Here is a 225,093-nt window from a genome sequence, read left to right on the forward strand (position 1 = left end):
CTGGCGCGCCACGAGGGACAACTGCTCAAGCAGTTTGGCCGGGTCAAGGGGCTGGAACTGTTGCTGGACAAGCGGGATCTGGCGGCGCGCCAGCGGCAGGAGTCAGGGGAGCAGCGGCAACTGGACGAGCTCGCCAGCCTGCGTCATCGCACCCTGCAGGGGCGCTGACGATTCAATCGGGGAAGTGTTCCTGCCTGCCATAGGATGACTCCTGGCCCAGCAGGGTGTTGATCGTTTCGATCTGGCCGGCCAGCAGGCGTCCGTTGAGTTCGTTCTGGCGCCGGCACTGCTGCAACAGCCACTCGAGGCGTTGCCATTGCTCGCCAACGCGCTGTTGCAGCGGGTCGGGCAGTCTGGTGATGAGCGTCGCCATGCCCTGCTCGTCGGGCTTGAGCCCGAGCGCCAGCAGGTGCTGACAGCGTTGCTGGGCCTGTTGCTGGATGTCGGCCATCAGCCTAGTCTGCTGCCGGTTGTGTCCGGTCAACCCGTCGACATCGTGGCTGGCCAGCAGAGAGTGCTGGTTGAGCAGCAGCTGCTGCAGATCGGCGTAGCGGCCGCAGTCCTGCTGGATGCCGATGATCAGCTCCTTGACCCTCAGCTTGGGGGCCATGCTCATCGGCGGTGCATGTCCAGGATGGCCTGGCTCAGGGCATCCATGTCGAGCTCGAGCCGGCCTTCGCTGATGGCCTGGCGGATCTGGTTCACCTTCTCCATGTCCACGTCGGAAGTGGATGCCAGCTGAGACCTTGCCTGATTGATGCTCTGGGCCGTGCTGCTGATTAGGGCATCCCCCTGGCCGGCCCGTGGCTGGGCTGCGGGCGCGGCATCGGCCTTGCGCTGCTGCTGGGGTTGAACATAGATAGGGTCGGTGCGTGTGATTTTCATAACGTCAATTCCTGATGGTCTATCTCTGACAGGCGACCCGAAGGCGGCCGAACTTGAATCAAACTCGCCTTTTGTGGGCTAAAAACGGGTTTCGACTTCCCCCTTGTCGATCACCCAGGCCTGGATCTCCTTGCCCGAACTGAGGTTTCTGACCCTGACCCCCTCGCCAATGGCGGCATTGGTCAGCGCAGTGCCGCGGGTGGTGGCGGAAAAGCTCTGCTGGCCCGCCCTGATCAATACCCCTTCCCCCGCCCGGACGGCCCAGGCCAGCTGCAAGTCAAGTTCCCCTATCAGCTGGCCCATCCTGAGATGTCGGGTGCTTTTGCTGCCCACCAGGGACTCATTGCTTGGGACGAACCCCCGCTGCAACCGGCTGACGTCGAGGGACTTCTCGAGCAGATCCCCCGGCCCTATGGTCTGCCCTTTCTGGATCTCCTGCGCCGTCACCCAGACCGGCAGCATCAGGGTGACCTCCACCCGCGCCCTGAGCTGCCAGGCCGGTTCGGTACACTCCACCAGATAGGGTCGCCGCCCCCAGGGCTGGCGATACTGCCCGCCCGCCTGGTAGCGCACCGCCTGCTGGCAGGGGGGAAGATGGGCCACGGCGGGGGAGAGCCAGACCTGATAGTCGGCTTGGGTGTCCGGCCAGCCCTGTTGCTGCAGATAGTCGCGCAGGGCCAGCGCCGCATCTTCCTTGAGTCCGTCGCTCAGCCGTTGCGCCAGCGGTTCGGGTTCGGCCCGCAGGGGCAGCGCCAGGATCAGCAGGGCGAGCAGGCCACCCCGCTTCCATGTGGGAAACAACGCTTCCCCTTTTGCCTGCGCCCTCGGCCGCAGTCTATGCCCCGACCAGCGGAAATAAGGGATTTTCACGATTGGCATGAGTCTTGATAAAGGATGCACTGGTCTGACTGGTTCACAAGAAGGATGAAGCATGAGTATCTCATTTGACAGCGCGCTTGGCGTGCACCCCTATGCCCTCGATGTGCGGGCGGACAGAGCCCGTATTCTGGCAGGGAACTTGGCCAATGTGGATACCCCTGGCTATCTGGCGCGGGATGTCGACTACAAGTCGATCCTCGGTCGCGTCGCACAGCAGGTCGCGGCGGGCGAGCAGGGCAGCGCCATCAGCCAGGGCGAGACCGACATGCAGCATCCCCTCTATCGCATTCCCTACCAGGTCTCCATGGACGGCAACACAGCCGAGCTCAGCGTGGAGCAGAGCAAGTTTGCCAGCAATGCCACCGACTTTCAGACCAGCCTCACCTTCTTGAATATGAAAATCACCGGGATCGCCAAGGCGATCGAGGGCCGTTAATCATGTCGTTCAATCGCATCTATGACATCGCCGGCAGTGCCATGCGGGCGCAAACCGTCCGCCTCGACACCGTCGCCTCCAACCTCGCCAACGTCGACAGCGCCGCCGGCAGCGAAGAGGCCGCGTTCCGGGCCATCAAGCCGGTCTTCTCCACCCTCTACCAACGGGTACAGGATGCCGAGGGGCTCGGCGCCGCCCAGGTGCAGATCGCCGGCATAGTGCAGTCGGACCGCCAGGTGGAGAAGCGCCTCGAGCCGACCAACCCCCTGGCCGATGGCGACGGCTTCGTTTACTACTCCAACGTCAATGCGGTGGAGGAGATGGCGGACATGATGAGCGCCTCCCGGGGATTCGAGACCTCGGTCGAGGTGATCAACCGCATCAACAGCATGCAGCAAGGGCTGCTGCGTCTCGGCCAGGGGGCATAAATGAGCCTGCCACAGGTCAGCGGTCTGGATACCGCCCGCAGTGCCAGCCAGTACTCGGTGACGCCCGATATTGCCAGCAACAACACGACTGCCGGTCAGGGCGTGCAGCTGCGCAACGAATTCCTGCAGATGATGGTGGCCCAGATCCAGAACCAGGATCCGACCAACCCGCTTGACGGGGCCCAGTACGTCACCCAGCTGGCGCAGTTCAGCATGGTGGAGGGGGTGGAAGGGCTCAAGGTGCTGCAACAGAAGTCCATCAACATGATGGATACCCAGCAGGTGCTGCAGAGCACTGGCTTGATCGGCCAGGAAGTGATGGTGCCGAGCCAGACCCTGAACCAGCAGAAAGAGGGTGCCATCCGCGGTCAGGTGGAGCTGGCCGGTGCGGCCGATACGGTCGAGCTGAAGGTGTATGACAAGCACGGCACCCTGGTCGCGACCAAGGGCTGGGGCGAGAGCAAGGCGGGGCCGCTGGATTATGCGCTGCCGACCCTGCCCGCCGGCGAATACAGCTTCGAGGTGAAGGCCTCCCTCGCCGGGGTTGCCACCACCACCAAGAATTATGTGGCCAGCGAGGTTGAACGGGTCAACCTGCCGGGCACGGGCGAGATCATGTTGCAAGTGGCAGGCGTGGGGGATGTTCCCCTGTTCAGTGCCGTCCAGTTCGGCAAGTCGGCGTAATCAGATAGGAGCGAAACTGTGTCTTTTAGTATCGGACTGAGCGGCCTGCGCGCCGTCAACCAGGAATTGAGTGTCATCAGCAACAACGTGGCCAACGCCAGCACCGCGGGCTTCAAGTCCAGCCGAGCCGAGTTTGCCGCCATCTACGGCGGTGGTCAGGCCGGTGGCGTGGAGATGAACAACGTCTCCCAGAACTTCGATCGCAACGGCGACGTGACCCGGACCGGGCGCGGGCTGGATCTGGCGATCTCCGGCAACGGCTTCTTCGTGCTCAAGGATGGCAACGGCCAGACCTCCTACACCCGGGCCGGCATGTTCCAGCGGGATGCCAGCAATTATCTGACCACCGCCAGCGGCACCCGTCTGCAGGGCTACACCACCAACGAGGCCGGTGAATTGCAGTCTGGTGTGGTGGGGGACATCCAGGTCAAGACCGGCAGTCTGCCCGCCAAACCGTCCGACAGCCTGGAGTTCGTGGCCAACCTCAAGGCGGACGCCAGCGTCATCGATCAGGTCGTGCATCCCTTCGATCCCGCCAAGTCCGACAGCTTCAGCTACTCCCAGTCCAGCAAGGTCTATGACTCCCTCGGGGTCGAGCACACTGTCACCCAGTATTTCGTGAAGACGGGTGAGAACAGCTGGCAGGTCAACTACGCCTTCAACGGCACCCAGACCGGCACCCCGGTGGCCATGGAGTTCAACACCAACGGCACCCTGAAGACGCCGACCACGGCCCCGGTGCTGAACCTGGCCCCCGCCGGCGCCGAACCCATCAGCCTCACGGCCGATCTGGCCAAGGTCAGCCAGTATGCCTCCGACTTCAACGCCACCCGCAACCAGTCCAACGGCTATACCTCCGGGGATCTGACCGGGGTGCGGGTGGACGCGGATGGCGGTGTCTATGCCACCTTCACCAACGGCCAGAGCCTGCTCCAGGGCCAGGTGGTGATGGCGAACTTCACCAACCCCAACGGCCTGCTGCAGACCAACAACACCACCTGGCAGCAGTCGTTCAGCTCGGGCCAGCCGGTGCTGGGCGCGCCGGGCACCGGGACCCTGGGTGGTCTGACGGCAGGGGCCTATGAGGCATCCAACGTGGATCTGACGGGTGAACTGGTAAGCCTGATGACCTCCCAGCGCAACTATCAGGCCAACGCCAAGACCATCAGCTCGGCTGACAAGATGACTCAGGTACTCTTCAACTCCTTCTAAGGCGTGATGCGTGGAAAAGCTTATCTATACCGCCATGTCGGGGGCGCAACATACCCTGATGGCCCAGCAAATCCGGGCCAACAACCTGGCCAACGTCAATACCGCCGGTTTTCGGGCCGATTTCGAGCGGGCCTCCGCCTATGCCCTGGCCGGCGACGGCTATCAGAGCCGGGTGATGGCCCGGGAAGAGCAGGCGGGGACCGACTTTCGGGCGGGCGCCCTGATGCAGACCGGCCGCAAGCTGGATGTGGCGGTACGAGGTGAAGGCTTCATCACTGTGCAGACGGCCGATGGCAAGGAGGCCTACACCCGTGCCGGCAATCTGGAGGTGGACGGGGAGGGGCTCTTGACCCTCAATGGTCGCCCCGTGCTCGGGGACGGCGGCGAGATGGTGCTGCCGGCCTACCGTGACCTGAGCTTTGGCAAGGACGGTTCCCTCAGCATCACCCCCCCCGGTGGTGGCGCCCGGCTGGATGTGGGTCGTCTCAAGCTGGTCAATCCGGACCCGGCCGATCTGGTCAAGGGGCCGGATGGCTTGTTCCGCCAGCGCCAGGGCGGGGATGCGGAGATCAGCGAACAGGTGGTGCTGGCCTCGGGCTTCCTCGAGGGGGCGAACGTGAACGCGGTGGATGAGCTTATCAGCAGCATGTCCCTGACCCGCAACTTCGAGTTGCAGGTCAAGCTGATGAAGACGGCAGACGATCAGGCCAGGCAGGGTGCCCGGCTGATCTCGGGCCAGGGCTGACGGCATTGAAGGCGGTGGCCCCGGCCGACCGTGAACAAGAGTTGATGGGGCGCCTGAGCGCCCCCGAATGAATCGGTGGAGAGACGAAGATGCATGCAGCGCTTTGGGTGAGTAAAACGGGTCTGTCGGCACAAGATGCCAAGATGGCCAGCATTTCCAACAACCTGGCCAACGTCAACACGGTCGGTTTCAAGCGCGATCGGGTGGCGTTCGAAGATCTGTTCTATCAGGTGCAGCGTCAGCCAGGGGCCCAGCAGGATCAGCAAAACCTGTCCCCCATCGGCATCCAGATGGGTAACGGTGTGCGGGTGGTCGGCACCCAGAAGGTGTTCACCCCGGGCCAGTTCCAGAACACCAATCAGGAGCTGGACATGGCGGTGGTCGGTGCCGGCTTCTTCGGGGTCGAGCGCCCGGATGGCGAGACGGCCTACACCCGCAATGGTCAGTGGCACCGCAACGCGGAAGGCTTGCTGGTCAACTCCGACGGCCTGCCCATGCTGCCGCAGATCCAGATCCCGGACAACGCAACCAAGATCGCCATCGGCACCGACGGCACAGTGAGTGCCACCCTGCCGGGCCAGCAGGAGAACGTCGAGCTGGGGCGCATCACCCTGACCAACTTCTCCAACCCGGCCGGTCTGGAAGCCCTGGGGGGCAACCTCTATCGGGCGACCGGCGCCTCCGGTGAAGCCATCGAAGGGGTGCCGGGGGAAGAGGCCATGGGGGCCATCAAGCAGTTCACCCTGGAGAGCTCCAACGTCAACGTGGTGGAGGAGATGGTGGACATGATCACCACCCAGCGCGCCTACGAGATGAATGCCAAGGTGGTCTCCTCCGCGGATCAGATGCTCAAGTTCGTGACCCAGGCGTTGTGATGATGAGGGCGATGTGGCGTTGTGTCGTGTTCAGCCTGCTGCTGGGGGGCTGCTCCACCTATGAACTGCAGGCTCCCGAGCCCGGTGACGAGAAGTGGGCGCCTTCCCGCTCCCAGATGACGAAGTCAGGGGTGGGGGAGGATGGCAGCCTCTACCGTGGTGACTACATGATGACCCTGTTTCAGGATCGTCGCGCCTATCGCATCGGCGACATCCTGACCGTGATGCTGGAAGAGCGGACCCAGTCCAGCAAGAAAGCCAACACCAGCATGAACAAGAACAGCAGCCTCAATGTGCCGGCCCCCTCCATCGGCGGCGTGTCGCGGCCCGACTGGGGCGCCTCTGTCACGGCGGATCGGGACTTCGATGGCGGTGCCACCTCCAGCCAGCAGAACACTCTGGCCGGGGCCATCACTGTCACTGTGGCCGAGGTGATGCCCAACGGCGTGCTGGGGATCCGGGGAGAGAAGTGGATCCGTCTCAATCAGGGGGATGAGTACATCCGTCTGGGGGGCATGGTGCGGGTCGAGGACATCGATCAGAGCAACCGCATCTCTTCCCAGCGCATCGCCGATGCCCGCATCACCTATGCGGGTCGCGGTGCCCTTGCCGACAGCAACCAGATGGGCTGGCTGTCGCGCTTCTTCAGCTCCGCCTTCGCCCCCTTGTGAGGATTTCGATGAACAGATGGTATATCGCCTTGCTCTGCCTCTCCTTGTCTGGGGTGGCCGGGGCGGCCGCGCCCGCCAAGCGGGCGCTGCTGGACATCGCCGACGTGCAGGGGATGAGAACCAACCAGCTGGTGGGCTACGGCCTGGTGGTCGGCCTCTCCGGCACCGGGGATCGCAGCCAGGTCAAGTTCACCGGTCAGTCCATGGCCAACATGCTCAAGCAGTTTGGCGTGCAACTGCCCGATGACATAGACCCCAAGCTCAAGAACGTGGCCGCGGTCTCGGTGCAGGCGACCCTGCCTGCCCTGGCGGGCAAGGGGCAGCTGGTGGACGTGACTGTAACCTCCATCGGCGATGCCAAGAGCCTGCGGGGCGGCTCCCTGTTGCTGACCCCCATGCGCGGCATCGACGGCGAGGTCTATGCGGTTGCCCAGGGCAACCTGGTGGTGGCCGGGGTCAAGGCGGAAGGGCAGTCCGGCTCGTCCGTCACCATCAATGTGCCGACGGCGGGCATCATTCCCAACGGGGCCATCATAGAGCGGGAGGCGGTCAGCAACTTCTCGGACAAGCCCGAGGTCACCCTCAACCTGCATCAGCCGAATTTCAAGACGGCCCGCAACGTGGAGCGGGAGATCAACCGTCAGCTCGGTCCCGTGGCCAAGGCGGTCAGCGCCGGACGCATCCAGATTGCGGCGCCCCGCGACGAGAGCCAGCGCATCTCCTTCATGGCCCTGTTGCAGGACATCCAGGTGGACATGGGCAAGGAGCGACCCAGGGTGGTCTTCAACAGCCGCACCGGCACTGTGGTGATGGGGCAGGGCGTCAAGGTACGCAAGGCTGCGGTCAGCCACGGCAGCCTGACGGTGACCATAGGCGAGAGCCAGACGGTCAGTCAGCCCAATGCCTTCTCCAACGGCCGGACCACCACCACGCCCAACTCTCAGGTTCAGGTTGACCGGGAGCGCAACAACATGTTTGTCTGGCCGGATGGCACCTCCCTGGAGGTGATTGTCAAGGCAGTGAATTCCCTGGGGGCGACCCCGGACGATGTCATGGCCATTCTGCAAGCCCTCGACGAGGCGGGAGCCCTCGAAGGCGAGCTGGTGGTCATCTAAGGATCTCTATGACCAGAATTACCTCTGAGCCTGGTTTCTATCAGGATCTCAATGAACTGCAGCAGATAAAGAGCAACCCGGATCAGCGCGCGGCCCTGGAGGCGGCGGCCGGCCAGTTCGAGGTGAGCTTCCTGCAGACGGTGCTCAAGCACATGCGCTCGGCCTCCGACGCCATGCAGGATGACGATGACAAGCTCATCAAGGGAGAGGCGCTCTACCGCGACATGTACGACAGCCAGCTGGCGATGAGCATGGTCAAGCGTGGCGGCATGGGGCTCAAGGAGCAGATGGTCAATCAACTGGCCCCCACATTAAAGAATGCCGAGCCGGTGGTCGCTTCAGAACCCCAGACCCTGGCTGCCTTCAGTCAGCCTCTGAATTCGGCAAAAATGAGGAAAGTTGACTGATGTCGCTGCTCAATATCGGTTTTAGCGGACTCAACGCGGCGCAGATCGCGTTAAACGTCACCGCCCAGAATATCGCCAACGTCAATACCGTCGGTTACAGCCGCCAGGAAGCCATGATGGGCAGCCTGTCCGGCTTTGGCCGACTGGATAACGGCATGGGGGTCGAGGTGACCGGGGTCCGCAGGATCACCGATGACTATCTGGTGTCCCAGCACTGGCGCAGCCGCTCCTCTACCGGCTCCTCCTATGCGTTTCATCAGTACATCAACACCACCGAGCAGTTGCTTGGCAGCGAATCGATGAACATCACCAAGGGGCTGGACAGCTTCTTTGCCTCCCTCAGCGCCGCCCTCGACAGCCCGGAGACTCCGGCGCAGCGCAGCCAGATCGTCAGCTCTGCCGGGGCGCTGGCCAACCGCTTCGGCCAGTTGAACGAGAGCCTGCTGACCCAGGAGAAGCAGATCGACGATCAGCTCGGCAGCACCATCACCCAGGTCAACAGCTATCTGAAACAGGTGGCAGAGCTCAACACCCAGATCGGCGAGCAGGCCTCCAAGGGGGTCAACACCTCGGCCCTGGAAGACAGCCGCGAGCAGATAGTGCGTGAGCTGTCGACCTTCATGGAGGTGCGGGTCAACCGCCAGAGCGACGGCTCCTTCTCCCTGAGCCTGCCCCAGGGCCAGCCCCTGGTGCTGGCGGGCAGCAGCAGTACCCTCTCCCTCACCGGCGATACCCTGAGCCTGAGCTTCGGGCCGCAGTCCTTCGAGGTGCCCAGGCTGCAGGGAGGCACCCTGGCCGGGGTGCTTGAGTATCGCACCACGGTGCTGCGCCCCCTGCGCGACGAACTGAACCAGATTGCGAAGAAGCTGGCGGACGACTTTAACGCCAAGCAGGCGGGGGGCATCGACTTGAACGGTGACTCGGGCAAACCCCTGTTCAGCTACGATCCCCTCAACCCTTCCGGCACCCTCAAGGTGGCCGACGGCTTTACCGGTGACCACCTCGCCTTCGCCAAGGCGGGCGGCGGCAACGGCGACAACCGCAACTTGCAGGAGCTGCTGACCATCAAGGACAGCCAGTATGAGGCCTACAGCGCCCTGCTCGGCAAGATGGCGGTGCAGAGCGGCCAGGCCAAGGCGACCATGGAGGCCGATGCCAACATGGAGAAGCAGCTGGCGACCAAGCTCAGCAGCGTCAGCGGGGTCAACACCGACGAGGAGGGGGTCAAGATCATGGCCTATACCAAGGCCTATCAGGCCAATGCCAAGGTGATCAGTACCTCGGATCAGCTCTTCAATTCCATCCTGAACATGTTCTGATGAGGCCGGCATGAGTATCAGCAGCAATCAAATCCAGCTCTTCAATTCCATCCTCAACAGGTTCTGACGGAGTCCGCATGCGCATCAGCACCAACCAGATCCAGCTCAGCATGCTCGACAATCTGCAGCAGGGCTTCGGCGAATATGCCCGCCTCGATCGCCAGATCTCCTCCAACAAGCGGATCCTGCATCCCTCTGACGATCCCGTGGGCAGCGTGCAGCTGCTCGGGCTGAAGAAGGAGCAGGCGGCGATGGCGCAGTACCAGAAGAACATCGCCAACGCCAAGAGCCAGCTCTCCCAGGGGGAGATCCAGCTCGAGACCATGACCAACATGCTGAGCCGTCTGCGGGATCTGACCCAGACTGCCGCCACCGGTTCCCTCTCCGAGGACGATCGCCGGGCCGTCTCCAGCGAGCTGGCGATCATCAAGGATGGCTTGCTGGATCTGGCCAATGCCCGCAACGAGAGTGGCTCCAGCCTGTTCAGCGGCAGCCAGGTGGACAAGGCTCCCATCGTCAAGGGACCGGGCGGCGACTATCTCTATCAGGGGGATGCCCTGGTGCGCGAGGTCGGCATCGCCAGAGGGGTCACGGTGGAACTCAATCACACCGCAGACAAGCTGTTCATCCAGAACGGGGACTTCTTCAAGCAGCTCGACGACATGGTGGCAGCCTTCGACAGCGGTGCCACGGATGCGACCGATCAGGCCAGAGCCATGCTGGATCGCAGTCTGATCCTGCAAGATGACATCAGCCAGATGGTCAGCACCATAGGGGCACGCATCAATCTGCTGGATCAGGTGGACGAAGGGCACGCCGAGAAGAGCACCTATAGCAAGGAAGTGAGCAATCAGATAGAGTCCCTCGATTACGCAGGGGCCGTGACCCAGCAGGCTCATGTGCTGATGGCGCTGCAGGTGCAGCAGCAGGCCTTCGCCAAGGTGAACGGGCTGAGCCTGTTCAACTACATGCCCTAAGTCTGTCTAAGGAGCCAGGATGCAGATTCAACAAACCCGTCCGGGTGGTGTGGCCGAGACGCCGGCCCAGCCCAGGCTGCATGGACGTTCGACTGCCCAGGCCACTTCCCAGCAGACTCCCCGCAACGAGCGCCAGCCCAATGTCATCCGGCTGGATCGCTGGGCCCTGATCGGCACGGCACAGCAGCGCATCGCCCATGCCCAGGGGGGCGAACAGGCCCTGAGCCAGGTGTGGGGCGAGCTGAAGCGCCTCGAACAACAGCTGGGCCAGCATAAGGCGGCGAGCGGGGATCTGGTTTCCCGACTCAAGCTGCTGGAAGAGAAGCTCACCCAGCCGAAGGCCCCCCTAACCTCGGAACTCAAGCCCCGGCTGCTGGCGTCGGCGACGGATAGCCGGGTGCACTACGGTGCCGAGCGGCTCGATCTGCTGAGCCCCAGGGCGAGCGCCGAGCGGCTGGTCTTCTCCTTCCCGCAGACCAGCAGCGCCGTCGAGGTGCTGCTGCCCGCCGATGCCAGCGAGTCGGAGGCGGCCTCCCGTCTGGACAGGGCGCTGCGCAAGGAGCACATCCAGGCCCGCCTGAACGAGCTGGGCAAGCTGGAGCTGAGCGTGCCGGATCAGCACAGGCGCAAGCTGGACGAACCCGTGCTGCTGAGCGGGGAAGGCATCCGCATTCCTGCAGGCAACCCGGTTCCGGTGCAGTTCAAGCCCAGAGCCGGGCAGCTGACCCAGCTAGGCGAAGGACTCGACAAGGGGGAGCTCAAGCAGGAGCAGCAGCGCCTGAAGCGGCTGCTCGGCGAGATAGAGCAGTCGGTGCGCGAGTTGAAGCAGTTCCGCCAGAAGATGGTCAAGCAGCTCGATCGGGTGAAGTCACGCAGCCAGAGCATGCCGCAGGAGGAGCTGGCGCAGTTGCAAGGCAAGCTCAGCCTGCAACTCAAAGAAGGGGGCTTCATGGGGACAATGTCCGGCTTGCTGGCCCAGGCCAATGTGTCGCGCCAGAACGTGGTGGCACTGCTGACCTAGGTCGGCACGCCCGGCCCGAAAAAGAAACCGCCACGGGACTTCCCTGGCGGTTTCTTGTTTTCAGGATTTCAGCAGGGCGTAGAGGCTGAGATCCGAGGCAAAGCCTGACTCACTCAGTCCTTGTTCTATGGTCTTGAGAAAACTCGCGTTGTGCTGACGTATGGTGTGATAGCTGTAGAAGAGGTTGACCACATCCTGCTCTTCCAGCTCCTTGTCCATGGCCAGCAGACACAGATAGTTGCGCAGCAGGAAGTAGTCTATCACCAGCAGCTGATAGGCCTGGAAGCGGCCGCTCTGCAGCAGCGGGAAGTTGTGGTGATAGACGTAGTAGAGCAGGTAGTTGTCCATGATATGGGGGCGCTCGGCCAGGAAGGGGGCGACCCTGTCATGCCAGGTCTGCTGCAGCCGCGCCAGCTTGCCCTCATCATAGACCCCCTCCAGCACCAGATTGATCTTGTCGAGGCAGTGCTGCATCGTCTGCCGTCCCCGGCGCCCTTGTGAATACGCCAGCAACTGGTGGGTGATGGTCCTCAGTCCCCACCACTGCAACTGCGGCATGGCAGGCAACTGCTCGAACATGGTATTGAGCTCCCCCCGCTCTGCCAGCGCCGCCACCTGATCCAGGAAGGACTCGTGGGACAGGGCCGAGGGATCCCGGTGGATCAGCATGCCGATCAGCCACAGCCGTATCTCGACGGGAACATCGGTGGCCGCCAGCACGTGGATGCTCAGGCTGTGCAGGGTCGCCATGGCGGTGGAGGGGGGCGTGGCGAAGGGCAGAGGCTGGGCGAGTTCGGTCACCTCTGTCAGCATCGCCAGGGGATCCAGCAGCAACTGACGGCACGCCTCGGGGCAGGAGAGCATCAGGGATTTCTTGAGCTGGTTGCCGATGCGGGTCTGGGCTCTGGGATAGGTCTTGCAGGTGTGGCTCAGCGCCTCCGGCCCCGCCTTGCTGTGGATCTGGCACAGACGATTCTCATCGAGGAAGGGGCAGGCACCCTGCTCATCGAGCTTGATCTCCCCCCAGCGTTCGTTGCTCTCCTTCACCTTGCGAATGTGCAGCTTGCTCAGGGACTTGACCGCGGGATCCGGGTGCCGCTCGTAGTTGCGGAAGGTCTGCTTGTCGATGGTGATGGTCCAGCTATGACAGCAGTTGTCTTCACAGCGATCGCCGATGCACTGGAAATGTTGAATGAAATGAGGAGTGTAGAGCGAGGTTGCCATGTCGCGGTCCGGTAATGAGAGAGGACATTTTAAAAGCAATAAGCATGCCGGATGAGTCAGTGTCAGGACGGTGCTCTCTGACAAAAAATATGAGAGGGCAGGACTACATTTTCGCGGGAAAGGTGTCGCCTATCTCTGATGTCAACCTAACAGGCTGCATCGCAGCGATTACATCGAGGAATACATCATGGGCTTGTCCATTCATACCAACTTCGCCTCCCTGACCACTCAGAACCAGCTGAACTCCACCAACAAGATGCTGGGCACCGCCATGCAGCGTCTGGGCACTGGCCTTCGCATCAACTCCGCCGCCGATGACGCCGCCGGTCTGCAGATGGCTACCCGCCTGCAAGCCCAGTCCAACGGCCAGAAAGTGGGCATGCGCAACGCCCAGGATGCCGTCTCCATGATGCAGACCGGTGAAGGCGCCCTGGACGAAATGACCAATATCGTTCAGCGCATGAAGGATCTGGCAACTCAGGGCGCGAACGGCACTACCAGCGCGGAAGACTACACCGCCCTGAACGCCGAGTTCGGCGAACTGGCGAAAGAGCTGACCAACATCACCGACAACACCACCTTCGGCGGCCAGTCCCTGCTGAAGAAGGGTGCCGGCAACTTCGAGAAGGGCGCGGTCAAGTTCCAGATCGGTGGCACCGCTGCCGAGACCCTGAGCGTGGATATCTCCACCGACCTGAAGAAGGTGACCGGTTCTACCGCGAACTCCGGTCTGGATGGCGCCGCCCTGAAGGCCGGTATCGGTGATCAGACCAAGGCCTCTGCAGCCATCACCGAGATGGAAACCTTCCTGAAAGACATCGGCAGCGCCCGTTCTTCCTTCGGTGCCAACATCAACCGTCTGGAGCACACCGTCAACAACCTCTCCAACATGAAAGAGAACACCGACATGGCAAACGGTCGCATCATGGATGCCGACTTCGCCCAGGAGAGCACCAACATGACCAAGAACCAGATGCTGATGCAGGCTGGCATGTCCGTGCTGTCCAACTCCAACCAGATGACCGGCATGGTGACCTCCCTGCTGCGTTGATATCTGTGGCACCCATCCGCTGGATGGGTGCCTTTTTTTCCTCTCCTTCTCCTTTCTTCCTCGCCTTTTTCACCCTCATTTTCATTTGCCATTCAAGTCCTGAGCCTCCCCTGTCGCTTCTCCTTGTCGTAGAGTTCCCCGCTGCTTTGCAGCCTATTTGAGGAGTAGATCATGGGTTTGTCCATTCACACTAATTTCGCCTCTCTGACCACCCAGAACCAGCTGAATTCCACCAACAAGATGCTGGGCACCGCCATGCAGCGCCTGGGTACCGGTCTGCGCATCAACTCCGCCGCCGATGACGCCGCCGGCCTGCAGATGGCTACCCGTCTGCAAGCCCAGTCCAACGGTCAGAAGGTCGGCATGCGCAACGCCCAGGATGCCGTCTCCATGATGCAGACCGCCGAAGGCGCCATGGACGAGATGACCAATATCGTCCAGCGCATGAAGGATCTGGCCACCCAGGGCGCCAACGGTACTGCTAGCGCGGAAGACCGTCTGGCCATGGGTACCGAGATGAAGGAGCTGACCGCCGAGCTGAAGAACATCAGCGACAACACCAAGTTTGGTGGCGAGACCCTGATCAGCGATGCTGGCAAGTTCGGTGCCGGAACCGTGACCTTCCAGATCGGTGGCACCGCCGCCGAGAAGCTGGACGTGAAGGCCGACACCAACGTCCAGGCCGTGAATGCCGCCATCACCACTGCGACCACGGATCTGGCCACTGCCGATGTGGCTGCGACTGCCCTGGCGTCCACTGACTTCAATGCGCAGATCACCAAGATGGAAGATGCCCTGGATCTGATCGGTACCGCCCGTTCCCAGTTCGGTGCCAACATCAACCGTCTGGAGCACACCGTCAACAACCTCTCCAACATGAAAGAGAACACCGACATGGCGAACGGCCGCATCATGGATGCCGACTTCGCCCAGGAGAGCACCAACATGACCAAGAACCAGATGCTGATGCAGGCTGGCATGTCAGTGCTGTCCAACTCCAACCAGATGACCGGCATGGTAACTTCCCTGCTGCGTTGATGGGTTGCATGGCCGCTCCGAAAGGGGCGGCCCTTGTCTGACAATCGCTTGTCGGTTGGAAAGGACCGAGCCGGTGTTTTCCAACAGGCATGCCACTGAATAAGGGGATAAAGATGCAAATAGATCCGGCCAGCACGGCGATGCAACTGGTGGCCATCGAGCGCCAGAACATGGACAAGCTGCTGAAGAAGCAGCTGGACAGCGTCAAGGGACAGCAGAGCGCCATCAGCAGCCTCACCACCAAGCTGTCGAGCTTCCAGACCCTGCTCAAGGACCTGAACAAGGCGACCAGCTTGCAGGCGCAGAAGGCCACCATGTCCCAGGAGGGGATCATGACTGTGACGAGCAATGGCAAAGCCAGCTCGGGCCAGTACAACTTCTTCGTGGAGCAGCTTGCCCAGTCCCATCAGGTCGGCCTGCAGCTCGATAGCGACACTGCGCCGCTGCCCGCCGACGGCGTCTTCTCCCTGACCGTCAAGGGCAAGACCATGAACATCGATCTGGCGACCCTGCCGGCCGGTGCGACCGCCAAGGATCTGGTCTCCCAGATCAACAACGCCAAGGACAACCCGGGTGTGAAGGCGACCCTGGTGCGCACCGACGGCAAGGTCAGCATGGTGCTGACCAGCAAGGATAGCGGGGTTGAGAACGCCATCACCCTGGGCTACAGCGGCGATGCCGCCAATGCCCTCGGCACGGCCGTCACCGGCAAGACGGACATCACCCAGGCGCAGGACGCCAAGTTGCGGATGGGGGGCGACAACCCCCTCACCATCACCTCCGCCAGCAACAAGATAGAGAACGTGGTGGACGGCCTGACCTTCCAGCTGACCAAGGCGCAGAAGGTCGATGATGCGCCGCTGCTGGTGACGGTGGATCAGGACAAGGAGGCGGTCACCGGTTCCCTCAAGAAATTCGTCGACGGCTACAACGAGCTGGTGGATGAGCTGGCCAAGATGACCTCCAGCGATCCCAAGGCGCCGGGGGCGCTCTCCTCCGACAGCGGGGTGCGCAGTCTCAAGAGCATGCTGGCCCGCAGCGTGCGGGAGTTGCCCGGGGATCTGACTCTGGGCAGCCTGGGGATCAAGACCGACAAGGCAGGCAAGCTCTCCTTCAACGAGACCGACTTCAACAAGGCGCTGGAGAAGGATCCCGAACTGCTCGGCAAGGCCTTGATGGGGGATGACGGCCTGCTCAAGCGGATGAGCAACGCACTCGATCCCTACACCAAGCGGGACGGTGCGCTCAAGGGGCGCAAGACAGGTCTGGAGGCGAACGAGAAGCGGGTCAACGAGCGCATGGAGGCACTGGATCGTCGTATGGATTCCGCGTATAAGCGCTACCTCAATCAATTCACCACCATGAACCAGATGCTGCAGACCATGGGCGCGTTGTGAGTCGGTGATCCCGTATTTCCTGAATAAGTGAGTCTTTCATGTTTGAACCCCAAGAAGGCTACGACGCCTATCAGTTCGCCGCCACCCAGGCCAAGGCGGCGAGCGCCGACCCGCACCAGCTGGTGCTGATGCTGATGGACGGGCTGCTCGACGAGATCGCCAGGGCCGAGGGCCACATCCTGGCCAGGCAGTATGAGCGCAAGGGTCAGTCCATCAACAAGTGTCTGCAGATCCTGGGGGGGCTCGACAGTGCCCTCGACATGGACAAAGGGGGGGAGTTGGCCGCCAACCTGCACCGCCTGTACGACTATTGCGGGCAGCGGTTGTTCGAGATCAGCGTGGGCAACGACGTCACGGGTTTTGCCGAGGTGCGTCGCATCCTGCTGGAGCTGAAAGAGGGTTGGGAAGCCATGGCCCGCCATCCACGCTGATGCGGAAGTCCCCCTTCCTCATCCGCCAAGGGCTACGGCTAACGCATTGAAATACCACAACTACATATCTGGCCTGCTCCTTGCTTACTGGCAAGGTCGTCTTATTTTGGGGCCATCATCATGTCCATGACCGGGGCCGTGCCGCTCAGCACGGAACGCGAGACTCGCCAGCGCCAGCTACTGGGGCTGGGACGTCTGATACTACAGCAGGCCCGTGCCGGGCAGTGGGACGCGGTGCGTCTGGCGGATCATCGCCTGGCCCAGCTCATCGACCATCTGCGCCAACAACCGGCATTGTGGCAATCCCTGGTACCGGCCCGGGATCAGGTGCGTCACTGGCATCAGGAAGCCTTGGCGCTTTGCCAGCAGGAGACTGCCCAGCGCAAGCAGGAGTGGGACGCCCTCTCCCTCAAACGAGAGGGGCTGCAAGCCTATGATGAGGCGCAAGCATGGGCATGATCCCCTTCGTCGGCTCAGACCCGGCCCCCAATCTCGATACCACTGGCTTCACGCGTCTCGCCCGTCAACCCGATGGGCAGGGGGGGCAGTATCAGCCTCTGGAGTTTCAGCAGGAAGCCCCTGTCACCTTGCCGCTCGATGAAGCTCCGACCCCGGAATCCGAGGTCGAGGAGGGGGACTTGTCCGAGCAGGATGCGACTGAGCAACTGCACGCCTTTACCCATATGCAGCCAGTGTTTGTCCGCCCTGACGAGGGGGGCCGTCTGTTGCCACTGCGTCAGAACCCGGAGATGTCTGCCTCCTTGGCGCAGGATGCCGGAGGCGTTCAGGATGACTCCCCCGCCGTCTCGCCCGCCCTGCGTGCCCTGGTGCGCCACGAGCGGCTGGAAACGGATCGAAGCCTGCCGATGGATCTGGTGTCGGGACGCCGGGAGATGAGCGCCTCGCTCACCGGGGAGTTTGCCCGTCAGCTGATGCAACCGGCCGCCCAGGTCGAGTCGTCGCTGCTGCACGGCAAATCGATGGCGGGCCTGCCCCCTCTGCCTGGTGCGGATGGCTTGTCAGAGCGGGAGTCCCTTGTCCCGGATCTCAGAGGCATGTCGGCTCTGGCGCCCTCGCCACTGACCAGGACGGCCGACTATCAGTGGGCCCCGGCGCGTCTGAGCGACAATCAGACCCAATGGGGGCAGCAGCTGGTGGACGTTTTGAAGGACAAGCTCGAGCTGCAGGTGAACCAGGGCATCAAGCAGGCGCACATTCGCCTCGATCCCCCCGAGCTGGGGCGCCTCGAATTGACGGTCAGGGTCGAGGGGGATCGGCTCAGCGTGCAGCTCAACGTGACCAACCCAGCGGTGCGTGAGGCCATGATCCAGTCGATGGAGCGGCTGCGGATGAGCCTGGCCCCTCACCATGCCGGCGGCGTCGAGGTGAACGTCGGCCAGGGAGGAGAGCAGGAGCGGGGCGATCGCTGGCAGCAGGACAAGATCCTGGCGGGCCGAAGACAGTGGCAGGAAGAACAGGAGACATCGGGCGGTGCTGGCCAGGATTGGCTCAATACCCTGGTGTGACATTTTTACAATCTGGCAATAGCGAGAGTGATTTCAAATTATGCGGCGTGTCATGAAGTGGATGATGTTGATGGTGATGGCACTGTGCCTGCTGGCGGCGCTGGCCTATGGCGCCTATCTCAAGCGAGATACGGTTGCCGTCTGGCTGGGTCTGGCTGAGGCCAAGCCCGAGCTGAGCAAGACGCCGCTGTTCAAGCCGATGGAGCGCTTCGTCATCAGCCTGGAGGGGGACTCTGAGCCTCACTATCTGGTGCTGGAGCTGGCGCTGGTGACCCACAATCCCCAGCAGCTGGAGACGCTCAACGAGCTGACCCCCCTGATCCGCAATGCCATGGTGCAATATTTCAGCCATCGCTCCCACGATGCGGTGAAGCTGGAGCTGCAAAACATCTCCGCCCTGCAGACCTCTCTGCTCGGCAAGCTGGTAGCGACACTGCAAGGGTATGGCTACAAGCCCTACCTGGATGAAGTGCTGGTCACCAAGGTACTGGTGCAGTAGCGGACATGATGGACGCTGGCTGGGACACTCCCTGCGACCTGACCCCCTCGCCCCCCCGTACCGGCGAGCAGGCTATCCTGACCCGTTATCTGCCGCTGGTGAAGCGGGCGGCCACTCACCTGCGCAGCCAGGTCAGCGCCTGTTTCGATCAGGAGGACATGGAGCAGGTGGGCATGATGGGCTTGCTGGAGGCCTGGCGCCGTTATGGCAGCGAGCCGGATGCCCAGTTCGAGAGTTATGCGTTCAAGCGAGTCCGTGGTGCCATGCTGGACGAGCTGCGCCGGCTGGACTGGCGCCCCCGTCAGCTGCGCCAGCAGGTACATGGACACAACCAGGTGCAGCGGGAGCTGTTCAACCGGCTGGGTCGCAACCCGACCGAACAGGAGATGGCGCTGGCGCTGGGCTGCTCAGTGGAGGAGGTGCGTCAGCTGGCCTATGCCGGCCAGGCCGAAGCCTTGCAGAGTCTGGAGGAGTGGCTGGAGAACGGCGGCAGGGCACCGGCCTCGGAGTCCGACGACGTGGACCTGGCCATGACCCTCAGCAAGGTGCTCGGCTCCCTGGACAAGCGGGAGCAACTGCTGCTCTCCCTCTATTACCAGCAGGAGCTGAACATGAAGGAGATAGCGCTGGTACTCGGTCTGACCGAATCGCGGGTGTGCCAGTTGCACAAGCAGTGCGTCCTTCAGCTCAAGCAGCGTTTGGTCGACTCCATATATTAATGCCTCTCCCTGTGGGGGAGTCTTCTTGAATTCTGCGGGAGCATCCATGCAAAAACAGATCGGTCTTGGTGTCATTTTCATTTGTGTGCTTGGCGGCTTCATGATGGCCGGGGGACGGCCCATCGCCCTGTGGCAGCCCGCCGAGCTCATCATCATCATAGGTGCCGCCGCCGGCTCCATGTTCCTGGGCAACTCCAAGGAGGTGATGCATGAGATGTGGCGCCAGGTGAAGCTTTGCTTCAAGTCCAACAAGGATGAGAAGGAGATCTACCGCGAGCTGCTGACCCTGATGCATCAACTGCTGGAGGAGACCCGCAACAAGGGGATGAAGGCGCTGGACGAGCACGTCGAGAACCCGCAGCAGAGCTCCGTCTTCCTGATGTATCCCCAGGTGTCGGAAGATCCGCAACTGCTCGGCTTCATCATCGACAACCTGCGCCTGCTGGGCATGGGCAAGATCACCCCCCATGAGCTCGACACCATACTGGAGCAGGAGATCATGGCCATCGAAGAGGACATGCTCAAGCCGTCCCACGCCCTGCACAAGACCGGTGAGGCCTGCCCCGGTTTCGGGATCCTCGCGGCCGTGATGGGGATCATCATCACCATGCAGCAGCTCGACGGCCCCCTCAGCAACATTGGGGTGCATGTGGCTGCGGCCCTGGTGGGCACCTTCATCGGCATCTTCCTCTGCTACTGCCTGCTGGAGCCCATCAGCAATGCCATGGAGGAGATGGTCAAGCGTCGCATCGGCATGTTGATGTGCATCAAGTCGATCCTGATCGCCCAGCTGCGCGGCAAGACGCCGCTGCTCTCGGTCGATTCCGGCCGCAAGATGCTGGAGCCCGATGTGAAACCCAGCTTCCTTGAACTGGAAGACTGGGTGACCAACAGGGCCATGTAATGCGCAATCACGAGCAGATCATCATCAAGCGCCAGCAGCGGCGCAGCAGTGGCCCAAAGGGGGGCGGGGCATGGAAGGTCGCCTTTGCCGATTTCACCCTGGCGATGATGGCTTTCTTCATGGTGCTCTGGATCCTGGCCGTCTCCAGCCAGGAGGAGCGCGAGGTGGTTGCCAGCCGCCTGCGTGACTACAGCATCATGGACAGCGAGGCAAACCCCTTCGATATCCGCAACAGCCCCTATCCGGTGGATCTTGGCGGCAATCCCTCGGTGCTGGAGGAGTTGAGCCCGCAGTTTGTGGAAGAGGGGCAGCGCATGCCCAGACACATGGAGCGCAATCGCAGCATCTTCACCGACGGCGCACAGGGAGGTTACGAGAACCTGCTGGTGGGCAAGATAGAGGGGGAGATGCAGATGAAGCAGCTGGCCGGTTTCATCGGATCCATGGCGGATCAGATGCAGGCCAGAAACAACCTGGAGCTGCAACTGGTGCCCCAGGGGCTTCGCATCCTGATCCGCGATGATGACGAGCGGGAGATGTACAGCCGCGGCAGTGCCCGCATCAGCCCCTACTTCCGCCATCTGCTGATGGCGCTTGCCCCTATATTCCAGCGCGTGGAGAACAGGGTCATGATCTCCGGTCACACCGACAGCACACCCTTTGCCGGTGACAACTACAGCAACTGGGAGCTCTCCTCCGATCGCGCCATGATGGCGAGACGGGTCCTGCTCGCCGGCGGCATGCCCCCCGAGCGGGTGGGGCAGGTGGTCGCCATGTCGGACACCATGCTGGACAACACAGCCGACCCCAGAGGCAGCCAGAACCGTCGCATCGAACTGCTGGTGATGACGACTCAGGCGGAGAAGAGCCTGGAGCAGCTGTTCAGTGCTCAAACCCAAGCCGCCACCCAGCAAGCCAAGGATGCCATTGCCCATGGGAACCCCTGATCTCGAATTGCCGGAAGTGACCCCGTTCAACGATCCCAGGCGCAAGGTGCCCCGCTGGTATCTGCACGATGGCAGCACGCCGCTGGAGTCCCAGAGCTGCGGCATTGCGGCCCGGCTCATGGTGTCTGGCCTGCTGTTTGACAAGCGAATAGGTCGGGCGGTGATCAAGGACATAGGGCCGGGTGGCGTCGGCTTCCTGGCCCCTGCCCGCTTCGTGCTGCCCGACACCGTCAGCCTGTCATTGTCACCGCAGATAGTGCTGGAGTGCCGGATCACCCACCGCCGGGTGATAGGCCAGTACCTCAGTTTCTACGGTGCGCGCTGGGCCGATCCCGAGTCCGTCGATCTCGCCCCCGTGCTCAGCCACTGGCGTCACTGCTTCATGGCGCCAGCAGAGGGCGCGTCTGCTCCAATCCCAGCGGATCCGGCAACCGTTCAAGACTGATCCCCCCCCGTCCCATGTCCAGCCCCCTTGCCGGCTGCAACAGCAGGGGGTCATGCAGGCTCTCCAGCGATACGGCGCGCGCCATCATTGGCTGCTCATTCGGTCGGCTGTCAGTGGGCGCCTTGCCCTGCCCATAGACGATGGGGCAGTCGCTCACCCCCTGAGCCTCGGGCAAGCGCCAGGCCGGATTCCACCGGCTGGCCTCGTTCATGGACACTCCCCTGGCCATGGCCCAGCTCAGCAAGGAGCAGTCACCCGGCTGCCGCCACACCCTAATACTCTCTCCCTCCTGCCAGGATGGCAGTAGAAACTGATGGTACGCCGCCCTGTCCAGCAACTGGGAGAGGGCGATGAAACGTGCCACATAGAGGCGCGTCTCGGTCGGTAGCTGAAGTTCCCACAGATTGCGCGTCCCGGCCTTGAGCACTGCCTTGAGCACCCGCCCTTCTCCCGCGTTGTAGGCCGCCAGGGCCAACAGCCAGTCCTGCCCGAAGAACTGATACAACCATCCGAGATAGGAGAGCGCGGCCTCCGTTGCCAGGGGTAGGGAATAACGGCCATCGAAGCTGGCCGTCATGGGGACGGAGAAGCGGGCTGCCGTATCAGGCATCAGTTGCCAGGGGCCGGCGGCACCGGCAGAGGAAACCACGTCCAGCCGATAGCTGCTCTCGATCAGGGGCAGGAAGGTCAGCATGGCAGGGAGCTTGCGTGCGCTGACCTGTTGCTCCACCCAACGGATCATGGGTTGTGACTGGGTGATTCTGGTTTGCAGGTGGTTGCGTTGCTGCAGCAGAAACCGGGTCTGTTGAGTGACCAGTTCGGCACCCGTGCCGCCGATGGGGGTAGGAAAGCCCGCCTGCCAATGATACTTATCGTAGGCATGGCCATTGGCACTGATCAGCAGAGACAAGCCGGTGAGAAGGCGAAGTGACAATTTGACAAAAAAGGGCATCGCCTGGCGGGTAAATGATAAAAACACGATGTATCTCAACAGTTTTTGACAATATCTGTCGACTGTTCATGTGGTATCCAGGACGTGATAAGCATGATAACACGAGTAAAAAAGACCCCAAAGGCGGGCAGGGCGATTCAGAAATTTCTGCTTTATCTGATCCTCGTTAATTTTGGTTTGATGTGGCTCTATGTCATGTATGCCGATGAGCTGACATTTGGTTCCAACCTCCTGCTGACTTTTCTTCTGATCCTCTATAACCTGCTGCTCTGCCAGCTGGTGGTGCTGCGTGCCCGGCGGGCAGGAGATGGCTATATCATCTACCCCGTGGTGGGAGTGAGCATTATTCTGTGTGCCGTCGTGCTGTTTCGTTTCATCATTTCACCCTGAAACCGATTATTTATGGCCCCCAGGTGATTGGATAAATTTAATTCGATCATGAATAACTCGTGGAAAATCAACTCATTTAATCTGTAGCCTCCCCGCGCTGCGTCAATATGTTCCCCATGCCCGAGATCCTTGCTTGAAAAGCCCCCTGCTCGTCCTTAAACTTCATGGTGGAGAAAAGTGGATCAAAGTGGTTTTATTGGGCAATTTGCCTCCATAACTCACCTTCGGGGACTGCAATTTGTTGCGTGGCGCTCACGCCATCAGCCTGGACAGCAAAGGGCGGCTGGCGATTCCGACCAAATATCGAGATTGGCTGCGCTCCGAGCGCGACGGCCAGCTGGTCTGTACCATCGACATAGCCCACCCCTGTCTGCTGCTTTACCCCCTGAGTGAATGGGAAGAGATAGAGCGCAAGCTCAAGACCCTTTCCAGTACCAATCCGGCGGAACGCCGCCTGCAGCGCATGCTGCTCGGACATGCAACCGAGTGCGAACTGGACGGCAATGGCCGTCTGCTGCTGAGCCAGCCACTGCGTAGCCACGCCGGGCTGGACAAGAAGATCATGCTGGTGGGCCAGCTCAACAAGTTTGAGTTGTGGGATGAAGCCCGCTGGCAACAACAGATCAATGCCGACATCCTGGGCCTGCCCGAGGACGACTGGGCAAGTTCACCACGACTACAGGATTTTTCTTTATAAATGACCCAAGCCGCTGAACACATCACAGTGCTGTTGCACGAAGCCGTCGAAGGGCTGGCCATCAAGCCGGACGGTATCTACGTCGACGGTACCTTTGGCCGGGGTGGTCACTCTCGTCTCATTCTCCAGCAACTGGGTCCCAACGGCCGGTTGATCGCCATAGACCGGGATCCCCAGGCCATAGCCGAGGCGGCCAAGATCCAGGATCCCCGTTTCGAGATAGTGCACGGTCCCTTCTCCGGCATCACCACTTACCTGAGCGATCGCGGTCTGCTGGGCAAGGTCGACGGCTTCCTGCTGGATCTGGGGGTCTCTTCTCCCCAGCTCGATGACGCCGAGCGCGGCTTCAGCTTCATGAAAGACGGCCCCCTCGACATGCGGATGGACCCGACCACGGGTCAGAGCGCTGCGCAGTGGCTGGCCAAGGCCGATGTGGATGACATCGCCTGGGTGCTGAAAACCTTCGGCGAGGAGCGTTTCGCCAAGAAGATTGCCCGTGCCATCGTCCATGACCGCGTCACCGAACCCTATGTGCGCACCCGCCAGCTGGCGGAGATGATTGCCCGGGTCAACCCGAGCAAGGAGAAGGGCAAGCATGCGGCGACCCGCAGCTTCCAGGCCATCCGCATCTATATCAACAGCGAGCTGGACGAGATCGAAACAGCGCTGAACGGTGCCCTGCAGGCGCTGGCGACCGATGGCCGCCTCTCCGTCATCAGTTTCCACTCCCTGGAAGACCGTCTGGTCAAGCACTTCATCCGCAAGCACGAGAAGGGGCCGGAAGTGCCCCATGGCATCCCGTTGACCGAGGCGCAACTGGCCGGTGGCCGCAAGTTGAAGTCGGTCGGCAAGGCGCTCAAACCTTCCGAACATGAAGTCACCGAAAATAGCCGATCCCGCAGCTCGGTGCTGCGAGTCGCCCAGCGCCTGGCGGATTGAGTCATGAGCGAGGTACGCATTCATCTGTCCAGGGAGATCATCGGTGATCTCTGGCGCCACAAGTTGCAGGTCGTGCTGACCCTGGCCGTGCTGATCACCGCCTTTGCGGTGATCCTGGTGACCAACATGACCCGGGGGCTGACGGCCAAGCAGAATGACCTGATGGCGGAAGAGGACAGGCTCAACATCGAGTGGCGGCACCTGCTGCTGGAGCAGGGCACCCTGGCCGAACACTCCCGTGTCGCGAGTCTGGCCATGGATAAATTGCAGATGGCTCGCCCGTTGGTGACCACCGAGAAGGTAATTACACAACCATGACACGCAAGGCCGCCACCAAGGCTCCTGCAAAGGACAAAGCCAAGGCTAAAGCTCCGTCACTCTACCCGTGGCGCTTTCGCACCCTGGTGTTTTTCATCGGGATTGCGTTTGCCGGCCTGATCCTGCGGCTGGCCTGGATCCAGGTGATTGATCCGGACAGGCTGCGCCAGGAGGGGGACATGCGCTCCCTGCGCACCACCTCCACCCAGGCTGTGCGCGGCATGATCACCGACCGCAACGGCGAACAGCTGGCGGTCTCTGTGCCGGTCGAGGCGGTCTGGGCCGATCCCAAGACGGTGCACGAGTCCGGTGCCATCCACAACGAGCGCGCCTGGCTGGCGCTCTCCGCCGTGCTCAAGCTCGACATCAACACCCTCAAGCACCGCATCTCCAACCCCAGCAAGCGCTTCGTCTATCTCCAGCGTCAGGTAACCCCTGCCGTGGCGGAATACATCAAGGGCTTGAAGCTGGGGGGCATCTACCTGCGCCCCGAGGCGCGCCGTTTCTACCCGACCGGCGAGATCAGCGCCCACCTGGTGGGGGTGACCAACATCGACGGCAGCGGCATCGAGGGGATAGAGCGCAGCTACAACGAATGGCTGACCGCGACCCCGGGCGAGATGCGGGTACGCAAGGACAGGCAGGGCCGGGTCATCGAGCGGCTCGGGCTGGTCAAGGAGGGCAAGCACGCCAACGATCTGCAGCTGAGCATCGATCAGCGGGTGCAGGCGCTGGCATATCGCGCCCTCAAGCGCGCCACCGACGAGAACAAGGCCACCTCCGGCTCCATGGTGATGCTGGACGTGAAGACGGGCGAAGTGCTCGCCATGGTCAATACCCCCTCCTACAACCCGAACAACCGTGGCCAGTACCAGAGCTTCCGGGTGCGCAACCGGGTGGTGACGGACACCTACGAGCCGGGTTCGACCGTCAAGCCTTTGATCCTGTTGAGCGCCCTGCAGGCAGGCGTCACCAGCTGGAAGGACACCATCCCCGGTGGTCCCCTGTTCATCGGGGCCAAGCAGATCCGCGACGTGAGCATTCACAAGGCGACCAACCTGTACGACATACTGCGCTACTCCTCCAACATCGGCATGTCGCGCATCGCGCTGCGGATGCCGGCCCAGGAGATGATCAACACCCTCAGCATGGTCGGCTTCGGCATGGACACCGGCAGTGGTCTGATGGGGGAGAGCGGCGGCATGCTGCCCCAGCGCCGTCGCTGGTCCGACATCGAGCGGGCGACCCTCTCGTTCGGCTATGGCCTGCGGGTCACCCCGCTGCAGCTGGCTTCCGCCTACGCGACCCTGGCCAACAAGGGCAAGCGGGTGCCGCTCTCCATCATCAAGGTGACCGAGCCGCCCAAGGGTGAGCAGGTCATCGACCACAACAACGCCACCGCCATGCTGCAGGCGCTGGAGTACGTGGTCAGCAATGCCATTCCCAAGGCGCAGATCCCGGGTTATCGGGTCGGCGGCAAGAGTGGTACCGCCAAGGTCGCCGTCGCCGGTGGCTACGGCAAGGATTACATGGCCTGGTTTGCCGGTTTCGCCCCGGCCAGCAACCCCCGCTTCGTCATGGTGGTGGTGATCAACGAGCCCAAGGGCGATGCCTATTACGGCGGTGCCGTGGCGACCCCGCCCTTCGCCGAGGCCATGGGGGGCGTGCTGCAGCTCTTCAACATTCGTCCCGACGCCATCCCCCCCGAGGTGCCGGCGAAGCTTGCCCGTACGGAGGCCGCCCATGGCGCACCTCGTACCTGATTGGCATCCGTTTCTCTCTGTCGACCCCGCGACTGTCGGGGTGTTTTCCATGGCGCCCCATTCCCTGAGCGCCTGCATTCCTGCCCATTCGGAGGCTTCCCATGTTGCCGCCCCGCACACTTAATCAACTCATGAGCCATTTTGGCATCCATGCTCCGGCGCTCGCGCTCACCGATATCCAGCTCGACAGCCGGCGAGTCGGGCCCGGTTCTCTCTTCGTGGCAATCCGGGGCCACCAGATGGATGGCAGGCGTTTCATCGAACAGGCGGTGGCTCAGGGAGCGACCGCCGTCCTGTTTGAGGAGGATGGGGAATTCGTGGCCCCCGTCACCTCGATCCCCTGTTTCGGGATCAAGGATCTGCCCGCTCGTCTCTCCGAACTGGCCGGCCATTTCTATGACTATCCGGCACAGAAGCTGCAACTGGTGGGCATCACCGGCACCAACGGCAAGAGCACCACTGCCCTGCTGGTCGCCAACTGGCGCACCCTGCTGGGAGGCAAGGCCGGGGTGATGGGCACCATAGGCAACGGCCTGTTCGGTGAACTGGTGGAAGCGGAAAACACCACCGGCAGCGCCGTCCAGGTGCAGGCCAATCTTTCCGCCCTGCAACAGCAGGGGGCCGATCTGGTGGCGATGGAGGTCTCCAGCCACGGTCTGGTGCAGCACAGGGTGGCGGCCCTGCCGTTTTCCGCTGCCGTGTTCACCAACCTGAGCCGGGATCACCTCGACTATCACGGCACCATGGAGGCCTATGGCGCCGCCAAGGAAGAGTTGCTGAAACTGGTGGACGAGCCTTGCGCCGTCATCAATGCCGACGACCGTCTGGGGCGCCAGTGGCTGGCAGCCTACCCCGGCGCGGTGGCCTTCAGCGTGCATGGTCCGATTGAAAACCATGTCGGGCGACAGTTGACGGCGCAGGATCCCCACTTCCACCAACAAGGATTTGACACGCGCATTAACTCCAGCTGGGGGAATGGTGTATTATCCGCCCCCTTGCTGGGGCGCTTCAACGTCAGCAATGTGCTGGCCGCCATGGGCGCCATGCTGGTACTGGGTTATGACTTCGATGCACTGCTGGCCAGTGCCCCGAAACTGCAACCCGTGACCGGTCGCATGGAGTGCTTCGGCGGTGGCAAGGCGCCGCTGGCGGTGGTCGATTATGCCCATACCCCGGATGCGCTGGAGAAGGCATTGCAGGCCCTGCGGGTGCACTGCGAAGGGCGGCTCTGGTGCCTGGTGGGCTGTGGTGGCGACCGGGATCGCGGCAAGCGGCCCATGATGGCCGCCATGGCGGAGCAACATGCGGATCGCGTGATCCTGACCGACGACAATCCCCGTACCGAGGCGCCGGAGCAGATCATGGCGGACATGGTGGCGGGCCTTCGCGATCCTGCTGCCGTGCAGATCGAACACGACAGGGTCAAGGCGATCCGGCTGGCCCTCAGTCAGGCGAGCAAGCAGGACATCATCCTGGTGGCCGGTAAGGGCCACGAGGATTATCAGATCATTGGAACCGACAAGCGGCACTACAGCGACCGGGAAACCGTCGCGGCCGCCTTGCACACATTAATGGAGTCATTCAGATGATGACCCTCAGGCTTGCCGACCTGGCGCAGGTGCTCGATGCCCGTCTGATCGGCGGCGATCTCGAGATCACGGCAGTCAGTACCGACACCCGCACCCTGGGCAAGGGGGCGCTGTTCGTCGCGCTGCGTGGCGAGCGTTTCGACGCCCACGATTTCTGCGACCAGGCCCTGTCCGCCGGGGCCTGTGCCCTGCTGGTGGAGCGCGAGCTGCCCCTGGCCATACCGCAACTGGTGGTGGCCGATACCCTCAAGGGACTGGGTCGCCTCGGCAAGCTGGTGCGCGAGCGCATCAACCCGAAAGTGCTGGCCATCACCGGCAGCTGTGGCAAGACCACGGTGAAGGAGATGGCGACCGCCATCCTGCGCCACGAAGGGGAGGTGCTGGCCACCGCCGGCAACTTCAACAATGAAGTGGGGGTGCCGCTCACCCTGCTGCGTCTCGAGGCGCAGCACCAGTTTGCGGTGATGGAGCTGGGTGCCAACCACCCGGGGGAGATCGCCTGGACCACCTCCCTGGCCCGGCCCGATGCCGCCATTATCAACAACGTGGCCGCCGCCCATCTGGAAGGCTTCGGCTCCCTGGAAGGGGTGTTCCACGCCAAGAGCGAGATCTTCCAGGGCCTGGGCGAGGGTGGCACCGCCATCGTCAATGCCGACAACGAGTTCTGGCCCCAGTGGCGCGAACGCGGCATTCAGTGCGCCTTCTCCCTCGAAGACCAGAGTCAGCCCTTCCATGCCCGTGACATAGCGCTCAACGGACAGGGCTGCGCCGAATTCGTGATGGTGACCCCGCAGGGAGAGTTGACCCTGACCCTGGCCATTCCGGGCCGCCACAACGTGGCCAATGCCCTGGCTGCCGCCGCCGGCTGTCTGGCGCTTGGCGCCTCCCTCGCGTCCGTCAAGGCGGGGCTGGAGCAGATGGCACCGGTCAAGGGCCGCTTCTGCGTGCAACGCTGGGGGGGTCTCACCCTGGTGGATGACACCTACAACGCCAGCGTGGAGTCCGTGCTGGCGGGCATCGATGCCCTGACCGCCATGGGCGGCTACAAGGTGCTGGTGTTCGGTGACATGAAGGAGTTGGGTGAGGAGTCCGCGGCCCAGCACGCCCGGGTCGGACACCACGCCCGCGAGCAGGGCCTCGACGCCGTGCTGACGGTAGGGGAACAGAGTCGTCACACCGCAGATGCCGCGGCGGGTCGACATTTCGATAACAAGGCGTCGTTGTTTGAAGTGCTTGCGCAAATGATAAATACACATCAAGAAATCTCGATCCTGGTCAAGGGTGCCCGCGGTTCCCGCATGGAAGATATCGTCAAGATGGTCGTTGACCGTCAGGAGTCAGCCACATGCTAGTCTGGCTGGCGGAACTGCTCACCCCGCACTTCACCTTCTTCAACGTCTTCTCCTACCTGACGTTCCGCGCCATCCTGTCGATCATCACGGGTCTGGTGGTGGCGCTCTGGATGGGGCCGCGTCTCATCCGTCGCCTGCAGATCCTGAAATTCGGTCAGGTGATCCGCAACGACGGCCCAGAGTCTCACCTCAGCAAGAAGGGCACCCCGACCATGGGGGGCCTGATGATCATTGCGGCCATCTTCATCTCTGTGCTGCTCTGGAGCCGCCTCGACAACCCCTATGTCTGGCTGGTGCTGTTCGTGCTCGGTGCCTACGGCGCCATCGGCTTTGCCGACGACTACCTCAAGGTGGTGCGCAAGAATACCGATGGTCTGATCGCCCGCTGGAAGTACTTCTGGCAGTCGGCGGTCGCCCTGGCCGTAGCCGTGTTCCTCTATGCCACCGCGACCCATGACGGCCAGACCCAGCTGGTGGTGCCCTTCCTCAAGGATGTGATGCCGCAGCTTGGTCTGATGTTCATAGTGCTGACCTACTTCGTCATCGTCGGTACCTCCAACGCGGTCAACCTGACCGACGGTCTGGATGGCCTTGCCATCATGCCGACCGTGATGGTGGCGGGGGGCTTCGCCTTTGTCGCCTGGGCCACCGGCAACGTGAACTTCGCCAACTACCTGCACATTCCCTACGTGCCCTATACCTCCGAGCTGGTGATCGTCTGTACCGCCATCGTCGGTGCCGGTCTTGGCTTCCTCTGGTTCAACACCTATCCGGCCCAGGTCTTCATGGGAGACGTCGGTTCCCTGGCCCTCGGCGGGGCACTCGGCACCATAGCCGTGCTGGTGCGCCAGGAGTTCCTGCTGGTGATCATGGGGGGCGTCTTCGTGATGGAGACCGTCTCGGTGATCCTGCAGGTGGGGTCCTACAAGCTGCGCGGCGTGCGCATCTTCCGCATGGCACCCATCCATCACCACTATGAGAAGAAGGGCTGGCCGGAGCCGCGCGTCATTGTGCGCTTCTGGATCATCACCCTCATGCTGGTGCTGCTCGGCCTCGCCACCCTGAAGGTGAGGTAAGCCATGGTCATCATCATCGGACTCGGCAAAACCGGACTCTCCTGCGTCGATTACTTCCTCGGTCGTGGTGTCACGCCCCTGGTGATGGATACCCGCGCCAACCCGCCTGGCAAGGATGAACTGCCCCCCGAGGTGGAACTCATCCACGGGCTGGACGCGGAGCGGCTCAAGCAGGCGCACATGATAGTGGCGAGCCCGGGCATCGCCCTGGCGACCCCCGAGCTGAAGGCCGCTGCCGAGTTCGGGGTACGCATCGTCGGCGACATAGAGCTGTTCGTGCGCGAGACCCAGACCCCCGTCATCGCCATCACAGGCTCTAACGGCAAGAGCACAGTCACCACCCTGGTCGGCGAGATGATCGCCGAGGCGGGGCTCAAGGTAGGCGTAGGTGGCAACATCGGTACCCCGGCGCTGGAGCTGCTCAAGCGGCCCATGGATCTCTGCGTGCTGGAGCTCTCCAGCTTCCAGCTGGAGACCACCTACAGCCTGCGTGCCGCTGCGTCTGTGGTGTTAAACCTCAGTGAAGATCATATGGATCGCTATCAGGGCATGGCGGATTACCGCGCCGCCAAGATGGAGATCCATCAGCACTCCCAGCACATCCTGGTCAACCGGGACGATCCCCAGACCCTGCCCGACGTGGGTCAGGTGTGGCAGAGCTTCGGGCTGGATTGCAACGGCTACGGCCGCTGCGAGCTGGCGGGTCGCCACTGGCTGACCCTGCACGGGGAGCCGCTGCTGGCGGTGGACGAGATGAAGATAGTCGGTGCCCACAATCAGGCCAACGCCCTGGCGGCCATGGCCCTGTGCGATGCGGTCGGTATTCCCCGCGAACCGCAACTCGCCGTGCTGCGCCGCTTCGAAGGCCTGCCCCACCGTGCCCGTTTCGTGCGGGAGGTGAACGGGGTGCGCTGGATCAACGACTCCAAGGCCACCAACGTGGGGGCCACCCTGGCCGCCGTGGCAGGGGTGCGTGAGTCGGTGAAGGGCCGTTTGCTGCTGCTGGCCGGTGGCCAGGGCAAGGGCCAGGACTTTGGCCCTGTGCAGGCACTGCTCGGCAGCCAGATCGATCACATGTACTGCTTCGGTCAGGACGCGGACATACTGCTCGCGCTGGGTGAACAGACCGAGAAGGTCTCCTCCCTCGACGACGCCGTCGCCAAGGCCGCCGCCGATGCCAGGCCCGGTGACTGGGTGCTGCTGGCGCCGGCCTGCGCCAGCCTGGATCAATTCAAGTCGTTCGAGGCGCGCGGCGATCGCTTCACTGAATTGGTGATGGCCCTATGAACGCCCTTCGCACCGTCGCAGGCTTCCTGCAGCGCTGGTTGTTGCCGGCGCGTCCCGCCGGTCTCTACGACCGGCAGCTGGTGGTGCTGGCGCTGGCGCTGATGTCGGTGGGTCTGGTGATAGTGGCCTCGGCCTCGATCCCGGAGGGGATCGCCATCAACAACGATCCCTTCATGTTCGTGAAGCGCCACGGTCTCTTCCTGGTGATGGCGCTCGGCATCTCCTGGTTCGTGTTGCAGGTGCCCATGGCGCGCTGGCAGCAGTACAACGGCCCCATGCTGCTGCTCGCGATAGTGATGCTGGTGCTGGTGCTGCTGGTGGGGCGCAGCGTCAACGGCTCGGTGCGCTGGTTGCCGCTCGGCCCCTTCAACCTGCAGCCGGCGGAATTCGGCAAGCTGGCGCTGTTCGTCTATCTGGCGGGCTACCTGGTACGCCGCCAGAGCGAGGTGCGCGAGCGCTTCATCGGCTTCATGAAACCCATGGCGGTGCTGTTCGTGGTGGCCACCTTGCTGCTGGCCCAGCCCGACCTGGGGTCCGTGGTGGTGATGTTCGTCACCTCCCTCGGGATGCTGTTCCTGGCGGGGGCCCGCATGGTGCAGTTCATCGGTCTCATCCTGGTGGGGGTGAGCGCCGTGGTGACCCTGATCATCGCAGAGCCCTACCGGATGCGGCGGGTCACCTCCTTCCTGGATCCTTGGGCCGATCCCTTCGGCAGCGGCTATCAGCTGACCCAGTCCCTGATGGCGTTCGGCCGTGGCAGCTGGTTTGGTGAGGGGCTAGGCAACTCCATCCAGAAGATGGAATACCTGCCGGAGGCCCACACCGACTTCGTGTTTGCGATCCTCGGCGAAGAGCTGGGCTACGTGGGCGTGCTGGGTGCGCTCTTCCTCATCTTTGCGCTGGCGGTGAAGGCGCTCAAGCTCGGTCATCAGGCGCTGGTGGCCGAGCGGCTGTATGAAGGCTATCTGGCCATCGGCATCGGCATCTGGTTCAGTTTCCAGACCTTCGTCAACGTCGGCGCCGCCAGCGGCATGATGCCGACCAAGGGCCTGACCCTGCCGCTGGTCAGCTACGGCGGCTCCAGTCTCATCATCATGATGGTGGCGGTGAGCATGTTGATTCGTATCGATTTCGAGTTGCGCCAGGCCAGTGCCCAGGCGCGCGTGCGGGAGGTTTCGTGAGCAAGACGTTACTGGTGATGGCGGGTGGTACCGGGGGCCATGTGTTCCCCGGACTGGCCGTGGCCGATCGCCTCAAGGCCCAGGGCTGGACCATTCATTGGCTCGGTACCGCCGACCGGATGGAGGCCGAGCTGGTGCCCGCCCACGGTTACCCCATCTCCTTCATCGACATTCAGGGGGTGCGTGGCAACGGCATCAAGCGGCTGCTGGTCGCCCCCTATCGCATCGTCAAATCGGTGTTGCAGGCGCGCCGCGTGCTCAAGACCATACGGCCCGATGTGGTGCTCGGCATGGGGGGCTTCGCCTCAGGCCCTGGCGGTGTGGCGGCCTGGCTGTCCGGTATTCCCTTGCTGCTGCACGAGCAGAACGCGGCGGCCGGCCTCACCAACAAGCTGCTGGCACGCCTCGCCAAGCGGGTGCTGATGGCTTTCCCCGGCGCCTTTGCGCCTAGTGCCCGCACCGCAGTGGTGGGCAATCCGGTGCGCCCCGAAGTGGTTGCCCTGCCGGATCCCCAACTGCGCAGCGGAGCCGAGCCGCTGCGCCTGCTGATCGTCGGTGGCAGCCTGGGTGCCCGGGTGCTCAACGAACAGGTACCGCCAGCAGTGGCGGCGGCTGGCGTGCCCATCGAGGTGCGTCACCAGTGTGGCAAGGGCAATCGCGATGTCGTGGCTGAAGCCTACGCCAGGCAGGGTGTCGAGGCCGAGGTGAGCGAGTTTATCAAGGACATGGCCGATGCCTACGCCTGGGCCGATCTGGTGGTGTGCCGCGCCGGGGCCCTGACGGTCTCCGAGGTGGCTGCCGCCGGTGTCGCCGCCATCTTTGTGCCGCTGCCCCATGCGGTGGATGATCACCAGACCCGCAACGCCCTGACCCTGGTCGACGGCGGTGCGGCCGAGTTCCTGCCCCAGTCCGAGCTGACCCCGGCCTCATTGGCCGCACGTCTCTCCTGGCTTGCCGGGCGCAGGGAGACACTGTTGAACATGGCCCAGGCCGCCCGTCGCGTCGCCATCATCGATGCCGCCGAGCGGGTTGCCGATGAGTGCAAACGGCTCGCCAGCGGGCAGAGCGAGAAAGCATGTTGAGCCAGATTGCACAGGCCAGGCCGTGCAGTCTTGTCCCCGTATTTATTGATGCCGCCGAGCGCAAACCGCTGACGGCAGACTTGAAGAGAGAGCTATGACCAAGGTTGAACTGGCAAAACTGCGTACCGTGATCCCCGAAATGCGCCGTGTGCGTCGCATCCACTTTATCGGCATAGGTGGTGCCGGTATGGGCGGGATCGCCGAGGTGCTTGCCAACGAGGGCTACCAGATTTCCGGCTCCGATCTGTCCCGCAATGCGGTGACAGAGCGGCTCGCGTCCCTGGGGGCCCATATCTTCGTGGGGCACAGTGCCGAGCACGTGAACGAGGCGAGCGTGGTGGTGGTCTCCACCGCCATCAAGCAGGACAACCCCGAGCTGCTGGCTGCCCGCGAGCTGCGCATTCCCGTGGTGCGCCGTGCCGAGATGCTGGCCGAGCTGATGCGCTTCCGCCACGGGGTCGCCGTCGCCGGTACCCATGGCAAGACCACCACCACCAGCCTGGTGGCGAGCATCTATGCCGAAGCCGATCGTGACCCCACCTTCGTCATCGGCGGTCTGCTCAACAGCGCCGGCACCAATGCCCGCCTGGGCAGCAGCCGCTACCTGATCGCCGAGGCAGACGAGAGCGACGCCTCCTTCCTGCATCTGCAACCCATGGTCTCCATCGTGACCAACATCGAAGCGGATCACATGGACACCTATGGCGGCGACTTCTCCAAGCTCAAGGCCACCTTCATCGACTTCCTGCACAACCTGCCGTTCTACGGTCTGGCCGTGGTGTGCGTGGATGATCCCGTGATCCGTGGCATGCTGCCGGAGATCGCTCGTCCGACCCTGACTTACGGCCTTTCCGAGGATGCCGACGTGCAGGTGCTGGACTTCGTGCAGACCAGCAACCGCAGCCGCTTCCTGGTGCGCCGCAAGGATGCCGGCGAGCTGACCGTCACCCTGAATCTGCCGGGCATCCACAACGCCCTCAACGCCGCCGCCGCCATCGCGGTGGCGACCGAAGACGGCATTGGCGACGAGGCCATCATCCAGGCGCTCGCCAAGTTCGAAGGTGTTGGTCGCCGCTTCCAGCAATATGGCGAGTTCGAGACGGGGCGTGGCAAGGCCATGCTGGTGGACGACTACGGCCACCACCCGAGCGAAGTCAAGGTGACCATCAATGCTGCCCGCGCCGGCTGGCCCGAGAAGCGACTGGTCATGGTGTTCCAGCCCCACCGTTACAGCCGGACCCGGGATCTCTACGAAGATTTCGCCGATGTGCTCTCCAAGGTGGATGTGCTGGTGATGCTGGAGGTGTATGCCGCCGGTGAAGAGCCGATCCCGGGTGCCGATGGCCGTGCCCTGTGCCGCTCCATCCGCTCTCGCGGCACCCTGGAGCCCATCTTTGTCGCAACCCCTGACGATGTGCCGGCCGTGCTGGCCGATCTGATCGGCGAGGGGGATCTGGTGCTGACCCAGGGCGCCGGTAACGTCGGGGCACTGGCCCGCCGTCTCGGCGAGATGAAATTGAGCGTGGATAGCATGAAATCCGGTGCCTGAGGGCCCAATGAGTATTTTGACCGCCAAGCCGAGGCCTATATAATGGCGAACCGGTCTGCAAGTGGCCGGCATGGCGCGTTATACGGGGATAGATCGGGTGGAGGCAAGGGCACAAGGGCGCACCAAGGGGGGCTTCATCGCCGGGGTGGCATTTTTCATCCTGGTCATGTGGGGGCTCTACCAGACTGCGCTGGATGTTAAAGACTGGCTGACAGATGCCAGTCGGTTGCCCATGAGCGAGCTGTTGCTGCAGGGGCAACACGAATATTTGAAAGCCGATGAGTTGCGCGCCGCCGTGCTGGATGGCGCCGAGTTGCGCAACTTCTTCGAGTTGGACGTGAACGAATTGCAGGGGCGTTTGAACGCCCTGCCCTGGGTGGCCCAGGTCTCGGTACGCAAGAAGTGGCCGAACAAGATCAAGGTCTACCTCACCGAGCAGGCTGTGGCGGCACGCTGGAACGGCAACCGCTTCGTCAACACCAAGGGTGAGGTATTCAGTGCGCCGGACAGGGTGAAGAAACCCCTGATGCAGTTGTCCGGGCCCGATGATCAGGCCGCCAAGGTGCTGGAAGCCAGCCATCAGTACGAGACGCTGCTGGCGGCCAAGGGATACAAGTTGTTGGGGGTGAATCTGACCCCCCGCCATGCCTGGGAACTGACCCTGGATGGCAACATTCAGCTGTTCGTGGGGCGCTCGGATATCGCGCTTCGCCTGCAGCGGTTTATCGATGCCTTTCCGGTCATCGAACCCCGTGAGCGGGTTGCTTACGTGGATCTTCGATACGACACCGGGATGGCAGTTGGCTGGAAGAAAAGCGAAGAGAAAGTGAATGACCAACACCGCAGATAGAAATTTGATTGTCGGACTGGATATCGGCACGACCAAGGTGGCGGTACTGGTTGGCGAAGTATTGCCCGATGGCGAACTCAATGTCATCGGCATGGGCAGCCACGCTTCTCGCGGGATGGAGAAGGGCGGGGTCAATGACCTCGACTCCGTGGTCAAGTCCCTGCGCCGCGCGGTGGAAGAGGCCGAGATGATGGCCGACTGCCAGATAAGCTCCGTCTATCTGGGGCTGTCCGGCAAGCACATCGATTGCCGCAACGAGACTGGCATGGTGCCCATCTCCGATGAAGAGGTGACCCAGGAGGACGTGGACAACGTCATCCACACCGCCAAGTCGGTGCGACTGTCGGACGAACTGCGGGTGCTGCACGTGCTGCCCCAGGAGTTCGCCATCGACTATCAGGAAGGGATCAAGAATCCGGTCGGTCTCTCCGGTGTGCGGATGGCGGCCAAGGTGCACCTGATCACCTGCCACAACGACATGGCTCGCAACATCGAGAAATGTGTGGAGAAGGTAGGTCTGCGGGTGGATCAGCTGATCTTTTCGGCGCTGGCTTCCAGCTATGCCGTGCTGACCGAAGACGAGAAGGAGCTGGGTGTCTGCGTGGTGGACATAGGTGGCGGTACCATGGACATGTCGCTGTTTACCGGCGGTGCCCTGCGCCACACCAAGGTGATCCCGTACGCCGGCAGCACTGTGACCAGCGACATCGCCTACGCCTTCGGCACACCGCCGCTGGACGCCGAAGCGATCAAGGTGCGCTACGGTTGCGCCCTCGGCCGCCTGGTCAGCAAGGAAGACAATATTGAAGTCCCCAGTGTCGGCGGTCGCCCGGCGCGCAGCCTGCAACGGCAGACACTGGCTGAAGTGATTGAACCCCGTTACACGGAATTGCTCTCCATGGTGAATGACGAGCTGGTACGGGTGCAGAGCGAATTGAAGGCACAGGGGGTCAAGCATCAGCTGGCGGCCGGTGTGGTATTGACCGGTGGCGCGGCCCAGATCGAAGGCATTGTGGAGTGCGCAGAGCAGATCTTCCAGAGCCAGGTCCGGGTGGGCGAACCCATGAACATTCGGGGATTGAGCGATTACGTGCAGGCACCTGTGTACTCGACCGCGGTCGGGCTGCTGCAGTACGGCCGTACCAATCAATCCACCGGCAGTAGCAAGGAATATGCCGCCAAGGCAAGCGTAGGTGGGCTGGTCAAACGGGTCAGCAACTGGTTGCGTGGCGAGTTCTAAAGATTTTGCTGAGTCAGGCAAATAAAGCGGAGAGACAACATGTTTGAATTTATGGATAGCCACACTGACGAAGCCGTCATCAAGGTGATAGGTGTGGGTGGCGGCGGCGGCAACGCAGTCGAGCACATGGTTCGTCAAAACATCGAGGGTGTTGAGTTCATTACCGTCAACACCGACGCCCAGGCACTGCGCAACTCCAGTGCGAACACGACTCTGCAGATCGGCGGTGGCATCACCAAGGGTCTGGGAGCCGGAGCCAATCCGGAAGTGGGCCGTGATGCCGCCATGGAAGACAGGGAAGCGCTGCGTGAGCTGCTGACCGGTTCAGACATGGTCTTCATCGCCGCCGGCATGGGTGGTGGTACCGGTACCGGTGCTGCACCTATCGTGGCCGAAGTGGCCCGCGAGATGGGTATCCTGACCGTCGCCGTCGTGACCAAGCCGTTCTCCTTCGAAGGGAAGAAGCGGATGGGCTTCGCCGCTCACGGTATCGAGGAGCTGTCCAAGAACGTCGATTCCCTGATCACCATCCCCAACGACAAGTTGCTGAAGGTGCTGGGTCGTGGCATCTCCCTGCTGGACGCCTTCAAGGCGGCCAACGATGTACTGCTGGGTGCGGTACAGGGCATTGCCGAGCTGATCACCCGTCCGGGCCTGATCAACGTCGACTTCGCGGACGTGCGTACCGTGATGCGCGAGATGGGGACCGCCATGATGGGTACCGGCTCCGCCTCCGGTGATGACCGTGCCGAAGAAGCGGCCGAGAAGGCCATCTCCAGCCCGCTGCTGGAAGACGTGGATCTGGCCGGTGCCCGTGGCATCCTGGTCAACATCACAGCCGGCATGGACATGACCATCGAAGAGTTCGAAACCGTGGGTAACGCGGTCAAGGCCTTCGCCTCCGAGAACGCCACTGTTGTGGTGGGTACCGTAATCGACCCGGAAATGCACGACGAACTGCGGGTCACCGTGGTGGCGACCGGCATCGGTGCCGAGCGCAAGCCCGACATCACCCTGGTCAAGAACAACATGGTACAAGAGCGTCCGGCCCGTCAGCCCCTGATCAGCGAGGCCCTGCAGTCTCGCGTGATGGAAGAGGCCCCGGCCAAGGTGGTGAACGCCGAGCCGCAAGCTCGTCGCGAACCGGATTATCTCGATATTCCTGCGTTCCTGCGCAAGCAAGCTGACTAAGTCTCGCATGGACCTGGTTTGTTTGTTGCTTAAGGATTGTGCTAAGATGGCCCGGCAACGACCATCTGGTCAGGAATTTGAGCTGTTAAGCGGATACGCCCATGATTAGACAAAGAACCTTGAAAACGAGTGTCCAGGCCACTGGTGTGGGCCTGCATTCGGGCCGGAAAGTCACAATGACGTTCCGTCCGGCGCCTGTTAACACAGGGATCGTTTACTTGCGTACCGATCTGAATCCTGTGGTCGCGCTGCCAGCCAACGCCGATCAGGTGCGTGATACCGTGCTTTGTACCGCTCTGGTAAACGAAGTCGGTGTCCGCGTGTCAACCATCGAACACCTCTCTGCCGCTCTGGCCGGGATGGGGATCGACAACCTCTATGTCGAGGTTGACGCACCCGAGATCCCGGTGATGGACGGCAGTGCGCACCCGTTCATCTACCTGCTGCAAGAAGTGGGTATACGTGAGCAGAATGCGCCCAAGCAGTTCGTGCGGATCAAGCAGAGCATCCGGGTTGAAGACGGCGACAAGTGGGCGGAATTCCACCCCTATCGCAACGGCTTCAAGATGGATCTCGAGATCGATTTCCAGCATCCGGTATTTGAAGGCCGCAACCAGCGTTGCGTGCTGGACTTCTCCGGTGCCTCTTTCGTGAAAGAGATCAGCCGTGCCCGTACCTTCGGCTTCATGCGTGATATCGAGTACCTGCGTTCCCAGAACCTGGCCCTGGGCGGAAGCCTGGAAAACGCCGTGGTACTGGATGACTACCGGGTGCTGAACGAAGATGGTCTGCGTTACGAGGACGAGTTCGTCAAGCACAAGATGCTGGATGCCATCGGTGACCTCTATATGTGCAACCGCAGCATCATCGGCGAATTCCGTGCCTACAAGACGGGCCATGCCCTGAACAACAAACTGCTGCGTGCCTTGCTGGCCAAGCAGGAGGCCTGGGAACTGGTGACCTTCGAGGGTGAGGGCGACAAAGCGCCCATCGCTTACTACGATAACGGTCTGGTTCTGGCCTGATAGCTGTGCAACAGGACGTCGGTCATCTCTCCGCACCGACGTCCTGTCATTTGTTTATTCCATCCTTTAATACCGATTATCTCCCGGTTTTATTGCCCGTGCTGGCTCCTGGCCTCACCTGACCGAGAAGACAGATTTCTATGAGCATTACCCTGATCCTCAACGGTAAGCAGCGCCGCAAGTTGCACTTACCCAAACAACGTCTGGCCTGGGTCGGCGGTATCCTCTTCACTGTATTGGCACTGAGTGGTGGTTGGCTCTGGCAGAGCTGGCACCAGAAAATGGAGGCGCTGGAAGTCGCGCTGGCCATGGCCGAACAGCAAAAATCCACGCAAGGGGCCGATGAAGCCCGTGAACAGCTTGCCATGCTGGCCGCCCAGGTGGGCACCATGCAGGGGCAGCTGGGTCGCCTCAACGCGCTCGGCGAGCGTCTGACCGAGAAGGCAGACCTCGATCCCGACGAGTTCAATTTCAAGGAGCTGCCCCCCATGGGTGGCCCTTCCTATGACGAAGAGCTGGAAGTGAACCTGGGCGAGCTGCAAGCCTCCATGAAACACCTCAGCCAGCAGCTCAGCAGCCGTGAAGAACAGCTGTCGGTACTTGAATCTTTCATCATGAATCACCATATCACCGATGCCGGTTTCATCTCGGGTTCACCGGTGAAGCAGGAGCGAGTCTGGATCTCCTCCGGCTTCGGTGGACGGGTTGACCCGTTCAACGGTCGCGCCAAGATGCACAAGGGGGTGGATTTTCGTGGCAAGCCCGGCACTCCCATCCTGGCGACCGGCAAGGGGATCATCAGCTGGGCAGGCCGCCACCCGCAATTTGGCAACATGGTGGAGATAGACCATGGCAATGGTCTGGTGACCCGTTATGCCCACAACTCCAAGTTGTTGGTCGATGTGGGCACCCTGGTCGATGAGGGCCAGAAGATTGCCTTGATGGGGCGTACCGGTCGTGCGACCGGGGTCCATCTGCATTACGAAGTGTTGAAAGATGGTCGTCAGGTCAACCCCGCGCGCTTTCTGAATGCCAGACGGGGTTAGGTTTTTTCTTCAGGTTCCAGTGACGGAACGCTTATATAACCAAAACAGTTGGTACACATGATTAGCACACTGCTCACCAAGATTATCGGCAGCCGGAACGACAGAACGCTCAAGGCTTTGCGCAAAATTGTAAAACAGATCAATGCGATGGAGCCTCAGTTCGAGGCCTTGTCCGATCAGGAGCTGCAGGCGAAGACCGCCGAGTATCGTCAGCGTCTGGAGCAGGGTGAGACCCTGGAGCAGCTGTTGCCGGAAGCGTTCGCCACAGTGCGCGAGGCCTCCCGCCGGGTGTTCGGCATGCGTCACTTCGACGTGCAGCTGATCGGTGGCATGGTGCTGAACTCCAACCGCATCGCCGAGATGAAGACCGGTGAAGGCAAGACCCTCACCGCGACTCTGCCTGCCTATCTGAACGCGCTGACCGGTCGCGGCGTGCACGTGGTGACGGTGAACGACTACCTGGCCAAGCGTGATGCGGAGGCGAACCGCCCGCTGTTCACCTTCCTCGGCATGACGGTCGACTGCAACGTGCCCGGCATGGATGCGTCCCAGAAGCGCGACGCCTACGCCGCCGACATCACTTACGGTACCAACAACGAATTCGGTTTCGACTACCTGCGCGACAACATGGCGTTCTCGCCGGAGCAGCGCGTGCAGCGCCCGCTCAACTACGCGCTGGTGGATGAGGTGGATTCGGTGCTCATCGATGAAGCCCGTACCCCGCTGATCATCTCGGGTCCGGCGGAAGACAGCTCCGCCATGTATACCCAGATCAACAAGCTGATCCCGCTGCTGGTCAAGCAGGACAAGGAAGACTCGGAAGAGTATACCGGCGATGGCCACTACACGGTGGACGAGAAGAACCGCCAGGCGCTGCTGACCGAAAACGGCCAGATCTTCGTGGAAGAGCTGCTCAAGAAAGAGGGGCTGCTGGCGGAAGAGGACTCCCTGTTCTCCGCCACCAACATCAGCCTGCTGCACCACGTCAACGCTGGCCTGCGTGCCCACACCCTGTTTGAACGCAACGTCGACTACATAGTCCAGAAGGACGAGATCGTCATCGTCGACGAGCACACCGGTCGTACCATGCCGGGTCGTCGCTGGTCCGACGGCCTGCACCAGGCGGTCGAGGCGAAGGAAGGGGTCAAGATCCAGAACGAGAACCAGACCCTGGCCTCTATCACCTTCCAGAACTACTTCCGTCTCTATGACAAGCTGGCGGGGATGACGGGGACTGCGGATACCGAAGCCTTTGAATTCCAGCAGATTTATGGTCTGGATACAGTCGTCATTCCGACCAACAAGCCGATGGTGCGCAAGGACATGGGCGATCTGGTCTACCTGACCGCCCAAGAAAAGTACGCCGCCATCGTCGAAGACATCCGTGGTTGCGTCGAGCGTGGTCAGCCGGTGCTGGTCGGTACCGTCTCCATCGAGAACTCCGAGCTGCTGTCCGGCATCCTGACCAAGGAGAAGATCCCGCACAAGGTACTGAACGCCAAGTTCCATGCCATGGAAGCGGAAATCGTCGCCCAGGCAGGCCAGACCGGCGCCGTCACCATCGCCACCAACATGGCCGGTCGTGGTACCGACATAGTGCTGGGGGGCAACTGGCAGGCCGAGATCGCCGCGCTGGAGAATCCGACCAGCGAGCTGATTGCCGAGCTGAAAGCAGCCTGGCAGGTGCGTCACGACGCCGTGCTGGCCGCAGGTGGCCTGCACATTATCGGTACCGAGCGCCACGAATCCCGCCGTATCGACAACCAGCTGCGCGGCCGTTCCGGCCGTCAGGGTGACCCGGGCTCCTCCCGCTTCTATCTCTCCATGGAAGATACCCTGATGCGGATCTTCGCCTCCGATCGCGTGACCGGCATGATGAAGAAGTTGGGCATGGAAGAGGGCGAGGCCATAGAGCACCCTTGGGTGACCAAGGCCATCGAGAACGCCCAGCGCAAGGTGGAAGGTCGCAACTTCGACATCCGTAAAAACCTGCTCGAATTCGACGACGTGGCGAACGACCAGCGCAAGGTGGTCTACGAGCAGCGCAACGAGCTGCTGGACACCAACGACATCTCCGACACCATCCACGTCATCCGTGATGACGTCTATGGCAGCGTGATCGACGAGTACATTCCGCCCCAGTCCCTGGAAGAGATGTGGGATGTGCCGGGTCTGGAAGCGCGCCTGAAGTCCGATTTCGCGCTGGACCTGCCGCTGCAGCAGTGGCTGGCGGAAGACGACAAGCTGTATGAAGAGAAGCTGCGCGAACGCATCCTGGAAGAGGCCACCAAGCTCTATGCCCACAAGCAGGAGCTGGTCGGCGCCGATGTGCTGCGCAACTTCGAGAAGGCGGTGATGCTGCAGACCCTGGATGGCCTCTGGAAGGAGCATCTGGCGGCCATGGATCACCTGCGTCAGGGCATTCATCTGCGCGGCTACGCCCAGAAGAACCCCAAGCAGGAGTACAAGCGAGAGTCCTTCGATCTGTTCACCCAGATGCTGGAAACCCTCAAGCGCGACGTGGTCAGCATCCTGAGCCGGGTTCAGGTGCAGGAGCGTGACGTGGAAGCGATGGAAGAGCAGCAACGCCAGCAGGCGGAAGCGGCTCCCCGCACCTATACCCATGCCGCCGCCGAGAATCAGCTGGCCGACGAAGAGACCCAGGCCGATGTGGCGCCGGTGACCTTCGTGCGCGACGAGCAGAAGGTCGGTCGCAACGATCCCTGCCCCTGCGGATCCGGCAAGAAGTACAAGCATTGTCACGGTCAGTTGACCTGAGTGACGTGATGCCATGACAAGGCGGGCCCGGTGCCCGCCTTGTTTTTGTCAGATGACGACGCGAAATCGGATGTTAGGCATCATCGGCAGCTCACCCAACCGGGTGTTGGGGTCATAGAGCGACCCGATCAGGCAGAGAGTGCAAAGGTAACAAGATGGAACAGAAAAAGCGGATCTGGGTGGCGGTCGGCGTCATCGAGAATGAACGGGGCGATATCTTCATCGCCAAGCGCTCCTCCGATCGCCATCAGGGTGATCGCTGGGAGTTTCCCGGGGGCAAGGTGGAGTCGGGGGAAGACCTGCTCACCGCGCTCGACAGGGAGCTGTGGGAGGAAATAGGTATCCGGGTGCAGGATTGTACCCCCTTCATGGAGCTGCACCACGACTACCCGGACAAGCAGGTGCTGCTGGATATCTGGAAGGTGACCCGTTTCCTGGGCGAGCCCTTTGGCAAGGAAGGGCAGGAGTGCCGCTGGGTGCCGCTGGCAGAGCTGCACAACTACCACTTCCCCGATGCCAACGGCCCCATAGTGGCGCGGCTGCAGGCCGCGCTGGCCTGAGCCGGTAGCAAGAGAAAATGAAAAAAGGGCCCATAGGCCCTTTTTTTATTTTGCAGAGGCGAAACCACCAGGGCTTATAGCCACTGGTCTCCCTCTTCCGGATCCGGCAGCAGATCCGGATTGATCTCCCCCGGGATCCGCTTCTCTTCATCGGCCCACTCGCCGAGATCGATCAGCTGGCAGCGCTTGCTGCAGAATGGACGAAACGGGCTCTGGGGACCCCATTCCACTTCGCTCTGACAAGTAGGGCACTTGACCTTGGTGACCATCTGGATACCTCCTTAGCAGCAGGCGAGCTGGAAAGGCACATCGCCGATCGGCTGTTCTGCGGTGGGCAGAAAACGCAGGGCGAAGCGGTTCTTGTGGCCGCTCAGGGTCGGGTAGCAGGACTGGGAGCCGGTCAGACGGATGCGGATCAACTCGGCCCCCTCGGCGGTATCCTGGAAGAAGCCGTTGGTGGCAACCTGATCGCTGAAGTGGCCCGATTCACGCCACAGCCGCAGCAGCAGGGAGATGGCGTTCATCAGCAGGTTGATGTCGCTGAGCCATTGCTGCATCTGTTGATGGCGAGCCACGGCTGGCGTTACCAGCCAGTGGTGCAGTTGTGGCACGTCGAAGGCGCAGAGGCCGCCGGGAATGGAGAAGCGCTGGCGGATGGAGCCGAGCAGACGATCCTCTTTCAGGCGGGCGCCGGGGCGAGGGGCGTTGAGCAGGTTGCGGGAGAGCTGGGTGCTCTCCTGCTGCATCCGCTGGATCTGCTCGAGGTCAACGTCCGGCAGGCTGGCCCAATGGCTCAGACGCTGGCCGAGACGCTCCAGATCCTTGATCAGGTCGGCGCGCAGATCACCGCGCTCCAGCAACTCCTGCAAATCGAACAACCCCTTGAAGAAGGCGATGTGTGCCCAGGACTGGTCACTCTCCAGATTGTCGCGGATCTGGGAAAACAGGGACTCCAGACGAAGATAGGTCCGGCTTTTTTCGTTGAGGGGAAAATCGTAAATCATGCCTAATCCTGGCCAGCCATAAACCGGCCTAGTGTACTCACAGTTGGGGGGCTTGTTGAGAGGCAAATGCCAGATATGTCTCGTGCAGCGCTAAAATTCGCTCCCGTATGGTCTCAGTCGTGCCACACTGATTGTCCAGCACGTCATCGGCCATCGCCAGACGCTCGCTGCGGCTCGCCTGGGATGCCAGTATGGCCTGGGCCTGCTCCCGGCTCACGCCATCCCGACGACAGGTTCGCTCGATCTGGGTTGCCTCATCCACGTCGATGACCAGCACTCTATCGGCCAGTTCGGTGAGCCGGTTCTCCACCAGCAGGGGCACCACCAGCAGGCAGTAGGGGGAGCTGGCTGCCGCGCACTGACGCAGCATTTCGCTGCGGATGATCGGGTGTAGCAAGGCATTGAGCCAGGACTTGGCCGCCGGATCGCTGAAAATCCGTTCGCGCAGGGCCCGCCTGTCCAGTCGCCCCTGTTGATCCAGGATGCCGGGACCAAAATGGCTGGCGATGGCGGTCAGTGCCGGAGTGCCGGGCTCCACCACTTCGCGGGCAATCAGGTCGGCATCGACCACCTCTATCCCCAGGGCCGCAAACTGGTTGGCGACGGTCGTCTTGCCACTGCCTATGCCGCCGGTGATGGCTACCACATACATAGATTTGTGATCCCCTTGCTAGAGAACGATGTTCAGATACCAGCGGGTGATGTTATCCCCCCACAGCAGCGCTATCCAGCCCGCGATGGCGAGATAGGGGCCAAAGGGGATGGGTTTGCCCTGATGATGGTTGCGCAGCAGTATGAACCCTATGCCGATGATGGCGCCGACCAGTGACGAGAGCAGCAGCACTATGGGCAGCGCCTGCCAGCCCAGCCAGGCACCGAGCGCCGCCAGCAGCTTGAAGTCGCCATAGCCCATCCCCTCCTTGCCGGTCAGCAGCTTGAAGGCCCAGTAGAGGCTCCACAGCACCAGATAGCCTGCCATGGCGCCGATCACCGCATCGGCCAGCGGCACAAAGCCCCCCGCCAGATTGAACAGCAGCCCGCCCCACAGCAGCGGCAGCGTGAGCTGGTCCGGCAGCAGCATCTTGTCCAGATCGATGAAGGTGAGTGCCACCAGTACCCAGGTCAGCAGGAGCGCAGCCAGGGTGCCCCATCCCGGAGTCAGGGTCGCTGCAACGGCGACCGACAACAGGGCTGTCAGCAGCTCGACCAGGGGATAGCGAGCAGAGATAGGCGCCTGGCATTGCCGGCAGCGCCCCTTGAGCCAGAGCCAGCTCAGCAGGGGGATGTTTTCCAGCGCGCCTATGGGGTGATCGCAGTGCGGGCAGCGGGAGCGCGGCACCATCAGGTTGTAGGGCTCGGCGGGGGAGGTGGCCACTTCGCTGCCGAAGTAGTCACTGTATTCGGCCAGCCACTCCCGCTCCAGCATGATGGGCAGGCGATGGATCACCACGTTGAGGAAGCTGCCAACCATCAGGGAGAAGAGAAAAACCAGGGAGAGATAGAGCCAGGGCAGGCCCTGGGCCAGTTCGATCAGAGGCACCATAAATCAACCGCTTGCGTTGAGAATCAGGATGGCAGAGGACCAGAACGAGCCATGCTCGCTGGTCACTCTGCCGAAGGGGCTCAGTGTATCACAGAGCCCAGCTTGAAGATGGGGAGGTACATGGCGACGACCATGCCGCCGACCAGCACCCCCAGCACCACCATGATGATGGGCTCGAGCAGGCTGGTGAGACCATCGACCATGTCGTCCACCTCCTGCTCGAAGATGGCGGCGACCTTGGAGAGCATGTCGTCGATGGCGCCGGACTCTTCACCTATCATCACCATCTGGATCACCATGTCGGGGAAAAGATCCACGGTGCGCATGGCGACGTTGATCTGCATGCCGGCCACCACTTCGTTGCGAATGGCCAGGGTAGCAGTGCGATAGACATAGTTGCCAGAGGCCCCGGCAGCAGAGACCAGGGCATCCACCAGGGGGATACCGGCGGAGAAGGTGGTGGAGAGGGTGCGGGCGAAACGGGCCATGGCCGCCTTGTGCAGTATGTTGCCAACGACCGGAATGGAGAGGATGAACTTGTCGGTGTTGTCACGTACCTTCTGGGAGCTGCGCCAGGCGCGCACATAGAGGAATATTGTCAGAGCTATGCCGCCGAAGATGGCGTACCACCAATCCTGCATGAAGCGGGAGATGGCAATGATGAATCGGGTGAAGGCGGGCAGCTCGGCCCCGAAGCTCTTGAAGATCTCTTCGAACTGGGGGATGACGAACAGCAACAGTATGGAGGTCACTATGATGGCGACCAGGATGACCATGGCGGGATAGAACATGGCCTTCTTTATTTTGGATTTGAGCGCCTCGCTCTTCTCGCGATAGATGGCAATACGGTTGTAGATGGTTTCCAGCGCGCCTGACTGCTCCCCCGCCTCCACCAGATCACAGTAGAGGGCATCGAAGTGGCGGGGGTGGCGGCGCAGCGCATCCGACAGTGGGGTGCCTGTCTCCACATCGGCGGCGATCTGGCCGATGAGCTCGCGCACCGCCGCCTTCTCGTGGCCGCGGGCAATGATCTGCAGGCTTTGCACCAGTGGCACACCGGCGGAGAGCATGGTGGTGATCTGGCGGGAGATGACGGCGATGTCCATCGGCTTGATCCTGGCGCCGCCCTTGGAAAACATCCCCTGGCCCTGCTTGCTGACCCTGGTGACATTGACGCCCTGCTTGCGCAGCTCCGCCTTGACGGTCGTGATGCTGTCGGCCTGCAACTCACCGGAAACCTTTTGTCCCTTGCGATTGACACCATGCCAGCGGAAGGAGAAGACCTTTTTTGGTGCGTTTTGTTTTTGAGCTAATGTTGCCATCACTGCATCCTGCAATTGGGCGACGGTGGCCGGATGAGGGTGTTGCCTGCCCGGCTCATCTTGGCTTGAAGAACATCATCAGGGTGACTGCATGGGCCTCACCCGACTTGATGACTCGAACACTGCGTATTCAGTTGGTCGTGATCCTGTTGATCTCGGCCAAGCTGGTGACTCCCAGGCGGGCCTTCTCCAGGCCGGAGGTGCGTAGCGTGCGCATGCCCTCCTTCTGGGCGATGGCCGCGATCTGCAGCGAGTTCGCTCCCTGCATGATCAGCTTGGCGATGTTGTCCGACATCAGCATGACTTCATAGATGCCGACCCGCCCTCTGTATCCTCCCGAACACTCTTTGCAGCCGACCGGCTTGAACAGCCGCAGTCCGGCGGCCAGCTGCTGCTGGGTAAAGCCAATCTCCAGCAACTCGGCTTCAGGCACCTCCTCGGGCGCCTTGCAGTGATCGCACAGTTTGCGGGCTAGGCGCTGGGCCATGATCAGGGTCACCGAGGAGGCGATGTTGAAGGCGGGCACCCCCATGTTCATCATCCGGGTCAGGGTCTCGGCCGCCGAGTTGGTATGCAGGGTCGACAGCACCAGGTGACCGGTCTGGGCGGCCTTGATGGCAATCTCGGCGGTTTCCAGATCCCGGATCTCGCCCACCATGACGATGTCGGGATCCTGGCGCAGGAAGGAACGCAGGGCGCTGGCGAAGGTGAGCCCCGCCTTGGGATTGATCTGCACCTGATTGACGCCGGGCAAGTTGATCTCCACCGGGTCCTCGGCGGTGGAGATGTTGACCTCGCTGGTATTGAGGATGTTAAGACCTGTATAGAGCGACACCGTCTTGCCCGACCCCGTGGGGCCCGTGACCAGTATCATGCCCTGTGGCTTGGAGAGCGCATGCAGGTATTGCGCCTTCTGGCGATCGTCGAAGCCGAGCTGATCGAGGTTGAGGCGGGCGGCTGACGAGTCCAGCAAGCGGATGACGATCTTCTCTCCCCACATGGTGGGCAGGGTGTTGACCCGCATGTCCATGGATCTGCTGCGGGAGATCTTCAGCTTGATCCGTCCATCCTGGGGCAGGCGTCGCTCGGCGATATCGAGCCTCGCCATCACCTTGAGACGGGCCGCGAAACGGTTCGCCAGATTGACTGGCGGAGTGGCGATTTCGTGCAGAATGCCGTCGATCCGGAAGCGGATCCTGTACTTGGTCTCATACGGCTCGAAATGCAGGTCGGATGCGCCACGCTTGATGGCATCCATCATGATTTTATGGATGTATTTGACTATGGGGGCATCGTCGTCGGCGGTGTTGACGCTCTCGTCGAGGCGTGAACCTTCATCGGACACCTCGAGCTCCGATATCTCGGCCTCGTCGATGTGATCCATGCCCAGGGTGTCCTGCTCGGTGTCCATCAGCTTGCCGAGGGCGGCGGTGAGCTTGCTCTCCTCGACCAGCAAGGCTTCCGTGTGCAGGCCGAAGCTGAAGCCGAAATCCTCCAGGGCCGACACATTGGTCGGGTCCGACATGGCAATATAGAGGGTGTGGCCCTGGGTGTAGATGGGCAGGACGTGGTGCTTCTCAATCAATTTCTGATTGAGGTACTTCTGCGGGATCTCGGCCAGGTCGAAGGCGGCAAGATCCAGCAGAGGTACCCCATACTCCAGCTCGCAGAAATCCGCCAGCGCCTTGCTGTCGAGTATGTCGTTCTCGATGAGGAAGGTGACAAAGGGTTTGCGCTGCGCCCTTGCCTGGCTCAGATAGCGCTGTGAGTCAGGCTCACTGAGGAGGGAAGAGGCGGCCAGGCTGGTTGCCAGGCCGCTATTGAGGCTAGAGGTCATGCGTTAGCATTTGCCGTCAGTGACGCAAGAGCCAGAAATTGTCCACAAAACTTGCCGCCCGGCTTGGACCGCTCCAGAAGTGACAAGTTGATAGGTTGAACTATCCAAGGCTGTGGTTGCTGTGCCTGTGATGGTGATGACACCGGCAGCATTAGCAACAGCTGCACTGGCAAAACTCTCTGTTACTGCACTGGCGCCTGAAATAGCATTCTGGCCAGCGGTTGCACAGTTGCTACCAACTGCGGTAGAGACACCAGCCCATCCTTGCACACAAACCTCGACGGCTGTCTTGGCCGGCCCTACGGCGGCAATCACCTCAGAGAATTTGGCGCGCTTGGTATAGCTCTGATACGCCGGCAAAGCGATAGCGGCCAGAATGGCAACGATCGCAACGACTATCATCAATTCGATTAGCGTAAACCCTGACTGTCTTTTCATGTCAAATATCCTTTTGTCCATGTTTCCTGATAAGCACCGGTGGAATTCTATCCACGTTGGTATCTTATCCGAGCGCTTCGGGTTGGCAACAGAGGTGGGGACCTTGTTAGCCACTTTTATGTCATTTAGTGAAATGTGTAGAAAAATCAAAGATTAAATGGCTTCCATTGGCACTTGTCATGAGGCGGGAGGGCCCATCTTCACACTCCTTATGTCGTGGGATCCTGCATAAAGAAAAGGCGCCGATGGCGCCTTTTGCAAGTTTCGAGCCCTGTAATATTTTTGGGCCAGGTGGACTCGTTCTGCTCGCTCAGCTTTCGATGAAGCGCATCGAGAGGTCCAGTGCCCGTACGTGCTTGGTCAGGGCTCCCACCGAGATGAAGTCGACGCCGGTGGCCGCATAGTCGGCCAGTGTCTCCAGGGTGACGTTGCCGGAGACCTCCAGCCTGGCGCGCCCCTGATTGAGGCGAACGGCTTCCTTCATCATGGGCACGTCGAAGTTGTCCAGCATCACAATATCGGCCCTGGCGGTCAGCGCCTGCTCCAGCTCGACCAGGGACTCCACTTCCACTTCCACCGGTTTGCCCGGGTTGAGGCGGCGCGCCTCGGCAATGGCTTCCCGGATGCCGCCGCAGGCGAGGATATGGTTCTCCTTGATGAGATAGGCGTCGTAGAGTCCGATGCGATGATTCTTGCCGCCCCCACAGGTGACGGCATATTTCTGGGCGCTACGCAGGCCGGGCAGGGTCTTGCGGGTGTCGAGGAGGCGACACTCGGTCCCCTCCAGTTCGGTCACGTAACGGGCTGTCAGGGTGGCAACGCCGGATAGGGTCTGCACGAAGTTCAGGGCATTGCGCTCGCCGGTCAGCAGCACCCGGGCTGGGCCATGGAGACGGAACAGTTCCTGATTGGGGGAGAGGCGCTCACCATCCTGAACCTTCCATTCCACCTTGACCTCGCCGCCGAGCTGGGCAAACACCTCGTCGACCCAGGGCTGACCGCAGAATACGCCGGCCTCGCGGGTGATGACGCGCGCCGTCGAGATGCGATCGGCCGGGATCAACTGGGCTGTGATATCGGCGCTGGCATCCGGTTGATCCAGTGCGGTGAGGGCATCGCCCAAGTCTTCGAGTAGTGCAGCGCGCACGGCGCGGCTGATGTCCTGTTGTAACATGCCTTATTCCTGCAAGGGTCTGAGAAGCAACTGCCTGTCTTTCTGACGTAATTCCAGCCGGCCCAGGGCATTCATGCCCACCAGGATCTCCTCCCCGTCGGCAGCCGGATTGATAAAGACGGACAAATCGTACAGGGTCAGTGGGCCCATCGCCAGGCTTTCGATCCGGCCGGTCTCGACCTGGATCTGGCCCGCCGCCGTATTGACCAGGCTGCGACCGGTGGCGACGAGGCCGAGGCGGGCTGCCACCTGGCTCGGTATGGTCACCCGGGTGGCCCCCGTGTCCAGCAGCAGTTGCACCGGCTGGTCGTTGATGGCACCCTCCAGACGATAGTGACCACTGGTATCGGCCTTGAGCAGCAGCTCGCCGTTGGCGGTCACGCTAGGTTTGGCGCTGGAGTAGAAGTAAAGGGTGAGCAGACCCAGCAGTGAGAGCCAGGCCAGCAGCCAGAGACGGCGTGCCATCGGGTGCATATGGGGTCCGGTGCCTTGCAAGTGATGGCTCAGCCTAACACAGCTTTACCCATGGATTCAGAGGCTTGTTTCCGGTTTCTTGCGGCGACGGGCACAGTCCATGGCGTCCCCTCCCCATTGTGAGTCGATTAGACGATGACTGAACCCACAACCATTTTTTCCATCGATCCAGCTGGGTGGTGTGAACAGGCCCGCAGGGTACCTTCGCCCCATCACAATGAACGGATCGGTCCGCACGACATCTCCCTGCTGGTGATACACGGCATCAGCCTGCCACCGGGAGAATTTGGGGGCCCCTGGATAGACGATCTGTTTCTCGGTCGCCTCGATCCCGACGCTCACCCTTACTTTGCCGGCATTCATCAGCTGAGGGTCTCGGCCCACTGCCTGATCCGCCGCGATGGCGAACTGGTGCAGTATGTGCCGTTCACTGCGCGAGCCTGGCATGCGGGAGTATCGAGCTGGGAGGGGCGGGAGGCGTGCAACGACTTCTCCATCGGCATCGAACTGGAAGGCACCGACGAGCTGCCGTACAGCGATGCACAGTACGAGGTGCTGGCAAGTCTCAGTCGGGCCATTTCTGGTCAGTATCCCGAGGTGACGGCATCACGCATCGTCGGCCATTGCGACATTGCGCCGGGCCGCAAGACGGATCCTGGAACCAGTTTCGAATGGCAGCGATATCGCGGAATGCTCAACTTTGAGTAAAAAATCCAAACATTAGTTTGTGTTTTTAAAATCAATGGCTTGCCTTTTGGGTGAGCCATTTTTCATGCTGTTGGCCAAATGTTATCTGTGAGCAAGCTCGTAAATATTGGTCAGACCATTTTCTATGAGCCATATCATGATTTCGCTTTTTTACCCCTAAAGTGGCAAGCTTGGTTCTTGATGCAGATCATATTTTGGGTGGACTTTTTCCAAGCCCTCTGCTAATTTTCGCCCCAATCATAGAATTGGTAATACCAATTTAACAAAGTAGCCTCATGCCCTATATCAAGATAACTCAGCCCAAGCTGGCCGACGCCATCGTCGCCGAGCTGGAAAGCATGATTCTGGAAGGCAGCTTGCAGCCGGGGCAGAAGCTGCCCCCCGAGCGGGAACTTGCCATCCAGTTTCAGGTGTCGCGGCCTTCCCTGCGCGAAGCCATCCAGCGCCTGGAAGCGAGGGGACTCTTGTATCGCCGTCAGGGCGGCGGCACCTATGTGCAGAATGCCTTGAGCAAGGGGATCGCCGATCCCCTGTTCGAACTGCTCAGTACCCACCCGGAAGCCCAGTATGACCTGCTGGAGTTTCGTCACGCGCTGGAAGGCATCTGTGCCTACTATGCCGCGCTGCGGGGGACTGAGGCCGACTTCGAGCGGATCCGCCTGGCGCAGTCCGCCATCGAAGAGGCGGGTCAGCAGGGGTCGCTGGTGGTCGAGTCGACCGCCGTCACCCAGTTCTATCTGGCGGTGGCGGAGGCGTCCCACAACGTGGTGCTGCTGCACCTGCTGCGGGCCATGGGCCCCATGCTCGAACAGAACATTTTACGAAATAACGAGATTTTGAATCGCCGTCCGGGAGTGGTAGCCAAGATCCGTCGCCATCGTGCGAGCCTGATCGAGGCTATCCTGTCGGGGGCTCCGGAGCGGGCCAGGGCTGCTTGTCATGAGCACCTGGCCTTTATCGAGGACACCTTGTTGGATATGCAGAGGGAAGACAGCCGGATCCAGCGATCCATGCGTCGGATCCGTCAGCAGGAAAACTAATCCCACAAGGCTTTATTGTCGAATGCTTGCGCCCTTCGCCGTGCAATGCCGTGCAATCACAACAAAATAGGAACCAGCCATGTCTGATATCCTGAAGAACGATGTGGACCCGATAGAAACGCTGGAGTGGCTTGCCTCTCTGGAATCCCTGCTGCGTGAAGAGGGTCCGCAACGCGCTCAGTTCATCCTTGAACAACTGGCCGAGAAAGCCCGCATCAGCGGTGTTGACGTGGCTGAGAAGGCGAATCGCGACTACATCAACACCATTCCTGCCAGCGACGAACCGGCTTACCCGGGCGACCTGGAGATGGAACGTCGCATCCGCGCCATCATCCGCTGGAATGCCATGATGATAGTGCTGCGCGCCTCCAAGAAAGACCTGGACCTCGGTGGTCACATGTCTTCCTTCGCCTCTTCCGCGACCATCTATGAAGTCTGCTACAACCACTTCTTCCGCGCTCGCAGCGAGAAGGACGGTGGCGATCTGGTCTACTTCCAGGGTCACATCTCCCCGGGCATCTACGCCCGTGCATTCGCCGAAGGTCGTCTGACCGAAGAGCAGCTGGACAACTTCCGTCAGGAAGTGGACGGTAAGGGCATTCCTTCCTACCCGCACCCGAAACTGATGCCGGACTTCTGGCAGTTCCCGACCGTTTCCATGGGTCTGGGCCCCATCGCCGCCATCTATCAGGCTCGCTTCCTGAAGTACCTGACCGACCGTGGTATCAAGGATTGCTCCGAGCAGACCGTTTACGCCTTCCTGGGTGACGGCGAGATGGACGAGCCGGAAGCCAAGGGTGCCCTGACCGTTGCCGTGCGTGAAAAGCTCGACAACCTGGTGTTCGTGGTCAACTGCAACCTGCAGCGTCTGGACGGTCCTGTTGTCGGCAACGGCAAGGTCATCAACGAGCTGGAAGGTCTCTTCGCTGGCGCCGGCTGGGATGTCACCAAGGTTATCTGGGGTCGCAAGTGGGATGAGCTGCTGAAGAAAGACACCTCTGGCAAGCTGATCCAGCTGATGAACGAGACCGTGGATGGCGACTATCAGACCATGAAGTCCCGTGACGGCGCTTACGTCCGTGAGCACTTCTTCAACCGTTACCCGGAAACCGCCGCGCTGGTCAAAGATATGACCGACGAGGAGATCTTCGCCCTGAACCGCGGTGGTCACGACCCCCGTAAACTGTTCGCCGCCTTCTCCAAGGCTGCAGCGACCAAGGGCAAGCCGACCGTCATCCTGGCCAAGACCATCAAGGGTTATGGCATGGGCGAAGCGGCCGAAGGCAAGAACATCGCTCACCAGGTCAAGAAGATGGATCTGGGCTCTGTGCGTCACCTGCGCGATCGTTTCAGCCTGCCGGTCACCGACGAGCAGCTGGAAAACCTGCCGTACCTGAAGATCGAAGAGGGTACCGAAGAGCACAAATACCTGCACGCCCGCCGTGCCGCGCTGAAGGGCTATGTACCGACCCGTCTGCGCGAGAGCACCACCAAGCTGGACATCCCGGCGCTGGATGCCTTCGGCCCGCTGCTGGGTGAGCAGGCACGCGAGATCTCCACCACAATGGCGTTCGTGCGTTCCCTGAACGTGCTGCTGAAAGACAAGTCCATCGGCAAGCGCATCGTTCCGATCCTGGCCGACGAAGCCCGTACCTTCGGTATGGAAGGTCTGTTCCGTCAGATCGGCATCTACAGCCCGCACGGTCAGCAATACACCCCGCAAGACCGTGACATCGTCTCCTACTACAAGGAAGACAAGCAGGGTCAGGTTCTGCAAGACGGTATCAACGAGCTGGGCGCCATGTCCTCCTGGCTGGCTGCTGCGACCTCTTACAGCACCAACGACTGCCCGATGATTCCGTTCTACATCTACTACTCCATGTTCGGCTTCCAGCGGATCGGCGACATGGCGTGGGCAGCCGGTGACCAGCAAGCCCGTGGCTTCCTGCTGGGCGCGACCTCCGGTCGTACCACTCTGAACGGTGAAGGTCTGCAGCACGAAGATGGTCACAGCCACATCCTGGCCGGCACCATCCCGAACTGCATCTCCTACGATCCGTCCTACGCCTATGAAGTAGCGGTGATCGTGCAGGACGGTCTGCGTCGCATGTACGGTGAGAAGCCGGAGAACGTCTTCTACTACATCACCACCCTGAACGAGAACTATGCCATGCCGGCCATGCCGGAAGGCGCCGAGGAAGGCATCCGCAAGGGTATCTACAAGCTGGAATCCGTGGCCGGTAACAAGGCCAAGGTACAGCTGCTGGGTTGTGGCTCCATCCTGGGCCACGTGCGTACCGCCGCCCAGATCCTGGCAAACGAGTACGGCGTCGGTTCCGACGTGTTCAGCGTGACCTCCTTCAACGAGCTGGCTCGTGATGGTCAGGACGCCGATCGCTGGAACATGCTGCACCCGACCGCTGCCGCCCGCGTACCCTACATCACCTCGGTGCTGGGTTCCGAAGCCACCATCGCCGCGACCGACTACATGAAGTCCTTCGCCGAGCAGGTGCGTGCCTTCGTGCCGACCGAGAACTACCGTGTACTGGGTACCGACGGTTACGGCCGTTCAGACAGCCGTGCCAACCTGCGTCGTCACTTCGAAGTGAACGAGTTCTATGTCGTTGTTGCTGCCCTGACCGAACTGGCCAAGCGCGGCGAGATCGACAAGCAGGTTGTGGCCGACGCCATCGCCAAATACGGCATCGATGCCGACAAGGTTAACCCGCTGTACGCGTAAGAGGATTGAGCGCCCTGTCCGGACTTGCGTGACAGGGCCTTGCCCAGGTTAATGCGACATAAGGGTAAGAGGAGATACACAGGGTCCGGACGGCAACAACGAGCCGGAACCTGCTCTTGCCAAGGTTAACGCGATAAACGTACGCGTAAGAGGATAAAGCACAATGTCCAAACAGATTATGGTGCCGGATATCGGTGCCGATGAAGTGGAAGTGACCGAGATCATGGTCGCCGTGGGTGACAAGGTCGAGCTCGACCAGTCCCTGATCGCCGTGGAGGGTGACAAGGCCTCCATGGAAGTCCCGGCCCCTGCCGCCGGTATCGTCAAAGAGATCCTGATCAAGGTGGGCGACAAGGTTGCCACCGGTTCCCAGATCATGATCTTCGAAGCGGAAGGCGCTGCTGCCGCCGCTCCGGCTCAGGCTGCCGCTCCGGTTGCCGCTGCACCGGCTGCCCCTGTTGCTGCCGCTGCCAAAGACGTGCACGTGCCGGACATCGGTGACGACGAAGTCGAAGTGACCGAGATCATGGTTGCCGTGGGCGACATGGTCGAAGCCGACCAGTCCATCATCGCCGTGGAAGGTGACAAGGCCTCCATGGAAGTACCGGCGCCGTTCGCGGGCCGCGTGGTCGAGATCAAGGTTGCCGCCGGCGCCAAGGTCTCTACCGGTTCCCTGGTGATGGTATTCGAAGTGGCGGGCGCCGCACCTGCTGCCGTGGCTGCTCCGGCTCCTGCCGCCGCCCCTGTGGCTGCTGCTGCCCCGGTTGCTGCCGGTGCCAAAGACGTCAACGTGCCGGACATCGGCGGTGACGAAGTGGAAGTGACCGAGATCATGGTCGCCGTGGGTGACAAGGTCGAAGCCGACCAGTCCCTGATCGCGGTGGAAGGTGACAAGGCCTCCATGGAAGTGCCAGCGCCGTTCGCCGGTGTGGTCAAGGAGATCAAGGTGAAGGCCGGTGACAAGGTCTCTACCGGTTCCCTGATCATGGTATTCGAAGTGGCTGGTGCTGCCCCTGCCGCCGCTCCGGTTGCGCAAGCTGCTGCCCCCGTTGCCGCTGCTCCTGCCGCCGCCCCGGTTGCTCAGGCTGCTGCCCCGGCTGCCGCTTCTTCCGACTTCGTGGCCAACGATGCCTACGTCCACGCCTCCCCGGCGGTACGCCGTCTGGCGCGCGAGTTCGGTGTCAATCTGGCCAAGGTGAAGGCCTCAGGTCGCAAGGGCCGTATCGTCAAAGAAGACGTGCAGGCTTACGTGAAGGATGCGGTCAAGCGCGCCGAGTCTACACCGGCTGCAGGTCAAGGCACTGGCAACGGCATGAGCGTGCTGCCGTGGCCGAAGGTGGACTTCAGCAAGTTCGGTCCGGTCGAAGAGCTGGAACTGACCCGGATCCAGAAGATCTCCGGTCCTGCCCTGCATCGCAACTGGGCCATGATCCCTCATGTCACCCAGTTCGACGAAGCCGACACCACCGAGCTGGAAGCCTTCCGCAAAGAGCAGAACATCCTGGCCGAGAAGCAGAAGCTGGACGTGAAGATCACCCCGCTGGTGTTCATCCTGAAGGCGGCCGCCAAGGCCCTGGAAGCGCACCCGCGCTTCTGCAGCGCCCTGTCCGAAGATGGCACCAAGCTGATCATGAAGAAGTACATCCACATCGGTGTGGCGGTAGACACTCCGGGGGGCCTGGTTGTGCCGGTCGTTCGCGACGTCAACAAGAAGGGCATCCATGAGCTGTCCCGCGATCTGGCCGAGATCTCCAAGAAGGCCCGTGCCGGCAAGCTGACCGCTGCCGACATGCAAGGTGGTTGCTTCACCATATCCAGCCTGGGTGGCATCGGCGGTACCAGCTTTACCCCGATCGTCAATGCGCCGGAAGTCGCCATCCTGGGCGTCTCCAAGTCCGACTTCAAACCGAAGTGGAACGGCAAGGAGTTCGAACCGCGCCTGATGCTGCCGCTGGCCCTGAGCTATGACCACCGTGTCATCGACGGCGCCGATGGTGCTCGCTTCATCACCACCCTGAGTGGTGTGCTGTCCGACATTCGTCGACTGGTTCTGTAAATGTAAATGAGAGGGCGAGCACAGAGCTCGCCCTTTTCACTTCTCATTTCATTAACAAAATTATAAACTTGCCCCGTTTTTTTCACGGCTGCAGCCGCCTTCTTTGGCATAAGACTGTGCTGTCCGGGGATATAGAACGACAAAGAGGTCATGATGAGTAAAGAAATCAAAACTCAGGTCGTAGTACTGGGTGCTGGCCCTGCCGGTTATTCCGCTGCTTTCCGTGCCGCCGATCTGGGTCTGGATACCGTTATCGTCGAGCGCTACTCCACCCTGGGTGGCGTCTGCCTCAACGTGGGCTGCATCCCGTCAAAGGCGCTGCTGCACGTTGCCAAAGTGATCGAAGAAGCCAAGGCGCTGGCCGAGCACGGCATCGTCTTCGGTGCCCCTCAGACCGACATCGACAAGGTGCGTCTGTGGAAAGAGAAGGTCATCAATCAGCTGACCGGCGGTCTGGCCGGTATGGCCAAGATGCGTAAAGTCCAGGTTGTGAACGGCTTCGGCAAGTTCACCGGCCCGAACACCCTCGAAGTGGAAGGCGCCGACGGCAAGACCACCGTCACCTTCGACAACGCCATCATCGCGGCCGGTTCCCGTCCGGTGAAGCTGCCCTTCATCCCCCACGATGACCCCCGCGTCTGGGATTCGACCGATGCGCTGGAACTGACCACAGTACCGGGCAAGCTGCTGGTTATCGGCGGTGGCATCATCGGTCTGGAGATGGGTACCGTTTACTCCTCCCTGGGTTCCGAGATCGACGTGGTGGAATTTGCCGATCAGCTGGTACCGGCTGCGGACAAAGACATCGTCAAGATCTACACCAAGCGCGTTGCCAAGAAATTCAACATCATGCTGGAGACCAAGGTCACTGCAGTTGAAGCCCGTGAAGACGGCCTGTACGTCTCCTACGAAGGCAAGCACGCCCCGGCCGAACCGGTTCGCTACGACAACGTGCTGGTCGCGGTCGGTCGTGTGCCGAACGGCAAGCTGATGGACGCCGAGAAAGCCGGTGTTGCCGTCAACGAGCGCGGTTTCATCGAAGTGGACAAGCAGCTGCGTACCAACGTTCCGCACATCCATGCCATCGGTGACATCGTCGGTCAGCCGATGCTGGCTCACAAGGGTGTGCACGAAGGCCACGTGGCGGCCGAAGTCATCGCCGGCAAGAAGCACTACTTCGACCCGAAAGTGATCCCGTCCATCGCCTACACCGAGCCAGAGATGGCCTGGGTCGGTCTGACCGAGAAGGAAGCCAAGCAACAGGGCCTGAACTTCGAAGTCGCCACCTTCCCCTGGGCTGCCTCCGGCCGCGCCATCGCCTCCGATTGCGCCGACGGCATGACCAAGCTGATCTTCGACAAGGACAGCAACCGCGTCATCGGTGGTGCCATTGTTGGTACCAACGGTGGTGAGCTGCTGGGCGAGATCGGTCTGGCCATCGAGATGGGTGCCGACGCCGAAGATCTGGCGCTGACCATCCACGCTCACCCGACTCTGCACGAGTCCGTGGGCCTGGCAGCCGAAGTGTTCGAAGGCTCCATCACCGATCTGCCGAACGCCAAGGCCAAGAAGAAAAAGTAATTTTCTTCTCCGCTTGCATAAAAAAGCCGCTCGAATGAGCGGCTTTTTTGTTTCTTCATGAGAAAAGAGATTTGTTCGAGGCCTCTTGCTATGCTGAGGCCTGTCATATCAAGCGACGATCTGCCAATGCAAGCACCTGCCATACCCGATTACGAACGACAGCGTCTCGATGCCTTGCGGCGTCTCGCCATTCTGGACAGCTCGGCCGAGGAGCGATTCGACCGCATCACCCGGATGGCGCGCAACCTGTTCGAGGTTCCCATCTCGCTGATCTCTCTGGTGGATGAGGAACGGCAGTGGTTCAAGTCCCGCTGTGGCCTGGATGCGCAGGAGACCCCCCGCGACATCTCCTTCTGCGGTCATGCGATCCTAGGCGAGGAGATCTTCGTGGTGGAGGACACTGCCCTGGATCTGCGCTTCGCCGACAATCCCCTGGTGCTGGGGGATCCCTACATTCGCTTCTATGCCGGCAGCCCCTTGCAGCTTGCGGGGGGCCACAAGGTGGGTACCCTCTGCCTCATAGATCGCAGGCCACGCCTGCTGGATGAGCGCCAGAAGTCACTGTTGGTGGATCTGGCGGGCATGGTGGAGCACGAGTTGGCGGCCATTCAACTGGCCATCCTGGACGAGCTGACCGGCATCACCAATCGCCGCGGTTTCATCATGCTGGGGCAAAAGTGCCTGCAGCTCTCCCATCGGCAGGGACAGGAGGCGAGCTTGCTGTTCCTCGATCTCAACCGTTTCAAGGAGATTAACGACACCTTGGGGCACGAGGTGGGGGATGACGCCCTGCGTCAGATGGCGGCCCTGCTGTCCCGGGTGTTTCGCAACGCCGATATCTTTGCCCGTCTGGGGGGCGACGAGTTCGTGGTGCTGCTGCCCGGCATAGGGCCCGAGCTGGTGTCACGGGTGCTGGTCCGCTTCGATGAGGCGCTGGCTAGCTTCAACCGGGAGGCGGGCAAACCCTATCTGCTGACCTGCTCCACAGGGGTGGCTCACTATGATCCGGCGTTGCCCCCCGAATTGGAGCTACTGCTGCAACAGGCGGACAAGCAGATGTACGACCACAAAAAAAGGCGCTAGCAGCGCCCCTTCTTGGCCTGTCCCGGTGGACAGAAGTGACCCCTGTGGCCGCCATGATAGTCATCGTAGTAATAGCCATCATGATGGCCATCGTAGACCCGGATCCGGGTGTCATCCAGGCTGACATCGGCGCCGTGCACCCGCACCGGGCCGCTGCTACAGGCTGACAACAACGCGCCCAGTACCATTACCATCATCAGTTTGCCCATATTGTTCTCCTTCACTCTCCTTTGATTATGCGGTATTCCGGCAGCGACCCTGAGTCAGATTTGCGCCGCAGCGTCATGGCTTGCCGTTGTCACAAAACAGGGAGCGCTGCGGCGCTCCCTGGGTGAGGGGGTGGAGAGTGGGAGACTCAGAGCCGGAAGTTGCCGACCAGCTTGTCGAGCTCGCCGGAGAGCTGCTGCAGACTGCGGCTGGACTCCGTCAGCTGGTGGGCGATGTCGGCTGTCTCCATGGTGAGCTGGTTGATGTCCTCCACGTTGCGGTTGATCTCCCCCACCACGCTGGATTGCTCCTCGGTGGCGGTGGCGACCTGGATGTTCATGTCGCTGATCTGGGTGATGTGGGCGGTGATCTGGCCGAGCGCCCCGTTGGCGGCATCGGCCTGGGTCACCACTTCCAGACTCTGGTTGCGGCCCTGGGCCATGGCGCTGACGGCGCGAGCGCTCTGCTCCTGGAGGCGGTTGATCATGCCCTGGATCTCGGCGGTGGAGGCGGCGGAGCGGCTGGCGAGGTTGCGCACCTCGTCGGCCACAACGGCGAAGCCGCGACCCTGTTCACCGGCGCGGGCGGCCTCGATGGCGGCGTTCAGCGCCAGCAGGTTGGTCTGCTCCGAGATGCTGCGGATGGTGTCGAGTATGCTGCCGATGGAGTCGGTCTGGCTCGCCAGGGATTCGATGACTCCGGCCACCTGCTCGATTTCACCGGAGAGACCGACGATGCCGTGGCGGGCCTGCGCCACCACGACCGCACCCGCATCGGCCTGATCGTTGGCCTGCCTGGCCACATCGGCGGCGAGGGACGCATTGCCGGCGATCTCGCTGACGGTGGCGCCCATCTCGTGGATGGCGGTGGCGACCTGGACGGTGCGATCCCGCTGGGCGGTGCAGTTGTGCTGGGTCAGCTGGGCCTTGGCGGCCACCTCGTTGGCGGTGGCGGCGAGCTGGCGGGAGTTGTTCGCCACCTGCTCGATGGAGCCATGGATCTTGGCGACGAAGTTGTTGAAACCGGTGGCGACCTGGCTCAGTTCGTCCCGTCCTTCCACCTTGAGGCGCTGGGTCAGATCCCCGTCACCACTGCCCAGTTCCCGGAACAGGCGAGCCAGTTCGTTGAGGGGGCGACTGACGGAGCCAGCCAGCAGGACGCCAAGCAGCCCCATGCCGACGGCGATGAGCAGGCTCACCAGCACTATGTGCAGCCGCGCCTTGTCCAGCTCGGCATAGATCTCGGCTTCCGGCACCTGGGCTACCAGATACCAGTCGAGCAGGGGAATGTAGCTGGTGGCGAGCACCACGGGCTGGCCATCTATTTCGGCGTGGGTGGCGGCAAAGGGCTGCTTGGTCATCAGTGCGCCGGCGCCCGGGCCTGCCAGCTGACTCAGGCTGTCGCGGTCGATGCGAGCGGCGTCCGGGTGCAGTTTCACCTTGCCGCTGCCATCTGTCATGAAGACGAAGCCGCTGTCGCCGATGCGGAAGTTGGCGAGCATGCTGACCATGCTGTCGAGAGACTTTGCGAGCCCGGCCAGACCGCGCCCGTCGAGCTGCTGGAAGTTGACGAACAGCTTCACCTCGCCATTGCTCTCGCGAAAGATGCTGAGCATCAGGTCCTGTCCGCTCTTGGTGTAGTCGTAGAACCAGTTGTCCTGTTCATGGTTCAGGATGCGCAGGAAGCCGTCCTGGTTGTAGTAGGCGGCGCTCTGGCGATCGGCGAAGGAGGCGGTGACCAGGCCATACTGGCTGGTCATGTCCTTGAGCTGGTCGATGAGGATGGACTCCTGCTCCTTGGGCATGCCGCGGGCCACCCAGTCCAGCACGAAGCGATCATTGGCCAGCTGCCTGGCGGCGCTCGCGACCGAGGTGAGATCCTTCTCGATCTCCTTGCCGATCCGCTGGGTCAGGTTGGGCAGCTCCTGCTCGAACATGCGGGTCTCGATCAGCTGCTGGGCCGAGCGCTGGCTGAAGTAGCCCACCAGCAGGCAGGAGAGAGCCACGGCGAGGATGACGGTGGCCAGAATTTTCTGTTTGAGTGTCAGGCTTGCGAACATAAGGGTGACTCGGGGTGTGGGCCTAAGGTTGAGTACATATTAACGGCTGGCCGGGCGCGCTCTTGAGGTGGTGGCGGCGATTATTGCCGATTAACGTTTGCGATCACATCAGGTCGGGACTGAATTGGGGCCTGGCATCCCTGACCCTGTCGTTGAAGGGCGATGACATCTCGCCAGCGCGGCCGGTTGCAGTTAAAGTTCTTCAACTTATCGCTGGCGGCGCCCACGTCGGCGGAAAGCTCACTCGACTCGCACGGATCAATGGACACTCATATGCGCATCTTTCATCGGGGATGGACCCATCTGCTTATGCTTCTGCTGGCGACCCTGCCGCTCATGGCGGCCGCACAGGCCGGCGATACCGCCCAGGTGCGAGGCGGTAGCGCCAAGGCTGACCGACCCAGGATAGCCCTGGTGCTGAGCGGCGGCGGCGCCAAGGGGGCGGCCCACATAGGGGTGCTCAAGGTGCTGGAGGAGAAGCGCATCCCGGTCGACATCGTCGTCGGCACCAGCATGGGCTCCTACGTGGCGGGCATGTACGCCATGGGGCTCAGTGCCGAGGAGGTGGAGCGGATAACGCTCGCCATCGACTGGAACAAGGGTTATCAGGACAAGGTCGGTCGTGACGAGCTCTCCCTGCGCAAGAAGCAGCAGAGCGAGAAGTACCAGCTGCGCACCGACATCGGAGTCAACGGGGATTCCACCCAGTTGCCTGACGGTTTCTTCCAGGGCCAATCCATGGCCAGCCTGCTGCGCCATGCCACCTCCAACCTGCCGGCGCAGAAGAGCTTCGACGATCTGCCCATTCCCTACCGCGCCGTGGCCACCGACATGGAGACTGTGACCCCCTTCGTGCTGGACAGTGGCAGCCTGGCCAAGGCGATGCAGGCCTCCATGTCCATCCCCGGCGCCCTCAAGCCCGTGGAGTGGGAGGGGCACATCCTGGCCGACGGCGGCACCGTCAACAACATGCCGGTGGACGTGGCCAAGGCCATGGGGGCCGACGTGGTGATAGCGGTGGACATAGGGGCCAAGCTGCGCACCCGGGAGTCGCTGAAGTCGGGGCTAGCCATGATAGATCAGCTCACCACCTACATGACCCAGGTCGGCACCGAGAAGCAGAAGGCGCTGCTGGGGCCGAAGGATGTGCTGCTCAGCCCTGAGTTTGGCAACATGGGGATCGCCGACTTTGTCCTGATGCCCGAGGGGATCAAGCAGGGAGAGGCGGTGGCCAACCGGGCCTCTGCCCAGCTCGATGCCTTGTCGCTCTCCCCCGACGCTTACGCGGATTACCGCAACAAGAAGCTGAGCCGCCGTGCCGAACGCAGCGGCCAGCCGGCCTACTACATCGACAAGGTGGAGATCCTCAACAAGTCGCGCCTCTCCGACGACACTGTGCGTGGCATGTTCAAGATACGTCCGGACAAGGTACAGACCTATGAGAGCCTGGAAGCGGGCATTCGCCGGCTCTATGCGCTGGAGTCGTTCGATCGCATCACCTACGAGGTGGAGGAGCGGGACGGCGAGAACGTGCTGGTGGTGGATGCCAGCGAGAAGAACTGGGGGCCGGGCTATCTCAACTTCCAGCTCGGCTTCTCCGATGACTTCGAGAGCAGCTCCAACTACAACGTCGGCATGTCCTACACCCTGACCAACGTCAACGACTGGGGCGCCGAGTGGCTGACCGAGGCGTCGCTCGGCACGGCCAAGCACCTCAAGACCGACTTCTACACGCCGCTGGAGCCCTCCCAGACCTTCTATGGCGAGGCGAGCCTGGCCTATGACAAGACCCAGCGCCGGGTCTTCTTCCCGGAGGAGGATGTGCAACTGTCTGGAGTCCGTTATCTGGACTCGGAGTACAGCTTCACCAGTGTGGATCTCGCCGTCGGCTGGAATCGTCAACCCTGGAGCAGGTTGTCCCTGGGGCTGGAGGGCAAGGTCGGCGGGGTCGATATCCAGAATATCGCCAATGCGGATGCGGACGCTTCCGCCTGGGGTCCCTATGTCCGTTTCGAACACGACACCCTCGACAGCCGCTACTTCCCCTACGCGGGGATCTACTGGGACATCAAGGGGGGATATTCCCATATCGAGCTTGATCCGTCCGAAGGTCCCTCCGAGCAGACCGAGGGGCTCAACTATCACCTGGTGATGGTCAAGCCCTGGTCCTGGGACAGGCACAGCCTCAACCTGATGCTGGAAGGGGGTGGCTCCACCTCGCAGGAAACTGTGCCCCTGTTCGTGCAGGATCTGGGGGGGCTGTTCCGTATGTCCGGCTTCCAGCACTACCAGCTGAGTGGCCGCTACAGCCTGTTCAGCGGTCTGCGCTACATCTACCGGGTGGCGGACAACGACTTCGGTGCCTTCAAGGCCCCCCTGTTCCTCGGGGGCTCCCTCGAGCAGGGCGGGGTCTGGGACAAGGGGAGCGACATCAGTCTGGAGTCCTCCTATACCGCCGGCTCCGTCTATGTGGGGGTGGAGAGCTTCCTCGGCCCCATCTTCCTCGGCTATGGCATGGCGGAGGGGGGGCACGACATGTTCTATCTGCAATTGGGCACTACGTTCCAATAAGGGTGAAATGCTGACTTTTTGTTAACTTGCCTGTGCTGTGTCTCTTGTCAGTTTAAAAAACTCCAGTTGGCTTATATGGTTATGCTGGTTTGGTGAATAACTGCACAGGGTTTGGATTTTAATTAGTCGTTAAAACTTATATAGTGGGGGGCACCCTACGGGTGTCCCGCAAGGACGATCGCCGCGAGCTTGGGCGAACCCCAAAAAAAAGACCAAAGAGGAATTAGTCGTGCTTGAAACATACCGTAAACACGTCGCAGAACGTGCCGCCGAGGGCGTGGTTGCCAAACCTCTGGATGCAGAGCAGGTCGCCGCCCTGGTTGAACTGCTCAAGAACCCGCCCGCCGGTGAACATGATTTTCTGAAAGAACTGTTGTCCTCCCGCATTCCCCCGGGTGTTGATGAAGCGGCCTATGTCAAAGCCGGCTTCCTCACCGCCGTCGCTAAGGGCGAGACCCACTCACCCATACTGACCGCGGCCGAAGCGGTCGAGCTGCTCGGCACCATGCAGGGTGGCTACAACATCCAGCCGCTGATCGATCTGCTGGACGACGCCTCCCTGGCTCCTCTTGCTGCCAAGGGCCTGTCCCACACCCTGCTGATGTTCGACTCCTTCCACGACGTGGAAGAGAAGGCGAAGGCGGGTAATGCCCACGCCCAGCAAGTGCTGCAGTCCTGGGCCGATGCCGAGTGGTTCCTGAACCGCCCCGCCCTGGCCGAGAAGATCACCGTCACAGTGTTCAAGGTGACCGGCGAAACCAACACCGACGATCTGTCCCCGGCACCGGATGCCTGGTCCCGTCCCGACATTCCGCTCCATGCCCTGGCCATGCTGAAGAACGCCCGCCCCGGCATCACCCCGGACAAGGACGGCGTCATCGGCCCGGTCAAGGCCATCGAAGAGCTCAAGCAGACCGGCTTCCCGCTGGCCTACGTCGGCGACGTGGTCGGTACCGGCTCCTCCCGCAAATCTGCCACCAACTCGGTGCTCTGGTTCATGGGCGACGACATTCCGTTCGTGCCGAACAAGCGCGCCGGTGGCGTTTGCCTGGGCGGCAAGATTGCCCCCATCTTCTTCAACACCATGGAAGATGCCGGTGCCCTGCCCATCGAAGTGGATGTCTCCAGGCTGGAGATGGGCGATGTGATCGACATCTTCCCCTATGAGGGCAAGATCACCCGTCACGGCACCGACGAGGTGCTGGCCCGCTTTGAATTGAAAACCGACGTGCTGATCGACGAAGTGCGCGCCGGTGGCCGCATTCCGCTGATCATCGGCCGTGGCCTGACCGACAAGGCCCGCGAGGCGCTGGGCCTGCCGTTCTCCACCGTGTTCCGTCGCCCGCAACCGGTGGCCGATACCGGCAAGGGTTACACCCTGGCCCAGAAGATGGTGGGCAAGGCGTGCGGCGTGCAGGGCATACGCCCTGGCACCTACTGCGAGCCGCGCATGACCACGGTCGGCTCCCAGGACACCACTGGCCCCATGACCCGCGACGAGCTGAAAGACTTGGCCTGCCTCGGCTTCTCCGCCGATCTGACCATGCAGTCCTTCTGCCACACCGCTGCCTACCCCAAACCCATAGACGTGCAGACCCACCACACCCTGCCGGACTTCATCATGAACCGCGGTGGCGTCTCCCTGCGTCCGGGTGACGGCGTCATCCACTCCTGGCTGAACCGCATGCTGCTGCCGGATACAGTGGGCACCGGTGGTGACTCCCACACCCGTTTCCCCATCGGCATCTCCTTCCCGGCGGGTTCCGGTCTGGTGGCCTTCGCCGCCGCCACCGGCGTGATGCCGCTGGACATGCCGGAATCCGTGCTGGTGCGCTTCAAGGGCGAGCTGCAACCGGGCATCACCCTGCGTGATCTGGTCCATGCCATCCCCTACGCCGCCATCCAGAAGGGGCTGCTGACCGTCGAGAAAGCGGGCAAGAAGAACATCTTCTCCGGCCGCATCCTCGAGATCGAAGGTCTGCCGACCCTGAAGGTAGAGCAAGCCTTCGAGCTGGCAGACGCCAGCGCCGAGCGCTCCGCCGCCGGTTGCACCATCAAGCTGGATCAGGCCCCGATCATCGAGTACCTGAAGTCCAACATCGTGATGCTGAAATGGATGCTGTCCGAAGGCTACGGCGACGTGCGCACCATCACCCGCCGCATCAAGGGGATGGAAGAGTGGCTGGCCAATCCGGTGCTGATGGAAGCGGACAAGGACGCCGAGTACGCCGAAATCATCGAGATCGATCTGGCCACCATCAAGGAACCCATCCTCTGTGCGCCGAACGATCCGGACGACGCCCGCCTGCTCTCCGACGTGGCTGGCAGCCAGATCGATGAGGTGTTCATCGGTTCCTGCATGACCAACATCGGCCACTTCCGTGCCGCCGGCAAACTGCTCGAGAAGTACCAGGGCGAGCTGCCGACCCGCATGTGGATCGCGCCGCCCACCAAGATGGACAAGGATCAGCTGACCGAAGAGGGCTACTACGGCATCTTCGGCCGGGTCGGTGCCCGCATCGAGATCCCGGGCTGCTCCCTGTGCATGGGCAACCAGGCGCGCGTGGCGGAAGGGGCCTCCGTGGTTTCTACCTCCACACGCAACTTCCCGAACCGTCTGGGTAAAGGTGCCAACGTCTACCTGGCGTCTGCGGAGCTGGCTGCTGTTGCCGCCATTCTCGGCAAGATCCCGACAGTGGCGGAGTACCTGCAATACGCCAAGACCCTGGATGCCACGGCGGCCGACACTTACCGCTACCTCAACTTCAACGAAATCGCCTCCTACACCAAGAAGGCCGATGCGGTGATTTTGCAACAGGCGGTCTAAGCCTTGTCGGTCTGACCACTGGAAATAACAATGCCGCGTCCTGACGCGGCATTTTCCATTTATGGGGGTTGCGCGATAATGGGCCGCCAATCTCCCGCCATTGCGTCGTCGATTTCTTTTACCAGCGCGCTGCGTTAGGTTGTCTGGCCTGAATGGTCCCATTGTCTTCTGTGCGAGATGGGCGTTATTTCACTGCGGTGCTTGCCAGGGCAAGCCTGCGAATTGCGGCGTGGTTTCTATGTTCCTGTTCCGGATTGATCTTGCCCGTACGAGATGGCGCCTTGGCTGTGCCTTGCTGGTCTTGACCCTGCCACTGCTGGCGGGAGGCTGGATGGTGCACAACAGCTATGAGCAGGAGTTGAAGAGCGACGCCAGCGCCTCCGCCTACAAGGCGCGAACCTTGCTTGAGCGCATGCTGGATCAGGCCGAGCAGGCCAACCTGGAGGCATTGCCGCTGGTGAACCGGCCCTGTAGCGGCAACCTGCTGCAACTGCGCAAGAGAGTGGCCCTCGAGCCTTTCCTGCGCTCGGTCAATCTGGTGCGCGACGGGGTGATCAACTGCACCTCGCTGTTTGGAGCTGTCCATGAGGTGGATGACAGGTCGGTCTACACGCAGAACAAGTTGCTGCTGATGCGCGGCAACAAGGTGCGTCAGAATCATCCGCTGCTGGTGGTGCGCCATGATCGCGGGCGCGATGCGGCGCTGAGCGCCATCGACAGCACCCAGCTCAGCTTCATGCTCGCCATGAGCAGCGACAGCAGCGAGCTCTACCTGCAGGTCGGGTCGGCCTGGATCGATGAATCCGGCCATCACCAGAACCGGCCCCCCAGGCTGCACAGCAAGACTCGCCTTGCCCTCGCCTCCCACCGCTACCCCTTCGCCATCCATGCGGGCTATGCCATGCCGCTCTACTGGCACTCCCTGTGGGAGGCTCGCCATCTGGCCCTGCTGTGGCTGGCCGGCACCTCTGTGCTGCTCGCGCTGCTGGTGTGGTGGGTGCTCGGTCGCCCTGGCTCCCCGACGGACGAGCTGAGGCGCGGGTTGCTGGCGGGGGAGTTCGTTCCCTACCTGCAACCCCTGATGGCCAGCAAGGACGGCCGCATGGTGGGGGCCGAGGTGCTGATGCGCTGGCAGCACCCGAGCTCAGGCTTGATCCGCCCGGATTTATTCATCCCCCAGGCGGAAGAGTCCGGGCTGATAGTGCCCATGACCACCCATCTCATGAAGGTGGTGGCCCATCGCCTGAAGCAGGTGCAGAGCCAGCTGCCCGAGGGATTTCACATCAGCTTCAACATCAGCGCCGCCCACTGCCGGGATCTCTCCCTGCTGACGGAGTGCCGCGCCTTCCTCGCCCACTTCCAGCCGGGTCGGGTGGCACTGGTGCTGGAGCTGACCGAGCGGGAGCTGCTGGTGGCCAACCCCCATACCCTCTCCCTGTTCGCACAGCTGGACGAGATGGGGGTCAAGCTCGCCATCGATGACTTTGGCACCGGCCACTCCAGCCTGATCTACCTGCAGCAGTTCCATGTGGACTATCTCAAGATCGATCGCTCCTTCATAGGGCGCATCGGCACCGAGTCCCTTTCCGAACACATAGTCGACAACGTGATCGATCTCGGTCGCAGGCTGGGCCTGGCCCTGGTCGCCGAAGGGGTCGAGACCGAGCACCAGGCCGCGTACCTCAGGGGCAAGGGGGTCCACTACCTGCAGGGATACCTGTTCGCGCGCCCCCAGCCGCTGCGTCAGTTCTGCCAGGGGTTGACGGCAGGGGAGGCGGATACCCAGCCGGTTGCCGGTCGCGCCACTTCCGCCTGAGCACCTCAGTGCGGTTGCTCGTTATTTGACCGGTTAGGCCTGGGTTCAGCTTGGGTTGCTAACATGGCGATCCTTTACGAACGGGATCCGCCATGCGTTATTGCTCCGCGGCCGACACGGCCAGACCCAGGCCAAGACTGCTGATCACCTTGCTGATGTTCGCGCTGCCCATGCTGCTCGGCAACTGGGCCATGCTCGTTCGCTATCGGGTCGATCTGCAGTGGGAGTCCCATCAGGCGGCGAGCCATACCCTGGCGCTGATGGAAACCATGCTGTCTCATGCCCAGGCGGCCAATCGCCAGGCCTTACCATTTCTGGGCAAGCCCTGCGCCACTGCGCTGCCGACCCTCAGATCCCTGGTCGCCATGGTGCCCTTCGTGCGTTCGGTCAACCTGAGCCAGGGAGACAGCATCTACTGCACCTCCCAGTTTGGCCGACGCCGGATCCCCTATACCGCCGAGCAGTACAGTCAGGGCCAGCTGCGCCTGATGGAAGGGAACGAGGTGCGGCGGCATCATCCCGTCCTCTCGGTGCGCACCGGCACTGTGCAAGGGGCGGTGATGACCCTGATCGATGGGGATTACCTCAACTTCATGCTGAGACTCAACCAGGGAGCCATGCCCCTGATGCTCAGGGTGGGTGATTGCTGGCTCGACGAGGAGGGCCACTTCTTCGCCGCCAAGCCTTCCCTGGCGAGTCAGGGGCATGTCGAGCTCCAGGCTGCTGGCTATCCTCTCTCCATCTATGCGGGCTACTCCTCTGCGCCCACCCTGATGGGGCTGTGGTGGCATCATGGCTTCGGGGTCTGGCTGCTGTTTGCCTTCAGTGCCGGTGTAGCCTTGCTCATGTGGTGGCTGCTGGGGCGTCCCCGCTCCCCGACCAGCGAGCTGGCCCGGGCCCTGCGGGCCAAAGAATTCATTCCCTACCTGCAACCCCTGGTGGAGAGCGGCAGCGAACGCATCATGGGGGCCGAGGTGCTGATGCGCTGGCAGCATCCCGACGTGGGGCTGATCCGGCCGGATCTCTTCATTCCCCAGGCGGAGGCCAGCGGCCTGATAGTGCCCATGACCAGCCTCATCATGGGGAAGGTGGGGCCGCAGCTGGCCGCGAGCCAGGCGCAGTTGCCCGATGGCTTCCATGTCAGCTTCAACATCAGTGCGGCCCATTGCCGCGACGACAGCCTGCTGGAGGAGTGCCGCAGCTTCCTCGCCCGCTTCGCACCGGGCAAGGTGATCCTGGTGCTGGAGCTGACCGAGCGGGAGCTGCTGGTGGCGGATCTCCATACCCTCTCGCTGTTCCAGGCGTTGAACGAGATGGGGATCAAGCTGGCCATAGATGATTTTGGCACCGGCCACTCCAGCCTGGTCTATCTGCAGCAGTTCCATGTGGACTACCTCAAGATCGACCAGTCCTTCATCGCGCGCATAGGTACCGAGTCCCTTTCCGAGCACATAGTCGACAACGTGATCGATCTGGGCCACCGTCTCGGCCTGGCGCTGGTAGCCGAAGGGGTCGAGACCCGCGAACAGGCGGAGTATCTCAAGGGCAAGGTGACCTATCTGCAGGGCTACCTGCTCGGCCGCCCCATGCCCATCCAGCAATTCTGCGACGAGTGGCTGGCGCAGGAGTCCTCGCCAGCGATTGACGCCGAAGAGGCGCTGCTTGAACCAGCCTGAGCCAGACCTGTCACCCAGGCCGCATCAGGGCAGTGCCTGACAGTGGTCCCCCCTGATGAGCAAGCCCCGGCGAGTGCCGGGGCTTTTGTATCCGAGATCAAAGGGAAAGTCAGGCGGAGAAGCCGCCATCTATGGTCAGACTGGCGCCAGTGACATAGCCTGCTTCAGGCCCCGCCAGGTAGGCGACGAAGCTGGCGATCTCCTCATCCTTGCCATAGCGGGCCAGCGCCATCATCCCCTTCAGTTGCTCCGCCGATTCCCCGTCAGCCGGGTTCATGTCGGTATCGACCGGGCCTGGCTGCACGTTGTTGACCGTGATGCCCCGCGGGCCCAGATCCCGTGCCATGCCTTTGGTCAGGCCGACCAGGGCCGACTTGCTCATGGCGTAGACGGACCCGCCCGCCATGGGGATGCGGTCTGCATTGGTGCTGCCGATGTTGATGATGCGCCCCCCCTTGCCCATGTGATGAGCCGCCTCCTGACAGGCCACGAAGACGCTGCGGATGTTGACCGCCAGGGTGCGATCCAGGTCATCCAGGGTCAGCTCCTCAAGGTGGCCCCATACCAGTACCCCGGCATTGTTGACGAGAATGTCCAGCCGCCCGAAGCAGGTGACGCTCTGGCGGATGGCGTGCTGCACGGCCACGGCATCCGCGCTGTCGGCCCGGATGGCCAGGGCCTTGCCGCCCGCCGCCGTGATGGTCGCGACAAGCTCTTCTGCCTTGCTGGCGGAAGAGACATAGGTAAAGGCCACGGCGGCACCGTCGCGAGCGAGGCGTTTCACAATGGCGGCACCTATGCCGCGGGAACCACCTTGTACGAAGGCAACTTGTCCACTGAGGGGTTTGACGGTCAACATCTGATCTCTCCTGTCTGGTGATAAAGCAAGGTCTGAGCGAGTTGGGAACTCAAGGCTCTCCAGGCCACCCCAAGCAAGGAGTGGTGTTGAATGAACCTGTTGTCAGTGTGATTGATTCCTCATGGTTGATTAAGTGGCTATCATTCCAATCTCTAATTCCCTGAAGGACCGAGTCGATGACAGTACAGGACCCCTTTCTGAGCGTCAGACACTTTGTCGCCGTGGCTCGGACAGGCAGTTTTACCGCAGCGGCGCTGGGGCTGGGGCTGACCGGCTCGGCGTTGAGCAAGAGCATAGTGCGCCTGGAGGCGCGACTGGGGGTCAAGCTGCTGCACAGAACAACCCGTCGGGTGAGCCTGACCCCGGAAGGAGAGGCGTATCTGGCCAGCTGTCTTCAGGCTATGCGGGTGCTGGAGGAGGCGGAGCAGAGCCTTGCATCGGGAAAGCAGAGCCCGTCGGGTCGCGTGCGCATCGATCTGCCCGCTGCGTTTGGCCGCAGGCACGTGCTGCCTATCCTGCTGGAACTGGCTGGTCAGCATCCACAGCTGGATCTGTCGGTGACCTTCAACGAGCGCAAGGTCGATCTCATCGAGGCCAACATCGATCTGGTGGTACGCATAGGGGCGCTGGAGGACCAGGCGGATCTCGTTGCGCGCCGTCTGGGGGAGCAGAGGCTGGTCATCTGCGGGGCGCCCTCCTATCTGGCCAGGCGCGGGGTGCCCTTGACCCCGGATGAGCTGTCACGGCACGACTGCATCATCGACTGGCGAGCCGGCCATCGTCATGGCTGGCTGCTGAGGAATGGGGCGGGCAAAACGGAAGCCCGTGACATCCCGGTGCGCTACGAGATGGGGGATGGGGAAGCAGTGCGGGCAGCGGCACTGGCTGGCCTTGGGCTGGTGCAGGTGCCGACCTGGCTGGTAAACGAGCAGTTGGGATCGGGCGCCCTCGTCTCGGTGCTCGATGATCACTCCGGCGGCGAGATGCCGATCAATCTCCTCTGGGCCCGTAGTCAGCACATGCCGCTCAAGGTGCGCGTCCTGGTCGATGCCTTGCTGCTGGCGGCGCAACAGAGTGGCAGTGCCTTCCGGGCCACCTGAGCTGGCTGTCGTGAGCCCCCGAGATCAACACTGCCGGGGAGGTACAGTGAGCGCTCAGCTCAGGCTGTGCAACCAGTTCGCCAGCGTCTCGTGGGCGCTGCCGGGCTCGGGTCTGGCGGGAGCGAGCAGGTGGTAGCCGGTGCCATCCGGAACGAAACCGAGCGGGGCCACCAGTAGCCCTGCCTCCAGGTCGTCACACACCAGCCGATAGGGGCCTATGGCGACGCCAAGGCCCGCCACCGCCGCCTGCAGGCTGAAGTAGAAGTGCTCGAAGCGCAGGCTGGGTGCCTCGTCATTCAGGGGAGGGCCTGCATTCTCCTGCCAGCGTGACCAGGCATCCGGGCGTGTCTTGGTGTGCAGGCGGGGGGCCGAGGGACGCAGGGCGGACTCTTCCCCTCGCGGCTCGAAAAACTGCGCCACCTTGCCCGGCTGACAGACAGGCCCGGTCAGCTCCTCGAACAGCAGCTGGCTGTGCAGATCCTCGGGCCAGTCGAAGTCATTGCGCCGGATGGCGAGATCGATGCCGCTGCCAAAACTGAGGGCGCCGCCCCCCGCCATCAGGTGAACGTCCAGCTCGGGGTGCAGGGCCTGAAAGGCGGGCCAGCGCGGGATCAGCCAGCGCATCAGCAGGGTGGGCTCGCAGGAGAGCACCAGCGACTGGGGGCGGCTCCGCTGGCGCAGCGCCTGGGCCGTCTCCCGGATCTGCCCCAGCCCCTCCCTGACCGCCAGATAGAGCCGGTCGCCCGCCTCGGTCAGGAAGACCCGGCGCTGGCGCCGCTCGAACAGCCTGACTCCCAGATCTTCCTCCAGCAGGCGCACCGCCCGGCTGATGGCACCATGGGTGAGGTGCAGCTCGTCGGCGGCGCGGCCGAAGTGCTCGGTGCGGGCCGCCACCTCGAAACAGCGCAGGGCCGTCAGGGAGGGCAGCGACAGGCTTTTCTGTGAATTTTTCTCACCGTTCATGTCAGAAGTTATCGTTCGTCATTGGGGTTATTGCCAAATAAAATAGCCGATATCCCATGTGAACAGGACTATTTTCATGACCGAACTGTTAGCCGTCGTCGCCATTACCTTCTTTGCCGTGATCAGCCCGGGGCCCGATTTTGCCATGGTGTCGCGCAACAGCCTGCTGCTCTCCCGTCGCACCGGCGTGCTGACGGCGCTCGGCATAGCGGCCGGGGTCTGTGTCCACGTGAGCTACACCCTGCTGGGGGTGGGTCTCTTGATCCAGCAGTCCCTCTGGCTGTTCAACCTCATCAAGCTGGCGGGGGCGGCCTATCTCATCTTCCTCGGCATCAAGATGCTGCGGGCCCAGCCCGCGACCGGCGAAGAGATGGCCAGTCAGCCAGCCCTCTCCAGCCTGGGGGCACTGCGCACCGGTTTTCTGACCAATGTGCTCAACCCCAAGACCACCATCTTCATCGTCAGCCTCTTCATGCAGGTGGTGCAGCCACAGACGCCGCTGGCGGTCCAGCTCGGCTATGGCGCCTTCATCGTACTGGCCCACGCCCTCTGGTTCAGCGCCGTGGCGCTCTTCTTCTCCAGCGCGTCGGTGCGGGCTCGTCTGCTGGCGGTGCGCCACTGGATCGACCGGGTGTTTGGCGGTCTGCTGGTGGGATTCGGCATGCTGCTGGCACTGACCCAGCAATCGCGCTGAGGGGAAGGGGGCTGGTCCCCCTTATCTACCCTCGACTGTAGGGGCTTGTTTTTCATGCCTTGGCGCTCGCTTTTCGGTAGAATTGCCGCTCATTTTGAAGTCAGATGAGGCGCGGTATGACGGTCAGGTTCCAGGCATTTCACAGCATCAAGGCGATTGGCAATCGGGAGGTGCTGTTCAACTGGTCCAGGACCAACCCCCTCGGCGCCCTGGATCAGGTGTGGCGTCCGAAGAATCGCGACGAGCTGCAGCAGCTGCTGCGGGAATACCCGGAACGCAAGCTGCGGCTCATCGGCTCCGGCCTCTCCTTCGAACCCATCCACAGCGTCTATGCCGAGGGCAGTCAGGCGCTGCTGGTGGATTTGCACCATCTGCGCGGCCAGCTGGCGAAAACCGCCGATACCGTCACCTACCAGGCGGGCACGCCCCTCGATACCGTCTATGGGGATCTCATCGCCATGGATAGGATGCTGCCGGCGTCCCCCGGCGTCATCGGCATCCAGACCCTGGGGGGCGCGCTCAGCACAGGCACCCACGGTCAGGGGCTGCACCAGTCCTCCCTATGCGATGCGGTGGAAGCCCTGACGGTGATGCTGGCCAATGGGGACATCATTGAAGTGGATCGCACCGATCCGCGCTTCGGCGCCTTCGTGATGGGCATGGGCATGCTCGGCGTGCTGCTCGACGTGCGCCTTCGCACTGTGCCAAACCGCATCATGCGCTGCACCAAGTTCACCACCGACTATCCCTTCCTGCTGGAACACAACGAGCGGCTCAACCGTGAACACAGCTTCGTGAAGAGCTGGTGGTTCGCCTGGACCGGCGAGAGCCACATCTGGCTGGTGGATCCCGCCTCCGAGGAGGAGGTGGCCCGCTACCGCGCCGGGGGCAGCGAGCCACTGCTGCTGGAGGAGGACGTTGGCAGCGCCATGAACGCCGCTCTCAATGACACCATAGACGCCACCCTGCAGAAGATGGCGCGGGACACCAAGGACGAGGCGCGCCGCGGCGAGCACTTCGAGACGGTGCGCCGCTTCAAGGATGCCTCTGACCTGGTGGGCAACGTCTACCAGATCCTCTGCAAGGGGATTCCAGCGCCCCAGATCAACTGCGAGGTGGCTGTGCCCCTCGAGCGCATGCAGGAGGCCCTCGCGATCCTGCAGCACTGGCAGGAGCGCAACCCGGGAGCGCTGCATTACCCCTTCATATTGCGCTGCACCGGCCCCTCCGAGGCCTGGCTCAGTGCCGCCTATGGCAAGTCGGTGTGCTGGATAGGGTTCCTGGTCTATCTGGCGGCGGACGGCACCTTCGTGGGCGGCTCCATGGAGCAGATGCGCGAGCTGCAGCAACTGCTGGTGCCGCTCGGCGGCACGCCGCATTTTGGCAAGCACCTGGCGATGGATCTCTACGACTTCCCGGCCCTGCTGCCGCGCTGGCACGACTTCCTGGCCTTGAAGCGCGAGCTCGATCCCCATGGCCGCTTCGAAAACCGCTGGCTCGGCGAGCTGTTCGCCAACCGGTGAGGATGGCCCCTTGGAAAGGGGCGATATTTTTTGCTCCCTTCTTCCCTGGTGGGAGAAGGGTTGGGGAGGAGGGGAAGAGATAGCCTCTTCAAGCCCCATGACGACAGGCGCTAAGGATGTGACATGACCGACCCACAAGACACCCGTATCCCCGTGACCCTGCTGACCGGCTTCCTCGGCAGCGGCAAGACCACCTTGCTCAACCACTGGGTCAAGCAGCCGGAGCTCGGCGAGTGCGCCGTGCTCATCAACGAGTTCGGCTCTGTGGGGCTGGATCATCACCTGGTACAGCAGGTGGACGAGCAGGTGGTGCTGCTCGATTCCGGCTGCATCTGCTGCTCGGTGCAGGGCTCCCTGGTGGAGGCGTTGCAGGGGCTCTTTATGAAGGCGATCCAGCGCAAGATAAAACCCTTCAAGCGACTCATCATCGAGACCACTGGCCTGGCGGATCCCGCGCCCGTGCTCTTTACCCTCAAGGAGGAGGGCTTCATCGCCCAGCGCTACCGCTTCGATGGCACAGTGACAGTGGTGGATGCCGGCCATATCGAGCAGCAGCTCGGCCAGCAATACGAGGCGGTCAAGCAGGTGGCCCTGGCGGATCTGCTGGTGGTGAGCAAGGGGGACCTGGTGGAGGAAGAGACTCTGGTGCGGGTCGAAAGCCAGCTGGCCTCCCTCAACCCGGCGGCCCCCATCCAGCGGGTCAGCAACGGCGTGCTCTCACCCTCAGTGCTGGAGAAGCTCGGCGCCTACAACGAGGCGGCGGGGCGCGACCTGCGCCAGCTGCTGGCCTGGCTGCGCACCGAATCCCCCAGGCAGGGGCTGGCTTCCCCCATGCAGCCGAAGATGAAGCCGTTCGCCGCCAAGGTGGGCACGGCCGCACCGACCCATTTCGAGCATGGCAACATAGAGAGCTTCTCCCTGCGTATCGGCGAGCCGCTCAAGCCGTCCCGCCTGCTGGCCGCCATCGATGCGGTGCAGGCCCAGTATGGCGACGCCCTGCTGCGCCTCAAGGGGATCTTGCAGCTGGAGGGAGAGAGCCAGCCCGTGGTGATCCACGGGGTGCACGGCCAGCTCTATCCGTTGCAGGCCCTGGGGGAGTGGCCCGAGGGCAAGGCCCAGTCCCGGCTGGTGTTTATCGTGAAGAGCCAGGACAAGGCGGGGATAGAGCGACTCTTCATGGAGACCCTCAGGGCCCCGGAGCCCAGTCTGGAAGAGCAGCTCAGAGCCATGCTCGGCCAGCCGGATGCCTGATATGCTGATATGACCCGCGCCCGTGCGGGTCTTTTCTTTTCTGTTGAGGAGACAAAGACTCATGCCTGACAGCACTCACCTGGTGACCCCCGCCCAACGCAAGTGGCTACCCTGGCTGACCGCGGTCGGCTTCTTCATGCAGACGCTGGATGGCACCATACTCAACACCGCCCTGCCCAGCATGGCAGAGGCCCTGGGGGAGAGCCCGCTGCAGATGCAGTCGGTGATCATCGCCTACATGCTGACGGTGGCCCTGCTCATTCCTGCCTCCGGCTGGCTGGCGGACAGGTTCGGCACCCGCCGCGTCTACCTGGCCGCCATACTGCTGTTTACCCTGGGCTCCCTGGCCTGTGCGGCCGCCAATACCCTGCCCATGCTGGTCGCCGCCCGGGTGCTGCAAGGGGTGGGCGGGGCCTTGCTGATGCCCATAGGGCGCCTTGCGGTGCTGCGGGTCTACAGCAAGCACGAGTTGTTGCGGGTGATGTCCTTCGTCACCATCCCTGGTCTGCTGGGGCCCCTCATGGGCCCGGCGCTCGGGGGCTGGCTGGTGGAGGTGGCGAGTTGGCACTGGGTCTTCCTCATCAACCTGCCGGTGGGCGTGCTCGGCTTCATCGCCAGCTGGTACTTCATGCCCGATCTGCGCCAGCACACCGCCAGATTTGACTGGCAGGGATTCGTGCTGTTCAGCGTCGGCATGGTGCTGGTGTCGGTGGGCTTGCAGGGGCTGGGGGAGCACAGCATCTCCACCGGCTGGGCCCTGTTTGCGTTGCTGTTCGGTCTGGCCGCCATGGCCAGCTACTGGCTCTATGCCGCCACAGTGGCGCAGCCGCTCTTCAGCCTGGCGCTGTTCAAGACCACCACCTTCGCCATCGGCATCTGGGGCAACCTGTTCGCCCGCCTCGGCAGCGGCGCCATGCCCTTCCTCACGCCGCTCTTCCTGCAACTGGGGCTGGGCTTCTCGCCGAGCAAGGCGGGCATGACCATGATCCCCACGGTGATCGGTGCCATGCTGACCAAGACGCTGGTGAACAAGCTGATCCCGCGCATCGGCTATCGCCGCATCCTGATCGGCAATACCCTGGTGCTGGGGGTGATGATCGCCAGCTTCTACTTCATCGACAACCAGGTGCCGCACTGGGTACTGCTGGTCTGGCTGGCGGTCTTCGGTGCCATCAACTCCCTGCAGTTCTCCGCCATGAATACGCTGACCCTGCAAGATTTGAGTGCCGAACACGCCAGCAGCGGCAACGGCCTGCTGTCGGTGGTGATGCAGCTCTCCATGAGCCTGGGGGTCGCCATCGCCGCCAGCCTGCTCGGGCTCTTCTCCGCCGGCCAGCCGGCACAGGCGAGCGAACGCTGGCTCGGCGGCTTCCACCTCACCTATCTGTGCATCGGTTTGATGTCCATGCTGGCGGCGCTGATCTTCGCCCAGTTGGCCAGAGACGATGTGAAGGGAGGACGGCGCCAAGATCCGGTCTGATAGCCACGCGGGTGGAGCAGGTCTTCGCCCAGTTGGCCAGAGACGATGTGAAGGAGGGACGACGTCAAGGTCCGGTCTGATGACCACGCGGGTGGCGCGGCAAAAAAAGAGGGCGGCCCTGGCCGCCCTCTCTCATTGGGGGATCAGACCCTGAACTGATCGACCGCCCGGTGGAGCAGGCTCGCCTGTTCGGCCACGTTCTGGCTGGCGCGGCTGTTCTGTTCGGCCTGGGTCAGGGCGTTGTTGGCGATGTCGCGGATCACCACGGCATTGCGATTGATTTCGCTCGCCACCGAGCTCTGTTCTTCGACCGCCGTGGCTATCTGGGTGCTCATGTCCATCATCTGGTCCATCTGACGGGTGATGTTGGCGAGCTGGGTGCTTGCCTCTCCGGCGGCCTCGACGCTGCGTTCCCCCTGGGTGCGACACTCGCCGATCAGGGTGACCACGCTCTGGGTTCGGGCCTGCAAGCCGGAGACTATGGCGGCAATCTCGCTGGTGCTCTGCTGGGTGCGCATGGCCAGGTTGCGCACCTCGTCGGCGACCACGGCGAAACCTCGTCCCTGCTCGCCGGCTCTGGCGGCCTCGATGGCTGCGTTGAGGGCCAGCAGGTTGGTCTGCTCGGCGATGGCCTGGATCACCTCCAGCACATTGCCTACCTGACGGCTCTCCTCGGCCAGGGCGATCACCTCCCGGCCCGAGGCTTCCAGCTTGGCGGAGAGGGAATGGATCACCGCCATCGTGGTTTCCACGCTCTCCCGCCCCTGCTGGGCGCTTTGGTTGGTGGTACGAGCGCTCTCGGCGGCGCTCTCCGTGTTGCTGGCGATCTCCTGCACAGTGCTCTCCATCTCTGTGGCGGCGGTGGCAACCAGATCGCTCTCCTGCAACTGCTGCTGGGTACCCTCCTGGGCGGCGTTGGCGTTGCGCTGCAATTGGGCTGTGAGGCGTTCCAGATCCGTGACCGAGGAGACGACCTGGCCTATGACCTGGTTGAAGTGCTCCAGCATGGTGTCGAAGTCGCGGCCCATGGCGCCAAATTCGTCCCTGGAGCCGATGCGGGCGCGCAGGGTGAGATCGCTGCTGGCGGTGACCCGGCGCATGGTGTCCGCCAGCCGTTGCAGGCCGGTCATGACGTCGCGACCGATCAGAAGGTTGAGGCCGAGGGCGGCCAGTATGCCGAGGAGGCAGAGCAGTACCATGACCCTGAGGGTGCGTTCATGGGTGACGTCGGCTTCCCGGGTCAGGGCCTGGGTCAGGGTCATGCCCGCCTGGCGCATCTGCTCGGCGCTGCGATTGAGCTCGCCCCTCAGCCCCTCGCTGGCACTCAGACCCAGGCGCTGCTCCTCTGTGACCAGGGCGAGGAAGTTCTGGCGGTAGCGTTCCAGCAGGGCGGCGAGGGCCGGTTCACCGGCGAGCGCCTCGGCCAGGGGGGCCAGGTTCTGTTCGAACTTGGCGCGATAGCCGATGTCGCGGCGCAGCATGAAGTCCTTCTCGTCCCGGCGCAGTTGCAGCATCAGCAGGCTCTCCTGCTGCTGGCCCCGGGCCTTGAGCTCCTGCTCCAGTGCGTGGATGGCCTGACGCAGGGCGCCGTAATGGCCGCTGGTCGGTGTGAGGCCTATCTTCTCCTGCTGGGCGCGCAGGGTCTCGAACTGGCGGCTGTACTCCTTGAGCTGGTTGGCAAAGTCCAGTATGTCGGCCTGCTGCATGCCCTCATGGTCTCTTGCCATCTCGGCGAGCAGACGGCTGGCCTGGTCACTCTGGGTGGTGAAGGCGGTGGCGGCGGCGGGGTCCCGGCTCAACAGGAACTCTCTCTCCTGCAGGGTGAGGGCGATGAGATCGGCCTCCACCTGCTTGGCCTGCAACATCTCGGCGTTGCTGCGCGACTCCTGCCCGGAGAAGTAAAACATGACCCCCATGACGACGGCCTGGATCCCGGCCACCAGGATGGCGGATAACACAAGTTTCTGTTTGACGTTCACGACGACCTCAAGGGGCAAAGGAGATGGCTAGCGTATCGGCGCCGAAGATATATTCTGAAGGTGGCTTTAGCATTTTATTCCGCCGGTTTCGCGTTTGGGATTCGATGGGTTCTGTCATCCCACTGTCATGTAGCGAAATAGTCTGGCGTCGCCCCTGACCTGAGGCGGAGCGCGTTCGGAAGGGCGAGGGCGCCCGGCCGGAGGAAACCGCCCGGGCGCCCATGCCGGCGCGGATCAGGCCTGGATATCGGCCAGGATGCCGCTCGGCATCCAGTGGAAGGGGATGGGGTCGAGGCGCTGGGAGGCCTTGTCATAGCCTTGCCACAGCTCGCCCAGGGTGCGGCCATCGGTTGGATGGCGCAGGCCGGGGGCCAGCTCCGCCAGCGGCCAGAGCACGAAGGCGTTGGTGAGGATCTCGCCACGGGGCAGTACCAGAGGCTCGTCGCAGACCAGGTCCCCATAGAGCAGCAGATCGAGATCCAGGGTGCGGGGGGCAAACTTCTTGGCATCCGGCTCGCGGCCGTGGGCGAACTCCATGGCCCGCAGCCGCTGGCACAGGATCGCCAGCGGCAGCTCGGTCTCGGCCCCCACCACCAGGTTGTAGAAGGGGCGGCCGTTGAAGCCCACCGCCTCGCTCTCGAACACCCGGGAAACCTGCAACTCGCCAAACTCGGCATGCAGGGCATCGAGGCCGGCACGGATGTGGCGCTCCCGCTCGATGTTGGATCCCAGGCTGATGTAGATAGGGGTCATGCAGCGCTCCCTGTTATCTGGTTCGATCCCGGGCTGATATAGATGCGGGTCATCAGCAGGCGCTCGCGGCCGGGGTCCGGTGGCGCAGGATCTCGACCCCGACTCCGGCGGCATTGGGCACGGCACCCGGCTTGGTCAGGGTGACCTTGACCCACTGCACCCGCTCGTCGGCCAGCACCAGGGCGGCCACCTGCTCGGCCATGGTTTCGACCAGCTCGACGATCTTGCTCTGGGCGTGATCACAGATCTTGCGGGAGAGGGTGGCGTAGTCCAGTGCCAGATTGATATCGTCGGTTGCGGCGGCGGGTCGGTTGTCAAAGCCCATCTCGAGATCGAAACAGAGCTTCTGGCGAATGCCTTTCTCCCACTCATATACCCCTATGGTGGTCAAAACCTCGAGTCCGCGAATAAACACCTTGTCCATGACAGTACTTCTTCTTTACTCTTGATGGGCTGTGAAAACAGCGCAGGGATGCAGGCCTGGCAAGCCGATTGCCGCTGGCGGCCGGTTTGGGCGACAGGCTTTCGGGCAAGCCCAGACCAGAGAATGTGGCCCGCATCATACCCCATTCATATCGTGGTAAAAACGACCAAGATGATGGCCCTGACGATTTTGATGATTATTCTGGCCTATCTGGGCGGCTCGCTGTCCAGCGCCGTGCTGGTTTCCCGCCTCACGGGTCTGCCGGATCCCCGCGACCATGGCTCCCACAACCCGGGGGCGACCAATGTGCTGCGCCTCGGTGGCCGGATGGCCGCGCTCATCGTCCTGTTGCTCGACGTGCTCAAGGGCATGGCTCCCGTCTACCTCGCCTGGTATCTGCAGATCAAGCCCGTCTACCTGGGGTTCATCGGCGTCGCTGCCTGTCTGGGTCACATGTACCCCATCTTCTTCCACTTCCGGGGGGGGAAGGGAGTCGCCACTGCGCTCGGCACCATGCTGCCCATCGGCTTTGCCATGGGGGGCGCCGCGATCGCCACCTGGCTGCTGGTGCTGCTGGTGAGCGGCTACTCGTCGCTGGCCTCCATCATTACAGTGCTGCTGACACCGCTCTTTACCTACCTGCTCAAACCGGAATATACCCTGCCGGTCTCCCTGCTCTCCTGTCTCATTCTGGTGCGCCATCACGAGAACATTACCCGCCTGCTCAGGGGTGAGGAATCCCGACTCTGGGGCCGCCGAGGCACTGCTTCCCCCCCAGAAGTGCTTAAAATGAGTGATGCTGCGCAAAAAAGAGACGAACGAGACGAAAAGTGAAATTTCCCGTTGACCACCCGCCTTAAAATCCGTTTAATAGCGCCCACGCCCAGATAGCTCAGTCGGTAGAGCAGGGGATTGAAAATCCCCGTGTCGGCGGTTCGATTCCGTCTCTGGGCACCATATTTGGTGTCATGAAAGAAAAATTTGTTCATGCACAATAGTTTAAGTGTGCCGGCTTAGCTCAGTAGGTAGAGCAACTGACTTGTAATCAGTAGGTCACCAGTTCGATTCCGGTAGCCGGCACCATTTGCCCAGATAGCTCAGTCGGTAGAGCAGGGGATTGAAAATCCCCGTGTCGGCGGTTCGATTCCGTCTCTGGGCACCACTTACAATTCCTCCTTAGTTCAGTCGGTAGAACGGCGGACTGTTAATCCGTATGTCACTGGTTCAAGTCCAGTAGGAGGAGCCATTCCAAAGAGACCCTTGTCGCAAGACAAGGGTCTCTTTTTATGTGCTCGATAATCCCATGGCTCCTCAGGCTCCCGTATTTCAGGGCATGGAAGACCCGCTATCGAGTGAAAACGTTTTTCCGTTCAAAATCGGGAAGTGCATGAAAAACAAGCAGTAAAATGGGCGGTAAATAGCCTGCGCTTAAGGTCCTGTACATGATTTCATCTATAAAATGGAAACCACATATAACAAGGGCCGAACGCCCGCCATTTAGTATTGATGAGGCTATACATGAACTTAAGACTGACCCCTGTCTGGATTGCACTGGCATTGGCAACCACAGCTGCTCACGCTACCGACGACATCTACTTTGGTGCCGGTGTCGGTGCCGCTCATTTCAACGGCCTGAACAACGCTGCCGTCGAAACCGGCACTGAAGATGCCGCCGCGACCAACCTCTTCATGGGTTACAACTTCAACGAGACCTTCGGTGCCGAACTGGGTTACCAGTACGCTGGTCGTGGTAGTGCCGATGGTGAGCGTTACGAGAACCAGGGTGCGACCCTGTCCGGTATCGCCCGTCTGCCCCTTGGCGAAGATTTCTCCCTTTTCGGTGAGGCGGGTGCCTACTGGGCCCATACCGACGGCCTGGACAACAGCGACACCCGTGTCTCTCCGCTGGCTGGCGTCGGTCTGACCTACAAGCTGAACGATGCCCTGGATCTGCAGGCGCGCTACCGCTACATGTGGGACGTGGCAGACCTGACCACCTCCACCGGTGAGCAGTACAAGTCCAACCAGAGCGTAGCGACGCTGGAAGCCGTATATCACCCGTTCCGCACTTCCTACGTTGAGCCTGTTGCTGCTCCTGTCGTAGCAGCAGCGGCCCCTGTGGTTGTCGAGAAGAACTTTGCCCTGAACTCCGACGTGCTGTTTGCCTTTGGCAAGGCAGATCTGAAGCCGGAAGGGGTGGAAGCCCTGAGCGGTCTGTACCAGCAGATCGTTGAATTCCAACCGAAGGATGGCAGCGCCATCGTCGTTGGCTACACAGATCGCATCGGTTCCGATGCCCAGAACCAGCAGCTCTCCGAAGCCCGCGCCCGTACCGTGGCCGACTTCCTGGTGAGCCAGGGCCTGGCCACCAGCAAGATCGCCATCGAGGGCCGCGGCGAAGCCGACCCTGTCACCGGCACCCAGTGTGACGGCGTCAAGGGCAAGAACGAGCTGATCTCCTGCCTGGCACCGGATCGCCGCGTCGAAGTCCGCGTCTCCGGCGTGCAGGAAGTACAGCAATAAGCTGACGTCAGCTCAGCTGATGTGAAGAGGGGATGCCATGGCATCCCCTCTTGCTTGTCCGGGCTCCAGCTTCCCGGACGGGCGAAACCGCCTGGCAGGGCGATCCTGCTGCCGGCTCCCTCTTCAGCCCCGTAACGGCTTGTCGCACCCCGCCTCTTATACCTTTCCTGTCAGTGAGTTACAGCCATCCTCTCGGCTAGTATGATGGCGTGACCGGCCTGTGATCCCCCGTTTTCTGGGAACTGGTATCTCTCTTTGGGCGTACAGGCTCCTGATCCGCTCCCTCGTCAACTCTGGGAGGGACAAATCCATGATCGAGGTAATCTATGAATGCGACCGAGCTGTGGCAGCTTTCTCCCGAACAATTCAACGAGTGGCGGCGGGAGAATGACTATCCATTGATCTGGGAGTTGCTGGTGGCCTCGCTGCCCCATTTCGACGACTGGATGACAGATCAGAAAATAGAGAAAAGCGTCATCTTCCAGATCGGCATCGCCCGCTTCATCAGCTCGCGATCCGTGCTCAGCCTCTGCGTCTATATGAGCGACGACAAGATAAGGCTCTATGAGACCGCCTCGAGCGCGCTGGAGTCCCTGCGCAAGAGCGGCCTCGTCCGCTCAGAGACGCGCTTCGAGCCCTATGTCATGTGGCTGGCCGCCAGGCATGGCAAAACCGAGGTGAAGCGGGTGCAGAGCCTGCTCTCCGTCTCCGAGAACAACAAGGGGGAGGCCCAGGTGCTGGGCAAGCATCGCCTGCTCAACATCGGCGGCGTCGAGCTCAAGAGCCCCATCATCTCCGGCCGTCTGCTGGACTTCACCTGCCTCGACGAGCTCTCGCTGGATGGCGCCGTCAACAACTCCAAGGTCTATCTGTGGCACTGTTCGGCCAAGGGAGTACGCGTGAACGGCGGGGTGATCGGGCTCGATCTGTTCGATTCCCTGCTGTGGGATCACAGGGCCTGGGCCAAGAAGCGGGAGCTGGCGCTGGAGGACGGGGTGTTTCAGGACTTCACCATAGAGTGCGAGGAGATCCGCTTTCACTCCTCCCGGGCCGTGCTGAAAAACTTCAACGTCAGTGCCAAGAACTTCGATGCCACCATGGAGCACACCAATCTGGACAAGGTGCAGGTGGTCTACAACGAGAATGGCCGGATAGATCACAACGAGGCCAGCAAGCTGTACCGCAATGCCAAACGCATCTTCTCCAGCGTGGGGGACACCGTCGATGCCGGTGAATGCTATTACAAGGAGAAGTTGCACGAGATGAAATCCCTGGCAAGCCCGAGGGAGCTGTTCAGGGAGCGCTGGCTGCGCAGCGGCCTGATCACGAAGGGGTGGCTCTCCCTGCTGTGCTACCTCAAGTGCGCCAGCAAGTTTGTCAGCTTCATCACCTGGGGATTTGGCGAGCGGCCCATAAGAAGCCTGCTGATGTCGATGGGGGTCATACTGCTGGCGACCCTGACCTACTTCCTGGCGCCGGAGTCCGTGACCCATGGCCATCTGGGGCGCTCCCTCTACTTCAGCATAGTGACCTTCGTGACCCTGGGTTACGGCGATATCTCCCAGACCTCCTCTCCCCTCCAGTTGTTGTCGGCCATAGAGGCGTTCTGCGGCATGTTTCTGACCGGCCTCTTCCTCGCCGGTTTTGCTTCAAAGACCAAGCAGTATTGACGATAGCGCTGGCGGCGACGGCACCACTTGCCCCGCCGCCAGGGGCTGGCCAACCCCCAGGACCCGCCAGCACGGCGGGGATGGCGTTCTTCCTTGACGCACCGGCAGTGGAGCGACTTTATTTAGAGTCATGGGTCGCGCTTGCGATGGATGGTGCGCCTAGCGTTGCACGAGATAAAGACAGGGGAGCGAGAGCGGTATCGAACAGTCCACAATCGAAGCAGAGAAGGAATAACGCTATGATATTGAATCACTTATGGGGATTGTATGCACATCCTCACACCGAATGGCATACCATAGACGAGAGGCATGACAGTTTCCGAAACAGTCTGACTCATATCCTGATCGTGGCCCTTATCCCACCCATCTGTGCCTATTATTCCGCCGTGCACATAGGTTGGAGCATTGGCGTCGGTGAGCCCATCACCCTGACCGCGAACAGCGCCCTCATGCTGTCGATCGCCATGTACGTGACGCTCATCATCGGCGTCCTCGCGCTCTCCTATCTGGTGCACTGGATGGGCCATACCTTCGGTTCTGATCCCAGCTACACGACGTCGCTAGAGCTTGCGGCCTACACCTCCACGCCGCTGTTCATGGTCGGTTTCTCCGCGTTTTTCCCGCACCTCTGGTTCATGATGATCATCGGTCTCATCGGGCTCAGCTACTCGGTGTACCTGCTCTATGTGGGGGTGCCTATCCTGATGCACATTCCCAAGGAGCAGGGGTTCATCTACGCCAGCTCGGTGGTCACAGTCGGCCTGGTGCTGCTGGTTTGCGTGCTGGCAGCCACGGCCATTCTTTGGGGATCCGGCTTTGGCCCCGTGTTTACCCAGTAGCCGCTGACCAGCCGGCAGAAACGACAAGGGCGCCATTATGGCGCCTTTGTCATGGGGCTCACCCACGCTTTCTGGCCGGTTTGCGGCAACCGGATGGAGTGAAAGCGTCGGTCGCGAGGCGGGATCAGCGCGGGTTGCCGCTGCCGATGCCAAAGGGGATACGGTAGTCGCTGCTCTGATCCCCCAGGCTCACTGTCAGGTTGCCCTGGGCGCGGCTCGGGATCTGCACCTGCTGGGTGCCCGTCAGGTTGGCATGGACGGAGGCCACCAGATCACCAGACTCGTCGCGTACCTCCAGCATGGGGTTGGCCTTGCCAGCCATGGTCACGCTGGCATGCCAGTTCACGAACAATACGCCAGGGGCGGCATTGAAATCGGCAGGAACGGAAGCCTGGGCAACACCGGCAGTCATCAGGCCTGCGACGGCCAGCATCTTGATTAGGTTTTTCATGTTCATTCACTCTCTTGATTTTTATGTCATTGGCAAGGCCGGAGAGGCCCGCATCAATGCATCCTTGCAAGAGGTTATTCAAATACTGTGTAGTTCTTTTACTGACATCAGACACCCTGTTTTTGGTATCTCAGCCTGGAACGACCTGTTATTTGGCCGCTTGGCGATCCTGCCTAAGCGATGAATGAATGGTAAACAGGTCATCGCTCGGTTGTTAGCGAGATTAACTGGTCTAGATGTTCAAAAAAAATGAACGAAACATACGCGAGCGGCCACCCCGGGTTGCCAGGGGGCGAGCAGATCTTGTCACTGAAAGCGGAAGCTGACACCGGATTGTCATCTGGAGCGCTTAATGTGCATCCTCATTTTCAATATGGTTCAAGGATGACAATGCTCCGTCTCTCTCCCCTCGCCACCTGCGTGGCTGCGATCCTGCTGGCTGGTTGCCAATCGGATAACGACTCCTCTTCGACTACCGGGCCTGAGGCCGACTACCAGTACAGCACCAAGGCTGTCTATGCTGCCCGTCAGGATGCGAGCAGTTATGAAGCGGCGCCAGCCGGTTTCACCCCCGTCTTCACCGAGCTGGTTGCCCGACATGGTTCCCGTTCCCTGTCCAGCCCCAAGTACGACGTGCTGACCAAGCAGATCTGGGACGCGGCTTCCCGGCAGGGTGCGCTCACCACGCTGGGTCAGGGGCTGGGGGCCAAGGTGGATGCCGTCACCGCAGCCAACCGGCAACTGGGCTATGGCCTACTCTCGGCAGTCGGCAAGGAAGAGCATGCCCTGCTGGCGACCCGCCTGGCCGAGCGGCTGCCGACCCTGCTTGGCAAGGGAGCTGCGCCCGCCTGCATCCGGGTCGAGACGTCGGGCAAGGACAGGGCCAACGAGAGCGCCTACTACTTCATGGAGAGCCTGGCAAAACGGGTCAATTTCGTGGCTGACAGCAAGGACTGCTACGTGAGCCAGCAGAACCCCTCCGAGATCGACAAGGGGTTGCGCAACAAGTTTGAACTCTACTTCCACAAGACGGAGCCGGAAGGGGATTACCTCCAGTACCTGCCCGCCTTCCAGGCATACATGGCGTTCGTCGGGGATGAGGAGGAGGGTGTGACTCCGGCTCCCGAGCTGACCGAAGCGCTCGATGGCCTCAAGACCCTGCCCCAGACCCGGGTGATGGCGCGCGCGATGCTCGAACGCCTCTACAGCAAGGCGTTCGTCGACGAGCTGGCTGCCGGTGTCGAATATGTGGCGGTGAACCCGAAAGATGGTGACAAGACCTATGTGCGCGACGAGGTGGATGCCGCACTGATGCTTTACAACCTCTTCATCATTGGCCCGGGGATGATCCGGGAGGCGCAGGCGCAAGGGGCGCCCTGGGATCTGGAGCAGTTCATCACTCCGGAGGAGTCGGCCTGGTTCTCCTATCTCTCCGATGCCGAGGACTTCTACGAGAAGGGGCCGAGTCTGAGCAGCCAGCGTGCCACCTACGAGGTGGCTCAGCCCCTGCTCGACGGCATGTTCAATGAGGTGCAGCACCAGGTGATCGAAGGGGCCGGCGAGCACGTCGCCAAGCTGCGTTTTGCCCACGCCGAGACCCTGATCCCGCTGGCAGCACTGATGAAGCTGGAAGGCAGCCGTCAGAGCGCCAAGCCGGGCGAATTGATGAGCCAGGCCAACAACGAATGGCGTGGCGGTTGGGTCTCTCCTTATGCGGCCAACATCCAGTGGGATGTTTATCGCAACGACACAGGCAGGGTGTTGGTGAAGATGCTCTACAACGAGAGGGAGCTTGCCTTCAAGGAAGGGTGTATCTCCATTGAGGCTGGCAGCTTCTTCTATGACTTCGGCGAGCTAAAGCGCTGCTACGGTTATCCGTCGTGACGCCCGCTTGGTACCTCTGATGAAGCGGGCCTGTCATCACAGGCCCGCTTTATTTGGCGCCGTCACGCCGGCTCGGTGCGCCGTCGTCCCCCATGCCAGGTGGTGCCCATCGAAGCAGTTATGATGGCGGCTATTCCCAGCCACTGGGACGGGGGCAGTTGTTCTCCCAGCAACAGCAACCCCATCAGGGCGCCCATGGCGGGTTCACCGCTGGTCAGGATGCCGTAGCTCTTGAGCGGCAACCGGCGCAGGGCAAACATCTCGAGAGAGTAGGGGATGGCACTCGAGAGCAGCCCCACCCCCACGATGGTCAGCACCAGAGGGAGGGTGAAGCTGGCCTCGCTCGCCCCGCCGAAGCCGAAGGGCAGTACCAGCAGGGTTCCCACCCACATGCCAAGGGCCGGGGCCTGGGCCCCCAGCAAGGCACCGGCCCGCTTGCCGGTCAGCATATAGAGCCCCCAGAACACGCCGGCGCCGAGGGCCAATGCGGCCCCCAGGGGATCGATGGCCTGTTCGGCCGCCCGCAGCGGCAACAGCAACAGCAGACCGACGATGGCCAGCGCCAGCCAGATGAAGTCTTCTCGGTGGCGGGAGCTGAGCAGCGCCACCGTCAGGGGGCCTATGAACTCGATGGCCAGCGCCACGCCGAGGGGGATGCGCTCTATGGCCAGATAGAAGAGCAGGTTCATGGCTCCCAGCGAGAGCCCATAAGGGATAGCCCCCAGCAGGGTGCGCCTGTCGAGTGGCGCTCGCCAGACCCGAAACACTAGGGAGAGGAGGAGGGCGGCACACCCCAGCCGGAACAGGGTGGTACCGGCGGCCCCGATCAAGGGAAACAGCGACTTGGCCAGGGAGGCGCCGAGGGTGATCGACAGCATGGCGAGGATGACCGCCAGCAGGGAGGAGAGGGTGGTGGTGGTCGGCGGCATCTTGTTCAAACCTGAGCAGGGAAGGGGAAGTAAAATATATCTGGCGATAGCCGTAATCTCGGTTTAAAACTGGCTCTATTCGATAATTTTTATCTCCTTAACCCCCATGACCGACAAGTTCGATCTGCTCATCCTCGCAGAGCTGCAGCAGGATGCCCGTCTGCCCATTCCCGAGCTGGCCCACAGGGTCGGCCTCTCGGCGCCCGCCTGTTACCGCCGTGTCCGGACGCTGCGGGAGGCGGGAGTTATCGAGCGGGAGGTGGCGCTGGTGGCACCGGCGACCATGGGCTGGCCCATCACCATGCTGGTGCTCGTCACCCTGGAGCGGGATCATGGCCGTGTCGTCGATGGGATGATTGCCTGCCTGAAGGGGGAGCCTGAGGTCATGGACCTCTGGTATGTCACGGGTGAGCAGGACTTCGTGCTGCAGGTGGCCGCGCGGGACATGCAGAGTTACGAGCAGTTCACCCGGCGGGTGCTGCATGCCAGGGAGCAGGTACGTAGCTTCAAGACCTTGGTGGTCATGGGGCAGCACAAGCGCTGCGGGGCCTTGCTGCCAGGGTGAGGAAAGAGGAGGGTGCCGCCGCCTTTCCCGAAATCAAAGGAGCGCGAAGGGGCCGTCAGGAAAACTAAAAGGGACAGGTACTACCTGCCCCTCTGTGTCAGCCGGGCTCCCCGGCCGCCAGCTCCTGCGCCGTCATGGGGCGCAACACCCGACAAGGGTTGCCGACTGCGACCACCCCCGCCGGAATATCCCTGGTGACCACGGATCCCGCCCCTATCACGCTGTTGTCCCCTATGGTGACACCGGGGCAGATGACGGTGCTGCCTCCTATCCAGACGTTGTTGCCGATGCGCACCGGCTTGCCGAACTCGACCCCGGCCACCCGAGGCGACACCGCCACCGGGTGGGCGGCGGTGTAGATCTGCACCCCTGGCGCCAGCAGCACGTTGTCACCGATGTGCACCTCGCACACGTCGAGGATGGTGCAGTTGACGTTGGCGTAGAAGTTCTCCCCCACGAAGATGTTGGCGCCATAGTCGCAAAAGAAGGGCGGGTTGATTGCGCACGCTTTGCCACGGCCGCCGAGCAGTTCATAGAGCAGGGCATCCCGCTCCGGTTTCTCCTGCCAGCTGGTGTTGAAGCTGTGATAGAGGCTGCGGCAGCGCTCGCGGGCCGCCTTCAGCTCGGGGTGGCCCGCATCATAGGGCTCCCCCGCCACCATCTTCTGCCATTCGGGGCAGCGCTCGGCTGCCCGTGGCGCTGTGATTGTCTCAGTCATCATTGCTCCATCAGCCAGATCAGGGATTCATAAGGACGTAGCTCGCAGGATTGCGGCCGGGTCGGGCTATCGGGGTAGTTGCCAAGCAGCAGGCGACCCTCGCCAGCGGCCAGCTCGGCGGGCGGCTCGAAAGTCACAGGCTCGCCGTAGAAGTTGCTCACCACCAGCAGGGTCTGGCCGTTGGCGCGGCGGGCATAGGCCCAGATCCGGGTATGCCCCGCCAGCAGCTCCTGATAATCCCCCTGGGTGAAGATGGGATAATCCTTGCGCAGCCGGATCAGATCCCGGTAGTGCCAGAACACCGAGTCTTGGTCGGCCAGCGCCGCTTCGGCGTTGATCTCGGGGTAGTTGGCGGCGGGTTTCAGCCAGGGTGTGCCGCTCGAGAAGCCTGCGTTGGGGGCGGCGCTCCACTGCATGGGGGTGCGGGAGTTGTCCCTGGACTTGGCCCCCAGAATGGCGAGGATCTCGGCCTCCTCCATCCCTTCGGCCTGCTTGATGGCGAAGATGTTGCGGCTCTCCACATCCTGATAGTCGTCAATGCACTGATAGCCGGGATTGGTCATGCCGATCTCCTCCCCCTGATAGATGTAGGGGGTGCCCTGCAAGCCGTGCAGAGTGCTGGCCAGCATCTTGGCGGCCACTACCCGATGTTCGCCCTCGTCGCCGAAGCGGGAGACGATGCGCGGCTGATCGTGGTTGCACCAGAACAGCGCCGACCACCCCTTGCCATGCATGCCGCTCTGCCAGTGGTTGAAGATGCGCTTGAGTTCGAGGAAATCGAACGGCGCCTTGGTCCATTTGTCGCCATTGGGGTAATCCACCTTGAGGTGGTGGAAGTTGAACACCATGGAGAGCTCGGAGCCATCCAGTGCGCCGTAGCGCTGGCAGTGCTCGAGACTGGTGGAGGACATCTCCCCCACCGTCATGGCCCCCACCGGGGCGAAGACGTCGCGGCTCACATCCTGCAGGAATTCGTGGATGCGCGGCCCGTCGGTGTAGAAGCGGCGGCCATCCCCCACCTCGTCGCTCGGGAAGCGCTGATCCTTCGAGATGAGGTTGATGACGTCGAGCCGGAAACCGTCGACCCCCTTCTTCGCCCAGAAGTGGATGATCTTTTTCACCTCGGCGCGAACCGCCGGGTTTTCCCAGTTGAGATCCGCCTGCTCGCGGGCGAACAGATGCAGATAGTACTGGCCGGTGGCCGGGTCCAGCTCCCAGGCGCTGCCGCCAAACTTGGACTGCCAGTTGTTGGGCACGCCGCCTTCCACCGGATCTTTCCAGATGTAGTAGTCGCGGTAGGGGCTGTTCTTGTCCCCCAGCGCCGACTTGAACCAGGCGTGCTCGGTGGAGGTGTGGTTGACCACTATGTCCATCACTATGCGGATGTCGCGCGCGTGGGCGGCGGCCAGCAGCGCCTCGAAATCGCTCATGGTGCCGTAGGCGGGGTCTATGGCCAGGTAGTCGGCGATGTCGTAGCCGTTGTCCACCTGGGGGGAAACGTAGACCGGGGTCAGCCAGAGGGCATCGACGCCGAGGGTCTTGAGGTAGTCGAGGCGGGCCATGATCCCCTTGAGGTCGCCGGTGCCGCGGGCGCCGGAATCCTGAAAGCTCTTGGGGTAGATCTGGTAAATCACGGCGCTTTGCCACCAGGGTGTCTGTGTCATGGTTGGATCGCTCATTGGTTGAAACTGGGTTGAACAGGCCAATAAAAAGGGCGGAGCCTGGGCCCCGCCGATGTCTTGGGGATCAGGCGGTGGCCAGATCCAGCTTGCCGGCTGCCTGCTGGCGCTTGTAGACCAGCAGGGTCAGTACCACGGGCACCACTATGGCCACCAGCATGGCGACGGCGTAGATGGCCCAGTACTGGGGCTGGATGGAGAGGATGCCCGGCAGGCCGCCCACCCCGATGCCGTTGGCCATCACGCCGCTGAAGCCGCAGATGAGGGCCGCGAGGCTGGAGCCCACCATGGCGCACAGCATGGGGAACTTGTACTTGAGGTTGATGCCGTACATGGCCGGCTCGGTTACCCCCAGGTAGGCGGAGATGGCGGCCGGGACAGAGATCTCCCGCTCGTTCTCCTTGCGGCTGATCAGGATGATACCGACGACCGCCGACGCCTGGGCGATATTGGAGAGGGCGATCAGCGGCCAGATGGGGGTGCCGCCCATGCTCTGCATCAGTTGCAGATCCACAGCGTTGGTGGTGTGGTGGATGCCGGTGATGACCAGCGGCGCATAGAGGAAGCCGAACAGGGCGGCGCCTATGGGGGCGAAGGACCCCGTCATGGCGGCCTTGGCGGCGAAGCCGACCCCCTCGCCAATCCAGCGACCGAAGGGGCCGATGAAGGCGTGGGCCACTATCACCGCCAGCAGCAGGGAGATGAAGGGCACTATCACCAGGTAGAGGTAGGCCGGAATGATGCGCTTGAGGCTGGTTTCCACCCAGGCGAGGAAGACACCCGCCAGCAGGGCCGGAATGACCTGGGCCTGATAGCCCACCTTCTGGATGACGAAGAGGCCGAAGTCCCACACTTCCGGGGTTTGCTGACCGATGCCGTAGGCGTTCATCAGCTGCGGCGACACCAGGGTGATACCCAGCACTATGCCGAGGATCTCGGATCCTCCCATCTTCTTCACCGCAGACCAGCAGACGCCCACCGGCAGGAAGTGGAAGATGGCCTCACCCAGCAACCAGAGGAAGGCGTGCACCTGGGCCCAGAACTGGCTGATCTCCACCAGGGTATGGGTCCCGTCGTCGAACATCTTGATGTCGCCGATGACATTGCGAAAACCCAGGATCAGGCCGCCGGTGATGATGGCGGGCAGCAAGGGCACGAAGATCTCCGCCAGGTGGGAGATGCCGCGCTCCAGCGGATTCATGTTGTGGCGGGCCGCCTGCTTGGCGGCATCCTTGCTGGCGCCGCTCACCCCTATCTCCTCGGTGAGCGCCTTGTACCACTGATCCACCTCGTTGCCGATCACCACCTGGAACTGGCCGCCCTGGGTGAAGCTGCCCTTCACCGAGGGTATGGTCTCGATGGCCTTGGGATCGGCCTTGGCCGGATCGGCCAGCACGAACCTGAGCCGGGTCAGGCAGTGGCTGACGGTGGTGATGTTGTCCTTGCCGCCGATCCGTTCGATCAGCTGTGCCAGATGCTGTGTGTTGACTTTTGACATGAGCCTTCCCTCTGTGACTCGATGAATAATGGTCGTTTCTTTGCCGGCTGGCCAATGACCACCCGCTTATTGGTATCGTTCCCAATCAGCATGAAGCCAGTGGCCGACATCAGCAATGGGAACGTTCCCAATTCGTGGCGGTGGTCACAAAAAGTGCAAAACGCCGGTAATGAGAGGAAAAGATAGACTACAGGGGCTGACAGGGGGCTATGGTGGCTCTGGGGGCCTGGCCCTCTTCAATCTGATCGAGCAGCTGTCTGGCGGCCAGAATGCCGGCATCCTTGTAGCCGAAATCCAGGTTGAGGGCGTTGGCAAACAGGAAGGTGAGCATGGGGTTGCTGCCGAGACCGCTGACCAGAATGTCGGTGCGCCCCCGCTCCTGCAGGTATTTGGCGGCGCCTATGGCCAGGGTGTCGCTGGCGCAGACCAGCGCCTGGGTGCTGGGGGTGACCAGCTCGGCCGCCAGCCGGTAGCCGCTGTGCAGGCTGAGATCCCCGAGGGCGCTGTGGGGCGTGCGGCCCAGCGCCTCGCAGTAGTCGAGATAAGCCTGGTGACGGCGCAGACCAGTGGTGAGATCGCTGCGCTCGACTCCCAGATAGGCCACCTGGTCTATGCCCCGCCCCCTGAGGTGCTCGAGCACGGCCCGCACCGCCCCCTCGTCATCGTAACAAACGGAGGAGAACCCGGGGTGCTCGCGCACCATCAGCACCAGCTTCTCCTTGAGGGGCGCCATGGCGGCGTAGTCCAGATCGTTGAAGGCAAACAGTATGATGCCGTCCACCCCCCGCCGCTCCAGCACGGCTAGGTGTTCGCTCACCTTGGCGGGGGAGAACTTGCTCTCCATCAGCACTGCATCGTAGCCGCGGGCATAGAGGGTCTCCAGCATGCCGCGCACCGCCTGGTTTTCCGAGCTGGAGTCGAGGCGTGACACGACGATGCCGATCACCTGCTGGCTCTGGCTGCGCATGGCCCGGGCCGACTTGCTCGGCACGAAGTCGTGCTGGGCGATCACCGCCTCGACCCTGGCTCTGGTCTGGGCGTTGACCTTGGGATCCTGATTGAGCACCCGGGAGACGGTCGACTTGCCGACCCCGCTCAGGCGGGCGATATCGAGGATGGTCAGTTTCTTTTCCATGGGGGATCCGTGACAGGGGAGGGCGACAACCGGGATGCAGACATTGTTGTGATTAAGTCCTGTGAATACAAGCCCATGGCGTTAGAATGCCAATTTGCCCAGGCGACTCCCCCGCCATTGCACAGGACGCGCATCATGGATCTGTTGGCAAGTCTGCACTTCTCCCTCTCCATCACTGGCCCCATCTGCCTGGTGCTGGTGCTCGGGATCTGGCTCAAGCGGCTCGGTCTCTTGCCCGACAGTTTCGTCGAGTCCGCCTCCCGACTGGTATTTCAGGTCACCTTGCCAGCCTTGCTGTTTCTCAGCATGGTGCGCACCGACTTCTCCACCATGCCGAGCCCCTGGCTCATCCTCTACGGCCTGTTAGGCACTTTGGCCGGTTTCCTGGTGCTCGAGCTGCTGGCGGCCCGCTTTATCCCCGAGCGGCGTCTGCGCGGCATCTTCGTGCAGGGCAGCTTTCGCGGCAACATGGGGATCATGGGGCTGGCCTATGTGCAGAACGCCTACGGCCCCGAGGGCATAGGGGCCGCCGCCCTGCTGGTGGGCTCCATCACGGTGCTCTACAACATCCTCGCGGTGATCACCCTGACCCGCAGCCTGGGGGGTGGAAAAGGGCTCAAGCCCATCCTCAAGGGGATCGTCAGAAACCCCCTCATCATCGCCATACTGGCGGCCCTGCCGTTCGGCCTGCTCGGCATAGAGCTGCCCCAGCTGGTGATCGCCACGGGCAACTACTTCGCCAGCATGACGCTGCCGCTGGCGCTGCTCTGCACCGGTGCCAGCCTCAACCTCAAGGCCCTGCGCGGCGGCGCCATGCTGACCGGCTGGGCCACCGCCAACCGCCTGTTCTGCATTCCCGTGCTGCTGGTGCTGGGGGCCTGGGCGCTCGGTTTCAGTCCCCAGGCCCTCGGCATCCTCTTCCTCATCAGCTCCACCCCGACCGCGGCCGCCAGCTATGTGATGACCCGCGCCATGGGAGGTGACAGCGCACTGGCGGCGAACATCATCGCCACCACCACCCTGGGTTCGCTCGTCACCACCAGCCTGGGAGCGGCCCTGATGAACTACCTGGGGTTGATGGGATAAGGCACTGTCGCCATGTGACGGCCCCGGCCATGGGGCGCGCATTGGCGACGAACCTCATCGCCACCATCACCCTGAGCTCGCTCGTCACCACTGACCTGGGGCTTGAACAGCCTATGGGTCCGGCCTCGGGGCTCAGCTGTGTTCACGCTCCTGCTCCAGCACCATTTTTTCATGGGCCAGGAAGAAGGGGCGGTAGAGCACATAGCTGTTGAGGATGCAGACCAGGCTCATCAGGCCATTGCTCCAACTGCCGTTGGCCGCCCAGGCGGCACCGAGAGGAGAGGGCATGGACCAGGGCAGCAGGGCGATGAACTTGTCGAGAAACCCCCACTGGGTCAGCTGCCAGGCGAGCACGGCGTTGATCAGGGGGACGCCGATGAAGGGCAGGAAGAACAGCGGATTCATGATGATGGGGAAACCGAACAGCAGCGGCTCATTGATGTTGAACATCGAGGGGATGAAACCCAGCTTGCCCACCGACTGAATCGAGTGAGAGCGACTGCGCATGGCCATAAACACCAGTGGCAAGGTAGTCCCAATCCCCCCGATCAGCAGGTAGTAGTCCCAGAACCCTTGCAGGAAGATATGGGGCAGGGGCTCTCCTGCCATCAGCGCGGCCTGGTTGGCGCTCACCCCGGCCATCCAGAAGGGTGACAGCAATCCGGTCACTATCAGGGCGCCGTGGATCCCCATGAACCAGAGCAGATGGGCGATCAGCAGGGTGATCAGCAGGGCGGGCAGGGTGTCGGCCCCCACGATCAGGGGCCGGAACAGGGCGGCCATGAAGTCCGGCAGACTGATCCCGAACTGCTGCTTCAACCAGAGCCGCAACAGGCTCAGCGACAGCATGATGAACAGCAGCGGCACTATCAGCTGAAAGCCCCGGCGGGTCATCACCGGCACCTCGTCCGGCATCTGAATGTACCAGCCCCGGCGATAGAAGAGCCGGGTCACCTCCACCGAGTAGAACGCCATCAGCAGGGCCGTGAAGATCCCGGCTCCCCCCAGATAGCCAAACACCCCGGGTTGCAGCGAGCGAAAGTCGATCAGCATCAGGAAGGCCATGCAGCCCCCCAGGCCGCACAGGCGCTCCGGCATTTCGTATGCCTTGGCGAGGCTGGACGCCGCACCGAAGGCGATGATCAGCGCCACCAACCCCAGGGTGTGGGAGTAGACGGGAAACAGGAAAGGATGCAGTGCCCGCGCCAGCCAGTGCAGCCACTGTCCGAAGGCGTGCGGCGTGTCGGGGGCGATGGGAGGATAGAGGATGGGGACCAGCAGGCTGCCGACGATGACGAAGGGCATGGCCAGCTGAAAACCATCGCGCAAGGAGAGCACATGGCGACTGCGGGTCAGCCAGTTGGCAAACGGTACCATGCGCTGCTCTATCATGCCGACCAGCATTGCCATCCATTGCAGATTCATCACGTTATTCGGTTCCTTGTCATCCTGATACCCCTTGTCATCACGGGGCTTGGACGCCATTTTGACGGCTTTGTGGTTTTGTTTCCGTAATATCCTCGACCATTTTGCCATTTCATTACCTCGCTCACACTTCCCGACCCCTTGAACCGGAAAATGCCGATCCCGCTCACACATCAATGGATTTAATTTGGAAACCGGTTTCCAAATTAAATCCATTCGATCCAGAATGCGCCATCCGTTATGAACGTCTGGAGAATCGGGAAATGAAAAGAATCATGTTGTGCTGCTCTTCCGGCATGTCCACCAGCCTGCTGGTCAAGAAGATGAAAGAGGAGGCGGACAAGCGGGGATTGGACGCCGAGATACAGGCCTTCGGAGCGGCAGAGTTCGATCTGCAGATGCCTCGCTACCAGGTGGTGCTGCTGGGGCCCCAGGTCAAATACATGCAGGCCGAGCTGCAGCAGCGTGCCGCGGCCCACGGCGTACCGGTCGACACCATCAACATGATGGATTACGGCATGCAACGGGGTGACAAGGTCCTCGACCATGCCCTCACCCTGATCGGCTGATGCGCAGACCCCAACCAGTGAATGTCACAAGGAAACCTTCATGAACACCCTTTACGAGCGCTTTGTCAGTACCATAGAGAACCGGGTCAGCCCGCTGGCCGGCCGGATCGGCCAGCAGAAATACGTGCAGGCGATCCGTGACGGCTTCATCGCCGCCTTGCCCTTCATGATCGTCGGCAGCTTCATGCTGGTGTTCATCTTTCCCCCCTTCTCACCCCAGACCCAATGGGGATTTGCCCGTGCCTGGCTCGACTTCTCGTCGACCTATCAGTCCCAGTTGCTGCTCCCCTTCCAGTTGAGCATGGGGCTGATGACCCTGTTCATCTCGGTGGGAATAGGCGCCAGCCTGGCGCGGCAGAACGGTCTGGACCCCGTCACCACAGGCCTGCTCTGCCTGATGTCCTTCATGCTGGTGGCCGCCCCCGTCAAGGATGGTGCCATCTCCATGCAGTATTTTTCCGGCCAGGGGATCTTCACTGCCCTGATCACCGCCATCTATGCGGCCGAGGTCTATGCCTTCCTCAAGCGCAACAACATCACCATCAAGTTGCCGCCCCAGGTGCCGACCGGCGTCGCCCGCTCCTTCGAGGTGCTGATCCCTGTGCTGGTGATCATCCTGACCCTGCACCCCCTCAACCTGATCCTGGAGAGCACCACCGGTATGATTTTGCCGGAGGCCATCATGTCGCTGGTCAAGCCGCTGGTGGCGGCCTCCGATTCCCTGCCTGCCATGTTGCTGGCGGTGCTGGTGTGCCAGGTGCTCTGGTTCGCGGGGATCCACGGTGCCCTGATTGTCACCGGCATCATGAACCCGTTCTGGATGGCCAATCTGGCCAACAACCAGGCCGCCATGGCGGCTGGTGAAGCCCTGCCACACATCTTCCTGCAGGGCTTCTGGGATCACTACCTGCTGATCGGCGGCGTCGGCTCCACCCTGCCGCTGGCCTTCCTGCTGCTGCGCAGCAAGGCCGCCCACCTGAGATCCATCGGCAAGATGGGTGTGGTACCTGGCCTGTTCAACATCAACGAACCCATCCTGTTCGGTGCGCCCATAGTGATGAACCCGGTGTTCTTCCTGCCTTTCATCCTGGTACCCATGATCAACGCCACTCTGGCCTGGTTTGCCCTGGATATAGGTCTGGTGGAGCGGGTTGTCTCTCTCACTCCCTGGACCACCCCAGGTCCCATCGGCGCCTCCTGGGCTGCCAACTGGGCCATCAGCCCCATGGTGCTGAGCCTGCTCTGCATGTGCTCCGCCGCTGCCATGTATTACCCCTTCCTGAAAGCCTATGAGCGCACTTTGCTCAAGCAGGAAGAACGGACTGACTCGAAAGAACCGACACTGGCGGCCGCCGCCACCCGTTGATTGCCTGCCGGGGCCGCCTGGCGGCCTCTTTTTTCAAGCTTGGAGTAACAAGAGATGCAATACCGTTTTCCTGAACAGTTCTGGTGGGGCAGCGCCTCCTCCGCCGCCCAGGCCGAAGGCGCCAGCCTCCAGGGCGGCAAGGCCCCAACCATCTGGGATCACTGGTTCGAGCAGTCCCCCAACCGTTTCCATCAGCAGATAGGGCCGGCGCAGACCTCAGGTTTTTATGAGCATTTTCGCGATGACATCCGTCTGCTGAAGCAGCTTGGTCACAACAGCTTCCGCACCTCCATCGCCTGGTCCAGGCTGATCCCGGCTGGCCGGGGGGAGCCCAACCCAGAGGCCGTTGCCTTCTACGACGCCATGCTCGACGAGCTGAAGGCCGAGGGGATCGAGCCCTTTATCTGCCTGTTCCACTTCGACATGCCGATGAGCATGCAGGCACTGGGTGGCTGGGAGAGTCGGGAGGTGGTCGCCGCCTACGCCGAGTTTGCCGAGACCTGCTTCAGGCTGTTCGGTCACAAGGTCAAGCACTGGTTCACCTTCAACGAGCCGATCGTGCCGGTGGAGGGGGGCTACCTCTACGACTTCCACTATCCGAACGTGGTGGATTTTCGCCGCGCCGCCACCGTGGCCTATCACACCATGCTGGCTCATGCCACGGCGGTGCAGCGTTACCGGGAGCTCGGTCAGGATGGTCAGATTGGCATCATCCTGAATCTGACCCCCTCCTATCCGCGATCGCAACACCCGGCGGATCTGAAGGCGGCCAACATTGCGGATCTGATGTTCAACCGCAGCTTCCTGGATCCGGCGGTCAAGGGGGAATACCCCGCCGAGCTGGTCGAGCTGCTGCGGGAATACGATCAGCTGCCGGCCTGCGAGCCGGGCGATGCCGCCCTGCTGGCGGCCGGCAAGATAGACCTGCTGGGGGTCAACTACTACCAGCCGCGCCGGGTCAAGGCGCGCAGCCACGCGGTCAATCCTGCCAGCCCCTTCATGCCGGAGTGGTTCTTCGACTACTACGAGATGCCGGGCCGCAAGATGAACCCGCACCGGGGCTGGGAGATCTACGAGCAGGGGATCTACGACATCCTGGTCAACCTGCGCGACCACTACGGCAACATCCCGAGCTACATCTCCGAGAACGGCATGGGGGTGGAGGGGGAGGCCAGGTTCAAGGGCGAGGACGGCCAGATCCAGGATGACTACCGCATCGGCTTCATCCGGGATCACCTCATCTGGCTGCACAAGGGGCTGTCGGAGGGCTGTCAGTGCCGGGGTTATCACCTCTGGACCTTCATCGACAACTGGTCGTGGAGCAATGCCTACAAGAACCGTTACGGCTTCATCGAGCTGGAGCTGGAGAGCCAGACCCGGCGCATCAAGAAGAGCGGCCAGTGGTTTGCCACCGCCGCCCGTGAGAATGGCTTCGACTGATTATTCTGTCACTTGACCCCTATAAAGAGCGCCAGCCCCAGGGCCGGCGCCCATCATCAAGGAGTGTGTATGTTCGATCTGGAAGAGACCGTCATGGGTCTTATCATCAATGCCGGCATGAGCCGCAGCCTCTGTTTCGAGGCGCTGCGCCAGGCCAGGGCCGGCCAGTTTGCGGAGGCCGATGACCTGCTGCGCCAGGCCGCCGAGGCAGCCAATGCGGCCCACGGGGTACAGACCAGGCTGATCGAGGCGGATGAAGGGGAGGGCAAGATCCCGGTCACGCTGATCCTGGTCCACGCCCAGGACCACCTGATGACCGCCATGTTGGCTCGGGAGCTGGTCACCGAGCTCATCGAGCTACATCGCAAGCTGGCTGCCTGAGGAAGACGATCATGTTGCGACTCGGACTCGACATCGGGGGAACCAAGATCGAGGCTCAACTGCTCGATGGCCAGGGTGTCAGCCTGCTGCGCAGGCGGATCGCGACCCCGACCACGGGGTACGGCGATTTCCTGGCGGCCATCACCGGGCTGGTGAGAGAGATACGGCAGGCGATGGACAGCGTCTTCACCATCGGCATCGGGCTGCCCGGGGCGATCGACCCGCAGACGGGTCGCATCAAGAATGCCAACTGTCTGTTTCTCAACGGACAGGACCTCAAGCAAGACCTGACCCAGGCGCTGGGCCAGCCGGTCTGGCTCGCCAATGACGCCGACTGTTTCGCCCTCTCGGAGGCCGTCGACGGGGCGGGAGAGGCGGGCAGGGTAGTGTTTGGCATCATCCTAGGCACCGGCTGTGGTGGCGGCTTGGTGGTCAATCGCCAGCTCGTCGTCGGTCCCAACGCCATCACCGGGGAGTGGGGTCACAATCCGCTGCCCGGTTATGACCCGGCGCTTGATGGCCCAACCCAACCCTGTTACTGCGGGCGCAGCAACTGCATCGAGCGGTTCGTCTCCGGGACAGGGTTTGCCGGTCGTTTCGTGGAGCGTCATGGCCGTGGGCTGTCCCCCCTCGGGATCATCACGGCCGCCGCCGAGGGGGATCTGGAGGCCGAGGTCCACTATGACCACTTCATCCAGGCCCTGGCCCGCAGCGTCGCCAGCCTGATCAATGTGCTGGACCCGGATGTCATCGTACTGGGGGGCGGCCTCTCCAACATCGTCTCCCTCTATCGCGATCTGCCGGCGGCAGTGATTCCCTACCTGTTCTCGGCGCAGTGCCTCACCCCCATAGTGCCTGCCCGCTACGGGGATAGCAGCGGGGTACGCGGCGCCGCCTGGCTGCCAAGCTGCGTCGAAGGAGCCACCACATGGGCCATCTGAGCCTTGGCCGAGGAGAGCGCGCCGACTCGCCTACCCCGGCGGGCGATGCCTGTCAGGGGCTGAGACACTGCCTCGGGCCCTAGTCCCCCACCCGATTTGATCCATGCCCTTTGCCCTACATTGCGTCGCGATGGGGGAAAGGCATGCCCAAATTTGTCCTCCCTTCGGGGAGACAGATAAATAAGTGCTTGTATATCAAAAACATAAAACTCAAGGAATGATAATAATGAAACTGACAAACCTGTCCGCCCAGCTCCTTGCCATCCTGGCCCTGAGCACCCCTTTCATGGCCAGCGCCGTGGTGGAGACCAACACGGACTTCGGGCGCCTGAGCCTGGGGGGCGATGCGGAGATCAACCTGAACGCGTCCAATACCACCCGTGGCAACGTGCTGGGTCAAACCAGCGAGACCCGCACCGATCGCTGGGACGAGGATGGTCGCCTGCTGCTGAACTTCCTCGGGGTACGGGAGCTGGAAGATGGTCGCTATGGCCAGATCCAGATCCAGCCCACCATAGGCACCAATGGTGGTGCCGGTGCCGACGATGCTTATCTGGGATTCGGCCAGCGCAGCAACTGGGGGATGAAAGTCGGCCGCTTCGAGGCCTACGACATGTTCCCGCTGGGTCAGGACATCTTTGTCGAGCATTCCGGTGACAGCGCCAACGACCTCTACTCCGATGGCAATGGCTATGTCTACATGCTCAAGGAGGGTCGTGGCCGGGCAGGCAAGGGGGGTCAGCTTCTGCTCAACAAAGAGGCGGGCAACTGGTATCTGGAGCTCTCCACCCTGATCGGAGATCGCACCAATCTGTTTGCAGGCCAGCAATACCACGGCTATGCGCTGACCAAAGCCAAAGACTCCATCATCGTGCGTCCCGTCATCGCCTGGAAAGGTGAAAACCTGAAAGTCGCCTTGGGGGCCGAGGGCAATGTGATCAGCGACGCCATCGTCACCAGCGACGACGTCTCGGTATCCGATCGCATGGGTTATGGCCTCACCACCAGCTGGACCCAGGATGCCCTGGTCATCAATGCCAACCTGGCCCGCATGGATGCCGAGGCCGAAACTGATACCACCCTGGGCGCCAACCTGCTCTGGCACAATGCCGGCCTGGGTTACATCTACGCCATCAACGACATCAGCAGCGCCAATCTGAACAACACCAGCGCCGACTTCAGCAAGATGATCGGCAAGCACAGCATCAACACCGTCTACGCCTCCTACAAGATCCCGAGCGTGCTGGACCTGAACAACTTCGATATCTATCTGGGAGCCTACTGGTCCCAGCTGAATGTCGACAGCGGCGAGGTGGACAACATCGATCGCTACGGTGGCCGGGTGCGTTTCAAATATTTCTTCTGATGGAAGCCATATTGGCAGAGGGGGGCAAGGGCCCCCCTTTTCCATTGGTCAGGCTGCCGGCCCTTACCGGAGGTCGCTGGCCTGTGCTAGGATGGAGGCCTGTTAACCGGTTACCGTTGATGAAGCCATGGCCAATATTACCGATGTGTCGCGCCTCGCGAATGTGTCTAAAGCCACCGTTTCCCGCGTCCTGAGCGGCTCGCGCGGCGTGCGTGAAGAGAGCCGGTTGGCCGTGCTGCAAGCCGCCGAGCAGCTGAATTTCCGACCCAATGCCACGGCTCGCTCCCTGGCGACCCAGGCGACGGATTGTGTGGGCATCATCCTCTCCCCCCAGCTTGGCAATCGTCTGGCCAGCATGCTGCCGCTGCTGGAAGGAGCGCTGGCCAAGACAGGCAAGAGCATGCTGGTGCGCTTTGCCGACGAGGCGCAGCAACAGCAGCTGGCGGTCGATGAACTGCTGGGAGGGCGTTGTGATGGCGTGCTGGTGCTCGGTACCAAACAGCCTCTGAATCCGGACCCGCGCCTCATTCAGCTCGATGGGGTGAGCGACACCGGCAACCTCAACCTCAGCTATGACCTGACCTTCGCCACCGAGAGCGCCTGTCGCTTCCTGCTCGGCAAGGGTCACCGCCAGTTGGTGCTGATGCTGGATGACAAACTGTCCCCAGCCGGAAAGAGCGCCATCCAGGGTTATCAGCAGGCACTTCAGCAGCAATCCCTGCCCTATAACAGCCAGCTGGTGATCGACGGTACCGACAACCAGCAGGCGCTGCTCGGCTTGCTCAATCGTTACCTGCCCTTCACGGCGCTGGTGGTGCAGCAAGATGCCCAGGCTGCCGACGCCATGAGGCTGTTGCGCGAGTTCAACCTCCATATCCCTCAGGATGTCTCCGTCATCAGCCTGGAAGGCTCCTCCCTGGCGAGCCAGCTGACCCCGCCGCTGACCTGCATCGAATACCCGAGTGAGCGGCTGGCCCAGGAGAGCGTGCGGGTGTTGCAAGCACAGCTGGCGCAGAGTCTGCGACCGGCCGATGAGCAGCAGAAATTCCAGGGGCGCCTGGTGGTGCGTGAATCCGTGTTGGCCCGCTAGGGCTTGACCTTGCCGCGGGCGTCAGCTTTAGGCTGGGAACACATCCAAAGAGGAGATATCCCATGACCATAGAACTCACCATTTCCGGCATGTCCTGCGGTGGCTGCGCCGCCAGCCTGCAGAAGGCGCTGCTGGCTCAGAGCACCGTCAGCCAGGCCCGGGTCGATTTTGGCAGCCGCAAGGCTGTTATCGAGAGCGAACTGAGCAAGGGCGAGTTGATCGCGCTGATCGAAGCCCAAGGATTCAATGCGGAGTGATTTATCCCTATATGGGTAAAAATCAGACCAATATTCTGTTTACTTGTTTTTATTGTTGAGAGTGATCACTTAAAAACGATTTAAACTGGATGAAAATGCTGCAGTCAACTAACCCAAAAGGATTGCAGCATGACTCACCCTATCCGCAAGACCCTGCTCGCCGTCGTCCTCGGCATGACCCTCTCCCCCCTGGCCATGGCCCTGCCGCAGGTTCATATTCTGGCGACCGGTGGCACCATAGCCGGTGCGGGGCAGTCCGCCACCCAATCCAACTATGAAGCGGGTAAGGTGGCCATCGAGACCCTGATCGCCGCCGTGCCCGAGATGAAGAACGTGGCCGAGGTGCAGGGGGAGCAGGTGGTCAAGATCGGCTCCCAGGACATGAACGACGAGGTGTGGCTCAAGCTGGCAAAGCGGGTCAACGAGCTGCTGGCCAAGGATGACGTGGATGGTATCGTCATCACCCACGGCACCGACACCATGGAAGAGACCGCCTACTTCCTCAACCTGACCGTCAAGAGCGACAAGCCGGTGGTGCTGGTCGGCGCCATGCGCCCCTCCACCGCCATGAGTGCCGACGGCCCGCTGAATCTGTATAACGCCGTGGTCACCGCCTCCGACCCCAGCTCCAAGGGGCGTGGCGTCATGGTCGCCATGAACGACACGGTGCTGGATGCCCGGGACGTCACCAAGACCAACACCACGGGGGTGCAGACCTTCGCCGCCCCCAACTTCGGCCCGCTGGGTTACATCCACAACGGCAAGATCGACTACCAGCGCAGCCCGGCCCGCCTGCACACCAGCAAGACGCCGTTCGATGTGAGCAAGCTCGACAAGCTGCCGCAGGTGGGCATCGTCTACAACTATGCCAACGCCACCGATCTGCCGGCCAAGGCCATGGTGGATGCCAAGTTTGACGGCATCGTCAGCGCCGGGGTGGGCAACGGCAACCTCTATCACAGCCTGTTCGACACCCTGGCCAAGGCAAGCGAGGACGGCATCCGTGTGGTGCGCTCCGCCCGCGTGCCGACCGGCGCCACCACCCTGGATGCCGAGATCGACGACGCCAAGTACGGCTTCGTGGCCGCCGGCACCCTGAACCCGCAGAAGGCGCGCATCCTCTTGATGCTCTCTCTGACCCAGAGCAAGGATCCGGCCCAGATCCAGCGCTGGTTCCAGCAGTTCTGATCCCGGGGCTCAACCTGCTAACCTAAACCCATGAAGAAAGGGCAGGATCGGATCCTGCCCTTTCTTATGGCGCCATCTTCACAGAGAGCGCGCCGTCAGCTCACCATCAGCCAGCCGTAGAAACCCAGGTACACCAGTCCCACGCAGGCCAGCCTGCCCGCCGTCATCCGCCCACGGCTGAAGCCCCACCACAGCAGTACCACCGCCAGCAGGGTCACCAGGGAGGAGACCATCATGGTGCTGTCGAGCAACCAGGGGGTGAACAGCAGGCAGAACGCCTTGGGTATGGTGCCCTGGATCATCATGGCGCCGGAGATGTTGGCCAGCGCCAGCCGGTTCTTGCCCTGACGCACCCAGATCAGCACGTTCATCAGCTCCGGCATCTCGGTCGCCACCGGGCTCAGCAGCAGGGCCGCCAGCACGGGGGAGAGGCCGAACAGCTCACCCATGCTCTCCAGCTGATGAACGAACAGCTGGGCCGCCAGCGCCACCACCACCAGGGCTCCCAGGGTCTGCAGCAGCACCTTGCGTAGGGCCGGGATCTCGGCCTTGGGATCCAGCTTGAGGGGCTCTGGCAACGGAGTCTCGTGGCTGTCGCTCTGTTTCAGCTCGCGCCGCACATAGATCAGATACACCAGCACGAACAGCGGGGCCAGCCAGGTTTTGCCAGTGAAGGCCACCATGCCGAGGGCCACCGCCACCATGAAGATAGCGACAAACCAGGCCTGATCCCGACCTGTCTCGCGCTGCGCCTCGCCATCGATGGCCCTGTGTTCAGGGCCCATGCACAGCAGCAGGGTCAGGCCGACGGCGGCATAGCCTATGGTGGATAGCACCAGGGGGCCACCGAGGGCGGCGCCTATCCCAATCTGTTGCTGGGCGGGGGCATCCCCCATCAGCAGGGCCGTCAGGGTAACTATGCATTCGGGCAGGGCAGTGCCGAGGGCCGCCAGCAGGGAGCCGGTGGCACTCTGGGAGAACTTGAAGTGATGGCCGGTCCATTCGATACCGTTGACGAAATATTCGCAGGCCAGATAGATGGTGACGGCAGAGAGCAGAAATAACAGCAGGGTGATCAACATAATGGGCAACCGCCAGGCGAGCAGAACAACCGATGGACCCGATACGGCTCGCCCGGCTGGCTTGCGTATCGAGGCCAAAGGTCTTGCAGAGCGATAGATGCTATCGCCGCTCATGCCATGGATCTGATGATCCAAGAATGTTGACATGAGCCCTGCCCGGATCACGGGCGGGTTGCTACTCCCCAATGACAGTGCGGGCTTTTTACCAAGAGATGGGTTGCCCCACAAGGAAAATGGCGGCTTATCCCCTCGGCAACTTGTAAGGGGATGTAACCTGGCCACAGACCCACCCCATCAGCTCTGCCCGCCAGGATCCAGATCCCGCCCACAAGATCCTCGCCTTGGCACAGGGATTGCTATGAGTTGACTACTGTCCACATTGACTTGGGAAGGGTGAACGATGAAACGGTGGATCCAACATTTTTACCAGCTGAATCGCCTCAACTGGCTGATGGTCTGGCTGCTGCTCTGCTGCAGCATCATATTGCTGTTCCCGGCCGGGCTGATGAAAGGCGCCGTCAGCCAGTGGGCCACGGCTCACGCCGCCTGGCTGGGGGTCGGCATGCTGATCGCCATCTCCTACTTCTGCAGCCAGGGTTTCCTGATCGCCTGGGAATGGGCCTGCGACGAGTGGCAATCCCGCCGTCAACAGGATCAGCTGGCCCAGATGATAGGCTTCCTCGACTTCAACGAGAAGGCGGTGCTGCGCGAGTTCGTGCTGCAACGGAAAAGCGTCATAAACCTGCCGATCACCGAGCCTGCCGTCAAAAACCTGATGGATGCCGGGGTGCTGACCTATGCCTATGGCAAGCCGGTGCGAGAGAAGGAGGACGAAAACCAGATCCGCGCCCTGATGATTGCGCTGCCGGCACGGCCGCTGCTGACCTACAAGGTGCTGGGGCTGTCGCGCGGCAAGATGAGCGACGAGCAGGTGGAGCAGATCATGAACGCCAGACCCAAGTTTGCCCAGAAGAGTTTCCAGCGCTGAGCCGCCACCATCCTTCAGACAAAAGAGCCGGACTCTGTCCGGCTCTTCGCTATCTGGTTGGGGTTACTCGGTTCTTGCCTTGAGATAACCGGCGTAGTCGGGCACCTGTACGCTGAATGTCTGCTGCATGTGCGGGCTGTCCATGATGAAGTCCGCCGTCGCTTCGTTGGTGGCGACCGGGATGTTCCAGACAGCCGCGAGGCGCAGCAGCGCCTTCACGTCAGGATCGTGCGCCGCGGCATTGAGGGGATCCCAGAAGAAGATCATCACGTCGATCCTGCCCTCGGCAATCAGGGCGCCGAGCTGCTGATCGCCGCCCATGGGGCCGGAGAAGAGGCAGGTGATGGGCAGCTGTGCCTTCTTGCCGAGCAGGGTGCCAGTGGTGCCGGTCGCATAGAGGTGGTGGAGCTTGAGCTCCTCCTTGCGGCGCAGCACCCAGTTCAGCAATGGGGCTTTCATGTTGTCGTGAGCCACCAGGGCCACCCGCTTGTGGGGGGCCATCTCACGTGCAATCAGTTCCATGGAAATCATCCGTAGCAAAGTGATGGGAATAGGGCCGTATCCTAATCGAAAGCGGCGTGCGCTGCTTTGCCCTGCATCGTAACTGTGATCACTGCAATGGTTCAATCCGGCTTGGGGCTGTGCCTCGTTCGCCGGATCCGGCGGTGCGCCCCGTATCGTGAAGGGGGTTGGCTGACTTAGGGACCCCCCCCTGTTGGCCACCTGCCAGGCAGACAGTAACGCCCGTATGTTTCAATTGCATGCCTGGGCTTCAAGGTGGTGGCCCAGAAAAAACCCGCCTTGGCGGGTTGGGGGCAGCTCTTAATGACATCCGCACTCAGGATGATTCGCTATGAAGCTGGGATTGCTGATAGTTTTCCAGGCCGATGCGAGCGATGAGATCGAGCTGGGTTTCCAGCCAGTCGACGTGTTCCTCCTCGTCTTCCAGGATATCCTGGAACAGGTCACGGCTGACATAATCATGGACGGACTCGGCATAGGTGATGGCCGTTTTCAGGTCGGGAATGGCATCCATTTCCAGTGACAGATCGCAGCGCAGCATCTCTTCGACTGTCTCACCGATACGCAGCTTGCCCAGATCCTGCAAGTTGGGCAGTCCTTCCAGAAACAGCACCCGCTTGACCAGCTCGTCGGCATGTTTCATCTCATCGATGGACTCATGATATTCCTTGTGCCCAAGCCCCTTGAGGCCCCAGTCATCGTAGATGCGGGCATGCAGGAAATATTGGTTGATGGCAACCAGCTCATTGGCCAGCACCTTGTTGAGGTGGGCAATGATTTTGGGATCTCCTTTCATCGACATTACTCCTCGTGTTCGAGCCTAGGGCACCGATCACTAGAGCTTAGTCGAGAAAAATGACCATAAGAGGATGGCGAATCGGTGCCTCCGAAAGGGAGAGCATCCGCTCGCTAAGGCGAGGGTCGGGAAGAGGTATCTCATGCCACTTCGTAATAAAGGGGCGCCTGCTCCGACTCCATCTTGTCGATCTCGGTGGCGATGATTTCCATCGCCATGCGCACGCATTTGCCACATTGGGCACCGACTTCCAGCGACTGTTTCAGCTGTCTGAACTCGGTCTTGCCTGCCTGTACCGCCTTGCGGATCTGGTTATCTGTGATGCCGCGGCACAAACACACGTACATAATAGTGGACCTCATGCTGGAATGAGATGAAATCTAAATGAGAATGGTTCGTAATGCAAAGAACGAATGGTAATAAGATCCCCTGCTTGCCAGTGATTCTCCCCTTGAGGAGAATGCAACCATCAGAGAGGAGACGAACATGCTCAAGAAACTATTCAGTGCCCTGTTCAAGGGGCAAGCTGCCCAGATAACCGATGTCACGCCCACCGAATACGCCGGCTATCTCATTTATCCCGAACCCATGGCGGAAGGGGGGCAGTTCCGGCTTGCAGGGCGCATCACCAAGGATGTGGATGGGGTGCTGCAAACTCACCGCTTCATCCGCTCCGATCTGTTCGCCAACCCGGCCGACGCCGAGCGCTTCATGGTGCAAAAAGCCCATACCTTCATCGATCAGATGGGGGAGCGCATGTTTGAGCCACGGGTGAAGCCGGACGACAGTTCAGCCTCATGAGCCCAGCCGAGGTGGATCTCTTGCGCCAGGCTCTCGCTCGCACCGGTGAGCGTCGGCTGATCTGGCTGGAAGGGCTCGAAGCCGACTGCATCAGCCGTGCCGAACCCTTGCTGGGGGAGGCTGTCTTCTGGCTGGGAGACGGCCCCGCATGCCATGGCCCGCTGCCTGCCGCCAAGGCGCTACAACGGCTGGGTCAGGAGTGCGATACCCTGGTGTTCAACGCCTTCAGCGGCTTTCATCCCGATGCCTTCGGCGCCTTGGCGGGCACGTTGCGCGCCGGTGGCCTGCTGCTGCTGCTGACTCCCCCCAGAGAGACGTGGCCAGCCTACCCGGATCCGGACAGGTTGCGACTGGTCGCCCAACCTGAGGATGCCAAGCTGGCGGGTCATGGTTTTATCGCCCGCGTGGTGCGGTTGCTGACAGGGGATCCAGCCCTCTCCTTGATCCCTCCCATCGGCGGCGAGTCCTGGCGTCCTATTGGCGCAAGCCGGCCATTCAGTACCGATCAAGTCCGTGCGCTACCCGCCATTCACAAGGTGTTGCATGGTCATCGCCGCCGTCCGCTGGTGCTGAGCGCGGATCGTGGCCGCGGCAAGAGTGCGCTGCTGGGTCTGGCCAGTGCCGATCTGCTGCGCCAGGATCCCAGCCTGCAGATAGTGGTGACGGCGCCTTCCCAGGCGACCGTCGCCACACTCTTTGCCCATGCATCGGCCGCGCAGGCAGACACGCCAGAGCGACTGGTGGGCCTGACCTATGTGTCGCCAGACCGAGTGGTTCAAGGGGATGTGCAAGCGGATCTGCTGCTGGTGGATGAGGCCGCCGCCATTCCGACCCCGCTGCTGGAGGCCATCCTGGCCCGTCACAGCCGCATCGTATTTGCCACCACCGAGCACGGCTATGAGGGGACGGGACGTGGCTTTCATCTGCGTTTCAAGCGGGTGCTCGATAGGCAGACCCCGGATTGGCAGGAGCTGCATCTGGCGGAACCCATCCGCTGGAGCCGGCATGATCCGCTGGAACCGCTGATCTTCCGATTGCTCGGCCTCAATGCCGACATAGTGGCACCTCAACCCCCGAAGAGACCGAGTTGGCGACGACTGGAGCAGGAGGTGCTGGCCGGGGATGAGGCTCTGCTCAATCGGGTATTCGGCCTGCTCGTCCTGGCCCATTATCAGACAAGCCCCAGCGATCTGCGGTATTTGCTGGAGAGCCCCGATCTCGACATCCACCTGCTGGAGCAGGAGAGGGAGCTGCTCGGTGTTGCCCTGGTGGCCCGGGAGGGAAACATAGCGCCAGCGCTGGCTCATGACATCTGGGCCGGGCGAAGACGTCCCCGTGGTCATCTGCTGCCCCAGTCGCTGCTGGCACATGCCGGCTTCATCACGGCAGGGGAGCGCACCTATGCCAGGGTGATGCGCATCGCCATTCATCCCGCTTTGCATCGCCTGGGACTGGGTTCTTTGTTGCTGGCGCAGCTGGAAATGCACTACCGCACCCAGGGATACGACTATCTGGGGTCAGCCTTTTCTGCGAGTCCCGATGTGCTGCCATTCTGGCTCAAGGGGGGCTTGACGGTATTGCGCATCGGCCTGCAGCGGGATGCAGCCAGTGGCAGCCATGCGGCCTTGTTGCTCAAACCACTGAAAGCGGAGTTCGATTCGGAGCTGACTCAATGGCGACGGCGCTTCGTGAGCCAGTTGCCCACCCTGCTGGCGGGAGAACTCAAGGGGCTGGATCCCGAACTGGTCTGGTTATGCCTGAGAGGAAACGCGGCCGCAGAGGCGCCCGATCTGGATGAGTTCGAGTATCAGGAGATCGACTGCTTTGCCCATCATCACAAGCCGTTCGAGCTGTGCCAAGCCAGCCTGCAACGCTGGCTGGCCAGTCGGTTGACTGCGCTGGATGAGCTGCTCCCCGACGAGCGTCGGCTGCTGATCGCCCCCATCTGGCAGTATGTGCCCTGGGCCGAGTTGGCAAAGACGTTGGGTGTTGCGGGCAAGCCTGCACTGATCAAGCAGCTGCGAAGCCTGCTGGCTCGGTTGTTGGACAAACCGGAGCCCATGGCCTGACAGCGAAGAGATGGCCACGGTGGTACGAGAAGACGCCGCTGGTTGCCACAGATGAACTAGGGGCCCGGGTGGCCCCTTCTCTTTTGTCGAGCGGCCATGGCCGCTCGCTACCGGATGGAGCCCGCGATTGAGCCGTTCAGGGCTATGCCATGGGACTATGGCCACCGCCAGCACACCTCTCATTTATCCCGGATAGGATGCCAACTGCTCTGACTAGCCCCCGTCATCCGGCATCAGTTTGGTTTTTTCAGAATATGGACTAATACTTGAGTGTGACTGAACGTTTAATAAATGCATTATTTTCAGATGGTTAGCGTTTAAGCTGTCAATGCTTGCCATCTTTTCTAACGTGCACAGGGAGTGCAATGTGGGAAAAAATGCAATCAACCATGGCGCATGGATGGTGTGGCTCGCCAGCAGCAGTGTTTCCGCCAACGACATCACATTCAACATGACACGCGGGGCGACCGCGATCAGCCAGCAGGTCTATGACCTGCATATGACGATCTTCTATATTTGCTGCGCCATTGGCCTTATCGTCTTCGGGGCCATGCTCTGGTCCATAGTCCACCACAGAAAGTCTCGCGGCGCCAAGGCCGCCCAATTCCACGAGAGTACCCGCATCGAGCTGCTGTGGACGGCCATCCCGGTGCTGATCCTGGTCGCCATGGCGGCCCCGGCGACCTCGACATTGCTGAAGATGGAGGATACCTCCAAAGCCGAGCTGACCGTGCTCATCACGGGCTCGCAATGGAAATGGCATTACAAATACCTCGAGCATCCGGTGGAATTTTACTCCTTGCTGGCGACCAGCAAGAAGCAGATCTCGGGCGACGAGCCCAAGAGCGGCACCTATCTGCTGGAAGTGGATCAGCCTCTGGTGTTGCCCGTTGGCAAGAAGATCCGATTTCTGATGACCTCGGATGACGTCATTCACTCCTGGTGGGTTCCGGCCTTTGCCGTGAAGAAAGATGCCAATCCCGGTTACATCAACGAATCCTGGACCCGGATCGACAAGGCTGGCACCTACCGAGGGCAGTGTGCCGAGCTGTGCGGTAAAGACCACGGCTTCATGCCCATAGTGGTGGTGGCCAAACCGGCCGGGGAGTTCGATGGCTGGATCGCCAAGACAGCGGCAGATCAGGCGGCAGCCAAGGCCCAGCAGCAGGACCTGGCCAGCCAGACCATGACGCTGCCGCAGGCTATGGAGCTGGGAGAGAAGGTGTTCCTGGGTCATTGCGCCGCCTGCCATCAACCCGCGGGTACGGGGTTGCCCGGCATCTTCCCGGCCCTCAAGGGCAGCAAGGTGGCGACACTGCCAGAACATAGGGACCAGCACCTGGACATAGTCCTGCATGGCAAGAGCGGGACTGCGATGCAGCCCTTCGGCAAGCAGCTGACGGCGCAGGAACTCGCCGCCGTCGTAACATACGAGCGCAATGCCTGGGACAACAAGACCGGTGATGTCATTCAGGCTGCAGAGGTGCAGTCCCTTCTGAACCCCGTCGATCCAAACAAGGACAAGTGAGGCGCCAGCATGAGTGATGGAATCACGGATACCCTGCACAGCGAGCACGCCCACCAACCTGCATCGGGCCTGAGGCGCTGGCTATACACCACGAATCACAAAGATATCGGCACCCTCTATCTGCTGTTCGCCCTGACCATGTTTTTCACCGGTGGCGCCATGGCTATGGTCATTCGGGCCGAGTTGTTCCAGCCTGGGCTGCAACTGGTCGAGCCCCTGTTCTTCAACCAGATGACCACTGTGCATGGCCTCATCATGGTCTTTGGCGCCGTGATGCCAGCCTTCACTGGCCTCGCCAACTGGCTGATCCCCATCATGATCGGGGCCCCGGACATGGCACTGCCCCGAATGAACAACTGGAGCTTCTGGATCCTGCCGCTTGCGTTTCTGATCCTGCTGTCGAGCCTGTTCATGGAGGGCGGTGGCCCCAGCTCGGGCTGGACCTTCTATGCCCCCCTGTCCACTAAGTACAGCGGCAACAGCACGGCGCTGTTCGTTTTCGCCATCCACATCATGGGGATTTCATCCATCATGGGGGCCATCAACGTCATCGTCACCATCTTCAACCTGCGGGCGCCGGGCATGGGCTGGATGAAGATGCCGTTGTTTGTCTGGACCTGGCTTATCACGGCCTTCCTGCTCATCGCTGTCATGCCGGTCCTGGCGGCAGCGGTGACCATGGTACTGACGGACAAATATTTCGGTACCAGCTTCTTCGATGCGGCCGGGGGCGGGGATCCTGTGCTGTTCCAGCATATCTTCTGGTTCTTTGGCCATCCGGAGGTGTACATCATGATTCTGCCGGCCTTTGGCATCGTCTCCAGCATCATTCCCACCTTCTCTCGCAAGAAACTGTTTGGCTATCGCTCCATGGTCTATGCCACCAGCAGCATCGCCTTGCTCTCCTTCATGGTCTGGGCTCACCACATGTTTACGACAGGGTTGCCCGTGGTCGCCGAGCTGTTCTTCATGTACGCCACCATGCTGATCGCGGTGCCGACCGGGGTGAAGGTATTCAACTGGGTTGCCACCATGTGGCGGGGGTCATTGACGTTCGAGACCCCCATGCTGTTTGCCATCGCCTTCATCACCCTGTTCACCATAGGTGGCTTCTCGGGGTTGATGCTGGCCATGATCCCGGCCGATTTCCAATATCACGATACCTATTTTGTCGTGGCCCATTTCCATTATGTGCTGGTCACCGGCGCCGTCTTCTCGATCCTGGCCGCCGCTTATTACTGGTTGCCCAAATGGACGGGACACATGTATGACGAGCGACTCGGGCAGTGGCATTTCTGGTGCTCGCTCATTTCGGTCAATGTGCTCTTCTTCCCCATGCATTTCGTCGGTCTGGCAGGCATGCCCCGTCGCATTCCGGATTACGCGCTGCAGTTTGCCGACTTCAACATGCTGATCAGTCTCGGCGGTTTCGCCTTCGGGCTGTCGCAGTTGCTGTTCGTCTGGGGGGTGATCAAGTGCATCAGAGGAGGCAGGCAAGCGAGCAATCAGGTGTGGGAAGGGGCGGAGGGGCTGGAGTGGACGCTCTCATCCCCCCCTCCCTACCACAGCTTCAAGACCCCGCCAGAGGTGCGGTAAGGAGGCCATATGGCTCAGGTCAATCACGGTCCCCTGCTCAGAAAGCTGGCCCTGGTGGTGCTTGTCATGTTCGGGTTCGCTTTTGCACTGGTGCCGCTGTATGACGTCTTCTGCAGGATCACTGGCCTCAACGGCAAGACTGCAGTACAGCCTGCTACGGTTGAGCGAGCTGTGATCGACAGCAAACGGACCATCCAGATCGAGTTTCTTGCCCATGCGGACACCCAGATGCCGTGGCAGTTCAGCGGCGAAACGGCGCGGTTGTCGGTGCGGCCGGGTGAAATGAAGCTGGTCAATTATCGGGTGTTCAATCCCACCGATCGCACCATGATTGGTCAGGCGGTGCCGTCGGTCTCGCCCGGTCCCGCCGCCGCCTATTTGAAGAAAGTGGAGTGTTTTTGCTTCAACCGTCAGGAGTTGCAGGCGGGGGAGAGCAAGCTGATGCCGCTCAAGTTTTATGTCGACCCCGATTTGCCCGACAACATAAACACCATCACGCTCTCCTATTCACTCTATGACATCACTCAGTCCACCCCAGCCCCGACGCTGGCGCAGAGGAAATAATCATGGCCAAAGTGAACCAGACGTATTATGTCCCGGACCAGAGCCGCTGGCCCATCATAGGGGCGGTGGCCTTGTTTTTCCTGGCTTTCGGAGCGGGGCATCTGGTCAATGAAGTGGCGAGCAAGCAGGACGGGGTCGGCCGGTATTTGATGATGGCTGGCGTTGCCTTGCTGGTTTTCATGCTGTTTGGCTGGTTTCGCCACATCATCCAGGAGTCCATGACCGGGCTCTACAGCGCCCAGATGGATCGCTCCTTCCGGCAAGGCATGGTCTGGTTCATCTTCTCCGAAGTGATGTTCTTCCTGGCCTTCTTCGGGGTGCTGTTTTATGCCCGCCAGCTTGCGATGCCCTGGCTGGATGGCGCGGGCAACAAGGCGATGACGGCACAGTTGCTGTGGCCGGATTTCTCGGCGCACTGGCCCATGGTCAAGACCCCTGGAGGGACCACGACCCAGGCCATGCCCTGGCACGGTATCCCCCTCATCAATACCCTGATCCTGCTCGGATCCTCCGTCACCCTGCTGTTTGCACATACCGGGCTGGAAAATGGCAAACGCAGTCGTCTCAAGGGAATGCTGCTTGTGACCGTACTGCTCGGGTTGGCGTTCCTCTGGCTGCAAGGCTATGAATACCTGCATGCGTACCGGGATCTGGGGCTGCGACTGGACTCCGGCATCTACGGCAATACCTTCTTCATCCTGACCGGATTCCATGGCTTGCATGTCACCCTGGGGACTGTATTCCTGCTGATCATATGGCTGCGGATAGTGCTGAAGGATCACTTCACCGCCGAGCGCCACTTCGCCTTCCAGGCCGCGGCCTGGTACTGGCACTTCGTCGATGTGGTCTGGCTCTGCCTCTTCGTGTTCGTCTACCTCCTCTGAGGTCGGGATCAGTAAGGGCGCGGGTTGGGCTCCAGCCAGCCCATCATCAGGGAGAGCAGCAGGATGACGACCACCAGCAGGGAAAAGAACACCCGGCGCCCCAGCGGGGCCGACATCTTCTGGGGGTGACCCGTGGTCATCATCAACCAGAGGGCATGAAACAGTTGTCCTATGATGAGCAGCAGCATCAGTACCAGCACTATCTTGATCAACATGTTGGAGCCCTCCGTTATATGCGTGACATGGCAACATGGGATAAGCAGCGACCATGGCATCACAGGCGCTGGATCGTACTGATGTTCACTCTGGTTGTGACGGCCGGTTTGTGCAAGCTGTCGCTCTGGCAGTGGCAGCGTGGGATGGAGAAAGAGGCCTGGCTGGGGCGGATGGCGGTGGCACAGCAGGTGGCACCAATGACGCTTTCCCGGATCGACTGGCACAATCTTGAGTCACTGGACGGCATGTCACTGGGAGGGGAGGTCGAATGGGTGTCCCCTCATGTCTGGCTGCTGGACAACCAGGCGGTGGCGGGCGAGATCGGCTATGACGTCATCATACCGGTACGCGCCGGTGATGCCCGTCCCTTGTTGCTGGTCAATCTGGGCTGGGTGCCTGCACCCGCCAGCAGGCAGCAACTGCCAGGGCCCGTCATCCCGGCAACTCTGGAGCTCGACGGTCTGCTGCGCACGACCCCCGGTGGCGTCTTGCTGGGTCAGAACATCGAATCCGGCCCCTATCCTAACCGGCTGCAGTCCATCAGGGTGGATGCCCTGAGCGAGATCCTCGGTTCACCCCTCGCCGATGCCGTGTTTTATCAAAGGCACACACCCTTCCTCTATCACTACCAGCCGAATGTCATGCCGCCCGAGAAGCACAGGGCATATGCAGTGCAATGGCTTGGGCTGGCGCTGGTGATGCTGGTGGGGGGCTTGGTGCTGACAAGGAGGTTGTCCCCATGAACTCATGGTCAAGATGGAAGGTACCTGTCCTCTTTGCGCTGGTGATACTGCTGCCTGTGGTTCTGGCTGCACTGACCCTGAGGCAGGGCTGGTATGAACCCGGCACCCGCAACAAGGGTGCCTGGTTGGATCAGGATGTTTATCTGTTGCAACCACTCCCGCCCCATCAGAGCAAATGGCGGCTGGTCTATCTGGCCGCCCGGCGCTGTGAGGCGCAATGTCAGCAGGTGCCCGAGTTGATGTCGCGGATCCAAAGCGCCCTTGGCCGCAACCTGGACAAGCTGGATCTGGTGCGACTCACCGATACGCCGCCGCGCGGGGTGAACGGAATCGGAGCTGTACGGGCGGGCGATATGATGCTGGTGGACTCGCAAGGGCTGGCCATCCTGCGCTACGAGGTACCGGCCAGCACGGCGGCGTGGCCACTGCTTGGCAAGGCAGTGCTGTCGGATCTGCAGCAACTGCTCAAGTATCAGCGAGGTGTGCAATGAACGCGCACCTGAGGACTGTGTCGTGTGTTCTGTCGCCATTATCCGGAGACAAGCGTCAGCGAGGTGCCGTATGAAGATACAGAAGCGACTGGCATCGATCGCTATCGCGCTGGCGGTGCTGGTGATCCTGCTTGGGGCCTATACCCGACTGACGGATGCCGGGCTGGCCTGCCCCGATTGGCCCGGCTGTTACGGTTCCCTGGCCGTCCCCCAGTCCGCGCATTTGGAGCGTGCGGCCCAGCTCTACCCGGACACGCCGCTGGAGCCCCACAAGGCGCGCAGCGAGATGGTGCACCGCTACTTTGCCGGTGTGCTGGGAGGTGTGATTGCGCTGCTGTTCGTGCTGAGCTTGCGTGCTGGCGGCCGTCTGCGTCGCCTCTCGGGGGCCTTGCTGGTGCTGGTGGCTGGGCAGGCTGCCCTGGGCATGTGGACGGTGACGCTGGCGCTGCACCCTCTGGTGGTGACCACCCACCTGCTGGGTGGGTTCGCCATCCTGACTCTGCTCTGGCTCTACCAGGCCGAGCTTGCGCGCTTCCCCGCGAACGCGCCCGTCTGCTGCGGTCAGGGCTTGCCCTGGCTCGGCAATGCGGCCTGTGGCGTGCTGCTGCTGCAGATAGCGCTGGGTGGCTGGACGTCGGCGAACTATGCGGCCATGGCCTGCGTCGAGTTGCCTCTCTGCCAGGGGAGCTGGCAGGCGCAATTGAACTGGGAGGAGGCCTTTCATCTGCCACTTGGCCACGCCAGCTATGAGTTTGGGGTGCTGAGCAAGGAGGCGCGCCAGACCATCCATATCGCCCATCGTCTGGGGGCCCTTGCCACCGCGCTGCTGGTGGGGGGCTTTGCCCTCACCCTGATCCGTCATGGGGCCCCATTGCGTTTACTGGGGGGGCTCTTGCTGGTCCTGCTGCTCGTGCAAATTGTCTTGGGGCTGGCGAATGTCCACCTGGCCCTGCCGTTAGCAAACGCCCTCGCGCATAACCTGGTGGCGGCGCACCTGCTGGTGTGTTGTGTGCTGGCCCGTGGGCGGCTCTCTCGTCCCCGGATTTCCCCCTTGCTGTCGCCCGAGGCGATCAGGAGTCAGACATGAACAGCAAGCCCTTGACAGGCCTCATCGACCCCCGGCTGCTGCGGGATTATTACCAGCTGACCAAACCCAAGGTGGTGGCCTTGCTGTTGCTGACCGCCTGGGTCGGCATGCTGCTGGCCGAGCCGTCCCAGGCCTTCCTTGACGAGATGGTGCTGGGGCTGGCGGGGATAGGGCTGCTAGCGGCCGGGGCGGCGGCCATGAACCACTCCCTTGACCACGGCATCGATGCCCAGATGCGCAGAACGCGCTGGCGACCGGTCGCCATGGGGCGGATCGGGCCCAAGTCTGCGATGGCGTTTGCACTCTGGCTGGCGTTGGCGGGCTTCGCCTTGCTCTACTGGGGCGTGAATCCCCTGACCGCCTGGCTGACCCTGGCCAGCCTGTTTGGCTATGCGATCGTCTATACCCTGCTGCTTAAACGGGCCACGCCACAGAATATCGTGATCGGCGGGCTGGCGGGTGCCATGCCACCGCTGCTGGGCTGGACCAGCATCACGGGAGGGCTCTCGGCCGAACCCTGGCTGCTGGTGATGATCATCTTCACCTGGACGCCGCCCCACTTCTGGTCCCTGGCCATCCACCGGCGTGATGAGTATGCCGGTGCGAACATTCCCATGCTGCCCGTCACCCACGGCATAGCGTTCACCAAGACGGCGATCCTACTCTATCTGCTGATCCTGACTCTGGTCTGCCTGCTGCCCTACCTGATCGGCATGTCCGGGCTGCTCTATCTGATCAGCAGTCTGGCGCTGAATCTGTTGTTCTGTTGGCATGGCTGGTTGCTGAAGTATTCGGAGCGCCCCGGTCAGGCGATGCGCACCTTCCGCTTCTCCATCTATCACCTGATGTTGCTGTTCGGTCTGCTTATTCTGGATCACCACTGGCTGTGGCGGTTGTCGTAGGAGGAGGTATCTGGCAGGGGATTTGGGTCGTTGTTTACGCATTCAGGCTGGCCCCGGGGCCAGCCTGAATCATGTTCAGAGCTTGACCATGATGTGGCGCGGTACAGTGTAATCCTCCAGCGCGTAGAGGGAGAGATCCTTGCCGTAACCGGACATCTTCATGCCGCCGTGGGGCATCTCCGAGGTGAGCATGAAGTGGGTATTGATCCAGGTGCAGCCATATTGCAGGTGGCTGGCCACTTTGCTCGCCAGACTCAGATCCCGGGTCCAGACCGAGGAGGCGAGGCCGTAGTCCGAATCGTTGGCCCACTGCACCACCTGTTCGGCGTCGCCAAAGCGGGTCACCGACACCACGGGGCCGAACACCTCCCGGCGCACTATTTCATCCTCCTGGCGGGCGTGGGCTATCAGGGTCGGCTCGAAGAAGAAGCCGTTGCCGGCGCGGATCTTGCCGCCAGTGGTCACCTCAACATGGCCGCTGCTCTGGGCCCGCTCCACGAAGCTGGCCACCCGGTTGCGCTGGCGGTCAGAGATGAGCGGCCCCATCTCCACCCCTTCCTCACGCTGGCTGCCCACCTTGATAGAGGCCACGGCCTCCGTCATGGCGGCGACGAACTTGTCGTAGATCTTGCCCTGGGCATAGATGCGGCAGGCGGCGGTGCAGTCTTGTCCTGCGTTGTAGAAGCCGAAGGTGCGAATGCCGGCCACCACGGCCTCCAGATCCGCATCGTCGAAGATGATGACGGGCGCCTTGCCCCCCAGCTCAAGGTGGGTGCGCTTCATGGTGCGGGCGGCGCTCTGCAGTATCTTCTGGCCGGTGGCGATGTCACCGGTCAGCGACACCATGCGCACCAGCGGGTGCTCCACCAGCGGCGCTCCCACGCTCTCACCCCGGCCGCAGACGATGTTGATGACGCCGCGGGGGAAGAGCTCGCTGGCGAGCTCGGCAAGGCGCAGGGCGGTGAGCGGGGTCTGCTCTGAGGGTTTGAGCACCACCGTATTGCCGGCGGCGAGCACGGGGGCCATCTTCCAGGCCGCCATCATCAGCGGATAGTTCCAGGGGGCGATACTGCCCACCACGCCGATGGGATCCCGGCGGATCATGCTGGTGTGTCCCTCTATGTATTCCCCCGCCAGCGGTCCCTGCAGGCAGCGGGCCGCCCCGGCAAAGAAGCGGAAGCAGTCCACCACGGCGGGAAGCTCGTCATTGAGGACCGCCAGATAGGGCTTGCCGCAGTTGAGGGATTCGAGCGCCGCAAGCTCTTCGGCGTGGCGCTCTATGGCATCGGCCAGGCGCAGCAGCAGGGTGCTGCGGCTCGCCGGGGTGGTGCGGCTCCACTGGGCGAAGGCGCGCTGGGCACCGTTGACCGCCCGGTTCACCTGCTCGAACGAGGCTTCGGGCACCGAGGCGAGAAGCTCCCCGGTGGCCGGGTTGAGAATGGGCTCGGCCTGGCCGTCACCGGTCACGAACTGGCCGTCGATCAAGAGTTGGGTAGAGAATTTCATGGTTGCATCCTTGCGCAGGCGTTGAGTCATTATTTGCCACTGCCGGCGACGTCCTGGCCGTCGCGGGTGAGGTAGTAGGCAAGCAGAATGGGAATGGTGGTCACGGCCACTATGATGAGGGCCACCACGTTGGTGACGGGCCTATCCCGTGGACGGATCAGCTCCTGATACATCCAGATGGGCAACGTGGTCTGCTGGCCCGCAGTGAAGGTGGTGACTATCACCTCGTCAAAGCTCAGGGCAAAGGCCAGCATGCCCCCCGCCAGCAGCGCCGTGGCGAGGTTGGGCAGGATCACATAGCGCAGGGTCTGGAAGCCGTCGGCCCCGAGATCCATGGACGCCTCGATCAGCGACTGGTTGGTGCGGCGAAAGCGCGCCAGCGCATTGTTGTAGACCACCACCACACAGAAGGTGGCGTGGCCTATGACGATGGTCCAGAAGCTGAACGGGATCTCCATCAGGCCGTAGGCGGAGCGCAGCGCTATGCCTGTGACTATGCCGGGCAGGGCGATGGGCAGCACCAGCAAGAGCGACACCACCTCCTGGCCGAAGAAGCGGCTGCGGGCTATGGCTCCCGCCGCCAGGGTGCCGAGCACCATGGCCGCCAGGGTCGCGAGCCCCGCCACCTCCAGCGACAGCTGGATGGCGCGCCACACGTCGGGGCGGTTCAGGGTCACCTCGAACCACCTGAGGGTGAGCCCGGGGGGCGGGAACTGGTAGCTCTTGCTCTCGCTGGTGAAGGCGTAGAGGAAGATGAAGAGGATCGGGAAGTGCAGGAACAGCAGACCGCCGATGGCCGCGTACTTGAGCAGGCCGGAGGCCTGGTTCATGGGTGGATTAGAGCGCATCGAAGGCCCCCAGACGTTTGGCAATGGTCAGGTAGATGGCGATGATGAGGATGGGCACCAGTGAGAAGGCGGCGGCGAAGGGCAGGTTGCCCGCCGTGCCCTGCTGCATGTAGACCACCTGGCCTATATACATGGTCGAGTTGCCTATGATGCCGGGAATGATGTAGTCACCAAGGGTCAGGGAAAAAGTGAAGATGGAGCCCGCCACCACGCCGGGCAGTGCCAGCGGCAGTATCAGGGTGCGGAAGGTCTGGGCCGGAGTCGCCCCCAGATCGCTGCTCGCCTCCAGCAGGGAGCGCGGGATCCGCTCCACCGCCGCCTGAATGGGCAGGATCATGAAGGGCAGCCAGACGTAGACGAAGACGATGAAGGTGCCGAGCCGCGAAAACGACAGCGAAGGGCCGCCAATCACCGGCAGGGAGAGGATGCCGTCCAGCAGCCACTCCAGCCCCAGGCTGTCCGCCAGCCAGCTGATCACCCCCTCCTTGGCCAGGATCAGCTTCCAGGCATAGACCCGCACCAGATAGCTGGACCAGAGCGGCAGCATGATCCCCACATAAAACAACGCCCGGGTCTTGCCGCTGGTGTAGCGCGCCATGTAGTAGGCGATGGGGAAGCCGAGCAGGGCGCAGGCCAGGGTCACCAGCAGCGACATGCCGACGGTACGGCCGATGACGTCCAGGTTTTCCGGCCGCAGCAGGGCGATGAAATTTTGCAGCCCCAGCTCGTGGCGCACCTGACCGCTGAACTCGTCCAGCCCGAAGAAGGCGTTGGAGAGCAGCATCAGCAGGGAGCCCACATAGATGATGCCGAGCCAGAGCAGGGGCGGCCCGAGCAGTATCCCCAGCAGCAGGCCGGGACGGCCGTAGAGCAGGGTGGAGAGGCGCCGCAGCGGCCGCAAGCGTGCAGGTTCGGTAGCGTGGCTCATGGCTAGACTCGCGCTGTGGGGGAGGCTCATGGCTGAGCCCCCGATCCTGAGGCACTCAGGCGGTGGATGGCCTGCTCAGGCCAGCTGAGGCTGACCCGGGCGCCACGGGCCAGACGGGCCTGCCCCTCGTTGGGGTGATTGACGATGATCTCGAGCTGCTCTCCCAGGCTGACCCGGTAGCGCACGAAGGGGCCCAGATACTCCACCTCGCGGATCTCCCCCGACCAGCCCGGCATGCCCGCCTCGCCGAGCCGGATCCGCTCCGGGCGCACCATCATCTGGTGCTCATCACCGCACAGCCGTTTGGCCTGCTCCCCCTCGAACAGGTTGACTGTGCCGACGAAGCGGGCCACAAACGGCGTCGCCGGAGCATCGTAGATGGTATCCGGCGCGGCTATCTGCTCTATCTTGCCCTGACTGAAGATGCAGATGCGGTCGCTCATGGAGAGCGCCTCCTGCTGATCGTGGGTGACGAAGATGAAGGTGATGCCGAGCTGGCGCTGCAAGGCTTTCAGCTCGAGCTGCATCTGCTCGCGCAGCTTGAGGTCGAGCGCCCCCAGCGGTTCGTCCAGCAGCAGGATGCGCGGCTGGTTGATGAGGGCCCGGGCGATGGCGATGCGCTGGCGCTGGCCGCCGGAGAGCTGCCCCGGCTTGCGGCTGCCGACGCCGGGCAGGCGCACCAGCTCCAGCATCTCGTCCACCTTGCGGTGGCGTTCCGCCTTGGGCACCCCCCTGATCATCAGGCCGTAGCCGATGTTGTCCCGCACATCCATGTTGGGGAAGAGGGCGTAGTCCTGAAACACGGTGTTGAGGTTGCGATCATAGGGCGGCACCTGGGAGCAGGGCTCGCCAAACAGCCGGATCTCCCCCTCGCTCGGGTACTCGAAGCCCGCGATCATCCGCAGGCAGGTGGTCTTGCCGGAACCACTCGGGCCCAGCAGAGTGAAGAATTCTCCGGACGGGATCTGGAAGGAGATGTCGTCGACCGCCTTCACCTCGCCGTAGTGGCGGCTGACCCGGTCAAATTGTACGGCTGTCATGGTACATCCTTGTCATCGAACAGGGCCGGGTCTCCCCCCGGCCCGTTGTGGGGCGACTTGCTGGTGTGGACTGTCTGGACTCAGCGGCCACCCAGAATGGCGATATAGTCGGACACCCAGCGGTAATAGGGCACGCAAGTCCCCTGACTCTTGCACTGGGAGACTGGGGTTCGCCAGAAGTGCACCTTGTCGAAGTTCTCTATGCCGTTGGTCTTGCAGCCCTCTTTGCCCAGCAGGGAATTGCCCTCGCAGGCGGCGGGCACCACGGGCACGGAGCCGAACCAGGAGGCGAGATCCCCCTGCAGCTTGTTGTTCAGGGAGTGCTCCAGCCACTGGTAGGCGCAGGTGAGGTGCTTGGCCTCGCTGTGCACCATGCTGGTGTCGGCCCAGCCGGTAACCCCCTCCTTGGGTACAGTGGTGGCGATGGGCTGCTTGTCGGCGATCAGGGCATTGGCCTGGAAGGGCCAGGAGCCGGAGGCCACCACTCCCTCGTTCTTGAAGTCATCTATCTGGACGAAGGCGTCGTGCCAGTAGCGCCCCACCAGCTGGCGCTGCTTTCGCAGCAGATCGAGGGAGGCCTTGTACTGCTCCTCGTTCAGCTCGTAAGGATCCTTGATGCCGAGTGCCGGCTGGTGGGTCATCAGGTAGAGGGCGGCATCGGCGATGTGGATGGGGCCGTCGAACGCCTGCACCCGCCCCTTGTTGGACTTGCCGTCCGGCAGGGTCTGCTCCTCGAACACCACGGACCAGGAGTCCGGCGCCTTGGGGAACACCTTGGTGTTGTACATCAGGATGTTGCCACCCCACTGGTAGGGGACGCCGTAGTGCTTGCCCTCCACAGTGTGCCAGGGAGCATTCTGCAGCCGGGGATCTATCTTGCTGTAACTCGGGATGAGCGCCAGGTTGAGCGCCTGCACCTTGCCCCCCGCGATGAGGCGCAGGCTGGCGTCGCCGGAGGCGGTCACCAGATCGAAGCCCCCCTCGTTCATCAGGGCCACCATCTCGTCCGAGGTGGCGGCCGTCTTGACGCTGACCTTGCAGCCGGTCTCCTTCTCGAAGCCGGTCACCCAGTCGTAGTTCTTGTCAGTCTCGCCACGCTCCACGTAGCCTGCCCAGGCCACGATATTGAGCTGGCCTTCGCCCTTGCCGAGCTCGGTCGGGGCGGCCTGGGTCTGGCCTGCCAGCAGGGCGGGGATCAGGGCCAGTGTCAGGGGGGTCAGTTTCATCTTGCTCTCCTTGCATGATCTGGAGCCATGCGATACCGCAATGGCAATTAACATCCTGTTAACCAGTCATGAGCGTAGGAGAAGGCAGTGGTAATGAGAATTTCAATTTTTAACGCCAGAGGTATCTGCCAAATCTATATCGAGTGCAGATGAATCTTATTTTTGATGACGGAGCGACGATCCCCCAGAGGGCGCTGGCTAGCGGGAGGCCGGCTGGCGGGCCCGCAGCCGGCTCTGATCCCGCGCTATGTCGATGAACTCGCGGGCGGTCCAGTCCAGCCGCGAGCCGCGGCGCCACACCAGGCCGATGTCGATGGCGGGGATGGGTTCCTTGATGGGGCGGGCCTCCACTCGCTCCTGCTCCAGAGACCAGGGGCGATAGGCAAAGTCCGGCAGCAGGGCGACCCCGAGCTGGCTCGCCACCAGGCTGCGTACCGCTTCCACCGAGGCGGTGCGCAGCACAGTGCGAGGGGAAATGCCGTAGCGGCGCAGGCCGGCCCCTATGATCTGATCCAGCTGATCGGCGGTGAGCGAGATCATGGGCTCATCCCCCAACGCCTTGAGGGAGAGGGTCGATTCCGCGCAGAGGGGGTGGTTGGCGGCGAGCCAGAGCCGCAGGGGGGAGCGGGTCAGCAGCTCGGTATCGAACGCCTCCTGGCGGATGGTGCGGTTGGTCATCAGTATCCCCACGTCCACTTCGCCGTTGACGATCTGATGCTCCAGAAACGGCTGCTCATCCTCCTTCACCTCGATGCGCACCGCCGGAAAGGCGCGGCGAAAGCGGCCGATCGCCTCCGACAGGTAGTAGCCGGCTACCAGCGTCGTCACCCCTATGGTGAGCTGCCCCTGATCCTGCTGGGCCACCGCCTTGAGGGACTGGCCGGCTTCGGTCATGGCGCCGAGAATGCGCCTGGCATGGAGCAGGAACTGGTGGCCCTGGGCCGTCAGGGTGACGCCGCGCGGGTTGCGCTCGAACAGAGCGGCGCCGAGCTCGGTCTCCAGCTCGCGGATGGCGCTGGTGACCGCCGACTGGGAGATGTGCAGTTCGGCGGCGGCGCGGCTCACGGAGAAGCTGTCGGCCACGGCCACGAAGTAACGGATCTGGCGAAAGGTAAAATTCATCTGGGCATCCTGCCACGGGCGACGAGGTTGGCTGCCAGCTTAACCCCGAACTTCCCCCAAGCAAAAGGCGCCGTGATGGCGCCTTTATCATTATTTTTCCTGCTGTTAGCGGGAGCTGGCCGCCTCGATCACCGGCACCCGGTTCACCGCCTTGCCCAGATAGGCGAGGGTGATGGTCACTATGATGCAGGTGAAGCTGAGCCACATGTAGGGCAGGTAGTCGAGGGTGGCCACCCCCAGCACCCCGGCCATGAAGATGCCATTGTCGCTCCAGGGCACCATGCCGCAGGTGAGGGTGCCGCCGAACTCGGCATTGCGGGAGAGGTTCTTGCGCGCCAGTCCCAGTCGGTCGTAGTTCTTGGCCATGATCTTGGGGGTCAGGATCAGCGACACATACATGGCGGAGCCGAACACGTTGGCCAGGAAGGCGGTGCCTATGGTGTGGCTGGTCAGGCTGCCGACGCTGTTGATGCGCTTCTCGAAGGCGTTTGCGATCACTTCCAAAATGCCGACCTTCTCCAGCAGGCCGCCAAAGCCCAGACCGAAGATGATGACGGCCACCGAGCCCAGCATGGACTCCATGCCGCCGCGGCCCAGGATGTTGTCGATGAAGTCGACCCCGGAGATGATGGGGAAGGGGCTGTAGGCGGAGTGCATCGCCTTGACCGGATCCATGTCCTGGAAGGCGATGGCCCAGACAAGGCCCAGCAGGGCGCCGAAGCTGATCACCGGGAAGGCGGGTTTGCGGTTCGCCAGCAGGCCCAGCACCAGGATCACCGGCACTATGGCCAGCGGCGTGATGTTGAACTGCTTGTCGAGGGCTTCCATCACCAGGTTGACCTGCTCCAGGCTGACGTTGCCGGAGTACTGCATGCCGACCACGGTGAACAGGGCGGCGGTGATGACGTAGGAGAAGAGGCTGATGGGCAGCATCCCCTTGATGTGTTCCACCACGTCGACGTTGGACATGGTCGATGCCAGCACCACTGAGTCGGAGAGGGGGGAAAGCTTGTCACCGAAGTAGACGCCGGAGAGCACGGCACCGGCCACCAGCGGCGCAGGCACCCCCAGGCTGTGGCCTATGCCCATCATGGCGATCCCCGCCGTGGCGGCAGAGCCCCAGGAGGTGCCGGTAGCCAGCGAGGTGAGGGAGCAGATGATCAGGGTCGCCAGCAGGAAGATGGAGGGGTGTATCACCTTGAGGCCGAAGTAGATGATGCTGGGGACTATGCCCCCGGCGATCCAGGTGCCGACCAGGGCACCGACGGAGACCAGTATCAATATGGCTCCCATCCCCTTGGCGACCCCGTCGACGGCCGCCTGCTCCAGGGACTTGTAATCATGGCCGAGCCGGATGCCGAGCCCCATGATGACGAACCAGGCGATGAACAGCGCCAGCTGGATCGGCAGATCGAGCACGCTGGTGAACGAAAAGGCCAGGGCCAGGAAAATGGCCAAGCAGGCAAACACCTGCGTCATGCCAGGCAATCGGATGTGGTTTTGTTGGTTTTGCATAGATACTTCCTAAACTCTTGCTCGCCAAGGTCGGTCCCTCTCGTCCTGTGGATACACGTATCCCGAGGGGCCGGCCCAAAAAGAGGCCGCAATCTACCACAAACCCGGGGCGCAAAATCCCAACTTATTTAGCAAAAATGCATTAATGTTTGATAAATCTACTCATTAGTTGATCTCATCGGCGCTTTTTTTGAATATCAGGCGAATGCAGGACAAATAGCCAAAACCCATAGAGAAGTCCGATTGCACTCCTCATAACCACAAACGATAATCGTTATCGTTTGATTCTGTGGGTAGCATCATCATGATCTGGATAGTGCGGTGTCTCTTGCTGGCAGCCTTGCTGGCGGTGTTGGGCTGGGGTCAGGACAAGGCGTACGGCTTGTGGAGTCTGGGCTTCTTGCTGGCCGCCTGGGTCATGCTGGAGCCCAGGCTGAGGCCGGCGCTGATCCTGCTGCCGGTCGCGGGCATGACGGGGGTCGTCACCCTGCTCTGGCAGCAAAGCTGGCTATAGGAAAGCGCTTAGCGGGATGGAACGGCCTGGATCTTGTCATAGGCCAGGCGCAGTGAGGTCATGACCTTCTGCTCCATCTCGATGCGTTCGTCATCCGTGGTGAAGTAGATCATGTCGACGTTGTGGCGGATGTAGTGGGAAGGAAGCTGGTTGAGTGTCAGGCAGCAGAGATCGGCCAGCTGGTAGGGGGTCAGTCTCTGGTTAAGTCCCTGTTTTTCTATCTCTTTGAGCACCAGATGTTCATAGAAGTTGTGAATGTCGGTATCCAGGATCATGGGAAAACCCCTGTGGTGGTATGGCATCCTCAACAGCATAGCCATGGCAGGGGCAAAAACAAAAGGCCCGTCACTTTCGTGATGGGCCTTTTTGCATGATGAATGGTGCGAAGAGAGGGACTCGAACCCTCACATCCGTGGGACACTAACACCTGAAGCTAGCGCGTCTACCAATTCCGCCACCTTCGCACACTGATTTTCTCCAGCTGGTTTTTAAATGCGGTTGGAGCGCATTGCTCTGTGTTTACATGTCAGAATCATGGTGCGAAGAGAGGGACTCGAACCCTCACACCCGGGGGGCACTAACACCTGAAGCTAGCGCGTCTACCAATTCCGCCACCTTCGCACATTCGGGTTATCAGTCTGGATTTACATGCTGTCTGATAAAAGCATGGTGCGAAGAGAGGGACTCGAACCCTCACACCCAGGGGGCACTAACACCTGAAGCTAGCGCGTCTACCAATTCCGCCACCTTCGCACATTCGGGCTATCAGTCTGGATTTACATGCTGTCTGATAAAAGCATGGTGCGAAGAGAGGGACTCGAACCCTCACATCCGTGGGACACTAACACCTGAAGCTAGCGCGTCTACCAATTCCGCCACCTTCGCACATTGTCATCAATCTTGTTTTGCATGCCATCGATGAAGCATGTTGCAGTATGGTGCGAAGAGAGGGACTCGAACCCTCACATCCGTGGGACACTAACACCTGAAGCTAGCGCGTCTACCAATTCCGCCACCTTCGCATCACTGCGGTGGGGGATTCTATAGAGTTTTGGGGGGGCGTCAACAGCCAAAGGGGACTTTTTTCGCTGTTGACGGATAAAGCCGTATCAAGGGCACAAAACTTCAGCAATCTGGGTCACGCCTGGGCCAGTGCGTCCTGATACATCTGTTCGTACAGAGGGACTGAGTCGGCCCAGTCGAAGCGGCTGTGCATGGCATTTTGCTGCACGCGGGCAAACTGCTCGGGTTCCTGCAGGTAGTGGAGCAGGCTGCGGCGCATGGCATCGAGCAAGGTGCTGGCGGTAGGATCGTTGAAGCAGAACCCGGTCGCGTGCTCCGGATCGGCATCCCAGTCCACCACTGTATCCTTCAGTCCGCCGACGGCTCTCACCAGCGGCAGTGTGCCATAGGCCAGGCTGTACATCTGGTTGAGGCCGCAGGGCTCGAACAGGGAGGGCATCAGGAAGAAATCTGCGCCCGCTTCCACCAGGTGGGCCAGACGGTCATCATAGGCGTTGATGAAGGCGAACCGGTCGGGATGTTGCTGGGCTATGGTCTGCAACTGGGCGGCGAGGGAGGGATCGCCGGAACCCACTATCACCACCTGCACCTGATGCTGCAAAAACTTGTCCAAGGCCGGGATCAGCAAGTGCACCCCTTTCTGCTCGGTCAGACGACACACCATGCCATAGATGGGCAAGTTGCCGACGGGTAGCCCCGTCTCCTGCTGCAGGGCCCGTTTGCAGGCGTGTTTGCCGGCCAGGTGGTCGGCGTCATAGGTGGCGGGCAGCAGGGGATCGAAGGCGGGATCCCAATCCTGATAGTCACAGCCGTTGAGAATGCCGCGCAAGTCGCTCGCCCGTTGCTGGAACACGCTGGCCATGCCGTGAGCACCCAGGTGGGTCAGCAGCTCGCTGGCGTAGTTGGGGCTGACCGCATTGATCTTGTCCGCATAGAGCACACCGCACTTGAGCAGGTTGATGTGGCCGTAGTCGTAGTTGATGCGCTGCTCGTAGTCCTGGATCTCCGGCACGGCCCAGAACTGCTGGCGATCGAACACCCCCTGGAAGGCCGCATTGTGGATGCTGATGACCGACCGGGTGCGCTGGAAGAAGGGATTGTGAGCGTGGCGCGTCTTGAGCAGCAGCGGCAGCAGGCCGGTGTGCCAGTCGTTGCAGTGAACTATGTCAGGGGCGAAGTTCAGCTGCTCGCAGGCGTGCAGGGCCGCCGCCGCCAGGAAGGCGAAACGCTCGCCGTTGTCGGGGTAAGCCTGATTGTTTTCGGCATAGAGCTGGGGCCGCTCGAAATAGGGCGGGCAATCGAGCAGATAGACGCAGATCCCGTCCAGTTCCAGCTGATAGATGCGATAGCTGATGTCGTCCCGTCCCTGAGGGGTGGGCAACCAGCGCGAGGCGAGAAGAACGGCCTCATCCCGGCGCTTGAGCGTCTTGTAGAAGGGCAGGATGATGCGAACGTCGTGACCCCCCCGGGCGAGATGCTGCGGCAGGGCCTTGGCCACATCCGCCAGGCCCCCGGTCTTCACCAGCCCCTCAACCTCAGAGGCGACAAACAGGACTTTCAGTGGGTTAATAGCCAACTCTTGCTCCCTTAGGTACCACGACGATTCCGCCTTCGGACACGGTAAATCGCTCTCTGTCATGGTCCAGATTCTCACCGATCACGGTGCCGGGTGCAATTTCAACGTTTTTGTCGATGATGGCGCGTCGAATTGAGCAGCCTTCACCTATCTTCACATCCCCGAGCAGCACGGATTCGCTGATGTGGCTGCAGGGGCCTATGTTGCAGCGGAAACCCAGGATGGATCGCTGGATCTGGCTGCCCTGAATGAAGCAACCGCCGGAGATCAGGGAGTTGGCAATCTTGACCTTGCAGTCATCGGTGTCGATGAAGGTGGCGGGGGGCAGGGGCGGGTAGTGGGTGTGCAGCGGCCACTTGCGATTGTAGAGGGAGAAGGGGGCGTCGTCGGCCACCAGGTCCATGTGCGCCTGCCAATATGAGTCGAGAGTCCCCACATCGCGCCAGTAGACGTTGGGCTTCTCCCCCGGGATGACGTTGGTACTGTAGTCGTAGACATAGACGGGGGCGCGCGGGAAGAGGCTGGGGATGATGTCCTTGCCGAAATCGTGGCTGGAGTTTTCCTCGGCGGCATCGCGCTTGAGCTCGCGGTAGAGCGCCTCTGTCTCGAAGATGTAGTTGCCCATGGAGACCAGGGCCTGGGTGGGATCCCCGGGGATGGGCTTCGGATGCCTGGGTTTCTCTTCAAAACCTATCATGCGACCCTCCTGATCCACCTCGATCACCCCGAAGGCGCTCGCCTCCTCGATGGGCATGCGCAGGGCCGCCACGGTCAGGGCGGCGGCCTTCTGCTTGTGGAAGCTCACCATCTGGCTCACGTCCATCTTGTAGATATGGTCGGAGCCGAAGATGCAGACGTGCTCGGGGTCGGAGATCTCGATGAAGCGCAGGTTCTGGTAGATGGCGTCGGCGGTGCCGTCATACCAGCGTTTGCCCATTCGCATCTGGGCCGGAATGGGATCGATGAAGCGATCCGTGATGCCGACTATGTTCCAACCCTTCTTCATATGCAGGTAGAGGGACTGGGACTTGAACTGGGTGAGCACATAGATGCGCAGGAAGTCGGCGTTGACGAAGTTGTTGAGCACGAAGTCGATCAAACGGTAGCTGCCGCCAAAGGGGACAGAGGGCTTGCTGCGGGTGGTGGTCAGTGGCTGGAGTCGGGTTCCTTCGCCGCCTGCCAATATCATGGTGAGTATGCCTGCCATCGTATTTCTCTCCCTGAATTCATACCTTGAAAAGGTTTTCATGTTGCCGCGAAAAAACACCCCTAAAGGGGTGGTAAACGTTTTCTTGGTACCTTAGCAGATCCCGTCTGGCACTCTCTACTTGTTTTATTACAACCGTTGCACTTATTTAGGCTTTGCTCAGATACACCTTGAATTTGCCATCGCCGGCGATCACTTCGGTCAGTTTGAAGTGCGTCTCCAGTATAGGTTGGTAACGCAGGAAGGCATTGGCGACTATGGTCAGGGCGCCATCGGCGGTCAAAAACTCGGGGGCCCTTGCCAGGAAGGTTTCGGTGGCGGCATAGAAGGTCTTGAGCCCGGCATGGAAGGGGGGATTCGAGACGATATGTTGGAATCTTTCGGCAATATCGGAGTAGACATCGGAGGCATAGACTCGTCCCTGCAAGCCGTTGACCGCCAGGGTGCGGCGGCTGGACTCGAGCGCCAGGGCGCTGATGTCCACCATGTTCACCGTCAGTGCCGGGTTGCGTTTGGCCAAGATGGAGCCGATGACCCCGGCGCCACAGCCAAAGTCGAGCAGCTTGCCCGTCATGGGAGGGAGGCTTGCCAGCAGCATCTGGCTGCCGAGATCCAGCCCGTCGGCGCTGAAGACCCCCGGCAGGGCCATGACGGTCAGCTCGGTATCCCCGGCCTTGCACTCATAGCGGCTGAACCAGGCATCCAGCTCGAAGGGGGCGACCGGCTTGCCGAGCTCGCCGTGATAGAGGGAGCAGCGGCGGGCGGAGTCGCGTTTGATGGGCTTGTCGCCATAGGGGGCCAGCAGCTTGTCTGCCCCGTTGATGCCGCCCCGGTTCTCGCCGGCGAGGAACAGGTCTGCACCGCTTTCCAGCAGCGGCGTCATCATGGCCAGCAGGTATTGCGCCTCGGCCTTGGCCTTGGGCATCAGCAGCAGCAGGGCATCGAAACGAGGGGCACCGCCGAGCTGGTGATCGAACAGGATGCGCTCACCCAGGGCCGCCTGCTGGCTGAGGAAATAGCAGTAGTCTGTGGTGAAGACCGTCAGGGAGTCGGCCAGCTCGGCCAGCTGACGAGGGTAATCATCTTCCAGGGCGCCACACACCAATAGCCGTTTGCCGACAAAGAGGGCTTGATTACGTTCCAGCATCTGGCTGACGGCACTGACAGGACGGCTCATTGGGACTCTCCACGCTTTTTTGGGCGGCCATTATACATGGCCGCTTTCGCCTTGACATTTATGCTGTGTTCCCGAAATATGCCAAGACACCTTATTTATCCAGAGATGATGCAATGCGGTCATGCGTATCGAAACGAAAGCATAAACACAGCCTGACATTCGGGCCTGCTGGCGTGCGCGCGTAACCTCTCATCCCTGAGACGATTCAAGCCCCGGTAGCGACCCCCGTACCGGGGCTTTTTATTGACCAGTCCATCTGTTTAGGAGAAGGAAATCCCATGTTTCAAGGTTCGATAGTTGCCCTGATCACCCCATTTCGACAGGGCCAGCTGGACGAGGCCGCACTGGCTCGCCTGGTGGAGTGGCACATAGAGCAGGGGACCCATGGCATAGTGCCGGTCGGTACCACGGGGGAGAGCCCGACCCTGACCCACGACGAGCATTGCCGGGTGGTGGAGCTGGTGGTCAAGCAGGTGGCGGGACGGGTCCCTGTCATCGCCGGCGCAGGGTCCAACAACCCGGTCGAGGCCATCGAATATACCCGTTTCGCCGAGCAGATGGGGGCGGATGCCACCCTGCATGTGGCCGGTTACTACAACCGCCCGAATCAGGAAGGTTTGTTCCACCACTTCAAGGCGGTCCATGACGCCACCACCAAGCCCATCATCGTCTACAACATCCCGCCCCGCGCCATCGTCGATGTGCAGCCGGCGACCCTGGCCCGCCTGGCCGAGTTGCCGCGTATCGCCGGCGTGAAGGATGCCACCGGCGATCTGGCCCGCCCCTGGACCGAACGCCAGCTCATCAAGAAGCCCTTTGCCTGGCTCTCCGGTGAAGACGCCACCGCCGTCGCCTACAACATCGGCGGTGGTCAGGGCTGCATCTCGGTGACGGCCAACGTGGCCCCCAAGCTGGTGGCCGAAGTCCAGAACCTGACCCTGGCCGGCGAGTGGCAAGCCGCCCGCGAGCTGCAGGACAAGCTGATCCCGCTGCATCAGGCCATGTTCGCCGAGCCGAGCCCGGCGGGCGCCAAATACGCGGTCTCCCTGCTGGGTCTGTGCAGCGAGGAGTGCCGTCTGCCGGTGATGCCGCTGTCTGACGCCACCCGCGAGCGGATCCGCGCCGCCATGCAGGCATTGAATCTGTTGTAAAAACTGGGCTCTGGATCTCGCTTTTGACTGCCAGGTCAATTAATGGCCAGGCTTTGCCGATATACTCGCTTGGATACAACCAAGGATGATTTGGCATGCAAGAATGGGATCCGGAGCACTTCACCAGTTTTGAACATCTCTGTGAAGTGACCTTGGCCGCGGTCAGAGAAAAGACCGAGGCCGAGCAGATCTATCTGTGGCTGCGGGCGCCGACGCCCCAGCTCTACCACTACAGGCCCGAGCAGGGCTTGCTCTGCCTGAGCGCCGATCTGCTTACCTCCCTCGACCTGCCTCTCCTCTTCATAGAGCGCTCCCTCGATCTCGGCCAGTTGCTGGTGGAGCCCATCGCGCCGACCAGCGCCATCTGGGAGAGCGTCGAGCCTGAGGCCCCGCGCCTGCGTGCCTGCTTCCCGCTCAAACGCCACAAGGGGCTGGAGGCCGTGGTCTATCTGGAAACCCGGCGCCGCCTCGATCGCCTGCCAAGGCGCCAGCAGCAGAGCATCCAGCTGCTGATGCACTACCTCGCCGCCGAGCTGGAGAGCCGGCGGCTCGCCGGTCAGGTCGATCTGGAGCGGGATCAGCGGATCCATACCCAGGCCGACCTCGTCCGCAGCCAGGCCCTGCAGGACTCCTTCCTCAGCATGCTGCAGGCGTTGCACCAGGTGGGGGTCAAGTTGTCGCGCTGTGACAGCGAGGATCGCCTGCTGCACGATGCCGTGGTGCTGGCGCGCCAGGAGTTGCAGTTCGATCGCATCGCCATCTTCCTGACGGACAGTGAATTCAAGACCATGCACGGGACCTGGGGCACCAACGAGGCGGGCGAGCTCATCGACGAGCGCCATTTCATCAGCCCCATTCCGGATCACTCCACGGTGCAGGAGGCGCTGCGCCGCAAGGACTATGTGCTGGTGCTGGAAGATACCCCGCTCTATTACGAGAAGCAGGAGGTAGGGCGCGGCTGGAATGCCATGGTGTCGCTCTGGGACGGGGGCACCCCCATCGGCTGGATCGCCGCCGACAACCTGCTCTGGCGGCGCCCTCTCAAGGCGTATCAAAGCGAGATCTTCAAGCAGTATGCCGCCGTGCTCTCCCAGCTGCTGATCCGCCAGCGCACCCAGGCGGCGCTCGAGCGTTTCAACCGTGACCTGGAGCTGCGGGTGCAGGAGCGGACCCGGCAGCTGGCCGACACCAACCGGGCGCTGGAGGAGGCCAACCGGCGTCTCTCCCTGCTGTCGCTGGAGGATCCCCTGACCGGGATCGCCAACCGCCGTCAATGGGACATCACCATGGAGCGGGAGTGGGAGCGGGCCCGTCGCCATCAGGGAGTATTGGCGGTGCTGATGATAGATGTGGATGAATTCAAGTCCTACAACGACCACTTCGGCCACGGCAAGGGGGATCTGTGCCTGCAACGGGTCGCGGCCCTGCTGCAGGAGGCGGAGCGGCGGCGTACCAATCTGGTGGCCCGTTATGGCGGCGAGGAGTTCGTGATCCTGCTGTGCGCCCCGCAACCCGGGGAGGCGGAGCGGCTGGCGGAGCAGATCCACCAGGGGCTGGAGGCCCTGCAGATACCCCATCCGGCCTCCCGGGTGGCGGCGACGCTCACCGTCAGCATCGGCTTCAGCTATCTCATCCCCTCTTCGGACAAGGGGTGGCAGACCCTGACGGAGCAGGCGGATCAGGCGCTCTATCACGCCAAGTCGCAGGGGCGGGCCTGTACCCTGGCCTATCGCTGACTCGGGCCCGCCTTCTCTGATCTTTGTGGTGGCATCAGGGTGGCGGCCCTCTTCCTCGGCATAAGTGTGGTCGCAAGCGTTTCTCGCCCCTTGATGCGTGGCGATGAGCCCCGGGTCTGGCTAGAATGGGGGCCCATTTTTCACAGACAGATCCTGCACCATGACCCTCTCCGGATTTCAAGGCCTGGTCTTCGACCTCGACGGCACCCTGGTGGACTCCATGCCCCTGCACCTGGCCGCCTGGGAGCATACCGCCCGCGAGTTTGGCTTTCAGTTCGATGCCGACTGGTTTTATGAGCTGGGTGGCATGCCCAGTCGCAAGATAGCCTTGCTGGTGGCCGAGGTGCAGCAGATAGCGCTGGATCCGCTGGTGGTGACGCGTTGCAAGACGGAGCACTACGTGGCCAACCTGCACAAGGCGACCCCCTTCCCGGCCATGCTGGATCTGGTCAGGCGCTATCACGGCCTCATCCCCATGGGCATAGGCACTGGTTCACCCCGCATCAATGCCGAGGCCGTGCTGCGCAATACCGGGCTGGATCGCTACTTCTCCGTGGTGGTGACCGCCGACGATGTGGAGCTGCACAAACCCCATCCGGATACCTTCCTGCTGGTGGCACAGCGACTCGGGGTCGAGCCTGAGGGTTGTCTGGTGTTCGAGGACACCGGCATAGGGGCACAGGCCGGTGAGGCCGCGGGCATGCGGGTGTGCATGGTCAAGGAAGGGAAGCCGGTCGGATTGACCTACTGAGAAAACGGGCTGGTCATCGAGGCCGCCTGGGGGAGAAGACCCACTCTCATACGGGACAGGCATGACATGAGAGTGGGGATGCGCGTCGTCACAGATTGACGCAGCGGCAAGCTCAGAGCGAGGAGGAGGCGAGCATCACTGCTCGCTGCTACCGCCCTGATTGTCGTCATAACGGCTCGGGCCGCCGTGGGGACGCGGGGCCATGGAGACCCGTGGCTTGCGGGCGCGCTGGATGCTGACCGCCGGGCGACCTGAGTGCATGGCGATGGTGGAGATCTTGGCCTTGTAGACCAGTTGCTGATTGCCATGGGCATCGGTCAACAGCACGCTGTACTGGTCGAAGCCGCTGATGGTCCCCTCCAGCTTGATGCCGCTCACCAGGAAGATGGCGACCTGACTGCGGTTCTTGCGCAACCAGTTGAGGGCAGAATCTTGCCCGTTCCCAAGAGAGAAGGCCTGCTCGATAGTGGAGTAGCTTGGGGATTCAGTTGTCATAAATTATTGTCCCGCGGAAAAAAAGTGGCGTTTGATTGTGCTAAATGGTCACAGGCTTGTCAAAGTCATTCTCACCCCGCCGCCAAAGCATCGGTGAACAGGGGCTGATGTGCATGGGCTTGCGCAAATCTGCAGATAAATATGCCCCTTTTCCCTGGGGCCTGGGTCGAGCGATGCCAACAGGCCCTCTTTCCAGATCGCGCCCCATGCCCATGTATCTCGCGTCCCTTAAGGCCCTGTACATGAACAGGGCTGGTGGTTAGCGGCGGTGGCTGCAATAATTGGCGCCTCTGGCCGTTCTCGGCCTCATGCTGGGGTCCTATCTTGTATCCGGTTTCACACCAACACCCAATTACCTATACCCATGACGCGACCGCGTGCGAAGAGTGTGACCTGCTGGTGCCGGCCACCGCGCTGGCCGTGGGGGAGACGAGCAGTTGTCCCCGTTGCGGTCACACCCTGAGTGCGCACCTGCCGCAACAGGAGCGCAGGCCCATCGCCTATGGCTTTGCGGCGCTCATCATGTTCGTGCTCTCCAACGCCTTCACCTTCATGTCCTTCTCGGCCAAGGGAGTGGGGCAGGAGATGACCTTCCTGCAGTGCATCACCACCCTGGTGGATCAGGGCTATCTGTTTCTGGGGGCCGTGCTGAGCCTGACCCTGATCGGCCTGCCACTGGTCTATATCGGCTCCATCATGCTGGTGCTCTGGCGGCTCGACAAGGATCTGCACAGCAATGCCCTGCGCTCCCTCGGCCGACTGCTGTGCCGGATCAAACCCTGGCTGATGGTGGATGTCTTCCTCATCGGGGTGCTCATCTCCCTGGTCAAGCTGATGGGCATGGCGGACGTCAAGATGGGGCTCTCGTTCTGGGCCTTCGTGGGCTACACGGTGCTGCTGATCAAGATGATCTCGTCCCTGGACCGGATGTGGTTGTGGCAGCGGCTGTTCGGCCCGACCGAGGCGAGGGAGCTGGATCCCGAGGCCAGTGCCCTGGCGTGCGGGCTGGTGGGTTGCCACATCTGCGGCGCGCTCAATGACGGCGATGCCCACAGCTGCTCGCGCTGCGGCGATCATCTCCATCACCGCAAACCGGGCGGCCTGAACCGCACCTGGGCACTGCTCATCACCTCGGTGATCCTCTATATCCCAGCCAATCTCTATCCCATCATGGACACCGTCTTTCTGGGGGACGACAGCCCCTCGACCATCATGGGTGGTGTGGTGTTGCTCTGGGCCATGGGCTCCTACCCCATAGCAGCGGTGATCTTCTTTGCCAGCGTGGTGGTGCCCCTGGTGAAGATACTGGCACTGCTGTGGCTCTGCTACATGGTGCAGCGTGGCCGGGTCGGTTCTCCCCTTGGCAAGCTCAAGCTCTATCGCATGACCGAATTTGTGGGACGTTGGTCGATGATCGACGTCTTCGTGGTGGCCATATTGGCTGGCCTCATCCGGCTCGATAATCTGATGACCATCTACCCGGGCCCCGCGGCCATTGCTTTTGCCGGGGTCGTTTTGATCACCATGGTGGCCGCCATGAGTTTCGATTCCCGCCTGATCTGGGATTTACAACAAGGAGAGCGCGAACGTGAGTGAGCGTAAGACGAGGTGGAAACCGGGCTCTGACTTTATGAGCTCGGCCGCCGCTATCTGGATGGTGCCACTGCTGGCGCTGTTCATCGGCGCCTGGATGCTGTTCCAGCACTGGTATTCACAAGGCCCCAGTTTCACACTGACGGTCGCCACCGCCGAGGGCATAGTGGCGGGCAAGACGGTGATCCGCTCCCGTGAGGTGGAAGTGGGTCGCATCGAGGCGGTGGAGCTTAGCGATGACTACAGCCATGCGGTGCTCAAGGCCCGTCTGACCAATGCCGCCGCCGGCATGCTCAAGAAGGACAGCCAGTTCTGGGTGGTCAAACCCAGGGTCGGGCGGGAAGGGGTGTCGGGTCTTGGCACCCTGCTCTCCGGGGCCTACATCGAACTCGCCCCGGGCAAGAAGGGCAAGGCGCGCGGTGAATACGCCATGCTGGACAAGCCGCCGCTCGCCTCGGTGGACGCCAAGGGGCTGAGGCTCTCCCTCAGCAGCCGTGATGCGCGTGCACTGGGGATTGGCTCCCCCATCAGCTATCAGGGCTTCACCATAGGCCAGATAGAGGAGGCCAAGTTCCTGCCCGAGAAGAGCGAGATGCAATACCAGCTCTTCATCAACGCCCCCTACGACATCCTGGTGAGCAGCAACTCCCGCTTCTGGTTGACGCCGGGCTTCGAGGTCTCCATGAGCAGCGAGGGGATGAAGGTGAAGATGGACTCGCTGGAGAGTCTGCTGGACGGCGGCATCACCATGGGGCTGCCGCCTGGCTGGACACCCGGTGAGCCTGTCAAGCAGATGGACAGCTTCACCCTGTTCCAGGACGAGGCAAGCGTGCTGGCCGGTAGTCTGGATCAGTTCATCGACTACGTCTTCCTGTTCGAGGACAACGTGGGTGGCCTGCACCCCGGGGCGGCGGTGCAGTACCGCGGCATCCGGGTCGGCACCGTCATCTCTGCCCCCTACCTCATCGACGACAAGGGGGTGCAGATCTTCAAGAGCCGGCAGATCCCCGTGCTGGCTCGCATCGAGGTACAGCGCCTCTCCCATCGCTACGCCAATGCGGAGCGGGAGCAGTGGCGTGCCCTGTTCAGCAAGCAGTTCAAGGAGGGATTGCGGGCCAGCCTCAAGACGTCCAGCCTGCTGACCGGGGGCAAGGTGGTGGATCTCAACTTCTATCCGGATGCCCCTGCCTATGAGCCCATCAAGCTGGCAGGCTATCAGGTGTTCCCGACAGTGCAGGCCGGGCTGGATCAGATAGAGCGCAAGGTGAACCTCATCCTCGACAAGTTCGTCGACATGGACATGGCCACCACGCTGACGCAGGTGAATACCACCCTGGCGACCCTGGACAAGACCCTCAAGCACATCAAGGCCGTGAGTGCCAATCTGGAGCAGTTCACCGGTCAGCGTTCGACCCAGCAGTTGCCCGAGTCGCTCAACCAGAGTCTCAAGCAGCTGCAGGAGACTCTGCAGACCTATGATGCCGGTTCCCAGACCAACCAGGAGCTGCGTCAGTCGGTGCAGTCTCTCAATCAGCTGATGGGGGAGTTGCAACCCCTGGTCCATTCACTGAACGAGCAGCCCAGTTCGCTGATCTTCGACCGCTCCCGTCCCCGGGACCCTGAGCCCAAGCGAGGAAAATGATGAAAAAACGGATGATGGCCCTGGCCTTGCTGGGCCTGCTGGCGGGATGCAGCGCCGCCCCGACGGCACTGCACTACTACTCGCTGGATGCGGAGATCCCCCAGTCGAACGGCGTCACGGCGCAGCCCCAGCACCAGCTGGTGCTGCGTCCCGTCGTCCTCTCTGGCCAGCTGGATCGGATGAGTCTGGTCTATCAGCTGGAGGGCAAGGAGCTGCACTTTGCCGAGTACCATCGCTGGGCGGGGTCGCTGGATGCCCAGCTGAACCAGCTCACCCTCAATGGCCTCTCCAGCCGGTTGCCGGGCTGGGTAGTGCGCCAGGACGGTGCCCGCAAGGGGCCAGTCCTGAGCATCTCGGTCGAACGCTTCCAGGGACGGCACGATGGTCGGGCCTTGTTGAGCGGCCGCTGGCGCTTGCTGACGGAGGAGGGGGTGGTGCTGCGGGACGTGCCCTTCCAGCAGGAGCGGGTCTTGCCGGCCGATGGTTATGGCACCCTGGTCGACGAACTGGGACAGGGTTGGCAGCTACTGCTCGATCAGATAGCGGCGGATGTGCGCACCCGTGGCTGAACGGGACAATGAAAAACGGGAGGCCTAGGCCTCCCGTTTTGTTGTCTGACGCTGGGGTTATTGCTGAACTTCCGATACCCCTTGTACCTTGACCTCTACCCGGCGATCCGGGGCCAGGCAGACGATCAGCTCGCGTCTGGACTGGCTGGTGCAGCTTTCACCCGTGACAGGCGAGCTTTCGCCACGCCCTTCCACGTTGACCTTGCCGGCAGGCAGTCCCTTGCCAACCAGATAGTCGGCGACTGTCTGTGCGCGCTGCTCGGACAGCTTCTGGTTATAGGCATCGGAGCCGAGGCGGTCGGTATAGCCGATTACGGTGGCCGAGCCATCCTTGGGTCTGGCTTCCTCTATCTGGGTATAGAGGGTATCCAGCGCCTGACCAGCTTCCGGCTTGAGGGTGGACTTGTTGAAGTCAAACAGTACATCCGAGCTCAGGGTGAACTGCTTGTCGACCACCACGGGCTCGGGAGCCGGGGCTGGCGCTACGACCGGCATGGCCGGCGGGACCTGGCCGAAGCGATAGACGGCGGCCAGCGAGAGCAGGCCGTTGTCCATGCGCAGGCCGGTGTCCTCACGACTGCCGTAAGGGGTGCTGTATTGGTACTCGAGGCGGGCTGCCCAGTCCAGGTTGAAGGCGTACTCGGCGCCAAGCGCACCGACGAAGGTGAAGTCGTTGTCGTTGTCCAGCTTGTCGCTGCTGGTCCAGCCGTAACCACCACCGACGCGACCGTAGAGATCCAGATTGTCAGCTACCGGGAAGCCGAGCTTCAGGGTCAGCTGTGCCAGCTGCGCCTCGACATCGTCGTTGAAGACGGCGCCATTCCGGGTGCCGTTGTATTTGAGCTTGCCAAGGTAGTCGTAACCGAGCTCGATCCCAAGGTTCTGGTTGATCTGGTAACCGGCGAAGGCACCGGCGCCCACTTCATCGTCATCCTTGTCTTCGGTGGAGATGCTGTTGCTCTCGTCGACGCCGTAGAAGTTGGACCAACCCAGTTTGGCACCGCCATACCAGGTATTGTCTTGTCCGGCTGCCTGAGCGTTGGCCGCAAGCAAGCCTGAAACCAGCAAGGTAATCAGTGTTTTGTTCATATGAAGCCTCTGCAATTTGTCTGTGGGAGAGATCGAATGGATATCGCCTCGCCTCGTGGGTTGGGCCTTTTTCGAGCCGCAACTCGCTTAAAAGTAGCTCGCTTTTTTAAAATCACAAGCAACTGATATAAAACATATTGTGATAACAATGTGCACCATAGAGGCGTCGGCTGATGGCGGTGGGGGCATGACCCAATTCTGTGATGGGAGTCATATGAATTTTGTCTTATCGTTGTGGGAAACAACTGACTCCAATAAAGAGGCCGACGGAAAGTCGGCCTTTTGCATCTGCCTGCCCATCACTGGGGGATGAACTCGTACTCCCGTTCGATGAAGGTGGCGGCGCGCTCGCTCAGGGCGGCGTGCACGGCCGTAGTCGGGTGGACCTGATCCCAGAACATCTTGCCTTCACAGTTGAGCTCGCTGGCGCTGCGGCGAGCCATCGGACTGGCAACGGCCTGAGCTAGCAAGGGGTTGCCGGCGATGGCGAGGCGTTCCTGCGCATTGAAGGGGGCAAGCTGGCTGTCGGTGGCGGCGCTGCGGGACGAGAACGGCTTCCACACATAGCCGCCGCCGTAGCAGGCGTTTTCTGTGTCGCTCAGACCGAAGTTCTGCGGATCCCGCAGCATCTCGGCGAACTGCTTGTCGATCTCGAACAGCTTCACCATGCCGGTAGGGGCCAGCTGGCGTGCCAGATTCAGCAACAGCTCGTTGTGATAGCGGGAGACATGGCTGGCCGCCTCCACCACCTTCTGACTGCGGGCCGACGGGTTCTGGCCCAGATCCGGCAGGTTGAACAGCAGGATCTGTTTTGCCCCATGGAGCACCATGCGGTTGGCCGAGTCACTGATGACGTCGCGCACCCGCCTGGCGTCCAGCTCGGTATTCCAGCCATAGGCCAGATAGTCGTTGGCGCCGACCCAGAGGATCACCAGATCGTCCGGCTTGAAGCTGTCCTTCTCCAGGAACTGGGTGATCTCATAGTCCAGATTGTTGATGACCTGGTACTTGGGGTTCCAGGAGATCTTGTTGTAGGCCACGGCAGTGGCGCCCCCCTCCGCCTCGTTGACTATTTTCAACCCCGGGAACGGCTGGGTCAGCCGCTCCAGCCAGACGGGGCCGTTGGAGAAGCGGCCCTGGTAGTAGGGCGGGCTGGAGGGGAGATAACCGCGCATCTTGCCGTACATCTTGCCGGTGTCGGAGAGGCTGTCGCCGAACATCACTATGCGGGAGAAGGGGGGACGCGTCTCGGCGGCATGGGCCGTCAGGGCGAAGAGCCCCAGTAAACACAGAAGCAATTTGTTCATCTTGCTGTTCTCATTGAGTGGATGCAGGCGCTGCCTGCGGGCTGTTCCTCGAAGGCAAGGGGCTGGGGACCCCTGTTGCCAGGCTGAACGGTATCCACTCGAATACAATCTTGCAGCAAGCCATGAGCATTAAATCGATTGCGGTCACACTGGTCTCCCCTGGATGGGGGAGGCTTCACGTTTGTTTCACGCCAGCCCGGGCAAGATGCCTGCATACCCCAATGACAGGAGCGTGAAAATGAACAAAGCAAAGGTTATCGGCCTGGTGGCCCTGATGTCCGTCTCTTCTTTCGCCATGGCTGCCTACACTGGCCCCCAGGAGCAGAACAAGGTCTCGGTCGCGCAGTTGAAAGATGTGGCAGATGATCAGTGGGTGACCCTGGAAGGCAAGCTGGTCAAGCACCTTGGCGGCGAGAACTACAGCTTCCGCGATGAGAGCGGCGAAGTGGAAGTGGAAGTTGATGGGGACGTGTGGCGCGGCGTCGAAGTGGGCCCGAACGACCTGATCCGCATCCGCGGCGAGGTTGACCACAGCTGGAACAAGACAGAGGTAGAGGTCGAGCACCTGGAGAAGGTCGGTGCCGCTCCCCAGAGCAAGGGCGGCTTTATCGCCAAGTAAGTTCGCAGACCATGCAGGCAGCAAGGGCGCTACATAAGCGCCCTTGCTGTTTTTGTGGCTGCCGTCAGCCCGCCCGGACGGCGACGGTGCGCTTGAACCCCTTCTCGGCCTGATTGACCTTGTAGAGGTAGCGACGGGCCTCCGCCTTGGGGTGCTGCTCGGTCAGCACCTGATAGACAGCCTCGGGGGAGAGCCGGTTGATCATGTCTGGGGCTGCCTTGCGGTTGCTGGAGAAGGTGTTGAGCACCCCTCCTGCACCGCCGTTGTAGGCGGAGATCACCGCATAGCGACGGGATTGGGGATCCTGGATATCCGCCAGATAGACGGTCTGCAGCAGGTGCAGATAGGCAGTCCCCACGTCTATGTTGTAGGCCGGATTGAACAGATCCTCCCGGGTTGGCTGACCGTTCCTGCCCTTGACCCGCACATAGACGTCCCGTCCGGCGGTGGCCGGGATCACCTGCATCAGGCCATAGGCATTGGCATGGCTGACCGCATAGGGGTTGAAGCTGCTCTCTGTCTTGATCACCGCATAGATCAGGCTCTCGGCGACGCCGTATTTGCGGGAGGCCTCGCGGATGATGCTGGCGTACTTGTAGCCGCGCTTGTCCTCATGGTTGGCCACCATGGGGATGTCGACGAAGAAGATGGTGCGAATGCCGAGGGTGCGCTTCTTCATCGCGCTGGCCAGCAGGTAGTCGGCATAGCGCTCCGCGCGCCAGCCGGAACGGATGGCCTGACCCTGGGTGTCCAGCACCTGGCCATAGAGGAAAGGCTCGCCACCCGGCATGATCTCTCTATCCGAATAGAGATCCACTTCCGCCGGATCGTCCGGGGTCAGCAGCGTCTCTATGATGGCTCGGCGCAGGTGGGCGCGGGGATCGATACCCGAGACAGTCTCCACCATGATGTGGCCGCTGGAGAAGTCGACGTGGGCCCTGCTCTTATATTGATCCGTGTATTTGACGTAGTCAAACTTGCCCGCAAACAGTGCCTCGCGTCCCCATATCTCGTTCACGTTATGGGAGAGCGCACTGATCATGTGTTCGAAGCCGCGGATGTCCTTGCCGTTGACCAGATCCTCGTCTTCTGCCCCGGGTTTGGGAGAAGAGGAGCAGGCAGAGAGAAACAGCAGGGCGCACAGCAGCCAAAAAATTCGACCCATAAGATCCTCAAACTGGGCGGTGGGGCCGCCCGTCACTCATTTGCCTTGAACCAGAAGAGGGCCAGCCGTCGATGGGCACTCAATCTGGATCACGGGGACAACTCATTGGCACCGGGGTGGGAGCCGCATGGCCGCAGATGCCGGACTTTGGCACTCTGCGCCCTGCTCGCCGACTCGGTTTACTGGCTGGGAGGGGTGTAACCGTCGATGGCCACTTCACCCGCTTCAAACAGGTAGTTCACCATCTCCTTTTCCAGCAGCTGGCGATGCTCGAGATTCATCATGTTCAGCTTCTTCTCGTTGATCAGCATCACCTGTTTCTTCTGCCATTCGGTCCAGGCTTCCTTGCTGATGTTGTCGAAGATCCGCTTGCCGAGTTCGCCGGGATAGAGTTGGAAATCCAGGCCAGGACCCTCTTTTTTCAGACGCTGGCAAAATACGGTACGGCTCATGTTGACCTCTGTGGTTGTAAGTCCGGGTAGGCGAGCAGGCGGGCCGTGGCGGCCGCCAATCCCACCTCGGCAGGATGGCGTAAGTTATACCAGAGTCGGGAATCCGCTTCCATGAGCAAGGGGGGCGGCGGGGCAGCCATTTCGATCAGCAAGGGCCGAATATCGAGGTGGAAGTGACTGAAAGTGTGGCGAAATCCAGCGAGCTCCCGGTAGTCGGTCTCATCGAGTCCCAGCCCTTGCAGGCGACCTTCGATCTCGGTCAGGGACTCCACCTGGGGGAAGCAGTAGAGGCCGCCCCAGATCCCCTGGGGGGGGCGCTTTTCCAGCAGCAGCTGGTCGCCGTGGCGAATGATCAGCATGATGCCGTTACGGGCCGGGATGCTTTTTTTCGGTTTGCTGTTGGGGTAGGCGGTGGGGTTGCCCTGCGACAGCCCCTGGCAATCGGCCTGCACCGGGCAGCGTTCACAGGCGGGCTTGCTGCGGGTGCAGACGGTGGCGCCCATGTCCATCATGGCCTGGTTGTAGTGGGCCACGCCGAGCCTTGGGGTGAGGCGGGTCGCCAGCTCCCAGAGATCGTTCTCCACCTGCTTCTGGCCTGGCCAGCCCGGCAGCGCCAGCCAGCGGGTAAGCACCCGCTTGACGTTGCCGTCCAGAATGGCTTGGGGCTGACCGAGGGAGAGGGAGAGCACGGCCCCTGCGGTGGAGCGGCCTATCCCGGGCAGGGCCATCACCTCGTCCAGTCGCTCCGGAAACAGGCCGCCGTGCAGATCGCGGATCTGCTGGGCCGCCTTGTGCAGATTGCGGGCACGGGCGTAGTAACCGAGCCCGGTCCAGTGGTGCAGCACCTCGTCGATGGGGGCGTCGGCCAGCGCCAGCACATCGGGGAAGCGGGCCATAAAGCGTTCGTAATAGGGGATCACCGTAGCGACCTGGGTCTGCTGCAGCATGATCTCGGAGACCCAGACCCGGTAGGGGGTCTTGTCCTCCTGCCAGGGCAGGGTCTTGCGGCCGTGGATCTGGTACCAATCCAGGATCCGGGTGGCGAAAGTGCTGTTATCTGAATTGCTCACGGTGTTCTCATGTTATTGATTAAAAAGGGGAGCTCTCGGGCTCCCTCTTGAAATGCCGGCCAGGCCCGCAGGCCCGGCTTGCCATTGTGGCTTGCTCAGCCGCGCCAGTCCTGCAGCGCCTTGAGGCTGACATGCTGACCGCCGACCTGCAGGATGATGTAATCCTGGGCGATGGCGACCAGCAGCACCCCGGGGGCGACCTCGCTGCCCTCGTGCAACTCCCGCCCGTTGAGCACCACGGCGCGTTTGGCCGGGTCGGAGGAGAAGTTGTGGGCGCCATAGGTCAGGGGAGGTACCTGCTGCTTCAGCGCAGGATCCAGGGCGCTGATCGGCATGGCGCCGGACTGGGGCTGGGCCTGGGGGGCCGTCTCTTCCACCAGCGGGGTGTTGTTGAGGGCCATCATGATGCGCTCCGCCAGGCTCTGGGTGCCGTTGCCGGCGGTCGCCGTCGCGGTGGGCGCGGCAGCGGCTTTGGGCTGCACCACGGGTTCTGGCAGGGGCGGGGGCAGCGGGCGGGTGATCATGGGTCTGGGCTCGACCCGCACGAAGGGGGGCGTCACCACCTCCTTCACCTCGATCTGCTGTTCGATGGGCTTGAGATGATAGAGGTGCCAGCCATAGTTGGCGGCCGCCCCCATGATCAGGGCAAGGGGTGCCAGCAGCCACCAGATCCAGCGACGGTTCGGCTCCTCCTCCTGGCTCACGGGCAGGCCCATGAGGGGCATGTGGGGGGTAAACTGGGGCTGATCGGCGCGGCGCAAGGCCTTGAGCAGGGTAGACATCAGGAGTCCTCCTCCACCAGGGAGGCCATGGCGTCATCCGCCACGGCATCCAGATCGACAGGGGTGCTGGCACGCAGGGATTCATCCTCCAGCCTCGGCATGGGCTCACCTGCCACCACATTCAGGCGCAGCAGGGTATTGCTGCCGGCGATGCCGTCCGGGGTCAGTCCCTGCTCGCGCTGGAACTGCTGCAGCTTGTTCTTGAGGGTGGCATCGAAGCGGCTCACCTTGCGATCCGGTTGCTGCATGGCGCGGCTCAGCGCATTGTCCAGCCACTGAACCTGGGTCGCACCGGCATTGCTGCCGATCAGGGTCACCCCGCCCTTGGGCATGCGCCACAGCAGGGTATAGCTGCCCCCCCAGGCGTCGGAGAGCCACTGCCTGTCCACCTGCCAGCTCTGATTGCCGATGAGCAAGGAGGCCTTGTCCGGCCCCAGGCTGACCAGGGTGGCATAGTAGAGGCCGCCGGTCTCGTCGGTCAGGCTGATGAGGGCCGGGTGTTGCAGCGCCTGCAGCTGTGCCAGGGTGGCTTCCCCTTCCTGGCAGCGCAGACCGGCGCGGGGGGCATCGTCACAGGTCGACTCCTCCAGCTCGGTCTGGTAGCCCCACACCTTGTAGAGATTCTGCATGGCCACACCGGGGTCCAGCGCCTGATTGATGGCGCGGGTCAGCTGCTCCTGCTGCTCAGGGGTGTCATCCACCTTGACCGGCACTTCCACCTTGACCAGGGGGCGGGTCGGGAAGACGCCGAAGAACTGCCAGCCCCACCAGCCGGTGGCGACCAGCAGGGCGCCGGCCAGCGCGACCAGCAGACCGGACTGCCAGGTGCCCTCGTCACGAATGCCGCTTACCTCATAGGCCGACTGACTGATGTCGCCGTGCACTATCTTGTGGCTGCCGCGGGCGAAGGCGGCGATCAGGGCGCGATCGCAGATGAGGTTGATGAGGCGCGGGATGCCGCCTGAGAGGCGATGCAGGGTCTGGATCGCCTTGGGGGTGAAGATGGGCTGGACGCAGCCCGCCACCTGCAGCCGGAAGCGCACATAGGCATCCACGTCCTGATGGGAGAGCGGCAGCAGGTGATAGCGGGCCGTGATGCGCTGGGCCAGCTGGCGCAGCAGGGGCTGGCGCAGCATCTGTTGCAGCTCCGGCTGGCCGATGAGCACCACCTGCAGCAGCTTCTTCTCGTCTGTCTCCAGATTGGTGAGCAGTCGCAACTGCTCCAGCACGCCGGGAAGCAGATGCTGGGCTTCATCCACCAGCACCACGCTGCGCTTGCCCGCCGCCAGGTTGGCCAGCAGGTGATCGCGAATGAGATCGAACAGCTGCTTGAGGCTGGCCTCCTGGGCATAGGGCAACTGGAACTCGTCACAGATGGCCGCCAGCAGATCCCGCTCGGTCAGGGAAGGATTGAGGATGTAGGCGATCTCGGTCTCGGCGGGCAACTGCTGGAGCAGGCAGCGGGAGACTGTGGTCTTGCCCGTACCCACTTCCCCCGTCAGCAGCACGAAGCCGCCACCGTCCTGCAACCCGTAGTTGAGGTGGGCGAGGGCCTCCCCGTGACGTTCGCTCATATAGAGGTATTTGGGGTTGGGCGAGATGGAGAACGGGGGCTCCGACAGACCGAAGAACTGTGTGTACATAAGGATCCATTCCATTGTTATGGGCGGCAGGTTAAAGCCTCCCCAGAGGGATGTCAAAGACCCGGACGCCATAAGAGGGGCATCATAGCCGGTGCCTCAAATGCCGGTGGTGATCGCGCCCGGATTATGGCAATAAGCGGCCATCTTCCGGTGCTTTCTCCCGGGGTGGCGGGCGGGCCTCTTGCGGGCGCATCGTCTATGACGGCCAAAAGCGGTATCATCGAGGCAGGTTTATCGAGGGAGAGTGCGCGTGCAGATTTATCTGGTTGGGGGGGCGGTCCGTGACCGCCTGTTGGGCTTGCCCCAGGGGGACAGGGACCATCTGGTGGTCGGTGCCACTGTGGAACAGATGCTGAACCTGGGGTTCACCCAGGTCGGCCGCGACTTTCCGGTGTTTCTCCACCCCAGCACCCAGCAGGAGTACGCCCTGGCGCGCACCGAGCGCAAGCAGGGGCAGGGCTATACCGGCTTCGTCTGCCACGCCGCCCCCGAGGTGACGCTCGAACAAGATCTGCTGCGCCGGGATCTCACCATCAACGCCATCGCCGAAGATGAGAGCGGGCAACTGCACGATCCCTATGGCGGGCTCCGGGATCTGGAGGCGCGGCTGCTGCGCCACGTCTCCCCGGCCTTCGCCGAGGATCCCCTGCGCATCCTGAGGGTGGCGCGCTTCGCCGCCCGTTTCCATGAGCAGGGTTTCGTGGTGGCCCCCGAGACCCTGGCCCTGATGCGGGAGATGACCGACGCCGGCGAGCTCGCCCACCTGACCCCGGAGCGGGTCTGGAAGGAGCTGGAGAAGGTGCTGCTGGGGCAGACCCCCAGGGTCTTCTTCGAGGTATTGCGCGACTGCGGCGCCCTCAAGGCGCTGTTCCCCGAGCTGGACGCCCTGTTCGGGGTGCCGGCCCCCGCCAAGTGGCACCCTGAGATAGACACCGGCATCCACACCCTGATGGTGCTGGATCAGGCCTGCCAGCGCTCCCCGGATCTGCCGGTCCGCTTCGCCGCCCTCTGCCACGACTTTGGCAAGGGCCTGACCCCGCCCGCGTTCTGGCCAAGCCACCACGGTCATGGCCAGAAAGGGTTGCCGCTCATCCGGGATTTCTGCGAGCGGTTCAGGGTGCCGAACGACTGCCGCGACCTGGCCCTGTTGGTGAGCGATCTGCACACCCACATCCACATCGCCTTCGATCTCAAGCCGCCGACCCTGCTGAAGGTGTTCGACAAGGCGGATGCCTGGCGCAGGCCGGAGCGCTTCGCCCAACTGCTGGACGCCTGCCGCGCCGACTTCCACGGTCGTACCGGTTTCGAAGAGAAGGTCTACAGCCAGCCGGACTATGTGGCCCAGGCCCTGGCGGCGGCCCAGGCGGTACCGGTCAAGGAGATAGTGGCGGCGGGCTTCAAGGGGGAGGGGATTCGCGAGCAACTCGCCAAGCGCCGGCTCGATGCCATCAGCCGGGTGCGCGACGAGTGGACCTTTATCGAGGAATAAGCGCCTCTGCAGGGTCGATGAGCTAAGCGTCGGCGACCGTTTGAGGCAACGCAGAGGCATAAAAAAGCCCGGGTCAGTGACCCGGGCTTTTTGCTGTGAGGTTGCTTAAGAGAAGCAGGCCTGCAGCACGTAGAAGATGGCTATGGCCAGGATGGCGCCGGCGGGCAGGGTGATGACCCAGGAGACCACTATGTTGCGCAGCACGCCCAGGTTCAGGGCGGCAATGCCACGGGCCAGACCCACCCCCATCACTGCACCCACCAGGGTCTGAGTGGTGGAGATGGGCAGACCTGTACCCGAGGCGATCACCACTGTGGCGGCGGTGGCCAGCTGGGCGGCGAAGCCACGGCTCGGAGTCAGGTGGGTGATGCCGGTGCCGACGGTGGCCATCACCTTCTCACCCATGGTGGCCAGACCGATGACGATACCTATGCCGCCAAGGGGAAGGATCCACCAGGCGATGTGGGAATTGCCGGTGATCTGGCCGGCACTCTCGACTGTGGATACCACGGCGGAGAGCGGGCCTATGGCGTTGGCCACGTCGTTGGAGCCGTGGGCGAAGGCCATGGCACAGGCGGTGATCACCATCAGGATGCCGAACACCTTCTCCACGTTGGCGAAGTGCATCTTGTTGTCATCCTGCGGGTTGTACTGCTGACCGCGAATGTAGAACCAGCCGCCGATGGAGAGGGTCACCGAGATGGCGATGGAGAGCAGTATGCCCTCGCCGTCGCTCAGGTGCAGACCGACGTGGGTCAGCCCCTTCTTGATGGTCACCAGACAGATGACCAGCGCGGTCAGGAACATGTAGAAGGGGACATAGCGCTTGGCGTTGGCCAGCGGGTTGTCGGTGTTGAAGATGAGCTTCTGCACGCTGATGAACATGAAGTAGGCGATGATGCCCGAGATGGCCGGTGTGACTACCCAGGAGCCGACTATGCCGCCAAACTTGCTCCACTGCACCGCTTCCGGGCCGACACTCACCACGGCGAAGCCGACGATGGCTCCTATGATGGAGTGGGTGGTGGAGACGGGCCAGCCGAAGTAGGAGGCCAGGATCAGCCAGAGGCCGGCCGCCAGCAGGGAGGCGATCATGCCGAGCACCAGCACGTCCGGGGTATTGGCAAAGGCATTGGTATCTATGATGCCGTTGCGGATGGTCGCCGTGACCTCGCCACCGGCCAGATAGGCACCGGCGAACTCGAAGATCATGGCGATGATGATCGCCTGACGTATGGTCAGGGATTTGGTGCCGACCGATGTGCCCATGGCGTTGGCGACGTCGTTCGCCCCTATGCCCCAGGCCATCAAAAAGCCGAACAAGGCCGCCACGAGCACCAGGGTGGTGCCGTAATTTGCGATAATGTCCATTAGTAGTGTTTACCCAGTCAGTCGATTACGAACGAGCCAGCATCAGTTCCAGACGGGCGCCAACGCGCTCGGCCTGATCAGCCAGGTCACCTACCCATTCGAGGATCTTGTAGAGGAACATAACGTCGATCGGATTGTACTTGTGCTCAACGGCTTGCAGCTGTTGGCGCAGCCCGATCTGCATGGTGTCAGTATCGTCCTCGATGAGATCCAGCTGGTGGATCATCTCGGCAACCATTTCAACTTCACGTCCTTTAAAGCCGGTTTCGAGCAGCTCATCGAGTTCTCCGATGGCTTTTTCGGCTTGGGCGGTCGCATCGATACAGCGTTTGAGATAGGCCATGAAATCGGCACGCATCTCGGTGGGGAATTCCATTTTGCGGCCAAGCATGCGGCCGGAAATATCCTTGGCACGGTTGGCAATCTTGTCCTGTTGTGTCAGCAGTTCCAGCAGATCGGTACGGGCGACCGGCAGAAACAGACCGCGAGGCAGTTTGAGGCGAATTTCGCGTTTGAGAATGTCCGCTTCTTTTTCCAGCTGGGCTATCTGTTGCCGGATTTTCTCGGCATCTTCCCAACGGTCTTCGGCAACGGCATCAAAGAAGGGAACCAACTGCTGGGAGCACTGGTGAACCTTGACGATATGCTTCTGCAGCGGCTTGATGGGGGACTTGGCAAAAAGACCCAAAATAGTATTTACTGGCATGGCCAAACCTGTGTCGGTGAAAAAACACTCGATACGATTTTATGAGGGGCGCAGGATAACCGAACTGTGCCATCAATAAAACCGTGAATTAATCCTTATCTATCGCTGGCATTATATCCTCGCGACCCGGATCATGCCCCCCAAAGTTGCCTGCCTGCCCGGAATGACTATGCAAACTGAGATCGAGATAAAGTTTTTCGTCACCAGCAATATTCAAGAATCTCTCTCCAACTTTCTGAATTCACTTGAAATTATCTCCTCTGAGCAAGCCAGGCTCGGCAATGTCTATTTCGATACGCCCGCTCTGGATCTGCGTCGGCTCGACATGGGATTGCGGATCCGCCGCAGCGACCATTTTTCCGAGCAGACGATTAAATGTCGGGGCCAGGTGGTCGGCGGGCTGCACGCCAGACCCGAATACAATGCCCCGGTGAGCGGGGATCTGCCTACCCTGTCCGCCTTCCCTGATGCCATCTGGCCGAGTCTGGCCGTGCGCGACGAGATCCAGTCCAGTCTGGTGGCCCAATTCAGCACCGATTTCCTGCGCCGTCACTGGCTCATCGCCTTCGAGGGGGCACAGATTGAACTGGCCTGGGATCGGGGGGAGATTGTCGGTGCCCTGGGGCGCACCGAGATCGACGAGCTGGAGCTGGAGCTCAAGTCCGGCGAGGCGAGGGCCCTGTTCGGGCTGGCCGCGCGGCTGGCGGAGCTGGGGGGCGTCCGGTTGGGGGCCCAATCCAAGGCGCAGCGGGGCTATCGGCTGGCGGGGCTCGGCAAGCCCCTGACAGCGCAACCCTTGCCGGATGTCGGCGGGCTAGATGGCAAGGCCTGCATCACGCTCGGCCTGCAGCTCTGGCAGCATCACGAGCAGCTCTGGCTGGAGTGTGGGGGTGAGGAGCGGCCGCTGGCACTGCAAGGGATGCTGCAGGGCTGTGCCCTGGTGGCCGAGGCTGCCGACACCCTGGCACGGGTGCCAGCCTGGTTGCCCGCTCTTCGGGTGCAGCAGCGCTTGCTGGCTGAGGCGGAGGAGGCGCGGCTCGGAGCACTGCTGCACGGCGCCGATCTCGTGGGCCTGCAACTGGCCATAGCGGCCTGGTTGCACCTGGATTCTTGAGAGTTCAGGTTTGCACTGAATGAAAAAAGGTGAGCCCAGGCTCACCTTTTTGTTTGCTGATGGAAAGTGCCCGTCAGGCTCAGTTCACCACGGCCACGTTGATGCTGCCATTGCCCTGGGTCATGCGGACCCGGGCGCCGGGCACGAAGGTGGGGCTGGCCTTTTGCACCACGACGATGGATTCGCCATTCTCTTTCTTGATCTCGAGCTCGACGCCATCCACCTGGTTGAGCTTGTCACCGGCGGCCTTGCCGGCGGCGGCACCCGCTATGGCCCCCCCGGCCGTGGCGATGTCCTGGCCTGTGCCGCCGCCGATGGTGCTACCCAGCAGGCCACCGACCACGGCGCCGCCTATGGTGCCGATCAGGGAGTTCTCATCGGCCTGGATCTTCACCGGACGGGTGGAGACTATGGTGCCGTAGCTGACGGTCTGGACCTGCTTGGCGCGATCCTTGGTGTAGACATCGCCGGAGTAGACGTCGCTGTTGGCACAGCCGGTGATGGCGGTGGTGGCGGCCAGCAGGGTGACGAGAGCGATACGTTTCAACATGATGGGCCTCCTGGGCGGGCATCGGGTTAATCGGTTTGATGCATTCCACTCTACGCCAACCGGATTGTGCATTAAACCCGCAAAGTGTAACCAATTATATGACCTGAACGATGGTCAGCCCTCGACACGGGTCAGGTCAGGGCCTTTTCCAGCAGCAGGCGATCCTCCCCGGGGCCGAAATAGCCGGGCTCCTCGGCCAGCAGGGCGTAGCCGAGGCGCAAGTAGAGGCGCTGGGCCGGATTGGCCGGATCCACGGTCAGCCTGACTCGTGCCACCTGCAGCTCTGCCAGTGCCTGCTCCACCCGCAGCATCATGCGCTCGGCCAGGCCAAAGCCGCGGGCCTCGGGCCGCACCGCCAGAGAGAGCAGCCAGCCCTGAGACCGATCCTGACCCAGGCCCCCCAGGGCATAACCCAGCAGCCTGCCCTCCAGCTCCGCCACGATCAGCAAGGCGGGCCAGAGATCCATGGCCTGACGGAAGAAGAAGGCGGGGTAGACATCCTCCCCGAAGACGTCGGCGTCGATCTGCCAGATGGCGTGCATGTCGGCGTGGGTGGCAATGCGCAAAACGGGGGACGGCTGCATCTGGGCTCCTGTGGTAGCGGCTGCCGGGGGCAGTCAAAAGAGGGCACAGGGTAGTGGGCCCGTCAGGCTGATGCAAGCGGGTCTGGTTCGGAGGGCAGGCAGGGGAGATGAACAGATCGCGGCGCCCGGCAGGGAGACATGCCGCTCTGGGGGCAAAAAAACAGGGCCCGCAGGCCCTGTTTCACCGACAACCTCGATGGTCTGCAATCAGATGAGGCGGGTCGCCTGCTCCAGCCAGGCGAGATCCTCGCCCTCCAGCAGCGGGCTCAGGCGGCGGTAGACCTCGGCATGGTAGTCGTTGATCCAGCGGAACTCGGCCTGACTCAGCAGGCTGCGATCGATGAGGCGGGTATCGAACGGCACATAGGTCAGCCGTTCGAAGCCCAGCATCGCCAGCTCGCCCACCTGCTCCAGCTCGGTCACCACCACCAGGTTCTCGCAGCGGATGCCGAAGCCGTTTTCCCGGTAGTAACCAGGTTCGTTGGATAGCACCATGCCCGGCTGCAGGGCCACCAGGCTGCCCTTGGGGGCGATGCGCTGCGGGCCTTCATGCACGCTCAGGAAGTGGCCGACCCCGTGGCCTGTGCCATGGTCGTAGTTGTAACCGGCCTGCCACAGGGGCATGCGGGCCAGCACGTCGAGCTGGATGCCGGCGGTGCCGCGGGGGAAGCGGGCCTGATCCAGGGCGATATGGCCCTGCAGCACCCGGGTGAACATGGCCTTGTGCTCGTCGGTGACTTCGCCGACCTTGACGGTGCGGGTGATGTCGGTGGTGCCGTCCAGATACTGGGCGCCGGAATCCACCAGGTAGATGCTGTCCTGACCGAAGGGGCGCGGGGTGCCGTTGGTGTGACGGTAGTGGCACATGGCGGCGTTGGGGCCCAGTGCCGATATGGTGTCAAAGCTCGGCTCGACGTAGTGATCCTGCTCGCGGCGGAAGGCTTCCAGGCGATCGGCCAGGGTGCCCTCATCCATCTCCTGATAGTCACCGGAGGCGATCAGCCGATCCAGCCAGGCGAGGAAGCGGGTAACGGCGACGCCGTCGCGCAGATGGGCACGCTGCATGCCGGCCAGCTCCACGGCGTTTTTGCACGCCTTGGGCAGCATGGTCGGATCCTGCCCTGCCACCAGGATGGCGCCAGCCTCTTCCATGGTGAGCTGGGTCCAGGCGTTGGCGGTGTTGGGGTCGGCCAGCACCTTCTGCTGATCCTCGCCGATGCGTTGCAGCACGTCACCCAGCTTGTCGATGGGGTAGACGGAGACATCCTGCCCCACGTGGCGGGTGAAGGCGATGCAGTCGATCTTGTCGGTGTCGACGAAGAAATCCATGCTGGTGTTGGCGTAGAGCACCGCAAAGCCCAGCACCACCGGCAGCCGCTCCACGTCGCGGCCACGCAGGTTGAGCAGCCAGTTGATGGGCTCGGCCTGGGTCAGCAGTACCGCATCCAGCCCGCGCTTGCGCAGGTCCGCCGCCAGCAGCTCGCGCTTGGCCTGGCTGGACTGGCCCGCCAGCTCCTCGCTGTAGAGGATGACAGGAGTCTTGGTCGGAGTGGGGCGATCGCTCCAGTGCAGATCGATGGGGTTCTCTTCGACCCGTACCAGCGTTATGCCGCGCTCGGCCAGGATCGGCTTGGCGCTCAGGTACCAGGCGAGGCTGTGCAGGCGGGGATCGAAGCCGACCCGGGCGCCGGACGGCAGTTGATCTGCCAGCCACTGGACGTGGGGATCTTCGTTCAGGTGAAGAAACTCAAACAGCCCGGCCGGTGCCTGCATGCGGGCCTGCACCGTATAACGACCGTCGACGAACAGGGCCGCCCGCTGCGCCAGTATGATGGCGAGGCCGGCGGAGCCGTTGAAACCCGTGATCCAGTCCAGACGTTCGGCATAGGCGGGAATGTACTCCCCCAGGTGCTCGTCGTCGTGGGGAACGATGAAGGCGTCCAGTTCCAACGTGGCCAGAGTGGCCCTGACCTGGGCGACGCGGGTTTCAATAATCTCGAAATGATTCATGTCGTTATTGCCAGATTGTGATGATGTGAGTGTTCACTGATGGTGGCCGCTTGCCAGGATCTGTCGGATCGACTGGCCTGCCGCCTCGATATGTTGCTTGAGCAGGACCACGGCCTCGTGCTTGCGGCGGGCGCGGCACAGCTCCAGCAGGTGGGCGTGTTCGCGCTCGGCCTTGTCCACGCCACCCTGGGCGAACAGCAGTTCGAAGCGCACGTAGCGATCGCAGCTCAGATTGATCTGGGCGATGAGATCCAGCGCCTGGGGACGATTGGCGGCCTGATAGAGGGTGGCGTGAAAACGGTGGTTCAACTCGGCCCAGTGCTCGATCTGGGTGCCGGACTCCAGCGCCAGATCAAACTGGGCCAGGATGGCTTGCGCCTTGGCGAAGGTCTCCTCCGTCATCAAGTCGACGGCGTGGAACAGGGTATCGGCTTCCAGCAGCGCCCGCAAATAAAAGAGCTCCTCGATGGCCGAGGCGTCCAGCATGGTGACCACGGCGCCGCGATGGGCCTCGAACTTCACCAGCCCCTGGGCCTCCAGCTGCATCAGCGCCTCCCGCACCGGAATGCGGCTCACCGCCAGCTCCTTGGCGATGGCGTCCTGGCGCAAGGGGGCGCCAGCGGGAAACTCCCCACGCAATATCCGGCCGCGGAGGTTCTCCATCACCATCTGGGTTCGGGTCTTGTAGGGTAGGGTCATGCTTGAGTCACGGGCAGGTTGCAAAATTGTATATTGTATAAAGTTTGGCTGAATCTAACGCGCAACCGCCTGCAAGGCAAGGTTTGGCGGGATCCATATGCCGCGTATCGGCCAAAAAAATACCGGCCAGCTGGGCTGACCGGTATGGGGTTGTCATCTGGACGGGGCGCAGCTTACAGCTGCGGACCCGCAGCAACCAGGCGTTTGCCTTCGTCGTTGTCGGTGAAGCGCTCGAAGTTCTTGATGAAGCGCCCTGCCAGGTCAACCGCCTTGGCGTCCCACTCGGCCTGGTCGGCATAAGTGTCGCGCGGGTCGAGGATGGCCGGGTTCACGCCCGGCAGCGCGGTCGGCACTTCCAGGTTGAAGATAGGCAGTACCTTGGTCGGCGCCTGCTCGATGGAACCATCCAGGATGGCATCTATGATGGCGCGGGTGTCCTTGATGGAGATGCGCTTGCCGGTGCCGTTCCAGCCGGTATTCACCAGGTAGGCTTCGGCCCCCGAGGCTTCCATCCGCTTCACCAGCTCCTGACCGTACTTGGTCGGGTGCAGGCTGAGGAAGGCGGCGCCAAAACAGGAGGAGAAGGTCGGCGTCGGCTCTGTGATGCCGCGCTCGGTACCGGCCAGCTTGGCGGTGAAGCCCGACAGGAAGTGGTACTTGGTCTGCTCCTTGGTCAGCTTGGCGACCGGAGGCAGTACCCCGAAGGCGTCGGCTGTCAGGAAGATAACCTTGTTGGCGTGACCCGCCTTGGAGACCGGCTTGACGATGTTCTCGATGTGATAGATGGGGTAGGAGACCCGGGTGTTCTCGGTCTTGGAGCCATCGTCGAAGTCGATGGTGCCGTCGGCTGCGACCGTCACGTTCTCCAGCAGGGCGTCGCGACGGATGGCGTTGTAGATGTCCGGCTCGGCTTCCTTGGAGAGCTTGATGGTCTTGGCGTAGCAGCCCCCCTCGAAGTTGAACACGCCGTGGTCGTCCCAGCCGTGCTCGTCGTCACCGATAAGCTGACGCTTGGGATCGGTGGAGAGGGTGGTCTTGCCGGTACCGGAGAGGCCGAAGAAGATGGCCACGTCCCCATCCTTGCCCACGTTGGCGGAGCAGTGCATGGAGGCGATGCCGCGCAGGGGCAGGAAGTAGTTCATCATGGAGAACATGCCCTTCTTCATCTCGCCACCGTACCAGGTGCCACCGATGAGCTGCATCTTCTCTGTCATGTTGAAGGCGACGAAGTTCTCGGAGTTGAGACCCTGCTCCTTCCAGTTCGGGTTGGTGCACTTGGCACCGTTCATCACCACGAAGTCCGGCTTGAAGGTCTTGAGCTCTTCCTCGCTCGGGCGGATGAACATGTTCTTCACGAAGTGCGCCTGCCAGGCCACCTCTGTGATGATACGCACCGCCAGGCGGGTGTCCGGGTTGGCGCCGCAGTAGCCATCCACCACGAACAGGCGCTTGCCGGAGAGCTGTTTGGTCACCAGGGATTTCAGATGTGACCAGACTTCCGGGGTGATTGCCTTGTTATCGTTCTTGCCCTGGTCAGACCACCACACAGTATCCTGGGTGGTGCCGTCCTTGACGATATATTTATCTTTTGGGGAACGGCCGGTGAAGATGCCGGTGTTGACATTGACGGCACCGAGTTCGGTGACGACGCCACGTTCGAATCCTTCCAGGTCTGGGCGGGTCTCTTCTGCGAAAAGCTGCTCATAGGAGGGGTTGCGAACGATTTCCTGGCTGTTTTTGATACCGTATTGGTCCAGCTTCAGTTGTTGGGCCAGGGTGGGTTCTACCACGATAGTCATTATGTTCTCCTGGGTTCAGAGGTGTGTAGGGTTCTATCTGACGTTCATGCTACCACCTAGGTGGTAGTTTTTAGCGATCGCCATCAAACTTTATAAAATAGGGTATTTTTTTGTTATTTAAGTTAAAGGCGGGTTTTGCCCGCCTTTATTTAGTGTAACTTGTTTGCATCATTACCGGGAGCCCCGCTGAACAGGGTTTCGATGTCTATTCCATCAAATTGGTAGTGAGCGCCGCAGTAATCGCAGTGCATGTCGATCTTGCCGAGCTCCTGCACCATGGCCACCGCTTCCTCCTTCTCTATCTGCAGCAGAGCCCCTTCGCAGCGAGCGCGGGAACAGGTGCAGCGGAACTCGATCGCCTGGGGATCGAACACCCGTACCTTGTCCTGATGGTAGAGACGGTAGAGGATCTCTTCGGCCTCCAGACCGAACAGCTCTTCATCCTTGATGGTGCTGGTGAGCTGGATCAGGTGGTCGAAGTCGGCGCCGTGATCCTCGCTCTGGGCCGGCAGCTCCTGCAGCAGTATGCCGGCGGCGCGGGGCTGCCCCTGGTGGTGGCCGGTGCGGATCCAGAGTTTGGTGGCGAGTTGCTCGGACTGGGCGAAGTACTGCTCGAGGCAGGCCGCCAGGGTGTCGGCCTCGAGGGCTATGATGCCCTGATAGCGCTCGCCCTCTTCAGGGGTGATGGTGATCACCAGCTGGCCGTTGCCGATCAGGCTCTGCAGCTTGTCGTCGGTCGGCAGCTCGCCTTCATAGCGGGCTACACCGCGCAGTTGCTGGTTGTGATCGCCGTTGATTACCGCCAGACGCACCGGGCCGTCCCCTTGCAGCTGCACAGTGATGGAGCCTTCGAACTTGAGGGTGGCGGTCAGCAGGCTGGTGGCAACCAGCAGTTCGCCCAGCAGTTTCTGTACCTGTACCGGGTAGTTCTGGGCATCGACGATGTGACGATAGGTACTATCCAGCTGGACCAGCTCCCCCCGGACTTCGTACTCTTCGAACAGATAGCGATACAGGAGATCTTGGTTACTCATCATGCTTTCCTAGGGTTTTCTGGGGGAAAATATAAATACATTGTTAAACAGGTGGTTAGGAACTAATTCCCGCTCCTGCCGTCATAAAGGGGCCACAAGGGCGAGTCAGTATTGCTTGACCTTGATCAGCTGGCGCCGCTCCTGCTTGTCGGGGCGGCGCTCCGGGCTTGGGGCGAACTGGCTGTTGAAGCGTCTCGCCTCGCTGTTCTGGGCCCGTTTCTTCAGACTCTCTTCGGTCTCTTCATAGAGCAGTTGAGCCAGGGGGGCGGCCTTGCGCTGCTCGCTGACCTCGAGCACCCGCACCTCCCGTTCGTCCTGGCCCTGCCAGAAGCGGACGAGGGCGCCGACCTCGACGGCCTTGCCCGGTTTGCTGCGCTGGCCGTTGTAGTGCACCTTGCCGCCGTCGATCTGATCCCGCGCCAGGCTGCGGGTCTTGTAGAAGCGTGCCGCCCACAGCCACTTGTCGAGGCGGACCTGAGTGCTGTTTTGTGCTGGATTCGACATGGATCGGCTCCGGGATGGCTGAAAAGGGAGCCTGATTATACCAGAGGCAGGGCCCGGGATAGAAACAGGGGGAAGCGGGGTGTGACGGAATCTGAATTTTCACAGCTTCATCCCATCCGGTCGGTTGTCTCTGGGTCCATTGCCGTACACAATAGCCAACCGATTTGGATGCCAGAATATTTTGATAAAGATGACGCTACCGTTCAGGGATGACTTGTTGAGCTCCCTTCTGGCTCGTTGCAAGTCAGTGCCACTCTCCCGTTTCAACCAGCCTCTGTTCTGGCTGCTGCTGCTGTTGCTGGCCCAGCAGTGCGCCGTGCTCACCTGGCGTCTGTTCGAGCTGGCCCAGCCATCCCGCAGCGTCCCCTGGCAGCCATCGGTCACCTCGGCCCAGGGCAGTGGTGGCAATCGCCTGGACATCGCCAATCTCAGCCGCCTCTCGCTGTTTGGCAAGGCGCAGCAGCCCAAGGGCGACAAGGTGGCAGATGCCGTCGCAGCCGATGCTCCCAAGACCCAGCTCAATGCCCAGCTCAACGGGGTGCTGGCCAGCACAGAACCAAGCAAGTCCATCGCCATCATCGCCCACAACGGCCTGCAGAACTCCTATGGCATAGGGGATTACATCGACGGCACCCAGGCCAGGATCCGTCAGGTGTTTGCCGACAGGGTCATCATCGCCCGGGACGGCCGTGACGAGACCCTGATGCTGGATGGGGAAGAGTACGGCAAGCCGCTGCCCAAGGTGACGCGGCAGGGGGCCGAGCTCTCCTCCGTTCGCAGCGAGTTGATGAGCAATCCTGGCAAGATCACCGATTATCTCAATATTTCTCCGGTCCGGGTGGATGGTCGCATGGTCGGCTATCGCCTCAACCCGGGCAGCAATCCTGAAGTGTTCAATCAACTCGGACTGGTCGCCAACGATCTGGCGGTCAGCATCAATGGTCTGGATCTGCGGGACAACGCACAGGCCATGCAGGCGATGCAGCAAGTGGCGGGCGCCACGGAAATGACCGTCACCGTCGAGCGGCAAGGACAGCTCTACGACGTCTATGTCGGCTTGTCAGAATAATGAATCGGAGTAGCACCAAGAATGATAAATAAAGGGAAGGGCTGGCGTCTGGCCACGGTGGCGGCAGCCTTGATGATGGCTGGCTCTGCCTGGGCCACCGAGTATTCCGCCAGTTTCAAGAATGCCGACATCGAAGAGTTCATCAACACGGTCGGCAAGAACCTGAACAAGACCATCATCATAGAGCCCTCGGTGCGCGGCAAGATCAACGTCCGCAGTTACGATCTGCTCAACGAAGACCAGTACTACCAGTTCTTCCTGAGCGTGCTCGACGTCTATGGCTTCGCCGTGGTGCCCATGAACAACGGCGTGCTCAAGGTGGTGCGCTCCAAGGATGCCAAGACCTCGGCCATCCCTGTGGTGGATGACAGCAACCCCGGCGTGGGTGACGAGATGGTGACCCGGGTGGTGCCGGTGCGCAACGTCTCGGTGCGGGAACTCGCCCCCTTGCTGCGCCAGCTCAACGACAACGCCGGTGGCGGCAACGTGGTCCATTACGAGCCCTCCAACGTGCTGCTCATCACTGGCCGCGCCGCCGTGGTGAATCGTCTGGTCGAGGTGGTGCGCCGAGTCGACAAGGCGGGTGATCAGGATATGGACGTCATCAAGCTGAAATTCGCCTCCGCCGGCGAGATGGTGCGACTGGTGACCAACCTCAACAAGGATGGCAGCAATCAGGGGGCCAACGCCTCCCTGCTGCTCTCTCCCAAGGTGGTGGCCGACGAACGTACCAACTCCGTGGTGATCAGCGGTGAACCCCAGGCTCGTGCCCGCATCATCCAGATGGTGCGCCAGCTCGACCGTGATCTGCAGAGCCAGGGCAACACCCGGGTCTTCTACCTCAAATATGGCAAGGCCAAGGATCTGGTGGACGTGCTCAAGGGCGTCAGCACCAGCATCGCCGCCGACAAGAAGGGCGGCGGTGCGCCAACCAATACCGGTGGTGGTGCCAGCATAGGGGGTGGCCAGCTCGCCATCTCCGCCGACGAGACCACCAATGCCCTGGTGATCACCGCCCAGCCTGACGTCATGGCCGAGCTGGAGCAGGTCATCGCCAAGCTCGACATCCGCCGCGCCCAGGTGCTGGTGGAGGCGATCATCGTCGAGATCCAGGATGGCGACGGCCTCAACCTCGGGGTGCAGTGGGGCAATGCCAATGGCGGCGGCACCCAGTTTACCGATACCGGTCTGCCGATCGGGCCGGCCATCATCGCGGGCAAGGATTACAAGGACAACGGCAACACCGAGGGGCTCGAGAACCTGCTGGGCAGCTTCAGCGGCATGGCGGCCGGTTTCTACAAGGGGGACTGGGCCATGCTGGTGACGGCGCTCTCCACCAACACCAAGAACGACATCCTCTCGACCCCGAGCATAGTCACCATGGACAATAAGGAAGCCTCCTTCAACGTCGGCCAGGAAGTGCCGGTGCAGAGTGGCTCCCAGAGCTCCACCACCAGCGATCAGGTGTTCAACACCATAGAGCGCAAGACGGTAGGCACCAAGCTGGTGGTAACGCCCCAGATCAACGAAGGGGATTCGGTACTGCTCAACATCGAGCAGGAGGTCTCCAGCGTGGCCCAGACCCAGGCGGCCGGTACCGCCAACCTGGGGCCCACCTTCGACACCCGTACCGTCAAGAACGCCGTCCTGGTCAAGAGCGGCGAGACAGTGGTGCTGGGCGGTCTGATGGATGAGCAGACCAAGGAGAAGGTCTCCAAGGTGCCGCTGCTCGGCGACATCCCGGTACTGGGCTACCTGTTCCGCTCCACCTCCAACACCACGGCCAAGCGCAACCTGATGGTCTTTATCCGGCCGACCATCTTGCGCGATGCCAACGTCTACTCCGGGGTCTCCAGCAACAAGTACACCCTGTTCCGTGCCGAGCAGCTGGATCGGGCCGCCGAGGAGGGCTATGCCACCTCGCCCCCCCGTCAGGTGCTGCCGGCCTATGGTCAGGACGTGATGCTCTCCCCCGAGGTGCAAAAGCAGATTGAACTGATGAGGGCCCAGCAGCAGTCCACCGCCACCGGGGCCAGAACCCAGGTGCAGGGGCAACCCTTCGTGCAGGGTCAACCCTGATGGCGAGCTACTCACTGGACGGGGTCGCGCAACCGGCGGCACTGCCCGAGCTGCCGTTTGCCTTCGCCCGCAACTTCGGGGTGATCCTGACCGAACGCCAGGGCGCCCCCGTGCTGCTCTGCCGCCAGGGGGTGACACCGCAGACCTTGCTGGAGGTGCGCCGGGTGGCGGGGTGCGCCTTCGCGGTTGAGCAGCTGGGTCATGACGAGTTTGAGACGCTGCTGATGGCCCACTATCAGCGCGACTCCTCCGAGGCGCGCCAGCTGATGGAGGATCTCGGCAACGAGATGGACTTCTTCGCCCTGGCCGAAGAGCTGCCCCAGAGCGAGGATCTGCTGGACGCCGACGACGACGCCCCCATCATCCGCCTCATCAACGCCATGCTGAGCGAGGCGATCAAGGAAGAGGCCTCCGACATCCACATCGAGACCTTCGAACGGGCCCTGGTCATTCGCTTCCGTATCGATGGTGTGCTGCGGGAAATACTGCGCCCCCATCGCAAGCTCGCCTCTTTGCTGGTGTCGCGCATCAAGGTCATGTCCCGCATGGACATCGCCGAGAAGCGGGTGCCCCAGGATGGCCGCATCTCATTGCGCATCGGCGGCCGCGCCGTCGACGTGCGGGTCTCCACCATGCCGTCCAGCTACGGCGAGCGGGTGGTACTGCGTCTGCTCGACAAGAACAACGTGCGCCTCGAGCTCAAGCAGCTCGGCATGACGCTGGCCAATCGCAACATCATCAGCGAGCTCATCCGCAAGCCCCACGGCATCATACTGGTGACGGGCCCGACCGGTTCGGGCAAGTCCACCACCCTCTATGCGGCGCTCTCCGAGATCAACTCCCGGGATCGCAACATTCTCACGGTGGAAGACCCCATCGAATATGACCTGGAAGGGGTTGGCCAGACCCAGGTCAACACCAAGGTGGACATGACCTTCGCCAGGGGCCTGCGCGCCATACTGCGTCAGGATCCGGACGTGGTGATGGTGGGGGAAATCCGTGACCTCGAAACCGCCCAGATCGCGGTGCAGGCATCGCTCACCGGTCACCTGGTGATGTCGACCCTGCACACCAACACCGCCATCGGCGCCATCACCCGGATGCGGGACATGGGGATAGAGCCCTTCCTGCTCTCCTCATCCTTGCTGGCGGTGCTGGCCCAGCGGCTGGTGCGCACCCTCTGCCCGGATTGCCGTGCCCCGCATCCCATCTCGGAGCAGGAGCGGATCGCCATGGGTATAGAGCTGGCGCCGGATCAACAGATGTGGCGCCCGGTGGGCTGCGAGCAGTGCAACCACACCGGCTATCGCGGCCGGACCGGCATCCACGAGCTGGTGGTGATCGACGAGGCGGTGCGCGAGGCGATTCACAGTGCCAGCGGCGAGCTGGCCATCGAGCGCCTGATCCGGGGCCATACCCCCAGCATACGCCGCGACGGCATCGACAAGGTGCTCCAGGGGCAGACCAGCCTCGAAGAGGTGCTGCGCGTGACCCGGGAAGACTAAGATGGCTGCGTTCGAATACAAGGCCCTCGACCCCAGAGGCAGACAGAAGTCCGGGGTGATGGAGGGGGACTCCGCCCGTCAGGTGCGCCAGCTGCTGCGCGAGCAGGGGCTGACTCCCCTCGAGGTGAACGAGACCACCGAGAAGGCGAAGCGGGAGGCCAATCGCTTCGTGCTGTTTCGCCGTGGCGCCTCCACCTCCGAGCTGGCCCTCATCACCCGCCAGCTGGCGACCCTGGTGGGCGCCGGGCTGACCATCGAAGAGGCCCTCAAGGCGGTGGCCGAGCAGTGCGAGAAGGCTCACCTGCGTAGCCTGGTGGCCACGGTGCGCAGCAAGGTGGTAGAAGGTTACTCGCTGGCCGATTCGCTGGGCGCCTTCCCCCATGTGTTCGATCAGCTGTTTCGCTCCATGGTGGCGGCCGGCGAGAAGTCCGGTCACCTGGAGAAGGTGCTCAACCGCCTCGCCGACTACACCGAGCAGCGCCAGCACATGCGCACCAAGCTGCTGCAGGCGATGATCTACCCCATAGTCCTCACCCTGGTGGCCGTGGGCGTCATCTCCATACTGCTCACCGCAGTGGTGCCCAAGGTGGTGGCCCAGTTCGAACACATGGGCCAGCAACTGCCCGCCACCACCCGCTTCCTCATCGGTACCAGCGAGTTGATGCAGCACTACGGCCTCTGGTTCCTGTTGCTGCTGCTGGTGGGCGGTTTTGTCTGGCGCTGGTGGCTCACGGATGCCGGACGGCGCCGCCACTGGCATCAGGTGGTGCTGCGCCTGCCGGTCATCGGCCGGGTCAGCCGCGGCCTCAACACCGCCCGTTTCGCCCGCACCCTGAGCATCCTCAACGCCAGCGCGGTGCCGCTGCTGGAGGGGATGAAGATCTCGGGGGAGGTGCTCTCCAACGACTTTGCCCGTCACCGCATCGGCGAGGCGACCGAGCGGGTGCGGGAGGGGACCAGCCTGCGCAAGGCACTGGATGAAACCAAGATTTTTCCGCCCATGATGCTGCACATGATCGCCTCCGGTGAGCAGAGCGGCGAGCTCGACAGCATGCTGGAGCGGGCGGCGGACAACCAGGACAGGGAGTTCGAAACCCAGGTGAACATCGCCCTCGGGGTGTTCGAGCCCATGCTGGTGGTCTCCATGGCCGGGGTGGTGCTCTTTATCGTGATGTCGATCCTGCAGCCGATCCTGGAGCTCAACAACATGGTGAATTTATAAGGTTCGGGTCTCTGGATAGGCTTCGTTATTCGAACCCGTAGGTTTGATTAGCCGGCAGGCGTAATCGAACGATCGCGGTTTAACAATCAATCGTTGGTGGTTCATGCCATCTCATTTCGTTAGGGAGTCAGTCATGCAAAAGCGTCGTCAATCCGGTTTCACCCTGCTGGAAGTCATGGTGGTCATCGTGATCCTGGGGATCCTGGCCAGCCTGGTGGTGCCCAATCTGATGGGCAACAAGGAGAAGGCGGATCAACAGAAAGCGGTCTCCGACATAGTGGCGCTGGAAAACGCCCTCGACATGTACAAGCTGGACAACAACCGCTACCCGACCACCGAGCAGGGGCTGGATGCCCTGGTCAACAAGCCGACAGCGTCGCCCGAGCCACGCAGCTACCGGGAAGGGGGCTACATCAAGCGCCTGCCGCAGGATCCCTGGGGCAACCAGTACCAGCTGTTGAGCCCGGGCCAGTTCGGCAAGATCGACATCTTCAGCATGGGGCTGGACGGCGAAGCCGGGACGGATGACGACATCGGCAACTGGAACCTGAAGGACTTCCAATAAGTGTCTGAGCGCCCGCTGAACCGGATCCTGTGCCCATGAGACGCCATCGTCAGGCGGGTTTCACCCTGCTGGAGGTGTTGCTGGTCGCCATGTTGATGGGACTGGTGGCCACCGCCGTCGTCCTCAGCATGGGGGGGGCCCGGGGGGACAGGGAGCTCGACAAGCAGGCGCGTCGTCTCATGGCGACCCTGCAACAGGCGCAGGAGTATTCGGTGATGGATGGCCGGCTGCTGGGCCTGCGCATCGAGGAGAACGGCTGGCAGTTCATGTCCCGAGCGGCCAAGGATCGAAAATGGCAGGCACTGACCGGCGACAAGCTGCTGGGGCCTGTGCAACTGCCGGAGGGGATCACCCTGGCCGTCGAGCTGGAGGGGTTCAGCTGGCGCACCGAGTCGGACGAAAAGAGCGAGCAGGGCCGCGACGAGAAGGAGCGCACGCCCCAGATCTTCATCTTTCCGGGGGGAGAACTCACCCCCTTCGTGCTGACCCTGAGCCAGCAGGACGAGGATCTGAGCTACCTGCGTACCCTCAAGGGGGACGAGTTCGGTCGCCTCTCCCTGCAAGAAGACGAAGAGGAAGAAGAGTGACGGGCACCAGCGCAGGCGGCGAGGGAGTTCGTAGCGTCACCCCGGCGGGCGGGCCCGCCAGGGCGCGCGGCATGACGCTGCTGGAGGTCATGGTGGCGCTGGCGGTATTTGCCATCGCCGGCCTTGCCGTGATGAAAACCGCCAGCGAGCACCTCTCCGGCCTCAACTACCTGGAGCAGAAGACCCTGGCGACCTGGGTGGTGGAAAACCAGCTGGTGCAGCAGAAGCTCGAGGGCAAGTGGCCGGGAGACAGCTGGGTGGAAGGGGACGAGGAGATGGCCGGGCAGACCTGGTACTGGCGCTATCGTGGCGTCGCCACCAGCGACAGCAACTTCAAGGCCCTGGATGTGGAGGTGCGCACCGCACCCAAGGCAGAGAGCCCGGTGGCCATGATGCGGACCTATATCAGCCGATGATCCCGAGCAACAGCCGTCTTTCCCGCCACAGTGGCTTTACCCTGCTTGAGATGTTGCTGCGGCCATCGCCCATGTCGGTGACCTCAGGCCGACGCTCTGTCCGCCAGGCCGGCTTTACCCTGCTTGAGATGCTGGTGGCCATCGCCATCTTCGCCAGCCTCAGCATGGGGGCCTATCAGGTGCTGCAGGGGGTGCTCACCAGCGACGAGGTGGCCAAGCGCAAGGAGGTTCGCCTCTCCGAGCTGCAGATCGCCTTCAACCTGCTGGAGCGGGACATCACCCAGATGGTGCCGCGCAGCGGCCGCATCGACGGCGAGAACAACAAGGTGCTGCTGGCGGCCTCCCGCTTCGGCCAGCAGAGCGATGACTGGGGCATGGCCTTCATCCGTGGCGGCTGGCTCAATCCGGACGGCATGCTGCCGCGATCCGGCTTGCAGCGGGTGGGCTGGCGACTCAAGGATCAGACCCTGGAGCGGCTGAGCTACCTCTATCCGGATCCCGCGATCGGCACAGAGCCGCGTATTCAGCCGGTGCTGACCGGGGTGACGGCCCTGCGGCTCTATTTCTACGACAAGGGCATGTGGAAGGAGGAGTGGACCCAGCGCGACCTGCTGCCCTATGGGCTGGCGGTGGAGCTGGATCTGGCGGATTACGGCACCATTCGTCGCCAGTTCCTGATCGGGGCCGGTGGCCAGAGGGCTGAAAATGGTAATTGATCGTCGTATCTCCCTGCTCGACATGGAAGATAACGGTACCCTTCGTCGTCGCCAGTTCCTGATCGGGGCCGGCGGCCAGAGGGCAGAGAATGGCAGCTGATCGCCGCACTAGCCCCGGCCGGCAAGGGGGCATGGCCCTGCTGGTGGTGCTGCTCATTCTGTCGGTGATGGTGATCATCGCCAGCAACATGAGCGGCCGGTTGCAGCTGGAGCTGCGCCGGACCAGCAACCTCACCATGGGCAAGCAGGCCTGGTGGTATGCCATGTCGGCGGAGGCACTGGTGATCAAGGTGCTCAACCAGGACTTCAAGGATGACCCCGATGTGGTCAGCCTGGGCCAGAACTGGGCACGGCAGGATGCCGTCTTCCCGGTGGACGACGGCACCCTGTCCGGGCGGGTGCGGGATCTGCAATCCTGCTTCAACCTCAACAGCCTGAGCCTGGCCCTGAAAGAGGGTGAGAGCGGCGATGATCTCGATGCGCAGCCCTATCAGTTCAAGGCGTTCCGGGCACTGCTCGAGGCGCTGGAGGTGGATGAGTACGAGGCTGTGCAGCTCACCGACGCCATCCGCGACTGGACCGACAAGAATACCCAGCTGGTCTCGAGCAACGGGGCCGAGGATGCCTATTACGAGGGGCTCAATCCCCCCTATCTGGTGGCGAACCAGTGGTTGCTGGGCACGGACGAATTGCGGGCCCTGCGCGGTGTGAGCAGCGAGCTCTACGCCCGGCTCGCCCCCTATGTGTGCACCCTGCCAAGCGACAAGCTGGTGGTGAACATCAACACCATCAAGCCGGAGCAGGCGGCCCTGCTGGTGGGGCTCTATCAGGGCAAGATAGGGCTGGACGACGCCAAGCGGGTACTGACCAACCGCCCCAAGAAGGGGTGGAAGGAGAAGAAGGAGATGACGGATGAGCTGTCGGTACAACCCGGCAGCATCACGGGGCTGGACGGCGCGCTGGACATCAAGAGCAGCTTCTTCGAGGCCCGTCTGCTGGCCGAGGTGGGTGATGTGCGGGCCCGGCTGGAGACCGTCTTCCAGCGCGGCAAGGACAACAAGCTGGTGATGCTGCGCCGTCTGAACGACGGTGCCGAATAACAGGGAGATGGCAGGCCTCTGGCCCCCTCTGTCCCGCCCCTTATCTGGACTGCAGCCGACGGCTGCGGCCCCGCCCATCGACGAGGATGCTGGCGGGCATGGCAGGAGAATTATTTGTGAGCGAGAGTCTGGTCATCCGTCTGGGGACCAATGCGCAGCAGCCGGTGCAATGGCTGGTGTGGTCGACGCAGGAGCAGGAGATCATCGCCTCCGGCACCCTGGCCTCGGCCCATGCCCTGGGTGAGCTGCAGGAGCGTGCCGGTGGCCGCCCCGTGGTGACCCTAGTGCCCGGCAGCGATCTCATCTTCCGGCGGGTCAGCCTGCCGGGCAAGTACAGCCGTCAGGCCGCGGCGGCGTTGCCCTATCTGCTCGAGGAGCAGATCGCCTCCGACGTGGACGAGCTGCATCTGGTGGTGCTGGGTCATCAGGGACAGGATGTGGATCTGATGGCGGTGGACAAGGCGAAGATGCAGGAGTGGCTGGCGTGGCTGCAGCAGGCGGGGCTCAAGACCCTGCAACTGCTGCCGGACGTGCTGGCCCTGCCGCCCGCCGCCGAGGGGTGGTCTGCATTGCAACTCGGCGCCGAGTGGCTGATCCGCCAGGACCCCGTCCAGGGGATCGTCGCCGACGAGCCGCTGCTGGCCATGCTGCTGGCGGCCCAGCCCGAACCCGTCACCATCCATAGCCATACCCCGGCTCCCGCCATCGCGGCCGCCAACTGGCAGGCGGCGGATCCCGAGTTGCCCATGCTGCTGCTGGCGAAGGGAGCGCTGACCTGCCAGGCGAACCTGTTGCAGGGGCCCTATCGACCCCAGACCGAATACGGCCGTTACTGGCTGCAGTGGCGCAAGGTGGCGGTGCTGGCGGGGATACTGCTGCTGGTCGCCCTGGCCCAGCGCGGGGTGCAGCTCTATCAACTAGCTGAGCAGGACAAGGCCCTCAAGGCCGAGATCCGGCAGGTCTATACCCGGATCTTCCCGGGGGAGACCCGCATCGTCAACGTCCGCAGCCAGATGAGCCAGCACCTCAAGTCCCTGGGGCAGGCCCCGCAGGGTGGGGTTCTGCTGCTGCTGACCGAGCTGGCGCCGGTGTTTGCCGAGGTGCCCGGTCTCAAGCCTGAAGTGCTGCGCTTCGACGCGGCCAGGGGCGAGCTCAGGTTGCAGGTCACGGCCCCCGGTTTCACCGAGATCGAGCGTTTTCGCGAGCTGGCGGGCAAGCGCTTCGAGGTGCAACAGGGTGAGGTGCGAAGCACAGAGGGCAAGGTGGAAGGGGCGCTGGTGCTGAAGGGGAAATCATCATGATGGACAAACTGCAAGGCTGGTGGCGTGGCATCAGTCCCCGCGAGCAGCGGCTGGTGGCGGTAGGGGGTTGTGCCTTGCTGATCGGGCTCTGCTACTGGGTCATCTGGCAACCCGTCGCCAATCGCATCGACGAGCGGCAGCGGCAGGTGGTCAACCAGCAGCAGACGCTCGCCTGGTTGAAAGAGAAGGGGCAGGAGGTGCTGGCGATGCAGGGGGGGCAAGGCCGCCAGATCGACACCAGCGGTACCCTGGACGGGGTGGTGAACCGCACCGCCTTCAACCAGAAGATCAAGATAGCCCGGCTGCAACCCCAGGGGCAGGAGCTGCAGGTGTGGATAGACACAGTCCCGTTCGAGGATCTGCTGCTCTGGCTCGCGACCCTCTCCGATCAGTACGGAGTCCAGGTGCAGATCATTGAGGTGGCCCGGGAGGGGCTGGCGCCCGGCCTGGTCAAGGTCAGGCGTTTGCAGTTGAGCCGTCCCCAATGACACCAAAAGTACCGAGTGCCGTCCGGTTTTTGGCATGGCGCTCAGTGTTGGCTCCTGGCTTGGCCCGGGCCGGATCCTTGCAGTCGAGTCCTGTTCTATGAAACAAAAAGTCCTGATCGCCGCCCTGTTTCTGGTGGCCTATCTCGGTTTCCTGCTGGTGACGTTGCCCGCCACCCTGGTGGTTCGCCATCTGCCACTGCCCCCCAACCTGGTGCAGCTGGAGGGGGTGAGCGGTACCCTCTGGAGTGGCCAGATTGCCCGGCTGCAATATGCCAGCGAGTCCCTGACCCAACTGCGCTGGGAGCTCGACGGCTGGTCGCTGCTGCGTCTGGCTCCCGAGGTGTCGGTGCGTTTCGGCGACCGCGCCGGCCTCAACGGTCAGGGGGTGATCGGCTGGAATGGCGCCGCCTTCGGTCGTGACATCACCCTGAACGCCCCCGCTCCCTGGCTGCTGGCGCGGGTGCCCACACGCCTGCCCTTCCCCCTGACGGCGGCGGGTCAGCTGCAACTCAAGGTCGATCAGTTCGCCCAGGGCAAGCCCTGGTGTGAGGAGCTCTATGGCAACCTCAACTGGTATGACGCCCAGGCCGATACCCCGGCGGGCAAGCTGCTGCTGGGGGATCCCGAGCTCAAGCTGACCTGTCTCGATTCCCGTCTGGTGGCTGAGCTCAAGCAGGGCTCCGAGGCGGTGCAGGTGCAGGGCAAGCTGGAGTTGCAGGCCAATCGCCAGTATCTGTTCCAGGGCACCCTCAAGCCAGGCCCGGCACTGCCGGATCAGATGAAGCAGGGGCTGCCCTTCCTCGGTCAACCCGACGGTCAGGGCCGCTTCCCGCTGCGCTATCAGGGCAGGATCTGAGGGCGCTGTTCTTGGCAGACCACACCCCGCTTCGGCGGGGTGTGGTCGTTATGGGGCGGGCGTCTCTGGTACGCCGCTCAGTGGCCTGGTGATGAGGTGGTTCAGAAAGAGGCTGAACAGCTCGGCCCGGGAGCCGAGGCGCAGCTTGCCGTAGAGGTGCTTGCGGTGATTCTTCACTGTGCCGCCGCCGATGCCGAGTTCGGCGGCGATGGCTTCGGTATCCAGCCCCTGCAGCAGCAGGCTCGCCACCTGCCGCTCCCGGCGGGTGAGCCTGTCTCCGCCCACGCTGGTCATCGCCTGCTCCACCGCGGTCTTGAGGCTGGCGCCGTCCAGGCTTGCCGGTGCGCCGGGCATCGCACTCTTCGCAGCACCATCAGTGGTTCTCGTCGCCGCGCTCTGGGCCAGCAGCGGCTGGCTCTGGCGCCACTGCTGGCGGCACAGGGAATGCACCAGAGGGAACAAGGCTTCCAGCCTGGCGCGCTCCTTTGGGCGAAGGCTCTGGCGCTTGTCTAGGCGTCCCAGAAACAGCATCAGGGTGAAACCGTCGCGCACCGGCAGGATCAGCCCCACCTCCTCCTGCCAGCCGGTGGCCTGATAGAAGTGGTGGCGGTATTCGGGGTCGAGTCGCCCCTTCGACACCTGCGCCAGGGTCCAGACCCCGGCCTCCAGACCCTGTTCCAGCGCCTGCATAAAGGGATCCTGACTGAAGTGGCTGGTGAGGTAGCGATCGAACAGCAGGGCCCGCTGGTGGCTCAGGTTGTCGTAGAGATAGAGGGGGCGCGGCCCCACCCCGAGCAACAGGGCGCAGTCGAACGCCACCTGCTGCTGGATGAGGCGCACCAGGGCCGCCGCAAAGGCCGGGCTGTGCAGGGCATCGACGGCGGTGGTCAGGCTCTGGGTCAGCGAGTCTGTGGCGAGGGACTGGCTCATGGCGACGGGCTCCGGGTGGCAGGGAGAGGCTCCCCGATATGGACGGGATGCTAGCACGAGAGTGGTAAAACTGTCCCCTGGGGGACATATCCGCCACCAGTCATAGGGGCGAGTATGGCAACTTTCCCCTGCTGTTGGAGACCCCATGATCGACCCCCATTTGCTCACCGACCTGACCGAGCGTGGCCTGGTGGCCCAGATGTCCGACCCGGCGGCCCTGGCCGCCCACCTCGCCACGGCGCGTACCCTCTACTGCGGCTTCGATCCCACCGCCGGCAGCCTGCACATAGGCCACCTGGTGCCACTCCTGATGCTGCGCCGCTTCCAGCTGGCGGGCCACACCCCTGTGGCCCTGGTGGGCGGAGCCACCGGCCTCATAGGCGATCCCAGCTTCAAGGCGACCGAGCGCAGCCTCAACAGCGCCGACAGGGTGCAGGGCTGGGTGGCCAGCCTGTCGGCCCAGATCCGGGCGCTGCTGCCCGCGAGCGAGGGGCTGGCGGCCCCTGTGCTGGTCAACAACGCCGACTGGATGGGGCAGATGTCCGCCCTCGATTTTCTGCGGGACATCGGCAAGCACTTCTCGGTCAACGCCATGCTGGCCCGCGAATCGGTGCGCCAGCGGCTGGCCCGCCCGGATCAGGGCATCTCGTTCACCGAGTTCTCCTACGCCCTGCTGCAATCCCAGGACTTCGCGGTGCTCAACCAGCGCCTCGGCTGCACCCTGCAGATCGGTGGCAACGATCAGTGGGGCAATATCACCAGCGGCATGGATCTCACTCGTCGCCTCCACCAGACCCAGGTTCATGGCATGACCCTGCCCCTCATCACCAAGGCCGATGGCACCAAGTTCGGCAAGACCGAGGGGGGCGCCATCTGGCTGGATCCGGCGCTCACCTCGCCCTACGCCTTCCATCAGTTCTGGCTCGGCACCGCGGACGAGGATGTCTACCGCTTCCTGCGCTACTACAGTTTTATGCCGCTCTCCGAGATCGCCGCGCTGGAGGCGGAAGATGCCCGGCGGCAGGGGCGCAAGCTGGCCCAGCAGGTGCTGGCGGACGAGCTGACGGAACTGGTGCACGGCAAGGGGGCGCTGGCGGCGGCGCGGCGCATCGGCGAACTGCTGTTCAGTGGCGACGTAGCCCGCCTTGGGGAGAGCGATCTCGCCCAGCTGGCCCAGGATGGCATGCCGAGCTGCCGTGTTGAGGAGCAAACGGATCTGGTGACCCTGCTGGTGGAGAGCGGTCTGGCGAACTCCAGGCGTATCGCCCGCGAGCTGCTGGGGGCGGGCGCCATCAGCCTCAACGGCGAGATCCGCCGGGAAGAGCAACTGACGGCGGCCGACCGCTTGTTCGGCCGCTACCTGCTGCTGCGCCGGGGCAAGAAGCAGTATCACCTGGTGATCTGCTCATGAGGTGGTGAGCGCCTCGATGACATAGTCGAGGAAGTGGCCGACCAGGGCCGACTCGGCCCTGCGCTGGGTGTAGAGGGCGTAGAAGTGGGCCCCCTTGGGACGGTAGGCGGGCAGCACCTCGCGTACCCTTCCCTCGGCCAGCTCGGCCGCCACCAGATAGCGGGGCAGGAGTGTGATCCCCAGCCCCTGGCGCATCGCCTCGTGGATCGCCCTCTTGCTGCTGAACGCCAGCTCGCCCGCTACCTCAACGGGGATTTCACGCCCCTGGTTCAGCAGGATCCAGCGTTCGTGGCGGCTGTACTCCTGACTGCGGGTGATGAGGCTGTGCTGGTGCAGATCCTGCGGGGTGGCCAGGGGCGGCTGGGCCTCCAGGTAGGAAGTGCTGGCGCACAGCACCAGATCGTCCACCGCGATGGGGCGCGCCAGGTAGGGCTGGCTGCCAAGCTCTGTGCTGCGAAAGGCCACGTGCAGGTTGTCGCGCAGCAGGTCGGCGCTGCGGTTGCTGAAGTCGGCGATGAGACGCACCTCCGGGTGGTCGGCACGAAAGCGCAGCAGCACCGGGGTCAGCACCACCTCGCCCCAGAGATCCGGCGCCGTGATGCGCAGCTCCCCGCACAGGGCCGAGCGGCGGCGTTGCAGCCCGTCCAGCAACTGCTCGTGCAGGGCGATCATCTGGTCGGCCTGGCGGTAGGCAAGCTCCCCCGCGTCGGTCAGCTGAATCCGGCGGGTGGTGCGGCTCAAGAGCGTGCTGCCGAGGCTCTGCTCCAGGTGGCGCAGATCCTTGGAGGCCTTGCTCGGGGTGATGCCGAGCAAGGCCGCCGCCGCGGCGAAGGAGCCACAGCGGACGATGGCGACCAGCAGGCGCATCAGATAGAGGGTGTCGAGCTTGTGGTGGCTCATGAAAGCTCCGCTGATTATGTCTTGTCAGGAATGAATGTCTTGCTTGTTTGCCAGATTATATCCTGATTGTCCAGGTTTATAGTGGCGGCCATTCCATTGCGATCCCGGGAGAGGGCGATGAACAAGGCACTTGGCGACAGCTTCCACTTCGAGCGGGCCGGTCTGCGGCTCAAGAACCGGGCCGTGCTGGCCCCATTGACCCACAACATGAGCGGCGCCGGGGGAGATCCTGCCCAGGCCGAACTCGACTGGCTGGCGCGTTGCGCCCGCGGCGGCTTCGGCCTGCTCATCGCCGCCGCCACCCAGGTGCAGCCAGGCGGGCGCTGCTGGGCCGGTCAGCCGGCCCTGATGACAGACGCCCAGCAGCAGGCCTTCACGGCCCTGGCCGAGAGTGCGCGGCAGGCGGGGGCGCTGGCGGTGGTACAACTGCATCACGGCGGGCTGCGGGCCCTGCCCGAACTGAACGACGGGGCGCCGGTCGGCCCGTGCGAGCTGGCGCCGGGCGGGCGCTATCCCCTCGGGGTCAAGGGGCTGACGGAGGAGGGGATACTGACGCTGATCGAGGCCTTCGTGCGCGCCGCCGAGCGGGCCCAGGCCGCCGGTCTGCACGGGGTCGAGCTGCACGGGGCCCACAACTTCCTGCTCTGCAACTTCCTCAACCCCCTGCACAACCGGCGCACCGACCGCTGGGGTGGCAGCCTGGCCAACCGGGCGCGGATCCTGGTGGAGATAGTGCGCGGCATCCGTGCCCGCCTGCCTCGCGACTTTCTGGTCGGGGTGCGCCTCTCCCCCGAGAGCTATGCCCATATCCAGGGCATAGCGCTGCCCCACCAGCTGGCGGTGGCGCGCCTGCTGGCAGACGAGGGGATCGACTATCTGCACTTCTCCATGGGGGACAGCTTCAAGGTGGTGGCAGGGGATCCCGAGGGGGGCGCCCTGCTGGAGGCGGTAAGGGTCGGGCTGGGGGGGCGGGTGCCGCTCATGGTGGCGGGCAAGATCCACGACGGCGCCTCGGCCGGTCGGGCGCTGTGCGGCGGCGCCGATCTAGTGGCGGTGGGCACGGCGGCCCTCGGCAACCCGGACTGGATGGAGCGAGTGAGTCGCGGCCAGCCCCTGCATGCGGCCCCCTTCACGGCGGCGCGCCTCACGGAGGTCGGCTTCACCGCGAGCGCCCTCGACTACTTGGCTGGCATGGGGGTACTGGCCCCGCGGGATGCGGCCTGAGGGAGTCCTCATGAGCGAGTGGACCCTGCAGCTGATGTTTATCCCGACCTTCTTTCTCATCGCGGTCTCCCCGGCCTTTGCATGATGCGACAAGGCCCTCGTGAAGAGGGCCTTGAGCGTGTCATGCACCGAGGGGCAGCAGGTCCGCGTAGTCGTCGAGCGCCGGGAAGTGCTGGAAGGTGAGTGGCGGCATCTGGCTGTCGGGGTGGCGGATGCCGAGCTGGTGGGCGATGCCAAATTCGGCCGAGGCGGCCAGGATCCGCTCGCTGTCATCGATGAACAGGGTGCGGGCCGGATCGAATGCCAGCCGAGCGGCCAGCGCCTGCCAGCAGTGCTGGCTCTCCTTCGACCAGCCCAGCTCATGGGTGCTCACCATGAGATCCAGATGCCCGGCAAGGCCGAGGCGCGCATCCTTCACCGACAGGCTGGCGGGATGGGCGTTGGTAAAGAGCACCAGCTGCTTGCCCGCAGCCCGCAGGGCGGCCAGGAAGGGGATGACGTTGGGCCGCCACTGGATCTTCTCCAGGATCTCCTGCTTGAGGGCGCGGATGTCGAGCTCGAGCGTCTGGCTCCAGTAATCGACGCAGTACCAGTCGAGGGTGCCGCTGACGGCCTGATAGCGGGCCTCGATCTGCGCCTTGGCGTCGGCCAGCGGCAGGCCGAGGCGCGCGGCGTAGCGTTCGGGCACCAGCTGCTGCCAGAGGTGGCTGTCAAAATGAAGGTCGATCAGGGTGCCATCCATGTCGAGCAGAACTGTGTCTATCTGGTGCCAGGGCAGTGGGGTGGGCATGGGGCCTCTTTGTGTCGGACGGGGTGGGGAAAACGGGGCGCATTATAACGGATTTTTCAGGCACCTTTCCGGCCCTTGCCCCGTGGTGTTCCCTTGGGGAGTCGTTTACTCTTGAAGCACTCTTTTTTAACGAGCAGTCAGCCCCGATGAGTGACCCCCACAAGTGCAAACCCGAACATATCCGCGTCGAGGCCATGGCCCATGACAAGCGCAAGCCGGAGATCATCAAGGCCGAGCTGGTGGCCGAGAGTCGGCTGTTCAAGGTGGAATCCCTGCATCTGAAATTCAGCAACGGGGAGGAGCGGGTCTACGAGCGGATGCGCGGCGGCAACAGAGGCGCCGTCATGGTGGTGCCTCTGTTCGACGCCCACACCCTGCTGCTGGTGCGCGAATACGCGGCAGGCACTCACTCCTACGAGCTGGGCTTCCCCAAGGGGCTGATCGATCCCGGCGAAGACGCCTTCGAGGCGGGTAACCGGGAGCTGATGGAGGAGGCGGGCTTCGGGGCCCGTGACCTCGTTCCCCTCAAGCAGGTCTCCCTGGCCCCCGGCTATTTTTCCAGCCGGATGGACATACTGCTGGCGCGGGATCTCTACCCGGAGCAGCGGATCGGCGATGAGCCCGAGCCCCTCGAGGTGATCCCCTGGCCCCTCAATCGCATCGACGAATTGCTGGCGCGACCCGACTTCACAGAGTCGCGCAGCATCAGTGCCCTGCTGCTGGCCAGCAAATGGCTGGCGGAGCAGGAAGGCTAGCCCAAGCCTGGGCAAAGGTAATAAAAACAGAGGATAACAAGATGCAGGAGTTGTTGGCCTGGATACCTGGGGTCAAGGAGATAGCCCGCGAAGCGGGGCGTATCCTTCACGAAATCTATCACGGCGGTCAGTTCGAGCGTCAGCTGAAGGAGGATGCGACCCCGGTCACCAGTGCCGATCTTGCTGCCGATGCCTACCTCAAGCAGGCGCTGTCGGCGCTCACCCCCCATGTGCCCGTGCTGACCGAAGAGGCGGCCGATGTGCCCTTCAGCCAGCGTGCCAACTGGCGGCAATACTGGCTGGTGGATCCCCTGGACGGCACCGGCGAGTTCATCGCCGGCAGCGGTGACTTCGCCACCCTGATCGCCCTGGTGCAGGACAATGTCCCCGTGCTCGGCGTCATCTATGCCCCCGAGGCCGACGTGCTCTACTGGGCGGTGCGCGGCCACGGCGCCTTCAAGGAGGTGAACGGCGAGGTGCATCCCATCAGCGCCATGCACCACGAGCACGATCAGCCCGACTCCCTGGTGGTGGCCATCAGCCGCCGCCAGAAACTGGAGAACCTGACCCGCCGCCTCAACCCGGCCATCAACTACGAGCTGATCCCGCTCGGCTCCAGCTCCCTCAAGTCCTGCTTGGTGGCGGAAGGGGCGGCAGACTGCTACGTGCGGCTCGGCCCCACCGGCGAGTGGGACACCGCCGCCGCCCAGTGCATCGTCGAGGCGGCGGGAGGGCGTATCCTCAGCCTGGCGTTGCAGCCGCTCAGCTACAACGAAACGGAGTCGCTGGAGAACCCTGACTTCATAGTGATGGGGGACCCGGATCTCGACTGGGGCAAGATCCTGACTCACTGAGCCGGTTGAAATGCAGCCGAATCATCCAATCAGGCGGCCTCGTGGTCGCCTGATTGCTTGGTGTGATCCGCTGGCTTTTCGCGGCATATTCAGGGGTATTCGCTACTTTAATGGATTGCTGTAGTGGATCATCACAGCCAAACCCAAAGTGCTGGCATCTATTTTCAGGTAATTCTAAAAAACCCGCATCGGTCGAAATAAAAAATCGACCAATAGTTATATTTTGGTTTTATATTTCGATAAATTGCCTGTTTAAAGGTTTATAAGAACAGGGTGGGCTGGGAATCACGCCCAATCTCACTGGCTGAACCGAGCTTTGCCAGTGAGATCTGCCAACCTCCATTTTTGAGAATTAAATGCTAAAGGAGCACAATATTCTTAGATTTTAATACTATATATAAGTGGTTTATCAATGAGTTCATCTGCAGAGGTCTCCCGGGAGTTATCCGGTTCCCACTCCACCACTGCCAGCACCGGCTGGCGTCGTCACGATACCCACTGGGTCATCAGCCTGTTTGGCACCGCCGTTGGCGCTGGCATCCTCTTCCTGCCCATCAACCTGGGTCTGGGGGGCATCTGGCCCCTCGTCATAGTCGCAGTGCTGGCCGGCCCCATGACCTTCCTGGCCCATCGCGGGCTGGCGCGCTTCGTGCTTTCTTCCTCCCGCCCCCACGCCGACTTCACCGAGGTAGCGGAGGAGCACTTCGGCAAGATGGCCGGTCGCCTCATCTCGGCGCTCTACTTCCTCTCCATCTTCCCTATCCTGCTCATCTACGGCGTCGGGCTGACCAATACGGTGGAGAGCTTCATGATCAACCAGCTCGGCATGGATGCCCCGAACCGGGTGATGCTCTCCGGCCTGCTGGTGTTCGCCATGATCGCCGTGATGATGGCGGGGGAGAAGGCGATGCTGCGGGCCTTTGCCTTCATGGTCTACCCCCTGGCGGCCATTCTGGCGGCGCTCTCCTGCTATTTGATCCCCCAGTGGCACTGGCCGGAGGCGACCGCCTTCGAGGGGACCAGCTTCCTCAACACCGTCTGGCTGGCGCTGCCGGTGACGGTGTTCGCCTTCAGCCACGCCGCTGCCATCTCCGGCTTTGCCAACGTGCAGCGCCGTGAATATGGCGAGCAGGCGGAGGCCAAGAGCGGCCTGATCCTGCGCAACACCACAGTGATGCTGGTGGGCTTCGTGCTCTTCTTCGTCTTCTCCTGCGTGCTGAGCCTCTCGCCAGCCCAGCTGGCCGAGGCCAAGGCCCAGAACGTCTCGGTGCTCTCCTATCTTGCCAACATCACCGACAACCCCGTGATAGTGACGCTGGGGCCGCTCATCGCCTTCATCGCCATCAGCTCCTCCTTCCTCGGCCACTTCCTCGGGGCCCGCGAGAGCCTCAAGAGCCTGATCGCCAAGCCCACCGGCCTGCCGCTGGCCAAGGCGGACAAGCTCGGCATCGCCCTGATGTTCTTCGCCATCTGGGGAGCGGCTGTGATCAACCCCGGCATCCTCGGCCTGATGGAGACCCTCTCCGGCCCCGTCATCGCCATGATCCTCTTCATCATGCCGGTGGTGGCCATCTACAAGGTGGAGGCGCTGGCCCGCTTCCGCCAGGGCTGGGTGAACGGCTTTATCCTGCTGACCGGCTCGCTCTCGGTCTCGGCCCTGGTCTTCAGCCTGCTGAAGTAACAGCGGCGCTGCGGCCAAAAAAGAAGAGGCGACCCTTGGGTCGCCTCTTCTTTTTTCATGGGGTACAGGGCCTCAGCCCAGCTTGGCGCCGTTCTCCACCGCCTGCTCCGGGATGGCCATCACCACGGCGCCATCGGCCCGGTAGAAGCCGGTCAGCAGAAACTCCGACTGTATGGGGCCTATCTGCTTGGCCGGGAAGTTCACCACCGCCACTATCTGACGCCCCACCAGATCCTCCGGCTGATAGAGATCCGTGATCTGGGCGCTGCTCTTGCGTACCCCGAGCTCAGGGCCGAAATCCGCCCATACCTTGTAGGCGGGTTTGCGCGCCTCGGGGAAGGGCTCGACCCGCACCAGGGTGCCCACTCTCAGCTCCACCATCTCGAACTGCTGCCAGCTTATGGTCTGCATCTTGGCTCCTCCTTTCACACACCTTGCATTGGCCCCAGCATGCCTCGAAACGACAGCCCCTGTCTTCGGCAAGGGGCCGGACTGTTATGGCTGCGGGCCGTTTTGCTGGCGCCAGCGCGACGGGGTCAGCCCCGTCTCGGTCAGGAAGCGCTCGGCGAAGGCCCCCTGATCCTGATAGCCGCAGCGGCTGGCCACCTCGCCGATGGGCAGGGCACTGTGGGCCAGCAGGGTGCGTGCCAGCGCCATGCGCCGCCCGCGGATGTAGTGGGAGGCGCTCATGCCGAACTGCTGGCGAAAGGCGTGCTTGAACTGGCTCTGGCCGAGGCAGGCAACAGCGGCGAGCCGCCCGTTGCCAAGGGGCTCGGCGAGGTGGGCCTCGATGTGGCGCTGCACTCTTGTCATGCGCGGAGCCAGGGTTGGGCCCATGCCCTGACCCTGGGCCAGGAGGCTCAGCCAGATCTGCTCCATGCCGGCCACATGACGACCCTGGCGCACCATCTGATGCAGGAAGGCGAGGTAGTGGCGCTGGGGCTCGTCCAGCGGGATGAAGGGGCGCTCGCCGAGGGGCGCGGGCAGCCAGTGGCTCTCCTGCACCAGGAAGGAGAGCGCCGGGTCGGCGGCGTAGTCGTGACGTTCACCCGGGGCTATGACGCAGGCAAAGCCAGGGGCGAGGCGGCGCCCCTGGCCCTGCACCTCGATCTCGAGGGGGCCGTCCAGGGGGATCACCAGCTGGGCGAAGTCGTGGCTGTGGCTGCTGATGTCGCTCTGGTAGTGGCGCAGGCTGAACGGGCAGGGGGCGGATAGGGATGACGCGGCACCGGGCCGCGTCATCGAAGAGGGGGGATTATGTGCCATGGGCCACCGTATTACTCGGCGTCGAAATCTTCGATCTCTTTGCCCAGCGCCTCCATGATGGCGCGCGCCTCGGCGGGGACGCTGTCCGGATGATCCTTGCGCAGATCGTCGTCACAGGGCAGCGGTTGACCGGTGAATGCGTGCAGGAAGGCCTCACAGAGCAGCTCGCTGTTGGTCGCATGACGCAGGTTGTTCACCTGGCGACGGGTGCGCTCATCGGTCAACACCTTCAGCACCTTGAGCGGGATCGAGACGGTAATCTTCTTGACCTGTTCGCTCTTCTTGCCGTGCTCCGCATAGGGGCTGACGTAGTCGCCGTTCCACTCTGTACCCATGTTCCACCTGTTCTCGTTTGGCCGTGAGCGCGGATTTTAACCCTTAAGGAATTCAATGGCAATCCAACAGCAAAGCCATTTAGACGTCTAGAAGTGTTGACGGCTTTTTTGAGGTGGCGTAAGGTGGTTCACCATAGGCCAGCAATGGCAGGATAGCCGTGGCAGAGGCACAGCGGCCATCGTCCAGAGACACTTCAAGGAGAGCGGAAATGACCCACAAGGCCACCCTGGCGGTACGTTGTATCGGACATAGAGACAGATCAACTGCACAGTCACAGCGCCAAGGAGAGCATCATGAGTCATAAGGCCACCCTGGCGGTACGCACCGGGATTGAGACAGACACACAGCACGGTGCCGTTGTGCCCCCCATCTACCTCTCCAGCAACTACACCTTTGCCGACTTTGGCGAGCCCCGTCAATACGATTATGCCCGCTCCGGCAACCCGACCCGCACCAATCTGGCGGACGCGCTGGCGGCCCTGGAAGGGGGCGCCGGCGCCGTGGTGACCGGCACCGGCATGGGAGCCGTCCATCTGGTGACCACGGCCCTGCTCAAGGCGGGGGATCTGCTGATCGCCCCCCACGACTGCTACGGCGGTACCTGGCGCCTGTTCGAGTATCTGGCGGCCAAGGGCCACTACAGGGTCCAGTTCGTCGATCAGGGGGATGAAGCCGCGCTCGCCGAGGCCCTGGCGCAGCAACCGGCCCTGGTGTGGGTGGAGACCCCCTCCAACCCGCTGCTGCGGGTGGTGGACGTGGCCGCCATCGCCGCCGCCTCCCATGAGGTGGGTGCCAAGGTGGTGGTGGACAACACCTTCCTCTCCCCGCTGCTGCAACAGCCGCTGGCCCTCGGCGCCGATGTGGTGGTGCACTCCACCACCAAGTACATCAACGGCCACTCCGACGTGGTGGGCGGGGTAGCGATCGCCAAGGAGCAGACGCTGGCCGACTCCCTGGTGTGGTGGGCCAACTGTCTGGGGCTCACCTCCGGCGCCTTCGATTCCTACCTCACCCTGCGTGGCCTGCGCACCCTGGCGCCGCGCCTGCGTGCCCATCAGGAGAACACGGACAGGATCCTGGCCTTCCTGCAACAGCAGCCGCTGGTCAAAAAAATCTATCACCCCAGCCTGCCAAGCCACCCGGGCCACGAGATTGCGCGCCGTCAACAGTCCGGCTTCGGCGCCATGCTAAGTTTTGAACTCGATTGCAACGAGACGGGGCTGCGCGCCTTCCTCGCGGCGCTGCGGCTGTTCTCGGTGGCGGAGTCCCTCGGCGGGGTGGAGAGTCTGGTGGCCCATCCGGCCAGCATGACCCACAGGGCCATGACTCCGGCGGCGCAGCAGGCGGCGGGCATCAGCGCCCAGTTGCTGCGCCTCTCTGTGGGCATAGAACACGGTGAAGACCTGGTGGCCGATCTGGCTCAAGGCTTTGAACAGGCGCAGTTGGCACAACAGGCAGAACAGGTGAAGTAATGGAACAGCAACAACAAGGAGAGAGTGCGGTGACGGCAGAGAGAGCCTTGAAGCGGCGTCATGTGCACAAGTTTGGCGGCAGCAGTCTGGCGGATCCTGTCTGCTATCGCCGGGTCGCCAGCATTCTCGAACAGCAGGCCGAGCAGCAGGGCGGGGGCAGAGAGCTGGTGGTGGTCTCCGCCGCCGGCAAGACCACCAACCGGCTGATCCAGCTGGTGGAGCTGGCCGAGGCGGGTGACGAGGCCGCGGGCGAAGCCATCACTGCCCTGCACGCCTACCAGCAGAGTCTGATCGACGGCCTGCTGGAGGGGGAGTTGCTGCTCGACTTGAGCAAGCAGCTGACCGACGACATGCAGCAGATCGCCAAGACCCTGGAAGGGCAGTTTGATCGCTTCGAGCGCAACGGCCTGCTGGCCTTTGGCGAGGTGTGGTCGGCACGCCTGCTGGCCGCCCTGCTCAGCAGCCGTGGCGACAAGGCCATCTGGCTCGACGCCCGCAGCTTCCTGCGCGCCGAGGATGGCGCCCTGGTCAAGGTGGATGCCGCCATCTCCGGCGAGCTGCTTAAGGCGCGTCTGGCGGAGCACCCCGGCCGCATAGTGGTGACCGGCTTCATCGCCGCCGACATGGAAGGAAGATCTTTGCTGCTCGGCCGCAACGGCTCCGACTACAGCGCCAGCCTCTTGGCCGCCCTGGCGGACGGGGAGTCCACCACCATCTGGAGCGACGTGGCCGGTGTCTACAGCGCGGATCCGCGCCGGGTGAAGGAGGCGCGCCTGCTGGAGCGCCTGAGTCTGGCGGAGGCCAACGAGCTGGCCCGCCTCGGCTCCTCCGTGCTCCATTCCCGTACTTTGCAACCCGTGGCCGACAGCCGCCAGCGCCTCACCCTGCGCTGCAGCTACAACCCGGACGAGGGCTGCACCCACATACTGCGCCGGGCACCGCGCTCCGGCGGGGCGCGCATCGTCTCCTCGGTGGATCAGATAGCCCTCATCGAACTCAAGGTGCTGCCCCAGACAGGTTATGAGCAGACGGTGGCCGCCATCGAGGCCCATCTTACCCGTCATCGCCTCAACCCGCTCACCCTGCAGCGTCAGCCGGATCGGCGGGTGCTGCGCCTGGCCTACACCCTGGAAGTGGCGGAAGGGGCCTTCGAGATACTGCGCGACTTCCAGCTGCAGGGCAGCTTCACCGGTCTCATCCAGAAAGAGGGATTCAGTCTGGTGGCCCTGGTGGGGGCTGGCGTGACCGACAACGCCGAGCAGTGTCACCGCTTCTATCAGCTGCTGGCGGATCAGCCGCTGGAGTTCGTGCAGGTGGCCAGAGACGGCCTGAGTCTGGTGGCCGTGGTGCGCCAGGTGGTGCTGGAGCCCCTGCTCATCGCCCTGCACAGCGCCCTGTTCAGCCGCCCGACCCGGGTCGGTCTGGTGGTGTTCGGCAAGGGCAATATCGGCGGTCACTGGCTGGCGCTTTACGCCCGCGAGAAGGCGCGGCTCGAGCACGAGCTCAATCTGGCGCTCACCCTCTACGGGGTGTTCAGCTCGGAAGGGGGTCTGCTGGACGAGGAGGGGCTGGATCCCCTCAAGGTGCGTGACAACTTCAATCCCAGGCCGCTGATCTGGCCGGAACTGCTCTCCCAGCTGGAGCAGCACGGTTTCGATGCCCTGATAGCGCTGGACATGACCGCCAGCGAGACGGTGAGCCGCTACTACCCGGACTTCGCCCAGCTCGGCTGCCACATCATCGCCGCCAACAAGTTTGCCGGTGCCGCCGACAGCGAGTTCTACCAGCGCATCAAGCAGAGCTGCCGCGATCATCAGGTGCAGTGGCGTTACAACGCCACAGTGGGGGCCGGGCTGCCCATCCAGTCCAGCATCCAGATGCTGCGCCAGAGTGGCGACCACATCCAGGGGGTCTCCGGCATCTTCTCCGGCACCCTCTCCTGGCTGTTCCAGCAATATGACGGCACGCGCCCCTTCTCCGAGCTGGTGGACGAGGCCTGGCAGCACGGCCTGACCGAGCCGGATCCCCGCGAGGATCTCTCCGGCCAGGACGTGCGCAGGAAGCTGCTCATTCTGGCGCGGGAGGCGGGCTTCGAGCTCGACTCCGCCGACATCGAGCTGGAGAACCTGGTGCCCGTCTCCCTGCGCAAGGTGAGCACGGATCAGTTCATGGACAGGCTGAAAGATCTGGATGATCCCATCCAGACCGCCTTCGAGGGGGCCCGCCGGGTCGGCAAGGTGCTGCGCTACGTCGCCCGCTTCGAGCACGACGGCAAGGCGCGGGTCGGACTGGAGACCCTGGAGCCCCACCACCCGTTCGCCAACTTGCTGCCCTGTGACAACGTGTTCGCCATCGAGAGCGACAGCTATCGCACCAACCCCCTGGTCATTCAGGGGCCGGGGGCGGGCCGGGAAGTGACGGCCGCCGCCATTCAGTACGATCTGTGGCAGATCTGCGCCAGCCTCTAAGAGCCTGGTGGATGACACAAAGAAGAGGCGCCCCTGGGCGCCTCTTCTCGTTGGTGGTCACAATGCCTTACCAGAACAGCTTGCCCAGCAGGGGGGCGAGCAGCACTGTGGCCATGCCGGCTATCATCATCACCATGCTGGAGACCACCCCCTCCTCGTTGCCCATCTGATAGGCCCGGGCCGTGCCAGCCCCGTGGGCCGAGGCGCCAAAACCCGCCCCCTTGCCGAGGCGGCTGCGGATGGCGAGCACCGTCAGCACGCTCTCCCCCACCGCCATGCCGATCACCCCGGTCAGCACCACGAACAGAGCGGTGAGATCGGCGTTGCCGCCCACAGATCGGGTCGCCTCCACCGCGAAGGGTGTGGTGATGGATCTCATGGCCATGCTGCGCTGCAGCAGCTCGGAGAGGTTCAACCAGCGGGCCAGCAGCACAGTGCTGCCCACCGCCATCACCACCGAGGTCACCACCCCCACCGACAGGGAGAGCCAGTGGCGGCGCATCAGCGCGCGGTTCTCGTAGACCGGCACCGCGAAGGCGACGGTGGCCGGGCCCAGCAGCCAGAGCAGCCAGTGGGATTCGGCCATGTAGTCCTGATAGGGGATGTGGAACAGCACCACCACCGCCACCAGCAGGGCAGGGGCCAGCAGCAGCGGCATCAGGGGCAGGATGCGCTTCTTGCCATAGAGCCACTTGCTGGCGTAGTAGAACAGCAGGGTGAGGGCGAAGCAGAGCAGGCCGAGCAGGGTGTCAGACATGGCGGCGACTCCGGCGGGCCAGCTTCAGCTCCAGGCGATAGACCCTGTCCACCACCAGGGCCGTGGTGCCCAGCACCAGAGTGGTGCTGATCAGCAAGACCAGCATGATGCGCCACCCCTCCTGCAACAGCAGATCCTGATAGTTGACCACGGCCACCACGGCGGGCACGAAGAACAGCAGCATCTCCGCCAGCAGCCAGCGGGCACCTGCGCTGAACCACTGGGCCTTGACTACCCCGAGAAGGATGCAGATGAGCAGCAGCAACATGCCGGTAAGGTTGGCGGGCAGGGGCAGGTGGAAGGTGCGTACCGCTGTGTCGGCCAGCAGCCAGATGGCCGCCAGCAGGGCGATTTGGAAGGGGGTTTGCAACCAGCGAAGGCAGAAGGCTTTCATGATGGGCGTCTTTCTGTGAACCTGGTCACAGTATAAGGGTGGGCCAAACCTGCAAAAAATGAATTTAAATTATGAAAAATATGCCAAATTGGCATTATTTGGCGATCACCCCAGACGAGCGTCCCATGGATATCCGAGCCCTGCGTTACTTTGTCGAACTGGTGCGTGAGAAGAGCTTCACCCGCGCCTCAGAGAAGCTGTTCGTCACCCAGCCCACCATCAGCAAGATGATCCGCAACATGGAGGAGGAGCTGGGCCAGCCCCTGCTCAATCGGGAGGGGCACAGTTTCACCCTGACCGACAGCGGCCAGGTGCTGTTTGCCCGTGGCCAGCTGATCCTGGCCCAGATGCAGCAGCTGGAGGCGGAGCTCGCGGATCTGCAGAGCCTGCAGCACGGGCGCCTGGCGCTGGGCATACCGCCCATGGTGGGTCACGTCTATGCGGATCTCATCCGTGCCTACCGTAGCCGCTACCCCAAGGTGGAGCTCTCCATAGTGGAGTACGGCGGGCGCCGCATCGAGCAGGCGGTGCTGGAGGGGGAGCTGGATCTCGCCATCACCATGCTGCCGACCAAGGAAGAGGGAGCCCTGAGCACCCTGGAGCTGGATCGTTATCCCATCCAGGTGGTGCTGCCTGACCAGCCCCGCTGGCGGGCGTGTGCCGAGATCCGGCTGGCGGATCTGCAGGAGGAGCCTTTCCTGCTCTACACCCAGGCCTTCACCCTGAGCGAGCGGCTGGAGCAGGCCTGCCAGCAGGCGGGCTTTACCCCCCAGGTGGCGGCGCGCAGCAGCCAGTGGGATTTTCTCACCGCCATGGTGCGCAGCGGCATGGGGGTCGCCTTCCTGCCCGAGCCCATCTGCCGGCGGCTGACCCCGGACGGCCTGGTGTTGAGGCCCTTGATGCCGGAGCTAAGCTGGCGTCTCGGAGTGATCTGGCCGAGTCGGCGCTACCTCTCCCGCACCGCCGAGGCCTGGCTCGCCCTGTGTCGCGAGCAGGGGGGGCGTGGCTAGGCGCTACTTGCCGACCCTGTCCGCCTTGTCGTGGGGAGGCATGCCGAAGGCATCCCGGGCCGGATCATAGAGATAGGATCTGTAGTCGCTTCCCTCGCCGGGCAGATGGGGGTTGTTCAGCCTGAACAGCTGGCGCGAGGCAAGTTGGGTGAACGCCAGGGAAGGTTGGAAATGCTGGCGCCAGAGCCGCTTGAGGGAACCGTCCTGCCAGGCCAGCCGCAGGCCGAGCTGGATGCGCTCGCGCTCCTTGTGGTAGGTGGCATGACTGTAGAAGGCGTGGATCAGCGGGTAGAAGAGGGCCACATGGGGATCGACGGTGAGGGTCGGCAGCCTGGGGTGGTGAGTCTCCCACTCCGCCAGTATCTCGTTGGCGCCGCGACAGAAGAGATCGACCCTGCCACGGGCCACCATGCGAAACAGCGACTCGTAGTTGTCCACCTCCTGCACCTGGAAGCCGTTGTGGCGCAGGATGTCGGCATCCTGCCACCCCTTGCCACTCCCCTGACTGAACGCCTGAAGCTGGGCCAGGGTACGGACCCCGGCCAGCGCCTCAGCACGGTCGGCGCCGACGAAGCAGACCCGGTAACCGAGAATGCCGAGATCGATGGGGAAGGGGATCAGGCTGACCTTGGGGTGAGGCGTCTTCTGGGGCCAGTTGTCGACGATGAAGAGGGCATTCTTGCCCGCTTTTTGCACCTCGAGCCGCATCCGCGCCTTGTTCATCTTGAGGGAGTCACGCAGCTCGTAGTCGCCATATTGCTGGCGGGTCTTCTCCAGTGCCAGCCGCATCGCCTCCCGGTAGTAGTCCATGCGGGCATCCTGTTCGTTTTCCGGGCTGAGCAGGGTAAATCGGGTGGCCGCCATCGGGCAGGAGGAGAGGGAGAGCGTGAGGAGCAGGAGCAGGAGTCGATACATCTTGGCCGGGTTCTACAACGGGATTGTGCCCATTATAGTTCGGTGCCCCACCGGCGACACAGCGCTAATGGCCCCCGGCTCCTCTGACCTCTATGCCTGGCCTCAGACGGCTTTTGTCAGCGAACCCCATTGGCGACACAGTGCGCTTGTTGGGCCCGGACGCCTCTGACTTCTGGGCCTGGCCTCAGACGGCATTTATCTGCGACCTCAACAGGCAGCAGAGTGTGATGATGGGGCCCGGGCTCTGCTGGCCTAACCTCAGACCGATTCCATCAGAGTGCCCAGCTGGCGACACAGCTGGCGCAGGGTCTGGTTGTCGAGGCAGCCGAAGCCGAGCAACCAGCCCTCCCGGGTAGGAGGGGCGAGGTGGAACTGGCGCAGGGGGCGCAGCCCCAACCCCCGGGCATTGGCCGCCTCGGTCCAGCGGGCCTCGCCCCCGGCAGGAAGCAGCACGGCGCACTGCAGCCCGGCGCCGCTGTGGATGGGGGTGAGCCTGGGGCAGTGCTCGGCCAGCTCGGCCAGCAGCAGATCCCTCCGGCTCTGGTAGAGGAGGCGGCTCTGGCGCAGGTGGGTGGCGAAGTAGCCGGCGCGGATGAAGTCCGCGGTGACCGCCTGCTGCAGCTGGTTGCTGTGGCCGTCGACGGCGGCGCGGGCCCGGCTGAAGGCCTCCATCAGGGGGCGCGGCAAGACCAGGTAGGCGAGGCGCAAGGAACCAAACAGCACCTTGCTGAAGGTCCCCACATAGAGGACGCGCCCCTGGCCATCCAGCCCCTGCAAGGCGGGGAGTGGCCGCTGATCGTACTGGTACTCCCCGTCGTAGTCGTCCTCCAGGATCCAGGCTCCGCGCCGTTCGGCCTCCGCCAGCAGAGCCATGCGGCGCGGCAGGCTCATGGGGACGCCCAGGGGGTACTGGTGGGCCGGGGTGCAGTAGATGAGCCTGGGGCTGGGGTGTTCACCGGCAGGGTTGAGCCCCTCCTCGTCCACCGGCACCGGGTGGATGCGGGCGCCGGCGCTCTCCATGGCGGTACGGGCGCCGGGATAACCCGGATCCTCCACCCAGACGGTGTCACCGGCATCGATGAGCAGCTGGGTCGCCAGCAATATGCCCTGCTGGGAGCTGGTGAGGATCAGGATCTGCTCCGGTTCGCACACCACGCCCCGCGACTGCACCAGGTAGCTGCTGATGGCGGCGCGAAGCTCCCCCAACCCCTGGGGATCCCCGTAATTCATCCAGTCGCTGGCCCCCTGGCGCCACTGCTGCTGCATCAGGCGACCCCAGAGCGCCTGGGGAAAGAGGCGGGGATCCGGCTGGCTGGAGGCAAAGGAGTTGCCCACCTCTGGCACCTCGTGGCAGGCCCCCCCTTGTGCCATCTCCTGACCGCGGCGAGAAAGCCCCGCCGCCGACTGGGCCGGGCGCGGCGCGGGGCGCACCGCCGCCAGGGCGACGAAGCTGCCGGCACCCACCTTGCGCACCAGATACCCCTCCGCCTCCAGCCGGCCATAGGCCAGCTCCACTGTGCTGCGGGAGACGCCGAGATCCCGGGCCAGCATGCGGCTGGCCGGCAGCCTGCCGTGCAGCGGCAGATGGCCCGCCAGTATGGCCTCCCGCAGGGTACGTACCAGCTGCTCATGGAGCGGCAGCTCGCCGTGTTGTTGATTGGCAAAGAGGGTCGGCAGGACTGTCATGATTGGCCTCCTCTGGGCTGGGGCAGGTGGCCCCCCCATACGGTCATGGCCCCCCGCAGGGTGCGTACCAGCTGTTCGTGCAGGGGAAGATCGTTTTGCTGCTGGTCGGCAAAGAGGGTCGGCAGGACGGTCATTATGCTGGCTCGCGCTGTGAGATTGGTCTGCCCATATTGGCAAAATTGGTCGGCGTGGCAAGGCCATTTTGTCGCTACATTGGTGGACAAGGAAGTGAAGCAATCCCATTGGCAACACACATTGGTCACAGAAGGAGTCTGCATGTCGGAATACAGCGCCACCATCAGCTGGCAACGAGGGGCCAGCGAGCCCTTTGTCGATCAGCGCTACAGCCGGGCCCATGAGTGGGCGTTTGACGGCGGAGTCAGGGTGCCCGCCTCCTCCTCCCCCCATGTGGTGCCCTTGCCCTTTTCGGTGGCCGAGCACGTGGATCCCGAGGAGGCCTTCGTCGCCTCGCTCTCCAGCTGCCACATGCTGACCTTCCTCTGGCTGGTCGCCAGGGCGGGTTATCTGGTGGAGAGCTACCGGGATGAGGCGGTCGGCATCATGGAGAAGAATGAGCGGGGTCGCCAGTCCATCACCCGGGTCACCCTGCGCCCCAGGGTGCGGTTTGGCGGCGAGCGTCAGCCCGATCTCGCCGCGCTGGAGCGGCTGCACCACCAGGCCCACGAGGAGTGCTTCATCGCCAATTCGGTCAACACAGTCGTCACCACAGAGATAGCGCTCTAATCACAAGGAGGTTCAGGATGAGTCATGTATTGAGTACCGGGGTCGCGAGCCCGCTGGAGGCCAGCGCCTTCTTCGAGGCCCAGTTGAAGTTTCGCACCGATCCGGCGGATCTCGCCGCCGATCTGCTGGCCGGGGAGGCGGCTGAGGGGGGCAGCATAGTGGTCATCGACACTCGCTCCCCGGCGCACTACGCAGAGGGTCATATTCCCGGTGCCATCTCCTTCCCCCATAGCACCATGACCCCGGCGACCACGCAGGGGCTGTCGCGGGACAGGGTCTATGTCTGCTACTGCGATGGCATCGGCTGCAACGGCTCGACCCAGGGGGCCTATAAGCTGGCGGCCCTGGGCTTCAGGGTCAAGGAGCTGATCGGCGGTCTGCACTGGTGGCGCCAGGACGGCTTCGCCGTCGCCACCGGCAGCGAGGCCGGCGTGCTGCTGGAAGGGGGGATCGCCTGTGCCTGCTGAACCCATCCTCAACGATCATGGCCAGCCCCTGGGCGAGTCTCTGCCCGACTGGCGTGGCGCCGAGTTCCCCCCTCACCGGGTGCTGAGCGGCTGGGGCTGTCGCCTGGAACCGCTCGACCCCGAGCGCCACGGTGGCAGTCTGTGGCAGGCCTTCAGTGCCGACAGCGGGGCCATGTGGACCTATCTCACCAGCGGTCCCTTCGAGGATGAGGCGGCCATGCTGGCCTGGCTGCGAGGAGTCGCCACCAGGGGCGATCCCCAGTTCTATGCCATTGTCGATGAGAGGAGCGGCCGGGCGCTGGGGCTTGCCAGCTACCTGCGCATCGACCCCGCCGCGGGCAGCGTGGAGGTAGGCTGGCTGCACTTCTCGCCAGCCCTGCAGCAGTCGCGGCTGGCGACGGCGGCCATGGCGTTGATGATGGCCAATGCCTTCGCCCTGGGCTATCGCCGCTACGAGTGGAAGTGCAATGCCCTGAACCGGCCCTCTTGGCAGGCGGCGCTGCGTCTCGGCTTTTGCTATGAGGGGACTTTCCGCCAGGCACGGGTGGACAAGGGACACAGCCGGGATACCGCCTGGTTCTCGGTAATAGACGGCGAATGGCCAGCCCTCAAGGGCTGTTTCGAGCGCTGGCTGGCGGATGCCAACTTCGATGAACAGGGGCGCCAGCGGCTGCGGCTCTCCGAGCTGACAGCCGCCTGCCGGGTGAAACCATAAGCCTCTGGTCCCTTGGGCCTGACTGGCAACACGAGAGAGGCCCCGATTGCTGGGCCTCTCTCGTGCTGGATCTTGCTTAACGAGTGGGCCTACTCATGGTGCTCGCCTATGGGAGCGGCTATCCACTGCAGAAGGCGGATCATGTCCTCTGGGGCCACTCCGACCGAGAGGCCGCGCTTGCCGCCGCTCACCAGTATCTCGTCAAACCCCATGGCGGAGTCGTCCAGCACCGTTGGCAGCAGCTTCTTCTGGGCCAGCGGGCTGATGCCCCCCACCTTGTAACCGGTCAGCTTCTCGGCGTCGGCCGGCTTCATCATCTCCACCTTCTTGAGCCCGGTGGCCTTGGCGAGCTGCTTGAGGCTGCACATGCCGGAGGAGGGGACTATGGCGACCACCGCCTGCTTGTCGTGGTGGGCCAGCAGGGTCTTGAACACCTGAGCCTGGGGCAGGCCGAGCTGGGTTGCTGCGTGCTTGCCGAAATCGTCGTGGGCCTCGCACTCGTAAGGGTAGAGCTTGTGGGGGATCTTGAGCTTCTTCAGCAGGTTGATGGCGGGTGTCATGGGGTCTCCTCGGGCCGAAACAAGGCCAGACAGTCTGCGCCCGGGCGGCGGGCATGGCAAGTGGCCCTCCTCGATGGCGCTCATCTCGTAGGGGCCCAGATTAGCGAAACGGCCGCTTCACACCTATGATCTGGGGCTGTCTCTCTCTGCCTATACCGGCTGTGATCAGGTGTTGGCGATCGAAAGGAATCCTGGCCATGAATACCCCGGTAAACAGCTTCGTCGACATGGGTACCCTGGGGCGTTATGACGCCCTTGCCAGGCTGACCGCCCTGGACCGTGCCTATGGCATAGCCGAGTTCGATCTCGATGGCCGCATGGTGTCGGTCAATGAGTTGTTCTGCGGCCTCCTCGGCTATGCGTCCGAGGAGCTGATAGGTCAGTCCCACCTGTTGCTGCTTCCCCCCGAGCAGCAAGGGGGGCAGGATAGCTTCTGGCAGGGGGTGCTCAGCGGCGAGATCCGCTCCGGGTCATTTCGCCGCATCATGGGCGGGGGCGGCAGTGTCTGGATCCACGCCACCTACATGCCCATCACCAACGAGGCGGGGACCCTGCTCGGGGTGATCAAGCTGGCCCACGATATCACCCCAGAGGTGCTGGCGGAGCAGCGGGTCGAGCAGCAGAGCCAGTTGTTCGACATAGTGGTGGCCGCCCACCAGAGCTTTCTGCTCGATCGCAATCTCGGCTCCGCCTGCGACACCGTCTTCGAGCGACTGTTGAGCGTGAGCCAGAGCGCCTATGGCTTCATCGGCATCATCCAGTACGAAGACGAGCGCCCCAGCCTCTACATCCCCTCCATCTCCAACATCTCCTGGGATCAGGCCACCCACGCCTGGTACGAGCAGCAACGCCAGAGCAGAGGGGGGCTCATCTTCAACAAGCTCGACAATCTGTTCGGCCACGTGGTCACCCACAACACCCTGGTGTGCTGCAACGATCTGCCGAGTCATCCGGCGAGTCGCGGCGTATCTCCCCGCGGTCATCCCCATCTGGACAGCTTTCTCGGCATCCCCATACGCCACAAGGGGGAGGCCATCGGCATGATAGCCCTGGCCAACCGCCCGGGCGGCTTCGACGAAACCCTGGTGAGCTTGCTGGAGCCGCTCACTACGGCCCTGGGCACCCTGATCCACGCCCGCAATCTGGAGGACGAACGCAACCACATGGAGCGGGTGCTGCGCTTCAATGCCGAACACGACTTTCTCACCAAGCTGCCCAACCGCAGCAGCTTCTTCAGTCAGGCCAATGTGCTGCTCGAGCATCTTCAGCGTCATCCGGCCGAGGGGGAAGCCTGTTGCCTGGCCCTCATCGACATCGACTTCTTCAAGCAGATCAACGATGAGCATGGCCACCTTGCTGGGGATGCCGTGCTCGAGGAGCTGGCCCGTCTGCTGATGCAGGCGGTGCGCAGCCAGGATCTGGTGGCGAGGTTCGGCGGGGAGGAGTTCATCATGCTGCTGCGCGGCACCACCCAGGAGGAAGCCCATGCCATCATGGAGCGTACCCGCCAGCAGATAGAGCAGCACACCTTCTCCCATCAGCACCAGGCAATGGTCGTCACCATCAGCGTGGGTCTCACCCCCTATCAGACAGGGTATCGTTGCATGGACGACTGGCTGCTGTGCGTGGATCAGCGCCTCTACGAGGCCAAGCGCCGGGGACGCAACCGTATTGCCTAGGGCCTGTGGCCAGCAGGGGACAGGGGATCCATGCAACGATAAAGGGCGCCATATAGGTGTAGGCGCCATTTCTCATTATGGATACAAATGGGCTCTCTGTAATGTACTGACCAAATGCAGTCGCTATGTATTTTTAAACTATAGTGAGCATTTTAATCTAGCTTGGATAAGGCCGGACTATTTTCGCCTATAACATATTTAGTGCAATGGTGCTAATCGATTACATTAGATAGCAACTCAATCTTAACATATGAAAGATGTCGAATAGAATTTATTCGGAGGATGCTTTTTGGAGGTCTGATTGTTCAACCTCTTGAGTTTGAATTCTAATATTTGAAATTAGTGGCTTATTAAAAAAATAAAACCCAAAAAATATTGCTGCGATCGGTAACCCTAATGCAATTCTTTTTGACCATATGAAAGTAGGTTCGCCTTTCTTAACCCGCTCCCACTCATATTTTAGTAGCTGTTGTGCAACGTTTCGGATTTCAGATATTTTACTCCTTAACTCATCCCAATTAGCTGTTTTGGCACATTCATTGGCTGCCAGTAGGGCCTCTTTCAGATTTTTCTGGTGAGGTGATGCATCAGATGGGTTAAGTCTTAAAAGAACTCGTGTGTAAGCTGAGGCAGTAGAGGTAAGGAGGTCTTTCAGATCTTTATCTGAAAACTCTGGTTCCTGGCCGCGAGTTTTAGCACGGGATCTTTTTTCTTGGATATCTACCATTGTTATCAAGTTCCCACAAAAATCAGCAAGATCATTTCTAAATGAATCAATCCATGATTGCCTGAATTCAGAGATTTTTTGATCTTTAGATAAAACAAGATTAATAAATGAAAAGGTTCCGGCTATTACAGATGCAGAAACAACGCCTACAGGTATAAGTGCACTTGCTGGGATTTCTAACATAAATATCCTTGTTTATTAGTTAACAATGTGAAGCGATTAGTATGTTGATCGCTCGTTAGATAATTTGTTTTCGTTCGCTTCTAGATACTTTCTACAACAGTTTTATTTATAAATACGCATCAATTTATTTGTGATTTCATATTAATTTCGACGGGGTGTAATATTTTTTTTGAATTGTAATTTATTATATCCATATCTGATGATTTTTCTACCGACAATCCATGTGAAAGGGCACCAATTAATATGGTGCCCTTTGTCATTGATGGGGGGGCCATCAACCCGTGTTGCGCATGCCTGCGGCTATGCCGGCTATGGTGACCATCAGCGCCTGATCCAGCTCGGGGTGCAGGGTCTCCGGGTTCTTGCGCGAGCGACCAAGCAGCTCGACCTGCAGCACGTTGAGCGGGTCTGTGTAGGGGTTGCGCAGCTTGATGGACTCCTTGATCCAGGGCTGGTCGTCCAGCAGGTCACCCTGCGGGCGCAGCTCCAGCACCACCTGGATGGAGTCGGCAAGCTCCTGACGCAGCTGTTTGCCGAGGGCCCACAGCTCTTGCGGCACCAGACGGGTGTCGTAGTACTCCGCCAGCCAGAGGTCGGTCTTGAGGAACACCATCTCCAGCATTTCGAGGCGGGTGCGGAAGAAGGGCCACTGGCGGCTCATCTCGTCCAGCACGCTCTTCTGGCCGTCATCTATGGCCTGCTGCAGCCCCTTGTGGGCACCGAGCCAGGCTGGCAGCATCAGCCGGTTCTGGGTCCAGGCGAAGATCCAGGGGATGGCACGCAGGCTCTCGACACCGCCGTTGGGCTTGCGCTTGGCGGGACGGGAACCGAGGGGCAGCTTGCCGAGTTCCATCTCCGGGGTAGCGGCGCGGAAGTAGGGCACGAAGTCCGGGTGGCCGCGCACTATGCTGCGGTAGTGATCGCAGGAGACGGTAGCCAGCTGCTCCATCACGGCGCGCCAGCACTCCTTGGGCTTGGGCGGCGGCAGCAGGTTCCCCTCCAGCACGGCGCTGGTGTAGAGGTTCAGGCTGTGGATGGCCACCTTGGGCAGGCCGAACTTGAAGCGGATCATCTCCCCCTGTTCGGTGACCCGCAGGCCACCGCGCAGGGATCCCGGCGGTTGGGACAGGATCGCCTGATGGGCGGGGGCGCCGCCGCGACCGACGGTGCCGCCACGGCCATGGAACAGGGTGAGGCGGATGTTGTTGGCTTCAGCCAGCCCCACCAGGGATTCCATGGCGGCGTACTGGGCCCAGCCGGCGGCCATCATGCCCGCGTCCTTGGCGGAATCCGAGTAGCCGATCATCACGTACTGGCGACCCTGGATGTAGCCGCGATACCAGTCCACCGACAGCAGGCGATCCATCACGGCGGTGCCCGCCATCAGGTCTTCCTGGGTCTCGAACAGCGGTGCGACCGGCATGCGGAACTTGCAGCCGGCTTCCTTCAGCAGCAGCTGCACCGCCAGGACGTCAGAGGGGGCGCCGGCCATGGAGATGATGTAGATGCCGAACGCATCGGGGTCGTGACCGGCGATCACCCGGCAGGTATCTATGGTCTCGCGGGTCTCGTCGCTCGGTGCCCAGTCGGTGGGGATCAGCGGGCGGCGGGAGTTCAGTTCGTTGAGCAGGAAGGCCTGCTTGTCGTCCTCGCTCCACTCGGCGTAGTCCCCCATGCCGAGGTAGCGGGTCAGCTCGGAGAAGACCTGACCGTGACGCTCACCATCCTGGCGGATGTCCAGCTTGACCAGATGGATGCCGAAGCAGGCCAGTTTGCGCAGCACATCCAGCAGCATGCCATCGGCGATGTTGCCCATGCCGCAGGCGTGCAGAGAGTGGTAGCAGAGTTCCAGCGGCTCGCGCAGCTGGGCCGTGGTCTTGATGAGATCGCGGCTCTCGCTCGCCTGACCCTGCACCTTGGCGGTGAGGAACTCCTGGGTCTCGCGCAGCGCTTCGCGCAGCTCGCGCACCAGGGCGCGGTAGGGCTCGGGGTTGTCACCGACCCGGGCGCGCAGGGCCTCGGTACAGTCGGCCATGGAGAGCTCGGAGGTGAGCTCCTTGATGTCCTTGTAGAACAGGTTGACCGCCATCCAGCGGCCCAGCTCCAGCACCTCGGCGGTCACCTTGGCGGTGACGAAGGGGTTGCCATCGCGGTCACCGCCCATCCAGGAGGTGAACTTGACCGGCGCGGCATCCAGCGGCAGCCGCACACCCAGGTGGTGTTGCAGACGCTCGTCCAGATTGCGCATGAATTCGGGAATGGCCGGCCACAGGCTGTTTTCCACCACGGCGAAGCCCCACTTGGCTTCGTCCACCGGGGTCGGGCGCTGTTCGCGGATCTCGTTGGTGTGCCAGGCCTGATTGACCAGCTGTTCGATGCGATTGAGGATCTTGTCCCGCTCGCGGGGCAGCAGATCGGAGAGCTCCAGCGCTTCCAGGCAGTCGTTGAGCTGGACATGCTTGTGGATCAGGGTACGACGGGTCACCTCTGTGGGGTGAGCGGTCAGCACCAGATCGATGTCCAGCTCGCGCACCGCCTGGATGATGGCCTCCTGGGAGAGGTTGGATGCCTTGAGCTTGGCGAACATCTGCTCAAGCGGGTCCGGCGTGCACTCCTGCTCTTCGCAGCGACGGGAGATGGTGTGGAACTGCTCCGCCACGTTGGCCAGATTGAGGAACTGGCTGAAGGCGCGGGCCACCGGCAGCAGCTCGTCATCGGAGAGGGTACGCAGGGTCTCGAGCAGGCGTTCCCGGTCTGTCTCGTTGCCCTTGCGGGAGGACTTGGCCAGTTGACGAATGGTCTCAATCTTGTCGAGGAAGGCTTGACCCTGATGATCCTTGATGGATTTACCCAGCAGTTGGCCCAACATGCCTACGTTGGCCCGTAGTGCGGCGTACTTTTCGTTCATTCCACATCCTTATTTTTGTTGGTGCCCCTTGACCTTCCGGGGGGAGAGGCAGCCTCACTTATTGTTGTGCGATTACAACATATGCTCCGTCATCTTAGGGGGACAATCTACCCAGATTGTCTGCGCAAGGTCAAATAACAAGCCGATTCAGAACATGTATTTCCCTCACCTGTCCCTGGGCGGCTTGTCATGTAACTTACTTACATTCCCGTCGAGCTAGACGCAGAAACGCCGGATCAGGTGCTGCAGCACCGCCGTGGTCGGTTTGACGAACGACAGATCCAGATACTCGTCCGGCTGATGGGCCTGGGTGATATGGCCCGGGCCCATCACTATTGTCTGGCATCCCAGCTGCTGGATAAAGGGGGCCTCGGTGCAATAGTTCACGGACTCGGCGGCGCGGCCACTCGCCTTCTCGGCTTCACGTACCAGATCTGAGCCATCCTCGCAGGCATAGGCCGGGATGGGTTCGTGCAGGTGCTGCAGGTGCAGGCAACCCGGCTGGTGGATTTCGATGGGAGAGAGCGCCTCTTTCAGCATGCCCATCAGCTCATCCGGCCCAACTTGCGGGGTGGGCCTCATGTCGATGTGCAGCTCGCAGCAGCCGCAGATGCGGTTCGGGCTGTCGCCCCCCTGGATGTAGCCCAGGTTCAGGGTGGGTTGCGGCACGGCAAAGCGGTGGTCGGCGTAGCGCTCCTTGAGATCCCGCTGCAGCTTGAGCACCTGGCCCATGGCTTTGTGCATGATCTCCATGGCGTTGACCCCGTTGGCGGGATCCGAGCTGTGGCCGCTCTTGCCCGTGATGCGGATCGCCTCCGACATGTGGCCCTTGTGAGCCACCACGGGCACCAGGCCGGTGGGCTCACCTATCACCGCATAGTCGGGTTTGATCTCGGCGGCCGCGGCGATGGCACGGGCCCCCGCCATGGTGGTCTCCTCGTCGGCTGTGGCCAGGATGCGCAGCGGCTTGCGGAGCGTCTTGAGATCGACCTCCTTGAGCGCTTCCACTATGAAGGCGAAGAAGCCCTTCATGTCGATGGTGCCGAGCCCGTACAGGCGGTTGCCCTCCTCGGTCACCTTGAAGGGATCCTTGCTCCAGCCCCCCTCGTCGAAGGGCACAGTATCGGTGTGGCCCGCCAGCAGCAGGCCGCCTTCCCCCTGGCCATAGGTTGCCACCAGGTTGAACTTGCCCGGCAGATCGGGCAGCGCCGTCACCTCGCACTGGAAACCCAACTGGCCGAACCAGTCGGCCAGCAGCCGGATCACCGCCTCATTGCTCTGATCCCAGCGGGGATCCGTGCTGCTGATAGAGGGAATCGCAATAATATTCTTATAAAGTGAAAAAAAATCCAGATTGGCCATCAGCTGCTCCTTGCGTCCCCGGAGTGTTTCTGTTAGAAAATACAAATGCAAAGTGAGTGCATGAATATTCTGTTCGAGCGCTCATCAACAAGGCTTCTAGTTGTAAGGGAAAGTTAATGTTCTGTCACCTGATCTGTAACCGACGACGCATATCCGCCTGAATTGCCCCTCCGCACTCGTTGCATCTAAGGGGCGATAGCCGACCCCTTGCACCGCAGCACCACGCTGTGAATTTCGAACCCAGACTTGGAATACTCAAACATGCTCAATACCGTTATCGTCGGTGCCAGTGGCTACGCGGGGGCCGAACTGGCCGCACTGGTCCAGAACCATCCAGAGCTCAAGCTGTTCGGCCTCTATGTGTCGGCCGGCAGCCAGGACGCACACAAGCGTTTCTCTTCTCTACATCCCCAGTGGGTCGGTGAGCTGGATCAGCCGCTGCTGCCGCTGGACGAGGACGGCATGACCCGGATCCTGACCCAGGCCGATCTGGTGCTGCTGGCCACCGCCCACGAGGTGAGCGCCGAGCTCGCCCCCAAGTTTCTGGCCAAGGGGCTGCCGGTGTTCGATCTCTCCGGTGCCTTCCGGGTCAAGGATCAGGGGTTCTACTCCTCCTTCTACGGCTTCACCCACGAGAGCGAGCAGTGGCTGGAACAGGCCGTCTACGGTCTGGCTGAGTGGAATGCCGATGCCATTGCCGCCGCCCGGCTGATTGCGGTGCCCGGCTGCTACCCGACCGCGTCGCTCTGCGCCCTCAAGCCGCTGCAGCAGGCCGGTCTGATTGCCGAGGGATGGCAGCCCATCATCAACGCTGTGTCCGGCGTCTCCGGGGCCGGTCGCAAGGCCGCCATCAACACCAGTTTCTGCGAAGTGAGCCTGAGCCCCTACGGCACCTTCAATCACAGACACCAGCCGGAGATCAGCCACCACCTCGGCAAGGGGGTGCTGTTCCAGCCCCACCTTGGCAACTATGTGCGGGGCATACTGGCCACCATCTATGTGCAACTAGCGGATGGCGTGACGCAGACCCAGGTGGATCAAGCCTATCTCAAGGCCTATGAAGGCAAGCCCCTGGTGCGCCTCACCGGCCAGATGCCCTCCATACGTGGCGTGGCCAATACCCCTTACTGCGACCTCGCCTGGCAGCAGCAGGGCAACATGCTGGTGGTGGTCTCCGCCATCGACAACCTGCTCAAGGGTGCCGCCTCCCAGGCTATGCAGTGCATAAATATCAAGTTTGGTTTTGAACCGGCCACCGGCCTGATTTAACGCTTTAAGGAAGGATCGAGAAGATGGACAAGCAGACGCTGGTAATCAAGTTGGGTGGTGCCCTGATCGAGAACGACGAGGCCCTGACCGCCCTGTTCGCTACCCTGAAAACCTTCCTGGACGATCAGCACCGTCCCCTGGTGCTGGTGCACGGTGGTGGCTGCCTGGTGGATGACCTGCTCAAGGGGCTGGGGATGACCTCCACCAAGAAGAACGGCCTGCGGGTCACCCCGTTCGAGCAGATCCCCTTCATCGCCGGGGCCCTGGCGGGCACGGCGAACAAGATGATGATGGCCAAGGCCATCGCCACCGGCATCCCTGCGGTGGGTCTCTGTCTCGCCGACGGCGGCCTCTGCCAGGTGACCCAGCTCGACCCGGATCTCGGCGCCGTCGGTGACTGCCAGCCGGGCAACCCGGCGCTGGTGGCTGGTATCCTGGGGCAGGGCTTCCTGCCGGTAGTGAGCTCCATCGGCATCACCGCAGATGGCCAGCTGATGAACGTTAATGCGGATCAGGCGGCCACCGCCATTGCCGAGGCTCTGGGCGCCGATCTGGTGATGCTCTCCGACGTGAGTGGCATTCTGGATGGCAAGGGCAAGCTGGTGCCGCAACTGGACAAGCAGAGCGCGCTGGACCTGATGGAGAAGGGCGTTATTACGGACGGCATGGCGGTCAAGGTGAAGGCCGCACTGCACGCCGCAGAGACCCTGGGCAAACCTGTCTGTGTCGCCAGCTGGCGCTACCAGGATCAACTGCTCAAGCTGCTGGCGGGCGGCGCCGTCGGCACCCAAGTCACCCTCTAACCCTGGCCGGAAAAAGGAACATCCGATGCAACATCTTCTGAAAGACAGCGACTTGAGCAAGGCACAGATCGAGGCGCTGATCGCCCTCGGCAAATCGGTCAAGGCCGATCCGAAGAAGTACGGCCAGGCCCTGGCGGGCAAGAGCGTGGTCACCCTGTTCGAGAAGCCGTCCCTGCGCACCCGGGTCACCTTCGACATCGGCATCGCCCGGCTCGGCGGTCACAGCGTCTACCTGGATCAGCAGAACGGCGCGCTCGGCAAGCGGGAATCGGTGAAGGATTTCGCCGCCAACCTGTCCCGCTGGTGTGACGCCATCGTCGCCCGGGTGTTCGATCACCAGACCCTGGTCGAGCTGGCTGAGCATGGCTCCGTGCCGGTGGTGAACAGCCTGTGCAACCTCTACCACCCCTGCCAGGGGCTGGCGGACTTCATGACCATTGCCGAGCACTACAGCGATCTCTCCAAGGTGAAGCTGGCCTACCTCGGCGATGGCAACAACGTCAGCCACTCCCTGCTGCTGCTGGGGGCGACGCTTGGCACCGACGTGACCCTGGTCTGCCCCAAGGGCCATGGCCCGGACACCCAGATCTTCCTGCAGGCCCAGGCGCTGGCGGCGCAGTCCGGTGCCCACATCAATATCAGCGATGACGTGGGCGCCATCGAAGGCTTTGACGTGGTTTATACCGACACCTGGGTCTCCATGGGTGACAACACACCAATGGAGCAGGTAAAAGATATCTTCATGCCTTATCAGATCAACCAGGCCCTGCTCGATCGCACCGGCATCCAGCATGTGCTGCATTGCCAGCCGGCGCACCGGGAGCTGGAGATCACCTCGGAGGTCATGGACGGACCAGCCTCCCTCATCATGGATGAGGCAGAAAACCGGATGCATATCCAGAATGCCGTGCTGCTGACCCTGCTAGGTCATAAATAAGCCGGCGACCGACCCTGAATCACAACCTTATCGAATCATCACGGAGAGAAGTAAATGAGCGGAATCAACAAGATCGTACTGGCTTACTCGGGCGGACTGGATACCTCGGCCATCATTCCCTGGCTGAAGGAGAACTACGATGCGGAGATCATCGCCTTCGTCGCCGACGTCGGTCAGGAGCGTGACGATCTGGAAGGGATCGAGCAAAAAGCCATCGCCTCCGGCGCCACCAAGTGCATCGTCAAGGATCTGCGGGAAGAGTTCGTCAAGGAGTACGTCTATCCGACCCTGAAGACCGGCGCCGTCTACGAAGGCACCTACCTGCTGGGTACCTCCATGGCCCGTCCCATCATCGCCAAGGCGATGGTGGAAGCGGCCCTGGCGGAAGGCGCCGACGCCATCTCCCACGGCTGTACCGGCAAGGGCAACGATCAGGTGCGTTTCGAAGGCGCCGTGGCCGCCCTGGCCCCGCAACTGAAGGTGATCGCCCCCTGGCGTCTGTGGGACATGCGTTCCCGGGAAGATCTGCTGGCCTATCTGGAAGCCCGCGACATCCCCTGCAAGGCAACCCTGAAGAAGATCTACAGCCGCGATGCCAACGCCTGGCACATCTCTACCGAGGGTGGCGAGCTGGAGAGCACCTGGAACGAGCCGTCCGAAGCGGTCTGGCAGTGGACTGTTTCTGCCGAGCAGGCACCGAACGAGCCGGAATTCGTCAAGCTGACCGTGGCCCAGGGTGAAGTGGTGGCGGTCGACGACCAGCCGCTGACCCCGCACCAGATCCTGATGACCCTGAACGAGCGTGCCGGCAAGCATGGCGTGGGCCGCATCGACATCACCGAGAACCGCATGGTGGGCATGAAGTCCCGTGGCTGCTACGAGACTCCGGGTGGCACCGTCATGGTGGCGGCACTGCGCGCCGTGGAAGAGCTGGTACTGGACAGACCGACCCGCGCCTGGCGCGAGAAGCTGGGTGCCGAGTTCTCCCACCTGGTCTATGACGGTCGCTGGTTCACCCCGCTGTGCAAGGCCATTGTCGCCTCCGCCAACGCCATCGCCGAGGATCTCGACGGTGAAGTGGTGCTGAAGATGTACAAGGGCCAGGTCACGGCAGTGCAGAAGAAGTCGCCGAACAGCCTCTACTCCGAAGACTTCGCCACCTTCGGCGCCGACGAAGTGTACGACCAGAGCCACGCAGAAGGCTTTATCCGTCTCTACACCCTGGCGAGCCGGATCCGCGCCATGAAGGAGCAGCATCAGGCCATCGGCGGTGACCATACCCACGGTTGATCTGAAGACATGACCCGTTGATACCGGTGAGGGGGCTTTGCCCCCTCCTTTATAAACGGCGCGTTGTACCTTCGCTCAGCACGGGGAGGGCGACGAGAGCGGCTGCGCCTTGGCCGCTTCTGTGAGATAACAGGCTCGCAGAAAAACAGGGCACGATTTCAGGCTCGGGGGCCAAAGCGCCACCGACAACGCATTCAAGGAGAGCAGTATGGCACTTTGGGGTGGACGCTTCAGTCAGGGAGCCGATAGCAGGTTCAAGCAGTTCAACGATTCGCTGCGGTTCGATTACCGCCTGGCAGAGCAGGATATCCAGGGCTCCATGGCCTGGGCCAAGGCGCTGGTGAAGGTGGGCGTGTTGACCGCCGATGAGCAGGGCAAACTGCAGCAGGCGATGGAGGTGCTGCTCGCTTCGGTGCAGCAGGATCCCCAGCAGATCCTGAGTTCGGATGCCGAAGACATCCACTCCTGGGTCGAGGGCAAGCTCATCGATGCCGTCGGCACCCTGGGCAAGAAGCTGCACACCGGCCGCTCGCGCAACGATCAGGTCGCCACCGACCTCAAACTCTGGTGCAAGGCCCAGGGCGAGCTGCTGCTCGGCTCCATCACGGCGCTGCAACAGGGGCTGGTCGCCTCAGCCCGTGCCAACCAGGCCGCGGTGCTGCCGGGTTACACCCACCTGCAACGGGCCCAGCCGGTCACCTTCGCCCACTGGGCGCTGGCCTATGTGGAGATGCTGGAGCGGGATCACTCCCGTCTGCAGGATGCCCTGAAGCGCCTCGACACCAGCCCGCTCGGCTGCGGCGCCCTGGCGGGCACGGCGTACGCCATCGACCGGGAAGCGCTGGCGCTGGACATGGGCTTCAGTGGCGCGACCCGCAACAGCCTGGATTCGGTCTCCGATCGGGATCACGTGGTTGAGCTGATGCACGTGGCGTCGCTGTCCATGGCCCACCTGTCCCGCTTTGCCGAGGATCTTATCTTCTACAACACCGGCGAGGCGGGCTTCGTGGAGCTCTCCGATGCGGTCACCTCCGGCTCTTCCCTGATGCCCCAGAAGAAGAACCCGGACGCCCTTGAGCTCATTCGTGGCAAGACAGGCCGGGTGGTCGGCGCCCAGATGGGCATGCTGATGAGCCTGAAGGCGCTGCCGCTGGCCTACAACAAGGACATGCAGGAAGACAAGGAAGGGCTGTTCGATGCCCTCGACACCTGGCACGATTGCCTCGACATGGCGGCCCTGGTGCTGATCGATCTGAAAGTGAATGGTGAGCGCACCAGGGCGGCGGCCCAGGGCGGTTACGCCAACGCCACCGAACTGGCGGATTACCTGGTGGCCAAGGGGATCCCTTTCCGCGAGGCGCACCATATCGTCGGTGAAACCGTGGTCTACGCCATCAGTGTGAAGAAGCCGCTGGAGGAGCTCTCTTTACCTGAGTTCCAGCGCTTCAGCCCTGTGGTGGGGGAGGATGTCTATCCGAACCTGGAGCTGGAGGCGACCCTGGCCAAGCGGGTCGCCAAGGGCGGCGTCGCCCGCGAGCAGATAGACGCTGCGCTGGTCGCCGCCGAACAGTGGTTGGCCAAGCGCGCCAGCTGAAATGCAGCGGCCAGGGCCCCATGAGCAGAAAACGGCAACCTCGGGGTTGCCGTTTTTTTATGTGCCCTATTGTGCGGGCGGGTCTGCGGCTATGCCAGCAAGGGTCGAGAGTCCTCAGCCCTTGCTGGCACTGGCCTGATGCACGGCATCGGTGAGCAGGGCCTGCAACTGGTGCTCGGCCTCATTGGGTTCATTGCCCGCCCTCAGCAGGGCGATCCCCAGGGTGCCCGGCGATGGCAGCACATCGGTCAAGGGGGATAGGGTGGCTGGCATGCCTAGGGTGGAGCGCACCGTGAGCCCGAGCCCTGCCTGCAAGGCCGCCCAGATCCCCGCCAGACTCTGGCTGGTGAAGGCGATGCGCCAGGGGATCCCGGCCTCGTCGAGGGCCCGGATGGCCCGTGATCGCATCAGGCAGGGGGCATCGAAGACCACCAGGGGCAGAGGCTCCCCCCTTGCCAGCAGAGGGGCGAGCCCCCAGTCCGGGTGTGCTATCCATTGCAGTGGCACCAGGTCGATGAGCCGGGCATCCATGGCCTCATCTTGTGGCTGCCAGGTCAGGGCCATGTCGAGGCTGCCCTCCCTGATCCCCTTTGTCAGCGGCCCATTGCGATCGATGCGGGTCGTCATCCGCAGCCCGGGGTGCAGGCGACAGAAGGGCCCCAGCACAGCCGGCAGCAAAGACTCGCCAAAGTCCTCCTGTACTCCCAGCCTGATCTCTCCTTGCAGCAACTCCCCCTTCAGGGCGCGCATGGTCTCGTCATTGAGATCCAGCAGCCTTTTCCCATACCCCAGCAGCAGCTCGCCCTGGGGGGTCGGGACCAGGTGGCGCCCGCTGCGAGCGACCAGCGCTGTGCCGCATTGCTGTTCGAGTTTTTTCAACTGGGCGCTGACTGCCGAGGTGGAGCGGCACAGTCGCTGCGCCGCCAGTGCAAAGCTGCCGCACTCCATGCCGACGACATAGCTGCGCAGGGCATCGAGATCCAGGTTCAGGGGAAGGGGTGTCATAATTGTCCTGATAATTAGGATTATCGGTCTTTGATATTTCGATTTTCTAAATTGTAGCAGTGGGAGAGAGTGGCTTCACCATCCAAGGAGATTGCCATGACCCATCCTGTTCTTGATCGTGACGACCTGGCGCTGGTGGCGCCGAGACTATCCCAGCTGGCAAAAGAGACGCTGTTTGGCGATATCTGGCAGCGGCCCGCCTTGTCAGCGCGCGAGCGCAGCCTGATCACCCTGGCCATACTGGCGTCGCTGGGGCGGGTGCAACAGCTGCCCTGGCACATAGCGTTCGCCCAGCAAAACGGCCTGACACGGGATCAGCTGGAGGAGCTGTTCACCCATCTCGCCTTCTACGCCGGCTTGCCTGCGGCGGTCACCGCCGTGAGCCTGCTGCCCGCCCGCGAGGAGGCCAACCCATGCCGCTGACCCGTATCACGGTGCGCGAGGGGATGAGCGACGCGCGCCTGCAACAGCTCTCCGCGCTCTATCACCAGACCCTGGTGGAGGTGTTTGATGTGCCGCTGGAGGACAAGTTCCAGATCCTGGAGGCCTTGCCGGCCAGGGCCCTCGTCTATCACCCCCACTACCAGACCGGCCGCCGGGACGGCGACTTCATCCTGTTCCAGATCCTGGCGGGAAAGCCGCGCAGCACAGTGGTCAAGCAGCGGCTCTATGAGCGGCTTGCCGAGCGCCTGCATGTGGATTTGGGCATCCATCCCGATAACCTTATGGTGGTGATCCAGTTGAACGGCAGCGAGGAGTGGAGCTTCGGACGGGGTCTGATGTTTCGGCCGGAGGTGAGCTTATGATCGCCATGCACTACAGATTCACCCTGCTGGCGGACTACGACATGGCGCTGATCGAGCAGCGGATCGCCAGCAATGGCGCCAGACTCGACGGCTTCCCCGGCTTGCTGTTCAAGGCCTATCTCTATGGCCGCCATGACGAGGCCGCGCTGCCATGCCGGGAGAATCGCTATGCCCCCTTCTATGTGTGGCAAAGCGCCGATGCGATGCGCAGCTTCATTGTCAGCGAGGGCTTCGCGGCACTCACCAGGCAGTTTGGCTGGCCCCATATCGAGACCTGGCATCTGCTGTCAGCCCCGCAGATGGAGGAGCTCGAGCAGGCCAGGGTGGCCATCTTGCGGCGCACTCCCATTGCCCCCCATTCCAGCCTGGCCGAGCTGCGCACCGGGGCCATGCTGAGCGGCTGGGACCTTTCCCGCTGGCAGTGGCTGGAGGTGGATCTCCTGCCATCGCTCCCACAAGTGATGCCGGCAGGAGCCGATGCCTATCACATCGGCTATCTGGCCAAAGGGAGCCCTTTGCCCTGAACGGGTGACAGCGGCTATCCGGTGGCGGCCAAGGCTTTCTTCGGTGGCGCTCGGCAGGCAAACTCTAGATGATGCTTTCCCCCATGGGAGCATCTCGATGGGTTTAGTACGGACACACCACCACGGATAAAGGAGCCTGCATGTACCTGCCACCCCATTTTGCCGCCACCGACCCCGCCTCTTTGCATCGGCTGATGCGCGCTTATCCCCTGGGGGCCCTGGTCACCCAGGGCGAGCAGGGGCTGGATGCCAACCACCTGCCGTTCGAGTTAGATGCCGATGAGGGGGAGCATGGGATCTTGCGGGCCCATGTGGCGCGTAACAACCCGCTCTGGCAGGAGGTGAAGGAAGGGCAGGAGGTGCTGGTGATCTTCAGGGCCGTCGAGGGCTACATCTCCCCCAACTGGTATCCGAGCAAGCAGGAACATCATAAGCAGGTGCCCACCTGGAACTATGCCGTGGTACACGCCCACGGTCGCATCCGGGTGCGGGACGATGCCCGCTTCGTGCGTCGCCTGCTCGCCACCCTGACCCGCACCCAGGAGGCTGCCGAGCCCGCTCCCTGGAAGATGGCGGACGCGCCGAGAGACTATATCGAGGCCATGGTGCAGGCTGTGGTAGGCATAGAGATCGAGATCGATCAGCTGGTCGGCAAGTTCAAGCTGAGCCAGAACAAGGAGAAAGAAGACAGGGAGGGCGCCATCCAGGGGGCCCGTGAGCGGGGCGGAGAGGCGCTGGCTAATGCCATGCAAGAGAGCATGCCAGAGGGCATGTCGCCTGCCGCAGCGCCTGCGGCAGACTAGCCGCGCCGCCCCGGAGTCTGGGGTTCGAACGAATAAAAGCAACGGCAACTTTGGTTGCCGTTGCTTTTATTCCCGCTCCCGCGCCTGCTGCCTTGGCTTTTCGTCAGGGGGGCTGTGCGGGGAGCCGGTCTCCTGCTAGTTGCCCGGCGGCATCCCTATAGCTCGTCGAAAGGACGGCGCTTCTCCTGCTCCAGCACTATGGCCTCCAGGTTGGCGACCCGCTCCTGCAACTCCCTGATGATGAGATCCTGCTTGCCGAGGCGATCCGTGATGCGGGCATCCCCCAGCTGGTAGCGGGCGCGTTTGCCAAGATAGCCGAACAACACGCTGATAAAGACGATCAGGACTATGCCTGTCCACAGACTCATGAATGACTCCTTGCCTATACCTGAACGAGAGGGCTCACCTCCCTGTCTTCCGTTGTCTCATACCCGCCCTTGGGCGGCAATGCCCGCCTGGTTATCTTCTGTCAGCGCCGGACTGCCCGGGGGGTCAGCGTCTGTCAAGGATAATGCCTGGATGTGATGGCACCTCTGGCATTAGGCCGTGACTGGAAATGGAATGTGCTGGCGATGACGCTGTTTTTTGCCGCGAGTAAATATGGATGCATGTTCGCGAAAAGCTTGCGGTCGATCATCCATGCACATTATTCAGTATGTTATTGATGGAGTCCTCTTTTAATAAATGCCTGTCACCTGATGTCGATGATACGTATCAGACCGGGCATCATTGTGAGGTCATCATATGGAAATAAGAAGGCTGGAGAGCGGTGACGAGAATATCTGGTTCAAGGCGTTATCCATACTGCTTGCCGATACAGATGAGGGAACAGTAAAAGCCTCTCTGGAGGATATTGCCGCCGCTATTTCCGATGATCGCTGTTATCTGCTGGTTGCCTTGCATGACGATGAACCTGTCGGGCTGCTCAGTGCGTACCGCTTTCCCGACGTCAGAACAGGAGGTAGCCTGGCATATCTTTATGATATTGAGGTGATGGATGAAAAAAGAGGGTGTGGCATAGGAAAAGGGTTGGTCAATACCCTGATTGCCTGCTGCACGCGCGATGGTGTCAGACTGGTTTGGGCCGGGACCGACATGGCAAATAAAGCCGCACGACAGACCTTTGTGACGACCGGCGGGAAGGTAGAAGGCGACGCTTATGTTGAATATGAGTGGGATAGGCTGGATGACGCCATGTCACCGGCATGTCCGTCTGCTTCACCGGTCTACGCCTTGACCGAACCATCGTCATCATGACCTGTTGCCATCAAGAGCCCGGGTATTACTTTTTTCCAGAATGTGTGAACTGCTTCTTCGAGTGCTGACCGGGCCGGCAACAATATAGACCTGTCCTAACGATGGCGAGATGTTGGAAATTATCTTGTCGAACTGATATTGCAGTCTGACACTAAAATAAGAAAGGTTGATGATTGATGTTGAAATTCTGGTCATCAATGAATTTCTACTATTTTTAATATAAGGCCCCTCTTTGAGGGGCCTTTGGGGGCGTTATGCCGTTTAGATATTAGTAATAAATCGCAACGCGACACATCACTCTATTGCTTAGGGTCGCTGTAGATTCACCAATATACCCATCACTCATACGGACGGTTGGTTCTCGACCATCGATAGAGGTTTTAGTAGTGTATGCCCAATAGGTTGAGCCCATAGAGTAGTTGTTGACAATGAAGTAATCTGCGGCTCCCCACTCAGAAAATAATGCACCTACCTGTCGAATCCTCAGACCCAATGACACTTCACTCACAGGGGGGATTCTAGAGTTGCTATCACGTGAGTTACACCACCACGAAGCCGTCGTACCAGAGCTTTTATATGGATACTGACTATACGTATGAACGAAGAACCAGTGGCGTAACGCAAAGGTATAGGTTAGAGGTGCCCCCCCCGAGGTGGGGACTGCTGTGATGGTGACTGGGGTTAGCATTCTTACTGGTGCTGAATGATCCTCTGAAGTAATACGAACATTTCCGTCGTTGTCTACCGAAACCCATTCCACATTACTGCTCCAGGTGTACTCGCTCGGCGCACTGGGGGTATTCAGGGTAAATTCCGCCCCATGAAACCCCGTGGTCGGGAACCCGGCATCGACCGCAAACGTGAAGTCATTGACGGAAATATCTTCAAACTCCCCGAAAAGAGGGTTGACGACATTGACCGTCACCCTGTCACTGGTCACGCCATCCAGGCTGGCACTGATCTCTGTGGTGCCTTCTTCCACACCGGTCAGCAGGCCGCTGATCACGGTGGCCGTGGCGGTGTCATCGGACAGCCAGGCGACGCTGCCGGTCACATCCGCCGTGGTGCTGTCGCTGTAGGTGGCGGTGGCGGTCAGCTGCTGGGTCTGGCCTTTGCCGACCGACACGCTTGGCGGCGTGATCTCGATGGCGGTGAGGACGGCATCGGTGACGGTGACCTGGGCTGTGTTGCTGGTCACACCATCCAGGCTGGCGGTCACTTCCGCGGTGCCCTGCTCCACACCGGTCAGCAGGCCGCTGATCACGGTGGCCGTGGCGGTGTCATCGGACAGCCAGGCGACGCTGCCGGTCACATCCGCCGTGGTGCTGTCGCTGTAGGTGGCGGTGGCGGTCAGCTGCTGGGTCTGGCCTTTGCCGACCGACACGCTTGGCGGCGTGATCTCGATGGCGGTGAGGACGGCATCGGTGACGGTGACCTGGGCTGTGTTGCTGGTCACACCATCCAGGCTGGCGGTCACTTCCGCGGTGCCCTGCTCCACACCGGTCAGCAGGCCGCTGATCACGGTGGCCGTGGCGGTGTCATCGGACAGCCAGGCAACGCTGCCGGTCACATCCGCCGTGGTGTTGTCGCTGTAGGTGGCGGTGGCGGTCAGCTGCTGGGTCTGGCCTTTGCCGATCGACACGCTTGGCGGCGTGATCTCGATAGCGGTGAGGACGGCATCGGTGACGGTGACCTGGACTGTGTTGCTGGTCACGCCATCCAGGCTGGCGGTCACTTCCGCGGTGCCCTGCTCCACACCGGTCAGCAGGCCGTTGGTGGTCATGGTGGCCGTGGCAGTGTCATCGGGCAGCCAGGCGACGCTGCCGGTCACATTGGCCGTGGTGTTGTCGCTGTAGGTGGCGGTGGCGGTCAGCTGCCGGGTCTGGCCTTTGCTGACCGACACGCTTGGCGGCGTGACCTGGATGGCGGTAAGGACGGCATCGGTGACGATGACCTGGACTGCGTTGCTGGTCACGCCATCCAGGCTGGCGGTCACTTCCGTGGAGCCCGCAATCCTGCCGGTCAGAATACCAGTGGTGGAGACAGTGGCCGTGGTGATGTCGGCTGGCAGCCAGGCGACGCTGCCGGTCACATTGGCCGTGGTGTTGTCGCTGTAGGTGGCGGTGGCGGTCAGCTGCCGGGTCTGGCCTTTGCTGACCGACACGCTTGGCGGCGTGACCTGGATGGCGGTAAGGACGGCATCGGTGACGGTGACCTGGACTGCGTTGCTGGTCACGCCATCCAGGCTGGCGGTCACTTCCGTGGAGCCCGCAATCCTGCCGGTCAGAATACCAGTGGTGGTGACGGTGGCCGTGGTGATGTCGGCTGGCAGCCAGGCGACGCTGCCGGTCACATTGGCCGTGGTGTTGTCGCTGTAGGTGGCGGTGGCGGTCAGTTGCCGGGTATGGCCTTTGCCGACCGACACGCTTGGCGGCGTGACCTGGATGGCGGTGAGGACGGCGTCGGTGACGGTGATCTGGATTGTGTTGCTGATGATGCCATCGTGGCTGGCCGTGACGGTGGTTGTCCCTGCGTCTCTTGCAGTGAGTGCACCTGATGCCGAAAGGGTGGCGATCCGGTCGTCACTGGAATGCCAGCTTGTCTCACTCGTCAGATCCTTGACCGAACCATCGCCGTAATGACCCGTTGCAATAAAGGGCTGGTTATTGCCTTTTGCCAGGATGAGTGAACTGCTTCCTCGAGTGCTGACCGGGCTGGCAACAATATGGATCCGTTCTAACGATGGGGAGGTCTCGGGGGTGGAATCCTCTGAGCCACCACTACAACCCAATAATAAAAATGAAAAAAGCAGGGCGACATATGACTGTAATATCTTTGTCATAGGTAAAGTCCTCCAGGTTTATATTTCTGGCGCAAGCCTTGAAGGGCTCGCATGAATTTATGTGCGTCGTGATAGTCAGGCTGGAAATCATGTTTTTGATGGGGGTGTTTATATGCCCATTCACAACATCTGATTTCAATCAGAGCAGCGTTAATTGCCTGGTGTTGGTTGGCGGATGGTGGCCGCCAGTAATCTATTCACTGTCGAGACGTTTATTTACTGGGGGCGCAGGACGGTGTTGTGTTGCAGATGCCCAAGCGCACGGATATAGCTGGCGCTTGCGCGCCAGCAACAAAAGCTAAATATCCTTACGAACACAGGCCACGTGGTTGCTGACGGTATCGTCGGCCTGGCTGACGGAGGTACCGTTGTTCATGTAGGTGTGCCAGTGGCCGCCTAGCCCGCTCATCTCGCTGGCCCAGTAGAGGTTCGTACTACCGCCACATCGGCCGAGCAGGGGCCACCCGTGAACATCACACATGTCGTAATTGGACTGACTGAGCTCCGTTACAGATGAGCTCTGAATAAACAGGTTTTGGAGCTCGACTCTGGTTGGCAGGCGAGCCGCTGGGTTCATTCCTTTGCAATAGGCATCGGCATCGTTCCAGTTACGTCCAATCGTGTCAGGAGTAGTGAAAAACGCCAGGGGTGGCTTAACCTCCACCTCGGCAGTCGCACTGAAGGATTGGCCATTGGCCTCACCGGAGGCGGTGATGGTGACGGTTCCAGCGGACACACCGGTCACCCTGCCTTTGTCGGCGCCACTGCTGCTGACGGTGGCGACGGCCGGGTCGCTGGAACTCCAGCTCACGGCGTTATCCGCGGTCACATCGAGTACCTTGCCATCAGAGAGCATGGCTTCCCCTTTGAGCTGTTCACTCAAGCCAACCGGCAGGGAGGAAAACGCGGGGGTGATTTGTACCTGGGTCACGTCGAGGTTGGTGATGGTCACCTCGGCGGTGGCGCTGAAGTGCTGACCGTTGGCTTCACCGGAGGCGGTGATGGTCACAGTCCCTGCGGACATGCCGACCACCAGGCCTTTGTCGGGACCACTGTTGAAGATGATGGCAACGAGCGGGTTGCTGGAGCTCCAGCTCACGGCATCGTCAGCGGTGACATCCAGCAGCAGCATCGACTGATGACCATCGTACAGAAGGGCTTCCCCTTTGAGCTGTTTACTCAAGCCAACCTGCAGGGAGGAAACTGCAGGGGTGATCTGTACCTGGGTCACGACGAGATTGGTAATGATCACCTCGGCGGTGGCGTTGAAGTGCTGGCCATTGGCCTCTCCGGAGGCGGTGATGGTGACAGTCCCTGCGGACACGCCGGTCACCATGCCTTTGTCTGGACCACTGTTGCTGATGGTGGCAACGGCCGGGTCGCTGGAACTCCAGCTCACGGCATCGTCAGCGGTGACATCCAGCACCTGACCATCAGACAGAATGACTTTCCCTGTGAGCCGTTCACTCCAGCCTGCCGGCAGGGTGGAGGCGGTGGGGGTGATTTGAACTTCCGTCACAACCGCATGTGTGATGGTCACTTTGGCAGTCGCGCTGAAGTGCTGGCCATTGGCCTTACCGGCGGCGGTAATGGTGACAGTGCCCGTCGATACGCCGGTGACTATGCCTTTGTCGGCACCACTGCTGCTGATGGTGGCAACGGCTGGGTCGCTGGAGCTCCAGCTCACGGCATCGTCAGCGGTGACATCCAGCACCTGGCCATCGGACAGAAGGGCTTCCCCTGTGAGTTGTTCACTCAAACCAACCGGCAGGGAGGAAACGGCGGGGGTGATTTGTATCTGGGTCACAACCGCATTGGTGATGGTCATCTTGGCGGTGGCGCTGAAGGATTGACCATTGGCCTCACCGGAGGCGGTGATGGTGACGGTTCCTGCGGACACGCCAGTCACCCTGCCTTTGTCGGCGCCACTGTTGCTGACGGTGGCAACGGCCGGGTCGCTGGAGCGCCAGCTCACAACGTCGTCAACGGTGACATCCAGCACCTGACCATCGGAAAGAAGAGCTTCCCCTGTGAGTTGTTCACTCAAGCCTGCCGGGAGGGAGGAAACGGCGGGGGTGATCTGTACCCGAGTCACGACGGCATTGATGATGGTCACCTCGGCGGTGGCGCTGAAGTGCTGGCCATTGGCCTCACCGGAGGCGGTGATGGTGACGGTTCCTGTGGACACGCCGGTTACCCTGCCTCTGTCGGCGCCACTGCTGCTGATGGTGGCGACGGCCGGGTCGCTGGAACGCCAGTTCACGGCATCGTCAGTCGTGACATCCAGTACCTGACCATCGGACAGAATGACTTCCCCTGTGAGTTGTTCACTCAAGCCTGCCGGCAGGGAGGAAACGGCGGGGGTGATTTGTACCTGGGTCACAACCGCATTGGTGATGGTCACCTCGGCAGTCGCGCTGAAGGATTGGCCATTGGCTTCACCGGAGGCGGTGATGGTGACGGTTCCTGCGGACACGCCGGTCACCCTGCCTTTGTCTGGACTATTGTTGCTGATGGTGGCAACGGCCGGGTCGCTGGAGCGCCAGCTCACAACGTCGTCAGCGGTGACATCCAGCACCTGACCATTGGAAAGAAGAGCTTCCCCTGTGAGTTGTTCACTCAAGCCAACGGGCAGAGAGGAAACGGCGGGGGTGATCTGTACCCGGGTCACGACGGCATTGGTAATGGTCACCTCGGCAGTCGCGCTGAAGGATTGGCCATTGGCTTCACCGGAGGCGGTGATGGTGACGGTTCCTGCGGACACGCCGGTCACCCTGCCTTTGTCTGGACTATTGTTGCTGATGGTGGCAACGGCCGGGTCGCTGGAACGCCAGCTCACGGCATCGTCAGTCGTGACATCCAGCACCTGACCATCGGACAGAATGACTTCCCCTTTGAGTTGTTCACTCAAGCCAACGGGCAGGGAGGAAACGGCGGGGGTGATCTGCAATCCAGATATGGAGATATCTGGCGGTATTACAGTGGATGAGTCATTGTTATTACCATTACAACCCAGTAATAAAAATGAAAAGAATAGGGCGACATATGACCGTAACATCTTTGTCATAAGCAAGGTCCTCTAGGTTTATATTTTTGGAGCAAGCCTGGCAGGGGCTTGGGCAATCATAAACAGGGGCGAGTTACAGCTATGCAAGGATGTGGAAAGTACGTATGACGATCTTTAAGGCGGCTGTGTTTGGTAACTCTATAACGTGATCAAATAATAACCCGCGAAATTAATCGCGACCAGTATTTTAAAAAATGTACTTTCATTATGTCTTTATGCTTGTGTTCAGTATGAATGAATTATGAATGAAATTATTTATATCCTCATCTGAAATATCTTGTAACAAATTATATTGTTCGATGCATTCAATGCGCTCCTTTATTCCCCTGGCTTTGATGAACTGACTCTTAATATATATTGCCAGTTTCCCCTCTGACATATTTTGATACAATTTTTTGGGTGCTATTCCCAATCGGTTATTCATGTCCTGGGCCCTCCATATTGATGGTGGGGCGTATGAGGTGCAGTATTCGCTTGGCATGATGTGCGGGTGTGTCATGGAAGTTGGTCCTTTCCTGGAGGGGCGATTGTGCAGCGCCCCTGTCTGCCCCGTGGGCGACTGGGCTGACAGAGGCATTGCCAGCGCGTCGGCTCAGAGTCCCTGCCAGAGCGGCCAGCCGAGCCAGAGCCCGAGCAGCAATAATTGCACCCAGACGATGGCCCAGAATCGCAGGCGGTAGCTCCCCTTCTGGGTCTTGTGGCGCAGCCAGTGGCGGGCCATCAGGGCGCCGGGCCAGCCGCCGAGCAGCTCCAGCAGATGGAGGCGGGATTCCGGGACGCGCCAGCCGCCGCGAATGGCCTGGCGTTTGTCGTGGGCGTAGGCCAGCACTGTGAGCAGGCTCATGGTGGTAACCAGGGCCAGCGGCCACCAGTTGGCCCCCTCAATGCCGAGCCAGGCGGTCCAGATCAGGGGCAGCAGGGCCAGGACCATCATGACAGCAGTGCCGGATCCCGGGGTTCGTCCGGGCTTAATGTGCGGATCACCCTGGCCGGATTGCCGACGGCGACCGAATCGGCAGGGATGTCGCGGGTCACCACGGCGCCTGCGCCTATGATGGCGCGCGGCCCTATGGTGACGCCGGGGCAGATGATGGCGCCGCCGCCAATCCAGCAGTCATCGCCGATGCGCACCGGCTTGTTGTAGGCGGTCCAGTTGCGCCGATCCAGATGGTCCATGGAGTGGGTGGCGGTGTAGATCTGCACGTTGGGGGCCAGCAGCACATGGCTGCCGATGTGCACTTCGCCCACGTCCAGTATGGTGACGTTGAAGTTGAAGAAGGTCTTCTCCCCCAGATGGATGTTGCGGCCAAATTCGCAGATGAAGGGGGAGCTTATCCAGCAGGAGTCGGGGCAGTGGCCGAACAGCTCGGCGCACAGGCTCTGGCGCCCCTGGTGATCCCCCGCCGGTGTGGCGTTGAGTCTCGCCAGCAGCGCCTGGCCGCGAATGCGGTCTTTCGCTATCTCCTCGCTCTGGCTGTTCAGGGCGCCCCCCGCCAGTACCTTGTCCCAGTCGCTTGCCATGCTCGCCTCCTCTCATGTGCCAAGAGGCGCCAGTATACGTGACGGGCAGGGCGGCGTCAGGGGATCCCTGGTGACCTGGTCAGCCCGCCCAGAGGAGGGGCAGGATCAGCAGCACCGAGAGGAGGTAGGGCAGCATCACCCTCAGCCCCAGGCGGCGGCCGCCGATCACTAGGGCCAGCAGCCCCTTCACCAGGGAGTTGACCAGCCCGGCCAGCAGAATGGCCCGGGCCGCCACCTCCAGGGCCAGCTCCTTGTGGGAGAGCTGGGAGAGGGAGAGGGTGATGGCGTCCACGTCCGTGATGCCGGAGACCAGCGCCAGCAGATAGACCCCGGAGTTGCCCACCTTGCTCTGCAGCAGTGTGGCCATGAAGCCGATCAGCGCCAGCAGCAGGCCGAACTTGATGGCGGTGGCGAGATCCAGCGGGTTGCGGGTTTCGGGCTGCACCGGGTTGTCGGTCATTTCCTCGCGCTGGCGCCAGAACCAGAAGGCGAAGCCGTAGACGATGGCTGCCAGCAGCAGCAGGGGAAGGGCCAGGCGCATGGCCAGTTCGTTGTGAATGAGCAGCACCAGCACCAGCAGTCGCAACCACATGGTGGCGCCCGCCAGCAGTATGCCGGTGGCCAGCAGCCGCTCCAGCCCGGGCTGCTCCTTGTTGAGGCGGGCAAACTGCAGGGTGAGGGCGGTGGAGGAGGCGAGCCCCGCCAGCATGCTGGTGAGCACCAGGCCGGCGCGGGTGCCGAGCAGGCGCACCGCGAAGTGGCCCGAGAAGGAGATGCCGGCGATCACCACCACCATCAGCCAGATCTTGAAGGGGTTGAAGGCGTTGAGGGGACCCATCTCGACGTCGGGGAGCACCGGCAGCAGCACCAGAGAGATGAGCAGGAAGCGCAGGGTGGCGTGAAATTCCGTCTCGCTCAAAAACAGCATGCCCTGCTGGATCTGGCCCTTGAGCCCCATCAAGAGCGCCGCCAGCACGGCGCAGGCCACCGCCTCGCTCGGGCTCTGCAGCACAGACATCAGCCCCAGCAGGTAGGTGAGCACCATGGCCACCGAACTGGTGAGGCCAAATTCTCCCTGCCAGCGCAGGGCCAGCCAGACCGAGAGGCCGCAGCCAGCCACCACAGCCAGCAGGCCGAGCAGGGCCAGCCAGGGGCCCAGGGTCGGCAGCAGCAGGGCGCAGACCCCGCCGAGCAGGCCGATGAGGCCATAGGTCCGCATCCCGGCGATGCGCTGGTTGTCCCCCAGCTGGCGCACCTGCCAGCCCCGCTCCAGTCCTATGATGAGCCCTATGGCCAGTGACACCAGAGCGCCGTAGACGGGCTCCGCCTCGATCCACATGGGGTTCTCCTCTCATTGCTCTCCCTGTCAGGATGGCACAGACGGTGCGCCAGCAGGGGGAGCTGGCTCACAGAGCGGGCGCGCGCCCTGGCCGCTGCCCGACACGCAAAAAAAAGGCGCCACCCTGAGGGGACGCCTGAAAACCAAACCTTGCGGTTTGAAGACCAACGGAACCAAAGATCACACACACACTCGGCACTGCCTTGGGGTGGCAGGGCTCAACCCTGCCATTTGCCTCCTTCCACTATCACATCGTTGGGATTTGTATCGGCGCTTAAGCGATCGCGCACATATTGGTCATAGAGTTTCAGCAGGTACTTCTCTTCCCCCAGCTTGGCGAGACGGTCGTTGACCCAGTCACGCAGCTCGATATTGCCCTTCTTCACCGCCGGTGCGATGGGGTCTTCCGAGCCCAGCTTCTCGGGCAGCACCCGATATCCCGGGTTCTCCTTGGCCCAGCTGAAGAGCACCAGGTTGTCCTGGGCGTAGGCATCGCCGCGTCCCTGGGCCAGGGCCTGCAGGGATTCAGAATTCTTCTCGAACTTGAGCACCTTCCACTCCGGGTGGTTGCGGGTCAGCCAGATGTCCGCCGTGGTGCCCGTGGTAACGATCAGGGTCTTGCTGGCCAGGTCATTGAGCTTCTTGGCCTGGCTTCCTTCCGGCACCAGTACCTGTACCGCGACCTTGAGGTTGGGGTTGGTGAAGTCCACTACTTCGCGCCGCTCCGGGGTCACCGTCATGTTGGCGAGGATCAGATCCACCTTGTCGCTCTGCAGGAAGGGGATGCGGCTGGCGGGCTCCACCGCCACGAACTCGACCTTGTTCTCGTCCCCCAGCAGATCCTTGGCGAAGCGGCGGCCGAGATCGGTGTCAAAGCCCACGTAGTTGCCCTTCTCGTCCACATAGCCGAAAGGGGGCTTGTCGGTGAAGACGCCGACGATGAGCTTGTCGCGGGCCTTGATCTTGGCAAGGGATCCCTCTTCTGCCTGGGCGGCGCCGCTGGCGATACCCAGGCCGATCAGGGCACTGAACAGAACCGAAGTAATTATTTTCATGCTGACTCCTTTCGTTTGATGACAGTTGTATAAGAAAACTTGGCGAGGAACTGGCGCGTACGCTGGCTCCTGGGGTTGTCGAAGAACTGGTGGGGGCTGCCCTGCTCCAGGATGTGGCCGCCGTCC

214 protein-coding genes, 9 tRNA genes and 1 riboswitch (2 of these 224 running past the window's edge) are annotated in these 225,093 nt (G+C 62.2%); of the genes, 133 read left to right on the top strand and 90 right to left on the bottom strand.

The window, feature by feature from the left end:
- A protein-coding gene (lfiJ, locus tag WIR04_RS02055) for a lateral flagellar protein LfiJ (protein WP_025328494.1) crosses the window boundary here: on the top strand, nt 1-168 show its 3' portion. Its footprint begins 249 nt before the window's first position; only the last 168 of its 417 coding nucleotides appear in the window; the start codon falls outside the window, past its left edge; it ends in the stop codon at nt 166-168.
- Nucleotides 169-172: 4 nt separating this feature from the next.
- Here lfiJ and lfgN read toward each other — a convergent pair whose 3' ends face one another.
- The 3 genes from lfgN to lfgA all read right to left on the bottom strand — a co-directional run bounded on the left by lfgN (nt 173) and on the right by lfgA (nt 1,686).
- Nucleotides 173-616 carry a lateral flagellar protein LfgN gene (gene lfgN / locus WIR04_RS02060; protein WP_234566782.1) on the bottom strand — a complete coding sequence of 148 codons (444 nt, stop codon included), beginning with the start codon at nt 614-616 and terminating at the stop codon, nt 173-175.
- On the bottom strand, nt 613-885 hold the full coding sequence (gene flgM / locus WIR04_RS02065) for a flagellar biosynthesis anti-sigma factor FlgM (RefSeq protein WP_139745578.1): 273 nt from the start codon (nt 883-885) through the stop codon (nt 613-615). The genes lfgN and flgM overlap by 4 nt, the downstream gene beginning before the upstream one ends.
- Nucleotides 886-963: 78 nt before the next feature.
- On the bottom strand, nt 964-1,686 hold the full coding sequence (lfgA, locus tag WIR04_RS02070; protein WP_338890085.1) for a lateral flagellar basal body P-ring formation protein LfgA: 723 nt from the start codon (nt 1,684-1,686) through the stop codon (nt 964-966).
- A gap of 130 nt (nt 1,687-1,816) precedes the next feature.
- Here lfgA and lfgB point away from each other — a divergent pair, with 130 nt between their 5' ends.
- The 12 genes from lfgB (at nt 1,817) to WIR04_RS02130 (ending at nt 11,654) form a co-directional block, all read left to right on the top strand.
- Nucleotides 1,817-2,200: a lateral flagellar basal body rod protein LfgB gene (gene lfgB, locus WIR04_RS02075; protein WP_307765814.1), complete on the top strand. Its 384-nt coding sequence runs from the start codon at nt 1,817-1,819 to the stop codon at nt 2,198-2,200.
- A gap of 2 nt (nt 2,201-2,202) precedes the next feature.
- On the top strand, nt 2,203-2,628 hold the full coding sequence (gene flgCL / locus WIR04_RS02080; RefSeq protein WP_307765813.1) for a lateral flagellar basal body rod protein FlgCL: 426 nt from the start codon (nt 2,203-2,205) through the stop codon (nt 2,626-2,628).
- A complete protein-coding gene (locus WIR04_RS02085) occupies nt 2,629-3,312 on the top strand; it encodes a flagellar hook assembly protein FlgD (protein ID WP_025328488.1) in 684 nt (227 codons plus the stop codon).
- 18 nt (nt 3,313-3,330) lie between these two features.
- Complete coding sequence (flgEL, locus tag WIR04_RS02090; protein ID WP_025328487.1) at nt 3,331-4,524, top strand: lateral flagellar hook protein FlgEL; 1,194 nt, start codon at nt 3,331-3,333, stop codon at nt 4,522-4,524.
- Between the two features lie 10 nt (nt 4,525-4,534).
- Nucleotides 4,535-5,269, top strand: coding sequence for a lateral flagellar basal-body rod protein LfgF (gene lfgF / locus WIR04_RS02095; RefSeq protein ID WP_025328486.1), 735 nt, complete (start codon nt 4,535-4,537; stop codon nt 5,267-5,269).
- Between the two features lie 89 nt (nt 5,270-5,358).
- On the top strand, nt 5,359-6,144 hold the full coding sequence (gene lfgG, locus WIR04_RS02100) for a lateral flagellar basal-body rod protein LfgG (protein ID WP_025328485.1): 786 nt from the start codon (nt 5,359-5,361) through the stop codon (nt 6,142-6,144).
- Nucleotides 6,144-6,815, top strand: a complete 672-nt coding sequence (flgH, locus tag WIR04_RS02105; protein WP_025328484.1) for a flagellar basal body L-ring protein FlgH — start codon at nt 6,144-6,146, stop codon at nt 6,813-6,815. Before lfgG ends, flgH begins: the two co-directional genes overlap by 1 nt.
- Nucleotides 6,816-6,823: 8 nt before the next feature.
- On the top strand, nt 6,824-7,930 hold the full coding sequence (fgIL, locus tag WIR04_RS02110) for a lateral flagellar basal body P-ring FlgIL (protein WP_139745585.1): 1,107 nt from the start codon (nt 6,824-6,826) through the stop codon (nt 7,928-7,930).
- 8 nt (nt 7,931-7,938) lie between these two features.
- The gene (locus WIR04_RS02115) at nt 7,939-8,337 is read left to right on the top strand and encodes a rod-binding protein (protein WP_025328482.1); all 399 of its coding nucleotides are present in this window, start codon (nt 7,939-7,941) and stop codon (nt 8,335-8,337) included.
- Nucleotides 8,337-9,656, top strand: a complete 1,320-nt coding sequence (gene lfgK, locus WIR04_RS02120) for a lateral flagellar hook-associated protein LfgK (RefSeq protein WP_338890095.1) — start codon at nt 8,337-8,339, stop codon at nt 9,654-9,656. Before WIR04_RS02115 ends, lfgK begins: the two co-directional genes overlap by 1 nt.
- Before the next feature lie 77 nt (nt 9,657-9,733).
- Entirely contained in the window at nt 9,734-10,633 is a 900-nt protein-coding gene (lfgL, locus tag WIR04_RS02125) for a lateral flagellar hook-associated protein LfgL (protein WP_338890097.1), read from the top strand.
- A 19-nt stretch (nt 10,634-10,652) separates the two neighbouring features.
- Nucleotides 10,653-11,654 (top strand): hypothetical protein, encoded by a 1,002-nt coding sequence (locus WIR04_RS02130; RefSeq protein WP_025328479.1) that lies wholly within the window; start codon nt 10,653-10,655, stop codon nt 11,652-11,654.
- A gap of 60 nt (nt 11,655-11,714) precedes the next feature.
- Here the strand turns inward: WIR04_RS02130 and fliB are convergent, their stop codons facing one another.
- Nucleotides 11,715-12,878, bottom strand: coding sequence for a flagellin lysine-N-methylase (gene fliB, locus WIR04_RS02135; RefSeq protein WP_338890099.1), 1,164 nt, complete (start codon nt 12,876-12,878; stop codon nt 11,715-11,717).
- A 187-nt stretch (nt 12,879-13,065) separates the two neighbouring features.
- Between fliB and lafA (WIR04_RS02140) the strand changes: the two genes are divergently transcribed.
- The 11 genes from lafA (WIR04_RS02140) (at nt 13,066) to WIR04_RS02190 (ending at nt 21,835) form a co-directional block, all read left to right on the top strand.
- Nucleotides 13,066-13,929 (top strand): lateral flagellin LafA, encoded by an 864-nt coding sequence (gene lafA / locus WIR04_RS02140; protein WP_025328477.1) that lies wholly within the window; start codon nt 13,066-13,068, stop codon nt 13,927-13,929.
- A gap of 171 nt (nt 13,930-14,100) precedes the next feature.
- Complete coding sequence (gene lafA / locus WIR04_RS02145) at nt 14,101-14,967, top strand: lateral flagellin LafA (RefSeq protein ID WP_025328476.1); 867 nt, start codon at nt 14,101-14,103, stop codon at nt 14,965-14,967.
- 113 nt (nt 14,968-15,080) lie between these two features.
- Nucleotides 15,081-16,364, top strand: coding sequence for a lateral flagellar capping protein LafB (lafB, locus tag WIR04_RS02150; RefSeq protein ID WP_338890102.1), 1,284 nt, complete (start codon nt 15,081-15,083; stop codon nt 16,362-16,364).
- A 38-nt stretch (nt 16,365-16,402) separates the two neighbouring features.
- Entirely contained in the window at nt 16,403-16,795 is a 393-nt protein-coding gene (gene lafC / locus WIR04_RS02155) for a lateral flagellar export chaperone LafC (RefSeq protein ID WP_338890104.1), read from the top strand.
- Nucleotides 16,796-16,915: 120 nt separating this feature from the next.
- On the top strand, nt 16,916-17,254 hold the full coding sequence (locus tag WIR04_RS02160; protein WP_338890106.1) for a LafX: 339 nt from the start codon (nt 16,916-16,918) through the stop codon (nt 17,252-17,254).
- On the top strand, nt 17,245-18,321 hold the full coding sequence (locus tag WIR04_RS02165) for a flagellar hook-length control protein FliK (RefSeq protein ID WP_338890108.1): 1,077 nt from the start codon (nt 17,245-17,247) through the stop codon (nt 18,319-18,321). The genes WIR04_RS02160 and WIR04_RS02165 overlap by 10 nt, the downstream gene beginning before the upstream one ends.
- Before the next feature lie 40 nt (nt 18,322-18,361).
- Nucleotides 18,362-18,820 carry a lateral flagellar basal body-associated protein LafF gene (gene lafF, locus WIR04_RS02170; protein WP_139745595.1) on the top strand — a complete coding sequence of 153 codons (459 nt, stop codon included), beginning with the start codon at nt 18,362-18,364 and terminating at the stop codon, nt 18,818-18,820.
- A 5-nt stretch (nt 18,821-18,825) separates the two neighbouring features.
- Complete coding sequence (lafS, locus tag WIR04_RS02175; protein WP_338890112.1) at nt 18,826-19,539, top strand: lateral flagellar system RNA polymerase sigma factor LafS; 714 nt, start codon at nt 18,826-18,828, stop codon at nt 19,537-19,539.
- Between the two features lie 46 nt (nt 19,540-19,585).
- Nucleotides 19,586-20,443: a lateral flagellar motor stator protein LafT gene (gene lafT, locus WIR04_RS02180; RefSeq protein WP_042653233.1), complete on the top strand. Its 858-nt coding sequence runs from the start codon at nt 19,586-19,588 to the stop codon at nt 20,441-20,443.
- The gene (gene lafU, locus WIR04_RS02185; RefSeq protein ID WP_139438982.1) at nt 20,443-21,390 is read left to right on the top strand and encodes a lateral flagellar motor protein LafU; all 948 of its coding nucleotides are present in this window, start codon (nt 20,443-20,445) and stop codon (nt 21,388-21,390) included. The genes lafT and lafU overlap by 1 nt, the downstream gene beginning before the upstream one ends.
- Nucleotides 21,377-21,835 carry a hypothetical protein gene (locus WIR04_RS02190; RefSeq protein ID WP_163155622.1) on the top strand — a complete coding sequence of 153 codons (459 nt, stop codon included), beginning with the start codon at nt 21,377-21,379 and terminating at the stop codon, nt 21,833-21,835. Before lafU ends, WIR04_RS02190 begins: the two co-directional genes overlap by 14 nt.
- On the opposite strand, the gene WIR04_RS02195 is transcribed toward WIR04_RS02190, so the two are convergent.
- Nucleotides 21,771-22,625, bottom strand: a complete 855-nt coding sequence (locus WIR04_RS02195) for a lytic transglycosylase domain-containing protein (RefSeq protein WP_338892429.1) — start codon at nt 22,623-22,625, stop codon at nt 21,771-21,773. The two genes, WIR04_RS02190 and WIR04_RS02195, sit on opposite strands and share 65 nt — an antisense overlap.
- Nucleotides 22,626-22,880: 255 nt before the next feature.
- Between WIR04_RS02195 and WIR04_RS02200 the strand changes: the two genes are divergently transcribed.
- The 19 genes from WIR04_RS02200 to mutT all read left to right on the top strand — a co-directional run bounded on the left by WIR04_RS02200 (nt 22,881) and on the right by mutT (nt 44,700).
- On the top strand, nt 22,881-23,177 hold the full coding sequence (locus tag WIR04_RS02200; RefSeq protein ID WP_025328465.1) for a hypothetical protein: 297 nt from the start codon (nt 22,881-22,883) through the stop codon (nt 23,175-23,177).
- A gap of 238 nt (nt 23,178-23,415) precedes the next feature.
- Complete coding sequence (mraZ, locus tag WIR04_RS02205; protein ID WP_338890121.1) at nt 23,416-23,874, top strand: division/cell wall cluster transcriptional repressor MraZ; 459 nt, start codon at nt 23,416-23,418, stop codon at nt 23,872-23,874.
- Nucleotides 23,875-24,813, top strand: a complete 939-nt coding sequence (rsmH, locus tag WIR04_RS02210; protein ID WP_025328464.1) for a 16S rRNA (cytosine(1402)-N(4))-methyltransferase RsmH — start codon at nt 23,875-23,877, stop codon at nt 24,811-24,813. It begins immediately after the preceding gene.
- A gap of 3 nt (nt 24,814-24,816) precedes the next feature.
- Nucleotides 24,817-25,131, top strand: a complete 315-nt coding sequence (ftsL, locus tag WIR04_RS02215) for a cell division protein FtsL (RefSeq protein ID WP_025328463.1) — start codon at nt 24,817-24,819, stop codon at nt 25,129-25,131.
- Nucleotides 25,128-26,894, top strand: a complete 1,767-nt coding sequence (locus tag WIR04_RS02220) for a penicillin-binding transpeptidase domain-containing protein (RefSeq protein WP_025328462.1) — start codon at nt 25,128-25,130, stop codon at nt 26,892-26,894. The genes ftsL and WIR04_RS02220 overlap by 4 nt, the downstream gene beginning before the upstream one ends.
- Before the next feature lie 131 nt (nt 26,895-27,025).
- On the top strand, nt 27,026-28,483 hold the full coding sequence (gene murE / locus WIR04_RS02225) for a UDP-N-acetylmuramoyl-L-alanyl-D-glutamate--2,6-diaminopimelate ligase (RefSeq protein ID WP_025328461.1): 1,458 nt from the start codon (nt 27,026-27,028) through the stop codon (nt 28,481-28,483).
- Nucleotides 28,480-29,835 carry a UDP-N-acetylmuramoyl-tripeptide--D-alanyl-D-alanine ligase gene (locus WIR04_RS02230; RefSeq protein ID WP_338890125.1) on the top strand — a complete coding sequence of 452 codons (1,356 nt, stop codon included), beginning with the start codon at nt 28,480-28,482 and terminating at the stop codon, nt 29,833-29,835. Before murE ends, WIR04_RS02230 begins: the two co-directional genes overlap by 4 nt.
- Nucleotides 29,829-30,911 (top strand): phospho-N-acetylmuramoyl-pentapeptide-transferase, encoded by a 1,083-nt coding sequence (gene mraY / locus WIR04_RS02235; RefSeq protein WP_005332102.1) that lies wholly within the window; start codon nt 29,829-29,831, stop codon nt 30,909-30,911. Before WIR04_RS02230 ends, mraY begins: the two co-directional genes overlap by 7 nt.
- A gap of 3 nt (nt 30,912-30,914) precedes the next feature.
- Nucleotides 30,915-32,198: a UDP-N-acetylmuramoyl-L-alanine--D-glutamate ligase gene (gene murD, locus WIR04_RS02240; protein ID WP_025328459.1), complete on the top strand. Its 1,284-nt coding sequence runs from the start codon at nt 30,915-30,917 to the stop codon at nt 32,196-32,198.
- Nucleotides 32,195-33,379, top strand: coding sequence for a cell division protein FtsW (gene ftsW / locus WIR04_RS02245; RefSeq protein WP_025328458.1), 1,185 nt, complete (start codon nt 32,195-32,197; stop codon nt 33,377-33,379). The genes murD and ftsW overlap by 4 nt, the downstream gene beginning before the upstream one ends.
- A complete protein-coding gene (gene murG / locus WIR04_RS02250; RefSeq protein WP_338890129.1) occupies nt 33,376-34,461 on the top strand; it encodes an undecaprenyldiphospho-muramoylpentapeptide beta-N-acetylglucosaminyltransferase in 1,086 nt (361 codons plus the stop codon). Before ftsW ends, murG begins: the two co-directional genes overlap by 4 nt.
- Nucleotides 34,462-34,555: 94 nt before the next feature.
- Nucleotides 34,556-36,010 (top strand): UDP-N-acetylmuramate--L-alanine ligase, encoded by a 1,455-nt coding sequence (murC, locus tag WIR04_RS02255; protein ID WP_338890131.1) that lies wholly within the window; start codon nt 34,556-34,558, stop codon nt 36,008-36,010.
- A gap of 97 nt (nt 36,011-36,107) precedes the next feature.
- Nucleotides 36,108-36,860, top strand: a complete 753-nt coding sequence (locus WIR04_RS02260; protein WP_025328455.1) for a cell division protein FtsQ/DivIB — start codon at nt 36,108-36,110, stop codon at nt 36,858-36,860.
- Complete coding sequence (gene ftsA, locus WIR04_RS02265; RefSeq protein ID WP_025328454.1) at nt 36,841-38,100, top strand: cell division protein FtsA; 1,260 nt, start codon at nt 36,841-36,843, stop codon at nt 38,098-38,100. The genes WIR04_RS02260 and ftsA overlap by 20 nt, the downstream gene beginning before the upstream one ends.
- Before the next feature lie 39 nt (nt 38,101-38,139).
- The gene (gene ftsZ, locus WIR04_RS02270; RefSeq protein WP_005305686.1) at nt 38,140-39,291 is read left to right on the top strand and encodes a cell division protein FtsZ; all 1,152 of its coding nucleotides are present in this window, start codon (nt 38,140-38,142) and stop codon (nt 39,289-39,291) included.
- A 101-nt stretch (nt 39,292-39,392) separates the two neighbouring features.
- Complete coding sequence (gene lpxC, locus WIR04_RS02275; protein ID WP_338890135.1) at nt 39,393-40,316, top strand: UDP-3-O-acyl-N-acetylglucosamine deacetylase; 924 nt, start codon at nt 39,393-39,395, stop codon at nt 40,314-40,316.
- A 140-nt stretch (nt 40,317-40,456) separates the two neighbouring features.
- Nucleotides 40,457-41,362: a M23 family metallopeptidase gene (locus WIR04_RS02280; protein ID WP_025328452.1), complete on the top strand. Its 906-nt coding sequence runs from the start codon at nt 40,457-40,459 to the stop codon at nt 41,360-41,362.
- Nucleotides 41,363-41,419: 57 nt separating this feature from the next.
- On the top strand, nt 41,420-44,140 hold the full coding sequence (gene secA / locus WIR04_RS02285) for a preprotein translocase subunit SecA (protein ID WP_338890138.1): 2,721 nt from the start codon (nt 41,420-41,422) through the stop codon (nt 44,138-44,140).
- A 155-nt stretch (nt 44,141-44,295) separates the two neighbouring features.
- A complete protein-coding gene (gene mutT / locus WIR04_RS02290) occupies nt 44,296-44,700 on the top strand; it encodes an 8-oxo-dGTP diphosphatase MutT (RefSeq protein ID WP_025328450.1) in 405 nt (134 codons plus the stop codon).
- A gap of 74 nt (nt 44,701-44,774) precedes the next feature.
- Here the strand turns inward: mutT and yacG are convergent, their stop codons facing one another.
- From yacG to WIR04_RS02335, 9 genes are all read right to left on the bottom strand, one after another.
- A complete protein-coding gene (gene yacG / locus WIR04_RS02295; RefSeq protein ID WP_042053535.1) occupies nt 44,775-44,969 on the bottom strand; it encodes a DNA gyrase inhibitor YacG in 195 nt (64 codons plus the stop codon).
- Nucleotides 44,970-44,981: 12 nt separating this feature from the next.
- Nucleotides 44,982-45,704 (bottom strand): cell division protein ZapD, encoded by a 723-nt coding sequence (zapD, locus tag WIR04_RS02300; protein ID WP_338890141.1) that lies wholly within the window; start codon nt 45,702-45,704, stop codon nt 44,982-44,984.
- 37 nt (nt 45,705-45,741) lie between these two features.
- Entirely contained in the window at nt 45,742-46,356 is a 615-nt protein-coding gene (coaE, locus tag WIR04_RS02305; RefSeq protein WP_338890143.1) for a dephospho-CoA kinase, read from the bottom strand.
- An 18-nt stretch (nt 46,357-46,374) separates the two neighbouring features.
- Complete coding sequence (locus WIR04_RS02310; protein WP_338890145.1) at nt 46,375-47,247, bottom strand: A24 family peptidase; 873 nt, start codon at nt 47,245-47,247, stop codon at nt 46,375-46,377.
- Between the two features lie 80 nt (nt 47,248-47,327).
- Nucleotides 47,328-48,569: a type II secretion system F family protein gene (locus WIR04_RS02315; protein ID WP_338890147.1), complete on the bottom strand. Its 1,242-nt coding sequence runs from the start codon at nt 48,567-48,569 to the stop codon at nt 47,328-47,330.
- 130 nt (nt 48,570-48,699) lie between these two features.
- Entirely contained in the window at nt 48,700-50,406 is a 1,707-nt protein-coding gene (gene tapB, locus WIR04_RS02320; protein ID WP_338890149.1) for a PilB family type IVa pilus assembly ATPase TapB, read from the bottom strand.
- Between the two features lie 3 nt (nt 50,407-50,409).
- Nucleotides 50,410-50,844, bottom strand: a complete 435-nt coding sequence (locus WIR04_RS02325; RefSeq protein WP_338890151.1) for a prepilin-type N-terminal cleavage/methylation domain-containing protein — start codon at nt 50,842-50,844, stop codon at nt 50,410-50,412.
- 310 nt (nt 50,845-51,154) lie between these two features.
- Nucleotides 51,155-52,018, bottom strand: a complete 864-nt coding sequence (gene nadC / locus WIR04_RS02330) for a carboxylating nicotinate-nucleotide diphosphorylase (protein WP_338890153.1) — start codon at nt 52,016-52,018, stop codon at nt 51,155-51,157.
- Between the two features lie 3 nt (nt 52,019-52,021).
- Nucleotides 52,022-52,492 (bottom strand): retropepsin-like aspartic protease family protein, encoded by a 471-nt coding sequence (locus WIR04_RS02335; protein ID WP_307765790.1) that lies wholly within the window; start codon nt 52,490-52,492, stop codon nt 52,022-52,024.
- A 135-nt stretch (nt 52,493-52,627) separates the two neighbouring features.
- Here WIR04_RS02335 and ampD point away from each other — a divergent pair, with 135 nt between their 5' ends.
- The 6 genes from ampD (at nt 52,628) to WIR04_RS02365 (ending at nt 61,700) form a co-directional block, all read left to right on the top strand.
- Nucleotides 52,628-53,200, top strand: coding sequence for a 1,6-anhydro-N-acetylmuramyl-L-alanine amidase AmpD (gene ampD / locus WIR04_RS02340; RefSeq protein WP_338890157.1), 573 nt, complete (start codon nt 52,628-52,630; stop codon nt 53,198-53,200).
- A 275-nt stretch (nt 53,201-53,475) separates the two neighbouring features.
- Nucleotides 53,476-54,240, top strand: a complete 765-nt coding sequence (gene pdhR / locus WIR04_RS02345; protein WP_005329211.1) for a pyruvate dehydrogenase complex transcriptional repressor PdhR — start codon at nt 53,476-53,478, stop codon at nt 54,238-54,240.
- 79 nt (nt 54,241-54,319) lie between these two features.
- A complete protein-coding gene (gene aceE, locus WIR04_RS02350; protein WP_025328440.1) occupies nt 54,320-56,980 on the top strand; it encodes a pyruvate dehydrogenase (acetyl-transferring), homodimeric type in 2,661 nt (886 codons plus the stop codon).
- 163 nt (nt 56,981-57,143) lie between these two features.
- On the top strand, nt 57,144-59,036 hold the full coding sequence (gene aceF, locus WIR04_RS02355) for a pyruvate dehydrogenase complex dihydrolipoyllysine-residue acetyltransferase (protein WP_338890161.1): 1,893 nt from the start codon (nt 57,144-57,146) through the stop codon (nt 59,034-59,036).
- Between the two features lie 153 nt (nt 59,037-59,189).
- Complete coding sequence (lpdA, locus tag WIR04_RS02360; protein ID WP_025328438.1) at nt 59,190-60,617, top strand: dihydrolipoyl dehydrogenase; 1,428 nt, start codon at nt 59,190-59,192, stop codon at nt 60,615-60,617.
- 126 nt (nt 60,618-60,743) lie between these two features.
- Complete coding sequence (locus tag WIR04_RS02365) at nt 60,744-61,700, top strand: sensor domain-containing diguanylate cyclase (protein WP_338890165.1); 957 nt, start codon at nt 60,744-60,746, stop codon at nt 61,698-61,700.
- Here WIR04_RS02365 and WIR04_RS02370 read toward each other — a convergent pair.
- Nucleotides 61,697-61,909 carry a hypothetical protein gene (locus WIR04_RS02370; RefSeq protein ID WP_241342566.1) on the bottom strand — a complete coding sequence of 71 codons (213 nt, stop codon included), beginning with the start codon at nt 61,907-61,909 and terminating at the stop codon, nt 61,697-61,699. The two genes, WIR04_RS02365 and WIR04_RS02370, sit on opposite strands and share 4 nt — an antisense overlap.
- 146 nt (nt 61,910-62,055) lie before the next feature.
- A complete protein-coding gene (locus WIR04_RS02375) occupies nt 62,056-63,966 on the bottom strand; it encodes a methyl-accepting chemotaxis protein (protein WP_025328434.1) in 1,911 nt (636 codons plus the stop codon).
- Between the two features lie 273 nt (nt 63,967-64,239).
- On the opposite strand from WIR04_RS02375, the gene WIR04_RS02380 reads away from it, so the two are divergent.
- The 4 genes from WIR04_RS02380 to WIR04_RS02395 all read left to right on the top strand — a co-directional run bounded on the left by WIR04_RS02380 (nt 64,240) and on the right by WIR04_RS02395 (nt 72,856).
- Complete coding sequence (locus WIR04_RS02380; RefSeq protein ID WP_338890171.1) at nt 64,240-66,537, top strand: patatin-like phospholipase family protein; 2,298 nt, start codon at nt 64,240-64,242, stop codon at nt 66,535-66,537.
- A 229-nt stretch (nt 66,538-66,766) separates the two neighbouring features.
- On the top strand, nt 66,767-69,364 hold the full coding sequence (acnB, locus tag WIR04_RS02385; protein ID WP_025328432.1) for a bifunctional aconitate hydratase 2/2-methylisocitrate dehydratase: 2,598 nt from the start codon (nt 66,767-66,769) through the stop codon (nt 69,362-69,364).
- 238 nt (nt 69,365-69,602) lie between these two features.
- Entirely contained in the window at nt 69,603-71,180 is a 1,578-nt protein-coding gene (locus WIR04_RS02390) for a cyclic diguanylate phosphodiesterase (protein ID WP_338892432.1), read from the top strand.
- Nucleotides 71,181-71,272: 92 nt separating this feature from the next.
- A complete protein-coding gene (locus WIR04_RS02395; RefSeq protein ID WP_338890174.1) occupies nt 71,273-72,856 on the top strand; it encodes a cyclic diguanylate phosphodiesterase in 1,584 nt (527 codons plus the stop codon).
- A gap of 109 nt (nt 72,857-72,965) precedes the next feature.
- Here the strand turns inward: WIR04_RS02395 and WIR04_RS02400 are convergent, their stop codons facing one another.
- Nucleotides 72,966-73,715, bottom strand: coding sequence for a 3-oxoacyl-ACP reductase family protein (locus WIR04_RS02400; RefSeq protein ID WP_025328429.1), 750 nt, complete (start codon nt 73,713-73,715; stop codon nt 72,966-72,968).
- Nucleotides 73,716-73,891: 176 nt separating this feature from the next.
- On the opposite strand from WIR04_RS02400, the gene WIR04_RS02405 reads away from it, so the two are divergent.
- Nucleotides 73,892-74,815 (top strand): LysR family transcriptional regulator, encoded by a 924-nt coding sequence (locus WIR04_RS02405; protein ID WP_307765781.1) that lies wholly within the window; start codon nt 73,892-73,894, stop codon nt 74,813-74,815.
- 54 nt (nt 74,816-74,869) lie between these two features.
- On the opposite strand, the gene WIR04_RS02410 is transcribed toward WIR04_RS02405, so the two are convergent.
- Nucleotides 74,870-75,778 (bottom strand): LysR family transcriptional regulator, encoded by a 909-nt coding sequence (locus WIR04_RS02410; RefSeq protein WP_338890178.1) that lies wholly within the window; start codon nt 75,776-75,778, stop codon nt 74,870-74,872.
- A gap of 76 nt (nt 75,779-75,854) precedes the next feature.
- Here WIR04_RS02410 and WIR04_RS02415 point away from each other — a divergent pair, with 76 nt between their 5' ends.
- The 4 genes from WIR04_RS02415 (at nt 75,855) to mdtD (ending at nt 80,726) form a co-directional block, all read left to right on the top strand.
- Nucleotides 75,855-76,472, top strand: coding sequence for a LysE family transporter (locus tag WIR04_RS02415; RefSeq protein ID WP_338890180.1), 618 nt, complete (start codon nt 75,855-75,857; stop codon nt 76,470-76,472).
- Between the two features lie 116 nt (nt 76,473-76,588).
- Nucleotides 76,589-77,995, top strand: a complete 1,407-nt coding sequence (locus tag WIR04_RS02420; RefSeq protein ID WP_338890182.1) for a D-arabinono-1,4-lactone oxidase — start codon at nt 76,589-76,591, stop codon at nt 77,993-77,995.
- A 123-nt stretch (nt 77,996-78,118) separates the two neighbouring features.
- Nucleotides 78,119-79,246 carry a GTP-binding protein gene (locus WIR04_RS02425; RefSeq protein ID WP_338890184.1) on the top strand — a complete coding sequence of 376 codons (1,128 nt, stop codon included), beginning with the start codon at nt 78,119-78,121 and terminating at the stop codon, nt 79,244-79,246.
- 61 nt (nt 79,247-79,307) lie between these two features.
- Nucleotides 79,308-80,726 (top strand): multidrug transporter subunit MdtD, encoded by a 1,419-nt coding sequence (mdtD, locus tag WIR04_RS02430; protein ID WP_338890186.1) that lies wholly within the window; start codon nt 79,308-79,310, stop codon nt 80,724-80,726.
- Nucleotides 80,727-80,869: 143 nt separating this feature from the next.
- Here the strand turns inward: mdtD and WIR04_RS02435 are convergent, their stop codons facing one another.
- From WIR04_RS02435 to folB, 3 genes are all read right to left on the bottom strand, one after another.
- On the bottom strand, nt 80,870-82,642 hold the full coding sequence (locus WIR04_RS02435) for a methyl-accepting chemotaxis protein (RefSeq protein WP_420883456.1): 1,773 nt from the start codon (nt 82,640-82,642) through the stop codon (nt 80,870-80,872).
- A 297-nt stretch (nt 82,643-82,939) separates the two neighbouring features.
- On the bottom strand, nt 82,940-83,458 hold the full coding sequence (folK, locus tag WIR04_RS02440) for a 2-amino-4-hydroxy-6-hydroxymethyldihydropteridine diphosphokinase (RefSeq protein WP_338890190.1): 519 nt from the start codon (nt 83,456-83,458) through the stop codon (nt 82,940-82,942).
- 52 nt (nt 83,459-83,510) lie between these two features.
- A complete protein-coding gene (folB, locus tag WIR04_RS02445; protein WP_338890192.1) occupies nt 83,511-83,882 on the bottom strand; it encodes a dihydroneopterin aldolase in 372 nt (123 codons plus the stop codon).
- 171 nt (nt 83,883-84,053) lie between these two features.
- On the opposite strand from folB, the gene plsY reads away from it, so the two are divergent.
- The 8 genes from plsY to WIR04_RS02485 all read left to right on the top strand — a co-directional run bounded on the left by plsY (nt 84,054) and on the right by WIR04_RS02485 (nt 88,914).
- Nucleotides 84,054-84,716, top strand: a complete 663-nt coding sequence (gene plsY / locus WIR04_RS02450; RefSeq protein WP_338890194.1) for a glycerol-3-phosphate 1-O-acyltransferase PlsY — start codon at nt 84,054-84,056, stop codon at nt 84,714-84,716.
- Nucleotides 84,717-84,763: 47 nt separating this feature from the next.
- Nucleotides 84,764-84,839: transfer RNA gene (locus WIR04_RS02455), tRNA-Phe, on the top strand.
- A 50-nt stretch (nt 84,840-84,889) separates the two neighbouring features.
- Nucleotides 84,890-84,965 (top strand) — tRNA-Thr (locus WIR04_RS02460).
- Between the two features lie 3 nt (nt 84,966-84,968).
- A tRNA-Phe gene (locus WIR04_RS02465) sits at nt 84,969-85,044 on the top strand.
- Between the two features lie 8 nt (nt 85,045-85,052).
- Nucleotides 85,053-85,128: transfer RNA gene (locus tag WIR04_RS02470), tRNA-Asn, on the top strand.
- 272 nt (nt 85,129-85,400) lie between these two features.
- Nucleotides 85,401-86,405, top strand: a complete 1,005-nt coding sequence (locus tag WIR04_RS02475; protein ID WP_307765774.1) for an OmpA family protein — start codon at nt 85,401-85,403, stop codon at nt 86,403-86,405.
- Between the two features lie 326 nt (nt 86,406-86,731).
- The gene (locus WIR04_RS02480) at nt 86,732-88,075 is read left to right on the top strand and encodes a potassium channel family protein (RefSeq protein WP_338890198.1); all 1,344 of its coding nucleotides are present in this window, start codon (nt 86,732-86,734) and stop codon (nt 88,073-88,075) included.
- Between the two features lie 239 nt (nt 88,076-88,314).
- Nucleotides 88,315-88,914, top strand: a complete 600-nt coding sequence (locus WIR04_RS02485) for a Yip1 family protein (protein WP_270824766.1) — start codon at nt 88,315-88,317, stop codon at nt 88,912-88,914.
- A gap of 124 nt (nt 88,915-89,038) precedes the next feature.
- Here the strand turns inward: WIR04_RS02485 and WIR04_RS02490 are convergent, their stop codons facing one another.
- The gene (locus tag WIR04_RS02490; RefSeq protein ID WP_338890202.1) at nt 89,039-89,371 is read right to left on the bottom strand and encodes a hypothetical protein; all 333 of its coding nucleotides are present in this window, start codon (nt 89,369-89,371) and stop codon (nt 89,039-89,041) included.
- A gap of 378 nt (nt 89,372-89,749) precedes the next feature.
- Between WIR04_RS02490 and WIR04_RS02495 the strand changes: the two genes are divergently transcribed.
- Complete coding sequence (locus WIR04_RS02495) at nt 89,750-91,249, top strand: histidine-type phosphatase (protein ID WP_338890204.1); 1,500 nt, start codon at nt 89,750-89,752, stop codon at nt 91,247-91,249.
- 62 nt (nt 91,250-91,311) lie between these two features.
- Here the strand turns inward: WIR04_RS02495 and WIR04_RS02500 are convergent, their stop codons facing one another.
- Nucleotides 91,312-92,178, bottom strand: a complete 867-nt coding sequence (locus WIR04_RS02500) for an EamA family transporter (RefSeq protein ID WP_338890206.1) — start codon at nt 92,176-92,178, stop codon at nt 91,312-91,314.
- A gap of 106 nt (nt 92,179-92,284) precedes the next feature.
- On the opposite strand from WIR04_RS02500, the gene WIR04_RS02505 reads away from it, so the two are divergent.
- Entirely contained in the window at nt 92,285-92,743 is a 459-nt protein-coding gene (locus tag WIR04_RS02505) for an Lrp/AsnC family transcriptional regulator (protein WP_338890208.1), read from the top strand.
- A gap of 97 nt (nt 92,744-92,840) precedes the next feature.
- Here WIR04_RS02505 and WIR04_RS02510 read toward each other — a convergent pair whose 3' ends face one another.
- The 4 genes from WIR04_RS02510 to treR all read right to left on the bottom strand — a co-directional run bounded on the left by WIR04_RS02510 (nt 92,841) and on the right by treR (nt 97,773).
- Nucleotides 92,841-93,461 (bottom strand): sugar O-acetyltransferase, encoded by a 621-nt coding sequence (locus WIR04_RS02510; RefSeq protein ID WP_338890210.1) that lies wholly within the window; start codon nt 93,459-93,461, stop codon nt 92,841-92,843.
- The gene (gene treC, locus WIR04_RS02515; protein ID WP_338890213.1) at nt 93,461-95,125 is read right to left on the bottom strand and encodes an alpha,alpha-phosphotrehalase; all 1,665 of its coding nucleotides are present in this window, start codon (nt 95,123-95,125) and stop codon (nt 93,461-93,463) included. The genes WIR04_RS02510 and treC overlap by 1 nt, the downstream gene beginning before the upstream one ends.
- An 82-nt stretch (nt 95,126-95,207) precedes the next feature.
- Nucleotides 95,208-96,638 carry a PTS trehalose transporter subunit IIBC gene (gene treB / locus WIR04_RS02520; RefSeq protein WP_025328410.1) on the bottom strand — a complete coding sequence of 477 codons (1,431 nt, stop codon included), beginning with the start codon at nt 96,636-96,638 and terminating at the stop codon, nt 95,208-95,210.
- Nucleotides 96,639-96,825: 187 nt separating this feature from the next.
- Entirely contained in the window at nt 96,826-97,773 is a 948-nt protein-coding gene (treR, locus tag WIR04_RS02525; RefSeq protein ID WP_338890219.1) for a trehalose operon repressor TreR, read from the bottom strand.
- A gap of 135 nt (nt 97,774-97,908) precedes the next feature.
- On the opposite strand from treR, the gene WIR04_RS02530 reads away from it, so the two are divergent.
- Nucleotides 97,909-98,859 (top strand): AEC family transporter, encoded by a 951-nt coding sequence (locus WIR04_RS02530; RefSeq protein ID WP_338890222.1) that lies wholly within the window; start codon nt 97,909-97,911, stop codon nt 98,857-98,859.
- Nucleotides 98,860-98,991: 132 nt separating this feature from the next.
- Here WIR04_RS02530 and WIR04_RS02535 read toward each other — a convergent pair whose 3' ends face one another.
- On the bottom strand, nt 98,992-100,284 hold the full coding sequence (locus tag WIR04_RS02535; RefSeq protein ID WP_338892434.1) for a PTS sugar transporter subunit IIC: 1,293 nt from the start codon (nt 100,282-100,284) through the stop codon (nt 98,992-98,994).
- A 263-nt stretch (nt 100,285-100,547) separates the two neighbouring features.
- On the opposite strand from WIR04_RS02535, the gene WIR04_RS02540 reads away from it, so the two are divergent.
- The 9 genes from WIR04_RS02540 to ansB all read left to right on the top strand — a co-directional run bounded on the left by WIR04_RS02540 (nt 100,548) and on the right by ansB (nt 108,882).
- Nucleotides 100,548-100,853 carry a PTS sugar transporter subunit IIB gene (locus WIR04_RS02540; RefSeq protein WP_338890224.1) on the top strand — a complete coding sequence of 102 codons (306 nt, stop codon included), beginning with the start codon at nt 100,548-100,550 and terminating at the stop codon, nt 100,851-100,853.
- Nucleotides 100,854-100,893: 40 nt separating this feature from the next.
- A complete protein-coding gene (locus WIR04_RS02545; protein ID WP_338890226.1) occupies nt 100,894-102,219 on the top strand; it encodes a PTS sugar transporter subunit IIC in 1,326 nt (441 codons plus the stop codon).
- Between the two features lie 54 nt (nt 102,220-102,273).
- Nucleotides 102,274-103,659, top strand: a complete 1,386-nt coding sequence (locus tag WIR04_RS02550; protein WP_338890228.1) for a glycoside hydrolase family 1 protein — start codon at nt 102,274-102,276, stop codon at nt 103,657-103,659.
- Between the two features lie 69 nt (nt 103,660-103,728).
- Entirely contained in the window at nt 103,729-104,040 is a 312-nt protein-coding gene (gene chbA / locus WIR04_RS02555; protein ID WP_106885692.1) for a PTS N,N'-diacetylchitobiose transporter subunit IIA, read from the top strand.
- An 11-nt stretch (nt 104,041-104,051) separates the two neighbouring features.
- Nucleotides 104,052-104,981 (top strand): ROK family protein, encoded by a 930-nt coding sequence (locus WIR04_RS02560; protein WP_338890230.1) that lies wholly within the window; start codon nt 104,052-104,054, stop codon nt 104,979-104,981.
- 226 nt (nt 104,982-105,207) lie between these two features.
- Nucleotides 105,208-106,347: a carbohydrate porin gene (locus tag WIR04_RS02565; RefSeq protein WP_307765762.1), complete on the top strand. Its 1,140-nt coding sequence runs from the start codon at nt 105,208-105,210 to the stop codon at nt 106,345-106,347.
- Nucleotides 106,348-106,474: 127 nt separating this feature from the next.
- Nucleotides 106,475-107,437 (top strand): LacI family DNA-binding transcriptional regulator, encoded by a 963-nt coding sequence (locus WIR04_RS02570; protein WP_338890233.1) that lies wholly within the window; start codon nt 106,475-106,477, stop codon nt 107,435-107,437.
- Nucleotides 107,438-107,499: 62 nt separating this feature from the next.
- Nucleotides 107,500-107,694, top strand: coding sequence for a heavy-metal-associated domain-containing protein (locus WIR04_RS02575; protein ID WP_025328399.1), 195 nt, complete (start codon nt 107,500-107,502; stop codon nt 107,692-107,694).
- 129 nt (nt 107,695-107,823) lie between these two features.
- Complete coding sequence (ansB, locus tag WIR04_RS02580; protein ID WP_025328398.1) at nt 107,824-108,882, top strand: L-asparaginase 2; 1,059 nt, start codon at nt 107,824-107,826, stop codon at nt 108,880-108,882.
- Between the two features lie 95 nt (nt 108,883-108,977).
- Here ansB and WIR04_RS02585 read toward each other — a convergent pair whose 3' ends face one another.
- On the bottom strand, nt 108,978-109,964 hold the full coding sequence (locus tag WIR04_RS02585; RefSeq protein ID WP_338890236.1) for a sodium:calcium antiporter: 987 nt from the start codon (nt 109,962-109,964) through the stop codon (nt 108,978-108,980).
- An 89-nt stretch (nt 109,965-110,053) separates the two neighbouring features.
- A riboswitch (yybP-ykoY riboswitch) is annotated at nt 110,054-110,160 on the bottom strand.
- A 204-nt stretch (nt 110,161-110,364) separates the two neighbouring features.
- Between WIR04_RS02585 and WIR04_RS02590 the strand changes: the two genes are divergently transcribed.
- Nucleotides 110,365-110,952 carry a superinfection exclusion B family protein gene (locus WIR04_RS02590; protein ID WP_025328396.1) on the top strand — a complete coding sequence of 196 codons (588 nt, stop codon included), beginning with the start codon at nt 110,365-110,367 and terminating at the stop codon, nt 110,950-110,952.
- Between the two features lie 63 nt (nt 110,953-111,015).
- Here the strand turns inward: WIR04_RS02590 and WIR04_RS02595 are convergent, their stop codons facing one another.
- The 3 genes from WIR04_RS02595 to WIR04_RS02605 form a co-directional block, all read right to left on the bottom strand.
- Nucleotides 111,016-111,474 carry a methylglyoxal synthase gene (locus WIR04_RS02595; RefSeq protein WP_025328395.1) on the bottom strand — a complete coding sequence of 153 codons (459 nt, stop codon included), beginning with the start codon at nt 111,472-111,474 and terminating at the stop codon, nt 111,016-111,018.
- Nucleotides 111,475-111,790: 316 nt separating this feature from the next.
- The gene (gene bfr / locus WIR04_RS02600) at nt 111,791-112,270 is read right to left on the bottom strand and encodes a bacterioferritin (protein ID WP_025328394.1); all 480 of its coding nucleotides are present in this window, start codon (nt 112,268-112,270) and stop codon (nt 111,791-111,793) included.
- A 140-nt stretch (nt 112,271-112,410) separates the two neighbouring features.
- The gene (locus WIR04_RS02605; RefSeq protein ID WP_010675777.1) at nt 112,411-112,617 is read right to left on the bottom strand and encodes a bacterioferritin-associated ferredoxin; all 207 of its coding nucleotides are present in this window, start codon (nt 112,615-112,617) and stop codon (nt 112,411-112,413) included.
- 139 nt (nt 112,618-112,756) lie between these two features.
- Here WIR04_RS02605 and WIR04_RS02610 point away from each other — a divergent pair, with 139 nt between their 5' ends.
- From WIR04_RS02610 to WIR04_RS02635, 6 genes are all read left to right on the top strand, one after another.
- Entirely contained in the window at nt 112,757-113,071 is a 315-nt protein-coding gene (locus WIR04_RS02610) for an HlyU family transcriptional regulator (RefSeq protein ID WP_338890240.1), read from the top strand.
- Nucleotides 113,068-115,140 (top strand): tRNA(Met) cytidine acetyltransferase TmcA, encoded by a 2,073-nt coding sequence (locus WIR04_RS02615; RefSeq protein ID WP_338890242.1) that lies wholly within the window; start codon nt 113,068-113,070, stop codon nt 115,138-115,140. Before WIR04_RS02610 ends, WIR04_RS02615 begins: the two co-directional genes overlap by 4 nt.
- Before the next feature lie 367 nt (nt 115,141-115,507).
- Complete coding sequence (gene coxB / locus WIR04_RS02620; protein WP_338890244.1) at nt 115,508-116,668, top strand: cytochrome c oxidase subunit II; 1,161 nt, start codon at nt 115,508-115,510, stop codon at nt 116,666-116,668.
- 9 nt (nt 116,669-116,677) lie between these two features.
- The gene (gene ctaD, locus WIR04_RS02625) at nt 116,678-118,264 is read left to right on the top strand and encodes a cytochrome c oxidase subunit I (protein WP_338890246.1); all 1,587 of its coding nucleotides are present in this window, start codon (nt 116,678-116,680) and stop codon (nt 118,262-118,264) included.
- Nucleotides 118,265-118,273: 9 nt separating this feature from the next.
- A complete protein-coding gene (locus tag WIR04_RS02630) occupies nt 118,274-118,828 on the top strand; it encodes a cytochrome c oxidase assembly protein (RefSeq protein WP_338890248.1) in 555 nt (184 codons plus the stop codon).
- A gap of 2 nt (nt 118,829-118,830) precedes the next feature.
- Nucleotides 118,831-119,712 carry a cytochrome c oxidase subunit 3 gene (locus tag WIR04_RS02635; protein ID WP_226170433.1) on the top strand — a complete coding sequence of 294 codons (882 nt, stop codon included), beginning with the start codon at nt 118,831-118,833 and terminating at the stop codon, nt 119,710-119,712.
- 8 nt (nt 119,713-119,720) lie between these two features.
- Here the strand turns inward: WIR04_RS02635 and WIR04_RS02640 are convergent, their stop codons facing one another.
- Nucleotides 119,721-119,927, bottom strand: a complete 207-nt coding sequence (locus tag WIR04_RS02640) for a DUF2909 family protein (protein WP_005330432.1) — start codon at nt 119,925-119,927, stop codon at nt 119,721-119,723.
- 81 nt (nt 119,928-120,008) lie between these two features.
- Between WIR04_RS02640 and WIR04_RS02645 the strand changes: the two genes are divergently transcribed.
- From WIR04_RS02645 to cyoE, 4 genes are all read left to right on the top strand, one after another.
- A complete protein-coding gene (locus WIR04_RS02645; RefSeq protein ID WP_338890252.1) occupies nt 120,009-120,671 on the top strand; it encodes an SURF1 family protein in 663 nt (220 codons plus the stop codon).
- Entirely contained in the window at nt 120,668-121,162 is a 495-nt protein-coding gene (locus tag WIR04_RS02650) for a hypothetical protein (protein WP_338890254.1), read from the top strand. Before WIR04_RS02645 ends, WIR04_RS02650 begins: the two co-directional genes overlap by 4 nt.
- Nucleotides 121,163-121,232: 70 nt before the next feature.
- A complete protein-coding gene (locus tag WIR04_RS02655) occupies nt 121,233-122,249 on the top strand; it encodes a COX15/CtaA family protein (protein ID WP_338890256.1) in 1,017 nt (338 codons plus the stop codon).
- Nucleotides 122,246-123,151 (top strand): heme o synthase, encoded by a 906-nt coding sequence (gene cyoE, locus WIR04_RS02660; protein WP_338890258.1) that lies wholly within the window; start codon nt 122,246-122,248, stop codon nt 123,149-123,151. The genes WIR04_RS02655 and cyoE overlap by 4 nt, the downstream gene beginning before the upstream one ends.
- A gap of 75 nt (nt 123,152-123,226) precedes the next feature.
- On the opposite strand, the gene WIR04_RS02665 is transcribed toward cyoE, so the two are convergent.
- The 7 genes from WIR04_RS02665 to nhaC form a co-directional block, all read right to left on the bottom strand.
- A complete protein-coding gene (locus WIR04_RS02665) occupies nt 123,227-124,657 on the bottom strand; it encodes a gamma-aminobutyraldehyde dehydrogenase (RefSeq protein WP_338890260.1) in 1,431 nt (476 codons plus the stop codon).
- Between the two features lie 29 nt (nt 124,658-124,686).
- Entirely contained in the window at nt 124,687-125,505 is an 819-nt protein-coding gene (locus tag WIR04_RS02670; RefSeq protein ID WP_338890262.1) for an ABC transporter permease, read from the bottom strand.
- Entirely contained in the window at nt 125,495-126,463 is a 969-nt protein-coding gene (locus WIR04_RS02675; RefSeq protein ID WP_069651948.1) for an ABC transporter permease, read from the bottom strand. Before WIR04_RS02675 ends, WIR04_RS02670 begins: the two co-directional genes overlap by 11 nt.
- The gene (locus WIR04_RS02680) at nt 126,460-127,473 is read right to left on the bottom strand and encodes an ABC transporter ATP-binding protein (protein ID WP_338890265.1); all 1,014 of its coding nucleotides are present in this window, start codon (nt 127,471-127,473) and stop codon (nt 126,460-126,462) included. Before WIR04_RS02680 ends, WIR04_RS02675 begins: the two co-directional genes overlap by 4 nt.
- 80 nt (nt 127,474-127,553) lie before the next feature.
- Nucleotides 127,554-128,699: an ABC transporter substrate-binding protein gene (locus WIR04_RS02685; RefSeq protein WP_338890267.1), complete on the bottom strand. Its 1,146-nt coding sequence runs from the start codon at nt 128,697-128,699 to the stop codon at nt 127,554-127,556.
- A gap of 198 nt (nt 128,700-128,897) precedes the next feature.
- Nucleotides 128,898-129,821: a LysR family transcriptional regulator gene (locus tag WIR04_RS02690; protein WP_025328378.1), complete on the bottom strand. Its 924-nt coding sequence runs from the start codon at nt 129,819-129,821 to the stop codon at nt 128,898-128,900.
- 105 nt (nt 129,822-129,926) lie between these two features.
- On the bottom strand, nt 129,927-131,336 hold the full coding sequence (gene nhaC, locus WIR04_RS02695) for a Na+/H+ antiporter NhaC (protein ID WP_338890271.1): 1,410 nt from the start codon (nt 131,334-131,336) through the stop codon (nt 129,927-129,929).
- A gap of 304 nt (nt 131,337-131,640) precedes the next feature.
- Between nhaC and WIR04_RS02700 the strand changes: the two genes are divergently transcribed.
- A complete protein-coding gene (locus tag WIR04_RS02700) occupies nt 131,641-131,850 on the top strand; it encodes a hypothetical protein (RefSeq protein WP_041206801.1) in 210 nt (69 codons plus the stop codon).
- Nucleotides 131,851-131,858: 8 nt separating this feature from the next.
- Here WIR04_RS02700 and WIR04_RS02705 read toward each other — a convergent pair whose 3' ends face one another.
- The 9 genes from WIR04_RS02705 to rsmC all read right to left on the bottom strand — a co-directional run bounded on the left by WIR04_RS02705 (nt 131,859) and on the right by rsmC (nt 136,833).
- Nucleotides 131,859-132,125, bottom strand: coding sequence for a late competence development ComFB family protein (locus tag WIR04_RS02705; protein WP_338890275.1), 267 nt, complete (start codon nt 132,123-132,125; stop codon nt 131,859-131,861).
- A gap of 103 nt (nt 132,126-132,228) precedes the next feature.
- Nucleotides 132,229-132,314, bottom strand: a tRNA-Leu gene (locus WIR04_RS02710).
- A gap of 71 nt (nt 132,315-132,385) precedes the next feature.
- Nucleotides 132,386-132,471: transfer RNA gene (locus WIR04_RS02715), tRNA-Leu, on the bottom strand.
- A 46-nt stretch (nt 132,472-132,517) separates the two neighbouring features.
- Nucleotides 132,518-132,603, bottom strand: a tRNA-Leu gene (locus tag WIR04_RS02720).
- A gap of 46 nt (nt 132,604-132,649) precedes the next feature.
- Nucleotides 132,650-132,735: transfer RNA gene (locus WIR04_RS02725), tRNA-Leu, on the bottom strand.
- Between the two features lie 51 nt (nt 132,736-132,786).
- Nucleotides 132,787-132,872: transfer RNA gene (locus tag WIR04_RS02730), tRNA-Leu, on the bottom strand.
- Between the two features lie 116 nt (nt 132,873-132,988).
- Nucleotides 132,989-134,449 carry a glycogen synthase GlgA gene (gene glgA, locus WIR04_RS02735; RefSeq protein ID WP_338890277.1) on the bottom strand — a complete coding sequence of 487 codons (1,461 nt, stop codon included), beginning with the start codon at nt 134,447-134,449 and terminating at the stop codon, nt 132,989-132,991.
- A complete protein-coding gene (gene glgC / locus WIR04_RS02740; RefSeq protein ID WP_005327542.1) occupies nt 134,439-135,656 on the bottom strand; it encodes a glucose-1-phosphate adenylyltransferase in 1,218 nt (405 codons plus the stop codon). The genes glgA and glgC overlap by 11 nt, the downstream gene beginning before the upstream one ends.
- Nucleotides 135,657-135,804: 148 nt before the next feature.
- Nucleotides 135,805-136,833 (bottom strand): 16S rRNA (guanine(1207)-N(2))-methyltransferase RsmC, encoded by a 1,029-nt coding sequence (gene rsmC, locus WIR04_RS02745; RefSeq protein WP_338890280.1) that lies wholly within the window; start codon nt 136,831-136,833, stop codon nt 135,805-135,807.
- Nucleotides 136,834-137,111: 278 nt separating this feature from the next.
- Between rsmC and dapA the strand changes: the two genes are divergently transcribed.
- The 3 genes from dapA to WIR04_RS02760 all read left to right on the top strand — a co-directional run bounded on the left by dapA (nt 137,112) and on the right by WIR04_RS02760 (nt 140,471).
- Nucleotides 137,112-137,984, top strand: coding sequence for a 4-hydroxy-tetrahydrodipicolinate synthase (gene dapA / locus WIR04_RS02750; RefSeq protein WP_025328372.1), 873 nt, complete (start codon nt 137,112-137,114; stop codon nt 137,982-137,984).
- A gap of 95 nt (nt 137,985-138,079) precedes the next feature.
- Nucleotides 138,080-139,720: a diguanylate cyclase gene (locus WIR04_RS02755; protein WP_338890282.1), complete on the top strand. Its 1,641-nt coding sequence runs from the start codon at nt 138,080-138,082 to the stop codon at nt 139,718-139,720.
- 160 nt (nt 139,721-139,880) lie between these two features.
- Nucleotides 139,881-140,471: a beta-phosphoglucomutase family hydrolase gene (locus WIR04_RS02760; protein ID WP_307766211.1), complete on the top strand. Its 591-nt coding sequence runs from the start codon at nt 139,881-139,883 to the stop codon at nt 140,469-140,471.
- Between the two features lie 135 nt (nt 140,472-140,606).
- Here the strand turns inward: WIR04_RS02760 and hfq are convergent, their stop codons facing one another.
- Nucleotides 140,607-140,966, bottom strand: coding sequence for an RNA chaperone Hfq (gene hfq / locus WIR04_RS02765; RefSeq protein ID WP_106885723.1), 360 nt, complete (start codon nt 140,964-140,966; stop codon nt 140,607-140,609).
- Between the two features lie 324 nt (nt 140,967-141,290).
- Here hfq and WIR04_RS02770 point away from each other — a divergent pair, with 324 nt between their 5' ends.
- Genes WIR04_RS02770 through WIR04_RS02780 form a run of 3 tightly spaced genes read left to right on the top strand, consistent with a single transcriptional unit; the run spans nt 141,291 to nt 144,770 of the window.
- Nucleotides 141,291-142,562 carry a paraquat-inducible protein A gene (locus tag WIR04_RS02770; protein WP_338890289.1) on the top strand — a complete coding sequence of 424 codons (1,272 nt, stop codon included), beginning with the start codon at nt 141,291-141,293 and terminating at the stop codon, nt 142,560-142,562.
- Nucleotides 142,555-144,201 carry an intermembrane transport protein PqiB gene (gene pqiB, locus WIR04_RS02775; RefSeq protein ID WP_338890291.1) on the top strand — a complete coding sequence of 549 codons (1,647 nt, stop codon included), beginning with the start codon at nt 142,555-142,557 and terminating at the stop codon, nt 144,199-144,201. The genes WIR04_RS02770 and pqiB overlap by 8 nt, the downstream gene beginning before the upstream one ends.
- The gene (locus tag WIR04_RS02780) at nt 144,201-144,770 is read left to right on the top strand and encodes a PqiC family protein (RefSeq protein ID WP_338890293.1); all 570 of its coding nucleotides are present in this window, start codon (nt 144,201-144,203) and stop codon (nt 144,768-144,770) included. The genes pqiB and WIR04_RS02780 overlap by 1 nt, the downstream gene beginning before the upstream one ends.
- Nucleotides 144,771-144,827: 57 nt before the next feature.
- Here WIR04_RS02780 and ompA read toward each other — a convergent pair whose 3' ends face one another.
- Both ompA and WIR04_RS02790 read right to left on the bottom strand, forming a co-directional pair.
- Complete coding sequence (gene ompA, locus WIR04_RS02785; protein WP_338890295.1) at nt 144,828-145,859, bottom strand: porin OmpA; 1,032 nt, start codon at nt 145,857-145,859, stop codon at nt 144,828-144,830.
- Nucleotides 145,860-146,158: 299 nt separating this feature from the next.
- Nucleotides 146,159-147,166 carry an SGNH/GDSL hydrolase family protein gene (locus WIR04_RS02790; protein WP_338890297.1) on the bottom strand — a complete coding sequence of 336 codons (1,008 nt, stop codon included), beginning with the start codon at nt 147,164-147,166 and terminating at the stop codon, nt 146,159-146,161.
- 238 nt (nt 147,167-147,404) lie between these two features.
- On the opposite strand from WIR04_RS02790, the gene WIR04_RS02795 reads away from it, so the two are divergent.
- Nucleotides 147,405-147,785, top strand: coding sequence for a YgiW/YdeI family stress tolerance OB fold protein (locus WIR04_RS02795; RefSeq protein ID WP_247625466.1), 381 nt, complete (start codon nt 147,405-147,407; stop codon nt 147,783-147,785).
- 64 nt (nt 147,786-147,849) lie between these two features.
- On the opposite strand, the gene mltC is transcribed toward WIR04_RS02795, so the two are convergent.
- The 5 genes from mltC to WIR04_RS02820 all read right to left on the bottom strand — a co-directional run bounded on the left by mltC (nt 147,850) and on the right by WIR04_RS02820 (nt 152,897).
- On the bottom strand, nt 147,850-148,950 hold the full coding sequence (gene mltC, locus WIR04_RS02800; protein ID WP_025328362.1) for a membrane-bound lytic murein transglycosylase MltC: 1,101 nt from the start codon (nt 148,948-148,950) through the stop codon (nt 147,850-147,852).
- A 179-nt stretch (nt 148,951-149,129) separates the two neighbouring features.
- Complete coding sequence (locus tag WIR04_RS02805) at nt 149,130-149,402, bottom strand: oxidative damage protection protein (RefSeq protein WP_025328361.1); 273 nt, start codon at nt 149,400-149,402, stop codon at nt 149,130-149,132.
- Entirely contained in the window at nt 149,399-150,472 is a 1,074-nt protein-coding gene (mutY, locus tag WIR04_RS02810; RefSeq protein ID WP_338890303.1) for an A/G-specific adenine glycosylase, read from the bottom strand. Before mutY ends, WIR04_RS02805 begins: the two co-directional genes overlap by 4 nt.
- 95 nt (nt 150,473-150,567) lie before the next feature.
- A complete protein-coding gene (exeB, locus tag WIR04_RS02815; RefSeq protein WP_338890305.1) occupies nt 150,568-151,254 on the bottom strand; it encodes a GspB family T2SS assembly factor variant ExeB in 687 nt (228 codons plus the stop codon).
- Nucleotides 151,254-152,897: an ExeA family protein gene (locus tag WIR04_RS02820; RefSeq protein ID WP_307766220.1), complete on the bottom strand. Its 1,644-nt coding sequence runs from the start codon at nt 152,895-152,897 to the stop codon at nt 151,254-151,256. Before WIR04_RS02820 ends, exeB begins: the two co-directional genes overlap by 1 nt.
- 250 nt (nt 152,898-153,147) lie before the next feature.
- Between WIR04_RS02820 and WIR04_RS02825 the strand changes: the two genes are divergently transcribed.
- The gene (locus WIR04_RS02825) at nt 153,148-154,386 is read left to right on the top strand and encodes a multifunctional CCA addition/repair protein (protein WP_234676769.1); all 1,239 of its coding nucleotides are present in this window, start codon (nt 153,148-153,150) and stop codon (nt 154,384-154,386) included.
- Nucleotides 154,387-154,491: 105 nt separating this feature from the next.
- Here the strand turns inward: WIR04_RS02825 and WIR04_RS02830 are convergent, their stop codons facing one another.
- Both WIR04_RS02830 and WIR04_RS02835 read right to left on the bottom strand, forming a co-directional pair.
- Complete coding sequence (locus tag WIR04_RS02830) at nt 154,492-155,757, bottom strand: inorganic phosphate transporter (RefSeq protein ID WP_025328356.1); 1,266 nt, start codon at nt 155,755-155,757, stop codon at nt 154,492-154,494.
- A 25-nt stretch (nt 155,758-155,782) separates the two neighbouring features.
- Nucleotides 155,783-156,463 carry a TIGR00153 family protein gene (locus WIR04_RS02835; protein WP_025328355.1) on the bottom strand — a complete coding sequence of 227 codons (681 nt, stop codon included), beginning with the start codon at nt 156,461-156,463 and terminating at the stop codon, nt 155,783-155,785.
- Between the two features lie 169 nt (nt 156,464-156,632).
- On the opposite strand from WIR04_RS02835, the gene WIR04_RS02840 reads away from it, so the two are divergent.
- Nucleotides 156,633-157,577, top strand: coding sequence for a CYTH domain-containing protein (locus WIR04_RS02840; protein ID WP_338890312.1), 945 nt, complete (start codon nt 156,633-156,635; stop codon nt 157,575-157,577).
- A gap of 79 nt (nt 157,578-157,656) precedes the next feature.
- Here WIR04_RS02840 and WIR04_RS02845 read toward each other — a convergent pair whose 3' ends face one another.
- The 7 genes from WIR04_RS02845 to hslR form a co-directional block, all read right to left on the bottom strand.
- On the bottom strand, nt 157,657-158,127 hold the full coding sequence (locus WIR04_RS02845) for a glycine zipper 2TM domain-containing protein (RefSeq protein ID WP_025328353.1): 471 nt from the start codon (nt 158,125-158,127) through the stop codon (nt 157,657-157,659).
- Between the two features lie 131 nt (nt 158,128-158,258).
- Nucleotides 158,259-158,711: an N-acetyltransferase gene (locus WIR04_RS02850; RefSeq protein ID WP_338890316.1), complete on the bottom strand. Its 453-nt coding sequence runs from the start codon at nt 158,709-158,711 to the stop codon at nt 158,259-158,261.
- Between the two features lie 207 nt (nt 158,712-158,918).
- Complete coding sequence (locus WIR04_RS02855) at nt 158,919-160,721, bottom strand: aminopeptidase P family protein (protein ID WP_338890318.1); 1,803 nt, start codon at nt 160,719-160,721, stop codon at nt 158,919-158,921.
- A gap of 33 nt (nt 160,722-160,754) precedes the next feature.
- Entirely contained in the window at nt 160,755-161,420 is a 666-nt protein-coding gene (locus WIR04_RS02860) for a GntR family transcriptional regulator (protein ID WP_338890320.1), read from the bottom strand.
- Nucleotides 161,421-161,593: 173 nt separating this feature from the next.
- On the bottom strand, nt 161,594-163,219 hold the full coding sequence (gene pckA / locus WIR04_RS02865; RefSeq protein WP_338890322.1) for a phosphoenolpyruvate carboxykinase (ATP): 1,626 nt from the start codon (nt 163,217-163,219) through the stop codon (nt 161,594-161,596).
- A 149-nt stretch (nt 163,220-163,368) separates the two neighbouring features.
- Nucleotides 163,369-164,253 carry an Hsp33 family molecular chaperone HslO gene (gene hslO, locus WIR04_RS02870; RefSeq protein ID WP_025328348.1) on the bottom strand — a complete coding sequence of 295 codons (885 nt, stop codon included), beginning with the start codon at nt 164,251-164,253 and terminating at the stop codon, nt 163,369-163,371.
- 105 nt (nt 164,254-164,358) lie between these two features.
- Nucleotides 164,359-164,757 (bottom strand): ribosome-associated heat shock protein Hsp15, encoded by a 399-nt coding sequence (gene hslR, locus WIR04_RS02875; protein WP_025328347.1) that lies wholly within the window; start codon nt 164,755-164,757, stop codon nt 164,359-164,361.
- 217 nt (nt 164,758-164,974) lie between these two features.
- Between hslR and exeC the strand changes: the two genes are divergently transcribed.
- The 12 genes from exeC to exeN all read left to right on the top strand — a co-directional run bounded on the left by exeC (nt 164,975) and on the right by exeN (nt 176,661).
- Entirely contained in the window at nt 164,975-165,826 is an 852-nt protein-coding gene (gene exeC / locus WIR04_RS02880; RefSeq protein WP_338890326.1) for a GspC family type II secretion system variant ExeC, read from the top strand.
- A gap of 21 nt (nt 165,827-165,847) precedes the next feature.
- Nucleotides 165,848-167,905 carry a GspD family T2SS secretin variant ExeD gene (exeD, locus tag WIR04_RS02885; RefSeq protein ID WP_338890328.1) on the top strand — a complete coding sequence of 686 codons (2,058 nt, stop codon included), beginning with the start codon at nt 165,848-165,850 and terminating at the stop codon, nt 167,903-167,905.
- On the top strand, nt 167,905-169,410 hold the full coding sequence (gene exeE, locus WIR04_RS02890) for a GspE family T2SS ATPase variant ExeE (RefSeq protein WP_025328344.1): 1,506 nt from the start codon (nt 167,905-167,907) through the stop codon (nt 169,408-169,410). Before exeD ends, exeE begins: the two co-directional genes overlap by 1 nt.
- A gap of 1 nt (nt 169,411) precedes the next feature.
- Entirely contained in the window at nt 169,412-170,632 is a 1,221-nt protein-coding gene (exeF, locus tag WIR04_RS02895; protein ID WP_025328343.1) for a GspF family T2SS innner membrane protein variant ExeF, read from the top strand.
- 133 nt (nt 170,633-170,765) lie between these two features.
- A complete protein-coding gene (gene exeG, locus WIR04_RS02900) occupies nt 170,766-171,197 on the top strand; it encodes a GspG family T2SS major pseudopilin variant ExeG (protein ID WP_025328342.1) in 432 nt (143 codons plus the stop codon).
- Between the two features lie 35 nt (nt 171,198-171,232).
- Nucleotides 171,233-171,784, top strand: coding sequence for a GspH family T2SS minor pseudopilin variant ExeH (gene exeH / locus WIR04_RS02905; RefSeq protein WP_025328341.1), 552 nt, complete (start codon nt 171,233-171,235; stop codon nt 171,782-171,784).
- 71 nt (nt 171,785-171,855) lie between these two features.
- Nucleotides 171,856-172,200, top strand: a complete 345-nt coding sequence (exeI, locus tag WIR04_RS02910; protein WP_025328340.1) for a GspI family T2SS minor pseudopilin variant ExeI — start codon at nt 171,856-171,858, stop codon at nt 172,198-172,200.
- 71 nt (nt 172,201-172,271) lie between these two features.
- Nucleotides 172,272-172,916, top strand: coding sequence for a GspJ family T2SS minor pseudopilin variant ExeJ (gene exeJ, locus WIR04_RS02915; protein WP_338892436.1), 645 nt, complete (start codon nt 172,272-172,274; stop codon nt 172,914-172,916).
- Between the two features lie 89 nt (nt 172,917-173,005).
- A complete protein-coding gene (gene exeK / locus WIR04_RS02925; RefSeq protein ID WP_338890332.1) occupies nt 173,006-174,016 on the top strand; it encodes a GspK family T2SS minor pseudopilin variant ExeK in 1,011 nt (336 codons plus the stop codon).
- A gap of 116 nt (nt 174,017-174,132) precedes the next feature.
- Complete coding sequence (exeL, locus tag WIR04_RS02930) at nt 174,133-175,317, top strand: GspL family type II secretion system protein ExeL (protein ID WP_338890334.1); 1,185 nt, start codon at nt 174,133-174,135, stop codon at nt 175,315-175,317.
- On the top strand, nt 175,314-175,805 hold the full coding sequence (gene exeM, locus WIR04_RS02935) for a GspM family type II secretion system protein ExeM (RefSeq protein ID WP_307766233.1): 492 nt from the start codon (nt 175,314-175,316) through the stop codon (nt 175,803-175,805). The genes exeL and exeM overlap by 4 nt, the downstream gene beginning before the upstream one ends.
- A 97-nt stretch (nt 175,806-175,902) precedes the next feature.
- A complete protein-coding gene (exeN, locus tag WIR04_RS02940) occupies nt 175,903-176,661 on the top strand; it encodes a GspN family type II secretion system protein ExeN (protein ID WP_111910528.1) in 759 nt (252 codons plus the stop codon).
- Between the two features lie 48 nt (nt 176,662-176,709).
- Here exeN and WIR04_RS02945 read toward each other — a convergent pair whose 3' ends face one another.
- Nucleotides 176,710-177,591: a LuxR C-terminal-related transcriptional regulator gene (locus WIR04_RS02945; RefSeq protein WP_338890339.1), complete on the bottom strand. Its 882-nt coding sequence runs from the start codon at nt 177,589-177,591 to the stop codon at nt 176,710-176,712.
- 145 nt (nt 177,592-177,736) lie between these two features.
- On the opposite strand from WIR04_RS02945, the gene tyrS reads away from it, so the two are divergent.
- A complete protein-coding gene (tyrS, locus tag WIR04_RS02950) occupies nt 177,737-179,002 on the top strand; it encodes a tyrosine--tRNA ligase (RefSeq protein ID WP_338890341.1) in 1,266 nt (421 codons plus the stop codon).
- On the opposite strand, the gene WIR04_RS02955 is transcribed toward tyrS, so the two are convergent.
- Nucleotides 178,997-179,902 (bottom strand): LysR family transcriptional regulator, encoded by a 906-nt coding sequence (locus WIR04_RS02955; protein WP_338890343.1) that lies wholly within the window; start codon nt 179,900-179,902, stop codon nt 178,997-178,999. The two genes, tyrS and WIR04_RS02955, sit on opposite strands and share 6 nt — an antisense overlap.
- A 117-nt stretch (nt 179,903-180,019) precedes the next feature.
- On the opposite strand from WIR04_RS02955, the gene WIR04_RS02960 reads away from it, so the two are divergent.
- Nucleotides 180,020-181,126, top strand: a complete 1,107-nt coding sequence (locus tag WIR04_RS02960) for an NADH:flavin oxidoreductase (RefSeq protein WP_338890345.1) — start codon at nt 180,020-180,022, stop codon at nt 181,124-181,126.
- A gap of 121 nt (nt 181,127-181,247) precedes the next feature.
- On the opposite strand, the gene yrfG is transcribed toward WIR04_RS02960, so the two are convergent.
- Nucleotides 181,248-181,916, bottom strand: a complete 669-nt coding sequence (gene yrfG, locus WIR04_RS02965) for a GMP/IMP nucleotidase (RefSeq protein ID WP_338890347.1) — start codon at nt 181,914-181,916, stop codon at nt 181,248-181,250.
- Between the two features lie 146 nt (nt 181,917-182,062).
- Here yrfG and nudE point away from each other — a divergent pair, with 146 nt between their 5' ends.
- The 3 genes from nudE to WIR04_RS02980 all read left to right on the top strand — a co-directional run bounded on the left by nudE (nt 182,063) and on the right by WIR04_RS02980 (nt 185,206).
- Complete coding sequence (nudE, locus tag WIR04_RS02970; RefSeq protein ID WP_338890349.1) at nt 182,063-182,671, top strand: ADP compounds hydrolase NudE; 609 nt, start codon at nt 182,063-182,065, stop codon at nt 182,669-182,671.
- Between the two features lie 41 nt (nt 182,672-182,712).
- Nucleotides 182,713-183,525: a 3'(2'),5'-bisphosphate nucleotidase CysQ gene (gene cysQ / locus WIR04_RS02975; protein ID WP_338890351.1), complete on the top strand. Its 813-nt coding sequence runs from the start codon at nt 182,713-182,715 to the stop codon at nt 183,523-183,525.
- Nucleotides 183,526-183,937: 412 nt separating this feature from the next.
- Nucleotides 183,938-185,206 (top strand): aromatic amino acid transport family protein, encoded by a 1,269-nt coding sequence (locus WIR04_RS02980; RefSeq protein WP_307766241.1) that lies wholly within the window; start codon nt 183,938-183,940, stop codon nt 185,204-185,206.
- 72 nt (nt 185,207-185,278) lie between these two features.
- Here WIR04_RS02980 and WIR04_RS02985 read toward each other — a convergent pair whose 3' ends face one another.
- The 3 genes from WIR04_RS02985 to metJ form a co-directional block, all read right to left on the bottom strand.
- Nucleotides 185,279-185,617, bottom strand: a complete 339-nt coding sequence (locus WIR04_RS02985) for a tRNA-binding protein (RefSeq protein WP_005327160.1) — start codon at nt 185,615-185,617, stop codon at nt 185,279-185,281.
- 84 nt (nt 185,618-185,701) lie between these two features.
- Nucleotides 185,702-186,448: an AraC family transcriptional regulator gene (locus tag WIR04_RS02990; protein WP_338892438.1), complete on the bottom strand. Its 747-nt coding sequence runs from the start codon at nt 186,446-186,448 to the stop codon at nt 185,702-185,704.
- A 35-nt stretch (nt 186,449-186,483) separates the two neighbouring features.
- Nucleotides 186,484-186,807, bottom strand: coding sequence for a met regulon transcriptional regulator MetJ (gene metJ, locus WIR04_RS02995; protein ID WP_005327165.1), 324 nt, complete (start codon nt 186,805-186,807; stop codon nt 186,484-186,486).
- A gap of 294 nt (nt 186,808-187,101) precedes the next feature.
- On the opposite strand from metJ, the gene metB reads away from it, so the two are divergent.
- Together metB and WIR04_RS03005 are read left to right on the top strand one after the other, a co-directional pair.
- Nucleotides 187,102-188,280, top strand: coding sequence for a cystathionine gamma-synthase (gene metB / locus WIR04_RS03000; RefSeq protein ID WP_025328324.1), 1,179 nt, complete (start codon nt 187,102-187,104; stop codon nt 188,278-188,280).
- Complete coding sequence (locus tag WIR04_RS03005) at nt 188,280-190,748, top strand: bifunctional aspartate kinase/homoserine dehydrogenase II (protein WP_338890356.1); 2,469 nt, start codon at nt 188,280-188,282, stop codon at nt 190,746-190,748. The genes metB and WIR04_RS03005 overlap by 1 nt, the downstream gene beginning before the upstream one ends.
- 67 nt (nt 190,749-190,815) lie before the next feature.
- Here WIR04_RS03005 and WIR04_RS03010 read toward each other — a convergent pair whose 3' ends face one another.
- A complete protein-coding gene (locus WIR04_RS03010) occupies nt 190,816-191,505 on the bottom strand; it encodes an LrgB family protein (protein WP_338890358.1) in 690 nt (229 codons plus the stop codon).
- The gene (locus WIR04_RS03015; protein WP_338890360.1) at nt 191,498-191,899 is read right to left on the bottom strand and encodes a CidA/LrgA family protein; all 402 of its coding nucleotides are present in this window, start codon (nt 191,897-191,899) and stop codon (nt 191,498-191,500) included. Before WIR04_RS03015 ends, WIR04_RS03010 begins: the two co-directional genes overlap by 8 nt.
- Nucleotides 191,900-192,024: 125 nt before the next feature.
- Here WIR04_RS03015 and WIR04_RS03020 point away from each other — a divergent pair, with 125 nt between their 5' ends.
- Nucleotides 192,025-192,909 carry a LysR family transcriptional regulator gene (locus WIR04_RS03020; RefSeq protein ID WP_338890362.1) on the top strand — a complete coding sequence of 295 codons (885 nt, stop codon included), beginning with the start codon at nt 192,025-192,027 and terminating at the stop codon, nt 192,907-192,909.
- 3 nt (nt 192,910-192,912) lie between these two features.
- Here the strand turns inward: WIR04_RS03020 and WIR04_RS03025 are convergent, their stop codons facing one another.
- From WIR04_RS03025 to WIR04_RS03035, 3 genes are all read right to left on the bottom strand, one after another.
- Complete coding sequence (locus WIR04_RS03025; protein ID WP_338890364.1) at nt 192,913-193,824, bottom strand: hypothetical protein; 912 nt, start codon at nt 193,822-193,824, stop codon at nt 192,913-192,915.
- A gap of 258 nt (nt 193,825-194,082) precedes the next feature.
- A complete protein-coding gene (locus WIR04_RS03030) occupies nt 194,083-195,510 on the bottom strand; it encodes a PLP-dependent aminotransferase family protein (protein WP_338890366.1) in 1,428 nt (475 codons plus the stop codon).
- The gene (locus tag WIR04_RS03035; protein WP_338890368.1) at nt 195,507-195,644 is read right to left on the bottom strand and encodes a hypothetical protein; all 138 of its coding nucleotides are present in this window, start codon (nt 195,642-195,644) and stop codon (nt 195,507-195,509) included. The genes WIR04_RS03030 and WIR04_RS03035 overlap by 4 nt, the downstream gene beginning before the upstream one ends.
- A 142-nt stretch (nt 195,645-195,786) precedes the next feature.
- Between WIR04_RS03035 and WIR04_RS03040 the strand changes: the two genes are divergently transcribed.
- From WIR04_RS03040 to WIR04_RS03050, 3 genes are read left to right on the top strand one after another with little or no spacing between them, the layout of a single operon-like run.
- Nucleotides 195,787-196,254: an OsmC family protein gene (locus WIR04_RS03040; RefSeq protein WP_338890370.1), complete on the top strand. Its 468-nt coding sequence runs from the start codon at nt 195,787-195,789 to the stop codon at nt 196,252-196,254.
- Nucleotides 196,255-196,271: 17 nt separating this feature from the next.
- Nucleotides 196,272-196,721, top strand: coding sequence for a rhodanese-like domain-containing protein (locus tag WIR04_RS03045; protein ID WP_025328316.1), 450 nt, complete (start codon nt 196,272-196,274; stop codon nt 196,719-196,721).
- Nucleotides 196,711-197,436 carry a GNAT family N-acetyltransferase gene (locus WIR04_RS03050; RefSeq protein ID WP_025328315.1) on the top strand — a complete coding sequence of 242 codons (726 nt, stop codon included), beginning with the start codon at nt 196,711-196,713 and terminating at the stop codon, nt 197,434-197,436. Before WIR04_RS03045 ends, WIR04_RS03050 begins: the two co-directional genes overlap by 11 nt.
- A gap of 89 nt (nt 197,437-197,525) precedes the next feature.
- On the opposite strand, the gene ybaK is transcribed toward WIR04_RS03050, so the two are convergent.
- The gene (gene ybaK, locus WIR04_RS03055; protein WP_025328314.1) at nt 197,526-197,996 is read right to left on the bottom strand and encodes a Cys-tRNA(Pro) deacylase; all 471 of its coding nucleotides are present in this window, start codon (nt 197,994-197,996) and stop codon (nt 197,526-197,528) included.
- 197 nt (nt 197,997-198,193) lie between these two features.
- On the opposite strand from ybaK, the gene WIR04_RS03060 reads away from it, so the two are divergent.
- Nucleotides 198,194-199,675: a diguanylate cyclase gene (locus WIR04_RS03060; RefSeq protein ID WP_338890374.1), complete on the top strand. Its 1,482-nt coding sequence runs from the start codon at nt 198,194-198,196 to the stop codon at nt 199,673-199,675.
- 271 nt (nt 199,676-199,946) lie between these two features.
- On the opposite strand, the gene WIR04_RS03065 is transcribed toward WIR04_RS03060, so the two are convergent.
- From WIR04_RS03065 to argE, 3 genes are all read right to left on the bottom strand, one after another.
- The gene (locus WIR04_RS03065) at nt 199,947-200,585 is read right to left on the bottom strand and encodes a hypothetical protein (protein ID WP_338890376.1); all 639 of its coding nucleotides are present in this window, start codon (nt 200,583-200,585) and stop codon (nt 199,947-199,949) included.
- Nucleotides 200,586-200,859: 274 nt separating this feature from the next.
- On the bottom strand, nt 200,860-203,493 hold the full coding sequence (ppc, locus tag WIR04_RS03070) for a phosphoenolpyruvate carboxylase (protein WP_338890378.1): 2,634 nt from the start codon (nt 203,491-203,493) through the stop codon (nt 200,860-200,862).
- Between the two features lie 216 nt (nt 203,494-203,709).
- Complete coding sequence (argE, locus tag WIR04_RS03075) at nt 203,710-204,855, bottom strand: acetylornithine deacetylase (protein ID WP_338890380.1); 1,146 nt, start codon at nt 204,853-204,855, stop codon at nt 203,710-203,712.
- Between the two features lie 261 nt (nt 204,856-205,116).
- Between argE and argC the strand changes: the two genes are divergently transcribed.
- The 5 genes from argC (at nt 205,117) to argH (ending at nt 210,748) form a co-directional block, all read left to right on the top strand.
- Nucleotides 205,117-206,124, top strand: coding sequence for an N-acetyl-gamma-glutamyl-phosphate reductase (gene argC, locus WIR04_RS03080; RefSeq protein ID WP_338890382.1), 1,008 nt, complete (start codon nt 205,117-205,119; stop codon nt 206,122-206,124).
- Nucleotides 206,125-206,147: 23 nt separating this feature from the next.
- The gene (gene argB, locus WIR04_RS03085) at nt 206,148-206,927 is read left to right on the top strand and encodes an acetylglutamate kinase (RefSeq protein WP_338890383.1); all 780 of its coding nucleotides are present in this window, start codon (nt 206,148-206,150) and stop codon (nt 206,925-206,927) included.
- A 25-nt stretch (nt 206,928-206,952) separates the two neighbouring features.
- The gene (locus WIR04_RS03090; protein WP_338890384.1) at nt 206,953-207,864 is read left to right on the top strand and encodes an ornithine carbamoyltransferase; all 912 of its coding nucleotides are present in this window, start codon (nt 206,953-206,955) and stop codon (nt 207,862-207,864) included.
- 54 nt (nt 207,865-207,918) lie between these two features.
- Nucleotides 207,919-209,154, top strand: coding sequence for an argininosuccinate synthase (locus tag WIR04_RS03095; protein WP_338890386.1), 1,236 nt, complete (start codon nt 207,919-207,921; stop codon nt 209,152-209,154).
- 208 nt (nt 209,155-209,362) lie between these two features.
- On the top strand, nt 209,363-210,748 hold the full coding sequence (argH, locus tag WIR04_RS03100) for an argininosuccinate lyase (RefSeq protein WP_338890388.1): 1,386 nt from the start codon (nt 209,363-209,365) through the stop codon (nt 210,746-210,748).
- Nucleotides 210,749-210,862: 114 nt separating this feature from the next.
- Here the strand turns inward: argH and WIR04_RS03105 are convergent, their stop codons facing one another.
- Complete coding sequence (locus tag WIR04_RS03105) at nt 210,863-211,753, bottom strand: LysR substrate-binding domain-containing protein (protein ID WP_338890390.1); 891 nt, start codon at nt 211,751-211,753, stop codon at nt 210,863-210,865.
- A gap of 96 nt (nt 211,754-211,849) precedes the next feature.
- On the opposite strand from WIR04_RS03105, the gene WIR04_RS03110 reads away from it, so the two are divergent.
- The 4 genes from WIR04_RS03110 to WIR04_RS03125 all read left to right on the top strand — a co-directional run bounded on the left by WIR04_RS03110 (nt 211,850) and on the right by WIR04_RS03125 (nt 213,886).
- Entirely contained in the window at nt 211,850-212,176 is a 327-nt protein-coding gene (locus WIR04_RS03110; protein WP_338890392.1) for a carboxymuconolactone decarboxylase family protein, read from the top strand.
- The gene (locus WIR04_RS03115) at nt 212,167-212,559 is read left to right on the top strand and encodes a tautomerase family protein (protein ID WP_338890395.1); all 393 of its coding nucleotides are present in this window, start codon (nt 212,167-212,169) and stop codon (nt 212,557-212,559) included. Before WIR04_RS03110 ends, WIR04_RS03115 begins: the two co-directional genes overlap by 10 nt.
- Nucleotides 212,556-213,083 carry a DUF4865 family protein gene (locus WIR04_RS03120; RefSeq protein WP_338890397.1) on the top strand — a complete coding sequence of 176 codons (528 nt, stop codon included), beginning with the start codon at nt 212,556-212,558 and terminating at the stop codon, nt 213,081-213,083. The genes WIR04_RS03115 and WIR04_RS03120 overlap by 4 nt, the downstream gene beginning before the upstream one ends.
- A 140-nt stretch (nt 213,084-213,223) precedes the next feature.
- Entirely contained in the window at nt 213,224-213,886 is a 663-nt protein-coding gene (locus WIR04_RS03125; protein ID WP_338890399.1) for an FMN-binding negative transcriptional regulator, read from the top strand.
- Nucleotides 213,887-214,041: 155 nt separating this feature from the next.
- Here the strand turns inward: WIR04_RS03125 and WIR04_RS03130 are convergent, their stop codons facing one another.
- Nucleotides 214,042-214,254 carry a hypothetical protein gene (locus WIR04_RS03130; RefSeq protein ID WP_025328300.1) on the bottom strand — a complete coding sequence of 71 codons (213 nt, stop codon included), beginning with the start codon at nt 214,252-214,254 and terminating at the stop codon, nt 214,042-214,044.
- 376 nt (nt 214,255-214,630) lie between these two features.
- Here WIR04_RS03130 and WIR04_RS03135 point away from each other — a divergent pair, with 376 nt between their 5' ends.
- On the top strand, nt 214,631-215,143 hold the full coding sequence (locus WIR04_RS03135) for a GNAT family N-acetyltransferase (protein WP_338890402.1): 513 nt from the start codon (nt 214,631-214,633) through the stop codon (nt 215,141-215,143).
- Nucleotides 215,144-215,411: 268 nt separating this feature from the next.
- On the opposite strand, the gene WIR04_RS03140 is transcribed toward WIR04_RS03135, so the two are convergent.
- The 7 genes from WIR04_RS03140 to WIR04_RS03170 all read right to left on the bottom strand — a co-directional run.
- Entirely contained in the window at nt 215,412-217,985 is a 2,574-nt protein-coding gene (locus WIR04_RS03140; protein WP_338890404.1) for an Ig-like domain-containing protein, read from the bottom strand.
- Nucleotides 217,986-218,283: 298 nt separating this feature from the next.
- Nucleotides 218,284-221,052 (bottom strand): Ig-like domain-containing protein, encoded by a 2,769-nt coding sequence (locus tag WIR04_RS03145; RefSeq protein ID WP_338890406.1) that lies wholly within the window; start codon nt 221,050-221,052, stop codon nt 218,284-218,286.
- Nucleotides 221,053-221,644: 592 nt separating this feature from the next.
- Nucleotides 221,645-221,986: a DUF1294 domain-containing protein gene (locus tag WIR04_RS03150; RefSeq protein WP_338890408.1), complete on the bottom strand. Its 342-nt coding sequence runs from the start codon at nt 221,984-221,986 to the stop codon at nt 221,645-221,647.
- Nucleotides 221,983-222,573: a sugar O-acetyltransferase gene (locus WIR04_RS03155; RefSeq protein ID WP_338890410.1), complete on the bottom strand. Its 591-nt coding sequence runs from the start codon at nt 222,571-222,573 to the stop codon at nt 221,983-221,985. The genes WIR04_RS03150 and WIR04_RS03155 overlap by 4 nt, the downstream gene beginning before the upstream one ends.
- Nucleotides 222,574-222,652: 79 nt before the next feature.
- Nucleotides 222,653-223,912, bottom strand: a complete 1,260-nt coding sequence (locus WIR04_RS03160; RefSeq protein ID WP_338890412.1) for an MgtC/SapB family protein — start codon at nt 223,910-223,912, stop codon at nt 222,653-222,655.
- A 218-nt stretch (nt 223,913-224,130) separates the two neighbouring features.
- Nucleotides 224,131-224,967 carry a transporter substrate-binding domain-containing protein gene (locus WIR04_RS03165; protein WP_338890413.1) on the bottom strand — a complete coding sequence of 279 codons (837 nt, stop codon included), beginning with the start codon at nt 224,965-224,967 and terminating at the stop codon, nt 224,131-224,133.
- Nucleotides 224,964-225,093 carry the 3' portion of an amino acid ABC transporter ATP-binding protein gene (locus tag WIR04_RS03170; protein WP_338890415.1) on the bottom strand. The gene runs 632 nt beyond the window's last position, so the window shows 130 of its 762 coding nt (coding positions 633-762); the start codon falls outside the window, past its right edge — the gene reads right to left on this strand; its stop codon occupies nt 224,964-224,966. The genes WIR04_RS03165 and WIR04_RS03170 overlap by 4 nt, the downstream gene beginning before the upstream one ends.

The sequence above is a fragment of the Aeromonas rivipollensis genome (assembly GCF_037811135.1).
Classification (GTDB): Bacteria; Pseudomonadota; Gammaproteobacteria; order Enterobacterales; family Aeromonadaceae; genus Aeromonas; species Aeromonas rivipollensis.

Bases quoted from the DNA above. Each gene is read 5' to 3' on its own strand.
- aceE (WP_025328440.1), top strand. From the start codon at position 54,320: ATGTCTGATATCCTGAAGAACGATGTGGACCCGATAGAAACGCTGGAG.
- WIR04_RS02670 (WP_338890262.1), bottom strand. From the start codon at position 125,505: ATGCGCTCTAATCCACCCATGAACCAGGCCTCCGGCCTGCTCAAGTAC.
- cyoE (WP_338890258.1), top strand. From the start codon at position 122,246: ATGAACAGCAAGCCCTTGACAGGCCTCATCGACCCCCGGCTGCTGCGG.
- WIR04_RS02680 (WP_338890265.1), bottom strand. From the start codon at position 127,473: ATGACAGCCGTACAATTTGACCGGGTCAGCCGCCACTACGGCGAGGTG.
- WIR04_RS02375 (WP_025328434.1), bottom strand. From the start codon at position 63,966: ATGTTCGCAAGCCTGACACTCAAACAGAAAATTCTGGCCACCGTCATC.
- lfgB (WP_307765814.1), top strand. From the start codon at position 1,817: ATGAGTATCTCATTTGACAGCGCGCTTGGCGTGCACCCCTATGCCCTC.
- ftsL (WP_025328463.1), top strand. From the start codon at position 24,817: ATGAGCGAGGTACGCATTCATCTGTCCAGGGAGATCATCGGTGATCTC.
- mltC (WP_025328362.1), bottom strand. From the start codon at position 148,950: ATGGGTCGAATTTTTTGGCTGCTGTGCGCCCTGCTGTTTCTCTCTGCC.
- exeH (WP_025328341.1), top strand. From the start codon at position 171,233: ATGAGACGCCATCGTCAGGCGGGTTTCACCCTGCTGGAGGTGTTGCTG.
- dapA (WP_025328372.1), top strand. From the start codon at position 137,112: ATGTTTCAAGGTTCGATAGTTGCCCTGATCACCCCATTTCGACAGGGC.
- WIR04_RS02280 (WP_025328452.1), top strand. From the start codon at position 40,457: ATGAGCATTACCCTGATCCTCAACGGTAAGCAGCGCCGCAAGTTGCAC.
- zapD (WP_338890141.1), bottom strand. From the start codon at position 45,704: ATGATTTACGATTTTCCCCTCAACGAAAAAAGCCGGACCTATCTTCGT.
- WIR04_RS02755 (WP_338890282.1), top strand. From the start codon at position 138,080: ATGCAAGAATGGGATCCGGAGCACTTCACCAGTTTTGAACATCTCTGT.
- WIR04_RS02985 (WP_005327160.1), bottom strand. From the start codon at position 185,617: ATGCAGACCATAAGCTGGCAGCAGTTCGAGATGGTGGAGCTGAGAGTG.
- WIR04_RS02585 (WP_338890236.1), bottom strand. From the start codon at position 109,964: ATGTTGATCACCCTGCTGTTATTTCTGCTCTCTGCCGTCACCATCTAT.
- flgM (WP_139745578.1), bottom strand. From the start codon at position 885: ATGAAAATCACACGCACCGACCCTATCTATGTTCAACCCCAGCAGCAG.
- WIR04_RS03015 (WP_338890360.1), bottom strand. From the start codon at position 191,899: ATGAAAGCCTTCTGCCTTCGCTGGTTGCAAACCCCCTTCCAAATCGCC.
- ppc (WP_338890378.1), bottom strand. From the start codon at position 203,493: ATGAACGAAAAGTACGCCGCACTACGGGCCAACGTAGGCATGTTGGGC.
- WIR04_RS02130 (WP_025328479.1), top strand. From the start codon at position 10,653: ATGCAGATTCAACAAACCCGTCCGGGTGGTGTGGCCGAGACGCCGGCC.
- WIR04_RS02615 (WP_338890242.1), top strand. From the start codon at position 113,068: ATGAGCCCAGCCGAGGTGGATCTCTTGCGCCAGGCTCTCGCTCGCACC.
- WIR04_RS02820 (WP_307766220.1), bottom strand. From the start codon at position 152,897: ATGTACACACAGTTCTTCGGTCTGTCGGAGCCCCCGTTCTCCATCTCG.
- WIR04_RS02500 (WP_338890206.1), bottom strand. From the start codon at position 92,178: ATGCCGCCGACCACCACCACCCTCTCCTCCCTGCTGGCGGTCATCCTC.
- WIR04_RS03035 (WP_338890368.1), bottom strand. From the start codon at position 195,644: ATGACCGTCCTGCCGACCCTCTTTGCCGACCAGCAGCAAAACGATCTT.
- WIR04_RS02485 (WP_270824766.1), top strand. From the start codon at position 88,315: ATGATATTGAATCACTTATGGGGATTGTATGCACATCCTCACACCGAA.
- WIR04_RS02400 (WP_025328429.1), bottom strand. From the start codon at position 73,715: ATGTTGACCGTCAAACCCCTCAGTGGACAAGTTGCCTTCGTACAAGGT.
- WIR04_RS03030 (WP_338890366.1), bottom strand. From the start codon at position 195,510: ATGACAGTCCTGCCGACCCTCTTTGCCAATCAACAACACGGCGAGCTG.
- WIR04_RS02760 (WP_307766211.1), top strand. From the start codon at position 139,881: ATGACCCTCTCCGGATTTCAAGGCCTGGTCTTCGACCTCGACGGCACC.
- treC (WP_338890213.1), bottom strand. From the start codon at position 95,125: ATGACACAGACACCCTGGTGGCAAAGCGCCGTGATTTACCAGATCTAC.
- WIR04_RS03160 (WP_338890412.1), bottom strand. From the start codon at position 223,912: ATGTGGATCGAGGCGGAGCCCGTCTACGGCGCTCTGGTGTCACTGGCC.
- treR (WP_338890219.1), bottom strand. From the start codon at position 97,773: ATGGAAAAGAAACTGACCATCCTCGATATCGCCCGCCTGAGCGGGGTC.
- WIR04_RS02115 (WP_025328482.1), top strand. From the start codon at position 7,939: ATGACCAGAATTACCTCTGAGCCTGGTTTCTATCAGGATCTCAATGAA.
- WIR04_RS02700 (WP_041206801.1), top strand. From the start codon at position 131,641: ATGATCTGGATAGTGCGGTGTCTCTTGCTGGCAGCCTTGCTGGCGGTG.
- WIR04_RS02365 (WP_338890165.1), top strand. From the start codon at position 60,744: ATGCAAGCACCTGCCATACCCGATTACGAACGACAGCGTCTCGATGCC.
- lfgG (WP_025328485.1), top strand. From the start codon at position 5,359: ATGCATGCAGCGCTTTGGGTGAGTAAAACGGGTCTGTCGGCACAAGAT.
- WIR04_RS02845 (WP_025328353.1), bottom strand. From the start codon at position 158,127: ATGTTGAAACGTATCGCTCTCGTCACCCTGCTGGCCGCCACCACCGCC.
- exeE (WP_025328344.1), top strand. From the start codon at position 167,905: ATGGCGAGCTACTCACTGGACGGGGTCGCGCAACCGGCGGCACTGCCC.
- WIR04_RS03025 (WP_338890364.1), bottom strand. From the start codon at position 193,824: ATGTATCGACTCCTGCTCCTGCTCCTCACGCTCTCCCTCTCCTCCTGC.
- hslR (WP_025328347.1), bottom strand. From the start codon at position 164,757: ATGTCGAATCCAGCACAAAACAGCACTCAGGTCCGCCTCGACAAGTGG.
- mdtD (WP_338890186.1), top strand. From the start codon at position 79,308: ATGCCTGACAGCACTCACCTGGTGACCCCCGCCCAACGCAAGTGGCTA.
- ompA (WP_338890295.1), bottom strand. From the start codon at position 145,859: ATGAACAAAACACTGATTACCTTGCTGGTTTCAGGCTTGCTTGCGGCC.
- WIR04_RS02160 (WP_338890106.1), top strand. From the start codon at position 16,916: ATGTCCATGACCGGGGCCGTGCCGCTCAGCACGGAACGCGAGACTCGC.
- WIR04_RS02960 (WP_338890345.1), top strand. From the start codon at position 180,020: ATGAACAAGGCACTTGGCGACAGCTTCCACTTCGAGCGGGCCGGTCTG.
- WIR04_RS02635 (WP_226170433.1), top strand. From the start codon at position 118,831: ATGGCCAAAGTGAACCAGACGTATTATGTCCCGGACCAGAGCCGCTGG.
- lafU (WP_139438982.1), top strand. From the start codon at position 20,443: ATGCGCAATCACGAGCAGATCATCATCAAGCGCCAGCAGCGGCGCAGC.
- exeK (WP_338890332.1), top strand. From the start codon at position 173,006: ATGGCAGCTGATCGCCGCACTAGCCCCGGCCGGCAAGGGGGCATGGCC.
- cysQ (WP_338890351.1), top strand. From the start codon at position 182,713: ATGCAGGAGTTGTTGGCCTGGATACCTGGGGTCAAGGAGATAGCCCGC.
- WIR04_RS02805 (WP_025328361.1), bottom strand. From the start codon at position 149,402: ATGAGCCGTACCGTATTTTGCCAGCGTCTGAAAAAAGAGGGTCCTGGC.
- WIR04_RS02380 (WP_338890171.1), top strand. From the start codon at position 64,240: ATGCGCATCTTTCATCGGGGATGGACCCATCTGCTTATGCTTCTGCTG.
- WIR04_RS02575 (WP_025328399.1), top strand. From the start codon at position 107,500: ATGACCATAGAACTCACCATTTCCGGCATGTCCTGCGGTGGCTGCGCC.
- WIR04_RS02545 (WP_338890226.1), top strand. From the start codon at position 100,894: ATGAACACCCTTTACGAGCGCTTTGTCAGTACCATAGAGAACCGGGTC.
- argE (WP_338890380.1), bottom strand. From the start codon at position 204,855: ATGGCCAATCTGGATTTTTTTTCACTTTATAAGAATATTATTGCGATT.
- WIR04_RS03120 (WP_338890397.1), top strand. From the start codon at position 212,556: ATGATCGCCATGCACTACAGATTCACCCTGCTGGCGGACTACGACATG.
- chbA (WP_106885692.1), top strand. From the start codon at position 103,729: ATGTTCGATCTGGAAGAGACCGTCATGGGTCTTATCATCAATGCCGGC.
- WIR04_RS02370 (WP_241342566.1), bottom strand. From the start codon at position 61,909: ATGGGCAAACTGATGATGGTAATGGTACTGGGCGCGTTGTTGTCAGCC.
- WIR04_RS02310 (WP_338890145.1), bottom strand. From the start codon at position 47,247: ATGGTGCCTCTGATCGAACTGGCCCAGGGCCTGCCCTGGCTCTATCTC.
- WIR04_RS02395 (WP_338890174.1), top strand. From the start codon at position 71,273: ATGCGTTATTGCTCCGCGGCCGACACGGCCAGACCCAGGCCAAGACTG.
- WIR04_RS03145 (WP_338890406.1), bottom strand. From the start codon at position 221,052: ATGACAAAGATGTTACGGTCATATGTCGCCCTATTCTTTTCATTTTTA.
- metJ (WP_005327165.1), bottom strand. From the start codon at position 186,807: ATGGGTACAGAGTGGAACGGCGACTACGTCAGCCCCTATGCGGAGCAC.
- WIR04_RS02425 (WP_338890184.1), top strand. From the start codon at position 78,119: ATGACCGACCCACAAGACACCCGTATCCCCGTGACCCTGCTGACCGGC.
- lfgN (WP_234566782.1), bottom strand. From the start codon at position 616: ATGAGCATGGCCCCCAAGCTGAGGGTCAAGGAGCTGATCATCGGCATC.
- WIR04_RS03040 (WP_338890370.1), top strand. From the start codon at position 195,787: ATGTCGGAATACAGCGCCACCATCAGCTGGCAACGAGGGGCCAGCGAG.
- mraY (WP_005332102.1), top strand. From the start codon at position 29,829: ATGCTAGTCTGGCTGGCGGAACTGCTCACCCCGCACTTCACCTTCTTC.
- WIR04_RS02675 (WP_069651948.1), bottom strand. From the start codon at position 126,463: ATGAGCCTCCCCCACAGCGCGAGTCTAGCCATGAGCCACGCTACCGAA.
- WIR04_RS02415 (WP_338890180.1), top strand. From the start codon at position 75,855: ATGACCGAACTGTTAGCCGTCGTCGCCATTACCTTCTTTGCCGTGATC.
- WIR04_RS02560 (WP_338890230.1), top strand. From the start codon at position 104,052: ATGTTGCGACTCGGACTCGACATCGGGGGAACCAAGATCGAGGCTCAA.
- exeI (WP_025328340.1), top strand. From the start codon at position 171,856: ATGACGCTGCTGGAGGTCATGGTGGCGCTGGCGGTATTTGCCATCGCC.
- coaE (WP_338890143.1), bottom strand. From the start codon at position 46,356: ATGTATGTGGTAGCCATCACCGGCGGCATAGGCAGTGGCAAGACGACC.
- WIR04_RS02850 (WP_338890316.1), bottom strand. From the start codon at position 158,711: ATGCAGCCGTCCCCCGTTTTGCGCATTGCCACCCACGCCGACATGCAC.
- ftsA (WP_025328454.1), top strand. From the start codon at position 36,841: ATGACCAACACCGCAGATAGAAATTTGATTGTCGGACTGGATATCGGC.
- WIR04_RS02840 (WP_338890312.1), top strand. From the start codon at position 156,633: ATGCAAACTGAGATCGAGATAAAGTTTTTCGTCACCAGCAATATTCAA.
- WIR04_RS02540 (WP_338890224.1), top strand. From the start codon at position 100,548: ATGAAAAGAATCATGTTGTGCTGCTCTTCCGGCATGTCCACCAGCCTG.
- lafF (WP_139745595.1), top strand. From the start codon at position 18,362: ATGCGGCGTGTCATGAAGTGGATGATGTTGATGGTGATGGCACTGTGC.
- WIR04_RS02990 (WP_338892438.1), bottom strand. From the start codon at position 186,448: ATGACGCGGCCCGGTGCCGCGTCATCCCTATCCGCCCCCTGCCCGTTC.
- WIR04_RS02945 (WP_338890339.1), bottom strand. From the start codon at position 177,591: ATGAGCCAGTCCCTCGCCACAGACTCGCTGACCCAGAGCCTGACCACC.
- WIR04_RS02495 (WP_338890204.1), top strand. From the start codon at position 89,750: ATGACAATGCTCCGTCTCTCTCCCCTCGCCACCTGCGTGGCTGCGATC.
- exeF (WP_025328343.1), top strand. From the start codon at position 169,412: ATGGCTGCGTTCGAATACAAGGCCCTCGACCCCAGAGGCAGACAGAAG.
- murE (WP_025328461.1), top strand. From the start codon at position 27,026: ATGAGCCATTTTGGCATCCATGCTCCGGCGCTCGCGCTCACCGATATC.
- WIR04_RS02605 (WP_010675777.1), bottom strand. From the start codon at position 112,617: ATGTACGTGTGTTTGTGCCGCGGCATCACAGATAACCAGATCCGCAAG.
- WIR04_RS02190 (WP_163155622.1), top strand. From the start codon at position 21,377: ATGGGAACCCCTGATCTCGAATTGCCGGAAGTGACCCCGTTCAACGAT.
- rsmC (WP_338890280.1), bottom strand. From the start codon at position 136,833: ATGAGCCGTCCTGTCAGTGCCGTCAGCCAGATGCTGGAACGTAATCAA.
- lfgL (WP_338890097.1), top strand. From the start codon at position 9,734: ATGCGCATCAGCACCAACCAGATCCAGCTCAGCATGCTCGACAATCTG.
- WIR04_RS02390 (WP_338892432.1), top strand. From the start codon at position 69,603: ATGTTCCTGTTCCGGATTGATCTTGCCCGTACGAGATGGCGCCTTGGC.
- WIR04_RS02610 (WP_338890240.1), top strand. From the start codon at position 112,757: ATGCTCAAGAAACTATTCAGTGCCCTGTTCAAGGGGCAAGCTGCCCAG.
- exeB (WP_338890305.1), bottom strand. From the start codon at position 151,254: ATGTCTACCCTGCTCAAGGCCTTGCGCCGCGCCGATCAGCCCCAGTTT.
- WIR04_RS03010 (WP_338890358.1), bottom strand. From the start codon at position 191,505: ATGTCTGACACCCTGCTCGGCCTGCTCTGCTTCGCCCTCACCCTGCTG.
- aceF (WP_338890161.1), top strand. From the start codon at position 57,144: ATGTCCAAACAGATTATGGTGCCGGATATCGGTGCCGATGAAGTGGAA.
- hslO (WP_025328348.1), bottom strand. From the start codon at position 164,253: ATGAGTAACCAAGATCTCCTGTATCGCTATCTGTTCGAAGAGTACGAA.
- WIR04_RS02590 (WP_025328396.1), top strand. From the start codon at position 110,365: ATGAAACGGTGGATCCAACATTTTTACCAGCTGAATCGCCTCAACTGG.
- lpxC (WP_338890135.1), top strand. From the start codon at position 39,393: ATGATTAGACAAAGAACCTTGAAAACGAGTGTCCAGGCCACTGGTGTG.
- lpdA (WP_025328438.1), top strand. From the start codon at position 59,190: ATGAGTAAAGAAATCAAAACTCAGGTCGTAGTACTGGGTGCTGGCCCT.
- WIR04_RS03045 (WP_025328316.1), top strand. From the start codon at position 196,272: ATGAGTCATGTATTGAGTACCGGGGTCGCGAGCCCGCTGGAGGCCAGC.
- WIR04_RS02085 (WP_025328488.1), top strand. From the start codon at position 2,629: ATGAGCCTGCCACAGGTCAGCGGTCTGGATACCGCCCGCAGTGCCAGC.
- rsmH (WP_025328464.1), top strand. From the start codon at position 23,875: ATGACCCAAGCCGCTGAACACATCACAGTGCTGTTGCACGAAGCCGTC.
- WIR04_RS03135 (WP_338890402.1), top strand. From the start codon at position 214,631: ATGGAAATAAGAAGGCTGGAGAGCGGTGACGAGAATATCTGGTTCAAG.
- plsY (WP_338890194.1), top strand. From the start codon at position 84,054: ATGATGGCCCTGACGATTTTGATGATTATTCTGGCCTATCTGGGCGGC.
- lfgK (WP_338890095.1), top strand. From the start codon at position 8,337: ATGTCGCTGCTCAATATCGGTTTTAGCGGACTCAACGCGGCGCAGATC.
- mutT (WP_025328450.1), top strand. From the start codon at position 44,296: ATGGAACAGAAAAAGCGGATCTGGGTGGCGGTCGGCGTCATCGAGAAT.
- nhaC (WP_338890271.1), bottom strand. From the start codon at position 131,336: ATGCAAAACCAACAAAACCACATCCGATTGCCTGGCATGACGCAGGTG.
- WIR04_RS02510 (WP_338890210.1), bottom strand. From the start codon at position 93,461: ATGACTGAGACAATCACAGCGCCACGGGCAGCCGAGCGCTGCCCCGAA.
- flgH (WP_025328484.1), top strand. From the start codon at position 6,144: ATGATGAGGGCGATGTGGCGTTGTGTCGTGTTCAGCCTGCTGCTGGGG.
- argC (WP_338890382.1), top strand. From the start codon at position 205,117: ATGCTCAATACCGTTATCGTCGGTGCCAGTGGCTACGCGGGGGCCGAA.
- WIR04_RS02955 (WP_338890343.1), bottom strand. From the start codon at position 179,902: ATGAGCCACCACAAGCTCGACACCCTCTATCTGATGCGCCTGCTGGTC.
- treB (WP_025328410.1), bottom strand. From the start codon at position 96,638: ATGTCAAAAGTCAACACACAGCATCTGGCACAGCTGATCGAACGGATC.
- glgC (WP_005327542.1), bottom strand. From the start codon at position 135,656: ATGGCAGGCATACTCACCATGATATTGGCAGGCGGCGAAGGAACCCGA.
- WIR04_RS02690 (WP_025328378.1), bottom strand. From the start codon at position 129,821: ATGAATTTTACCTTTCGCCAGATCCGTTACTTCGTGGCCGTGGCCGAC.
- lafB (WP_338890102.1), top strand. From the start codon at position 15,081: ATGCAAATAGATCCGGCCAGCACGGCGATGCAACTGGTGGCCATCGAG.
- WIR04_RS03005 (WP_338890356.1), top strand. From the start codon at position 188,280: ATGGAACAGCAACAACAAGGAGAGAGTGCGGTGACGGCAGAGAGAGCC.
- WIR04_RS02855 (WP_338890318.1), bottom strand. From the start codon at position 160,721: ATGAATCATTTCGAGATTATTGAAACCCGCGTCGCCCAGGTCAGGGCC.
- fgIL (WP_139745585.1), top strand. From the start codon at position 6,824: ATGAACAGATGGTATATCGCCTTGCTCTGCCTCTCCTTGTCTGGGGTG.
- exeN (WP_111910528.1), top strand. From the start codon at position 175,903: ATGAAACAAAAAGTCCTGATCGCCGCCCTGTTTCTGGTGGCCTATCTC.
- metB (WP_025328324.1), top strand. From the start codon at position 187,102: ATGAGTCATAAGGCCACCCTGGCGGTACGCACCGGGATTGAGACAGAC.
- bfr (WP_025328394.1), bottom strand. From the start codon at position 112,270: ATGAAAGGAGATCCCAAAATCATTGCCCACCTCAACAAGGTGCTGGCC.
- WIR04_RS02795 (WP_247625466.1), top strand. From the start codon at position 147,405: ATGAACAAAGCAAAGGTTATCGGCCTGGTGGCCCTGATGTCCGTCTCT.
- secA (WP_338890138.1), top strand. From the start codon at position 41,420: ATGATTAGCACACTGCTCACCAAGATTATCGGCAGCCGGAACGACAGA.
- murD (WP_025328459.1), top strand. From the start codon at position 30,915: ATGGTCATCATCATCGGACTCGGCAAAACCGGACTCTCCTGCGTCGAT.
- WIR04_RS03105 (WP_338890390.1), bottom strand. From the start codon at position 211,753: ATGACACCCCTTCCCCTGAACCTGGATCTCGATGCCCTGCGCAGCTAT.
- ansB (WP_025328398.1), top strand. From the start codon at position 107,824: ATGACTCACCCTATCCGCAAGACCCTGCTCGCCGTCGTCCTCGGCATG.
- WIR04_RS02630 (WP_338890248.1), top strand. From the start codon at position 118,274: ATGGCTCAGGTCAATCACGGTCCCCTGCTCAGAAAGCTGGCCCTGGTG.
- murC (WP_338890131.1), top strand. From the start codon at position 34,556: ATGACCAAGGTTGAACTGGCAAAACTGCGTACCGTGATCCCCGAAATG.
- argH (WP_338890388.1), top strand. From the start codon at position 209,363: ATGGCACTTTGGGGTGGACGCTTCAGTCAGGGAGCCGATAGCAGGTTC.
- flgCL (WP_307765813.1), top strand. From the start codon at position 2,203: ATGTCGTTCAATCGCATCTATGACATCGCCGGCAGTGCCATGCGGGCG.
- WIR04_RS03150 (WP_338890408.1), bottom strand. From the start codon at position 221,986: ATGATGGTCCTGGCCCTGCTGCCCCTGATCTGGACCGCCTGGCTCGGC.
- WIR04_RS02835 (WP_025328355.1), bottom strand. From the start codon at position 156,463: ATGCCAGTAAATACTATTTTGGGTCTTTTTGCCAAGTCCCCCATCAAG.
- WIR04_RS02780 (WP_338890293.1), top strand. From the start codon at position 144,201: ATGAAAAAACGGATGATGGCCCTGGCCTTGCTGGGCCTGCTGGCGGGA.
- tapB (WP_338890149.1), bottom strand. From the start codon at position 50,406: ATGACCTCTAGCCTCAATAGCGGCCTGGCAACCAGCCTGGCCGCCTCT.
- ctaD (WP_338890246.1), top strand. From the start codon at position 116,678: ATGAGTGATGGAATCACGGATACCCTGCACAGCGAGCACGCCCACCAA.
- WIR04_RS02640 (WP_005330432.1), bottom strand. From the start codon at position 119,927: ATGTTGATCAAGATAGTGCTGGTACTGATGCTGCTGCTCATCATAGGA.
- WIR04_RS02665 (WP_338890260.1), bottom strand. From the start codon at position 124,657: ATGAAATTCTCTACCCAACTCTTGATCGACGGCCAGTTCGTGACCGGT.
- WIR04_RS03125 (WP_338890399.1), top strand. From the start codon at position 213,224: ATGTACCTGCCACCCCATTTTGCCGCCACCGACCCCGCCTCTTTGCAT.
- ftsZ (WP_005305686.1), top strand. From the start codon at position 38,140: ATGTTTGAATTTATGGATAGCCACACTGACGAAGCCGTCATCAAGGTG.
- argB (WP_338890383.1), top strand. From the start codon at position 206,148: ATGGACAAGCAGACGCTGGTAATCAAGTTGGGTGGTGCCCTGATCGAG.
- WIR04_RS02655 (WP_338890256.1), top strand. From the start codon at position 121,233: ATGAAGATACAGAAGCGACTGGCATCGATCGCTATCGCGCTGGCGGTG.
- WIR04_RS03110 (WP_338890392.1), top strand. From the start codon at position 211,850: ATGACCCATCCTGTTCTTGATCGTGACGACCTGGCGCTGGTGGCGCCG.
- WIR04_RS02200 (WP_025328465.1), top strand. From the start codon at position 22,881: ATGATAACACGAGTAAAAAAGACCCCAAAGGCGGGCAGGGCGATTCAG.
- fliB (WP_338890099.1), bottom strand. From the start codon at position 12,878: ATGGCAACCTCGCTCTACACTCCTCATTTCATTCAACATTTCCAGTGC.
- WIR04_RS02325 (WP_338890151.1), bottom strand. From the start codon at position 50,844: ATGAAAAGACAGTCAGGGTTTACGCTAATCGAATTGATGATAGTCGTT.
- WIR04_RS03165 (WP_338890413.1), bottom strand. From the start codon at position 224,967: ATGAAAATAATTACTTCGGTTCTGTTCAGTGCCCTGATCGGCCTGGGT.
- hfq (WP_106885723.1), bottom strand. From the start codon at position 140,966: ATGACAACTGAATCCCCAAGCTACTCCACTATCGAGCAGGCCTTCTCT.
- WIR04_RS02790 (WP_338890297.1), bottom strand. From the start codon at position 147,166: ATGAACAAATTGCTTCTGTGTTTACTGGGGCTCTTCGCCCTGACGGCC.
- WIR04_RS02685 (WP_338890267.1), bottom strand. From the start codon at position 128,699: ATGAAACTGACCCCCCTGACACTGGCCCTGATCCCCGCCCTGCTGGCA.
- WIR04_RS02475 (WP_307765774.1), top strand. From the start codon at position 85,401: ATGAACTTAAGACTGACCCCTGTCTGGATTGCACTGGCATTGGCAACC.
- exeJ (WP_338892436.1), top strand. From the start codon at position 172,272: ATGTCGGTGACCTCAGGCCGACGCTCTGTCCGCCAGGCCGGCTTTACC.
- exeD (WP_338890328.1), top strand. From the start codon at position 165,848: ATGATAAATAAAGGGAAGGGCTGGCGTCTGGCCACGGTGGCGGCAGCC.
- WIR04_RS02335 (WP_307765790.1), bottom strand. From the start codon at position 52,492: ATGCACCCGATGGCACGCCGTCTCTGGCTGCTGGCCTGGCTCTCACTG.
- WIR04_RS02490 (WP_338890202.1), bottom strand. From the start codon at position 89,371: ATGAACATGAAAAACCTAATCAAGATGCTGGCCGTCGCAGGCCTGATG.
- yacG (WP_042053535.1), bottom strand. From the start codon at position 44,969: ATGGTCACCAAGGTCAAGTGCCCTACTTGTCAGAGCGAAGTGGAATGG.
- WIR04_RS03115 (WP_338890395.1), top strand. From the start codon at position 212,167: ATGCCGCTGACCCGTATCACGGTGCGCGAGGGGATGAGCGACGCGCGC.
- WIR04_RS03020 (WP_338890362.1), top strand. From the start codon at position 192,025: ATGGATATCCGAGCCCTGCGTTACTTTGTCGAACTGGTGCGTGAGAAG.
- WIR04_RS02165 (WP_338890108.1), top strand. From the start codon at position 17,245: ATGGGCATGATCCCCTTCGTCGGCTCAGACCCGGCCCCCAATCTCGAT.
- WIR04_RS02530 (WP_338890222.1), top strand. From the start codon at position 97,909: ATGGATCTGTTGGCAAGTCTGCACTTCTCCCTCTCCATCACTGGCCCC.
- nudE (WP_338890349.1), top strand. From the start codon at position 182,063: ATGAGTGACCCCCACAAGTGCAAACCCGAACATATCCGCGTCGAGGCC.
- ftsW (WP_025328458.1), top strand. From the start codon at position 32,195: ATGAACGCCCTTCGCACCGTCGCAGGCTTCCTGCAGCGCTGGTTGTTG.
- WIR04_RS02410 (WP_338890178.1), bottom strand. From the start codon at position 75,778: ATGAACGGTGAGAAAAATTCACAGAAAAGCCTGTCGCTGCCCTCCCTG.
- exeM (WP_307766233.1), top strand. From the start codon at position 175,314: ATGATGGACAAACTGCAAGGCTGGTGGCGTGGCATCAGTCCCCGCGAG.
- lafT (WP_042653233.1), top strand. From the start codon at position 19,586: ATGCAAAAACAGATCGGTCTTGGTGTCATTTTCATTTGTGTGCTTGGC.
- WIR04_RS02435 (WP_420883456.1), bottom strand. From the start codon at position 82,642: ATGGGGGTCATGTTTTACTTCTCCGGGCAGGAGTCGCGCAGCAACGCC.
- WIR04_RS02830 (WP_025328356.1), bottom strand. From the start codon at position 155,757: ATGGACATTATCGCAAATTACGGCACCACCCTGGTGCTCGTGGCGGCC.
- WIR04_RS03060 (WP_338890374.1), top strand. From the start codon at position 198,194: ATGAATACCCCGGTAAACAGCTTCGTCGACATGGGTACCCTGGGGCGT.
- lafC (WP_338890104.1), top strand. From the start codon at position 16,403: ATGTTTGAACCCCAAGAAGGCTACGACGCCTATCAGTTCGCCGCCACC.
- WIR04_RS02650 (WP_338890254.1), top strand. From the start codon at position 120,668: ATGAACTCATGGTCAAGATGGAAGGTACCTGTCCTCTTTGCGCTGGTG.
- lafA (WP_025328477.1), top strand. From the start codon at position 13,066: ATGGGCTTGTCCATTCATACCAACTTCGCCTCCCTGACCACTCAGAAC.
- WIR04_RS03130 (WP_025328300.1), bottom strand. From the start codon at position 214,254: ATGAGTCTGTGGACAGGCATAGTCCTGATCGTCTTTATCAGCGTGTTG.
- WIR04_RS02565 (WP_307765762.1), top strand. From the start codon at position 105,208: ATGAAACTGACAAACCTGTCCGCCCAGCTCCTTGCCATCCTGGCCCTG.
- WIR04_RS02480 (WP_338890198.1), top strand. From the start codon at position 86,732: ATGAATGCGACCGAGCTGTGGCAGCTTTCTCCCGAACAATTCAACGAG.
- WIR04_RS03090 (WP_338890384.1), top strand. From the start codon at position 206,953: ATGCAACATCTTCTGAAAGACAGCGACTTGAGCAAGGCACAGATCGAG.
- WIR04_RS03155 (WP_338890410.1), bottom strand. From the start codon at position 222,573: ATGGCAAGCGACTGGGACAAGGTACTGGCGGGGGGCGCCCTGAACAGC.
- WIR04_RS03065 (WP_338890376.1), bottom strand. From the start codon at position 200,585: ATGTTAGAAATCCCAGCAAGTGCACTTATACCTGTAGGCGTTGTTTCT.
- WIR04_RS02860 (WP_338890320.1), bottom strand. From the start codon at position 161,420: ATGACCCTACCCTACAAGACCCGAACCCAGATGGTGATGGAGAACCTC.
- tyrS (WP_338890341.1), top strand. From the start codon at position 177,737: ATGATCGACCCCCATTTGCTCACCGACCTGACCGAGCGTGGCCTGGTG.
- WIR04_RS02595 (WP_025328395.1), bottom strand. From the start codon at position 111,474: ATGGAACTGATTGCACGTGAGATGGCCCCCCACAAGCGGGTGGCCCTG.
- folB (WP_338890192.1), bottom strand. From the start codon at position 83,882: ATGGACAAGGTGTTTATTCGCGGACTCGAGGTTTTGACCACCATAGGG.
- WIR04_RS02505 (WP_338890208.1), top strand. From the start codon at position 92,285: ATGACCGACAAGTTCGATCTGCTCATCCTCGCAGAGCTGCAGCAGGAT.
- WIR04_RS02535 (WP_338892434.1), bottom strand. From the start codon at position 100,284: ATGAATCTGCAATGGATGGCAATGCTGGTCGGCATGATAGAGCAGCGC.
- ampD (WP_338890157.1), top strand. From the start codon at position 52,628: ATGACTGAACCCACAACCATTTTTTCCATCGATCCAGCTGGGTGGTGT.
- WIR04_RS03095 (WP_338890386.1), top strand. From the start codon at position 207,919: ATGAGCGGAATCAACAAGATCGTACTGGCTTACTCGGGCGGACTGGAT.
- WIR04_RS02230 (WP_338890125.1), top strand. From the start codon at position 28,480: ATGATGACCCTCAGGCTTGCCGACCTGGCGCAGGTGCTCGATGCCCGT.
- WIR04_RS02405 (WP_307765781.1), top strand. From the start codon at position 73,892: ATGACAGTACAGGACCCCTTTCTGAGCGTCAGACACTTTGTCGCCGTG.
- pckA (WP_338890322.1), bottom strand. From the start codon at position 163,219: ATGACTATCGTGGTAGAACCCACCCTGGCCCAACAACTGAAGCTGGAC.
- pdhR (WP_005329211.1), top strand. From the start codon at position 53,476: ATGCCCTATATCAAGATAACTCAGCCCAAGCTGGCCGACGCCATCGTC.
- WIR04_RS02980 (WP_307766241.1), top strand. From the start codon at position 183,938: ATGAGTTCATCTGCAGAGGTCTCCCGGGAGTTATCCGGTTCCCACTCC.
- WIR04_RS02220 (WP_025328462.1), top strand. From the start codon at position 25,128: ATGACACGCAAGGCCGCCACCAAGGCTCCTGCAAAGGACAAAGCCAAG.
- lafA (WP_025328476.1), top strand. From the start codon at position 14,101: ATGGGTTTGTCCATTCACACTAATTTCGCCTCTCTGACCACCCAGAAC.
- WIR04_RS02550 (WP_338890228.1), top strand. From the start codon at position 102,274: ATGCAATACCGTTTTCCTGAACAGTTCTGGTGGGGCAGCGCCTCCTCC.
- folK (WP_338890190.1), bottom strand. From the start codon at position 83,458: ATGACCCCTATCTACATCAGCCTGGGATCCAACATCGAGCGGGAGCGC.
- WIR04_RS03140 (WP_338890404.1), bottom strand. From the start codon at position 217,985: ATGACAAAGATATTACAGTCATATGTCGCCCTGCTTTTTTCATTTTTA.
- WIR04_RS02645 (WP_338890252.1), top strand. From the start codon at position 120,009: ATGTTCACTCTGGTTGTGACGGCCGGTTTGTGCAAGCTGTCGCTCTGG.
- ybaK (WP_025328314.1), bottom strand. From the start codon at position 197,996: ATGACACCCGCCATCAACCTGCTGAAGAAGCTCAAGATCCCCCACAAG.
- WIR04_RS02420 (WP_338890182.1), top strand. From the start codon at position 76,589: ATGACGGTCAGGTTCCAGGCATTTCACAGCATCAAGGCGATTGGCAAT.
- exeG (WP_025328342.1), top strand. From the start codon at position 170,766: ATGCAAAAGCGTCGTCAATCCGGTTTCACCCTGCTGGAAGTCATGGTG.
- yrfG (WP_338890347.1), bottom strand. From the start codon at position 181,916: ATGCCCACCCCACTGCCCTGGCACCAGATAGACACAGTTCTGCTCGAC.
- nadC (WP_338890153.1), bottom strand. From the start codon at position 52,018: ATGTTACAACAGGACATCAGCCGCGCCGTGCGCGCTGCACTACTCGAA.
- WIR04_RS02570 (WP_338890233.1), top strand. From the start codon at position 106,475: ATGGCCAATATTACCGATGTGTCGCGCCTCGCGAATGTGTCTAAAGCC.
- WIR04_RS02705 (WP_338890275.1), bottom strand. From the start codon at position 132,125: ATGATCCTGGATACCGACATTCACAACTTCTATGAACATCTGGTGCTC.
- WIR04_RS02315 (WP_338890147.1), bottom strand. From the start codon at position 48,569: ATGGCAACATTAGCTCAAAAACAAAACGCACCAAAAAAGGTCTTCTCC.
- lafS (WP_338890112.1), top strand. From the start codon at position 18,826: ATGATGGACGCTGGCTGGGACACTCCCTGCGACCTGACCCCCTCGCCC.